Source organism: Haladaptatus sp. DYF46, assembly GCF_021083305.1.
Classification (GTDB): Archaea; Halobacteriota; Halobacteria; order Halobacteriales; family Haladaptataceae; genus Haladaptatus.
Genome location: NZ_JAJFAY010000001.1, coordinates 1,041,971 through 1,263,215 on the forward strand (window position 1 = coordinate 1,041,971; position 221,245 = coordinate 1,263,215).

229 protein-coding genes, 2 tRNA genes and 1 pseudogene (2 of these 232 cut by a window edge) are annotated in these 221,245 nt (G+C 63.2%); 111 read left to right on the forward strand and 121 right to left on the reverse strand.

Annotated elements, in window-relative coordinates; translation table 11 throughout:
- The 3 genes in view from LJF34_RS05880 to LJF34_RS05890 are tightly spaced (at most 36 nt apart) and all read right to left on the reverse strand, a layout consistent with a single transcriptional unit that may run on beyond the window.
- A protein-coding gene (locus LJF34_RS05880) for a phosphatase PAP2 family protein (protein WP_231183877.1) crosses the window boundary here: on the reverse strand, window positions 1–101 show its 5' portion. It extends 736 nt beyond the left edge of the window; only the first 101 of its 837 coding nucleotides appear in the window; its start codon is at window positions 99–101; the stop codon falls past the left edge of the window.
- Between the two features lie 36 nt (window positions 102–137).
- The gene (locus LJF34_RS05885; protein WP_231183878.1) at window positions 138–887 is read right to left on the reverse strand and encodes an RNA methyltransferase; all 750 of its coding nucleotides are present in this window, start codon (window positions 885–887) and stop codon (window positions 138–140) included.
- Window positions 884–1,408, reverse strand: a complete 525-nt coding sequence (locus LJF34_RS05890; RefSeq protein WP_231183879.1) for a hypothetical protein — start codon at window positions 1,406–1,408, stop codon at window positions 884–886. The genes LJF34_RS05885 and LJF34_RS05890 overlap by 4 nt, the downstream gene beginning before the upstream one ends.
- Window positions 1,409–1,568: 160 nt before the next feature.
- On the opposite strand from LJF34_RS05890, the gene LJF34_RS05895 reads away from it, so the two are divergent.
- The 8 genes from LJF34_RS05895 to LJF34_RS05930 all read left to right on the forward strand — a co-directional run bounded on the left by LJF34_RS05895 (window position 1,569) and on the right by LJF34_RS05930 (window position 11,281).
- Window positions 1,569–2,510, forward strand: a complete 942-nt coding sequence (locus LJF34_RS05895) for a methyl-accepting chemotaxis protein (RefSeq protein WP_231183881.1) — start codon at window positions 1,569–1,571, stop codon at window positions 2,508–2,510.
- A gap of 58 nt (window positions 2,511–2,568) precedes the next feature.
- On the forward strand, window positions 2,569–3,270 hold the full coding sequence (locus LJF34_RS05900) for a hypothetical protein (protein ID WP_231183882.1): 702 nt from the start codon (window positions 2,569–2,571) through the stop codon (window positions 3,268–3,270).
- A complete protein-coding gene (locus LJF34_RS05905) occupies window positions 3,267–5,372 on the forward strand; it encodes a hypothetical protein (protein ID WP_231183883.1) in 2,106 nt (701 codons plus the stop codon). The genes LJF34_RS05900 and LJF34_RS05905 overlap by 4 nt, the downstream gene beginning before the upstream one ends.
- A 132-nt stretch (window positions 5,373–5,504) precedes the next feature.
- A complete protein-coding gene (locus tag LJF34_RS05910; protein ID WP_231183886.1) occupies window positions 5,505–7,601 on the forward strand; it encodes a hypothetical protein in 2,097 nt (698 codons plus the stop codon).
- A gap of 38 nt (window positions 7,602–7,639) precedes the next feature.
- Window positions 7,640–8,458, forward strand: coding sequence for a dihydropteroate synthase (gene folP, locus LJF34_RS05915; RefSeq protein WP_231183887.1), 819 nt, complete (start codon window positions 7,640–7,642; stop codon window positions 8,456–8,458).
- A gap of 28 nt (window positions 8,459–8,486) precedes the next feature.
- Complete coding sequence (locus LJF34_RS05920; protein WP_231183888.1) at window positions 8,487–9,179, forward strand: 6-hydroxymethylpterin diphosphokinase MptE-like protein; 693 nt, start codon at window positions 8,487–8,489, stop codon at window positions 9,177–9,179.
- 48 nt (window positions 9,180–9,227) lie between these two features.
- On the forward strand, window positions 9,228–9,788 hold the full coding sequence (locus LJF34_RS05925) for a maltose acetyltransferase domain-containing protein (protein ID WP_231183889.1): 561 nt from the start codon (window positions 9,228–9,230) through the stop codon (window positions 9,786–9,788).
- 71 nt (window positions 9,789–9,859) lie between these two features.
- Window positions 9,860–11,281 carry an FAD-binding oxidoreductase gene (locus LJF34_RS05930; RefSeq protein ID WP_231183890.1) on the forward strand — a complete coding sequence of 474 codons (1,422 nt, stop codon included), beginning with the start codon at window positions 9,860–9,862 and terminating at the stop codon, window positions 11,279–11,281.
- On the opposite strand, the gene LJF34_RS05935 is transcribed toward LJF34_RS05930, so the two are convergent.
- Window positions 11,278–11,550: a hypothetical protein gene (locus LJF34_RS05935; RefSeq protein ID WP_231183892.1), complete on the reverse strand. Its 273-nt coding sequence runs from the start codon at window positions 11,548–11,550 to the stop codon at window positions 11,278–11,280. The genes LJF34_RS05930 and LJF34_RS05935 overlap by 4 nt on opposite strands.
- A 110-nt stretch (window positions 11,551–11,660) precedes the next feature.
- Here LJF34_RS05935 and LJF34_RS05940 point away from each other — a divergent pair, with 110 nt between their 5' ends.
- A complete protein-coding gene (locus LJF34_RS05940; protein WP_231183894.1) occupies window positions 11,661–12,335 on the forward strand; it encodes a class I SAM-dependent methyltransferase in 675 nt (224 codons plus the stop codon).
- On the opposite strand, the gene LJF34_RS05945 is transcribed toward LJF34_RS05940, so the two are convergent.
- Entirely contained in the window at window positions 12,326–14,014 is a 1,689-nt protein-coding gene (locus LJF34_RS05945) for a thiamine pyrophosphate-binding protein (RefSeq protein ID WP_231183896.1), read from the reverse strand. The genes LJF34_RS05940 and LJF34_RS05945 overlap by 10 nt on opposite strands.
- 167 nt (window positions 14,015–14,181) lie before the next feature.
- Here LJF34_RS05945 and LJF34_RS05950 point away from each other — a divergent pair, with 167 nt between their 5' ends.
- The 3 genes from LJF34_RS05950 (at window position 14,182) to LJF34_RS05960 (ending at window position 15,726) form a co-directional block, all read left to right on the forward strand.
- Window positions 14,182–15,171 carry an EamA family transporter gene (locus LJF34_RS05950; protein WP_231183897.1) on the forward strand — a complete coding sequence of 330 codons (990 nt, stop codon included), beginning with the start codon at window positions 14,182–14,184 and terminating at the stop codon, window positions 15,169–15,171.
- 181 nt (window positions 15,172–15,352) lie between these two features.
- Complete coding sequence (locus LJF34_RS05955) at window positions 15,353–15,496, forward strand: hypothetical protein (RefSeq protein WP_231183898.1); 144 nt, start codon at window positions 15,353–15,355, stop codon at window positions 15,494–15,496.
- On the forward strand, window positions 15,496–15,726 hold the full coding sequence (locus LJF34_RS05960; RefSeq protein ID WP_231183899.1) for a hypothetical protein: 231 nt from the start codon (window positions 15,496–15,498) through the stop codon (window positions 15,724–15,726). Before LJF34_RS05955 ends, LJF34_RS05960 begins: the two co-directional genes overlap by 1 nt.
- Here the strand turns inward: LJF34_RS05960 and LJF34_RS05965 are convergent.
- The 3 genes from LJF34_RS05965 to LJF34_RS05975 all read right to left on the reverse strand — a co-directional run bounded on the left by LJF34_RS05965 (window position 15,723) and on the right by LJF34_RS05975 (window position 18,819).
- Window positions 15,723–16,130: a luciferase family protein gene (locus LJF34_RS05965; protein WP_231183900.1), complete on the reverse strand. Its 408-nt coding sequence runs from the start codon at window positions 16,128–16,130 to the stop codon at window positions 15,723–15,725. The genes LJF34_RS05960 and LJF34_RS05965 overlap by 4 nt on opposite strands.
- A 279-nt stretch (window positions 16,131–16,409) precedes the next feature.
- Window positions 16,410–17,411 carry a TIGR04024 family LLM class F420-dependent oxidoreductase gene (locus tag LJF34_RS05970; RefSeq protein ID WP_231183901.1) on the reverse strand — a complete coding sequence of 334 codons (1,002 nt, stop codon included), beginning with the start codon at window positions 17,409–17,411 and terminating at the stop codon, window positions 16,410–16,412.
- Between the two features lie 118 nt (window positions 17,412–17,529).
- Window positions 17,530–18,819 carry an MFS transporter gene (locus LJF34_RS05975; RefSeq protein ID WP_231183902.1) on the reverse strand — a complete coding sequence of 430 codons (1,290 nt, stop codon included), beginning with the start codon at window positions 18,817–18,819 and terminating at the stop codon, window positions 17,530–17,532.
- Between the two features lie 109 nt (window positions 18,820–18,928).
- Between LJF34_RS05975 and LJF34_RS05980 the strand changes: the two genes are divergently transcribed.
- From LJF34_RS05980 to LJF34_RS05995, 4 genes are all read left to right on the forward strand, one after another.
- Complete coding sequence (locus LJF34_RS05980; RefSeq protein WP_231183903.1) at window positions 18,929–19,291, forward strand: helix-turn-helix domain-containing protein; 363 nt, start codon at window positions 18,929–18,931, stop codon at window positions 19,289–19,291.
- Window positions 19,292–19,400: 109 nt separating this feature from the next.
- Complete coding sequence (locus tag LJF34_RS05985; RefSeq protein ID WP_231183905.1) at window positions 19,401–20,585, forward strand: lactate 2-monooxygenase; 1,185 nt, start codon at window positions 19,401–19,403, stop codon at window positions 20,583–20,585.
- A 50-nt stretch (window positions 20,586–20,635) separates the two neighbouring features.
- A complete protein-coding gene (locus tag LJF34_RS05990) occupies window positions 20,636–21,619 on the forward strand; it encodes a PrsW family glutamic-type intramembrane protease (RefSeq protein ID WP_231183907.1) in 984 nt (327 codons plus the stop codon).
- A gap of 55 nt (window positions 21,620–21,674) precedes the next feature.
- Window positions 21,675–22,748, forward strand: coding sequence for a YhjD/YihY/BrkB family envelope integrity protein (locus LJF34_RS05995; protein ID WP_231183909.1), 1,074 nt, complete (start codon window positions 21,675–21,677; stop codon window positions 22,746–22,748).
- 309 nt (window positions 22,749–23,057) lie between these two features.
- On the opposite strand, the gene LJF34_RS06000 is transcribed toward LJF34_RS05995, so the two are convergent.
- Complete coding sequence (locus LJF34_RS06000; RefSeq protein WP_231183911.1) at window positions 23,058–24,617, reverse strand: long-chain fatty acid--CoA ligase; 1,560 nt, start codon at window positions 24,615–24,617, stop codon at window positions 23,058–23,060.
- 150 nt (window positions 24,618–24,767) lie between these two features.
- Between LJF34_RS06000 and LJF34_RS06005 the strand changes: the two genes are divergently transcribed.
- From LJF34_RS06005 to sod, 5 genes are all read left to right on the forward strand, one after another.
- Window positions 24,768–25,661 carry a hypothetical protein gene (locus tag LJF34_RS06005; RefSeq protein WP_231183913.1) on the forward strand — a complete coding sequence of 298 codons (894 nt, stop codon included), beginning with the start codon at window positions 24,768–24,770 and terminating at the stop codon, window positions 25,659–25,661.
- Window positions 25,662–25,724: 63 nt separating this feature from the next.
- Entirely contained in the window at window positions 25,725–27,119 is a 1,395-nt protein-coding gene (locus tag LJF34_RS06010) for a deoxyribodipyrimidine photo-lyase (RefSeq protein ID WP_231183915.1), read from the forward strand.
- 341 nt (window positions 27,120–27,460) lie between these two features.
- Window positions 27,461–27,817 (forward strand): hypothetical protein, encoded by a 357-nt coding sequence (locus LJF34_RS06015; protein WP_231183917.1) that lies wholly within the window; start codon window positions 27,461–27,463, stop codon window positions 27,815–27,817.
- Window positions 27,818–27,973: 156 nt separating this feature from the next.
- A complete protein-coding gene (locus tag LJF34_RS06020) occupies window positions 27,974–28,573 on the forward strand; it encodes a superoxide dismutase (RefSeq protein WP_231183919.1) in 600 nt (199 codons plus the stop codon).
- Window positions 28,574–28,688: 115 nt separating this feature from the next.
- A complete protein-coding gene (sod, locus tag LJF34_RS06025; RefSeq protein WP_231183921.1) occupies window positions 28,689–29,300 on the forward strand; it encodes a superoxide dismutase in 612 nt (203 codons plus the stop codon).
- A gap of 51 nt (window positions 29,301–29,351) precedes the next feature.
- Here sod and LJF34_RS06030 read toward each other — a convergent pair whose 3' ends face one another.
- Window positions 29,352–29,780, reverse strand: coding sequence for a hypothetical protein (locus LJF34_RS06030; RefSeq protein WP_231183923.1), 429 nt, complete (start codon window positions 29,778–29,780; stop codon window positions 29,352–29,354).
- A gap of 144 nt (window positions 29,781–29,924) precedes the next feature.
- On the opposite strand from LJF34_RS06030, the gene LJF34_RS06035 reads away from it, so the two are divergent.
- Together LJF34_RS06035 and LJF34_RS06040 are read left to right on the forward strand one after the other, a co-directional pair.
- On the forward strand, window positions 29,925–30,191 hold the full coding sequence (locus LJF34_RS06035) for a DUF5827 family protein (RefSeq protein WP_231183925.1): 267 nt from the start codon (window positions 29,925–29,927) through the stop codon (window positions 30,189–30,191).
- Window positions 30,188–30,976, forward strand: a complete 789-nt coding sequence (locus tag LJF34_RS06040) for an ATPase (RefSeq protein WP_231183927.1) — start codon at window positions 30,188–30,190, stop codon at window positions 30,974–30,976. The genes LJF34_RS06035 and LJF34_RS06040 overlap by 4 nt, the downstream gene beginning before the upstream one ends.
- Window positions 30,977–30,985: 9 nt before the next feature.
- Here LJF34_RS06040 and LJF34_RS06045 read toward each other — a convergent pair whose 3' ends face one another.
- Both LJF34_RS06045 and LJF34_RS06050 read right to left on the reverse strand, forming a co-directional pair.
- A complete protein-coding gene (locus LJF34_RS06045) occupies window positions 30,986–31,564 on the reverse strand; it encodes an MBL fold metallo-hydrolase (protein WP_231183928.1) in 579 nt (192 codons plus the stop codon).
- A gap of 66 nt (window positions 31,565–31,630) precedes the next feature.
- Window positions 31,631–32,116: an Lrp/AsnC family transcriptional regulator gene (locus LJF34_RS06050; protein WP_231183929.1), complete on the reverse strand. Its 486-nt coding sequence runs from the start codon at window positions 32,114–32,116 to the stop codon at window positions 31,631–31,633.
- A gap of 252 nt (window positions 32,117–32,368) precedes the next feature.
- Here LJF34_RS06050 and LJF34_RS06055 point away from each other — a divergent pair, with 252 nt between their 5' ends.
- Together LJF34_RS06055 and LJF34_RS06060 are read left to right on the forward strand one after the other, a co-directional pair.
- Window positions 32,369–33,265, forward strand: a complete 897-nt coding sequence (locus tag LJF34_RS06055; protein ID WP_231183930.1) for an EamA family transporter — start codon at window positions 32,369–32,371, stop codon at window positions 33,263–33,265.
- Between the two features lie 107 nt (window positions 33,266–33,372).
- Window positions 33,373–36,480: an FAD-binding and (Fe-S)-binding domain-containing protein gene (locus LJF34_RS06060; protein ID WP_231183931.1), complete on the forward strand. Its 3,108-nt coding sequence runs from the start codon at window positions 33,373–33,375 to the stop codon at window positions 36,478–36,480.
- Here LJF34_RS06060 and LJF34_RS06065 read toward each other — a convergent pair.
- On the reverse strand, window positions 36,453–36,620 hold the full coding sequence (locus LJF34_RS06065) for a hypothetical protein (protein WP_231183932.1): 168 nt from the start codon (window positions 36,618–36,620) through the stop codon (window positions 36,453–36,455). The two genes, LJF34_RS06060 and LJF34_RS06065, sit on opposite strands and share 28 nt — an antisense overlap.
- Between LJF34_RS06065 and LJF34_RS06070 the strand changes: the two genes are divergently transcribed.
- From LJF34_RS06070 to queC, 7 genes are all read left to right on the forward strand, one after another.
- Entirely contained in the window at window positions 36,619–37,656 is a 1,038-nt protein-coding gene (locus tag LJF34_RS06070; protein WP_231183933.1) for an FAD-binding oxidoreductase, read from the forward strand. The genes LJF34_RS06065 and LJF34_RS06070 overlap by 2 nt on opposite strands.
- Window positions 37,657–37,722: 66 nt before the next feature.
- Window positions 37,723–38,874, forward strand: coding sequence for an amidohydrolase family protein (locus LJF34_RS06075; protein ID WP_231183934.1), 1,152 nt, complete (start codon window positions 37,723–37,725; stop codon window positions 38,872–38,874).
- Between the two features lie 50 nt (window positions 38,875–38,924).
- Window positions 38,925–40,112 carry a hypothetical protein gene (locus LJF34_RS06080; protein ID WP_231183935.1) on the forward strand — a complete coding sequence of 396 codons (1,188 nt, stop codon included), beginning with the start codon at window positions 38,925–38,927 and terminating at the stop codon, window positions 40,110–40,112.
- 133 nt (window positions 40,113–40,245) lie between these two features.
- Window positions 40,246–40,320, forward strand: a tRNA-Glu gene (locus tag LJF34_RS06085).
- A gap of 323 nt (window positions 40,321–40,643) precedes the next feature.
- A complete protein-coding gene (locus LJF34_RS06090; RefSeq protein WP_231183937.1) occupies window positions 40,644–41,081 on the forward strand; it encodes a 6-pyruvoyl tetrahydropterin synthase family protein in 438 nt (145 codons plus the stop codon).
- A gap of 2 nt (window positions 41,082–41,083) precedes the next feature.
- Entirely contained in the window at window positions 41,084–41,875 is a 792-nt protein-coding gene (locus LJF34_RS06095) for a 7-carboxy-7-deazaguanine synthase QueE (protein ID WP_231183939.1), read from the forward strand.
- An 88-nt stretch (window positions 41,876–41,963) separates the two neighbouring features.
- On the forward strand, window positions 41,964–42,692 hold the full coding sequence (queC, locus tag LJF34_RS06100; protein ID WP_231185042.1) for a 7-cyano-7-deazaguanine synthase QueC: 729 nt from the start codon (window positions 41,964–41,966) through the stop codon (window positions 42,690–42,692).
- Between the two features lie 33 nt (window positions 42,693–42,725).
- Here queC and LJF34_RS06105 read toward each other — a convergent pair whose 3' ends face one another.
- From LJF34_RS06105 to LJF34_RS06115, 3 genes are read right to left on the reverse strand one after another with little or no spacing between them, the layout of a single operon-like run.
- Window positions 42,726–43,637, reverse strand: coding sequence for a DMT family transporter (locus LJF34_RS06105; protein ID WP_231183940.1), 912 nt, complete (start codon window positions 43,635–43,637; stop codon window positions 42,726–42,728).
- A complete protein-coding gene (locus tag LJF34_RS06110) occupies window positions 43,637–44,323 on the reverse strand; it encodes a CPBP family intramembrane glutamic endopeptidase (protein WP_231183941.1) in 687 nt (228 codons plus the stop codon). The genes LJF34_RS06105 and LJF34_RS06110 overlap by 1 nt, the downstream gene beginning before the upstream one ends.
- A complete protein-coding gene (locus tag LJF34_RS06115) occupies window positions 44,320–44,610 on the reverse strand; it encodes a DUF5789 family protein (protein ID WP_231183942.1) in 291 nt (96 codons plus the stop codon). The genes LJF34_RS06110 and LJF34_RS06115 overlap by 4 nt, the downstream gene beginning before the upstream one ends.
- 571 nt (window positions 44,611–45,181) lie before the next feature.
- On the opposite strand from LJF34_RS06115, the gene LJF34_RS06120 reads away from it, so the two are divergent.
- Window positions 45,182–45,994: a hypothetical protein gene (locus tag LJF34_RS06120; protein WP_231183943.1), complete on the forward strand. Its 813-nt coding sequence runs from the start codon at window positions 45,182–45,184 to the stop codon at window positions 45,992–45,994.
- Between the two features lie 14 nt (window positions 45,995–46,008).
- On the opposite strand, the gene LJF34_RS06125 is transcribed toward LJF34_RS06120, so the two are convergent.
- From LJF34_RS06125 to LJF34_RS06135, 3 genes are read right to left on the reverse strand one after another with little or no spacing between them, the layout of a single operon-like run.
- Window positions 46,009–46,443: a Mut7-C RNAse domain-containing protein gene (locus LJF34_RS06125; protein WP_231183944.1), complete on the reverse strand. Its 435-nt coding sequence runs from the start codon at window positions 46,441–46,443 to the stop codon at window positions 46,009–46,011.
- Entirely contained in the window at window positions 46,443–48,182 is a 1,740-nt protein-coding gene (gene polX / locus LJF34_RS06130) for a DNA polymerase/3'-5' exonuclease PolX (RefSeq protein ID WP_231183945.1), read from the reverse strand. Before polX ends, LJF34_RS06125 begins: the two co-directional genes overlap by 1 nt.
- The gene (locus LJF34_RS06135) at window positions 48,179–48,616 is read right to left on the reverse strand and encodes a DUF5788 family protein (RefSeq protein ID WP_231183946.1); all 438 of its coding nucleotides are present in this window, start codon (window positions 48,614–48,616) and stop codon (window positions 48,179–48,181) included. The genes polX and LJF34_RS06135 overlap by 4 nt, the downstream gene beginning before the upstream one ends.
- 117 nt (window positions 48,617–48,733) lie before the next feature.
- On the opposite strand from LJF34_RS06135, the gene LJF34_RS06140 reads away from it, so the two are divergent.
- From LJF34_RS06140 to LJF34_RS06155, 4 genes are all read left to right on the forward strand, one after another.
- Window positions 48,734–49,423 carry a class I SAM-dependent methyltransferase gene (locus tag LJF34_RS06140; RefSeq protein WP_231183947.1) on the forward strand — a complete coding sequence of 230 codons (690 nt, stop codon included), beginning with the start codon at window positions 48,734–48,736 and terminating at the stop codon, window positions 49,421–49,423.
- 91 nt (window positions 49,424–49,514) lie between these two features.
- Complete coding sequence (locus LJF34_RS06145; protein WP_231183948.1) at window positions 49,515–50,408, forward strand: rhomboid family intramembrane serine protease; 894 nt, start codon at window positions 49,515–49,517, stop codon at window positions 50,406–50,408.
- Window positions 50,408–51,253, forward strand: coding sequence for an endonuclease V (locus tag LJF34_RS06150; protein ID WP_231183949.1), 846 nt, complete (start codon window positions 50,408–50,410; stop codon window positions 51,251–51,253). The genes LJF34_RS06145 and LJF34_RS06150 overlap by 1 nt, the downstream gene beginning before the upstream one ends.
- 24 nt (window positions 51,254–51,277) lie before the next feature.
- Window positions 51,278–52,129 carry an SDR family oxidoreductase gene (locus LJF34_RS06155; RefSeq protein ID WP_231183950.1) on the forward strand — a complete coding sequence of 284 codons (852 nt, stop codon included), beginning with the start codon at window positions 51,278–51,280 and terminating at the stop codon, window positions 52,127–52,129.
- Window positions 52,130–52,167: 38 nt separating this feature from the next.
- Here the strand turns inward: LJF34_RS06155 and LJF34_RS06160 are convergent, their stop codons facing one another.
- A complete protein-coding gene (locus LJF34_RS06160) occupies window positions 52,168–53,208 on the reverse strand; it encodes a TRC40/GET3/ArsA family transport-energizing ATPase (protein ID WP_231183951.1) in 1,041 nt (346 codons plus the stop codon).
- Between the two features lie 191 nt (window positions 53,209–53,399).
- On the reverse strand, window positions 53,400–54,506 hold the full coding sequence (locus LJF34_RS06165) for a pyridoxal phosphate-dependent aminotransferase (protein ID WP_231183952.1): 1,107 nt from the start codon (window positions 54,504–54,506) through the stop codon (window positions 53,400–53,402).
- 446 nt (window positions 54,507–54,952) lie between these two features.
- Here LJF34_RS06165 and LJF34_RS06170 point away from each other — a divergent pair.
- The 3 genes and pseudogenes from LJF34_RS06170 to LJF34_RS06180 all read left to right on the forward strand — a co-directional run bounded on the left by LJF34_RS06170 (window position 54,953) and on the right by LJF34_RS06180 (window position 57,937).
- Window positions 54,953–56,822: pseudogene (locus tag LJF34_RS06170) on the forward strand (ABC transporter ATP-binding protein).
- Between the two features lie 79 nt (window positions 56,823–56,901).
- Complete coding sequence (locus LJF34_RS06175) at window positions 56,902–57,405, forward strand: CinA family protein (RefSeq protein ID WP_231183953.1); 504 nt, start codon at window positions 56,902–56,904, stop codon at window positions 57,403–57,405.
- A 52-nt stretch (window positions 57,406–57,457) separates the two neighbouring features.
- Entirely contained in the window at window positions 57,458–57,937 is a 480-nt protein-coding gene (locus LJF34_RS06180) for a metal-dependent hydrolase (protein WP_231183954.1), read from the forward strand.
- On the opposite strand, the gene LJF34_RS06185 is transcribed toward LJF34_RS06180, so the two are convergent.
- On the reverse strand, window positions 57,931–58,665 hold the full coding sequence (locus LJF34_RS06185; RefSeq protein WP_231185043.1) for a PHP-associated domain-containing protein: 735 nt from the start codon (window positions 58,663–58,665) through the stop codon (window positions 57,931–57,933). The genes LJF34_RS06180 and LJF34_RS06185 overlap by 7 nt on opposite strands.
- Before the next feature lie 253 nt (window positions 58,666–58,918).
- On the opposite strand from LJF34_RS06185, the gene LJF34_RS06190 reads away from it, so the two are divergent.
- Window positions 58,919–59,227 (forward strand): hypothetical protein, encoded by a 309-nt coding sequence (locus LJF34_RS06190; RefSeq protein WP_231183956.1) that lies wholly within the window; start codon window positions 58,919–58,921, stop codon window positions 59,225–59,227.
- Window positions 59,228–59,285: 58 nt separating this feature from the next.
- Complete coding sequence (locus LJF34_RS06195; RefSeq protein ID WP_231183957.1) at window positions 59,286–61,250, forward strand: AMP-binding protein; 1,965 nt, start codon at window positions 59,286–59,288, stop codon at window positions 61,248–61,250.
- A 170-nt stretch (window positions 61,251–61,420) separates the two neighbouring features.
- Here LJF34_RS06195 and LJF34_RS06200 read toward each other — a convergent pair whose 3' ends face one another.
- Entirely contained in the window at window positions 61,421–62,128 is a 708-nt protein-coding gene (locus tag LJF34_RS06200) for a long-chain fatty acid--CoA ligase (protein WP_231183958.1), read from the reverse strand.
- Window positions 62,129–62,250: 122 nt separating this feature from the next.
- On the opposite strand from LJF34_RS06200, the gene LJF34_RS06205 reads away from it, so the two are divergent.
- On the forward strand, window positions 62,251–63,693 hold the full coding sequence (locus tag LJF34_RS06205; RefSeq protein ID WP_231183959.1) for a TIGR00366 family protein: 1,443 nt from the start codon (window positions 62,251–62,253) through the stop codon (window positions 63,691–63,693).
- A 284-nt stretch (window positions 63,694–63,977) separates the two neighbouring features.
- Here the strand turns inward: LJF34_RS06205 and LJF34_RS06210 are convergent, their stop codons facing one another.
- Both LJF34_RS06210 and dnaJ read right to left on the reverse strand, forming a co-directional pair.
- Window positions 63,978–64,652 (reverse strand): hypothetical protein, encoded by a 675-nt coding sequence (locus LJF34_RS06210; RefSeq protein WP_231183960.1) that lies wholly within the window; start codon window positions 64,650–64,652, stop codon window positions 63,978–63,980.
- Between the two features lie 58 nt (window positions 64,653–64,710).
- Window positions 64,711–65,871, reverse strand: a complete 1,161-nt coding sequence (dnaJ, locus tag LJF34_RS06215) for a molecular chaperone DnaJ (protein ID WP_231183961.1) — start codon at window positions 65,869–65,871, stop codon at window positions 64,711–64,713.
- Window positions 65,872–65,893: 22 nt separating this feature from the next.
- Here dnaJ and LJF34_RS28865 point away from each other — a divergent pair, with 22 nt between their 5' ends.
- Window positions 65,894–66,028 (forward strand): hypothetical protein, encoded by a 135-nt coding sequence (locus LJF34_RS28865; protein WP_255665707.1) that lies wholly within the window; start codon window positions 65,894–65,896, stop codon window positions 66,026–66,028.
- Window positions 66,029–66,079: 51 nt separating this feature from the next.
- Here LJF34_RS28865 and dnaK read toward each other — a convergent pair whose 3' ends face one another.
- The 3 genes from dnaK to LJF34_RS06230 form a co-directional block, all read right to left on the reverse strand.
- Window positions 66,080–67,987 carry a molecular chaperone DnaK gene (dnaK, locus tag LJF34_RS06220; protein WP_231183962.1) on the reverse strand — a complete coding sequence of 636 codons (1,908 nt, stop codon included), beginning with the start codon at window positions 67,985–67,987 and terminating at the stop codon, window positions 66,080–66,082.
- 277 nt (window positions 67,988–68,264) lie between these two features.
- Window positions 68,265–68,918 carry a nucleotide exchange factor GrpE gene (locus LJF34_RS06225; protein ID WP_231183963.1) on the reverse strand — a complete coding sequence of 218 codons (654 nt, stop codon included), beginning with the start codon at window positions 68,916–68,918 and terminating at the stop codon, window positions 68,265–68,267.
- Between the two features lie 33 nt (window positions 68,919–68,951).
- Window positions 68,952–69,299: a hypothetical protein gene (locus LJF34_RS06230; protein ID WP_231183964.1), complete on the reverse strand. Its 348-nt coding sequence runs from the start codon at window positions 69,297–69,299 to the stop codon at window positions 68,952–68,954.
- 312 nt (window positions 69,300–69,611) lie between these two features.
- Between LJF34_RS06230 and LJF34_RS06235 the strand changes: the two genes are divergently transcribed.
- The 7 genes from LJF34_RS06235 to LJF34_RS06265 all read left to right on the forward strand — a co-directional run bounded on the left by LJF34_RS06235 (window position 69,612) and on the right by LJF34_RS06265 (window position 74,853).
- Entirely contained in the window at window positions 69,612–69,959 is a 348-nt protein-coding gene (locus LJF34_RS06235) for a hypothetical protein (RefSeq protein WP_231183965.1), read from the forward strand.
- Window positions 69,960–70,037: 78 nt separating this feature from the next.
- On the forward strand, window positions 70,038–71,339 hold the full coding sequence (locus tag LJF34_RS06240) for an MFS transporter (RefSeq protein WP_231183966.1): 1,302 nt from the start codon (window positions 70,038–70,040) through the stop codon (window positions 71,337–71,339).
- A gap of 50 nt (window positions 71,340–71,389) precedes the next feature.
- Entirely contained in the window at window positions 71,390–71,755 is a 366-nt protein-coding gene (locus LJF34_RS06245; RefSeq protein ID WP_231183967.1) for a hypothetical protein, read from the forward strand.
- A 66-nt stretch (window positions 71,756–71,821) separates the two neighbouring features.
- A complete protein-coding gene (locus tag LJF34_RS06250; RefSeq protein WP_231183968.1) occupies window positions 71,822–72,049 on the forward strand; it encodes a DUF6684 family protein in 228 nt (75 codons plus the stop codon).
- 33 nt (window positions 72,050–72,082) lie between these two features.
- The gene (locus tag LJF34_RS06255; protein ID WP_231183969.1) at window positions 72,083–73,861 is read left to right on the forward strand and encodes a cbb3-type cytochrome c oxidase subunit I; all 1,779 of its coding nucleotides are present in this window, start codon (window positions 72,083–72,085) and stop codon (window positions 73,859–73,861) included.
- 302 nt (window positions 73,862–74,163) lie between these two features.
- Complete coding sequence (locus LJF34_RS06260; protein WP_231183970.1) at window positions 74,164–74,430, forward strand: cox cluster protein; 267 nt, start codon at window positions 74,164–74,166, stop codon at window positions 74,428–74,430.
- Window positions 74,431–74,454: 24 nt separating this feature from the next.
- Window positions 74,455–74,853 carry a universal stress protein gene (locus tag LJF34_RS06265; protein ID WP_231183971.1) on the forward strand — a complete coding sequence of 133 codons (399 nt, stop codon included), beginning with the start codon at window positions 74,455–74,457 and terminating at the stop codon, window positions 74,851–74,853.
- 81 nt (window positions 74,854–74,934) lie between these two features.
- Here the strand turns inward: LJF34_RS06265 and LJF34_RS06270 are convergent, their stop codons facing one another.
- From LJF34_RS06270 to LJF34_RS06335, 14 genes are all read right to left on the reverse strand, one after another.
- A complete protein-coding gene (locus tag LJF34_RS06270) occupies window positions 74,935–75,594 on the reverse strand; it encodes a thioredoxin family protein (protein WP_231183973.1) in 660 nt (219 codons plus the stop codon).
- Window positions 75,584–76,330 (reverse strand): ABC transporter ATP-binding protein, encoded by a 747-nt coding sequence (locus LJF34_RS06275; protein ID WP_231183975.1) that lies wholly within the window; start codon window positions 76,328–76,330, stop codon window positions 75,584–75,586. The genes LJF34_RS06270 and LJF34_RS06275 overlap by 11 nt, the downstream gene beginning before the upstream one ends.
- Window positions 76,327–77,085, reverse strand: coding sequence for an ABC transporter ATP-binding protein (locus LJF34_RS06280; protein WP_231183976.1), 759 nt, complete (start codon window positions 77,083–77,085; stop codon window positions 76,327–76,329). The genes LJF34_RS06275 and LJF34_RS06280 overlap by 4 nt, the downstream gene beginning before the upstream one ends.
- Window positions 77,085–78,218 (reverse strand): branched-chain amino acid ABC transporter permease, encoded by a 1,134-nt coding sequence (locus LJF34_RS06285; RefSeq protein WP_231183978.1) that lies wholly within the window; start codon window positions 78,216–78,218, stop codon window positions 77,085–77,087. The genes LJF34_RS06280 and LJF34_RS06285 overlap by 1 nt, the downstream gene beginning before the upstream one ends.
- Complete coding sequence (locus LJF34_RS06290; protein WP_231183980.1) at window positions 78,215–79,177, reverse strand: branched-chain amino acid ABC transporter permease; 963 nt, start codon at window positions 79,175–79,177, stop codon at window positions 78,215–78,217. Before LJF34_RS06290 ends, LJF34_RS06285 begins: the two co-directional genes overlap by 4 nt.
- A gap of 128 nt (window positions 79,178–79,305) precedes the next feature.
- Window positions 79,306–80,694 (reverse strand): substrate-binding protein, encoded by a 1,389-nt coding sequence (locus LJF34_RS06295; protein WP_231183982.1) that lies wholly within the window; start codon window positions 80,692–80,694, stop codon window positions 79,306–79,308.
- 314 nt (window positions 80,695–81,008) lie between these two features.
- Entirely contained in the window at window positions 81,009–81,626 is a 618-nt protein-coding gene (locus tag LJF34_RS06300; protein ID WP_231183984.1) for an acetate uptake transporter, read from the reverse strand.
- A gap of 198 nt (window positions 81,627–81,824) precedes the next feature.
- Window positions 81,825–83,795 (reverse strand): acetate--CoA ligase, encoded by a 1,971-nt coding sequence (acs, locus tag LJF34_RS06305; RefSeq protein ID WP_231183986.1) that lies wholly within the window; start codon window positions 83,793–83,795, stop codon window positions 81,825–81,827.
- A gap of 104 nt (window positions 83,796–83,899) precedes the next feature.
- Window positions 83,900–84,727 carry a molybdopterin-binding protein gene (locus LJF34_RS06310; protein WP_231183988.1) on the reverse strand — a complete coding sequence of 276 codons (828 nt, stop codon included), beginning with the start codon at window positions 84,725–84,727 and terminating at the stop codon, window positions 83,900–83,902.
- A 55-nt stretch (window positions 84,728–84,782) separates the two neighbouring features.
- Window positions 84,783–84,965 (reverse strand): hypothetical protein, encoded by a 183-nt coding sequence (locus tag LJF34_RS06315; RefSeq protein WP_231183990.1) that lies wholly within the window; start codon window positions 84,963–84,965, stop codon window positions 84,783–84,785.
- A 59-nt stretch (window positions 84,966–85,024) separates the two neighbouring features.
- Entirely contained in the window at window positions 85,025–86,725 is a 1,701-nt protein-coding gene (locus LJF34_RS06320) for a methylmalonyl-CoA mutase family protein (protein WP_231183992.1), read from the reverse strand.
- A 58-nt stretch (window positions 86,726–86,783) separates the two neighbouring features.
- Window positions 86,784–87,224, reverse strand: coding sequence for a hypothetical protein (locus LJF34_RS06325; RefSeq protein WP_231183994.1), 441 nt, complete (start codon window positions 87,222–87,224; stop codon window positions 86,784–86,786).
- Between the two features lie 62 nt (window positions 87,225–87,286).
- Window positions 87,287–88,114 carry an ABC transporter permease gene (locus LJF34_RS06330; RefSeq protein ID WP_231183996.1) on the reverse strand — a complete coding sequence of 276 codons (828 nt, stop codon included), beginning with the start codon at window positions 88,112–88,114 and terminating at the stop codon, window positions 87,287–87,289.
- A complete protein-coding gene (locus tag LJF34_RS06335) occupies window positions 88,111–89,175 on the reverse strand; it encodes an ABC transporter ATP-binding protein (RefSeq protein WP_231183998.1) in 1,065 nt (354 codons plus the stop codon). Before LJF34_RS06335 ends, LJF34_RS06330 begins: the two co-directional genes overlap by 4 nt.
- A gap of 102 nt (window positions 89,176–89,277) precedes the next feature.
- Between LJF34_RS06335 and LJF34_RS06340 the strand changes: the two genes are divergently transcribed.
- Window positions 89,278–90,132 carry a winged helix-turn-helix domain-containing protein gene (locus LJF34_RS06340; RefSeq protein WP_231184000.1) on the forward strand — a complete coding sequence of 285 codons (855 nt, stop codon included), beginning with the start codon at window positions 89,278–89,280 and terminating at the stop codon, window positions 90,130–90,132.
- Here the strand turns inward: LJF34_RS06340 and LJF34_RS06345 are convergent, their stop codons facing one another.
- The 17 genes from LJF34_RS06345 to LJF34_RS06425 form a co-directional block, all read right to left on the reverse strand.
- Entirely contained in the window at window positions 90,133–90,885 is a 753-nt protein-coding gene (locus LJF34_RS06345) for a CBS domain-containing protein (RefSeq protein ID WP_231185044.1), read from the reverse strand.
- 144 nt (window positions 90,886–91,029) lie between these two features.
- Window positions 91,030–92,511: a DHH family phosphoesterase gene (locus tag LJF34_RS06350; protein WP_231184002.1), complete on the reverse strand. Its 1,482-nt coding sequence runs from the start codon at window positions 92,509–92,511 to the stop codon at window positions 91,030–91,032.
- Window positions 92,512–92,665: 154 nt separating this feature from the next.
- The gene (locus tag LJF34_RS06355; RefSeq protein WP_231184004.1) at window positions 92,666–93,880 is read right to left on the reverse strand and encodes an MFS transporter; all 1,215 of its coding nucleotides are present in this window, start codon (window positions 93,878–93,880) and stop codon (window positions 92,666–92,668) included.
- 162 nt (window positions 93,881–94,042) lie between these two features.
- A complete protein-coding gene (locus tag LJF34_RS06360; RefSeq protein ID WP_231184006.1) occupies window positions 94,043–95,533 on the reverse strand; it encodes an NADH-quinone oxidoreductase subunit N in 1,491 nt (496 codons plus the stop codon).
- Entirely contained in the window at window positions 95,533–97,071 is a 1,539-nt protein-coding gene (locus LJF34_RS06365; protein ID WP_231184007.1) for a NuoM family protein, read from the reverse strand. Before LJF34_RS06365 ends, LJF34_RS06360 begins: the two co-directional genes overlap by 1 nt.
- A complete protein-coding gene (gene nuoL / locus LJF34_RS06370) occupies window positions 97,072–99,117 on the reverse strand; it encodes an NADH-quinone oxidoreductase subunit L (protein WP_231184009.1) in 2,046 nt (681 codons plus the stop codon).
- A 2-nt stretch (window positions 99,118–99,119) separates the two neighbouring features.
- On the reverse strand, window positions 99,120–99,422 hold the full coding sequence (nuoK, locus tag LJF34_RS06375; protein ID WP_231184010.1) for an NADH-quinone oxidoreductase subunit NuoK: 303 nt from the start codon (window positions 99,420–99,422) through the stop codon (window positions 99,120–99,122).
- Window positions 99,422–99,793: a proton-conducting membrane transporter gene (locus tag LJF34_RS06380; protein ID WP_231184011.1), complete on the reverse strand. Its 372-nt coding sequence runs from the start codon at window positions 99,791–99,793 to the stop codon at window positions 99,422–99,424. Before LJF34_RS06380 ends, nuoK begins: the two co-directional genes overlap by 1 nt.
- The gene (locus tag LJF34_RS06385) at window positions 99,790–100,056 is read right to left on the reverse strand and encodes an NADH-quinone oxidoreductase subunit J (protein WP_231184012.1); all 267 of its coding nucleotides are present in this window, start codon (window positions 100,054–100,056) and stop codon (window positions 99,790–99,792) included. The genes LJF34_RS06380 and LJF34_RS06385 overlap by 4 nt, the downstream gene beginning before the upstream one ends.
- Window positions 100,057–100,112: 56 nt before the next feature.
- Window positions 100,113–100,574 carry an NADH-quinone oxidoreductase subunit I gene (locus LJF34_RS06390; protein ID WP_231184013.1) on the reverse strand — a complete coding sequence of 154 codons (462 nt, stop codon included), beginning with the start codon at window positions 100,572–100,574 and terminating at the stop codon, window positions 100,113–100,115.
- Window positions 100,571–101,665, reverse strand: a complete 1,095-nt coding sequence (locus LJF34_RS06395; RefSeq protein WP_231184014.1) for a complex I subunit 1 family protein — start codon at window positions 101,663–101,665, stop codon at window positions 100,571–100,573. The genes LJF34_RS06390 and LJF34_RS06395 overlap by 4 nt, the downstream gene beginning before the upstream one ends.
- Entirely contained in the window at window positions 101,662–103,317 is a 1,656-nt protein-coding gene (locus tag LJF34_RS06400) for an NADH-quinone oxidoreductase subunit D (protein WP_231184015.1), read from the reverse strand. Before LJF34_RS06400 ends, LJF34_RS06395 begins: the two co-directional genes overlap by 4 nt.
- A complete protein-coding gene (locus LJF34_RS06405) occupies window positions 103,314–104,018 on the reverse strand; it encodes an NADH-quinone oxidoreductase subunit B (protein ID WP_231184016.1) in 705 nt (234 codons plus the stop codon). The genes LJF34_RS06400 and LJF34_RS06405 overlap by 4 nt, the downstream gene beginning before the upstream one ends.
- Complete coding sequence (locus tag LJF34_RS06410) at window positions 104,015–104,422, reverse strand: NADH-quinone oxidoreductase subunit A (RefSeq protein WP_007978281.1); 408 nt, start codon at window positions 104,420–104,422, stop codon at window positions 104,015–104,017. The genes LJF34_RS06405 and LJF34_RS06410 overlap by 4 nt, the downstream gene beginning before the upstream one ends.
- Before the next feature lie 187 nt (window positions 104,423–104,609).
- Complete coding sequence (gene purE, locus LJF34_RS06415; protein WP_231184017.1) at window positions 104,610–105,230, reverse strand: 5-(carboxyamino)imidazole ribonucleotide mutase; 621 nt, start codon at window positions 105,228–105,230, stop codon at window positions 104,610–104,612.
- Window positions 105,227–106,447 carry a 5-(carboxyamino)imidazole ribonucleotide synthase gene (locus LJF34_RS06420; RefSeq protein ID WP_231184018.1) on the reverse strand — a complete coding sequence of 407 codons (1,221 nt, stop codon included), beginning with the start codon at window positions 106,445–106,447 and terminating at the stop codon, window positions 105,227–105,229. Before LJF34_RS06420 ends, purE begins: the two co-directional genes overlap by 4 nt.
- Before the next feature lie 87 nt (window positions 106,448–106,534).
- On the reverse strand, window positions 106,535–108,286 hold the full coding sequence (locus tag LJF34_RS06425) for a flippase activity-associated protein Agl23 (protein ID WP_231184019.1): 1,752 nt from the start codon (window positions 108,284–108,286) through the stop codon (window positions 106,535–106,537).
- Between the two features lie 80 nt (window positions 108,287–108,366).
- On the opposite strand from LJF34_RS06425, the gene ribH reads away from it, so the two are divergent.
- Entirely contained in the window at window positions 108,367–108,771 is a 405-nt protein-coding gene (ribH, locus tag LJF34_RS06430; RefSeq protein WP_231184021.1) for a 6,7-dimethyl-8-ribityllumazine synthase, read from the forward strand.
- Window positions 108,771–109,961: a pyridoxal phosphate-dependent aminotransferase gene (locus tag LJF34_RS06435; protein ID WP_231184023.1), complete on the forward strand. Its 1,191-nt coding sequence runs from the start codon at window positions 108,771–108,773 to the stop codon at window positions 109,959–109,961. Before ribH ends, LJF34_RS06435 begins: the two co-directional genes overlap by 1 nt.
- A gap of 154 nt (window positions 109,962–110,115) precedes the next feature.
- On the opposite strand, the gene LJF34_RS06440 is transcribed toward LJF34_RS06435, so the two are convergent.
- Together LJF34_RS06440 and LJF34_RS06445 are read right to left on the reverse strand one after the other, a co-directional pair.
- Window positions 110,116–110,301, reverse strand: a complete 186-nt coding sequence (locus tag LJF34_RS06440; RefSeq protein WP_231184025.1) for a hypothetical protein — start codon at window positions 110,299–110,301, stop codon at window positions 110,116–110,118.
- 11 nt (window positions 110,302–110,312) lie between these two features.
- Window positions 110,313–111,506 (reverse strand): threonine synthase, encoded by a 1,194-nt coding sequence (locus LJF34_RS06445; RefSeq protein ID WP_231184027.1) that lies wholly within the window; start codon window positions 111,504–111,506, stop codon window positions 110,313–110,315.
- Between the two features lie 77 nt (window positions 111,507–111,583).
- On the opposite strand from LJF34_RS06445, the gene LJF34_RS06450 reads away from it, so the two are divergent.
- The 3 genes from LJF34_RS06450 to LJF34_RS06460 all read left to right on the forward strand — a co-directional run bounded on the left by LJF34_RS06450 (window position 111,584) and on the right by LJF34_RS06460 (window position 114,570).
- Window positions 111,584–112,222, forward strand: coding sequence for an NUDIX domain-containing protein (locus tag LJF34_RS06450; RefSeq protein WP_231184028.1), 639 nt, complete (start codon window positions 111,584–111,586; stop codon window positions 112,220–112,222).
- A gap of 74 nt (window positions 112,223–112,296) precedes the next feature.
- On the forward strand, window positions 112,297–113,556 hold the full coding sequence (locus LJF34_RS06455; RefSeq protein ID WP_231184029.1) for an NAD(P)/FAD-dependent oxidoreductase: 1,260 nt from the start codon (window positions 112,297–112,299) through the stop codon (window positions 113,554–113,556).
- A gap of 105 nt (window positions 113,557–113,661) precedes the next feature.
- Window positions 113,662–114,570 (forward strand): YegS/Rv2252/BmrU family lipid kinase, encoded by a 909-nt coding sequence (locus LJF34_RS06460; protein WP_231184030.1) that lies wholly within the window; start codon window positions 113,662–113,664, stop codon window positions 114,568–114,570.
- Between the two features lie 24 nt (window positions 114,571–114,594).
- Here the strand turns inward: LJF34_RS06460 and LJF34_RS06465 are convergent, their stop codons facing one another.
- Together LJF34_RS06465 and artA are read right to left on the reverse strand one after the other, a co-directional pair.
- Complete coding sequence (locus tag LJF34_RS06465) at window positions 114,595–115,281, reverse strand: metallophosphoesterase (RefSeq protein WP_231184031.1); 687 nt, start codon at window positions 115,279–115,281, stop codon at window positions 114,595–114,597.
- Window positions 115,268–116,209, reverse strand: a complete 942-nt coding sequence (gene artA / locus LJF34_RS06470) for an archaeosortase A (protein ID WP_231184032.1) — start codon at window positions 116,207–116,209, stop codon at window positions 115,268–115,270. Before artA ends, LJF34_RS06465 begins: the two co-directional genes overlap by 14 nt.
- A 244-nt stretch (window positions 116,210–116,453) precedes the next feature.
- On the opposite strand from artA, the gene LJF34_RS06475 reads away from it, so the two are divergent.
- The gene (locus tag LJF34_RS06475) at window positions 116,454–117,236 is read left to right on the forward strand and encodes a MarR family transcriptional regulator (protein ID WP_231184033.1); all 783 of its coding nucleotides are present in this window, start codon (window positions 116,454–116,456) and stop codon (window positions 117,234–117,236) included.
- Between the two features lies 1 nt (window position 117,237).
- On the opposite strand, the gene LJF34_RS06480 is transcribed toward LJF34_RS06475, so the two are convergent.
- Window positions 117,238–117,804, reverse strand: a complete 567-nt coding sequence (locus LJF34_RS06480) for a J domain-containing protein (protein WP_231185045.1) — start codon at window positions 117,802–117,804, stop codon at window positions 117,238–117,240.
- Window positions 117,805–118,043: 239 nt separating this feature from the next.
- On the opposite strand from LJF34_RS06480, the gene LJF34_RS06485 reads away from it, so the two are divergent.
- Window positions 118,044–118,571: a hypothetical protein gene (locus LJF34_RS06485; RefSeq protein ID WP_231184034.1), complete on the forward strand. Its 528-nt coding sequence runs from the start codon at window positions 118,044–118,046 to the stop codon at window positions 118,569–118,571.
- A gap of 18 nt (window positions 118,572–118,589) precedes the next feature.
- Here the strand turns inward: LJF34_RS06485 and LJF34_RS06490 are convergent, their stop codons facing one another.
- From LJF34_RS06490 to LJF34_RS06510, 5 genes are read right to left on the reverse strand one after another with little or no spacing between them, the layout of a single operon-like run.
- Window positions 118,590–119,348, reverse strand: coding sequence for a proteasome assembly chaperone family protein (locus LJF34_RS06490; protein ID WP_231184035.1), 759 nt, complete (start codon window positions 119,346–119,348; stop codon window positions 118,590–118,592).
- A gap of 5 nt (window positions 119,349–119,353) precedes the next feature.
- Window positions 119,354–119,536: an RNA-protein complex protein Nop10 gene (locus tag LJF34_RS06495; protein ID WP_231184037.1), complete on the reverse strand. Its 183-nt coding sequence runs from the start codon at window positions 119,534–119,536 to the stop codon at window positions 119,354–119,356.
- Window positions 119,533–120,333 (reverse strand): translation initiation factor IF-2 subunit alpha, encoded by an 801-nt coding sequence (locus tag LJF34_RS06500; protein WP_231184038.1) that lies wholly within the window; start codon window positions 120,331–120,333, stop codon window positions 119,533–119,535. The genes LJF34_RS06495 and LJF34_RS06500 overlap by 4 nt, the downstream gene beginning before the upstream one ends.
- Window positions 120,330–120,503, reverse strand: coding sequence for a 30S ribosomal protein S27e (locus tag LJF34_RS06505; RefSeq protein ID WP_231184039.1), 174 nt, complete (start codon window positions 120,501–120,503; stop codon window positions 120,330–120,332). Before LJF34_RS06505 ends, LJF34_RS06500 begins: the two co-directional genes overlap by 4 nt.
- Before the next feature lie 3 nt (window positions 120,504–120,506).
- On the reverse strand, window positions 120,507–120,788 hold the full coding sequence (locus tag LJF34_RS06510; protein WP_066143248.1) for a 50S ribosomal protein L44e: 282 nt from the start codon (window positions 120,786–120,788) through the stop codon (window positions 120,507–120,509).
- Window positions 120,789–120,955: 167 nt separating this feature from the next.
- Here LJF34_RS06510 and LJF34_RS06515 point away from each other — a divergent pair, with 167 nt between their 5' ends.
- The 4 genes from LJF34_RS06515 (at window position 120,956) to LJF34_RS06530 (ending at window position 124,076) form a co-directional block, all read left to right on the forward strand.
- Complete coding sequence (locus tag LJF34_RS06515; protein WP_231184040.1) at window positions 120,956–121,858, forward strand: twin-arginine translocation signal domain-containing protein; 903 nt, start codon at window positions 120,956–120,958, stop codon at window positions 121,856–121,858.
- Window positions 121,859–121,931: 73 nt separating this feature from the next.
- Entirely contained in the window at window positions 121,932–122,198 is a 267-nt protein-coding gene (locus LJF34_RS06520; RefSeq protein ID WP_231184041.1) for an HAH_0734 family protein, read from the forward strand.
- 337 nt (window positions 122,199–122,535) lie between these two features.
- Window positions 122,536–123,702, forward strand: a complete 1,167-nt coding sequence (locus LJF34_RS06525) for a beta-ketoacyl synthase N-terminal-like domain-containing protein (RefSeq protein ID WP_231184042.1) — start codon at window positions 122,536–122,538, stop codon at window positions 123,700–123,702.
- On the forward strand, window positions 123,699–124,076 hold the full coding sequence (locus LJF34_RS06530) for an OB-fold domain-containing protein (protein WP_231184043.1): 378 nt from the start codon (window positions 123,699–123,701) through the stop codon (window positions 124,074–124,076). Before LJF34_RS06525 ends, LJF34_RS06530 begins: the two co-directional genes overlap by 4 nt.
- Here the strand turns inward: LJF34_RS06530 and LJF34_RS06535 are convergent.
- The 4 genes from LJF34_RS06535 to LJF34_RS06550 form a co-directional block, all read right to left on the reverse strand.
- The gene (locus LJF34_RS06535) at window positions 124,053–124,991 is read right to left on the reverse strand and encodes an alpha/beta hydrolase (RefSeq protein WP_231184044.1); all 939 of its coding nucleotides are present in this window, start codon (window positions 124,989–124,991) and stop codon (window positions 124,053–124,055) included. The two genes, LJF34_RS06530 and LJF34_RS06535, sit on opposite strands and share 24 nt — an antisense overlap.
- 44 nt (window positions 124,992–125,035) lie before the next feature.
- Window positions 125,036–126,031 carry a methylmalonyl Co-A mutase-associated GTPase MeaB gene (gene meaB / locus LJF34_RS06540; protein WP_231184045.1) on the reverse strand — a complete coding sequence of 332 codons (996 nt, stop codon included), beginning with the start codon at window positions 126,029–126,031 and terminating at the stop codon, window positions 125,036–125,038.
- Complete coding sequence (locus LJF34_RS06545; RefSeq protein ID WP_231184047.1) at window positions 126,028–126,444, reverse strand: cobalamin B12-binding domain-containing protein; 417 nt, start codon at window positions 126,442–126,444, stop codon at window positions 126,028–126,030. Before LJF34_RS06545 ends, meaB begins: the two co-directional genes overlap by 4 nt.
- Window positions 126,445–126,596: 152 nt before the next feature.
- Window positions 126,597–127,229, reverse strand: coding sequence for a hypothetical protein (locus LJF34_RS06550; RefSeq protein WP_231184048.1), 633 nt, complete (start codon window positions 127,227–127,229; stop codon window positions 126,597–126,599).
- 121 nt (window positions 127,230–127,350) lie between these two features.
- On the opposite strand from LJF34_RS06550, the gene LJF34_RS06555 reads away from it, so the two are divergent.
- A complete protein-coding gene (locus tag LJF34_RS06555) occupies window positions 127,351–127,938 on the forward strand; it encodes a DUF420 domain-containing protein (protein WP_231184049.1) in 588 nt (195 codons plus the stop codon).
- 134 nt (window positions 127,939–128,072) lie between these two features.
- Here LJF34_RS06555 and LJF34_RS06560 read toward each other — a convergent pair whose 3' ends face one another.
- The 6 genes from LJF34_RS06560 to LJF34_RS06585 all read right to left on the reverse strand — a co-directional run bounded on the left by LJF34_RS06560 (window position 128,073) and on the right by LJF34_RS06585 (window position 133,528).
- Window positions 128,073–128,573 (reverse strand): SHOCT domain-containing protein, encoded by a 501-nt coding sequence (locus LJF34_RS06560; RefSeq protein ID WP_231184050.1) that lies wholly within the window; start codon window positions 128,571–128,573, stop codon window positions 128,073–128,075.
- A 64-nt stretch (window positions 128,574–128,637) separates the two neighbouring features.
- Complete coding sequence (locus LJF34_RS06565; RefSeq protein WP_231184051.1) at window positions 128,638–129,399, reverse strand: ABC transporter permease; 762 nt, start codon at window positions 129,397–129,399, stop codon at window positions 128,638–128,640.
- The gene (locus LJF34_RS06570) at window positions 129,396–130,334 is read right to left on the reverse strand and encodes an ABC transporter ATP-binding protein (RefSeq protein ID WP_231184052.1); all 939 of its coding nucleotides are present in this window, start codon (window positions 130,332–130,334) and stop codon (window positions 129,396–129,398) included. The genes LJF34_RS06565 and LJF34_RS06570 overlap by 4 nt, the downstream gene beginning before the upstream one ends.
- 144 nt (window positions 130,335–130,478) lie before the next feature.
- Complete coding sequence (locus tag LJF34_RS06575; RefSeq protein ID WP_231184053.1) at window positions 130,479–131,282, reverse strand: M48 family metalloprotease; 804 nt, start codon at window positions 131,280–131,282, stop codon at window positions 130,479–130,481.
- A 204-nt stretch (window positions 131,283–131,486) separates the two neighbouring features.
- Window positions 131,487–132,149: a hypothetical protein gene (locus LJF34_RS06580; protein WP_231184054.1), complete on the reverse strand. Its 663-nt coding sequence runs from the start codon at window positions 132,147–132,149 to the stop codon at window positions 131,487–131,489.
- Complete coding sequence (locus LJF34_RS06585; protein ID WP_231185046.1) at window positions 132,146–133,528, reverse strand: heme o synthase; 1,383 nt, start codon at window positions 133,526–133,528, stop codon at window positions 132,146–132,148. The genes LJF34_RS06580 and LJF34_RS06585 overlap by 4 nt, the downstream gene beginning before the upstream one ends.
- A gap of 108 nt (window positions 133,529–133,636) precedes the next feature.
- On the opposite strand from LJF34_RS06585, the gene coxB reads away from it, so the two are divergent.
- From coxB to LJF34_RS06600, 3 genes are all read left to right on the forward strand, one after another.
- Entirely contained in the window at window positions 133,637–134,413 is a 777-nt protein-coding gene (gene coxB, locus LJF34_RS06590) for a cytochrome c oxidase subunit II (protein WP_231184055.1), read from the forward strand.
- 106 nt (window positions 134,414–134,519) lie between these two features.
- Window positions 134,520–135,383, forward strand: a complete 864-nt coding sequence (locus LJF34_RS06595; RefSeq protein ID WP_231184056.1) for a heme-copper oxidase subunit III — start codon at window positions 134,520–134,522, stop codon at window positions 135,381–135,383.
- 119 nt (window positions 135,384–135,502) lie between these two features.
- Window positions 135,503–135,787 (forward strand): DNA-directed RNA polymerase subunit L, encoded by a 285-nt coding sequence (locus LJF34_RS06600; protein WP_231184057.1) that lies wholly within the window; start codon window positions 135,503–135,505, stop codon window positions 135,785–135,787.
- A gap of 70 nt (window positions 135,788–135,857) precedes the next feature.
- Here the strand turns inward: LJF34_RS06600 and hisF are convergent, their stop codons facing one another.
- Complete coding sequence (gene hisF / locus LJF34_RS06605; protein WP_231184058.1) at window positions 135,858–136,673, reverse strand: imidazole glycerol phosphate synthase subunit HisF; 816 nt, start codon at window positions 136,671–136,673, stop codon at window positions 135,858–135,860.
- Between the two features lie 589 nt (window positions 136,674–137,262).
- On the opposite strand from hisF, the gene LJF34_RS06610 reads away from it, so the two are divergent.
- On the forward strand, window positions 137,263–137,415 hold the full coding sequence (locus LJF34_RS06610; RefSeq protein ID WP_231184059.1) for a hypothetical protein: 153 nt from the start codon (window positions 137,263–137,265) through the stop codon (window positions 137,413–137,415).
- Between the two features lie 158 nt (window positions 137,416–137,573).
- Here LJF34_RS06610 and purL read toward each other — a convergent pair whose 3' ends face one another.
- Entirely contained in the window at window positions 137,574–139,751 is a 2,178-nt protein-coding gene (purL, locus tag LJF34_RS06615) for a phosphoribosylformylglycinamidine synthase subunit PurL (protein WP_231184060.1), read from the reverse strand.
- A 498-nt stretch (window positions 139,752–140,249) separates the two neighbouring features.
- Window positions 140,250–140,420 carry a hypothetical protein gene (locus LJF34_RS06620; RefSeq protein WP_231184062.1) on the reverse strand — a complete coding sequence of 57 codons (171 nt, stop codon included), beginning with the start codon at window positions 140,418–140,420 and terminating at the stop codon, window positions 140,250–140,252.
- An 860-nt stretch (window positions 140,421–141,280) separates the two neighbouring features.
- Here LJF34_RS06620 and LJF34_RS06625 point away from each other — a divergent pair.
- Complete coding sequence (locus tag LJF34_RS06625) at window positions 141,281–141,967, forward strand: PHP domain-containing protein (RefSeq protein WP_231185047.1); 687 nt, start codon at window positions 141,281–141,283, stop codon at window positions 141,965–141,967.
- A complete protein-coding gene (locus LJF34_RS06630; RefSeq protein ID WP_231184063.1) occupies window positions 141,967–143,034 on the forward strand; it encodes an asparagine synthase-related protein in 1,068 nt (355 codons plus the stop codon). Before LJF34_RS06625 ends, LJF34_RS06630 begins: the two co-directional genes overlap by 1 nt.
- A gap of 363 nt (window positions 143,035–143,397) precedes the next feature.
- On the opposite strand, the gene LJF34_RS06635 is transcribed toward LJF34_RS06630, so the two are convergent.
- The 4 genes from LJF34_RS06635 to LJF34_RS06650 form a co-directional block, all read right to left on the reverse strand.
- Window positions 143,398–143,547, reverse strand: a complete 150-nt coding sequence (locus tag LJF34_RS06635) for a hypothetical protein (protein WP_231184064.1) — start codon at window positions 143,545–143,547, stop codon at window positions 143,398–143,400.
- A gap of 40 nt (window positions 143,548–143,587) precedes the next feature.
- On the reverse strand, window positions 143,588–144,073 hold the full coding sequence (locus LJF34_RS06640) for an NUDIX domain-containing protein (protein WP_231184065.1): 486 nt from the start codon (window positions 144,071–144,073) through the stop codon (window positions 143,588–143,590).
- A gap of 25 nt (window positions 144,074–144,098) precedes the next feature.
- The gene (locus tag LJF34_RS06645) at window positions 144,099–144,866 is read right to left on the reverse strand and encodes an SAM-dependent chlorinase/fluorinase (protein WP_231184066.1); all 768 of its coding nucleotides are present in this window, start codon (window positions 144,864–144,866) and stop codon (window positions 144,099–144,101) included.
- Window positions 144,867–145,027: 161 nt separating this feature from the next.
- Entirely contained in the window at window positions 145,028–145,546 is a 519-nt protein-coding gene (locus LJF34_RS06650; protein ID WP_231184067.1) for a nicotinamide-nucleotide adenylyltransferase, read from the reverse strand.
- 236 nt (window positions 145,547–145,782) lie between these two features.
- On the opposite strand from LJF34_RS06650, the gene lonB reads away from it, so the two are divergent.
- Both lonB and LJF34_RS06660 read left to right on the forward strand, forming a co-directional pair.
- Window positions 145,783–147,783: an ATP-dependent protease LonB gene (gene lonB, locus LJF34_RS06655; RefSeq protein WP_231184068.1), complete on the forward strand. Its 2,001-nt coding sequence runs from the start codon at window positions 145,783–145,785 to the stop codon at window positions 147,781–147,783.
- 121 nt (window positions 147,784–147,904) lie between these two features.
- Window positions 147,905–148,876 carry a CPBP family intramembrane glutamic endopeptidase gene (locus tag LJF34_RS06660; RefSeq protein WP_231184069.1) on the forward strand — a complete coding sequence of 324 codons (972 nt, stop codon included), beginning with the start codon at window positions 147,905–147,907 and terminating at the stop codon, window positions 148,874–148,876.
- Here LJF34_RS06660 and LJF34_RS06665 read toward each other — a convergent pair.
- The 5 genes from LJF34_RS06665 to LJF34_RS06685 all read right to left on the reverse strand — a co-directional run bounded on the left by LJF34_RS06665 (window position 148,849) and on the right by LJF34_RS06685 (window position 154,140).
- Window positions 148,849–150,642, reverse strand: a complete 1,794-nt coding sequence (locus LJF34_RS06665) for a M3 family metallopeptidase (protein WP_231184070.1) — start codon at window positions 150,640–150,642, stop codon at window positions 148,849–148,851. The genes LJF34_RS06660 and LJF34_RS06665 overlap by 28 nt on opposite strands.
- 200 nt (window positions 150,643–150,842) lie before the next feature.
- Window positions 150,843–151,280 (reverse strand): transcription elongation factor Spt5, encoded by a 438-nt coding sequence (locus tag LJF34_RS06670; RefSeq protein ID WP_007981573.1) that lies wholly within the window; start codon window positions 151,278–151,280, stop codon window positions 150,843–150,845.
- Between the two features lie 10 nt (window positions 151,281–151,290).
- Complete coding sequence (locus LJF34_RS06675) at window positions 151,291–151,467, reverse strand: protein translocase SEC61 complex subunit gamma (protein ID WP_231184071.1); 177 nt, start codon at window positions 151,465–151,467, stop codon at window positions 151,291–151,293.
- Window positions 151,468–151,534: 67 nt separating this feature from the next.
- Window positions 151,535–152,680 (reverse strand): cell division protein FtsZ, encoded by a 1,146-nt coding sequence (gene ftsZ / locus LJF34_RS06680; RefSeq protein ID WP_231184072.1) that lies wholly within the window; start codon window positions 152,678–152,680, stop codon window positions 151,535–151,537.
- Window positions 152,681–152,796: 116 nt separating this feature from the next.
- Window positions 152,797–154,140, reverse strand: coding sequence for a D-aminoacyl-tRNA deacylase (locus tag LJF34_RS06685; protein ID WP_231184073.1), 1,344 nt, complete (start codon window positions 154,138–154,140; stop codon window positions 152,797–152,799).
- Between the two features lie 80 nt (window positions 154,141–154,220).
- On the opposite strand from LJF34_RS06685, the gene LJF34_RS06690 reads away from it, so the two are divergent.
- The 6 genes from LJF34_RS06690 (at window position 154,221) to pabB (ending at window position 160,047) form a co-directional block, all read left to right on the forward strand.
- The gene (locus tag LJF34_RS06690; RefSeq protein ID WP_231184074.1) at window positions 154,221–154,616 is read left to right on the forward strand and encodes a universal stress protein; all 396 of its coding nucleotides are present in this window, start codon (window positions 154,221–154,223) and stop codon (window positions 154,614–154,616) included.
- 78 nt (window positions 154,617–154,694) lie between these two features.
- Entirely contained in the window at window positions 154,695–155,855 is a 1,161-nt protein-coding gene (locus LJF34_RS06695; RefSeq protein WP_231184075.1) for a sodium:calcium antiporter, read from the forward strand.
- A 52-nt stretch (window positions 155,856–155,907) separates the two neighbouring features.
- A complete protein-coding gene (locus tag LJF34_RS06700; RefSeq protein WP_231184076.1) occupies window positions 155,908–157,056 on the forward strand; it encodes a sodium:calcium antiporter in 1,149 nt (382 codons plus the stop codon).
- A gap of 39 nt (window positions 157,057–157,095) precedes the next feature.
- The gene (locus tag LJF34_RS06705) at window positions 157,096–157,899 is read left to right on the forward strand and encodes a shikimate dehydrogenase (RefSeq protein ID WP_231184077.1); all 804 of its coding nucleotides are present in this window, start codon (window positions 157,096–157,098) and stop codon (window positions 157,897–157,899) included.
- A 26-nt stretch (window positions 157,900–157,925) separates the two neighbouring features.
- Entirely contained in the window at window positions 157,926–158,603 is a 678-nt protein-coding gene (locus LJF34_RS06710; RefSeq protein ID WP_231184078.1) for a helix-hairpin-helix domain-containing protein, read from the forward strand.
- Complete coding sequence (gene pabB, locus LJF34_RS06715) at window positions 158,587–160,047, forward strand: aminodeoxychorismate synthase, component I (protein WP_231184079.1); 1,461 nt, start codon at window positions 158,587–158,589, stop codon at window positions 160,045–160,047. The genes LJF34_RS06710 and pabB overlap by 17 nt, the downstream gene beginning before the upstream one ends.
- Before the next feature lie 7 nt (window positions 160,048–160,054).
- Here the strand turns inward: pabB and msrA are convergent, their stop codons facing one another.
- Together msrA and LJF34_RS06725 are read right to left on the reverse strand one after the other, a co-directional pair.
- The gene (gene msrA, locus LJF34_RS06720) at window positions 160,055–160,588 is read right to left on the reverse strand and encodes a peptide-methionine (S)-S-oxide reductase MsrA (RefSeq protein ID WP_231184080.1); all 534 of its coding nucleotides are present in this window, start codon (window positions 160,586–160,588) and stop codon (window positions 160,055–160,057) included.
- A gap of 52 nt (window positions 160,589–160,640) precedes the next feature.
- Window positions 160,641–160,910 (reverse strand): hypothetical protein, encoded by a 270-nt coding sequence (locus LJF34_RS06725; RefSeq protein ID WP_231184081.1) that lies wholly within the window; start codon window positions 160,908–160,910, stop codon window positions 160,641–160,643.
- A gap of 212 nt (window positions 160,911–161,122) precedes the next feature.
- Here LJF34_RS06725 and LJF34_RS06730 point away from each other — a divergent pair, with 212 nt between their 5' ends.
- On the forward strand, window positions 161,123–162,199 hold the full coding sequence (locus LJF34_RS06730) for a transcription initiation factor IIB (protein ID WP_231185048.1): 1,077 nt from the start codon (window positions 161,123–161,125) through the stop codon (window positions 162,197–162,199).
- 70 nt (window positions 162,200–162,269) lie between these two features.
- On the opposite strand, the gene LJF34_RS06735 is transcribed toward LJF34_RS06730, so the two are convergent.
- Together LJF34_RS06735 and LJF34_RS06740 are read right to left on the reverse strand one after the other, a co-directional pair.
- The gene (locus LJF34_RS06735) at window positions 162,270–163,727 is read right to left on the reverse strand and encodes an Hvo_1808 family surface protein (protein ID WP_231184082.1); all 1,458 of its coding nucleotides are present in this window, start codon (window positions 163,725–163,727) and stop codon (window positions 162,270–162,272) included.
- Between the two features lie 114 nt (window positions 163,728–163,841).
- Window positions 163,842–165,209, reverse strand: a complete 1,368-nt coding sequence (locus LJF34_RS06740; RefSeq protein ID WP_231184083.1) for a UDP-N-acetylglucosamine 2-epimerase — start codon at window positions 165,207–165,209, stop codon at window positions 163,842–163,844.
- 114 nt (window positions 165,210–165,323) lie between these two features.
- On the opposite strand from LJF34_RS06740, the gene LJF34_RS29240 reads away from it, so the two are divergent.
- From LJF34_RS29240 to LJF34_RS06760, 4 genes are read left to right on the forward strand one after another with little or no spacing between them, the layout of a single operon-like run.
- Window positions 165,324–166,259, forward strand: coding sequence for a DUF4129 domain-containing protein (locus LJF34_RS29240; protein WP_231184084.1), 936 nt, complete (start codon window positions 165,324–165,326; stop codon window positions 166,257–166,259).
- Complete coding sequence (locus LJF34_RS06750; protein ID WP_231184086.1) at window positions 166,256–166,825, forward strand: hypothetical protein; 570 nt, start codon at window positions 166,256–166,258, stop codon at window positions 166,823–166,825. The genes LJF34_RS29240 and LJF34_RS06750 overlap by 4 nt, the downstream gene beginning before the upstream one ends.
- The gene (locus tag LJF34_RS06755; RefSeq protein ID WP_231184088.1) at window positions 166,822–168,096 is read left to right on the forward strand and encodes a DUF58 domain-containing protein; all 1,275 of its coding nucleotides are present in this window, start codon (window positions 166,822–166,824) and stop codon (window positions 168,094–168,096) included. The genes LJF34_RS06750 and LJF34_RS06755 overlap by 4 nt, the downstream gene beginning before the upstream one ends.
- Window positions 168,093–168,611 carry a hypothetical protein gene (locus LJF34_RS06760; protein WP_231184089.1) on the forward strand — a complete coding sequence of 173 codons (519 nt, stop codon included), beginning with the start codon at window positions 168,093–168,095 and terminating at the stop codon, window positions 168,609–168,611. Before LJF34_RS06755 ends, LJF34_RS06760 begins: the two co-directional genes overlap by 4 nt.
- A 26-nt stretch (window positions 168,612–168,637) precedes the next feature.
- Here LJF34_RS06760 and LJF34_RS06765 read toward each other — a convergent pair whose 3' ends face one another.
- Complete coding sequence (locus LJF34_RS06765; protein ID WP_231184090.1) at window positions 168,638–169,588, reverse strand: MoxR family ATPase; 951 nt, start codon at window positions 169,586–169,588, stop codon at window positions 168,638–168,640.
- 102 nt (window positions 169,589–169,690) lie between these two features.
- Between LJF34_RS06765 and LJF34_RS06770 the strand changes: the two genes are divergently transcribed.
- Window positions 169,691–169,775: transfer RNA gene (locus tag LJF34_RS06770), tRNA-Ser, on the forward strand.
- Window positions 169,776–170,472: 697 nt separating this feature from the next.
- Here LJF34_RS06770 and LJF34_RS06775 read toward each other — a convergent pair.
- Complete coding sequence (locus LJF34_RS06775; RefSeq protein ID WP_231184091.1) at window positions 170,473–171,576, reverse strand: glycosyl transferase family 2; 1,104 nt, start codon at window positions 171,574–171,576, stop codon at window positions 170,473–170,475.
- Window positions 171,577–171,668: 92 nt separating this feature from the next.
- Here LJF34_RS06775 and LJF34_RS06780 point away from each other — a divergent pair, with 92 nt between their 5' ends.
- A complete protein-coding gene (locus tag LJF34_RS06780; RefSeq protein ID WP_231184092.1) occupies window positions 171,669–172,034 on the forward strand; it encodes a hypothetical protein in 366 nt (121 codons plus the stop codon).
- Window positions 172,035–172,040: 6 nt separating this feature from the next.
- Here the strand turns inward: LJF34_RS06780 and LJF34_RS06785 are convergent, their stop codons facing one another.
- Window positions 172,041–173,183 (reverse strand): MFS transporter, encoded by a 1,143-nt coding sequence (locus LJF34_RS06785; RefSeq protein WP_231185049.1) that lies wholly within the window; start codon window positions 173,181–173,183, stop codon window positions 172,041–172,043.
- A gap of 92 nt (window positions 173,184–173,275) precedes the next feature.
- Window positions 173,276–174,628, reverse strand: coding sequence for a polysaccharide deacetylase family protein (locus tag LJF34_RS06790; RefSeq protein ID WP_231184093.1), 1,353 nt, complete (start codon window positions 174,626–174,628; stop codon window positions 173,276–173,278).
- Window positions 174,629–174,791: 163 nt separating this feature from the next.
- Between LJF34_RS06790 and LJF34_RS29165 the strand changes: the two genes are divergently transcribed.
- The gene (locus tag LJF34_RS29165) at window positions 174,792–174,959 is read left to right on the forward strand and encodes an HVO_0758 family zinc finger protein (protein WP_303646669.1); all 168 of its coding nucleotides are present in this window, start codon (window positions 174,792–174,794) and stop codon (window positions 174,957–174,959) included.
- Between the two features lie 16 nt (window positions 174,960–174,975).
- On the opposite strand, the gene LJF34_RS06795 is transcribed toward LJF34_RS29165, so the two are convergent.
- The 3 genes from LJF34_RS06795 to LJF34_RS06805 all read right to left on the reverse strand — a co-directional run bounded on the left by LJF34_RS06795 (window position 174,976) and on the right by LJF34_RS06805 (window position 178,243).
- A complete protein-coding gene (locus LJF34_RS06795; protein ID WP_231184094.1) occupies window positions 174,976–176,064 on the reverse strand; it encodes an aldo/keto reductase in 1,089 nt (362 codons plus the stop codon).
- Window positions 176,065–176,298: 234 nt separating this feature from the next.
- Window positions 176,299–177,324, reverse strand: coding sequence for a signal peptide peptidase SppA (gene sppA / locus LJF34_RS06800; RefSeq protein WP_231184095.1), 1,026 nt, complete (start codon window positions 177,322–177,324; stop codon window positions 176,299–176,301).
- Window positions 177,325–177,379: 55 nt separating this feature from the next.
- Window positions 177,380–178,243 (reverse strand): coiled-coil protein, encoded by an 864-nt coding sequence (locus tag LJF34_RS06805; protein ID WP_231184096.1) that lies wholly within the window; start codon window positions 178,241–178,243, stop codon window positions 177,380–177,382.
- Between the two features lie 414 nt (window positions 178,244–178,657).
- Between LJF34_RS06805 and LJF34_RS06810 the strand changes: the two genes are divergently transcribed.
- Genes LJF34_RS06810 through nth form a run of 3 tightly spaced genes read left to right on the forward strand, consistent with a single transcriptional unit; the run spans window position 178,658 to window position 180,133 of the window.
- The gene (locus tag LJF34_RS06810; RefSeq protein WP_231184098.1) at window positions 178,658–178,810 is read left to right on the forward strand and encodes a hypothetical protein; all 153 of its coding nucleotides are present in this window, start codon (window positions 178,658–178,660) and stop codon (window positions 178,808–178,810) included.
- A 48-nt stretch (window positions 178,811–178,858) separates the two neighbouring features.
- Window positions 178,859–179,272, forward strand: coding sequence for a DUF371 domain-containing protein (locus LJF34_RS06815; RefSeq protein WP_231184099.1), 414 nt, complete (start codon window positions 178,859–178,861; stop codon window positions 179,270–179,272).
- Window positions 179,273–179,326: 54 nt separating this feature from the next.
- A complete protein-coding gene (gene nth, locus LJF34_RS06820; protein WP_231184100.1) occupies window positions 179,327–180,133 on the forward strand; it encodes an endonuclease III in 807 nt (268 codons plus the stop codon).
- A gap of 9 nt (window positions 180,134–180,142) precedes the next feature.
- Here the strand turns inward: nth and LJF34_RS06825 are convergent, their stop codons facing one another.
- Both LJF34_RS06825 and LJF34_RS06830 read right to left on the reverse strand, forming a co-directional pair.
- Entirely contained in the window at window positions 180,143–180,574 is a 432-nt protein-coding gene (locus tag LJF34_RS06825; RefSeq protein WP_231184101.1) for a DUF5518 domain-containing protein, read from the reverse strand.
- Between the two features lie 90 nt (window positions 180,575–180,664).
- The gene (locus LJF34_RS06830) at window positions 180,665–182,056 is read right to left on the reverse strand and encodes an NAD-dependent succinate-semialdehyde dehydrogenase (protein WP_231184102.1); all 1,392 of its coding nucleotides are present in this window, start codon (window positions 182,054–182,056) and stop codon (window positions 180,665–180,667) included.
- A gap of 258 nt (window positions 182,057–182,314) precedes the next feature.
- On the opposite strand from LJF34_RS06830, the gene LJF34_RS06835 reads away from it, so the two are divergent.
- Window positions 182,315–183,571, forward strand: coding sequence for a cation:proton antiporter (locus LJF34_RS06835; protein WP_231184103.1), 1,257 nt, complete (start codon window positions 182,315–182,317; stop codon window positions 183,569–183,571).
- 43 nt (window positions 183,572–183,614) lie between these two features.
- On the opposite strand, the gene LJF34_RS06840 is transcribed toward LJF34_RS06835, so the two are convergent.
- Entirely contained in the window at window positions 183,615–184,142 is a 528-nt protein-coding gene (locus LJF34_RS06840) for a hypothetical protein (protein WP_231184104.1), read from the reverse strand.
- Between the two features lie 61 nt (window positions 184,143–184,203).
- Between LJF34_RS06840 and LJF34_RS06845 the strand changes: the two genes are divergently transcribed.
- Window positions 184,204–184,551, forward strand: a complete 348-nt coding sequence (locus LJF34_RS06845) for a DUF192 domain-containing protein (protein ID WP_231184105.1) — start codon at window positions 184,204–184,206, stop codon at window positions 184,549–184,551.
- Window positions 184,552–184,555: 4 nt separating this feature from the next.
- On the opposite strand, the gene LJF34_RS06850 is transcribed toward LJF34_RS06845, so the two are convergent.
- Together LJF34_RS06850 and LJF34_RS06855 are read right to left on the reverse strand one after the other, a co-directional pair.
- Window positions 184,556–184,984 (reverse strand): CopG family ribbon-helix-helix protein, encoded by a 429-nt coding sequence (locus LJF34_RS06850; RefSeq protein ID WP_231184106.1) that lies wholly within the window; start codon window positions 184,982–184,984, stop codon window positions 184,556–184,558.
- Between the two features lie 39 nt (window positions 184,985–185,023).
- Window positions 185,024–186,079, reverse strand: coding sequence for a S66 peptidase family protein (locus LJF34_RS06855; protein WP_231184108.1), 1,056 nt, complete (start codon window positions 186,077–186,079; stop codon window positions 185,024–185,026).
- Window positions 186,080–186,228: 149 nt separating this feature from the next.
- Here LJF34_RS06855 and LJF34_RS06860 point away from each other — a divergent pair, with 149 nt between their 5' ends.
- From LJF34_RS06860 to LJF34_RS06875, 4 genes are all read left to right on the forward strand, one after another.
- Window positions 186,229–186,627: a hypothetical protein gene (locus LJF34_RS06860; protein WP_231184110.1), complete on the forward strand. Its 399-nt coding sequence runs from the start codon at window positions 186,229–186,231 to the stop codon at window positions 186,625–186,627.
- An 88-nt stretch (window positions 186,628–186,715) separates the two neighbouring features.
- Window positions 186,716–187,180, forward strand: a complete 465-nt coding sequence (locus LJF34_RS06865; RefSeq protein ID WP_231184112.1) for a hypothetical protein — start codon at window positions 186,716–186,718, stop codon at window positions 187,178–187,180.
- A gap of 24 nt (window positions 187,181–187,204) precedes the next feature.
- Window positions 187,205–187,801, forward strand: coding sequence for a CoA pyrophosphatase (locus LJF34_RS06870; protein ID WP_231184113.1), 597 nt, complete (start codon window positions 187,205–187,207; stop codon window positions 187,799–187,801).
- A 76-nt stretch (window positions 187,802–187,877) separates the two neighbouring features.
- Window positions 187,878–189,008 (forward strand): FAD-dependent oxidoreductase, encoded by a 1,131-nt coding sequence (locus tag LJF34_RS06875; RefSeq protein WP_231184114.1) that lies wholly within the window; start codon window positions 187,878–187,880, stop codon window positions 189,006–189,008.
- A gap of 37 nt (window positions 189,009–189,045) precedes the next feature.
- Here LJF34_RS06875 and solA read toward each other — a convergent pair whose 3' ends face one another.
- Entirely contained in the window at window positions 189,046–190,170 is a 1,125-nt protein-coding gene (gene solA / locus LJF34_RS06880; protein ID WP_231184115.1) for an N-methyl-L-tryptophan oxidase, read from the reverse strand.
- 172 nt (window positions 190,171–190,342) lie between these two features.
- Between solA and LJF34_RS06885 the strand changes: the two genes are divergently transcribed.
- The 9 genes from LJF34_RS06885 to LJF34_RS29170 all read left to right on the forward strand — a co-directional run bounded on the left by LJF34_RS06885 (window position 190,343) and on the right by LJF34_RS29170 (window position 199,493).
- The gene (locus tag LJF34_RS06885) at window positions 190,343–191,008 is read left to right on the forward strand and encodes a hypothetical protein (protein ID WP_231184116.1); all 666 of its coding nucleotides are present in this window, start codon (window positions 190,343–190,345) and stop codon (window positions 191,006–191,008) included.
- A 57-nt stretch (window positions 191,009–191,065) separates the two neighbouring features.
- The gene (locus LJF34_RS06890) at window positions 191,066–191,446 is read left to right on the forward strand and encodes a hypothetical protein (protein ID WP_231184117.1); all 381 of its coding nucleotides are present in this window, start codon (window positions 191,066–191,068) and stop codon (window positions 191,444–191,446) included.
- A gap of 33 nt (window positions 191,447–191,479) precedes the next feature.
- Window positions 191,480–192,190 carry a DICT sensory domain-containing protein gene (locus tag LJF34_RS06895; protein ID WP_231184118.1) on the forward strand — a complete coding sequence of 237 codons (711 nt, stop codon included), beginning with the start codon at window positions 191,480–191,482 and terminating at the stop codon, window positions 192,188–192,190.
- Between the two features lie 108 nt (window positions 192,191–192,298).
- Window positions 192,299–193,081: a hypothetical protein gene (locus tag LJF34_RS06900; RefSeq protein WP_231184119.1), complete on the forward strand. Its 783-nt coding sequence runs from the start codon at window positions 192,299–192,301 to the stop codon at window positions 193,079–193,081.
- A 328-nt stretch (window positions 193,082–193,409) separates the two neighbouring features.
- Window positions 193,410–195,026, forward strand: coding sequence for an ABC transporter substrate-binding protein (locus LJF34_RS06905; RefSeq protein WP_231184120.1), 1,617 nt, complete (start codon window positions 193,410–193,412; stop codon window positions 195,024–195,026).
- Window positions 195,027–195,065: 39 nt separating this feature from the next.
- Window positions 195,066–196,064: an ABC transporter permease gene (locus LJF34_RS06910; protein WP_231184122.1), complete on the forward strand. Its 999-nt coding sequence runs from the start codon at window positions 195,066–195,068 to the stop codon at window positions 196,062–196,064.
- Between the two features lies 1 nt (window position 196,065).
- The gene (locus LJF34_RS06915) at window positions 196,066–197,055 is read left to right on the forward strand and encodes an ABC transporter permease (RefSeq protein WP_231184123.1); all 990 of its coding nucleotides are present in this window, start codon (window positions 196,066–196,068) and stop codon (window positions 197,053–197,055) included.
- 12 nt (window positions 197,056–197,067) lie between these two features.
- Entirely contained in the window at window positions 197,068–198,189 is a 1,122-nt protein-coding gene (locus LJF34_RS06920) for an ABC transporter ATP-binding protein (protein ID WP_231184124.1), read from the forward strand.
- 2 nt (window positions 198,190–198,191) lie between these two features.
- The gene (locus LJF34_RS29170; RefSeq protein ID WP_342765862.1) at window positions 198,192–199,493 is read left to right on the forward strand and encodes an oligopeptide/dipeptide ABC transporter ATP-binding protein; all 1,302 of its coding nucleotides are present in this window, start codon (window positions 198,192–198,194) and stop codon (window positions 199,491–199,493) included.
- A gap of 8 nt (window positions 199,494–199,501) precedes the next feature.
- Here LJF34_RS29170 and LJF34_RS06930 read toward each other — a convergent pair whose 3' ends face one another.
- Window positions 199,502–199,975 (reverse strand): hypothetical protein, encoded by a 474-nt coding sequence (locus LJF34_RS06930; RefSeq protein ID WP_231184125.1) that lies wholly within the window; start codon window positions 199,973–199,975, stop codon window positions 199,502–199,504.
- A 129-nt stretch (window positions 199,976–200,104) separates the two neighbouring features.
- Here LJF34_RS06930 and LJF34_RS06935 point away from each other — a divergent pair, with 129 nt between their 5' ends.
- The 3 genes from LJF34_RS06935 to LJF34_RS06945 all read left to right on the forward strand — a co-directional run bounded on the left by LJF34_RS06935 (window position 200,105) and on the right by LJF34_RS06945 (window position 202,277).
- On the forward strand, window positions 200,105–200,737 hold the full coding sequence (locus LJF34_RS06935) for a LysE family translocator (protein ID WP_231184126.1): 633 nt from the start codon (window positions 200,105–200,107) through the stop codon (window positions 200,735–200,737).
- A gap of 69 nt (window positions 200,738–200,806) precedes the next feature.
- A complete protein-coding gene (locus tag LJF34_RS06940) occupies window positions 200,807–202,027 on the forward strand; it encodes an MFS transporter (RefSeq protein ID WP_231184127.1) in 1,221 nt (406 codons plus the stop codon).
- Window positions 202,028–202,118: 91 nt separating this feature from the next.
- A complete protein-coding gene (locus LJF34_RS06945; protein ID WP_231184128.1) occupies window positions 202,119–202,277 on the forward strand; it encodes a hypothetical protein in 159 nt (52 codons plus the stop codon).
- Between the two features lie 52 nt (window positions 202,278–202,329).
- Here LJF34_RS06945 and LJF34_RS06950 read toward each other — a convergent pair whose 3' ends face one another.
- On the reverse strand, window positions 202,330–204,270 hold the full coding sequence (locus LJF34_RS06950; protein WP_231184129.1) for a hypothetical protein: 1,941 nt from the start codon (window positions 204,268–204,270) through the stop codon (window positions 202,330–202,332).
- A gap of 343 nt (window positions 204,271–204,613) precedes the next feature.
- On the opposite strand from LJF34_RS06950, the gene LJF34_RS06955 reads away from it, so the two are divergent.
- Complete coding sequence (locus tag LJF34_RS06955; protein ID WP_231184130.1) at window positions 204,614–205,657, forward strand: purine nucleoside permease; 1,044 nt, start codon at window positions 204,614–204,616, stop codon at window positions 205,655–205,657.
- Window positions 205,658–205,800: 143 nt separating this feature from the next.
- Here the strand turns inward: LJF34_RS06955 and LJF34_RS06960 are convergent, their stop codons facing one another.
- Both LJF34_RS06960 and LJF34_RS28875 read right to left on the reverse strand, forming a co-directional pair.
- Window positions 205,801–206,232: a universal stress protein gene (locus tag LJF34_RS06960; RefSeq protein ID WP_231184131.1), complete on the reverse strand. Its 432-nt coding sequence runs from the start codon at window positions 206,230–206,232 to the stop codon at window positions 205,801–205,803.
- Between the two features lie 89 nt (window positions 206,233–206,321).
- Window positions 206,322–206,453 carry a hypothetical protein gene (locus LJF34_RS28875; RefSeq protein ID WP_255665742.1) on the reverse strand — a complete coding sequence of 44 codons (132 nt, stop codon included), beginning with the start codon at window positions 206,451–206,453 and terminating at the stop codon, window positions 206,322–206,324.
- Window positions 206,454–206,487: 34 nt separating this feature from the next.
- Between LJF34_RS28875 and LJF34_RS06965 the strand changes: the two genes are divergently transcribed.
- Window positions 206,488–206,958, forward strand: a complete 471-nt coding sequence (locus LJF34_RS06965; protein WP_231184132.1) for a cupin domain-containing protein — start codon at window positions 206,488–206,490, stop codon at window positions 206,956–206,958.
- 87 nt (window positions 206,959–207,045) lie between these two features.
- On the opposite strand, the gene LJF34_RS06970 is transcribed toward LJF34_RS06965, so the two are convergent.
- The 9 genes from LJF34_RS06970 to LJF34_RS07010 form a co-directional block, all read right to left on the reverse strand.
- The gene (locus tag LJF34_RS06970) at window positions 207,046–208,032 is read right to left on the reverse strand and encodes a glycerophosphodiester phosphodiesterase (RefSeq protein ID WP_231184133.1); all 987 of its coding nucleotides are present in this window, start codon (window positions 208,030–208,032) and stop codon (window positions 207,046–207,048) included.
- Between the two features lie 160 nt (window positions 208,033–208,192).
- Window positions 208,193–209,248, reverse strand: a complete 1,056-nt coding sequence (locus tag LJF34_RS06975; protein ID WP_231184134.1) for an ABC transporter permease — start codon at window positions 209,246–209,248, stop codon at window positions 208,193–208,195.
- Entirely contained in the window at window positions 209,241–211,124 is a 1,884-nt protein-coding gene (locus tag LJF34_RS06980) for an ABC transporter permease subunit (protein WP_231184135.1), read from the reverse strand. The genes LJF34_RS06975 and LJF34_RS06980 overlap by 8 nt, the downstream gene beginning before the upstream one ends.
- Complete coding sequence (locus LJF34_RS06985) at window positions 211,121–212,002, reverse strand: ABC transporter ATP-binding protein (protein ID WP_231184136.1); 882 nt, start codon at window positions 212,000–212,002, stop codon at window positions 211,121–211,123. Before LJF34_RS06985 ends, LJF34_RS06980 begins: the two co-directional genes overlap by 4 nt.
- Before the next feature lie 103 nt (window positions 212,003–212,105).
- Window positions 212,106–213,122 (reverse strand): AbrB/MazE/SpoVT family DNA-binding domain-containing protein, encoded by a 1,017-nt coding sequence (locus LJF34_RS06990; protein ID WP_231184137.1) that lies wholly within the window; start codon window positions 213,120–213,122, stop codon window positions 212,106–212,108.
- The gene (gene pstB, locus LJF34_RS06995; RefSeq protein ID WP_231184138.1) at window positions 213,119–214,015 is read right to left on the reverse strand and encodes a phosphate ABC transporter ATP-binding protein PstB; all 897 of its coding nucleotides are present in this window, start codon (window positions 214,013–214,015) and stop codon (window positions 213,119–213,121) included. The genes LJF34_RS06990 and pstB overlap by 4 nt, the downstream gene beginning before the upstream one ends.
- A complete protein-coding gene (gene pstA, locus LJF34_RS07000; protein WP_231184140.1) occupies window positions 214,008–215,585 on the reverse strand; it encodes a phosphate ABC transporter permease PstA in 1,578 nt (525 codons plus the stop codon). The genes pstB and pstA overlap by 8 nt, the downstream gene beginning before the upstream one ends.
- Complete coding sequence (pstC, locus tag LJF34_RS07005; protein WP_231184142.1) at window positions 215,582–216,655, reverse strand: phosphate ABC transporter permease subunit PstC; 1,074 nt, start codon at window positions 216,653–216,655, stop codon at window positions 215,582–215,584. Before pstC ends, pstA begins: the two co-directional genes overlap by 4 nt.
- Window positions 216,656–216,725: 70 nt before the next feature.
- Entirely contained in the window at window positions 216,726–217,889 is a 1,164-nt protein-coding gene (locus tag LJF34_RS07010) for a substrate-binding domain-containing protein (protein WP_231184144.1), read from the reverse strand.
- 600 nt (window positions 217,890–218,489) lie between these two features.
- Between LJF34_RS07010 and LJF34_RS07015 the strand changes: the two genes are divergently transcribed.
- Both LJF34_RS07015 and LJF34_RS07020 read left to right on the forward strand, forming a co-directional pair.
- Entirely contained in the window at window positions 218,490–220,673 is a 2,184-nt protein-coding gene (locus LJF34_RS07015) for a type II/IV secretion system ATPase subunit (protein ID WP_231184145.1), read from the forward strand.
- Window positions 220,674–220,898: 225 nt separating this feature from the next.
- Window positions 220,899–221,245, forward strand: partial view of a type II secretion system F family protein gene (locus tag LJF34_RS07020; RefSeq protein WP_231184146.1) — the beginning only. Its footprint extends 1,594 nt past the window's final position; 347 of the gene's 1,941 nt are visible here — the first part of the coding sequence; it begins with the start codon at window positions 220,899–220,901; its stop codon lies beyond the right edge, outside the window.

A 221,245-nucleotide genomic window follows, 5' to 3' on the forward strand; every position in this document is an offset into this window, starting at 1 on the left:
ACCTGCTTGCCGACGAACATCACGAGAACGCTCGGGACGGCGACGAGCAGGGTAAACTGCGTCCCGAGCGGGAGCGAATGAAATTGGAGGGCGGGAAGCATCGCTACACCGTAGTTAAGCAACAGAATATAAAGAAGTTACTTATCGTTTCGCGCAGGTTCGGGCGTGTTCGACCGCGACGTGCGTTCGCTCGCCCGTCGAACGATTCCTCGCAACGTTGCGATTTCCCGGCCAGTGGGATGTGCACGGCCGAACACCCGGCGAATCATTCGCATGTTCTTGTCGCGTTTCTCGGTCGGTTGGCCGACGGTGTCGAGCAGGTCGGCAAACGCGCCGTAGAACCCCTCGATTTCCGCCTCGTCCGCTCGTTCCCGCGAGACGTCCGGGAGTTGGGACTCCTCGACCGTCAGCGTCCGGAGTTCGTAGAGGGTGACGGTCGCCGCCTGTCCGAGGTTCAGCGCCGGATACGCCGCGCTGGCGGGAATCGAACACACCTCGTCGATACGGGAGAGTTCCTCGTTCGTCAACCCGTTCGCCTCGCGGCCGAAGACGAGGACCGTCTCGGTTTTTACCTCCCGAAGACTATCGGCGAGTTCGCGCGGCGTCGTGAACGGAAACCGAACGTGATGGCTCGCGTCCTCGTTCGTCGTCGCCGTCATGCCGACGGTGTGGTAGTTCTCGATCAACTCGTCGAACGTCACCTCGTCGTAGTTCGGCAGCACGTCCTCGCGGGCCTGTCCGGCGAAGCCGTAGGCCTCGCTGTCCCGGTCGAACTCCGGCGGATCGACGAGCTTCAGGTCGTCCATCCCGAAGTTCTTCATCGCCCGCGCGATGGTCCCGATGTTGCCGGGCGTCTTCGGTTCGACGATGGCGACGGCGGGTTTCATGTGGGGTAGTCGCGGGACATATCGACGTCCCGCAGGTCGATACGCTCCTGTTCGTCCTCGGGGAGTTCCACGTTCAGTTCGCTCGGGTCGGACTCGGGCGGTTCCGGGAGGTCGTCCGGGTCGGTATCGACGTGTTCCATTCCGGCGTACCCCTCGGGTGCGCGTCCGCCGTCGGCGAACCATTCGAGGAACTCGTCCTGTAGTCGCTCCTCGCCGCGGAATCGGTCGCCGCCTTCCTCGAAATACCAGAAGAGAAAGTCCGTCTCGTGTTCGGAACAGATGCCAACCTCCGCTAGCGGTTCGCCGTACACGACGTTCATCTCGTTGCACATGACGATGTTCTCGTCGCCGTGAATCAACCAGCAGGCGTGGCACGGGGACCCGACGAGCGCGGACAGGCGAAAGAGTCGCGTTTGCGTGTCGTCGTCCATTTCGTCCATCGGTCGGTACTCACCGTCGTCGGTGAAGACCTCCTCTTCGTCGAATCGCCACCCGCGGAGTCCGATGCTCACTTTACCCATCACGTTCCCGTAGCGACCGGAGGGACAAAAAGAGCGTGTCTGCGATTCCGTATGCGTAGATGAAGTTCCAAAGACGATATTGATCGTTATTGTAACCGAACATGACTGAATTGAGAATATATCTGATAAATTATATATGTTTGCGGAAATATTTTGATTCATGGAGAAATCAGTGGAGGAGGCGGTAGACGTCAGCTTGGACGAAGACATCGAAGAGGAACTCCTCGAAACGGCGGACGAGGAAGAGGCCAACGAGGAAGGGGTCAACGAGGCACGGGAGGGGTTGTTGGAACTGTACGAATCGTCCGAGGAAATCGCCGAAAGTATCGGTGAAATCGCGGCGCTTTCGGACGAACAGTCGAGCGGAATGGAAACCGTTGCGACGGAAGTGTCGGAACTGAGCGCCGCGATTCAGGAGGTCGCTGCGTCGGCGGAACAGGTATCGGCAGCGAGCGCACAAGCACGACAGCAGGCGAACGACGGCCAATCCTCGGCGGGCGAGGTCGTCGCGGCGATGGAGTCGATACAGGAACTGACCACGAACATAATCGACGATATGTACACGATTCGGAGGGAGATCGAGGAGATAGGCGAAGTGACCGAAATCATCAACAACATCGCCGACCAGACGAACCTGTTGGCGCTGAACGCGTCCATCGAGGCCGCTCGGGCCGGTGAAGCCGGAAGCGGGTTCGCGGTAGTCGCCGACGAAATCAAGGAGTTGGCGACGCAGTCACAGGAGCAAGCGGGGGACATCGAGGGGATGGTGTCCGACATCCAGGCGGACGCCGAAAACGCCGTCGAGCGCTTGGACGAGGGCGAAGAGCGGATAGAGTCCGGTCTCGAACGGGTCGGAACCGCGATGGACAGTCTGGACGAAATCAGCGAAGCGGTCGAGGAAGCGACGTTCGGCATCGAGGAGGTCGCGGACGCGACCGACGAGCAAGCGGCGACCGCCGAGGAGGTGGCGTCGATGGTCGACCAGACCGCACAGAACGCGAGCACCATCGGGGACGAAACGGGTGAGGTCGCCGCGGCCGTCGAGCAGCAAACGATGGCGATTCGAGACGTGAACGAGGCGATGGACGAAATGGCCGAGTGACCGCACCACTGGCCCATCAGAATTTTTATCATCAGTCGCGCAAATTTTGCATCAAACGATGCGTTCTGCAGGGATTTCGTTCCGTGGTGGGGGTCGCTCGCCGACGTTCCACGAAGTGCTCTCCGATTTCAAGCGGCACGGCTGTAACATCCTCGTCACGGGCCGGGTCTCCGAGACGACGACGAACCGAACGACGATGCAGCTTTTGGGCGCGACGACACAGGAGCGAAAGCGCGTCCTCGTCCTCACCGACACGCTGGCCAGATACGCGAACTCGAAACTACCCGGCGGGACGAACGCCGACGACCCGGACGTGTGGGTCATCGACTGGGGCGACGACGAGCGTGCAGTTTCACGGTCGGTGGCGACGCCATCGAAACCGGGCGAGTTCGCCTCGCCCGAGGAGTCGCTCCGAGCGCTCCGAAGCGATATCGTCACGGCGGTCAGTTTCTTCGACGAGTGGGCGGACGGGCTTTCCCCGTCGGAACTGCGCCTCTCGTTCGACTCGCTCATCAAGCCGCTCGAACACTGTGAACAGGAAGCCGTCGAACGATTTCTCAGAACGGTCAGGGCACTCGTCCGCGGCGTGTCCGGGATGGCACACTACCACCTTCCGGTTCCGGATTCGAACCCGATCGTACGGGAGTTGACGCCGCTGTTCGACGCGCGCGTCGAACTTCGACAAACGAACGGGTTGGTCCCGGAACAGCGCTGGCACGTCCCGGAGTACGACCAGACGACGAACTGGGTTCAGCTATGAGCTTCGAGTGGGAGACCGATGACCCGCTCAGCGTCCCGACGTTCGAAGCGAATCCGGACGAACCGGGAGTCCGAATCTGGGACCCCGTCGACAAAGCGAGCTTCGTCTTTCGGACCCCGTCTCCCGTTTCACTCCGACCGGGAGAGACGGACGATTTTTTCGTTCCGATAGACTCCGCGGTCGAATTTCGAACCCGCGAACTCGTCGTCCCCGAACGAGTGAATTTCAACGTCTGGTCGACCGAGGAGGGAATTTCCGACCAAATCTCATCGACCGAAGGCGAGTGGCGCTCCTCGGAACCCGTCGAATACCTCGAATGCCCGGTCGCCCCGATAAAGCTCTACCTTCGAATCGGAGCGGACGTCACTATCCGGGTCATCGACGGGTCGGTATCCATCGAACTCGACACCGAACGAACCGTATCCATCGGTTGTCGGTCACACAGCGAATCGCCCGCGGGGACGATAACCGTCACCGACGATATCGAGGACGTGATGCGGGCCGTCTCCGCGCTCGGAGCGGGTCTGAAGACGCTCTCCCCGGAACGGTCGTACCCCACGCTTCGCGGCCATCCGCCGCTCATCGAACGCGGCGAAAAGTTCGCCGTCCCGTCGAACATCGATCGACCGGAGTCGGGGGTTCGGTTGGTACTCCCGCCGAAGCGAAACTACGTTTATGCCGCCACCTCGCTCGCGTACTATCTGGCTGCGGATATCGTCCCCGGCGACGACCCACGGCTCGAAACCCCGACGAGCGAGCACGCACTGGGTGATGGAACGTTCGATTCGTACGTCGACGACGTTTCCAACACATTTCAACACGTCTTCTTCCTCGATTGTGTCCTCCGTGAGGAGGGTTTCTACGACGTTCCGGTCCACGAGCGCCGACGGGTCGAACCGCTGGTCGATTTCGATTTCGCCGCGCTCTACCGACAGTCGTCTTCGGAGCGGCTCGATACGTACCTCGATGTGCCGTTCGACCTCCTCGAACCCGTCCGCCCGTCGTGGCATCTGACGATGGACATCGTTCCGTCGACGGAGAACGTCTCCATGCTTCCGTTCGCCGCGGTCGAACTCCCGTTGATTCGCTGTCCGACACCGAGAACCGTTCCACGCGTCGAGCGGCAACCGGTGACGATTACCGACTTCTGTCGAAGCGGCCGCACGGGCGGGGACGAATCGGTCAAAATGCGGCCCATAAGCCCCGATGCGACGACGACGGAGGAGCACGTCTGGGTCGGCGACGGCGTTCCGATAGGAAGCACCAAAGCGACGGTGGAGTCCTACCGTCGCCGTCTCGATACCGAGACGGCGAATCGCTCCACGATTCGCGTCCAAATCGTCTGTAACGACCCGATGATGCAAGCCGAGGGAACGGTACGGGAACGCTACCGTTTCAGGGATTCGACGGAACACGAGGTCGATATCGCGTACGACCTGACGACGGAGGAACTTCGGTCCCTGTTCGCGTCGGACATCGATTTCTTGCATTACATCGGTCACGTGGACAACGGTGGAATGGAATGTGCTGACGGCGTCCTCGATACACGAACCCTCGACACGGTGACGGTCGAATCGTTCCTGCTCAACGCGTGTCGCTCGTACGAACAGGGCGCAACGTTGGTCGAGAAAGGGAGCCGTGCGGGTGTCGCGACGCTCTCCGACGTTTCGAACGAACCGGCCACGGAGATGGGGTGTCTCCTCGCACGCGGACTCGGAGCGGGTCTCTCGTTTCGAACCGCGCTCTCGATCGCCCAGACCCAGACACTTTCGGGGACCCAGTACACCGTCATCGGCGACGGTGGGATGTGTCTCTGTCTACCGTTTTCCGGAACCACCCCGATGATACTCATCGACGACGTTCGAAACGGCACCTACTTCGTTCGAATGAAGCCGTACAAAACCCCGCGTTACAGCGCTGGTTCGACGGGGTCGCCCCTCTGGGAGGAGTACGCTGAACTGTACTTGGAACCCGAATCGTGGGTCACGTGTGAAGTGACCGCGGACGAACTCGAAGTCGGATTGAACGAGCAGTTGATGCCGGTCAAATACGAGGGGAAACTGTATTGGAGCGAAGACGTCACGGCCGCGGATTTCGACTGAGTACCGTCGTTTTTATCACTCCCCTTCGTAGTCGGCGTATGCAACCGTCTTCGCCCGCCGCAATCGACATGTATACGCCAAACCACGACCCATCTGGCCGACCCGCCGTCAACACGGCAAACGGGGCGCTGAATGCCCCGGAATGAGGACGCATCGGATCGGAACGCTTCCGTTCCGACGTTCGAACGCCTCTCCGGTGGTCGTGCCGTTCGAATCTGGGACCCCATCGAGAAGGTTAGCTTCGTCTTTCGGACGCCGTCACGAGTCGAACCGCGACGGGGTTCGACGGAGGGGTTTCCGTTCCCCATCGATACGGCGGTCGAATTTCGAACGGACCGCCTCGACGTCCCCTGCGGGACCATGTTCAACGCGTGGGACGAATCCGGAACGATCCTCGAATCGATCCATACGGACGGCGGTGTGTGGACCTCGTCGCAGCCAGTCGGTTTCCTCGAAGTCGTGAGCGCCCCGATTCGATTGTACATCGCCGTCGGTCGTCCCGTAACGACTCGTACCGACGGGGTGTCGGCTACCGTCGAGTTGGCCGAAGAGTCCACGGTCCGTCTCGGCGTCCGGTCGTACCACGAATCGCCCGCGGGGTCGATTACGGTTACGGACGACGTCGAGGACGTAATGCGGGCCGTCTCGCGGTTCGGATCGGCGCTGAAGACGCTCTCCCTTGAACGGTCGTTTCCGACGCTCAGGGGCCATCCGCCGCTGGTCGAACGCGGAGAGGAGTTCTCCCTGCCACCGACCCTCGAACGTCCGGACACCGGCGTTCGGTTGGTGGTTCCTCCCAAACGAAAATACGTCTACCCCGCGGCATCGCTGGCGTACTATCTCGGTGCCGAGGTGGTTACCGGATGCACGCCACGACTCGAAACGCCCGACTCCGACTATTCGCTCGACGGTTCCGCGGGGTTCGAGCGGACCGTCTCCGAACTCCTCCAGCACGTCTTCTTCTGTGACTGCTTGCTCCGCGAGGAGGGGTTTTACCCCGCGCCGCTCCACGTCCGTTCCGACGTCGAATCGTTGGTCGATTTCGACTTCGCCGACCTCTACGATCGGTCGTTGTCGGAGCAACTCGAAGCCTATCTCTCGGTCCCCTTCGACCGCCTCGAACCCCACCGTCCGGTCTGGAACCTCGTGGTGGACGTAGAGCCGACGAAACGGAACGCCGAGGCGCTTCCGTACGTTTCGAACGACCTCGCACTCGTTCGGTGTCCCGAGACCAGCGTACGGACGCCGACGAGCGGGCCGCCGCAGGAAATCGCCGATTTCTGTCGTAGCGGGGCGGTTTCGGTGCCCGAACCCTCGGAAACGTTCGTGAGCCCCGAGGAGTCGGAGACGCTCCATCACGAGTGGCTGGGTGACGGCGTTCCGATCGGTAGCAACAAGGTGACGCTCGACTCGTATCGCCGCCGTATCGAGGATTCCGGATCGGAGTCGTCGACCATCGACGTCAGAATCGTCTGCAACGACCCCAAAATGGCGGCGGAGGGCCGTGTGACGGAGTTGTACGGGTTCCGCGAAACGACCGACCATGACATCGACATCCGCTATGACCTCTCCGTCGATGAACTCCGGTCCTTGTTCGCCGCGGATATCGATTTCCTCCACTACATCGGACACGTCGACGGCCGCGGTATCGAATGTCGTGACGGCGTCTTGGATACGACTACGCTGGACGAGGTTCGCGTGCGGTCCTTTCTCCTCAACGCCTGCCGGTCGTACCACCAGAGCATGGCCCTCATCGAGAAGGGAAGTCGGGGCGGAATCGCGACCCTATCCGACGTCTCGAACGCCCCCGCGACCGAAATCGGTTCGTGGCTCGCTCGATTGCTCGGGCGGGGATACACGCTTCGAAACGCGCTTTCGGTGGCACGAACGTCCACGCTCGGTGGAAACCAGTACGTCGTCCTCGGCGACGGGGAAACGATACTCTGTCAGACGTTCGTCACGAGTACCACGTCGGTCACGGTGGGCGAACGGGTCGGCGATACGTTTCCGGTCACGCTCAAGATGCACGTCAACAAGTCGCAAATCGGGTCGTACGCGGAGGTCACACGGGACGAAAGCGACCGCTACTACTTGATTCCGGGAACGGATGCGACGCTCCACCTGACGGCGGACGAACTCGACGAACTGTTCGAACTGGAACCCGCCCCGGTCGAGTACGAGGGTGAACTGTACTGGAGTACTGAAATTACCGCCGATGACCTGCACTGAAAGGGCCGATTTTTATCCCTTCGCTCCCAGTTTCGGACATGCAGAACGTTGTCGCCGCGGGACTTGGCATCGGGCCGGAACACCCACCGCGAATCATGGGTGTATTGAACGTCAGCGAGGAGTCGCCGTACGATCCGAGCGTGTACGACGACCCCGCGGACGCCGCGGAGTACGTGGACGAGAAACTGGTCGCCGAGGGTGCGGACATCGTGGATATCGGGCTGGAATCGGCGAACAAACGCTTCGATGTCCTCTCGGCCGAGGAGGAACTCGACCGACTGGGAACCGCCCTCGAAACGATCGAGCACGTCGAAGGGGACCCCGTCTTCTCCATCGAAACGCGCTACGCGGACGTGGCGGACGAAGCGCTGTCGGGCGGTTTCGACATGGTGAACGACATCTGTGGCTTCGCGGATCCGAAGATGGCCGCGACCTGTGAGCGCCACGACGCCGCCGTCGTCAAGATGGCGAGTCCGCCGGACCTGAAACGACCGGGCGCGATAGAACGCGTGGACGACATCTACGACACGCTGGCGTCCGAACCGCTGACGGACAAGACCATCCTCGACCCGGCGTTCGGCGGATGGAGCGAGGAGAAGACGCTCGCGGACGACCGGGAGACGTTCCACCGACTCGGCGAGTTCCGGGAGCTGGAGCGGCCCATCCTCGTCTCCATCAACCGGAAGAACTTCCTCGGCGACGTGGTGGGGAGGGACACCGAGGACCGCCTTCCGGCCAGTCTTGCCGCGACGTCGCTAGCCGTCGAACGCGGAGCGGACGTGATTCGAACGCACGACGTGGCGGAGACGCGCGACGCCGCGATCATCGGCCACGCCTTCGGCCGGGAGCGGCAATGAGGGGACGGCTTTCGTTCGGGAGGTCCTCGTGAACTTCGACGAGTGGGAACCCGCATACCGCGCCATCCTCTCGGATTTCGGATTCCCGCGGGAAGACGACGAGCGCGCCCGCGACGTTCTTTCGGACATCGCCGTTCCGTTCGACCACGCTCGTCTCGACACGATTGCGGGAAGCACCGTCGCCATCGCGGGCGCGGCCCCGTCACTTTCGGAGGAACTGGACCTCGCGCGCGAAGCGGAGTACGTCGTCGCCGCCTCGACGGCCGCCGACGTCCTCCTCGATGCCGGAATCGACGTGGACTGCATGGTGACGGACCTCGACAAGAACCCGGAGACGGCCCGCGAGTTGAGCAAGGGTGGCGTTCCGGTCGTGGCACACGCCCACGGGGACAACATCCCGGCGATTCGAGCGTACGTCGCGACGTTCGACGCCAACCACGTGCTTGCGACGACGCAGGCGGAGCCCCGCGGAGCGGTCGAGAACTTCGGCGGGTTCACCGACGGCGACCGAGCGGCGTTCCTCGCGGACCAGTTCGGCGCGGGCGAACTGGTCTTCCCCGGATGGGACTTCGACGATACGACCGTGGGTTCGATGAAGTCGAAAAAACTCGACTGGGCCGAACGCCTCCTCCACTGGTTGGAACGACGGCGCGACGAGCGGTTCTCGGTTCTCGACGGTCGGCGGGACGGTATCGACACCGACGCGCCATGGTTCGAGTAGTCCACCCGTCCGATGCTTTTTGGGTTCGGCCGGGAAATCGAACCCACGATGGTTTCCGAGAAGGAGAAGATGCTGGCCGGCGAACTGTACGACCCTGCCGACCCGGAACTCGCGGAGGAGCGACGACGGGCGAGGGAGTACACCCGACGGTTCAACCGGACGGACGAAACGGAGACGGAGGTACGACGGTCGCTGTTGGAGGAACTGTTCGGTTCGACGGGCGAAGACCCACACGTCGAACCGCCGTTTCGCTGCGATTACGGCTACAACGTCCACGTCGGGGACGGCTTTTACGCGAACTTCGACTGCGTGATTCTGGACGTGTGTCGCGTCGAAATGGGCCGGAACTGTTGGCTCGGCCCGGGCGTCCACGTCTATACCGCGACGCATCCGCTCGATGCCGAAACTCGCGTCGAGGGACCGGAGTACGGAAAGCCGGTGACGATGGGCGACGACGTGTGGGTCGGCGGCAGGGCCGTCGTCAATCCGGGCGTCGAAATCGGAGACGGAGCCGTCGTCGCCGCCGGAGCGGTCGTCACCGAGGACGTTCCGCAAAATACGGTTGTCGGCGGAAATCCGGCGACCGTCATCAGGGCACTGGACGACTGAGTTCGGGTGCTGGTTCCGTCCTCGCCCGAGGTTCGAACAGGTTTATTTCACAGCGCGCCGAGTGGTACCGCATGGCGCACGATTGCTCGTTTCTCCGCGACCTGTCGCTCCCCGACGACCGATACTCCTTCGGCGACTCACACCGCGCCGGGCACGCGGGCGATTGGGGAACGCGAGAAGCGGAGGAAGTGGAACCGGACGCCGTCGTCTGGCCGGAATCGACGGAGGAAGTGTCGACGATACTCGCGGCGGCGGACGAGCGCGGCGTTCCGGTGACGCCCTACGCCGCCGGGACGGGACTGGAGGGCAACGCGGCACCGACCCGCGGCGGCATCAGCCTCGACATGACGCGAATGGACGGCGTGCTCGACGTCCGACCCGACGACTTTCAGGTCGACGTCGAACCGGGAATTCTGGGTGCCGAGGTGGACGAAACCGTCGCCAAACACGGGTTGTTCTTCCCGCCCCTCCCCTCGTCGGGCGACATCTCGACGGTCGGCGGGATGATAGCCACCGACGCGAGCGGGATGCAGACGGTGAAGTATGGCGAGGTTCGCGACTGGGTTCTCGAACTGGAAGCCGTCCTCGCGGACGGGTCGGTCATCACGGCGGGGAGCAAGGCGGTCAAGACGTCGAGCGGGTACAACCTGAAGGACCTCATCGTGGGGAGCGAGGGAACGCTCGCGGTCGTCACCCGCGCGACCCTCGAACTCGCCGGGCGGCCGGAACAGATTCGCGGCGGTCGCGCCGTCTTCGACTCGCTCACCAACGCAGTGGACGCGATTTCCGACGCGGTTCGGTCGGGCGTGGACGTGGCGAAGATAGAACTCGTGGATGAGACGAGCGCGACGATGGCGAACGCGTACACCGGGTCGTCGCTGCCCGACGTTCCCATGGTGTTCCTCGAATTCCACGCGAATCACGGCGTCGAGGACGAAATCGAGTTCTGTCGCTCGGTGTTCGAAGCACACGACGTCGCCCGGTTCGAGGTCGCCGACGGGAACGGGATGGATGACCTCTGGCAACTCCGGCGGGAGATGGCCTTCGCGGTGGACGCCTACGACCCCGACCTCTCGCCGCTCCACCTCGGCGACGTGACGGTTCCCATCAGCAGGTATCCCGACATGGTTCGTCTCGTCCGACGACTCGCCGACGAACACGACCTGTTGATTCCCTGCTTCGGTCACGCCGGAGACGGCAACCTCCATTACTCCGTGTTGGTGGACGAATCCGACGGGGAACACATCGAACGAGCGCGCGAGGCACAGACCGAAATCGTCCACACCGCAATCGAGTGGGGCGGTACCTGCACGGGCGAACACGGCATCGGGCGGGGGAAACGGGAGTATCTCGAATTGGAACACGGGACCGAAAGCGTCGAAACGATGCGACGGATAAAGCGTGCGCTCGACCCGAACGACACGCTCAATCCGGGAAAGATGTTCCCCGAGACGGTCGGTGGCGGGCAAGTCGATGACCGAACGTCGAATTAAGGTTCGTGGTCGAGTTCGAGGTCGCGTTTCGGCACTTCGCGGTAGCGTTCGCGTCCGACGGGCGTTCGCGTTCGCACGAGGTACGTCTCCTCGGTGAGGTCGTACACCGTCTCCGTCCGTCCCGCCGTGCTTCGCTCCGTCACGCGCGAAACGTCGGCGGAGTTCGAGAGGTGGTCGCCGAGGTGCCAACTGATCGGGGTTCCGCGTGCCGCGGAGGAGGACGCTTCAGGTGATCGTGCGCCGTTGTGCCATTCCCCACGCAAATCCATATCACATCGAATGATAGTCGGTGATAAAACGATATCGGCATTCGACCGACGAAAAGTCGAGTGCGTTCGGAACGACAGGGAGTTTATGGGTGGACCGCGTAGGGGGATAGATGGACCCAAACAGCGTCCGTCAACAGTGGGAGGAACGGTCGGGAGAGTACTCGCCGGACTACTACGCCTACTACGGACCCGACGAGACGAGCGAACTGCTTCGCGCTCGCCTCGATTCAGCCGTCGCGTCGGACGCGTCCGTTCTCGAACTCGGGTGTAGTTCGGGTCGGCACCTCGCCCGCCTCCACGAGGCGGGTTACGAGGACCTCCACGGCATCGAAATCAACGACGAAGCGCTCTCCGTGATGGAGGAGACGTACCCGGACCTCGCCGAGGCGGGAACGTTCCACATCGACGCCATCGAGGAGACCGTTCCCGAGTTCGACGACGGTCAGTTCGACGTGGTGTTTTCGGTCGAAACGCTCCAGCACCTCCACCCGGACGATGAGTGGGTGTTCGACGAGGTGGCGCGGATAACCGGCGAACGCCTGATCACCGTCGAAAACGAGGTAAGCGACGAATCTGAATCGGGGGAAACGGACGAATCGGACGGAAGCGAACCCGACGTGAACTACGTCCGTGACGAGTTCCCGCTGTACTACCGGAACTGGAACCGAATCTTCACCGAACGCGGGTTCGCCGAAATCGACTCCGAAACGCTCGACCGGGACACGTTTCGGGTGTTTCGTCCGGTCGAGTCCGCCGACGCCGCCGATTCCGCGTCTCAGTCGTGAACCAACACGTCCACGACGCTCGGCCCGTCCTCCGCCAAGGCCGCCTCTAACGTCTCCTCGATGTCGTCGGGCGACTCCACGAAATAGCCGGACGCGCCGTGGCTCTCCGCGTTCTTCGGAATGTCGACCGGGGGTTCGAAGTCCATTCCGACGTACTCGTGGTCCTCGTCCTCGCCGCCGAACAGTTTCAGCGTGTTGTCCTTCAGGATGCGGTAGTTGCGGTTGTCCGGAACGACGACGGTCACGTCCACGTCGTACCGCGCCGCCGAGTAGAGCGTGTGGGGATAGTAGAGGTACGACCCGTCGCCGACGAATCCGACGACCTGTCGCGGATCGTCCGTCTCCGCTTCGGCCATCGCGGCACCGACCGCGGCGGGGAGGCCGTAGCCGAGGCCACCGCCCTTGTTCGAGATGTAGGATTCGCGTTCGAAGGGCCAGCGAAGAAGCATGACGTACTTCGAGGTGACGCCCTCGTCGACGATGTACGGCGCGGACAGCGTCTCGCGGAGGGCGTCCACGAGTTCTGCTTTCGACGCCCGCGGGCCCTCATCGTCCCCTTCGCCCATCGACGCCATCTGCTGTCGGGCGAACTCCTTGAACTGCCGGACGCGTTCCAACCGCCCCGCGAGTTCGTCGTCCTCTATTTCGACCGCGTCGGCGAGTTCGTCCAGTACGAGACCCAAATCGCCGGTCACGGCCACGTCGGCGGGTACGTTCTTGCCGACCTGCCACGGTTCGTCGTTCAGATCGATGACCGTGGCGGTATCGGGCACGAGGTCCCCGTCGTGACGCGTGAGCGTCGTGTTGGTCGAACAGCCCGCGAAGACGACGGTGTCGCTATTCATCGTCGCGGCAGCGATGTCCTCGTCCGGCGGGACGTGTGACACCCACTGGTCGTGAGTGCCGGGGAAGGGCACCTCGCAGGACAGGATTTCGGCGTGGACGCGTGCGCCGGTCGCCTCGGCCAATCTCACCGCCGCGTTCAGCGCGTCTGTGTCGGAGTACGCGTCGTGTCGGGGGACGTGGTCGCCGACGACGAGAACCGGGTCGTCGGCCTCGGCGAGCAGGTCCGCGGCGCGTTCGATTGCCGCCGGGTCGCCCGCACCCGGATTCTGAATCCGGCCGAGTCGCTCGGGTTCGGCGTCGGTTTCCGCCATCATCACGTCGAGCGGGAGCGAGAGGAAGACGGGACCGGTGGGTGGCGTCTGCGCCACGCGAAACGCCCGTCGGAGCATCGTCGGAAGCGCCTCGACGTCCGTGACCTCCGCGCTCCACTTCGTGAACTGGTCGGTCATGGCGAGGACGTCGCCGGAGAGAATCGGTTCCTCGTGGCGGAAATCGAGGCTGTGTGCCCCCGCCGTGACGACGAGCGGCGCGCCCGTCACCGACGCACCGTAGAGGTTTCCGAGGCCGTGGGCCACGCCCGGCGCGACGTGAAGGTTGACGACGCCGACCGGACTGCCGTCCTCGCCGGCGCGGTAGTTCTTCGTGCTGGCGTATCCGGCCGCCATGCCGACCGCGATGTCCTCGTGGGGCGCGAGGACGTACTCCAACTCGCTTCCCCCCAGCGCTTCCATGACGGGGAGTTCGGTCGTTCCGGGGTTGCCGAACACGTGCCGAACGCCGTAGGATTCGAGCGCGTCGGTGAACAACTCGGCTCCCGTCCGTGATTCTGCCATGGCGGTGACTGGTTGCGAGCGACCAAAGGAGTTCTGGAGGTATGTAACTATTTTTTACTATCCGACGCGAGTCCCCGTGTGACACGGTATCGTCTCTGCGAGAATTTTCAAGTGTGAGGGCCTACTACCGCCGTCACCAACTGAACTCAGGTGTTTACGAAGTTACCATGATTCCATCACGATATCGAAATGCGGTGCTGTTCGCGCTGCTCGCGGTAGTCTGGGGTTCGTCGTTCGTCGCCATCGAAACCGGGTTGCGGACGCTCCCCCCGGTGTTGTTCGCGGCGCTTCGCTACGACATCGCGGGCGGGATACTGTTGACCGTCGTCGCCGTCCTCGGATTCCGCCGGGACGACTTTCAGTGGCGGCCGGCCACGCGAACCGACTGGACGCTCGTCGGCGTCGGCGGCGTCTTCATGTTCGGCCTCTACCTCGCGCTCTTCTTCACCGGACAACAGTACGTCACGAGCGGCGTCGGTGCCGTCGTGCTCAGTCTGAAACCGGTCGCCACGCCGGTGTTCGCGCTGGCGCTCCTGCCGAACGAGCGGTTCGACGCGCTCGAAATCGGGGGCATCCTGCTGGCGCTCCTCGGCGTGGTCGTCGTCGCCGACCCGACGTCGCTCGGCGGGTCCACCGTCGGCGTCGGATTGCTGCTCGTCGGTTCCCTCGTCTTCGCGTTCGCGTCGGTGGTGACCCAGCGCCTGCGGACGACGCTCCCGGCGCTCTCCCAGCAGGCGTGGATGATGGCCGTCGGCGCGCTCGTCCTGCACGCGACGAGCGCCGCGGTTCGAGGCTGGCCGAGCGTCTCGCTCACCCGGTCCGCCGCCGTCTCGCTGGTGTACCTCGCGGTCGTCGCCAGCATCGGCGGGTACCTCATCTACTTCGACCTGCTCGGCCGAATCGGCGCGAACGAGGTCAATCTCGTGAATTACGCCGTTCCGGTGGTCGCCACGGTGTTCGGGGCGCTCCTGCTCGGCGAACCCATCACCGACGCCACGATTACGGGCTTCCTCGTCATCGTCGCCGGGTTCGTCCTGCTGAAGCGGGCGGCCCTCAAACGCGGCGTCGTCGCGGCGCGCCGTCCGTCGCGTTCGCCTCCCGGTGCGACCTCTTCGGAGACCGTCGTCGTTTCGGGTAACGCCTACTATCGCGGATAAACGACCGAGGTGACTGGGACGTTCCTTTCGTTTTTCGACTCGATGTCGGTTCCGATGGTGGCGTTGCCATCGAACCGTGCTCCCGACTTACCCCGTCGTTTCGGAAGAGGTAGAGATGTTAAAAACATATACACTTCAACTCGCCCGAACGTACAAGTCGAACGCCGTCGTGCCCCGTTGTATGACGATTTGTCCATACTGCGAGGAGGATATCACCGACTGGGCACAGCGCCTCGAACGGGGGGCCGCTGCGAGTACGCCGAAAGTCTGGACGTGTCCCGACTGTGACCGCGTCCTCGGCATCACGGACTGGGGGGCAGCGTAGTGCCGCTCGAAGGCTGGCGTCGTCGGGAGGATTTGGAAGGTGGCAAACAGATTCGAATCTGGCTGCGCGACGACGAGGATCGGGAACTGTACGTGGAAAACCTGACCTACCGCGACTCGGGGTACGCCGTCTACGCCTACGACGTGGACGAGGACGAGTGGCGGACCATCACCGAAACCGACTCGCGGGCCGAGGCGGTCGAAGCGGCGACGGAGTGGGCGACGAGTTAGAGGAGTGCCCGCAGTTCGCCGCTCGGTTCGAGGGCGTCGAACTCCGCGTCAACGTCGAGCGATGAGGGGATTTCCGTGTCGGCGACATCCGACATCGCCGCAACGTGCGAGAGATAGGACAGTCGTAAGAGCCAGAGCGCCTCGTCCACGTCGCCCGGCCCCTCGACGCGAAAGGTCGTCCACCCCGATTCGGGATAGATGTGATGGGGACCGGTCTTCCCCTCGGCGACGAGTTCGTTACGTACCCGTCGAGGGAACGCTATGTCGAGGATTCCCCACCGATGGACGTGGCCGATTTCACGCGGTCCGAGGGAGAACTCCGTTCCCCCGTAGCGGTGTTCGCCCGTTTTCACGCCGTCCCACTCCGATACGTCCGCGACGATTATGTCGATTGTGTCGGTCATCGTTACCCCCATGCCATCGCGTTTCCGACCGTGGGCGCAAACGCTCGGCATACCGGATAGTAGGTCCCTCTTCGATTTGCTCCTTTCGGGGGAAGGGCCTCCGAGACGCGAGTACGTCGGCAGTATAAGGGAACGGTTCGGGCAATACAGGGATGGCCCATGGTAGGCCACCCGTGCAAGGTTGCAGTGTCTATGAGGCACGTCTGGGACGCCGGAAATTCGTCCCAGCATGCGATTGTCACGCGAGGTAAAAGCTACTGTTCCCCAACCAGTTCGGACTTACGGAGACAACGCGGTCATCGTCTCGCGCGCCTCCTCGACCGTCGCTCCGCGGGGAAAGCCGACCGCGACAGCATCGACGCCGTCGATGGCGGCGAACTTCCGGAACTCTTCGCGTGCGCGTTCGGGCGTACCGGAAGCGCCGAGTTGGTCCAAGAGGTCGTCGTTCACCAGTTCGGTCGCCCGTTCCTTGTCGCCGTTCGCCCACGCGGCCGAGATGTCGTACGCGACTTCCTCGTGGCCCTGTCGGGCCAGCGAATCCCGGTAGTACGTGCCCATGCCGCCGATGTAGAACGCCGCGTGTTGCCGGGCCAGTTTTCGAGCGCGTTCGCCGTCGTCCAGCGCACAGCAGGTCAGCGAGAGCGTCACTTCCACGTCGTCCACGTCGCGGTTCCCGAGGTCCGCGCCCCTCCTCAGGTCGTCGAGGCGGTCCTCCATGCCGTCCGGCGTGAACAGCGTCGCGTGCCACCCGTCGGCGAACCGTCCCACGAGTTCGACCGATTTCGGTCCCATCCCCGCGGCGTCTATCGGCGGCGGCGTCTCCGGCGGGTCACACCGCAGTCGGAAGCCACCCAACGTGAAGCAGTCGCCGTCGTAGTTCACCGTCTCGCCCGACAGCACCGTCCGAACGATGTCGATTGTTTCGCGGGTGCGCCGAAGGGGACGGTCGAACCCCTCGCCGTGCCAGCCTTGAATGACGACCGGACCGCTCGGGCCGATGCCGACGCGAAACCGCCCGTCGGACACCTCTTGGAGCGTTGCAGCGGTTTGCCCGATGAGCGCGGGCGATCGCGAGTAGACGTTCACGATGGACGGGCCGAGGCCGATTTCGTCCGTCCCGAGCGCCATCGCCGTCAGGCTCGTCACCGCGTCGCGGCCCCACGTCTCGGGAAGCCACGCGTGGTCGTAACCCAACTCCTCCGCCCGCTGTGTCAAGTCCACGAGCGTCTCCACGCTCGGTTGCGCCGCGACCGGGAGATGAATTGCTCTCGTTGCAGCCATTCTGTACGAATGATTCGTGTGGACACCTATCAGTGTCGATGTTCACGATTCGGGAGTTTCCGGGAGTTGAACGCAGGGTTTTGTGAACGGCGTTTATCCCACCGGAGAGCCGGGCGCTTCACGCGCCGAAGGAGTTCGGTTCGACGTCGGTGACGGGCGGGAACCCGCGGAGCGAAGGAACCGCCGACCAGTAGACAGCGAGCAGACAGTACCCCAAGCCGGACAGTCCGATGACGACGGGGCTTCCGACGACGTCCCCGAGATAGCCGCCGAGGAGGTAGCCGACCGGACCGACGACGGCGATGAGGCTGCCGATGGTCGAACTCACGCGAGCGAGCAGGTCGTTCGGAACGCCGGTCTGAATCGTCGCGCTGACGAGGACGTTGTAGATGCCGAGCGGAACGGCCGCGACGCCGTAGACGAGGAGTACCGCGGGAAACCATCCGGTACTGACGGCAGCGACCCGTCCGACCGTTGCAACGAGAAATCCGACGATCGTGACGCGCCCGAACCGGACGGACTCGAACCGCGACGCGACGAGCGACCCGAGGAGGAGTCCGACGGTCGACGCAGCGATGAGGAGGCCGTACGTCTCCGCCCCGCCGAAGGTGTCGGCGAACGCCGGGAGAACCGACGCCGACATGCCGGTGAACGCGGTCGCGATACCCGCCGCGACGGCCATGTGGCCGACGACGGACCCTCGAATCAGGTCGAACCCCTCGCGGATGTCCGCCGCGTACTCCCCCGCCGACGGGGACGTGCCCGTCTTCTCCGTGGCGGGGACCGAAAGGAGGAGGAAAAAGAGCCCGCCGACGGCGAACGTCATCGCGTCGAAGACGAACAGCGCGACGGCACCCAACGCGGCGATGAGCGCGCCCGAGAACGCCTGTGCCAGCGCACCGAGCGTCTGCTGTGTCGACGAGTCGAGCGAGTTCGCGCGCGGGAGCAGTTCGTCGTCCACGAGTCGCGGGAGGGCGGCCTTTTCCGCCGGTGCGTTGACCCGTCCGAGGAGGGAGAGGAGCGCGACGACGGTGAGGACGAGGGGAACGCTCATCGCGCCCACGTGGGACGCGAACGGAACGGCGAGGACGACGACGCCTTGGGCCGCCGCGACGAGGACGAGCAGGCGGGAGAGGCGCGAACGGTCCACGAGCGGGCCGAAGAGGAATCCGACGATTTGCGGGAGTCGCGAGAGGAACCCGGCGACGCCGGTGTACAACGTCGAACCGGTCAACTGGTACACCAGCCACATCGCGGCGATGAAGTACAGTTCGTCGCCGACGCCGCTGACCGTGCGGGCGAGATACAGCCGTCGGAACCCCGTGTTGGCGAGAAGCGTCCCGGTTTTCGACGCGCCGAACCGGTCGCGCCAATCCGCCGATTCGGCCGACGAGTCGATTTCAGCCATACACACCGTCCCGACGCGAGGGTGATGAGGGTTCGGTGAACGCCAGTTCTGTAAGCATATAAATACGTTTTCGGGGGATTGATGGGCGATCCCATCGAACGTCACCGACATGACGAACGGGACGGAACCCTCCATGGACGCGCTCTCCGTGCTGGGAAACGAGATTCGGATGTCCATCCTGCGGGAACTCGCCGACGCCTCGGAGACGCTTTCGTTCACCGAACTGCGCGAGCGGGTCGGGGTGCGCGACACGGGAAAGTTCAACTACCACCTGACGAAGCTCTGTGAGTACTTCGTCCGGCAAACCGAGTCGGGGTACGAGTTGGGCCACGCCGGAACGCGGGTCATCTCGGCGGCGACCCCGGTGGCGACGGACGAGTTCGAGGGCGAGGAGGACGATACGTGCCCGGTCTGCGGAGAGGAGGACTGTGAAAAGTTGTTCCACGTCCATCTGACGCCGGGGCGGTTCTGACGGGACGACTCGCTCGTCGGGACGCTCGGTTCGAATCCGTTCGATCCGACGCCGCCACCGGCATGCCGCCCGGAACAAAGTATAATCCCTCACGGTCTGTCAGGTCCGTATGGACGAACCCTCGAAACCGTTCGGACCGGACCGCCAGCGAGAGGTGTACGCGGGGGGAATGCTCGCCGACCAAACGCCGGACCTCCCGGCCTCTCCCGACGAACTCGCCGACCTCGCACGGGAACACCTCTCCCCGGAAGCCCACGCCTACGTCGCGGGGTCCGCCGGGTCCGAAAGTACGCAGGACGAGAATCGCCGCGCCTTCGACCGCTGGCGAATCGTCCCGCGGATGCTCCGCGACGTGTCGGAACGCGACCTGTCGGTCGAAATTTTGGGGCGGACGCTTCCCGTCCCGGTCATGCTCGCGCCGATAGGCGTCCAGTCCATCATCCACGAGGAGGGCGAACTCGCAACCGCGCGGGCCGCCGCCGACCTCGACGTGCCGCTCGTGTTGAGTTCGGCGTCGTCCGAGACGATGGAGGACGTGGCCGACGAGTTGGGTGACACGCTCGGTTGGTTCCAACTCTACTGGAGCGCCGACCGGGACGTGACCGCGAGTTTCCTTTCGCGGGCCGAAGACGCGGGCTACGAGGCCGTCGTCGTCACGCTCGACACGCCGATGATGGGATGGCGCGAACGCGACGTGGACCACGCCTACCTCCCGTTCCTCGACGGCGAGGGCGTGGCGAACTACCTCTCGGATCCGGCGTTCCGCGACGCGCTCGACTCGCCGCCCGAGGAGGACATGAGTTCCGCGCTCTGGCGGTTCACCGAAACCTTCGGGGACCCGTCGCTGTCGTGGGACGACCTCGATTTCCTCCGAGAACACACCGACCTGCCGATACTGTTGAAGGGAATCCTCCACCCCGACGACGCCCGCGAAGCGGTCGAACGCGGCGTGGACGGCCTCGTCGTCTCGAACCACGGGGGGCGACAGGTGGACGGCGCGATCGGCGCGCTCGATGCCTTGCCCGGCGTCGTGGACGCCGTCGGCGACGACGTTCCGGTCCTCTTCGACAGCGGGGTCCGTCGTGGGGCGGACGCGTTCCGCGCGATCGCGCTCGGTGCCGACGCGGTCCTGCTCGGGCGTCCCTACGTCTACGGTCTCGCGATCGCGGGACGCGAGGGCGTGCGGGAAGTGCTGCGGAACTTCCTCGCGGACCTCGATTTGACGCTGGCGCTGTCGGGACACACCTCCTTCGAGGACGTGTCCCGCGCGACCCTGCGCGAAAGCAAGGAGTGATCAGCGACCGAGGAAACCCTTTGAGGGTCGCGCCCGTAGCCATCACGGGTATGGGGGAAAACGACCGGGAGGAAACGGCCGACGGGGGGACACGGACCGTGATGATGGGAGAGGATTCCTACGACATCGAGTCGTGGGAGCCACGAACGCGGATGGACAGGCTCTCGCTTCGGCTGTACCACATCCTTTCCGAGGCGACCCGCGGCGTCACGCTCCTGCTCGCCCTGACGTTCGTCCTCATCGAACTCGGGTTGGTGACGACGACGCTCGCGCGACGCCCGCTTCTCGGGTTGCTCTCGTTCTTCTCCATCGTGCCCGCACTGCTCCTCGCGGCGTACATCTGGCGTGCCGACCCGACCGAACGCGAACCGATTCCGACGCTCGTCGCCACCTTCCTCCTCGGGGTGGTGTTCGCCACGTTCGCCGCCATAATCAACACCGTCGGAATGGGCGTGTTGTCCGGCGTCGGCGTGGAAACCCTCGCCATCGTGCCGTTCTTCTTCCTCGTCGTCGGACCGGTCGAGGAGACGGTGAAGTGGCTCGCCGTTCGGTTTCACGCGTATCGGACGCCGCACTTCCAGACGGCGGTGGACGGTGCCGTCTACGGGGCGATGGCAGGGTTGGGCTTTGCGACCATCGAAAACCTGACCTACGTCGTCGGGTCGGTCGGAATCCACGGCGGCACCGCCGTCACCGTCTCCGGCGTCGCGGTGACGCGCGCCATCGTCGGCCCGAACCACGTCCTCTGGGCGGCCATCTCCGGCTACTACCTCGGATTGGCGAAGATCGTCCCCACGAATCGCGGACCGATAATCGTCAAGGGAATCGCCCTCCCGGCGTTACTGCACGGGTTTTACAACTCGACCGCCGGGTTCGTGACGAACGTCCTCTCCGCGGTCTTCGGCGGCGACGTGTTGCTCTGGTTGCTCGTGTACGTCCTCGTCTTCTCGGGGTTGGTGGCGACCTACCTGTTCCGGAAGATTCGGCGATCACGGGAGTACTACGAGGACCAAGTGCGGTTGGGATGGCTGTAGCGGGCGACGTGTCATCGGCCGCACCGCTCTTTACCGTCATCGTGTTCCATCGTCCATGGTCAGCCTCGGCGGAATGACGGGAACCGGAAAACGGGTCGCCTCGGAATTTTCGGAGAAGAACGTGACGCTCATGGCGGCGGGTATCGCCTACAACGCGTTCGTCTCACTCGCACCGATACTCCTCTTGCTCCTCATCGTCGTCGGCGTCGTCGGCGGGGGACTCGAAGACAGAATCCTCGAACTCGCCGGGGGGTCGCTTCCCGGACCCATCGCCGACGTCATCAGACGGGTGTTCCAATCGAATGCGTCCGCGGGCGGCGCGTCGCTCATCGGACTCGTCGTCCTCGTGTGGGGGTCGCTGAAGATATTCCGCGGTCTCGACACGGCCTTCTCGGAGATTTACGACACCGAGACCGGGAACTCCTTTCTCGACCAAGTGAAGGACGCGCTCGTCGTTCTCGTCGCACTCACGGTCGCCATCGTCGCAACCGTGGCCGTCAGCGCGGTGTTCGGCGCGTTCGCGGACACCGTCCCGTACCTCGGTTTCGTCACCCCGTTGGTGCTCGTCGCCGGTCTGGTCCTCGCGTTCTTTCCGATGTACTACGTCTTTCCGGACGCCGAACTGGAGTGGCGACAGGTCCTGCCGGGAACCGTCTTCGCGGCGGTCGGATGGGCCGCGCTTCAAGCGCTCTTTCAGGTGTATTTAGCGTCCAAGGGCGATAGCTCCGCCAGCCTGTTCGGCGGCGTCATCGTCGTCGTCACGTGGCTGTACTTCTCGGGGCTCGTCCTCCTGCTCGGTGCGGTCATCAACGCCGTCCTCGGCGGGTACTCCGGGGCGGATGAGGAGGCCGAGGATGGGACCGAACGCGAAGCGTCGTTGACCCGCGACGAACTCGCGGTCTACCTCCGTGACCTCCGCGAGGGAGTCGCAGGGCGTTACGAGCGGATTCGTCCGGCCGCGCCCGACGACCGGAAGGAATTCACCCGACCGACGGGCCACATCGACGTGACCGAGGGGGAGGTTTCCACGGACGACGGGACGGAGCGCTTCGTGACACTCCGCTGGCGCGTCCCCACGGAGGAAGCGGGCGACGATTCCGTCGCGCCGAAAAGCGACACCTCCTCGTAGCCGTATTCTCGTAACGAAGCGACGTGTGCGACGAGGAACGCGGACTATCGCCATCACTACTCGTTCGAGGTCACGGGGACGTACCGCTACTGGTATCAACCACACGAGAAGATGGGGATGGTCGCCGATACAGTCATCGAGAGATAGGTCGCGTCGGAGAAACGGGTCGCCGAGAGGAGGAGCGGACCCGCTTCCCGAAACCATGAACAACGAAACCGTTCGTCCGTGAACGGTCACGATAGGGCTGGTGAACGCCAGCCAGCCTAACTATCAGACCACAGTACTATCAAATTTTCTATCAGTGCTTCGCTACTGTTGTTGCAGTTCGAACTTCTGCACTTTTCCCGTCGTCGTCCGGGGCAGTTCGTCCACGAACGCGACTTCGCGCGGGTGTTTGTACGCCGCGAGTCGTTCGAGACAGTACTCCTGAACCTCGTCTTCGGTCACGTCCGCGTCCGGCGTGAGGACGACGAAGGCTTTGACCGTCTCGTTCCGTCGCTCGTCCGGGATGCCGACGACGGCGGCGTCCGCGACGGCGGGGTGTTCGAAGAGGAGTTCCTCGACTTCGCGCGGGTAGACGTTGTAGCCCGCCGTGTTGATCATGTGCTTCTTGCGGTCCACGACGTAAAAGAAACCGTCCTCGTCCCAGTAGCCGATGTCGCCCGTGTGGAACCAGCGCTCCCCGTCTTTCTCGGTGAACGCCGCCGCCGTCGCGTCCGGGAGGCCCGCGTACCCGGCCATCACGTTCGGTCCGGTGATGACGATTTCGCCGGTTACGTCGTCCAGTTCGGCGTCGTCCTCGGCGAGGGGTCCCTTCTCCACCGGCGGTAACTCCTCGAAGTCGTCGTCCACGATTTGGGCGCTGACGCCGTCGATGGTCGTCCCGATACTGCCGACCCGGCGGCCCTTGTCGGGCGTGTTGAAGTGCGTGACGGGACTCGTCTCGGTCAGGCCGTAGCCCTCGTATATCTTCGCGTCGTACAGTTCCTCGAACCGTCGGAGCACTTCGATGGGAATGCCGCCGCCGCCCACGCCGGCGAGTCGGATGGACGAGAGGTCGAAGTCCGCGGCGTTCGGTTGGTTGATGATGTCGTTGTACATCGCGGGGACGCCGTGCATCAGCGTCAGTTCCGCATCCTCGATGAGCGACAGGGCTTGCTGGGCGTCCCACGTCGGGAGCGGGTAGAAGGCACCGCCGCTGAACAGGGTCCCGTTCATACACACCGTCATCCCGTAGATGTGGAAGAGCGGGAGGACGCCCAGGAGGGAGTCGCCCGAGTCGATTCCACCCGGCGCGAGGGCCGCGGACCCGTGCGCGTTCGAGGTGAGGTTGTGGTGGGTCAGTTTCACCCCTTTCGGCGTTCCGGTCGTCCCGCTGGTGTAGGGTTGGACGGCGAGGTCATCGTCCTCCCGCGGTACGATTTCGCCGTTACCCTCGGCGAGGAAGTCGCCGAAGGACGTCACGCCCTCCGCATCGCTTTCGCCGACGGAGACGACGTACTCCACGTCCGAATCTTCGCGGACCGCCTCCACGACGGGAACGAGGTCCGGGAGGGTGACGACGACCTTCGCGCCGCTGTCCGAGAGGAGGTGGCTGATCTCTCGCGTCCGATACTGCGGGTTCATCGGGACCACGACGCCGCCCGCCGCGAGCGTCCCGTGGAACGTCAGGACGAACTCCGGGACGTTGGGCAGGTAGACCGCGACCCTGTCGTCCTCGCCGATACCGCGTTCCTCCAACCCGGCAGCGAAACCGCTGACCTGCTCCCAAAGGTCGTCGTACGTCAGCGTCCGCGCCTCGGTGACGATGGCCGGGGCGTCTGTGTAGTCGGAAACCGTGTCCGCAACCGACTCGGTAAGATTTACCATGTCTAGGTATAACGTGGACCCTCATTATAAAACATCATTGGAAAATCCTGTTCTATGGATTGCCTTTTTCTCTTTTATGTGTCTTTCGGTGGTTCCTACTCACCGACTATCTTGCACGCAGTTCTTGATAGATGGATACAATAACCGTCCATGCAACGACGCGCTGTCGCAGTGTACTCCACGTTTTTCCTGTTAGTCGCGACGGGAGCGTTCGTCGCGCTCTCGACGACACCACAACCGGTGGCGACGATGGAACAGCCAGACCGGACGGTTTCCACCGGGGACGCGTTCTCCTTCGGGGACCGACGGTACAACGTTACCGACGTCAGTGCGACGATAAAGGACGGAAAACTCGTCCGCTCCGCGAGCGCTCGATGGACGAACGAGTCGGCGACGTACACCGAAACGTGGGAGAACAACTCGACGGTTTCCCGCCGAAACATCACGTATCGCGTGCTGATTCCGAACGAGTCGAACGTCGCGCAAGCGACGCTCCGGGAGGTCCGGAACCTGAGCAATGGGACGAAGACGGTGACGCGGGACAACGTGACCTACGTCGTCACGAACGGAAGTTCCGGTAACAAGACGCTCGTCCCGGAAGACGAGTACAAACGCGAGCAGTTCGGAACGCCACGGACCGTACGGTTGTCGGGCGGAGAGACGCTCGAATACGCCAACAACAGCACAACCGTGGCGAACATCAGCGAGTCCGGCGTCGAAATCGAGTGGACGGCACCCCGAACGACCAGCGTCCAACTCGGAACGACGAGTGCCCTCACGACGACACTCATCCGTGGCGGAACCCCACGAGAGATGCACTTTCCCGCCGGAACGACGGTGACGCTCGACGGCGAGGAGTACGCCGTCCACTACCCGAACAACAGTTCTGTGGAACTGTCGAGCGACGTCGAGGCGTATCAGTCCCAAATCGACACCGTGAAGCACCAAAACAAGCGTCTCGCGGGGTTCTGGGGGGTGTTCATCCTGAGCCTACTCGCGGCAACTCTCCTCGCGATGCTCGGCTACCTCCCGTCCAAAGGGTAGTCGAGGGTTCGAACCACACAGAGTGGGTTCGACGGTTAAGTGAACGCACCCCATCCGTCCGGTATGTACGTTCACTGGCACCGCCGCGACCTCCGGGTCGAAGACAACCGGGCGCTCTCGTCGAGCGACCCCGTGCTTCCGGTGTTCGTCTTCGACGAGGAAGTCCTCTTCCACGCGGCCCCGCCTCGCGTGTCGTTCATGCTGTCCGCGCTCGACTCCCTCCGTGACGAGTATCGGGAACGCGGTGGCAATCTCCTGTTCCTCCGGGGCGACCCGCGCGAGGAGATACCCCGAATCGCGACGCGGTGTGACGCGGAGTGCGTGGTCTGGAACCGGGATTACTCCGGGTTGGCGAAGGCACGCGACGCCGACGTTCGGGACGTGCTGGCGGATGCGGGCATCGAACGACGGGCGTACCACGACGCGCTGTTACACACGCCGGGGACCATCACGACGAATCAGGGCGACTACTACTCCGTCTACACCTACTTCTGGAAGAAGTGGCGCGACCGGGAGAAGGACGCGCCGTTCGACGCGCCCGACGAAATCGTCGTTCCGGACGAAGTCGCGGAGGACGGAATCGAAATTCCGACGCTCGCCGACCTCGGGTTCGAGGAACCGGAAGGGACGATTCCGCCCGCCGGGACCGAGGCGGCCCGCGACCTGCTCTCGAAATTCTGCGAGCGCGACGCGTATCGATACGACGAGGCGCGCGATTACCCCGCCCGCGAAGCGACGTCCCGGCTTTCGCCGCATCTGAAGTTCGGCACCGTCGGTATCCGGGACGTGTGGAAGACGACCGAGCGGGCGAAAAACGACGCGGGGAACGAGGACGAGGCCGAATCCGTCGAGGAGTTTCAGGGTCAACTCGCGTGGCGGGAGTTCTACGCGCACGTCCTCGACGACGATCCATCCGTGGTCGTGGAGAACTACAAGGATTACCGGTACGATATCGCGTGGCGCGACGACCCCGACGGCGTGCAGGCGTGGAAGGACGGCGAAACTGGCTATCCCATCGTGGACGCCGGGATGCGCCAACTCCGCGAGGAGGCGTGGGTGCACAACCGCGTTCGCATGATAGTCGCCTCCTTCCTGACGAAGGACCTGCTCGTGGACTGGCGCGAGGGCTACGACTGGTATCGGCGGAAACTCGTGGATCACGACACCGCGAACGACAACGGCGGATGGCAGTGGGCGGGGTCCACTGGCACGGACGCCCAACCGTACTTCCGCATCTTCAACCCCATGACGCAGGGCGAACGCTTCGATTCCGATGCCGAGTACATCAAACGGTTCGTCCCCGAACTGTCGGACGTTCCCCCGGAGAAGGTTCACGAGTGGACCGAACTCGACCCGGACGAACGCGAGGACCTCGCACCCGAGTATCCCGCCCCTATCGTGGACCATTCGGAACGCCGCGAGATGGCCATCACGATGTTCGAGAACGCAAGAGGGTAAACGGGAAGCGGAACTTCACGGAAGTTCCGTTCACAACCGTCGGTATCGTCGGTAGTCCTTTTTGAACGGAGATGGATCGGCGTCGTTCATCGTCGTCGGCCGAAGCAACCGTCGATTGTGGAACCGTTGTCGTCGTTATCGGGGATGGCCCGTTTCCGTGGACCGAATCAGTAACTCTCGTAACCGTCGTGGTAATGGAGAGAACGGCGAGTAGCGGCCATCTTCTCCCGGTCAACGGTGGCGGGGATTGAAATAGAGATTTCTCGATGGGGGAAGACAGCGGTGTGCTCCTTCCCTACGACGAGATGAACGGGAATGGGGCCACACCCGTGGAGACACTCATGAGAAAGACACTCAAGATACTGCTCGCGATGACGGTCGTCGGAAGTCTGTTCGCGCTCGGATTCGCCGGAAACGCGGCGGCGTACGCCGAGGACAATCAAGTACAGATAAACGGACAAGCGGCGGTCTCGGACGTGCATCAAGATCAGGCCGTCCTGCAGGGGAACTACAACGAACAGGACGACAACGTCGCCATCTCGGGCGCTCTCAACGCGAACTTCCGTGACAGCGCGGACGGCAGCGGTGCCGAATCCGGCAACGCCGTTGCGATTCAGGCCAGCGCTCAGAGCAACGACAACGCACAGGTCGCGTACTCGAACGCTCAGAACGTCAACTGGCAGAGCCAGGACGACTGATCGGAATCGCCGATTCATTCGGTCTACCTGACGACACCTATTTTTCGAGGACGTGTTCCATGTCGGTTCGTGCGAAGACGAGCGACGGTCACACGCATAGACGCTTCGCCTCAACATTTAACACGACGACCGTTGACCACCTTTCGGGGGTTACCAATGGCAACCTACGAACTACCGGAACTACCGTATAGCTACGACGCACTGGAGCCGAGTATCGACGCACACATCATGGAACTGCACCACGACAAACACCATCAGGGCTACGTCAACGGTGCGAACGCGGCGCTCGATACGCTCGAAGAGATGCGCGAGAACGACGAATGGGGCGACGTCAAGGGCGTCGAACGCAACCTCGCGTTCAACCTCGCCGGACACATCAACCACTCCGTCTTCTGGGAGAACATGTCCCCGGACGGGGGCGGGGAACCCGGCGGCGACCTCGCCGACGCGCTCGACGCCCAGTTCGGGTCGTTCGAGGAGTTCAAGACGCACTTCTCGGAGGCCGCGAAGGGCGTCGAAGGCTCGGGATGGGGGATGTTGCTCTACGACCACGTCGCCGACATTCCCATCGTGAGCATGGCCGAGAACCACCAGAACCAGTATCCGTCCGCGACCCCGTTACTCGTTCTGGACGTATGGGAACACGCGTACTACCTCCAGTACGAGAACAACCGCGGCGAGTACGTGGACAACTTCTGGGACGTCGTCAACTGGGACGACGTGGAAGAACGCTACGACGAAGCGAGCGGGATGTAACGAGAGGCCGTCCGAAATCGGAATATTTTGCCGTCGTATCGTGCCGTATGTTAGCTAACTTCTCCTCAAGGTTTAACAGCCAAGGGGAGATATAGTTAGTGGAGGTAATACATATATGGCAGAAAAATCGAACGCGGAACTACCACCGCTCCCGTACGACTACGACGCGCTGGAACCGCACATCTCCGAGCAGGTCCTCACGTGGCACCACGACACGCACCATCAGGGCTACGTAAACGGCCTCAACAGTGCCGAAGAGACCCTCGCGGAGAACCGCGAGTCCGGCGACTACTCCGGCACGGCGGGTGCGCTGGGTAACGTGACCCACAACGGCTGTGGTCACTACCTCCACACCCTCTTCTGGGAGAACATGGACCCGAACGGCGGCGGCGAACCCGAGGGAGAACTCGCCGACCGCATCGAGGAAGACTTCGGTTCCTACGAGGGCTGGAAGGGCGAGTTCGAGGCCGCCGCGAGCGCCGCGGGTGGCTGGGCACTCCTCGTCTACGACCCGGTGGCCAAACAGCTACGCAACGTCAAAGTCGACAAGCACGACCAGGGCGCACTCTGGGGTAGCCACCCGATTCTCGCGGTGGACGTGTGGGAGCACTCCTACTACTACGACTACGGGCCGGACCGCGGTGACTTCGTGGAGAACGTCTTCGAAGTCATCGACTGGGACAACGTCGCAGAACAGTACGACAACGTCGTATCGCGGTTCGAATAAGCCCGAACGCACCGATTTTCTTTCGAATAGTCGATCTCCGAACAGCGGGTGCTATTCGGTGTCCGACGAGATCACGGGGACCGTGTAGCCGGACGCGATATCCGTGACGTGTTTGTAAAGCGATTCGTAATCGTATCCGTTGGGTTGCTGGTCGAGGCTGGCGAACACGCCGACGTGTCGGTCGTCGTCGTCGAAGAACATCCGGAACTGCTCGAAGTCGTCGAACCCCCTAACGGTGTACTGGTAGGTGGCGTAGTACAGTTGGTCGTAGGTGTCCTGCGTGATGAACCCGAACCGCTCGTTGTCGATGAACTTCGCCACATCCACCGCTTCGAGTTTGTCCGCGACATCTTCCCGGAGAAATAGCATCTCGTAGTCGGATTGGTCGAACAGCCAAATATCCCGGAGGGAGTTCCCGCCGAATTCAGCGAAGGCGGAGACGAGGGCCTCTTTTGTCTCGCTTCCCGATTCCTCATCCATGTCGTTTTCTATCTTGAACGCTCTATTATAAAAACTCGGTTATAATTTTCTTTCGTTATATTTAACACGAGAGGTGAAGAACGTATCTCGGGAACCGTCGGACGATTCGGGAGGTTTTACGCCCGGCCGGTCCTACGTTGAGCCATGCCGAAACCAAAGGACGAGTTCGAGCAGTTGTATCCCTGTGACTTCTACGAACCGGACGAACTGCTCGACGAGGACACGATGTACTCGGTCTACGAAATCGCACGCCTCCTTCAGGGACTCGACGCGGACGCCGAAATCGACGTCGAAACGGAGGACATCCTGCTCGATTGGGCGATTCCGTGGGTGATGCGAAACTCCGAAGAACTCGTGGTCGGCGAACCGCCGAGCGACGAGGAACCGGGCTACTACGGTCTGAAGACATGACGCTCCTCGTGGCCGGCGGGGACCGCGTGGACGCCGGGAAGACGACGTTCACGGTCGGTCTCCTCGCGTACATGGACGGTATCGGGTTCAAACCGCGCGCAGGCAACGACTTCTGGTTCGACCACGACGACGCCACTACCGCGCTCCGCGACGAGCGACTGTACGGCAAGGACGCGAAACGACTCGCGCACGCGAGCGGGGGAGACGTCGCGCCCGAAGCGCTGAATCCGGTGCATCGACTCTGGCGGCCCGCGCCCGGCAAGGGAACGGGACTCCTCGGTCAGTCGGGACGCGAGTTCCTCGTGGACCGCGTCGGAGACGGCTTCGTCGTCAACGGAACCGTCTCGCTTCCCGACATCGTACGCGAACGGCTTCCGCTTTCGGACGCCGTGGTGGTCGATTCCCTCGCGGAACTGAACGACCAGACCGAGCGTCGGTACCTCCCACACTTTCGAGCGGTCGCCGAACGCATCCGAAGCGAGGACCGCACGGTCGTGGAGTCCTACAGCGACATCGCCCGACCGATTCAGGGCATCGAATTCGACGCCGTGGCCGTGGTCGAACCCCGCCGCGTTCGGGTGTACGACGGCGCGCGCTACGCGAAGGCGTGTGAGGTCGCGGACAACAGCGTCCACGACGGAACGATGGAAAAGCGCGTGGAGGACGTGGTGGAATTCCTCGACCCCGCGGAAACGACGACGCTCGAACCGCTGTCGAAGGCGGAGCGTGATGACCCCGAAAAGATAGCCGACGTGTACGAGGACGCCTACGAGGCGTTGCTGTAGCGCCGACGGCTATCGCATCCGCGCGGCCTGTGACGCCAGTTCGACGTCGTGGTACGGGTCCGTCGTCACGCTCGTCCCGTGGCCGACGTGCATCTCGCGCAGGTCGTCATCGACGGTGTCGAGGACGCGGTCGATGCTCTCGATGAGCGCGGACCGGTCCCCCTCTTCGAGGTCGGTTCTCCCGAACCCGCCGTTCGGGAAGACGAGGTCGCCGGCGAAGAGGACGTCCGCCGATTCCGAGTAGAAACAGAGGTGGTCGTTCTTGTGGCCCGGCGTGTGGAGCGCGCGGTACTCGTCGTCGCCGATGGTTACGACGTCCCCGTCCTCGATGGCGACGTCGACGCCGGGTTGGGACGTGTCGAAGCCGAACGCTTCGACGTCGTAGGCGTCTTTGATCGCTTCGAGGTTGCCGACGTGGTCGGGGTGGGTGTGCGTGACGATGACCGCGTCGAGGTCGTCCACGGCGTCTTCGACCTGCGCCACGGCGTCGAAGTTCGACCCGGTGTCCACGAGGACGGTTCGGTCGCCGTCCACGAGGAACGCGTTGCTGGTGAACGCCTGCACGCCCGCCGCGATGTTTCGAATCATGTCGCGGCGTAGGAGTGGCAGGGGTTTCGTGCTTTCGTTCGGGGAAAGGTGCGGCGCGTCGTCGGTTCACTCCTCGGCGAGTTCGTCGAGGAGCGTGTCCAGACTGTAGCTTTGGAGGACGCGGTGGGAGTCACGCAGCGTGGAGATGACGAACGTGGAGTTCGTCCTGTCCACCTCCTCGATGCTCTCGAAATCGCCGATGAGTCGTTCGACCATCTCGCGTCCGGTGAGGTGTGCGACGACGATGAAGTCGGTTTCCCCCATCGTGAAGTACGCCTGCGTGACGCCCTCGATGTCGAGTATCTTCTCGCCGAAATCGCGGTACGAGCCCGTGTAGTCGGCGAACACCTCCACGACGACGGTGACGCCGAGGCCGAACTCCTCCAAGTCGATGTCGTAGAGGTCGTTTTCGATGACGCCCGCCTCTCGAAGGTTGTTCAGGCGGTAGTGGATGGTCGAGACGGGGATGTCCGTCTCCTCGTGTAGTTTCTCGGGACTGCCGGTTTCCAGGTCCGAAATAGCCTTGAGCAGGGTGACGTCGCGTTCGTCCATTGATTCCGAACTATACGTCGGTCATACTTAACGTCTGGAGTTCGCCGAAAGCCGGGAAAATATCTATTCGAAAGGAAAGTCCTTCACGATTCAATAATAGGAATTGAGTCTAATCAATCTCAGTTCTTTTGCTTGAGAATCAGTATCAGTGGAAATGTTTGTAGAAGGGTTTAACAGTGTGCGCCTAATAGGATTGGATAGAAATCTATGATTCAGACGAAACTTGGTAGATACCTACCGATGAACGGTGTGATGTTTGCATTATTGGCGCTGTTCTGGGGCGGCTCGTTCGTCTCCATCGACGTGGGGCTTCACCACTTCCCGCCGCTCCTGTTCGCCGCGGTTCGCTACGATGTGGCCGGCCTCCTCATCCTCGGCTACGCGACCGCCACGACGGACCGCTGGAAACCGAAGCACAAAGGCGACGTGCTCGCGGTTCTCACCATCGGCGCGTTCGTCATCGCCGGTCACCACAGCCTCCTCTATCTCGGACAGGAACACGTCCCCGGCGCGCTCGCCGCTGTCGTCGTCAGCCTCTCCCCGGTTCTGACCGCAGTGTTCGCGAGCGCCCTCTTCGCCGACGAACACGTCACCCCGCTCAGTGCCGTCGGCCTGCTCTGTGGCGTCGTCGGCGTCGCAATCGTCGCCAATCCGACGCCCGCGAACCTCCTCTCGACCGACGCGGTCGGTATCGGCCTCGTCTTCCTCGCGGCCGCGAGTTTCGCCCTCGGGTCGGTCCTGAGCCAACCGTTCGAAACCGGCATCTCGGTGCCCGCGCTACAGGGTTGGTCCATGCTGTTCGGGTCCGTCCTGATTCACGCGGTCAGTCTCGGCACGGGCGAATCCCCCACGGCGATCGATTGGTCGCTGCCCGCCGTCGCCTCCCTGACGTACTTGGTACTCGTCTCCGGCGTCGTCGCGTTCCTCATCTACTTCCACCTGCTGGACGCCATCGGCGCGACCGAACTCAACCTCGTCGGCTACCTCGAACCGGTCGTCGCCACGCTCCTCAGTTGGGTGGTTCTCGGCGAACTCGTCGCCAGCACGACGGTCATCGGCTTCGCCGCCATCTTCACCGGCTTTGCGCTGCTGAAACGCGACGTCCTCTTCGACTTCGTTCGCACGTCGCCGAACGCCGGGCGGGCGTAACGGGAACGGGCGACCACGAGACATCGCGGCGTTCGTGTGTCGTATGGTGTCCCCTCCGTTGCCCCGACCCCACATGACTTTTCGGTCCCCCTTCCGTACGTCATCCTATGGCAACACGTGACGCGGGTGACCCGGTCCGCGACGAACGCGCGAACTACGACTATCACTCCGATTCCGATACCGTAGCGCGCACGGGATTGGTCTCCGACCTCGTGACGCTGATCGACGGCGAGGTCCGCTTCGACGAATACTCCCGTCAGTTGTACGCGACGGACGCGAGCGCCTACCAGGTGACGCCCATCGGCGTCGTCTTCCCCACGTCGACGGACGACGTGGCGGCGGTGATGGAGTACTGTGCCGACCGCGAGATTCCCGTCCTCCCGCGCGGCGGCGGGACCAGCCTCGCCGGCCAGACCGTCAACGAGGCCGTCGTGCTGGATTTCACCCGGCACATGGACGCGCTGCTCGATTTCGACCCGGACGAGAAGACCGCCCGCGCCCAACCCGGAATCGTTCTCGGGGAGTTGAACCGCGCGCTGGCCGACCGCGATTTGAAGTTCGCACCCGACCCGGCGTGGGGCGACAAGAGCGCCCTCGGCGGGGCCATCGGGAACAACTCCACGGGGTCACACTCGCTGAAGTACGGGAAGACGGACGCCTACGTCGAGGAGTGTGAAGTCGTCCTCGCGGACGGCACCGTGACGACGTTCGGCGACGTGACGCTGGAGGAACTCCGCGAGGGCGCGGAGGACGATTCACTGGAAGGCCGCATTTACGCGGAAGTGCTCCACATCGTGGAGAACGAGACGGACGCCATCGAGGAGGTGTTCCCGAACCTCAAGCGGAACGTCTCGGGATACAACCTCGACAGACTCGTGGAGGAAGCCGAGGAGGGACACGTCAACCTCGCCCGCCTGCTCGCCGGAAGCGAGGGGACGCTTGCCATCGTCACGGAGGCGACGGTGAGCCTCGAACCCATCCCCGAGACGAAGGCCATGGCGCTGTTGACCTACGGGAGCCTGAACGACGCGATGGAGGACGTCGCGCCGATTCTCGAACACGATCCGTCGGCGGTCGAAGTGCTCGACAACGTGCTCATCTCGCTCGCCGAGGACACGGAGGAGTTCAACGACGTCGTGGCGATGCTTCCCGACGGAACCGATTCGGTCCTCCTCGTGGAGTTCTACGCGACGGACGACGAGGACGGTCGGGAAAAGGTCTCGAAGCTTCGGGCTGACCGCGAAGGGGTTCGGGCGCTGAACGCGATGGAAGCCCACGACGACGAGGAGCGCGCTCGCTTCTGGAAACTGCGGAAATCCGGCCTGCCGATTCTCCTCTCGCGGACGACCGACGCGAAGCACATCTCGTTCATCGAGGACAGCGCGGTTCCGCCGGAGAACCTCCCCGAGTACGTCGCCGACTTCCAGCAGGTGTTGGAGGACAACGACACGTTCGCCAGCGTCTACGCCCACGCCGGACCGGGGTGTCTACACGTTCGTCCGCTCATCAACACGAAGAGTCCCGCCGGGGTGAACCAGATGGAGGCCATCGCAGACGCCGTCACCGACCTCGTGGTCGAATACGGGGGAAGCGTCTCGGGCGAACACGGCGACGGCCGCGCCCGAACCCAGTGGAACCACAAACTGTACGGCGACCACGTGTGGAACGTCTTCCGCGACCTGAAGTCGGCCTTCGATCCCGATTGGCTCCTCAACCCCGGACAGGTCTGTGGGTACGATAAATCGGAGGATTCGCCGTCGCGCGCGAAGGCCGTGGACATGACCGAAAACCTCCGGTTCGACCCCGACTACGAGTTCGATTCCGGGTTCGACCCCGTCCTCAACTGGGAGAACGAGAACGGCTTCGAGGGGATGGTCGAACTGTGTCACGGCTGTGGCGGTTGTCGTGGCGGGCAGGAAACCACCGGCGGCGTGATGTGTCCGACCTACCGCGCGGCGGACGAGGAGATCACGAGTACCCGAGGGCGGGCGAACATGCTCCGACAGGCCATGAGCGGGGAGTTGAAGGCGGCGAACGCCGCCTCCTCGGAGCGGGCTTCGACCGCGGAGACGGACGAGGAACAGTTCGACGTGGAGTTCATGCACGAGGTGATGGACCTCTGTATCGGTTGCAAGGGCTGTGCGAAGGACTGCCCGTCGGAGGTGGACATGGCGAAACTCAAGGCCGAAGTCGAACACGAGTATCAGAAGCGACACGGGAAAACCGTCCGCGACCGCATCTTCGGCAACATCGACCGCCTCTCCTCGCTCGGCAGCACCTTCGCGCCCGTCTCGAACTGGGCGACGGAACTCCCCGGTGCGAGGTTTGTCGCGGAGGAACTGCTCGGCATCGCGAGCGAGCGAACCCTGCCGACGTTCCACCGCGAAACCCTCGAAGACTGGTTCGCGGAGCGGGGGACCCGCGTTTCGGAGGAGGACGCGACCCGCCGCGTCCTCCTGTTTCCCGACACATACACGAATCACAACCACCCGGAGGCCGGGAAGGCGGCGATTCGCGTCCTCGAAGCGGCGAACGTCCACGTTCGGATTCCGAACGATGTGGCCGGAAGCGGACGACCGGCGCACTCGAAGGGAATGCTCGATACGGCCCGCGAACAGGCCGAGACGAACGTAAACGCGCTCTCTTCGTTCGTCCGTGACGGCTGGGACGTCGTGGTGGTCGAACCGTCCGATGCGGTCATGTTCCAATCGGATTACCTCGACCTGCTTCCCGTGAACGAGGCGTCCGGGTCGTCGAGCGGCCAGTACACCGAACCGCGCTCCGCCGACCCCGATGCCGGCGGACTCCGTACCGAAGCCGAACGTTTGGCCGCCAACACCTTCGGAATTTGCGAGTACTTCGACACGTTCGACCTCGACCTGCCGCTCTCCGGCGAGGGGTCGCTGACCTACCACGGCCACTGTCACCAGAAGGCGACGAAGAAGGACGATCACGCGGTGAACCTCCTCCGCGCGGCGGGGTACGAGGTGGACGCCCTCGACAGCGGCTGTTGCGGCATGGCGGGCAGTTTCGGCTACGAGGCCGAACACTACTCGATGAGCAAGGCAGTCGGGTCGATTCTGTTCGAGCAGGTGGAGGAAAGCGACGGAGCGGAAGTCGTCGCGCCCGGAGCCTCCTGTCGTACACAGCTCGGCGACTGGCAGGGCGAGGAACCGCCACATCCCATTCAGAAGGTCTCCGAGGCGCTTCGATAGTCGCCGACGTGCGCCGGGGCGCTCCGAGAGGTAGACGCGTCGTTCCGGGAGTTGGACTGTGTACGGATGCTTTCACCGGACTGCGGAACGGCGAGAAGCGTTTTACCGCTCGCTCGCGTCGCCGTACACAGTGCGGCCATGGAGATTCCATCGCAGCATTCACAGCACAGACGGGCCGAAGAGCTTCCGCTGGTGACGGATTCCGCGAGGGTAGCGGAGGTTCGCGCCCTCGACGAGGACCGAACCGAGCGCGTGGTCGAACGTGCCGCCGAACTCCTCGACGTCCACGGGCGGGAGAAGTGGGCGGAGAGAGTCGAAGCTGAGGACGCCGACTGGGACGAACTGATATCCGTGATAGAGGACGAAGAGCGGGGTCACGAGAACTTGCTGACGGAACTCTCGTCGCTGAAGGACCGCTACCAGCGACCCTTCTCCTCGCTGATGAGCGTCGTCGTCGAGATGGACGAGGAGTTCGACTTCGTTCCCGGCCAGTACGCCACGATGCGTTACGAGCACACGCCGCGTCCCTACTCCATCGCCAGTTCGCCGAACGCGGAGGGCATCGAACTCTGTGTTCGACGGGTTCCACACGGGCGATTCACGTCGAAGCTGTTCGAGGACCTCTCGGAGGGCGACCGGGTGACGGTTCGCGGGCCGAACGGCGACTTCGTCCTCGAAGAACCCTCCGGTCGGGACATGGCGTTTCTCGCCACTGGGACGGGCGTCGCGCCGCTCCGGAGCATGATCAAGTACTCCTTCGAGGAGGGGCACGACGAGTACGAGGGAGAACGACGCGACTTGTGGCTCTTTTTGGGCGCGTCGTGGAAGGACGACCTGGCCTATCGCGAGGAGTTCCGAGCGTTGGACGACGAACACGAGAACTTCCACTTCGTCCCCACCTGCTCTCGCGAGGAGTACCTCTCGGACTGGCCGGGCGAAACCGATTACGTCCAGCAGACGCTCGTGAAATACCTCGATAAGACGGTGGAAGGAAACCTCTCCGACGACCTCGCGCGGTACGCGACCGAACCGGCCAACGACATCGACGCGCGAATCGACCCGGACAACCTCGAAGTGTACGCCTGCGGGGTGAACGCGATGGTGTCGATGCTCGCCGGCGCGGCGAAGGACCTCGGCGTTCCCGAGGACCACGTGCAGTACGAAGGGTACGGATAGCGTCGCCGTCCCGTCTCACCCTGCCGGGACCCGGAGGGTTATCACGGCAGCGGTCTCACACCGCTCATGCTGGTACTTCGCGGTGCGGATATCGTAGACGTGACCGGAATTCGGGAGGCGGACGTTGCAATCGAAGACGGAACCATCGCCTCGATGGGAGACGTTCCGGACGCGGACGAAGAGATAGACGTGAGCGGGAAGTTCGTCGCGCCGGGCCTCATCGACTCACACATCCACGCCTCGATGGACGGGCGGCCGGACGTTACTTCGTTGAACCACGACAGCGAGATGATGCTGTCCTATAGCGCGACGGCGAACCTCCGTGATGCGCTCCACGCTGGCGTGACGACCGTTCGTGACCTCGGTTCGCCGACGACGCTCGCGCTCGACGCAGCGACCGCGGTCGAATCGGGGCTCATCGAGGGGCCGCGCATCGTCGCCTGCGGCCAGAACGTCGTGATGACCGGCGGCCACGGTCACTGGATCGGACGCGAGGCGGACGGCGAGGCGGAGGTGAAAAAGGCGGTGCGAGAACAGCTCAAGCGTGGTGCAGGTGTGATCAAGTGCATGGCGACCGGCGGCGTTCTCACGGAGGGTGCGGTCACGGGGTCGCCGGAACTGGACCGAGCCGAGTTGAACACGCTCGTCGAAGCTGCCGCCGCGAAACACACCCCGACGGCCGCCCACGCACACGGAACGGAAGGTATCAAGAACGCCGTCCGGGCCGGTATTTCGAGCATCGAACACGGAACGTTCATGGACCGCGAAGCGGCGGAGATGATGGCCGACCGGGGGACGTACTTGGTTCCCACCGCAAAGGCGCTCCACGGAATCGTCGAACAGGGAACGGAGGCCGGTATTCCGCCCCACGCGGTCGAGAAGGCAGAGGAGGCGGCAGGGGCCTTCGAAGACGCCTTCGAGTACGCGCTCGATGCGGGTGTGACCATCGCGATGGGAACCGACGCCGGAACGCCGTTCAACTTCCACGCCGACATCCCGAAGGAACTCGAACTGATGACCGAGTACGGGCTCTCGCCGGAGAAGGCACTGGAGTCGGCGACGGTCAACGCGGCAGACCTTCTCGGTCTATCGGACGTCGGACTGGTCGAAGAGGGCTACCGTGCCGACCTCGTCGTCCTCGATTCCGACCCCCGTGAGGACGTGACGACGTGGCAGTCGCCCGAACATATCGTGTTCAATGGTAACATGGTTCGTTGACGGCCTCACGTCACAAGGTCTTTTATATCCGGCCATGGACGATATGGTACATGAGACGGCTCCTGGCTGTCGGCCTCATCACGGTGCTGCTCATCGCGTCGTTTCCCGCGTTCGGAACGGCCCAGAGCAATGCTCCGACGACTCCGCAGAAGATCACTACCTCCCAGGAGTTCGATGACGTCGAATTTATCATTCTCGTCAACAGTGACGGTGACGCCCTCTGGACGTTCCGTTACGAGAAGACGTTGGAAACAAAACAGGAACACGAGCAATTCAAGGAGTTTGCAAACAGTTTCAACAGCTCGGATACGGAATTGTACACGAATTTCAGGGAGAACGCTGTCGAACTGACATCGGCGGCGAACAACCAAACGAAACGGAAGATGACCGCCGGTAACTTCTCCAAGCGGGCCTTCATCGACCACCCCGGGATGACGGACGATACGGACCGCGGTGTAGTCGAGATGTCGTTTCGCTGGACCGCATTCGCGTACGGCAGCGGCAATAAAACCGTCATGGGTGACGTGTTCAAAGGTGGACTCTACCTCGGAGACAACCAGAAACTCGTCATCAAACCGGCCGACGGAATGTCCTTCAAATCCGCACGACCGGTGAAAGGGCGGAGCCTAGCGGGCAGTACGCTCGACGAAAGCGACTCAGTTTCGTGGTCCGGGGAACGGGAATTCAACGACCAACGACCGATGGTGACGTTCTCCTCACCACCGCAGTCGAGTTCCACGACGGACGCCCCCTCGTCGACGACCGATAATGCGAGCGCACCACCGGGAAGCGGTGGCGAAAAACCGGGTTCGAACTCGCCCACGATGTGGTTCGTCGCCGCCGTCGTCCTCCTCATCGGGTTGGCCGCCGTGTTCGTCTGGCGACAGGGAAGCCTCGGGTCGCTGTCCTCCGGCCGAAGTACCCCCGGCGGCGGAGGCGGTGGCAGTAGCGGATCCGCCGCCACCGAATCACCGACCAGTCCCGCCGAACCGGCGGTCAGCGACGAGGAGTTGCTCACCGACGAGGCGCGGGTGAAGAAACTCCTCCGCGAGAACGGCGGCCGAATGAAGCAGGTCAACATCGTGGACGAAACCGGTTGGTCGAAATCCAAGGTCAGCATGCTCCTCTCGGAGATGGAGGACGACGGCGAAATCAGCAAACTTCGCGTCGGCCGCGAGAACATCATCAGCCTCGACGGCCACGAACCGGACGCCGCCGGTTCCCCGCTCGACAGATAATTTCGCCATCGTTTTCCCGATAGGCACGCCGAAAAGCCGTGCCCGTTTGCGGTTCCGAATGTGTGAGTCACCGCCACGGCGCCCCCGAAACGCAACTGTTAAACAGTCCGTGTGATTACGAAAGGGTACGCACGCTCCGTTGGTGTAGTCCGGCCAATCATCTTGCCCTCTCACGGCAAGGACCAGGGTTCGAATCCCTGACGGAGCATTTTCCGAGTGGAACGAGGAAAAGCGGATGCTCAGGGATTCGAGCAGGCGAGTCGCATGCCCGGAACGGTGTGAAGCACCGCACGCCCGGACCGTCTCGGCGAGTTCGATACCCCCGACGGAGCACTCTTGCTTCCGACATCTTCCGGTTTCGAGCCTACAGTACGAGACGCATTGAACGACCATCTCGGGTCAATTTCTCTCCACACGGCGCGTCACCAACGCGCCGAGTATTCACACAATCAGCACCACATCCGTGTCACTCTATGACGGTGGCCACCCCGGAGCGATTCATTTTAAGTATTCGCTCGATAATCTTCGAGTATGCCCGAGTCATTACTCGAATCGTCCCCGAAACGGACGCTTCACATCGGACGTGACCGTCCGATTCGCATCAGCGCGGGACATCGCTTGTTGCACCACGACGGAAAATGTAGCCGCCCGCACGGCCACAATTACGAAATCGAGGTGACTGTCACCGGTGAACTCACCGAAGAGGGGTGGGTCGTCGATAAGGGCGATATTACCGCGATACTCTCCGAGTGGGACCACATGTTCCTCTTGGAGGAGGGAGATCCGCTCGTGGAGGCGTTCGAGGAGAGCGGCGACGGGTCGGCGGTCGTCCTCTTCGAGGACCCGCCAACGGCGGAGGTGATGAGCCTCGAACTCGAACGCCGATTCCGCGATGAACTGCCGGACAACGTCTCTTCGGTTGCGGTCGAAGTGAGCGAGACCGCGGAACTCTGTGGCGGCCACGTCTAATCATGCCCGTGAACGCGACCGAACCGGGCGAGGGAGAACGCGACGACGCCGACTCCTCGGGGTCGAACTCCGAGCCGTCGCTTCCCATCAACGAGTTGTTCTACTCGCTACAGGGGGAGGGAACGCTCGCGGGGACGCCGAGCGTGTTCGTGCGGACGAGCGGTTGTAACCTGCGCTGTTGGTTCTGCGATTCGTATCACACGTCGTGGGAACCGACACACGCCGGTATGACGGTGGACGAAATCGTCGCGGAGGTCGAATCCTACGACGCGAACCACGTCGTACTCACCGGCGGCGAACCGCTGGTACACGAGGAATCCGTCACCCTGCTCGACCGCCTCTCGGAACTGGGCTATCACACGACCGTCGAGACCAACGGGACGATTTTCCGCGACGCCGCCATCGACTTGGCGAGCGTCAGCCCGAAACTGGCCTCCTCGACCCCGACGCCGGAGAACGACCCGAAGGGCGACGGCGAGTGGGAGGAGCGCCACGAGGAGCGGCGAATCGACGTGGAGACGCTGGGAAGTCTCGTTGATGCGTACGACGTCCAAATGAAGTTCGTCGTCACCGACGAGGGGGACCTCGAAGAGATAGAGAAGTTGGTCGCCGAGGTTCGTTCGACCGCCACGAAATCCCTCTCGGACACCGACGTGCTGTTGATGCCGGAGGGAGCCACCCGTGAGCAACTGGACGAAAGCCGCGAGCGAGTCGCGGAACTGGCGATGGAGTACGGCTACCGCTACACGCCGCGACTGCACGTGGACCTGTGGAACGACGCACCGGGAACCTGAACGACCAACCGACGCTAGCACGAACACCGATATGACACGAAACGACGCAGCCGACGAAGCGAACGAGAATGTGATAACTGACAGCAAAATGATTGACGACGAGACGACCGGCGACGAGATGATCGACGACGAATCGATCGAGAAGCGCGCCGTCGTCCTCGCCTCCGGCGGGATGGACAGCGCCACCGCCGCCTACGAAGCGCGCGAACGGGGGTACGAACCCTACTTTCTGCACACGTCGTACGGCCAACGAACCGAGAGCAAGGAGTTCGACTGTGCGAAGCGACAGGCCGAGGAACTGGGCGCAGGGTTCCTCCACGTCGAGACGAGCTACCTCGCCAAAATCGGAGGGTCCAGCCTCACCGACGACGACATCGACGTGGAGGACGCCGACTTGGAGAGCGACGAGGTGCCGGACACCTACGTCCCGTTCAGAAACGCCAATCTGCTCTCGATGGCGGTTTCCTGCGCCGAAGCGAACGACTGCGACGCCGTGTTCATCGGCGCACACAGCGAGGACTTCTCGGGGTATCCCGACTGCCGCCCGCAGTTCTTCGAGGCGTTTCAGGCCGTCGTCGACACCGGAACGAAGGACGACACGAACATCGAACTCGTCGCACCGTTCGTCGAGTTCAGCAAGACCGACATCGCGGAACGCGGCGTCGAACTCGACGTTCTGTACGAACTGACGTGGAGTTGCTACCGCGCCGAAGAACCCGCCTGTGGTACCTGTGACTCCTGTGCACTCCGCCTGCAGGCGTTCGAAAACGTCGGCGTGCGCGACCCCATCGAGTACGAGGAGCGGCCCAGTTACTGATATAGTCCGTCGAATTATCGGTTCGCTATCGACTTACTGACCGTCCCGTCCGGTCGAGGCGACGTAGATGCCGCCGAGCACGACGGCACCGCCGATCATCGTCGCTATCCCCGGAACCTGTCCGAGAATAGCCAACGCGAGAAGCGTGCTGCCGACGGGTTCGCCGAGGAGCGAGACGCTCACGACGCTCGACTCGACGTACTTCAGCGCCCAGTTGATGACGGTGTGGCCGAAGATTCCGGGGCCGACGGCCATGCCGAGGAACAGAAGCCACTCCGTCGGACCGTACGCGGCGGGGGAAACCGTCGCGTCGCTCACCAATGAGGCACCGAACAGGACGACCGTGGAGACGCCGTACACGACGGTCACGTAGGGTATGAGGGACACACGCTGTCGGAGCGACCGACCGGCGAGGACGTATCCCGCCGCCGCAATCGCGCCGACGACGGCGAGCCCGTTTCCGTAGAGCGCGCGGTTCCCGACGGCCGCGTTCGTGAGGAGGTCGCCGAACGACATGGCGACCATCCCGAGCAGTGCGACGAAGATGCCGACCATCGTTTTTCGTGTGACGCGTTCGTCCAACAGCGCCCACGCGCCGAACGCGACGAAGAGGGGTTGTGACTGCACGAGCGTCACCGACGCGGCGACCGACGTCCAGTTCAGACTCTCGAACCACGCGATGAAGTGCCCGGCGAGGGCGCACCCGGTGACGACCGCGATGGCCAAATCCCGCGGCGAGAACGTCCGAAGGTCGTCCCGATAGCGCGTGACGGCGAGCGGCGCGAGCAACAGCGTCGTGAACAGCGACCGGTACAGCGCCTTGATGATACTCGGGGCGCTGCTGAGTTCGATGAGAATCGCGCTCGTACTCACCGCGACGATGGCGACGGCGAGCGCCGTCATCGGCGACACCACCTCTTCGACCCGCTCGACCGCTTCGAACATCACAGATGCACCGGGAGCCACGCCAGCCAGTGCAACACCGTTTCCGGGGGGATGAGCGGGTCGTGAAGCACCAACCAATCGAGGAGCATCAGTCCGATACCGTGGGCCACGACGGACGGCAGAATCGAGTCACAGTTGTAATCCACCGCGCCGAACAGCACGTCGGTCGGTCCCGAGAGGATGACCTCGACGGGCGGTTTACCCAGGTGGTGAAACGCATAGATTATCGGGCTCACGAACACGCTCTTGAAGCCGATCTTCCGCACGCCAACACAGAGAAATCCCCGATAGTACGTTTCGGCGGCGAGAACGACGATGAACTGCTTTACCGCGTGCGGAAGGAAGTGCCCGAGCGCGGCGTTCGTCTCCCACATCGGATAGTAGGTACGGATCGACGGAAGCGACGACCCGACGACGTAAATCGGAACGACGAAGGCCGCGAGAACGAGCGTGTTGCGTATCGCTTTCCGGTCCACCCGATAGCCGAGGTGGCGGCCGTGCGTCATCGCGAGTGCACCAGGAATCACCATGTACAGGGTCACGTCGCGGAAAACGCGGAGGTTTAGACTGCCGCCGGTACTCGGCCAGTACGACCACGCAACCGCGATGAGCGCCCCGATGAGGAGCGACAACTGTACCCACGTCAGGCCGAACGTCCGTTCTTCGATGCTCCGGGAGAGGCTCACGAATCGTCGGCGGTCGGAATCGGACCCGTTCCGACTGCGTCCTCGACGGCGGTGGTGAACTCCTGTTCGCTCTGGAAGTACGTGACCTCCACCTCGTCCAACACGGACGCGAGTTCACGGGGTCCGTCGGGGGTTCGAATCGTCTCTTCGCCCTCTTTTCGTGCGACTTCGCTCTTCTGGATGGGCCAGAACAACCGCGAGGAGACTCGTGCGAGCGGTGCGCCGTCGACCGGCTCGCGGTCGCCGAGTTCCACAGCAGGCCCTTCGTCTTCGGTATCGTCAGCCATACTGGGGCGTTTGGCAGGGTGGGGATTAGGTTTTTCGAACCCACCTTTTGCTGTGGTCGGGAGCCGAATCCGGCGCGGTCCGCGCCGGATTCGGCCTACCTCCCTTGCAAAAGCTGGACCAAAAGCCGGCGTCACCCCCTCTTGCGCGTCTTCGACGCGCACTCGGGGGTTCCTTGGCCCGGAAAATCGAAGATTTTCCGGCGTCTCACAGTCGCGCCGCGATCGTGGCGGCTCGAAAGACCGGCGATCTTTCGGTGAGTGACAGGTTTCCGTAGTTGTGAAAATTCGGGTTCCGGGCGGTTGTGTCACCGGCGGACTCCCGTTGTTTGTGAAAATTGCAGATCTGGCGGTTGTGTCACCTGCCTATCGCTCCCTTCGGTCGCTGTCGTGATGCCATCTGAATTTTCATCCGGAGTCCTCCCGTCTGTCGTTTTGTCGGAAAAATTTTAGTTGGAGTTTCTAATTAACCGCGTTTGTGTATGCGACTTTTCTCGCTATCGCGACCGAAACCAAACGATAGTGATAGCTGTCTGACGCAGTAGTTTAGTACCCGCACTACAATGGCAGACACATGACAAGCCTCGGGGAAACGTACGAAGGGCACGGTGGCGTGAAAAAACGCCCCCGACGTCTCTATCTCGGCGTCGGCCTGTTTCTCGTCGGGTCGTTGCTCGTCGTCGTGGGTATCCTCGCGGCGACGACGAACAGTTTCGCGGCGCTCGGGGTGGGCGAGTACGGGTCGTACAAAATCGCGGGCATCGCCGCCGGGTTAGGCGTTCCCGCCGTCTTCGTCGGCGTGTTCGCCGTCCTCCCCGCGACGAGCGACCGCGTTCGAGCGGCGGCCGCCATCGGGTCGAGCATCACGATTCTCGGCGTCGCCCTGTTCTGGTACGCCTACCCGCAACACTGGCGCGGATACGGCCAACACCTCACCCTTCCCGTCGTCGCGGTGTACTTCGTCGGCCTCATCACGACCTTCTGGTGCCTGTTCACCGCCGTCGTGAACTTCAAGACCCGAAACGACCCCGGCGGGACGGTCACGATGGAGGTCACGCGCAAGGGTGAGACCAAAATCGTCGAAGTCGAGAAACCGCGCGGTTTCGGCGGCATCGGCGTCTTCGGCGACGAACCGACCGGCATGGACGAAACCGAAATCGAACCCCTCGGCGACGGCGGCGCGACGACCGACGACATCACCTCACCACTGGACACCGAGGAGACCGCCGCCGCACCGCCAACACGGGCCCAGACGGACGCCTACTGTGGCAGCTGCGCCCACTTCGATTACGTCCGCACCGACTCTGGGATGACCCCGTACTGCGGCCTGCACGACGAGCGGATGACCGACATGGACGCCTGCGAGCGGTGGCAGTCGAACCGGTAAGGCTCGATCCCGTTCTACAGCTTCGAAAGCGTCGTTTCGACCGATTCCCAGTGGCTCCCCTTCCAGAACCGTTTTCCACAGTCGGTACACCGCCAGACAGCTTTGCCGTCCGGCGCGTGGTCGGGCGTCGGTCCGTCGTCCCGGACGAGTTCCCCGTTACAGTCCGAGCATCGCGCGGGCTCGGAGAGCGAGAGTTCCACCCCGACGTTCCGGAGTTCGCGGAGTTGGTCGCGCACGTCGAGCGATTCGATGAGAATAGCGTCGTCAGCGCGCTCGGCGAGTTGCACGTCCCGCGTCACTACCGTCCTGTCCTCCGATCCGGCCAGTTCGAGAATCGCATCGTCCGCCTCGACGTCCCTGTCGAGCGCGTAAGCCGCATCGTACCCGCACATGCGGAGATACGTCGAGAGCCGACCCAACATCACGTCGAGGAAGAACCGGCGGCCCATCAGTGAAGGAACTCGCGGACGCCCGCCGCGTCGCGGGCGTTGAGCACGTCCGCCGCTTCCGCCCATCCCCGTCGCGCCGTATGAACTCCGTATCTGACGTTTCGGTACTCGCCGGGACTGTGGGCGTCGGTGTCGATGGCGATGGTCGCTCCCTCCTCGATCGCGATCTGTACCGCCGCACCCCAGAGGTCGAGTCGGTGGGGATTGCTGTTTATCTCCAACGCGACGCCGTCGTCCGCGGCGGCGCGAGCCACCTCGCGCACGTCGAAATCGTGACCGGGACGCTGGTTGATGAGCCGACCGCTCGGGTGGCCGAGAATATCGACGCTCGGGTGTTCTATCGCCCGAATCAGGCGTTCGGTCGCGTCGCCGTCGAGACCGCTGTGTGGCGAGGCGACGACGATATCCAAGTCGGCGAGCACCTCGTCGCCGACGCTGATTCCCCCGTCCGGGTCGATGTTCGCCTCGACGCCGGTGAACACGTCTATCGGGGCGTCCTCGGCGACCGCCCGAACCTCGTCCATCTGGGCTTCGAGTTCGTCGTCGTCCAACCCGACGCCGCCGACCATTCCCGATCCCGTCGCGTGGTCGGAGATGACGATGTAGTCGTGGCCGAAGTCGGCCGCCCCCTCCACCATCTCCTCGATGGTGTTGTTCCCATCCGACCAGTTCGTGTGCAGATGCAAGTCGCCGCGGACGTCGTCCACCTCGATGAGATCCGGCAGGTCCCCGGCAAGCGCGGCGTCGATTTCGCCGTTGTCCTCGCGCATTTCGGGGGCGATCAGGGGTAGGCCGAGCGCCTCGTACATGCTCGCCTCCGTCTCGCCCGCGACCCGCTCGCCGACGCGTTGTCCCGCGTCGGGGTCCTCGACATCACTCACATCGAACACGCCGTACTCGTTCACCTTGTATCCCCGATCGATGGCGTAGTTTCGCAGGGTTATGTTGTGGTTCTTGCCGCCCGTGAAGTACTGGAGGGCGCTGCCGAACTCCTCGGGAACGACGACCCGAAGGTCGATGCGCATGTCGGAGACGCGAATGGACGCTTTGTCGGTTCCCGCCTCGATGACCTCCGTCGCCCGCTCCCAGTCGGTGAAAGCGTCGATGACCGCTACCTTTTCCTCGCTTTCGGCGAGGATGTCGATGTCGCCGATGGTTTCGCGCCAGCGGCGGAGCGATCCGGCGAGTTCGTGGCGGCCGACGGTCGGCACGTTGTCGAAGAACGCGAGTACCTGCTCACCGACCGGGCGGGCGTCGCCGAGCAGTTCCCGTCCGCGGACCGTCCGAGCGAACTCGATACCGCCGAGGATGTTCTCCTCGGATTTCGGCCCGTAGCCCTTTATCTCCCGAATCTTCCCCTCGCGAGCGGCCTCCTCCAAGTCGTCCAGCGTCCGCACGTCGAGTTCCTCGTACAGGTCGCCGACCGTCTTCGGACCGACGCCCTCGACCCGCGTCAGTTCCATCATCTGCACGGGGAGGTTCGCCCGCTCCGCTTCGAGTTCCTCGATTTCGCCCGTCTCGAAGTACTCGACGACCTTGCTCGCTATCGAGTCGCCGACTTGCGGGATTTCCCCGACGGCGTCCGGTCCCTCCGCGGCCAACTCCGCTACGGCCTCGGGATAGTCGCGGATGTTGTCCGCGGCCCGGCGGTAGGCCTGTGGCTTGTACTGGACGTCCTGTGCTTCGACCAAATCGGCGTACTCCTCGAGTAACTCCGCTATTTCGGCGTTTCTGCTCATAGTCGTGATCGTTTCCCGCTGTTCTCCTTTCCGAGCGCTTTCTGGAGGAACGACACCCACCGCTTCTGGTCGGCGGCCTCCTTCGCCTGCTCTTCCGCTTCGAGGTTCGTTGCGCCGAGGCTTTCGAGCGCGTTCAACGCTCGGTCGATGCCGATGATGCTCTCGACCAACCGTTCTCCCTCCTCGAAGCTTATGTCGGCCTCTTCGAGGCGTTCTTTACGCTTGAGCCGTTCGCGACGGAGGTTCGTCTTCGCCTGCTCCACGTGGTCCCGTTCCCCGGCGGGAACCGTGTCCCGACGTTTGATTTCGAAGACGAATTCCCGGAGGTCGAGGTCCTGTCCCTGCACCGAGATCGTCTCGGGAATCGATGCGCCGATCGTCGCGCCCTCCCGTTCGACCCGTTCCAGCAATCCTTTGCGTTCGTACCCCTTCACACACCATACTCCTCGTCCTGAGGGCAAAAACCTCATGCCCTATGCATTTCGGTCATAATCGGCCGCGTCCGAATGAGGCCGAAAAAAGCATTACTCGGTCCGCCGAGTACTGGTGGCATGAAAAAGCCCGGCGAAGTGTTCGCGGATTCTCGCCTCTACGACCCCGGTATCGAAGCCATCGTTCCGCGGTACGACGAGCTTCACGACGCGATCTTGAACTCCCCGCCGCAGGACCGGACGGACGAGATTCGCGTCCTCGAACTCGGTGCGGGGACGGGCGAACTCACAGCGAAACTGTTGACCCGCTTTCCCGAGAGCACGGTCCTCGCGGTGGACCACAGCGAGGATATGCTGACCGAGGCCGAGCGCAAACTGGAGACGTTCGGCGACCGTGCCGACATCGCGCAAGGTGCCTTCCCCGACGACTATCCGACGACGACCGACGAATACGACCTCGTCATCTCCTCGCTCGCTGTCCATCATCTCCCGTCGGAAGAGAAGCGCCGTCTCTTCGGCTCGCTCGCCGACGCCCTCGTCCCCGGCGGATGGTTCGTCAACGGCGACGTGATTCGCTTCGACGCGCCGCACCTCGAAACGCTCTCGTCGGCGATGATCGAAAACTGGGTGCGTTCGAAGGGATGGGAGGAAGAGGAGTTCATGAACCGCTGGCAGGCGAGCGACGAGTACGACGACCCGGACACGCTGACCGACCAACTCATCTGGCTTCGGGAGGCCGGATTCGAATCGGTGACGTCGGTGTGGCAGTACTACAACTTCGCGGTCTACGGCGCGCGAAACCCGGCGTGATTTCCGGGCCGCCCGTCGAAGCGGTTGCAGCCGATTTTTGCGTGGGAGCTCACCCAAACCCATTTGGCCTATCGGTTCAAATCATGCAGCAATGGCGCAATGCGACGTGTGTGGGCAGGACGAGAACATGCCGTACCAGTGTCGAATGTGCGGCGGGACGTTCTGCGCCGAACACCGGCTACCGGAAAACCACTCCTGTCCGGGGTTGGACCAGTGGAACGACCCGAAAGGAGTGTTCGACAGCGGCTTCGACGATAGCGCGAACAACCAAGGCGGTGGCCGGTTCAGCGTGGACACGAGTCCCGGTGGACCGCTGAGCTACTTCCGCGGGAACATGACGTTCGTGTTCCTCGCGCTGATGGTGGGGACGTTCGTCGCGGAGTTCTTCGTCCTCAACGTGATGCAGAACGGCCTACTGTTCGAGAAACTGTTCGTCCTTCGATCGGATCACATCGGGCGGGTCTGGACGTGGGTCACGTCTATCTTCGCCCACAACCCGACCGGCTTCACGCACATCCTCTTCAACGGCATCGCGCTGTACTTCTTCGGCCCCGTGTTGGAACGGCGCATCGGGAGCAAGAAGTTCACCGCGCTGTTCCTCGGGAGCGGTATCCTCGCCGGGTTGGCACAGGTCGGTATCGTCGCGATGATGGGAAGTACCTCCGCCGTCCTCGGCGCGAGCGGCGCTATTATGGCGGTCATGGGCGTCCTCACGGTGCTGAACCCGAACATGAAGATTCTCATCTACTTCATCATCCCCATGCCGCTCTGGCTCGCGACGGCCCTGTTCGCCGTCTACTCCGGGTTCGCCAGCGTCATCGGCGGTGCGGGTGCGGGCGGGGTCGCGCAACTCGCTCACCTCACCGGACTGGGAATCGGTCTGCTGTACGGCGCGAAACTGAAGCGGGAAGGAAAACGCGGCCCCTCGGAACTGGATATCGGCGGCAGGCGGGGCGGCGGCATGGGCGGGCGTAGACGGTTCTAATGCACCTCGCCCACCCGGAATTCGCGCCGGACGCCTCGCTGTCGCGCGAGGAGATGGAGGAACTCCAGTACGAGGTGGCCGACGCGGCGATCTTCGAGGACGCGTTCGACTTCGATCCCGAGAGAGTCCGCGCCGAACCAACCGACGACGCACAGACCCGTCTCCCGACGGGTGAGGCCGAAGACGAGGACGACGATTCGGACATCGCCGCGTCCACCGAGCCTTCCGAATCCCCCGTCGTCGTCGGCGTGGACCAAGCGTTTCTCGGCGACCTCGCGGTGAGCGCGCTCGTCGCGTCGCGGGACGGCGAAGTCATCGAACGCACCCACGCCGCCGTCGAGACGGGGATTCCGTACATCCCCGGCCTGCTGTCGTTCCGGGAAGGAACCGCGATTTTGCGCGCCTTCGAGGAACTGACGGTCGAACCGGACCTCGCCATCGTGGACGGGAGCGGGCGAATCCACTTCCGGGAGGCCGGAATCGCCACGCACATCGGCGTGATGCTCGATATTCCCGCCGTCGGCGTCGCCAAGAAACTCCTCTGCGGTGCTCTCCGTGACCCACCGCAGGGACATCTGTCCGAAGGGGAACGCGTTCCCGTGGTGTCGAACTCGCGGGTCAGCGCGCCCGACGGGACCGTCATCGGCTACGCGCTCCAATCCCGTCAGTACCCGAACCCCGAGAAGCGTCACATCAACCCGCTGTACGTCAGTCCCGGCCATCGCGTGAGCGCGGAGACGGCCGCGGACTTGGTCTGGCAACTCTGTGCTGGCTACAAGCTTCCCGAACCGACGCGGCGGGCCGATGCGTACGCTGATGAAGTGAAGGAAACCGTTGATACTTAGCCACCCCCGTCCGAAGGAAACCCCATGGATGAGACTGTGCTGATAACCGGCTGTTCGTCGGGAATCGGACGGGAAACCGCCCTGTCGTTCCTCGCGGACGGTTGGGAGGTGTACGCGACCGCCCGAAATCCGGCCGACATCGAGACGCTCGGGGAGAAGGGATGTCGCATCTCGACGCTCGACGTCACCGACGACGACCACGTGGAACGCGTCATCGACGAAATTATCGACGAACACGGCCACTTGGACTGCCTCGTCAACAACGCTGGCTACGCACAACCGGGACCGGTCGAGGACGTTCCGATAGAGCAGGTTCACGCGCAGTTCGACGTGAACGTCTACGGACCGCTCCGGTTGGCGCGGGCCGCGCTGTCCCACATGCGGGAGCGCGGAAAGGGAACCATCATCAACGTCTCCAGCGCCGTCGGCCGCGTGGCCGTCCCCGGCATGGGAATCTACAGCGGGTCCAAGTTCGCCCTCGAAGGCGTCTCGGACTCGCTCCGCGGCGAAGTCTCGGAGTACGACGTCGACGTCGTGCTGGTCGAACCCGGTCCGGTCGACACCGAGTTCCACGAGCGGGCCAGCGACGAAGTCGAAGGCGTGGAGCGTTCGGGCGGCTACGAACGCTTCTACCAGATGTACGACGACCGGCAGGCCATCGACGGAGGCATGCCCGGTGCAGTCCACCCCAAGGAGGTCGCCGACACCATCCTCGATGCCGCGAACGTCCAACACCCGGACGCCCGATATCCGGTCGGAACGATGGCCCGTCTGACCGACTACGCACGAATCCTCCCCGCGGAATGGCTCGACAAACTGTACGGGACGATTTCGGAACTCTCCACCAACGACTGGGTCAAGAAGTTCTTCGACTGATTTCGAGTCCGTTACGAAACCATCCGCGTACGAAGCGGTCAGTCCAAGCACGCGGCGACGACGCGCAGCATCTTCTCGCCGCGGACTTCGTCGGCGAACAGCGGAACCCGCTTGATGGTATGGCCGCGGAACACGTCCTGTGCTTCCCGAAGCGCGCCTTGCTGAACCTCCCATCGCTGTTGGCAGAACTCACAGTCGTCCAGATTCGGCGTCGCGAACCGGGTCGAATCGACCGACTCCGTCACGTCGGCGAGGTTCTCCATCACGCGGTTGACGATGACCGTTCCGACGGGAATCCCGAACTCGTCGAGTTGCGCGAGCAGGCGTTTGGATTCGAACACGCTCATCTCCTCCGGGATCATGACGACGCGGAAGTCCGTCTTCGACGGGTCACGGAGCGTCCGCCGGAGGTCCTGAATCCGTTCCTTAAACGCGTCCAAGTCGTCCATTCCCTCCTCGGGGTCGCCTGTTTCGCCACCGAACACCCCCTTCACGCCGTCCATCATGCCTTGGAATCGCTGGCGAAGGCTCATCATCCGGCCGACCATCGTGTCCATCAGTTCGGGTAGTTCGAGCAGTCGAAGCGTGTGCCCCGTCGGCGCGGTGTCCACCACGACCCGTTCGAACCGCTCGTCGTCCAGGAATTCCAGCAACTTCTGCATCGCCGCGGCCTCGTCCGCGCCGGGCATCGCCCCGCCCAAGAGCGAGGCCATGGGGCCGTCGTCCTCGTCGCCGAGCATTCCGCCGAGGGGGTTCTCCCCGCCGAGCATCCCGGCCTGTTCCTCCAGTGCGGCGTCCGGGTCGATTTCGGCGGCGTACAGCGGAACGTCCTCACGAATCCGCGTCGCCGCCGCCGGGATATCGCGCTCGAACGTGTCCGAAAGCGAGTGTGCCGGGTCGGTCGAGACGACCAGCGTTCGAGTCCCATCGCGCGCGCTCGCCAACGCGGTCGCGGCGGCCATCGTCGTCTTCCCCACGCCGCCTTTCCCGCCGTAGAGAACGTACTCGGGTGCGTCGATACCCGTCGGAACGACATCCTCCTCGATTCGCTCAACGGGTTCGACGTCGATTTCAGCCATACCCGGAGCTATCGGGTGAAGGCTTACGTACCTTCTGTTGTCTTCGTACCGGGTTCGAACGGCCTCACTGTTCACGAGAATTTAAATACGAACCCGAAACCAACCTCGATGGACGAGTTCGGGTTGCGGAGTTCCGACCGCTTCGCGACCCACAGTCTGCCTAACCCGACACGGGTGCGCCAATCGGAGGGTCAGCGGTCGCTGAAGTAGTCCGCGAGTCGCTCGGCCGCCTCCTCGACGCGCGGGGTGACGAGCGCGAACCGAATCCAGTCATCGCGCGAGGAGCCGAAGGCTTCGCCGGGCATACCGGCTACGCCTCCCTCGTCGATGAGTCGCTCGACGTTCGAGAGCGTGCCGGGGAAGTCGGGGAACCGCGCCATGACGTAGAAGGCTCCGTCGGGCGTGGTGTAGTCCGCGCCCGCCGCATCGAGCGCGTCGGTGAACGTCTCGACACGCGATTCGAGGAGCGTGCGGTTTCCTTCGTAGTACTCCCGCGTCGTCTCGCGAAGGGCATGGAGAACCGCGTACTGCGACGGCCTGCTGCCGGCCACGTTCGTCAGCATGTGGCGCGTCTTCGCCACGTCCACGAGGTCCGGCGGGAAGACGGCGTAGCCGACGCGGAAGCCGGTGATGGCCAGCGACTTGGAAAACGAGTTCGTGACGACTCGGTGATCCGAATCGAACGTCAGCGCGCTGGTGAACTTGCCGGAGAAGTCGAAGTGGTCGTACACCTCGTCGCTCACGAGGAGCGCGTCGTACTCCTCCACTATCTCCACGAGTTCGCGCATCGTCTCCTCGTCGTACACCGCCCCGGTCGGGTTGTTCGGCGAGTTGACGACGATTCCGGCGGTGTCCTCGCTCGCCGCTTCGCGAACGTCATCGGGGTCGAGCGTTCCGTCCTCGGCGGTGGCGACGAAGCGCTGTTTCGCGTCGAGCATCGTCGTCTTGCCGGGGTAGTACGGATACACCGGGTCGGTCAGGATGAACTCGTCGCCCGCTTCGCGCTCCATCGCCCGCGCCATGGCGAGATAGTTGGCCTCGCCGCCACCAGCGGTTACGACCACTTGCGAGAGATCGACGTCGCGCCGTGCCGCGATTTCCTCGCGGAGTTCGAGCAGTCCTTCGCTCGGTGGGTACTGAAAATCCGCGCCGCCGAGGTCGGCATACTCGTGCAGTCCGTCGGCGATACTAGGTGGTGACCCCCAGTCCGGATTCCCGCTGACCATGTCGATGACGTCGCGGTCCGCATCCGTCGCGTACGTCATCACGTGAAAGAACAGGGGCGTGTCGTAGTCCATACCCCAAGGTCGTAGCACTGGCAAGTCTTTCTTTCGCCTGAATCGAGTGCAGTTCCGGGAGTAGTTTTCGGGACGGTCGTGATCAAGATAATGCATACCATTGTCACACGATGATTTATGTTGAACGGAAATACATTGTGGATGAATGATGATGGACCTCGTTCTCGATCTCCACTGACAGCGGTCCACGCCGCTCGCCAACCCGCGTCACCGCTTCGTGACGATAGTTCTTCCCCGTGTTCGGACGCCGTAGCTACGGCACTCGCTCAATGGACGAGCGACGGACGGACGACAATCGACGTGTCCCCGTGGGTGCTCGATTTCGAGCTCGCGAACACGTCCGCACATCGCCGACAACCACCCAATTCGATACCACGTTCGGTGCAGTGTGGCCGTCGTTCGGACCGGTAGAAATCATCGAAAAACACACCACAGCAACACACTCAATGACAGAAAACACGGACGATGAAGAGATCTTTCGAAAGCAACGCAACCGCGTCGATTCGCCGATCAGACGGCTGTTCGCGACGTACGGTCGGGACCACTGGTTTCCGCTCGTCATCGGCATCGTGGCGAGTCTCGCCGCACATCTACTCTCGCTCCTGCCGCCGTACATCCTCGGCGTCGCGATAGACGCGGTGTTCCCGACGAAGAATCCGAAATCCTACCACTTGCCCCTGATTCCCCAATCGTGGATTCCGAACGACCCGTTCGGCCAGCTATGGCTGTCCATCGGCCTGATTGCCCTCTCCTTCGTCGGGAGTGCTATCGGCGGATTGGCCAAAGGGTGGGGCCTCAACGAGTTCGCCCAATCCATTCAGCACGAGATCAGAAGTGACACCTACAACGCGATGCAGCGACTGGACCTCGGCTTTTTCGCCGAGAAGCAAACCGGCGAACTCATGAGCATCCTGAATAACGACGTCAACCGCCTCGAACAGTTTCTCAACGGCGGACTGAACGTGATGACGCAGATAGGCGTCACCGTGGTCGGTGTCTCGTTCATTCTCGCGTCGATGAACCTCCAACTCGCGCTCGTGACGCTCGCGACGGTACCGCTCGTCGCGCTCTTCACGTACAAGTTCGTCCAAATCATTCAGCCGAAGTACGCCGAGGTGCGTTCGACCGTCGGACGACTCAACGCCCGGTTGGAGAACAACCTCGGCGGAATCGAGGTCATCAAGGCCAGCAGCGCCGAGGACTACGAGTTCGACCGCGTTACCGAGTCCTCCCGGGAGTACTACGACACGAACTGGGACGCCATCCGGACTCGAATCACCTTCTTCCCCGGACTGGAGTTGAGCGCCGGATTCGGCTTCGTCCTCACCTTCGCCATCGGTGGTGTGGGTGCTGGGCGGCGCGCCGCTGGTCTTCTCCGGGGACCTCAGCCCCGGTGCGTTCGTCACGTTCATCTTCCTGAGCCAGCGCTTCATCTGGCCGCTCGCGCAGTTTGGACAGCTGATTAACATGTACCAGCAAGCGGTCGCATCCGCGGAGCGCGTCTTCGGCCTGATGGACGAGCCGAGTGGCCTCGACACCGACGACGACGCGCCCGACCTCTCGGTTTCGGACGCCGTCGTCGAGTACGAGAACGTCACCTTCGGCTACGACGAGGAGACCATCATCGAGGACGTGAGCTTCGATGTCGGCGGTGGCGAAACCCTCGCGCTCGTCGGACCGACCGGTGCGGGAAAGTCCACGATACTGAAACTCCTCTTGCGACTGTACGACGTGGACGAGGGGACGATCAGTATCGACGGGCAGGACGTGCGGGAGGTTTCGATCAGCAGTCTCCGCACGTCGGTCGGGTACGTCAGCCAAGAGACGTTCCTCTTCGCCGGAACGGTCGGCGAAAACATCGCGTACGGGTCGTTCGACGCGACCCGCGAGGAGGTCATCGAGGCGGCGAAGGCCGCGCAAGCCCACGAGTTTATCGAGGAGTTACCCGACGGCTACGACACCGAAGTCGGCGAGCGTGGCGTGAAACTCTCCGGCGGGCAACGCCAGCGCGTCGGCATCGCCCGCGTCCTCTTGCAGGACCCGGAAGTCCTCATCCTCGACGAGGCGACCAGCGACGTGGATACGGAGACCGAACTCCGTATACAGGAGAGCCTCGACGCGCTGTTGGCCGACCGGACCGTCCTCGCCATCGCCCACCGCCTCTCGACCATCAAGAACGCCGAAACCATCCTCGTCCTCGAAGACGGACGGGTCGTAGAACGCGGAACGCACGGCGAACTCCTCGCGGAGGACGGTCTGTACGCCGACCTGTGGGGAGTACAGGCCGGAATGTTGGAGGAGATTCCGACCCGGTAGGAACCGTGAACCCGGTATCGGTGTCCGTCCGCTCTCCCCGACCCGCACTTTCTTTCTCGTTCGACGCGTCCACTGCGTCATGAACACGGACGAGGAAGCCATCGAAAAGCGAGTCGGGGACGCGCTCCGGGAATCGGATGCGACGGTCGCAACCGCCGAGTCCTGCACCGGCGGTCTCATCGGATCGCTGCTGACGGACGTTCCGGGGTCGAGCGACTACTTCGACAGGGGACTCGTCACCTACTCCTACGACGCGAAGATGGAACACGTCGGCGTCACGCGGGAGGTGCTGGACGAACACGGGGCCGTGAGCGAACCAGTCGCCCGCCAGATGGCTCGCGGCGTCCGCGACGTCGCGGGAACGACGTGGGGCGTCGCCACGACGGGCATCGCGGGGCCGAGCGGCGGCACCGAGGAGAAACCGGTCGGTACCGTCTTCATCGGCGTCGCCTACGCCGGGAAGTGGACGAGCGGCGAAAGTTATTCCGTGGTTGCGCGTCACGAGTACGATGGGTCGAGGCAGGAAATAAAGAACGAAATCGCACGACAGGCGCTGTCGGACCTCTTTGACGAGCTACAGTGAAACGGGAGAGAAAAGGAAAACCTTGATAGTGCAGGGTGGGACCTGCAATCGAATGAATCGCAAGGAACACGTCATGAACGCGGCACTTCTCGCTATCGGACTCGGGTACGTCCTGCATCCGTCGGGGGACACGACGACGTTCTACACCATCGTGGAGGTCGGCGTGCCGGTCATCCTCGGCGCGCTCTTTCCCGACGTGGACACCGCGTTCGGCAAACACCGGAAGACGCTACACAACCTTCCGGTGCTCGCGCTATTCTACGCCTTTCCCATGGTGTTCGGGAACTTGCAGTTCGTCTGGATCGGTATTCTCACGCACTACGCCCTCGACATGCTCGGGAGCAAGCGCGGCCTCGCGCTGTTTTACCCGTACGAACGGGAGTTCGGCGCTCCGTTCGGCGTCCCCGTGAGCAGCAACTACGCGACGATGGTCACGCTCGGCGTGACGGCCTTCGAACTGGCCGTCGCGGCGCTCTTCGTCAATCGGCAGTTCCTCGTCCACGCCGGGTTGACGGCCGTCGGGATTCAGTAAACGCTGATGTCGTCGAACCGTCCGTCGTAGGCGTCGTGGTCGGGATGTGTCGGTTCCATCCCCGAGAGAACGAGTCGGTCGATTTTCCCCCACGAGTTCTCCCATCCGAGATGTGCGAACTCCATCCGTCGTCGGAGTTCGTGGTGTCTTCCCGTGCGGTGAACGACGCGCGTCACGTTCCCCGCCCGGAGTCTCTCGACCAATTCGGCTTCCGTTCGGATGGACGCACCGAACGCCGTCCACACCTCCCCGATGGTTCCTCGGAGGTGTGCGTACGACGACCCGAACGCTTGTTTGTTCGTGGCTTCGACGATGGCCTTCGCCCGACGGTTGTGTCGGTCCAAGTGTTTCGGGTTGTACGTCTCGACGGCGTGAATCACGTCGCCGTGAACGCGGATGTCGGCCTCCGTGACGCCCACGTTCAGGAATTCGGGGTGGGGAATCAGGACGGCGGCGTCCTGTCGGTCGCACTCCGCTATCGCCCCCGTGAGCGAGACGAAATCGGGGATCGGTTCGTCGAGTCCGATGGCGAGGACGTGTTTTCGGTTCCGCCACGTCCCGGTGAACACCTCGCGGGCGGGGACGACGAGGAGGTCATCGTCGGAGAACCGTTCGGCCCGGCGGCGAATCTCCGGAAGGCGGACGAAGTGCGGCGCGTACACCAGCGCGTCGAGGCCGCGTTGCTTCGCACGGCGGACGACCTTTTCGTCCAGCACTTTGACGTGCATGTCTACCCTGAACTCGTCGCGGTCGGTCACACCCGTTCGTTTCGCGGGTCGAACGATAGTGGTTCTGGTTTCGGAAGTTCGCGATTAATGGAACGAACGATACTGTTCGATACTCGTGAGATGATTCGCCGACGCGATCACCGCATCAGAACGGACGAGACGCGTATCCGATCGCTTTCGTCGGTTCGACCCGTGTTCGCTTGACGAGCAAGAAACAGTTATATCATCGGAATTAGAGAATTCACACACGACTATGAGCGCTTGGGAATGTGATATCGATGGCTGCGGAGAACGATTCGGAAGCGTCGAAGACGCCATCGTCCACCAAACCGCGGAGCACGAACGCCGGGAGTGCAAGGTCTGCGGGGCGGTCGTCCCGGACGGCTACTTCGCCATCCGCCACGCCTTCGAGGAACACTCCCGCGCGGAGTACGTGCGCGCCTACGACGCGGATTCGAGCGACGTTCGCGCGCGGGAACGGATCCGCGACGAAATCGAGGAGTCCGCGGACCTCAAGGGCATCGTCTCCCGTCTCGACCTGACGGGGAGCGAACTCCCCTAGGAATGTAATAAACTATTTTGAGGCTGGTGCGTAAGGTTTGCCACACGGAGGTCATACTATGGATACGCTTGCTGATGTGGACGAAATAATCCACGAACCGACCCGGGAGTTCGTGGAATCGACGAACGTCTGGGAGTTCATGCAGGAACACGGCATCGACGACTACGAGGAACTCATCGAACGAACATGCAATGAAGTGGATTGGTTCTGGGACGAGATGGTCGGGTACCTCGATATCGATTTCTACGAGGAGTACGACACGGTTCGGGACGACACCGAAGGACCGCAGTTCTCCGACTGGTACCCCGGCGGGAAGATCAACATCGCCCACAACACCCTTGACCGACACGCGCAGGTCGATAGCCCGAACCGTAATCGCGTCGCCTGCATCTGGGAGGGTGAACCCGGCGACGTGCGCGAAATCACGTACCACGAACTGTATCGCGAGGCGAACAAAGTCGCCAACGCGCTCGAAGAACGAGGCATCGAGACTGGCGATACGGTGGGCCTGTACATGCCCATGGTCCCCGAAGTCATCTCGATTCTGTACGGCGTCCTCAAGGTCGGCGCGATCGCGGTCCCCATCTTCTCCGGGTTCGGAACCGACGCCACCGCGACCCGAATCGAGGATTCGGAGTGTTCCGTGCTGTTTACCGGCGACGGCTTTTACCGCCGTGGCAGCGAAGTCGTGCTGAAGGACACGGCCGACGAGGCCATCGAGGAGGCGGGCCACGTCGAACACACCATCGTCTACGACCGACTCGGCGCGGATATCCCTTGGGACGACGAACGGGACGAGAAGTGGTCCGAGGCCGTCCTCGAACAGGACGACGAGTACGAGACGAAGGAACTGGATTCGAGCGACGAGTCCATGCTCCTCTACTCCTCCGGGACGACCGGCAAACCGAAAGGCATCGTCCACACGCACGCCGGGCAACTGATGCAGTGTGCGAAGGAAATTTACTTCGGCTTTGACCACAAGGACGCGGACCGCTTCTTCTGGGTGTCCGACATCGGGTGGATGATGGGACCGTGGACGCTCATCGGCAACCACGCCTTCGGCGGAACGGTCTTCATGTACGAAGGCGCGCCGGACTACCCCGACCCGGACCGTTTCTGGGACATGATCGACCGACACGGTCTGACCGTCTTCGGCATCTCGCCGACCGCAATTCGGGCGCTCCGGCAGTACGGGGACGAGTGGGTGGACGACTACGACCTCTCCTCGCTCCGCCTGCTCGGTTCGACCGGCGAACCGTGGGACCCCGAATCCTGGCTCTGGTTCTACGAGAACGTCGGCGGGGGCGAGGCCCCCATCATCAACATCTCCGGCGGCACCGAAATCTGCGGGTGTTTCCTCATGCCGATGCCGATTCAGTCGCTCAAACCGTGCACGCTGGGCGGGCCGGGACTCGGCATGAACATCGACATCGTGAACGCGAAGGGCGAGTCCATCGCCGACTCGCACGAGCGCGGATACCTCGTCGCTCGCGACTCCTGCCCGTCGATGACGAAGTCGCTCTGGTCGGGCGACGAACGCTATCTGGACACCTACTGGTCGCGGTTCGAGGACATGTGGAATCACGGCGACTGGGCGCAGAAGGACGAGGACGGCTTCTGGTTCCTGCACGGCCGTTCCGACGACGCCATCAACGTGGCCGGGCGGAAGGTGGGTCCCGCGGAAGTCGAGGGCGCGCTGATGGACCACGAGGCGGTAAATCAGGCCGCCGCGGTCGGCGTCCCGGACGACACGACCGGACAGGCCGCCGTCGCCTACGTCATTCTCGAACCGGACGTCGAGGTGTCGGACGGCCTCCGCGCCGAACTGCGCGAGCAGGTCGGCGAGGAACTCGGCAAGCCGTTCCGGCCGCGCGAAGTCCTCTTCGTGGACGAGTTCCCGAAAACCCAGTCGGGCAAGATCATCCGCCGGGCCATCGAGGCGGCGTACACCGGCGAGGAGTTGGGCGACATGTCCAGCATCGAGAACCCGGATTCGCTCGACAGACTCGAAGACGCGACTTGACGCCCGTAAATCGCCTCAGTGCGTTCCTCACCCCTCCGTAAAACGCTCTCCGGTCGAGTCGCCGACGTTTCGACGGCGTTCAATCGTCCCCTAACGGGGGGAATTCCGAGGCTAACGCCCATCCGTTGGTCCGCATCGGACGGTCGGCAAATTCGCGTCTGGGTCGGTTGCTACAGCGGAACGTCGTCCAAAGCGAGAACCGACGGCTCGGGTGCGGCGGAATCGGAGACGGCGAAATCGGCGGTTCGGTCGGGGTCGAGGGAGATTTCGGCACCGGCGAGGAGCGGCGCGACGAGTCCGGCGGCGACCGTTCGCGGGTCCGCGAGCGGCGCGCGAACCGCGATCGAATCTCCGGGTTCGAGGCCCCACTCCGATGCGACCACGTTTCCGGCGTCGAGGAGTTCGGCGTGAGAGAGCTCCCGGGCATCCGAACGGGAAAGGGCAACTGTCTCGGGGGGGAGCGGCGTCTCGGGGAACACCGGATTCTCGCTCCAGACGTCCGTTTCGAAGTGCGAAACCGTCGGGTCTGGGACGGAGTCGCCGTATGAAACGTACTGTCCGCCCGGCGGGAGTTCGTACTCCTCGACCGATTCACCCGGCGCGAGGAGTACCCGCGCGTCGATTTCCGTCGGCGGGTCGAATCGAACGCCCGACCCGAGCAGCACCGCGCCGAAGAACCCGAGGACGGGTTGCGCGGCGGGAGCGGTGCGGATGGCTACCGTCACGCCCTCCCGCACGCCGAGGTGTCGAAGGAAGTTCCCCGTCTTCCACGCCGTCGTACACAGTCGGTGGTAGTCGTACCCCCGCGAGTCCGGAACCGCAAGCGCCGGGTCGTCGTCCCGCCGTTTTCGGGCAACGAGGTCGCCCAGAGTGTTCATATCGGTTCTCCTCGCGGTGCGTGCAAAAGCCCGCCGATTCGAACGGTCCGCGGCCGATAGTTCACCACTGACGCGTCTGACGAACGTTTATAATAATTTGCTAGGGATGCACACACGCAATCATGGCAAACGTAATCAGGCAGATGGCGGAGGGCAGTTCACGGCTCGTGGAACGGTATCTCCCGGACGCGTTTCTGTTCGCGATCATCCTCTCGTTCGTGGCGTTCGGGTTGGCACTCGCGTTCGTCACTCCGCAGGGCGGAACGATGGCGCACGCGGAAAACATCCTCGTCGATGGCTGGTACGGCGGCTTTTGGGGACTCCTCTCCTTTGCGATGCAGATGACGCTCATCCTGATGACGGGGTACGCCCTCGCACAGTCGGCCGTCGTGGATAGGGTCCTCTCGCGTATGGCGTCGATTCCGTCGAGCGAACGGAGCGCGGCCGCGTTCGTTCCGGTCGTCGCCGCCGTCGCCTCGTTCGTTCACTGGGGGCTCGGCCTCGTCGTCGGTGCCATCTTCGCGCGGAAAATCGCGGAGGAGATCCGAACCATCGACTTCCCCATCATCGTCGCCGGGGCGTACTCCGGGTTCGTGGTGTGGCATGGCGGCCTCGCCGGGTCGATTCCGCTGGTTCTCAACTCGTCCGGGGAGGACAACTTCCTGCTCGCGAGCGGCGTGTTGAACTCCACGATTTCGACCGGCCAGACCATCTTCACGGTCGCCAACATCGTCGTCTTCGTCCTCGTCGGCCTCGTGTTCCTCCCGCTTCTGTTCCTGCTGATGTACCCCGAAAACGACGAGAAGAAACGCCCCATCGACCCCGCGAAACTCGACGCCGCGACCGATGGCGGGACGGAGGCCGACCCCGCCGTCACGCCGTCGCCCATGTCCGACGAGATGACGTTCGCGGAGCGAATCGAACACTCCTCGTTCGTCGCGTACGCCATCGGATTTTCGGGATTGTTGGCCGTCGCGGGTTACTTCGGCCGCGGAATCGCGGACGGAACGATGCCGTGGAACAACCTCAACCTGAACATCGTCAACTTCACCTTCCTCTTCCTCGGCATTACGCTCCACGGAACCCCTTCAGCGTACATCGGCGCGATGAAGGAAGGCGTGGAGAACGTCTGGGGGATCATCCTCCAGTTCCCCTTCTACGCGGGCATCATGGGCATCATGGGCTACGCGCCGGAGGGTGCGACCAGCCTCGCCACCCAAATCGCACAGGGCATGGTTCACCTCTCGCCCGACGGAACGCTCCCGGTCGTCGCGTTCCTCACGGCGGGCATCGTCAACGTCTTCGTCCCCAGCGGTGGCGGCGAGTGGGCGGTCGTCGGCGAAACCCTCGTCAAGGCCGCCCATTCGAGCGGCGCGAGCGTCCCCCGCATCGCCATGGCCGCCGCGTGGGGCGACGCGTGGACGAACATGATTCAGCCCTTCTGGGCCATCCCGCTCCTCGCCATCAGCGGCCTCTCCGTCCGCGACATCATGGGGTACTGCGTGCTGGTCCTCATCGGAAGCGGTCTCATCATCGGCGCTGGACTGCTGTTCCTGCCGATGTAGAACCGTTTTCTGCGGTCGGGAGCCAGCGCTCGCGTGCCGTAGCGCGCGACGCTGACAATCTTCTTCACGGCGAAGCCGTGAAGGAACGAGGGAGCTTCGCTCCCTCCCATTCCTGGAAAAAGGTTCATCAAAACACTCCTCCTTCACTCCGTTCAGCCGTGGCCCGGAAAATCTCCGATTTTCCGGTAGTTACGCTGGCAACTAGCGGCCGTGTCGCTTGCTGATTTCCGGCGGCCGTGTCACCGGCCTACTGCACACGACTCACGCTGTTCGTCGCGTGCGCGTCACTCGTTTCGATAGACGAGGTAGCCGAGGCTGGCGATGCTCCCGAGCGCCGCCAGCCAGCCGAATCCGGGCAGGTCGCCGCCGTCCGTGGACGAGGTGGTCTCCCCATCTGTCGAACCGTTCATTTCCGTCGTTCCCGTCGTCTCCGTGGATTCCGAGGTGCCGGACGTCGCCGTCGTCTTCGTCGAACTCGCCTTCGTTTTCCCGGTCGTCCCCGTGACGGTTCCGTTGGTCGCGCTGGAGTTGTTCGCGGTTCCGGTCGTCGTCGATTGGACGATTTCGATCTTCCCGCGCATCGTCTCCGGGTCGAACTCCGAAAAGTAGGTCTCCATCTTCGGGGTCGCCGTGAATTCGAGCGTCTGGGTCGTCCCCATCGTCTCCACGACTTCGGTTCGTTCGAGGACGTTGCCCTCCCCGTCGCCGATGGCGACGTTGTGGGAGTGGCCGTCCATGTTCTCCCACGCGATGACGTACTCCTTTCCGGCGATCATCTGGAGGGTCGGATTCGTGTTCCCCTCGATGGGCGGGGGTGATTGTCCAACCCATCCGGATACCTGTCCGCTGAGTTCGAACGTCGCGGCCTGCCCGCGTGCGGGGTCGGCGAGCGCGACGAACGTGGTGGTTCCGAGGAGTGCCTGCGCGAACTGCCGACGGGAGAGTTTCGGGCCAGTCATTCGAGTACGTGTTATCTATATATCACCATAAAGCGGCTTAGCTTGTTCGGTCAGCCGCTCAGAAACTGCTCTTGATCCGCTCGAAAAATCCCTTTTCGACGTTCACCTCTTCGCCGCCCGCTTCAGCGAACTCCTTCAACGCCTCGCGCTGCTCCTCGTTCAGCGAATCCGGGGTGACGACTTGCACCTTGACGAACAGGTCACCGTCACCGCGGCGTCGAAGGTGCGGCATTCCCTTGCCGCGCAGGCGGAACGTCTCGCCGCTCTGGGTACCCTGCGGAACGTCCATCTCGACCGATCCGGCGAGCGTCGGCACCTCGATTGTGTCGCCGAAGACGACCTGCGGGAACGAGAGCGCCGTCCGGTAGAAGAGGTCGGACCCGTCGCGCTCGAAGTCGGGATGCTCGCGCACCGACACCTCGATGAGGAGGTCGCCCTTCGGACCGCCGTTCTCGCCTGGCGCGCCCTCGCGTTCCATCTGTAGCGTCTGGCCGTCGGCGATACCCGCCGGAACGTCCACCTTCAGTTTCGCCTCCCGCTGGACGATGCCGTCGCCGCCACACTGGTCACAGGTTTCCGAATACTGCTGCCCGTCGCCGTTACAGCGCGGACAGGTCTGTGTCTGCTGGACGCGTCCGAACGGCGTCTGTTGGACCTGCGTGACCTGCCCCTGCCCGTTACACTGGGAACAGGTGTTCACGTCCGCGCCCGGCGGGTGGCCCTCGCCGTCACAGGCGTCACAGCGCTCGGGGCGGCGCACCGTGATCTGCTTTTGTGCGCCTTCGTAGGCCTCTTCGAGGTCGATTTCCATGCCCGTTCGGAGGTTCGACCCCTGTCTCGGGCGGTTCGGGTTGCGGCGGCCGCCGCCACCGCCGAAGAACTCGTTGAAGATATCGCCCATACCGCCCATGCCGCCGCCACCGCCGCCGAACGGGTTGCCGCGCCCGGCACCGCCAGCGCCACCGGCCCCGCCGTCGAACCCGCCGCGCTTTTCGGCCTGTTCGAACCGGTCGTGACCCATCTGGTCGTAGGCTTGGCGCTTCTCGTCGTCCGAGAGCACTTCCTTTGCCTTTTTCACCTTCTTGAACTTCTCCTCGGCGTCCGGTTCGTCGCTCACGTCCGGGTGATACTCGGCGGCTTTCTTGCGATACGCCCGCTTGATTTCGTCCTCGTCGGCGTCTCGACTTACACCGAGTACGTCGTAGAAGTCCTCGCTCATCAGTTATCGTTTCTAATGTCGGATGGTATTTGAATCGTCCGTCTACCGCCCGTCGCGCCCGAAAACGACGGACGTACGGGGGTTCGACACGCTTGTCTTAATCCTCGTCCTCGTCGCCGCCATCGCCGGATTACATCCGGCTAGCAGACGATTCTGACTACTCGTCAGAATCGTCGACGTCACCAGAACGCTTCGCGTTCTGGTTGGCTCACGACGACTCCCCGTCGTCGTCAACGTCTTCGAAGTCGGCATCGACGTACTCATCGGCGTCGTCGGCACCGCCCTCTGCGCCCGCGCCGGGGTTCGGGCCGCCGCCCATGCCGCCACCCATTCCGCCGGGACCTGCGGCACCGGCCTGCTGGGCTTGCTCCTGTTGCTGGTACATCTGCTTGCCGATCTCCTGCAGCGACTTGCTCAGGTTTTCGGTCGCGTCTTCGAGGTCGTCCTTCGACGCGTCGTCGTCTTCGAGCGTCTCCTGAACCGTCTCGATTTCGTCGCGGATGTCGGATTCGAGGTCGTCGTCGATGTTCTCCTCGTTCTCCTCCAGAAGCGTTTCCGCGCGCTGGATGGACCCTTCGGCGGCGTTGCGCGCCTCGATGAGTTCGCGCCGTTCCTTGTCCTCCTCGGCGTGCTGTTCTGCCTCGTCCTGCATCTTCTCGATTTCCTCGTCCGAGAGGCCGGCACCGCCCTCGATGGTGATTTCCTCGCTGTTGCCGGAGCCGTGGTCCTCGGCGGAGACGTTGACGATGCCGTTCTCGTCGATGTTGAACGACACCTCGATCTGCGGGGTTCCGGCGGGTGCCGGCGGGATGCCCGCGAGGTGGAACTCGCCGAGCAGTTCGTTCTCGTTCGCGATTTCGCGCTCACCCTGGAAGACGCGGACCTGCACCGAGGTCTGGTTGGCCGCCGCCGTGGTGAACACCTTCGACTCTTCCGTCGGGATGGTCGTGTTCTTGTCGATGAGGCGCTCGAACAGGCCACCCTTCACCTCGATACCGAGTGACAGCGGTGTCACGTCGAGCAACACGATGTCGTCCACGTCGCCGGAGAGGACGCCGCCCTGAATCGCCGCGCCGAGCGCGACGGCCTCGTCGGGGTTGACGTTCTTCTTCGGCTCTTGCCCGGTCAGTTCCTCGACCTTCTCGGCGACCTGTGGCATACGGGTGGACCCACCGACGAGGATGACTTCGTCGATGTCGCTTTCGTCGTAGCCCGCGTCCGAGAGGGCCTGCTCGGTCGGTTCGACCGTGCGGTCGATGAGGTCGCTCGTCAGGGACTCGAACTTGGCGCGGGTCAGGCTGTTTTCGAGGTGGACCGGGCCGTTGTCGGTCGCCGTGATGAACGGGAGGTTGATGTCCGTCTCCTTTCGGCTCGACAGTTCGATCTTCGCCTCTTCTGCCGCGTCCTTCAGACGCTGGAGCGCCTGCCGGTCGTCGCGGAGGTCGATGCCGTGGTTCGACTCGAAGTCGTCGGCGAGGTAGTCGATGATGGCGTGATCCCAGTCGTCGCCACCGAGGTCGTTGTCCCCGTTCGTGGCGACCACTTCGTAGACGCCGCCGCCGAGGTCGAGGATGGAAACGTCGAACGTTCCGCCGCCGAGGTCGTACACGAGGACGGTCTGGTCCGTATCGTCGTCCAGTCCGTACGCCATGGACGCCGCCGTCGGTTCGTTGACGATGCGTTCCACGTCGAAGCCGGCGATTTCACCGGCGTCCTTCGTCGCCTGCCGCTGTTTGTCGTTGAAGTACGCGGGAACGGTGATGACCGCCTTCGCGATGTCGTCGCCGAGGTACTCCTCCGCGTCGCGCTTGATCTTCTGGAGGATCATCGCCGAGATCTGTTCGGGCGTGTACTCCTCGTCCTCGATTTCGACGGTGTAACCGTCGTCGCCCATGTGCCGTTTGATGGACTGAATCGTCTTTTCGGGGTTCTGAACCGCCTGGTTTTTCGCCGGTTTCCCGACCAGACGCTCACCGTCGTCGGAGAACGCGACGATGGACGGCGTGGTCCGGTCCCCTTCGCCGTTGACGATGATTTCCGGGTCGCCACCCTCCATAACCGCGAACGCGCTGTTCGTGGTACCGAGGTCGATTCCCAGTATCTTGTTGCTCGTCATTGTTGGGCCAACCTACCCGTTTGCGCCGGTTAAAGGTTACTAGACGTGACGAGGATGCGTGGAACTCCGCCCCTCTTCAGTCGTGCGATTTGGGATTTCATCGTCTCTACGCTTCGAGGCCTTTATATCGAACCGATACACAACCCAGCGCGCACACACGGTGACGCGATGTAAATAGTCGTAAACCGACATCCGCCGTCGTCCAGTGCTCACGCTCGTCGTTTCGGGTGCAGGTCGCCCGCCACGGTGGCGCAAATCGTCGAGAATAGCGCCCGAGTTACTCGTCGCCGCTGCCGTCGCTCACCGTCACCTGCGCGGCCTGAAGGACTTTGTCCGCCATCTCGTAGCCGGGTTGGAACACGTCGGCGATGGTGTCCTCGGGGTGGTCGCTCTCGACCCGGAGCATCACCTCGTGGCGTTGCGGGTCCACTTCGTCGCCGGATTCGGGATGGATTTGCGAGACGTTCTCGTCCTCGAACACGCGGTCGAGTTCGCGCAGGGTGATCTCCACCCCGTCTCGCAGGCTTTCGACGTCCTCGTGTTCGGCTTCCACCGCCCGTCGGAGGTTGTCCCGAACGTCGATGAGGCGTTCGATGAGGTCCTCGGTCGCACGTTTTTCGAGCTGTTTCTGGCGCTTTTTCGCGCGCTTCTTGTAGTTCTTGAAGTCCGCGCGGTTGCGTCGCAGGCGCGCCTCGAGGTCTTCGACCTCCGCATCCAGCTCCCGTCGATCCGATTCGATGTCGGCGAGGCGCTCCTCCACGTCGGCAGCGAGGCTTTCGTCCTCGTTGGCGACGCGCGCGACGAGGGTGGTCGTCTCCGGTCCAAGGAGGTCCTCGTCCGGAGTCTCCTCCGCTGGCGTGTCTCCTTCGGCCGGGGATTCCTCGTCGGCTGGTGCTTCATCTACCGCTTGGGCGGCCTCCTCCTCGGTCATACACGTCGTAAGTCCCTCCTCGCGTTTAAGGGTTCAGAAACGGGACGGGAGTTCGACGCGGGCCAGCCAATCGAGGAGCGAATTCGCCGGTGTGGAGTAAGCGGGACGTCCGACCAGTCCGCTCAGCGGGTCGAACTCGACCAGACCACGGTAGGAGAGCGTCGGCAACCGCGTTTCGGTGAGGTCTTCGAGCGTCGTTTCGAATGCGCGGTCGGAAACGTCATTTGGAGTTTCCTCGCGCTCCCACGCCGCAACATCCCTGGCGAGCACTTCCAACTCGACCGGCGCGGTTTCGGCGTGCCGAGCGAGCGAGTAGAGGACGAATCGGTTGCGACGCTCGGGCAGGCTGGCGAGCACCGAACCGAGTGTTCCCCGAGGCATCGACTCGCCTGCAGTATCGAGGCCGATGAATCTCAAGCCCGCCAACCGTTTCCATCGTTCAGCCGGCGTAACGGGTACCCAGTATCGGGTTAGCGGGAGTTCTTCCCGGTTGTTTTAGTTCCGACTCGGGATGTGACCCTTTCACCGACGGCGACCCGCCGGTAACGACGGATTCCGGCGGATAAGCATCCGTTCGCCGCCCTCGACGGGTGACTTCGGAATTCGTCCTCGAACGACGAGAGGAACCGCTCCGGGTGACAGGACGTTCCACGGGACACAACCCTTTTCGGGTGTGCGAAAGAACGGGTGGGTATGGCAGACGAGGAAGCCAACGATAACGCGGACGAGGAGGAAAAGACGTTCCAAGAGCGGGTCGAGGAAATCAGAGAGAAACGCGCGGAAGAGGGCGATGAAGACCGAGAAGAACGATTGAAAGAAGCCATGGGCGGCGGCGGTGCCGGCGGCATGGGCGGTAATCCGTTCGCACAGATGATGGGCGGCATGATGGGCGGCGGTCCCGGTGCCGGCGGCATGGGCGGCGGCCGCGGAAGCGAGCAGGGCGGAGACGAGGACCTCGTTCGCGAAGTGCGTCAACTTCGCGACGAAGTTCGGGACGCCACTCGACAGCTTCAGCGCATCGCGGACGCGCTCGAAGAGTAATCGTCGTCTAATCTTTCGGCAATTCACCGAACGAAGGCAGAGGTTCTTATACCACCCCAACTATTTCGATTCGTAACCGTGTCGGGAGAGACGAGTGGCGGGTCGCGCCGCCTCTATCGGAACCGCGAGTTCGTCGCGTTGGCGAGCACCGCGTTCGCCCGGAGTCAGGCGTACTCGACGATCCTCATCGCGCTGGCGATGTACGCCAACATGTTCCACACGTCGAGTACCATGGAGGGCATGTTCGGGACGGCGTTCGCGGTGGTCCAACTCCTCATCGTCCTCCCGCTCGGGCGGTACATCGACATCCGCAACTCGAAACGCGTCCTGCTGTTCGGGTTGTTCCTCAACATCCTCGTCTTCGTCGGATTCGGCTTCGTCGAGACGGTCAATCAGGTCATCCTGATGCGCGTGTTTCAGGGGACCGCCGCGAGCATCCTCTGGCTCACCGGAACGACCGTCGTCGGCGAGATCAGCGACGATGACTCCCGCGGACTGTGGATCGGGTCGTACAATCAGGTGGGCGCGTTCTCCAGCCTGTTCGGCGACATCTTCGGAGGCCTGCTGTTGTACCTCTACGGGTTCGAAATCACCTACGCCGCCCTGAGCCTCATCACCATCGGCGCGTTTCTCTCCATCTTCTTCTTCCTCCGGGACAACCCCGGCGGACGGAAGGACCCCGAGGAGTCGAGTAGCCGCGAGACGTTCGAAACCCTCCTCGGTCGCTCGGCCATCAAGGCCCTCGTGTTCTTCCGCCTCTCGTTCAGCGTCGGGAAGATGGCCGTCATCACGTTCCTGCCGATTTACGCCCATACCGTGTTCGACATCAACGTCTTCGTCGTCGGCGGTATCATGGCGGGCGGGAAGCTGACGAAGTCGCTCACGCAGGGCAAGGTCGGCGACTGGACCGACCGCGTCGGCAAGAAGTACTACTTCATTCTCGCGGGCGCGCTCGTGTACGCGCTCGGGACGGCGTTGATTCCGATCGCCGGGTTAGCACACGACTTCATTCCGGGCGTGACCGTCGCCGCCCTCGGCGGGGAGATGGCGCTCCCGCCGGCGTTCTTCGTCCTCTTCGCGGCGTACGCCGTGTTGGGCGTCGGCGACAGCCTCCGCCTCCCCGCGAGCATGGCGCTGTTCGTCGAGGAGGGCGAACAGTTCGACGCCGTCGCGTCCAGTCTCTCGCTTCGCTCCATCGCGTGGAAGATCGGGCAGGTCGGCGGCCCCGTGTTCATCGGCGCGATTTGGGACGCGACCAGCGTGTTCGTCGCCTTCTGGACGGCATCGGGATTCATCGTCGTCTCGTCGGCCGTCTTCGCCCTGCTCTACAGCACCGACCCCGCACCCGGCGAGCGCGTCGATGCGGTCGGCGGAGACTGACGAACGGACGAAGACGCAACCGTGAAAGCACTGAAGCACGAAGTCCGTGCATGGACGAGCAACCGGGACTTTCCGACCAGTACCGAAAATCCAGTCCGTGGCCGCTGTTCGTCGCGTTCGGTCTCGCGCTGTTCGAGACCGGTATCGTGATGGCGCACTTTCTCTTTCCCATCGCCGTCGGTGGCATGTTGATGTTCGTCGGCAGTATCGTCGGTATCCTCCGCGAGTCCGAGTACATCAGCGACCCGTGGAAAGGACTCGTCGTCGCCGCCGTGGTCTCGTTCGCCGTCGGCGGCGTCATCTGGGTCACGACGCAAGGGTCCATTCAACTCCGCGGAACGGCGATTCTCGTCGGCGCGGCCGTTCTCTTCGTCGGCGGCATCGCCGGTTCGCTCTGGCAACCGGAACCCATCTGAAACCGGTATCGGACCGAACGCGAACCACTAACCTATTTTACCTCGTGTTCGCTACGTTCACGTATCATGGCAGAAAGCGTCTTCGACAAAGAAACACTCCTCGACCTCACCGTCAACATCATCCCGCTCGGGATAATGGGGTTCTTTCTGATCCTCTTCGTCGGGTTCGGTGCGTGGGGCGGTAGCACTCTCATCGAAGTCATCAGCTGGGGACTCGTCGTCGTCCCGTTCGTCGGCCTCGCTCTGTTAACGTATATCGCGGCACTGAAAATCGAGGCCACGACCGGAACCTAACCTTTCTTTACCTTGTAGTTCACACCCTCTTCCATGGCAGCTACTGGGCAGATAGCTCTCACCGTAGTCATGGGAGTGTTTTTGCTGGCGGTCGCTTCGTTCCTCGCACGGATCGAGGACTGGCGGTCTTATACACCTCTCAGCGGCGGGGGCTACGGGTATGCGGAATCGACCGGGCAGGCACATAACGAGAAGCCTGCTGGAATCATTCGGTGGTTCACGACGGTGGACCACAAGGACATCGGAATACTATACGGGACGTTCGGTCTCTTTTCCTTCGCGTGGGGTGGCATCGCGGTGCTCATCATGCGCACGGAACTGCTGACGGCGGGCACAAACCTGTTCAATGCGAACATCTACAACAGCCTACTGACGACACACGGCATCACGATGCTCTTCCTGTTCGGGACGCCCATCATCGCGGCGTTCTCGAACTACTTCATTCCGCTGCTCATCGGCGCGGACGACATGGCGTTCCCACGCATCAACGCCATCGCATTCTGGTTGCTGCCACCCGCGGCAATTCTCATCTGGATCGGCTTCCCGCTCTTCATGTTCGCCGGTATCGAACCGGCACAGACGAGCTGGACGATGTACACGCCGCTGTCGTCGTGTGGTCGAGCAGTCGAGACGGCCAGTTTCAGTTGTCAGGCACAGGTCAGTCCCGCGGTCGACATGATGCTCCTCGGCCTGCACCTCTCCGGTGTCAGTGCCACGATGGGTGCCATCAACTTCATCGCGACCATCTTCACCGAGCGCGGTGACGACGTCGGATGGCCGGACCTCGACATCTTCTCGTGGACCATCCTCACGCAGTCGGGACTCATCCTGTTCGCGTTCCCGCTCCTCGGGAGCGCGCTCATCATGCTCCTGTTCGACCGAAACTTCGGCACGACGTTCTTCACGGCGGCCGGTGGGGGACCGGTAATGTGGCAACACCTCTTCTGGTTCTTCGGCCATCCCGAGGTGTACATCCTCGTCCTGCCGCCGATGGGGCTCGTCAGCCTCATCCTCCCCCGATTCGCGGGGCGGAAGCTGTTCGGGTTCAAGTTCGTCGTCTACTCCACGCTTGCGATCGGTGTGCTCTCGTTCGGCGTCTGGGCACACCACATGTTCGCGACCGGTATCGACCCACGCCTTCGCGCGAGCTTCATGGCGGTGTCGATGGCGATCGCGATACCGAGCGCCGTCAAGACGTTCAACTGGATTACGACGATGTGGAACGGTCGGCTACGGCTGACCGCGCCGATGCTGTTCTGTATCGGCTTCGTCTCGAACTTCATCATCGGCGGCGTGACGGGCGTCTTCCTCGCGTCGATTCCGGTGGACCTCGTGCTCCACGACACCTACTACGTCGTGGGCCACTTCCACTACATCGTGATGGGTGCCATCGCCGTGGCTGCCTTCGCCGGCTTCTACTACTGGTTCCCCATCTACACCGGCAAGATGTACCAGAAGTCGCTCGCACACGCTCACTTCTGGCTCACCATGATCGGGACGAACGTGACGTTCTTCGCCATGCTGTTCCTCGGTTACGGCGGCATGCCGCGCCGATACGCGACGTACCAGTTCACCGTCGCCGACATCAGCCTCATCACCACGTGGCACCAGGTCGCCACCGTCGGTGCGTTCATCATCGGTATCGGCCAGTTCATCTTCGTCTGGAACGTCGTCCAATCGTGGCTCGAAGGCCCACCGGCCCCCGCCGACCCATGGAAACTCGGTGAGGACGGTATGCTCTCGAAGGAGTGGTCCTGGTTCGCGAAGAAGCAGGAAACCGCGCTTACGGACGGCGGTGAGGAATCAGAATGATTGCGAGCCTCGAAAGACTCCTGTCTTTCGGCGGTGAGGAGTCGGAGTAGTTTCGAACCTCGGAGGATCCCCTCTTCCGTTGACGAACGACTTTCGGAAGAACGCTGGCGAGAACCGATTCGAACGGCGCTTTTTTGATTACGGCATTCGGTCGCTCACGTCGATGCGAGTATGATACCCATTGCGAACATCAGTACGACCATGCCGGAGAGGACGAGCAGGAGCAGTTCTTTTTCGGACATACTCGGACTTAGCGCGTCTGGATGAAAAGGCTAATCCTTGCCCTGTCGAAACGGTTTTTCGTGTCCTCTCGACTTCAGGGTCGCTCGCTCGTCATCGGTCTGTACGTCCTCATCGTCTCGTTCGCGGGGTTCGTGGGCGTTCTCCTCGGTGCGTTCGGTCCGGACGACTTGCGCGCGGTCAAACTGCTCGGCGTTATCGAGTTACAACCGACGCCGGTCGGACTCGCCATCTTCGGGATGGTGACCATCGGCCTTCTGCTCGGCGTCCTCCTCTCGTTGGTCGTGTTCGTCTCCGGGCGGTACGACGAGGCGCACCCGAAGGGATAAGATGGTTGACTCTGATTTGTCACCATGTATCACGTCCTACTCGCGGTGGACGAAACCGAATCACGCGCGGTGGCACAGGCGAACGCTATCATCGACCTCCCGGAGGCGAAGGCCGAAGTGCGGGTCACGCTTCTCCATTCCTTTACCGACAATCCGAGCGGTGCCTCCGCACCACAGGTAACGGGCGTTCGACGGGCGAAGGACGCCCTCGAAGCCGCCGGAATCGAGACGGACATCGTCGAAGAGAGCGGAAACCCGGCGGACACCATCCTCGACGTCGCCGAAGAGCACGATGTCGATTGTATCTGCGTCGGCGGGCGCAAGCGCTCACCAGCGGGAAAAGCTCTCTTCGGTAGCGTCGCCCAATCGGTCATCCTGACCGCGAAGCGTCCCGTGCTCGTCGCGGGCGAGGGTCAGCAGTAGACGGCGAGGGCACGGCATACCGAAACAGCGGAGCGGTCGAGGCGGATGCGTCGAAAACGACCGGTGTTCGAAACGATGAACTCAGTCGTAAACCGCCCGAAACGACTCCAGCAACGCGTCGGTTCCGACGCCCCCCGTCACCGTCTCCCGCCGCTCACCGTCGCGGAAACAGAGGAACGACGGGGCCGCCGTCACCTCGAATTCGCGCCGGAACGCCACGACGTCGTCGCCGTCGATACCGGCGAACGCTACGTCGTCAGGGATTTCCGCCCGCAGTTGGGGTAGTTCGGCGGCAATCGCCTCACACGGTTCGCAGTCCCGTTTCCAGACCGAGACGATACAGACGGGATGTTCCGACAGGAAGTCCCGATACGTCTCGTCGGAGAGGTGGTCAACGTCGTCGGGAACCGGCGACGATGGACCGACTCCGGCGACCATTTCGGCCATCAGTCCCAGTTCCGCGTCCGAGTATTCGCTATCCAAATGCGCGCGGAGCGCGAGGTAGTAGCTGAACCCGGCGCGGGTTACGTCGCTCTTCCGAGCCTCGTCACGCGAAACCCGGAACGTCTCGGCGACGCTCTCCTCGAACGCCTCGGGCGTGATGCTCGCGTAGGTGTCGTAATATATCGACCAGCGATGTTCGAAGTCGTCCGCGAGCGCGACGGTACCGTTCTCGATAACGACGCCCTCCTCGATGAGGGCGTCGAACAGCGCATCCGGTCTATCGGTTTCAGACGCCAAGATATCGCTCCCTCGTTTCGTCGTCGTCGCGGAGTTCGACCGCGGTACCATCGAAGACGATTTCCCCTTGGTCTACCACGTAGCATCGGTCGGCGAGTTTGATGGCGGCCGCCGCGTTCTGTTCGACCAGCAAGATGGTCGTTCCGGTCTCGCTGATGCGTCGAATGGCGTCCTCCACGTTGGCGATTATCTGCGGTGCCAACCCCTCGTACGGTTCGTCCAACATCAACAGGTCGGTGTTCTGTTTCAGCGCCCTCGCGATGGCGAGCATCTGCTGTTCGCCGCCGGACAACGTTCCGGCTTTCTGGGTTTGCCGCTCCCGGAGGCGTTCGAACTCGTCGTACACGTCTTCGGTCGTCATGCCGACGTGTTCGACCTGCGGTATCGACCGTCCGACCGTGTTCGACTTGTTGTGAACGACCTCCGCGAGGTGGAGGTTCTCCTCGACGGTGAGGTTGGGGAAGACGCGACGCTCCTCGGGAACGAGCGAGATGCCCCGCGTGGAGATGTCCTCCGGTTCCATCGTGGTGATGTCCTCGTCCCTGAATCGAACCGACCCGCCGCGCACGTCCGGCGGGCGTGCGCCGGCGATACTCCGGAGCGTCGTCGTCTTGCCCGCGCCGTTACGCCCGAGGAGCGCACACACCTCGCCTTCCTCGACCCGCATCGTCACGTCACGCAAGATGTGGCTTTCCCCGTAGTAGGCGTCCACGTCTTCGAGGCCGAGCAGACTCATAGCTCGACACCTCCGAGATACGCCTCCTGAACCTCCGGATGGCCCTGAACCTCGTCCGGCGTCCCTTCCGTGATGACGCGCCCGCGGTTCAGCACGACGATTCGATCGGAGACGTTGAACACGATCTCCATGTCGTGTTCGACAAGCAGGATTGTGAGGCCGAGTTCCTCCTTGACGCGCTCGATGAGATCCACGGTGGCGTGTGTCTCCTCCGGTGACATTCCGGCCGTGGGTTCGTCCATCAACAGCAGGTCGGGTTCGCTCGCCAGCGCGATACCGATTTCGAGGCGGCGTTTATCCCCGTACGGAAGGTCGGCGGCGGGAACCTCTCGCTGATCGAACAACCCGACCGAATCCAGCGTCTGGCGGGTCAGCGTGTCCACCTCGGAATATCGTCGCTGATGACGAAGGAAATTGAACCTGAACGACCCGTGTTCAGCCGCCAGCGCGGCGATACGGGCGTTTTCCTCGACGGTCAGGTCGGGGAAGATGGACGCGGTTTGGAACGATTTACTGATTCCGGACTGAACGACGTCGTGGGGTTCGAGGCCGGTTATCGATTCGCCCTTGAACCGAATATCGCCCGTCGTCGGGTCGAGCATTCGCGTGATGAGGTTGATGAGCGTGGACTTCCCGGCCCCGTTCGGGCCGATGACGCTGACGCTCTCGTTTTCGTGAATTTCGAGGTCCACGTCGTCGACGGCGACGAGACCGCCGAACTCCTTGGTGAGACCGTCGGTTTCTAAGAGCGTCATCAGTCGCTACCCTCCGGTTCCGCCTCGGTCGCGGGCCCCGAAATCACGTCACGGACCCATCCCACGATTCCCCAGATACCCGTCGGGAAGAGCGCGATGACGGCGACGAAGATGAGCCCGAGGATGAGATGCCAGTACGGCGCAATTGCAGGGTCGCTGCTGACAACGTTCTCCACGTAGAGATAGAGTCCGGCACCGAGCATCGGACCGACCATCGACCCGACGCCGCCGAGGACGGTCATGACGACGATTTCGCCGCTCGTCGTCCAGTACAGCGATTCGACGGGAACGTACGACCCGTGAACGACGAAGAGGCTCCCGGCGACACCGGCGAACGTTCCCGAGAGGATGAACGCCATCAGCTTGTAGCGCCAGACGTTCAACCCGACGAACGACGCGCGTTGCTCGTTCTCCCGAATCGCCTTGAACACGAGTCCGTACGGCGAATGGAGGATTCGAACGATGGCGGCCACGCAGAGGACGGTGATGGCCCCGACGAACACGTAGAGCCAATCGCCGACCAGCGGGACCGGCGTATCGAGCGGGATCGACTCCGTCGCCGCGAACGCGTCGAGGAAGCCGAAGAGGTTTCCCACGTTCACGTCGGTGAAGCCGTTCTCCCCGTTCGTCAGGGACTGAAGGGGAGACAGGGCGAGGTAGTACGCCATCTGACCGAACGCGAGCGTCAAAATGGAGAAGTAGATGCCACCGCGCCGGAGCGAGATGAATCCCAGTATCCACGCCAACAGCACGGCGAACAGGGTTCCGACCACGACCATGAGGATCGGACTGCCGTTCACGCTGGCGCTGAAGATTCCGGCGGCGTAGGCCGCACCGCCCCAGAAGGCGGCGTGACCGAACGACAACAGTCCCGTGTAACCGAGGAGCAGGTTGAAACCGAGCGCGAAGATACCCCAGATGAGGATGAGGGACGTCAGCCCCTGCCAGCCCTGAAAGAGGCCGCTGATGACCGGCGCACGGACGAACAGCCACGGGAAGAGCGCGACGGCGAGCACGGTGAAGCCGACGATGGAACGTTCGCTACCGCCGAACCGATCCCACGTCGAAGCAACGTCCGACTCGATCATCGAGGGGCCGTCTTCGGTCGTCCGCTCGGACGTTTCGTCGCTCATGGTGCAACCTCCTCGCTACCGAGCAGGCCCTGTGGCCGCGCCAGCAGGATGACGGCGGCGAGAACGTAGATTCCGACCTGTGACCACTGTGGTGCGACTGTGACCAACGACGAGAGGGTGAGTCCGATGAGAACACCGCCGACGACCGCGCCCCGGATACTCCCCACGCCGCCGATGACGACGACGAGGAAGGACGGGACGAGTACTTCCATCCCGATGTTCGGATTTACCGCATACAGCGTCCCGCCGACGACACCGGCGATACCCGCGAGCGCCGCGCCGACCCCGAACACCATGAGGTACGGTCGGGTGATTTTCACGCCGAGGAGGCGAACCATCTCGGCGTCACGGGTGCCCGCACGGACGACGAGGCCGAAGTCGGTGTACTCGATAAGCAAGTACACGAGCGCGACCAGTACAGCGGTGATGGCGATGACGTAGAGACGCCAGATTCCGATGGTTCCCACCAGCGGCAGGTCGATGGGACCGCTCAACTGGAGTTCGAGCGGACCCAGACTGGTTTGAGCGGGACGAGCGAAATTGTAGCTCTGACCGCCGAACAGGATTTTAAACGCCTCTTGGACGACGATGGCGAGGCCGAACGTCAGCAGGATTTGGTCGGTATCGGGGCGGTCGTAGAACGGTCTGGCGATGAACCGCTCCATGAGGAGACCGATCCCGAAGACGACTATCGGGACGATAACGAGCGCCGGGAGAAATCCCAACCCGAGGCCGACCTGTCCGTATCCCCACTCGGCCAACTTTCCGTCGGAAATGGTGATGTTGAGCGTGATGAGGAGTCCGAGATACGTCCCGATGAGGTACAATGCCCCGTGAGCGAAATTGACGAACTTCAGCGTACCGAGAACTATCGACAGCCCGATGGCAACCAATACGTAGATGGCCCCCTGCTGAAGTCCGTTTAACAGGACCGTCGCTAGTTGTGAAACGATGCTCACGTCTTTCCCTCCTCGCGATGGTTAGATATCATGTATCCGTAATTCGTATCATTACTGAATGTCATTCTCTATCATGGTGGTCACGTGCTACCGAACGGAAACGTCGGCGTGTATCGTGACCGAATCGATTATTCGTAGGAGCCGAGGTCACACTTCGAGGCCGGACCCTGTCCGCACTCGTACCCGAGTTTGTCGCGGGAGGTGACTTGGACGATTTCGAAGTACTTCCCGGACTTCTGCTCCGATTTCGGCAGTCCCTTCACGACCGGCACCGCGCGCTGGGCTTGATGGTCGCACTTTCGCATCGTCTCCTGTTCCATCCCGAGATTGCTGTACTCGTGACCCTCGAGCTGTTTGATGACCTCCGGGGGATAGAACGTCCCGGCTCGCTCGGCCGCCGCCGCGTACTGGAGCGTTTGGGAATAGGCGAGCTGTGCCGGTCCCGACGGAACCCGTCCGTTGTACTCCTCCCCGAAGAACTTCGTGAACGAGTTCGAGGGCTCGTTGTCGATTTGTGAGTCCCATGCGACGGTACCGTAGATACCGTCGATCGCTCCGCCTGCGGCCTGCGCCATCGGACGGTTGTAGAGGGGCATCACGATTTCCATGTCCTGGTCCAGTCCCGCTTGGATAGCACCTTTGAGGGAGTTCGCACCGTCCAGCCCGTAGTGGTTCAGGAACAGGGCGTCGGCTCCGGAGTTGGCCGCTTCCGAGAGGTACGAGGAGAAATCCTTCGTCCCAAGCGGCGTGGCGACGCTGTTGACCTGCGACCAGCCCGCCTCTTCGAAGAATTTCTTCATCGAGGCCTGCTGGGTCTTCCCCCAACTGTAGTCGGCGTACAGTTGGTAGAATTTGAGGTCCTTTCCGTACTCCTTCGTCACCACGGGAGCGAGCGCCTGCCCCGTCATGTACGCGTTGAACATCTCGCGGAAACCGTATCGGTTGCAGTCCTTCCCCGTCGTATCGTTGGAGTGGGTGAGACAGGCCATGAACATCACCTTCTCCTTCTGACAGAGGCCTTGGACGGCGATGGCCACCGCACTCGACGAGCCACCGGAGATCATCATGACGTTGTCACGGCTTATCATCCGCGATGCTTGCTTGCGGGCTTGGTCGGCGTCGGTTCCGGTGTCGCCGGTCACGTAATCGACCTGCTTGCCGAGAACGCCGTCGCCCGACAAGTCGTCCCAGCTATCGACCCAGCCGCCGCCGTTGTTCAGGTGCTTCACTGCCAACTTGTACGCTCGAAGTTCGTCCTTTCCCTCCGACGAATACGGACCGGACTGCGGAACGTTGAACCCCAACATCACTTTGTCACCCTCGACGGGATAGTTTCCAAGTGCCGGGTAGTCTTCATTACCACCGCCGTCGCCGCCGCCATCGCCGTCACCGCCGCCATCACCGCCGCTACCGTCGTCGCTCAGACAGCCAGTTAATCCCGCGATTCCTGCTGTGCCAGCCGCTCCGGCGACCTTGACGACATCTCGACGTGTTAGCTCATCTTTATCGTATGCCATACTAACACCCACCGATCAATCCGTAATAATAGTTAACGTATTATTTCAGGACTGAAAAATGATATTATAAATGCCACTATAAATGGCGCGACGAGAAGAGTGTACGTTCTCGCCGCTTCGAAAGAACGTGCGACTGGCGCGTCTCGGTGCCACGACACCGCGTCGAGTTCGGGAAGGACGCCGACACGGGTTCCAATAGCATCTCATTCATCCTCGCATGCTAGTTGCTCGATTGGTAAGTCGGGGTGGTCGGGCGACTCTGGAAGTTTGGCAGGCGACAAAAAAGGCGACCGTCTCGATTTTGCGACGGTGAGTCAGTCCGCCGGTTGCGTCTTCCGACCCGATTTCGATTTGAGCGGCGGGCTTCCAAGCGGGATGACTTCCCTGTCGTACGCCCAGTTCGCTACCTCGGCGAAGCTGACGAACATCGCGTCGAGGCCAGTGAGGATGCCGACCCAGCCACCGGCGACGCCCAGCCAACCGATGCCGAGGTAGTCGCCGAAGCCGAGCAGGTAGAACGTGACCGAGAGCAGGAGAAACACGCTCCAGAGCGCCCAGTTGAGCTTGAACGTGGCGACCCACATGTATGTGGTGAAGACGCCCCAGAGGATGAGCGCCACTCCGAGGGTCGTCGTCGCGCCTTCCAAGCTTATCCAGCCGTTGCCGCTGAAAACGAGGAGCAACCCGAACCACCACCAGAACGCGCCGTAACTGGTGAACGCGACGGTACCGAAGGTGTTGCCCTCGCGATACTCGAGCATTCCCGCCAACAGTTGTATCGTTCCGCCGAACGCCAACGCGAGCGGAATGACGACCACTTCCCCGGCCGCGGGAAGCAGCTCTGCGTTTATCATGCTCAGCAACACCGTCGTCAACCCGAAGCCGACGAGTCCGAGCGGTGCCGGATTACCGGTTTTCGTGTTCGCGGGCATCTAGCTCCCCTCCCGAAGCGTGTCCGCTCCACGTAATCGTCCGTCGACTCCCCCGTAGACCGTTGCCTGTGTCCGATTTTCAATTGACATTCGTTATACTTTCTTCGTATTTGTTACCGGGCTTCAACATATAGTACTTGTCCAACGGACAAAATATTACCTCAAAAAACGGGAAAAATTCAGAACGGGTATCTATCGTTAATCCTTCTTGACCTTCTCCTGAATGTCTTCGACGACGTCCGGGTTACGGAGCGTGGAGGTGTCGCCCAGTTCCTCCTCGTTGGCGATGTCCTCCAGTAGACGCCGCATGATCTTCCCGGACCGAGTCTTCGGCAGTTCCGGCGTGAAGACGATTTCCTCGGGACGAGCGATGGGTCCGATACCGTCCTCGACGCCTTGCACGATGCGGTCGTGGAGTTCTTCGTCTCCGTCGTACCCCTCCTCGGTGATGACGTAGGCGTAAACCGCCTCGCCTTTGACGTCATGGTGTCCGCCGACGACGGCCGCCTCCGCGACGCCCTTCACGCCGACGATGGCGCTCTCGATTTCCATCGTTCCGAGACGGTGGCCGGAGACGTTGAGAACGTCGTCCACGCGGCCGAGAACGGTGATGTAGCCGTCCTCGTCCAGTTTCGCGCCGTCCTCGGGGAAGTACACCCACTCGTCCGCGTCGGGGTCGGAGTACTCGGTCCAGTACTCGCTGATGTAGCGGTCGTCGTTCTTGTAGACGGTGCGGAGCATCCCCGGCCACGGCTTCTGGACCGTGAGATACCCCGCCCGACCCGCACCGACCGGTTCGCCCTTCGTGTCCACGATTTGGGCGTCGATGCCAGGCAGCGGCGGCCCGGCACTGCCGGGTTTCATGGTGCCGATGGCCGGAAGGGTCGTGACCATCATACCGCCCGTCTCGGTCTGCCACCACGTGTCCACGATGGGGCAGTCCTCGTGGCCGATGTGTTTGTAGTACCACTTCCACGCCCGCGGGTTGATGGGTTCGCCCACCGTTCCGAGCAGTCGAAGGCTCGAAAGGTCGTGTGCTTCGGGATGTTCGCGTCCCCACTTCATGTACGCCCGAATCGCCGTCGGCGCGGTGTAGTAAACGTCCACGCCGTAGTCCTCGACGATCTCCCAGAGGCGGTCCTTCTCGGGGTAGTCGGGCGTTCCTTCGTACATGACGCTGGTCGTCCCGAGCGAGAGCGGCCCGTAGACGATGTACGAGTGGCCGGTGATCCATCCGATGTCGGCCGCACACCAGTAGGTGTCCTCGGGTTTGATGTCGAGGACGGCGTGTGAGGTCCACGACACGTAGGACAGATACCCCGCCGTGGTGTGTTTGACGCCCTTCGGTTCGCCCGTCGTCCCGGAGGTGTACATCAGGAACAGCATGTCCTCGGCGTCGCGCTCGACGGGTTCGACCTCGGCACCTTCCTGTTCGGCCACGATGTCGGCGTAATCGTATTCGTCGTCGCCCATCGGGTGGTCGTACTCGTCGCCGAGGCGGTCCACGACGATCGTGTCCACGTCGTGATCCACCTGTGAGAGGCCCTTGTCCGCCTTCTCCTTGTGCTGGAGCGGATCGCCGCGCCGGTAGTAGCCGTCGCAGGTGATGAGGAACTCGGACGCCGCACTCTCCATCCGGGTCGCGAGCGCGTCGGCCGAAAAGCCGGCGAAGACGACGCTGTGGGGTGCGCCGATTCGCGCACAGGCCAACATGGCGATGGGGAGTTCCGGAATCATCGGCATATACATCGTCACCACGTCGTCCTCGCCGACTCCCATCCCTTGCAGTGCCGCCGCGAACTCGTTCACCTTGCGGTGGAGTTCCTCGTACGTGAACGTCCGCGTCTCGCCCAGTTCACCGATCCATTCGATGGCGACCTCGTCCCCCCTGTCGTCGAGGTGTCGGTCGAGACAGTTGTACGAGGCGTTCAGCGACCCACCCGTGAACCACTTATAAAACGGCGCGTCGTCATCCTCCAGTATCGTGTCGTAATCGTCGTACCAGTCGAGAAGGTCGGCCGCTCGCTCCCAGCACTCCGGCCAGTTTTCCTCGAACTCGTCGTAAATTTCCGGGTCCGAGACGTTCGCCTGCTCGACGAACGATTCCGGTGGCTCAAACGATTCTGCCTCTTCGAGCCGCGCTTCGAGTTCCACGGTATCGTCTGTCATGTGTCCAAGCTAGCATGCTTTAACGAGGTGCATAAAGATATGCTATCTTCGCCGACCATTCCCGAAATCGAAGTTAGGTACCCATTGTAAGCGGCAGATAAAAATTAGGCGTCCCTTGACTCGGTCGTCTCCCTCGATTCTTCTTCGCTTTCCGCACTCGCTTCAGGACGCTCATTCGGAACGTCATTCCGCTTTATGACAGATGTCGCTTCCTCGACATTCTCGCGTAACCACGCCGTCGCGGCGGTGACCTCGCTCGCATCACTCGACGTGACCTTCAATCGGCCCAGGTCGTCCCCTCGGCCCGGGTAGCTTCCGATGGCGACGTCGAACCGTTCTCTGACTTCCCTGAGAACGCTGCCGAGTGCCCCTTCCGGCGCTGGCGTGTACATCGTTTCCGAGACGACTTCGCCGCCGAATTCGTCGCGGACGAGTTCGAACATGGCCTTCATCTCCTGCGGGATTCCGGGGAGGACGTAGACGTTTTCGACCGCACAACCCGGTGCCCATCCCGCATCCGTGAGGAGGGGTCGTCCGCCCGCCGGGAGTTCGGCGGCTTCCTCCGCGCTCAGATCGAGGTCGTACTCGTCGGTCAGTTCCGGATTCTCGGCCACGAACTTTCGCGTCTTCTCCTCGAGTACCTCCCGGACTTCCGTATCGAGGACGGGGTTCCTATCGAGCGCCGTCGCCACCGCGTCCATCGTCACGTCGTCCGGCGTTCCACCGAGTCCGCCGGTCACGATGACGGCGTCGAACGAGTCGTTCCACTCCCGGACTCTGCGTGCGATGATTTCCGCCTCGTCGGGAACGGTCATGATTCGCCGAACCGACCCGCCTCGGTCGTGAATTTCCGCCGCCAGCCACGTCGCGTTCGTGTTCACCGTGTCGCCCGCGAGGATTTCGTCACCGACGGTGAGGATAGCCACTTCCATGGATTCGAGCTATTGTGCCCGACGGATAAAGGCGCTCTGCCGAATTTTCCTCCGGCTATTTCGCGTCCACTTCCTTCGGAGCCACCGCCCATCCGACGGTAAACAGCGTCCCGACGCCAACGAGGAGGAAGGCGAGGAGCGTCCACGACGTATGTGGAACGGCTATCACGAGAAAGACGGCGAGCAGCGTACACTGCAGCCCGATAATCGGCGCTCGAAGTTCGTCTGCGGCGTCCATAGTTCGCAATACGAACCGAAAAAAATAATCCTACTGAACTGCTTCAGTCGCTTTCCGACTCAGGCCAGTCCGATCTTCTCCTGATACGTCCCGTGTTCGGCCTCGAACACGTCCATGATTTCGCCCATCGTCGCGTAGGCTTTCACCGCGTCCACGATGGCTGGCATGACGTTCTCGTCGTCGTCGATTGCGGCTTGCAGGTCGGAGAGCGCCGCTTCGACCGCCTCGTCGTCGCGTTCCTCCTTGACCGCTTCCAATCGGGCGAGTTGCCGCTCTTGGGTCTCCTCGTCCACCTTCAGGATTTCCGGCTTCGTGTCCTCCTCGATATCGTACTTGTTGACGCCGACGACTATCTCCTCGCCGTCCTCGACGCGCTCTTGGTACTCGTAGGAGGCCTCCTGAATCTCGCGGTGGAAGTAGCCGCGATCGATGCCTTCGAGGACGCCGTCGCGCACCGAACCGTCGCCCATCTCCTTGATCTCCTCGATGTACGCCATCGTCTTCTCCTCGACTTCCTCGGTGAGGGATTCGACGGCGAAACTGCCGCCGAGCGGGTCGATGATGTCCGCCGCACCGCTCTCCTCCGCGATTATCTGCTGGGTCCGCAGGGCGACGCGAACGGACTGCTCGCTCGGGAGGGCGAGCGCCTCGTCGAAACTGTTCGTGTGGAGGCTCTGGGTGCCGCCGAGGACGCCCGCGAGCGCCTGAATCGTCACGCGAACGATGTTGTTCAGCGGTTGCTGTGCGGTCAAGGACTGCCCGGCTGTCTGGGTGTGGAACTTGAGCTGTTTCGACTTCTCGGACTCCGCCCCGTACCACTCGTCCATCACGGTGGCGTAGATGCGGCGTGCGGCCCGGAACTTCGCCACCTCCTCGAAGAGGGAGTTGTGCGAGTTGAAGAAAAAGGAGAGTTGGGGCGCGAATTCGTCCACGTCCAGTCCGCGCTCCATGGCATCCTCGACGTAGGCGAATCCGTCGGCGAGGGTGAACGCGAGTTCCTGTACCGCCGTCGAACCCGCTTCGCGGATGTGATAGCCCGAAATCGAGATGGGCTTGATGTTCGGCGTCTCCTCCACCGCGAACTCCACGGTGTCGGTGACGGTGTGGAGCGACGGCGCGGGCGGGATGACCCACTCCTTCTGTGCGATGAACTCCTTCAGCATGTCGTTCTGGAATGTGCCGCGAATCTCGTCGCGGGGGACGCCCTGTTGGTCGGCCAGCGCGACGTACATCGCGAAGACGACGGGCGCGCTCGGGTTGATGGTGAAACTGGTCGAAACCTCGTCCAGATCGATACCGTCGAAGAGGATTTCCATGTCGCGAAGGGTGTCCACCGCTACACCCTCCCTGCCGACTTCGCCGTCCGACAGCGGGTCGTCGGAGTCCTTACCCATCAGGCTCGGCATGTCGAACGCCGTCGAGAGTCCGGTCTGCCCGTTGTCGATGAGGTAGTGGAACCGCTCGTTGGTCTCTTCGGCCGTGCCGAACCCGGCGAACTGCCGCATCGTCCACGTTCGTCCACGGTACATCGTCGGGTAGACGCCCCGCGTGTAGGGGTCCTCGCCCGGATAGCCGAGGTCCGCCTCGTAGTCCACGTCGCCCACGTCCGTCGGGTCGTACAGGTCCTCGACTTCCAGGTTGGAAACGGTCGCAAAGCGGTCCTTCCGCTCCCCGAACCGCTCCAAAACGGGAGAGTGAGTTTCCTCCTCCCACTCCTCTCTGCCCTGCCGAATCTCCCGCAGGTCGTCCTCGTCGTACATGGGAGTAGTTTCTGCCGGACAATCCATTAAGGATTCGATGAGCGATTTCTGCCGCGTCTCACCCCAGAACGGAGACGGAAACCCGATGTGGTCCCGCCGTCGTATCCAGTTCGACCGCATCGACGACGCTGTCACGAATCCCGTCGCGCCATGCCGTCACCGCCGCCGTGTGCCGCTCGTGATGGGTCTCCACGTCGTAGTCTTCCGCCGAGTCGGTCCCGCTCGGGTCGGTGTCGTCGGCCCGCGGATAGGCCGGAACCCCCTCGGTAACGAGGTCCCGCGGCGGAATATGAATCGGAGCGGGACCGCCGCGTCCGTCGTCGGCCGGTTCGGCTATCTGCACCGCGTGGAGACGGGCGCGAACTCGTCCGGCGAACGGAGCCGTGATTCGAAGCACGACGTTCCCGCCCCGTTGGCTGGCTTCGAGCGCGGTCGCCACGTCGTCCGCGTGAACCACGACGACGCGGATGACCGTCGGGTCGTTGCTCTCGCCGGGCATGGGTTTCGATGGGTGGCGGAGCGAGTTGTAGGTGTCGGCAACCGCGGGAAAGAGGAGGGAGCTCAGTAATGACCCAACACGCCCATCCGCCGGGCACGCCGGGCGGCACGCTTGAACGCGTAGAACCCGAGCAGACAGTACCCGACGGCGGTCACGACGAGTACGGCGAGGTCGCTCGCCGGAAACTGCCACAGGCGGACGCCGCCCTGCATCGCCCGCTGAAGCATCGAACTCCCCTGCACCAACGGAAGGTAGCGGAGCGGTTCGGAGTCGGCGATGGGGGCCGCGATGAGGCCGATGAGGACGAACTGCATCAACTGCGAGAGGTTCTCGATGCGCTTGTACAACAGCGCGAGACCGGCGAAAACGAACCCGATGCCGACGACGGGCAGGAGCGTCAACACGACTATCGGAACGACCGTCAACAGGTCCACGGCGAGGGATTGGCCGGTCGTCACGAGCATCAGCGGGAGGATGATCGCCCCCCACAGCATGCTCTCCAGCAGGTACGCGACGACGCTCGCGGCCATGACCGACCCGAACCCGTAGGGGGACATGTACAATTGCTCCAACGTCCCCCACTGCGCCTCCTGCGTGACGCTCGATGCGAGGCTGAAGTACGCCGTGAGCGCCATCGTCCAGAGGAACCACCCGACGATGAGGCCGCCGAACGTGTCCGAGAGCGCGCCCGCGCCGCCGATGCTCCCGGCGGCCGCCTTCCCGCCGAAGAAGATGGCTGCGAAGAACAGATACACCGTCACGATCTGTGCGAGCGTGTTCATGGGATAGCGGGCCAGCAGATACGCCCGCTTTCGGAGGACGGCCGCGAAGAGCGTCGTCGTCCCGGCCATCTCCGACCGGACGGTCGAATCCCCGGACCGATAGCTCACCGGTCGTCACCGTCCTTTGCTCCCCCCTCGGCACCGTCAGTGATGCTGAGGAACACCTCCTCCAAATCCGGTTCCACGGACGTTATCGACGCGAGGCGGAGGTCGTTCGCGCGGAGGAAGTCGGTCAACTCGTAGAACCCGTCGCCGGTCACGGAGACCACGAACCGTTCCCGGTCGGCGCGCTGCTCGAAGTCCGCGGCGTCGAACCGCCGTTCGAGGTCCCGTCGCGACTCGGACGGTATCTCACCCGCGACCTGTACGCCGTAGGACTGCGTGCGAAACAGGTCGAGGAGGTTGTCCAGACTGTCGTCGGCGACGATGTGGCCGTCGCTCATGATGATGACGCGGTCGCAGACGTCCTCGATGACGTCCATGTCGTGGCTCGACAGGAGGACCGTCGTGCCCGTCTCGTCCGCCAGCGTCCGGAGTTCCGCTCGCAACTCCAGTGAACTCTCCACGTCCAACCCGAGGGTCGGTTCGTCGAGGAAGACGACGTCCACGTTCCGCGCCAGCGTACAGGCGAGCGACACCTTCCCTTTCATTCCGCGGGACAGTTCCCGAACCGGCGTGTCGGCCTTGTCCGCGAGATCGAACTGCTCGAGGAGTTCGTCGTGGCGCTCGCGGGTCGCGGCGGGACGCTGTCCGGCCAGCGCCGCGAAGAACTGGAGGTTTTCGCGGACGGTCAACCGCCAGTAGACGTTCCGCGCGCCCTCCAACATCGCGCCGACGTGCCGATAGGCGCGCTTCGTGTCGGCGTGAACGTCGACGCCGTCGATCATCACTCGCCCGTCCGTGGGCAGTATCAGGCCGAGAATCGACTTGATGATCGTCGTCTTTCCCGCGCCGTTCGGCCCGAGCAGTCCCACGACGGAACCGCGGTCGACGTCGAACGACACGCCGTCCACGGCGGTCACTCCATCCGACTCACCGCCGTATCGTTTCCGGAGGTTTCGAACGCGGAGGATAGGGTCCGATTTCCCCTCCGTACTCGTTTCCGTCCTGCCGTCCGTCTCCGATCCCTCGTCTGCCTTCGACTCGGGACGGGGAGATTCGACGCTCATACTCCTATCAGTTCGATAGAAGGGATAACGGTTTCCCGAACGCTCTTTCAGTTTCACAATTGACACGAAAGCGTTATGCGACGATACCGGAAACCGACAAGCATGACCGACGACGACCCCGACACCCTCCCCCCGTCCGAGGCGTTCGCGCTGTTCGCCGACGAAACGCGCGTCGCCATCGTCGAGGCGCTCGCCGAACGGACGACCGCCGAGGGGAACGATGGACTCTCGTTCACCGAACTCAGGCGGGCAGTCGGCGTCCGCGACGCCGGACAGTTCAACTACCACCTCTCGAAGCTCCGCGACCGATTCGTCGTGAAACGCGACGAAAAGTACTACCCGCGCTACGCGGTTCTCCGTCTCGTCGGCGCGATACGCGAAGGGTCGTTCACCGAACGAACGGAACTGCGGTCGGAAACGCTCGAATACGACTGCCCGGGGTGCGATCGGTCGTTAACGGGAACCTACGAGGACGGGTTCGTGAAAATGGAGTGCGACGAACACGACATGCTGTTCCAAACGAGCGTCCCGCCGCAGGCCGCCGCGGGTCGGTCGGTGTCGGAGATAGTCGCGTTCGCCAACGAGGAAACCCAACACCACATACAGAAGGCGATAGACGGAACGTGTTTCATCTGTAGCGGGCCGATGTGCATCGATAAACCACACCGAAACAGTAGCGACCAACTCGTCACCGAACTCGGCTGTGAGTCGTGTTGGCTACAAATGCACCTTCCCGTCACCGCATCCGTCATCCGCCATCCCGCTGTCGTCTCGTACTTCTACGAACGTGGAATCGACGTTCGGACGGTTCCGGTCCTCTCGTTCGACTTCGTTTGGGACGACCTGACGGAGGTCGTGTCCGAAGAACCGTACCGGATTCGCGTTGACGTCGGCGAGGCGTCCGACGCGCCGACGCTGACGCTCGACGCGGAACTGAACGTAGTGGACATAGAGTAGCTACTGCAACCGCTTCGTCGTCTCCATCAGCGGATGGCGGGCGTAATCCACGACCTGAATGTCGTCGATGGTTTCGAGGCCCTCCTTGCGCGCCGTCTCGGCCATGCCGAGTTCGACCCGATGGTCGGTGATGATGATGTACGCGTCCATCTCCTCGATGTCGAGCCTGTCCGCCGCTTTCGCTCGGTGGTGGCCGTCCGCCAACAGGAGGGTGTTGCCGTTCTCGATGACGACCAGCGGTTCGGCCAGTCCGCGCTCCATCTCGTACACCCGACCCTCCAGTTCGTCGGCGTAGACTTTGCCTTGCGTCGGCACGAGATCGGCCAATCGAACCTTCCGGCGGCTCTGTGTCACCTCCGTGTCGTGGATGGATTCGAGGGTCCGCATGAGTTTGCCCACCTTCTCCGGCGTCACGCGCTCGATTTGGCTCCGGATGAAGTCCGTGTTGGTGATGATGCCGACGAGGTTGCCCGCGTCGTCCACGACCGGCAGTTTCTGGATGCCGGACCGGAGGATGACGCGCGCCGCGTCGTTGACCACCATGTCCGGATGGGCGACGATGAGTTCCTGCGTCATCACCTTGAAAATCGGTTCGCGGTCGTCCGCGAGCAGGAGGTCGCGCGCGCTGACGAACCCCTCGACGCGTCGGCCGTCACACACCGGGAATCCGTTGTGTCCGTCGCTTTCGGCGATCCTTCGGGCGACCTCTTCGACGGTCGCATCGGGGGAAACCGTCGCCACGTCGCGAGTCATGTACTCCTTGACTTTCGCTTTGATACCCTCGGTTCCGCCGTCGGAAGCGATGCGAACGCGCGACACCGCACTTCGGTCCGCTTCCTCCTCGCCCTCGTCCATGCAACGTACCGATGCCCCCGTGGGGCAAAAAGTTCCCGCCTGTCACTCGTCGTCGGCCAGTTGGATGTCGAACGCCGCGACCCGCTCGCGCTCCGCGTCGAAATCGTTGGGTCCCGGCCGCGACCGAACCGTCTCGAAGAACCGGTCGGTGATGATTTCCCCTACGATGGTCGAAAGCGACTCCTCCTCGTCGTCCTCGACCTCGCCGAGGAGACCCAGCGGAATCTGTGCCCCCGCCATGTCGGCGTGTCCGCCAGCACTGCCGATCTGTCCGAACGCGGCGCGCATGGTTTCCCCGAGGTCCACGTCCGTGCCGCGTGCGCGCGCGGAGACGTACACGGTCCCGTCCATGAACCCGAACACGAGCGTGACCGTCACGCCGTCCATGTTGAGCAACCGGTCTGCGGCCTGTGCGAGGGCGTCGCGATCGGAGAGTGCCCCGACACAACTCGCGAGTACCGTCCCGTCGAGTTCCCGGTTCCGAATCGCCCGGGAAATCGTCTCGAACGTGTCGGCGCTGACGGAGGGCGTCTCGACGCGCTCCAAGATGCTCGTATCTGCGTGGGGAAGCAGGAACGCCGCCGCCTCGAAGTCCGCAACGGACACCTCGCGTGTGAAATCCTTCGTATCGACGCGAATACCGTACAGCAACCCGGTCGCGATCCGTTCGTCGGGGCAGATATCGAGTCGCTCTAGGTGGCCCGCGAGCAACGAACTCGTCGCCCCCACACCGCTTCGAAGGTCGACGAAGCGCGCTTCGACCGGATGGTTCGGCGGGTGGTGGTCGATGACGACGTCGACCGGCATCTCCTCGGGAAGTTGGTCGTTGACGCCCGGACTGGAGTGGTCCACCAGCGCGATTCCACCGAACTCCGAGAGGTCGGCACCCTCGTCGACGTTTCGAAGGTTCAAATCGAGGAGGTTGACGAACGCGCGGTTTTCCTGGTGCGAAATCGCCCCGAAGTAGCAGGTTTCGGCCTCGGTGCCGACCGATTCCGCCATTCCCTCCAGCGCAACCGCGCTGGCGATGGCGTCCGGGTCGGGGTTGTCGTGCATGAAAATGCCGAGTTTGCCCTCGATGTCGCGAAGGGTTCGCTGAAGTTCGTGCGTTCGAAACGCGGTGTCTCCGGCGGTCAGCGGTAGCAAGTGGTCGACGAGCGCCGTGCCGGGGTCGATCAACTCGTCGGCGATGTCGGCGAGGTCCGCTCGTCTCTCCCTCGACGGCCCCTCGCCCGTATAGACGAGAAGGTAGGTGTCGGGATGGACCTCCCGCACCGCACGTGCGGCCCGCCAGTTTCGCTCGGGGTCGTCCCCGCAAACGAAGGCGAGATCGACTTCGGGTCGTTGCGCGACGACGTCCGGGTCCGTGGGGTCGCCCTGCGTCGCCGAGAGGCCCTCCGTGCGGAGCGTTTCGACTCTATTTTCGCTCTCGTCGACGACGACGAGACCCCCGGACCAATCGGCCACCGATTCAACGATGGCATGCCCGACGGAACCACAGCCGAGCATGAGCCGCGAAACCATCTTACCCCCGATTCATAGTCGGACACCTAAAACTTGTTGGGAATCCGCTTACAGCTCGAAAGCGTGAAAACCCGCCACTATAGCGCGCTTCCGTCGGATTTCGAGCGGCGAAGGGAGCGCGTTCGGCCACCGATTCAGCGGGCGGACGACCGGACTATCCGTCCGTCGCACCGCCATCGTCCGGGTTCGATGCGACGATCGGCGAGGGCCACAGTCGAAGACCGACGGCACCACCGAGGAATATCACGCCGAGCGCCGCGAGGGCGAGCAGGGGACTCGTCCCGTCCGCGATCCGACCGGTCGCCAACTCGATGGGGATTCGAACCAGCGCGTACACCATCGCGACGGCGCTCAGGACCGTCGCCCGGCCGCGCGACTCGATACGGTGATTGATGTAGCCGCTCGCGATCGGATTCGCGAGGGTCCGAGTCCCTCGCACGAGGAAGAACACGGGGAGTGCTAACAACGGAAGTGCGAGGGGAAGCAGGAACGCCACGGCAGTCACCAGTGGGAACGCGATGAGGGCGACCCGCGTCGTCAACCGCGTCTCGATTCGACCGGCGTACGAACTGGCCACCGCCCCGACGACCGCGAACCCCGCGTACAGGGGTCCGAGACCCGACGCGGAAACCGACAACCGCGTCACCGCTATCGGCTGGATGAAGTTCTCGGCGGTCATCGAGACGCCGACGAAGACGCCCATGTAGAGGACGAACGACCGGAGCGACGGCGAGAGGAGTTGCTCACGGATGACCGGCACCGCGTCGATGACGGTGAACGGTTCGACATCGGCGGCATGGGAGTTCGCGCCCGGAAAGGAGAGGAGGACCGGAACCCCGAATCCGATGAGTACCGCGCTGGCGAGAAACGGATAGCTCGCGTCGATGGCGTACAGTCCGCCCGCGACGAGCGACGTTCCGGCCATCGTCCACAGGTTGACCGCACCGCCCCTGCCGTGGACGTGGGTGTACAGGTCTCCGTCTCCACGCGTGTCGAGCATGTCGTAGAGCCACGCGTCCCCGTTCCCGGACTGGAACACGTTCGAAAACGACCAGAGAATCCAGACGACGGCGAACGTCGCGAACGAGTCCGCGAGAACGAAGCCGACGCAGGCGGCACACAGGAGGAGGGAACCGGTCAGCAGGCTGTTTCGATGGCCGATTCGGTCCCCGACGTATCCCGCCGGAAGTTCGCCGACGAGCGTCACGACCATGGCGACGGTGTTGAGGAGCGCTATCTGTGCGAACGAGAGTCCCTCGTTCCGAAGGTACAGGACGAGAATCGGCCAAATCAATCCGAACGTGACGGTGGCACGGTACAGATAGTATTTGCAGACGAACCACGGCGGCAGTCCGTTCCGCCGGTTCATGGGGCCCGCGCTCTCACTATCGTTGCCGATTCGTGGGGCGAAGGGACGTTCATGGGCCGCATTTCGAGGACCCGGATAAATTCCTTCCGCTGTCGCTCGACAGCGGGCGTAGGGAAACGTCGAAACGCAAAAAACGGGAGCGAAAACGAATTTCCGTGGCGTTCAGGCGAACAGCGCGGCGGCGGCGTTGTACGCCGTGTCCGCCACGGGCCCGAACGCGAACAGCAACGCGACCGTCATGACCGCGGCCGCGACGACGGCCACGTAGAGGCCGGTCGGCGTGCTTCGAATCGTGAAGTCGCCCTCCGGGTCCTCTATCCACATCGCCTTCACGACGCGACTGTAGTAGAACAGCGACAGTGCGCTGTTGATCGCGCCGACCGCGGCGAGCCACCAGAATCCGGCACCGACCGCGGCACCGAACAGGATGTACTTGCTCATGAACCCTGCACCGACCGGGAGACCGGCGAGGTTGAACAGGAAGACGGTCATGGCGAGGCAGGCAACGGGAGCCTTCTCCGACAGTCCGTTGTAATCCTCGAACGTCCTGCCGACGCCCCAGTGTTCGACCAGCGCGATGAACAGGAACGCACCCGTGTTCATGAAGCCGTAGACGAGCAGGTGGAGCATCGCACCGCCCATCACCCAGTCGTTGTTACCGCCCGTGAGCGCGGCCAGTCCGATGAGCACGTAGCCCGCGTGTCCGATCGAGGAGTACGCGAGCATCCGTTTCACCTTGTCCTGCGTGGCGGCCGCGAAGTTACCGAGCGTCATCGTGACGAGGGCGAGGATCTGGAAGGCCAACACCCAGTCGATGGTGGAGCCGACCTCGCCGATCGGGAACGCGGTGACGAACACGCGGAAGGCGACGGCGAACCCGGCGGCCTTCGAGGCCGACGAGAGGAAGCCCGAAATCGGTGCGGGCGCGCCTTCGTACGCTTCCGGTGCCCAGAAGTGGAACGGCACGGAGGCCGTCTTGAACGCGAAGCCGCCGAGCACCATCAGCACGCCGACACCGAGGACGCCGCCCAGACCTTCGAAACCGCTTCCGAGCGTGGACGCGATGAGGTCCAGTTGCAGGTGTCCGGTGACGCCGTACACGAGGCTGATACCGTAGGCGAAGATGGCCGACGAGAGCGCACCGATGAGGAAGTACTTGAGACCCGCCTCGACGCTTCCGCGGTTCTTCTTCAGCACCGCGACGAGCGCGTAGGACGGGAGGCTGGCCAGTTCGAGGCTGATGAACACCGTGGCGAGGCTGTTCGAACTCGCCATCAGCGTCATCCCGGTCGCCGCGAGGACGACCAGCGAGTAGTACTCCGCCTGATAGGAGTTGCCCTTCAGGTAATCGTAGCTCGCGACGCTGACCAGCGCCGTGACGCTGGTGAAGATGAGCACGAAGAACAGGCTCATCGTGTCGACGACCATCGCGCTCCCGTAGAGCGTGATGGGGTTCTCGCCCGTACCGGAGGCGAGGAACCACGCCGCTAGACCGCCCGCGACGACCGCGCCGAGGGTCGAGATACCCGCGAGAATCGGATTGTCCCGCGTGTTCGGGTAGATGCTGTCCACGACCAGCAACAGCAGCGCCGTCAGGGCGAGGACGATGGCGGGCGCGAGTGCGGCCCAGTCGGGCCACGCGAGTGCCGCCATCAGGCACCACCTCCGGCGAGGAGCGCCATTTCACCCACGGCGTCCTGAATCATGTGGTAGAAGATGTTCGGTTGAACACCCAGCAGGATGACCAGCAGGATGAGGACCACGAGGGGAGCGACGTCGTGGAACGCCGCGCGCCCGACCTCGTAGTCGGTTTCGAGCCGGAACGGCCCGAACAGCGTTCTCTGCATGGCGAACAGCAGATAGCCCGCCACGATGACGATGCCGAACATCGCCGCCGCCGTGAACAGCGCGAGCGCGTTGCCCGCGAGTACCGTCGAGTTGAAGGCCCCGACGAAGATGAAGAACTCCGCCGCGAACCCTGCCATCAGCGGCAGTCCCATGTAACCGAACGCGCCCGCCACGAACACCGCGACCGTGACCGGCATCTTGTCCGCGAGTCCGGACATGTCCGAGACCATCCGGGTGTGGGTGGTGTTGTAGATGACGCCGACCGCCATGAACATCAGACCCGAGATGAGACCGTGGGCGACCATCTGGAAGGTCGCACCGCCGACGCCGTACATGTTGAACGCGACGAGTCCGAGGATGACGTACCCCATCGAGGAAACCGAGGAGTACGCCACGATACGCTTCAGGTCGGACTGGGCCAACGCGAGCAGCGCACCGTAGATGACGCTCACGACCGCCACGAGGGCGATGATGAACGCGTAGTCCTTCGCCACGCCGGGAAGCATGGTGAAGTTGAATCGGAGCAGCGCGTAGGTACCCATCTTCAGCATGACGCCCGCCAGCATGATGGACACCGGCGTCGGCGCTTCGACGTGAGCGTCCGGCAGCCACGTGTGGAACGGGACTATCGGGACTTTCACGCCGAAGCCGATGAACATCGCGAAGAACGCGAGGGCCTTCAGCGTGCCAGCGCTGATGCCGCCGAGGCTTCCCAACTCCCCGCCGTTCAACGCCATCGCGATGGCGGGCATATCGAGCGACGTGATGGAGTCGCCCAGTCCGAAGACGAGGCCGATGAACCCGATGAACATCAGCAGCGAGGCGACGTTGGTGTACACGAAGAACTTGATCGCCGCGTACTTGCGCCGCGGGCCGCCCCAGATACCGATGAGGAAGTACATCGGGACCAGCACCATCTCCCAGAAGATGAACCAGATGAAGAAGTCGAGCGCCGAGAAGACGCCGAGGAGGCTCATCTCCATGAAGAGCATCAGACCGAAGAACTGGCTCTGGCGGGACTGAATCGGCGTCCACGCCGCGAGAATCGCGAGCGGCGTGAGCACCGTCGTCAACACCAACAACGGCATGCTGATGCCGTCGAGTCCGACGTGCCAGTTCAGCGCGTAGGGGCCGAACGTGACCCACTTGAACGTCTCTTCGAAGGCGAGGGTTCCGCCCAGCAGGGCGTTCCCGCTGCCGTCGAAGGCACTGTACATCCAGATGCTCCCGGCCGCGGGGAGCAGGCTCAGCACGAACGCGAGTTTCCCTGCGATCTTATCCGGCGCAAGGAACACCGCGAACGCACTCACCAAGGTTACCGCGAGAAGTGCTTCGACTATCATCTAGAACCAACCTCCCGTGAAGCCGAGGACGAGAAGCAGGACGACGAACGACAGCGTGAGCAACAGCGCGTAGTTCGTCACGACACCGCTCTGGATGCGCTTCACTCGGCTTCCGCCGAACAGGCTCACGCTGGAGACGCCGTTGACCACGCCGTCGATGACGCCTTGGTCGAACTTGTCCGCCGCGCGCGAGATGGGGAGCGTGACCCCGTTCGCGAGCCAGACCTGATACTCGTCCTGGTAGTAGTTGTTGAACAGGAGCGTCTTCGCGCTGCCCAACTTGTCCGTGTGTTCGACGGGTTCCGGGACGTTGTAGAGCACCCACGCCAGTCCGAGACCGGCGAGTGCGAACGCGAGCGAGATGCCGCCCGAAACGAGTCCGGAGAACTCCGCCGGGTCGCCGTACGTTGCGGCGCTGTTGATGAGTTCTTCATAGTGGTGGGCACCGGTCGCGCTGACCGGTCCGTTGAGCCACGCGTGAAGGTACTCGATGTGGGCACCCGTCAGTTCCGCGACCAGCGTCATGTTGACGAGACCGATGACGGTGGCGAGGATGCCGAGGACGACGAGCGGGAACTTCACGTTCCAGCGCACGCCGTGCGGGTTCCGTGCCGTGTCGCTCCGGGGTTCACCGTGGAAGGTCAGGAAGACCATCCGGAAGGTGTAAAAGCCGGTGAAGAACACGGCGACGAGACCCATCGCGTACGCTCCGAGAAGGAGCGGGTTGCCGCCGAGGCCGTGGACGAGCGCCTCGTAGAGCACTTCGTCCTTCGACCAGAAGCCGGCGAACGGGAAGATGCCCGCGAGCGCGAGAGAACCGGCGAGGAACGTCCAGTAGGTCACGGGCATCCGGTCCTTGAGACCGCCCATGTCCCACATGTTCTCGTTGTGGTGCATGGCGATGATGACCGACCCCGCTCCGAGGAACAGGAGCGCCTTGAAGAAGGCGTGGGTCATCAGGTGGAAGGTCGCCGCGACGTAGCCACCCGACCCCAGCGCGAGCATCATGTACCCGTACTGGGAGATGGTGGAGTACGCGAGCACCTGTTTGATTTCGCGTTTGACGACGCCCATCGTCGCCGCGAACAGCGCCGTGAAGCCGCCGATGAACGCGATGATGGCGAGCACCTGCGGGAGCAGGGCGTAGAAGCCGTACATGCGCGCGACGAGGTAGACACCCGCCGCGACCATGGTCGCGGCGTGAATCAGTGCGGAGACGGGCGTCGGGCCTTCCATCGCATCGGGAAGCCACGTGTGGAGCGGGAACTGCGCCGATTTCCCGACGACACCGCCCAACACGAGCAGGCCGACGATGTTGAACCACATCTTCGGTTCGAGACCGAAGAGGGTGGTCACTTCGCCCGCACCACCCGCGCCCTCACCGTGGCCGAGGGCCTGTTCCGCCATGTGCACGAACGAGTGGTCGCCTGCGAACTGTGCCGTGCCGAAAGTTGCGAACACCGCAACCACGCCGATGAGGAAGAAGTAGTCACCGAAGCGGGTGACGAGGAACGCCTTCTTCGCGGCGCTCGGCGGGCCGGGTTGGCGGAACCAGAACCCGATGAGCAGGTACGAACACAGGCCGACGAGTTCGAAGAACATGAACGCCATCAACAGGTTGTCCGCGAAGACGAACGCGAGCATGCTGAAGGTGAACAGGCCGAGACCGGCGTAGTACCGCGGCAGGCCGGTTTCGCCCTCGTCGTTCATGTATCCGAGGCTGAAGATGTGGACGAGACACGCGACCAGTGAGACGATGACGAGCATCATCGCCGACAGCGGGTCGAGGAAGATTCCGAAGTGCAGGTTGAAGGTATCGAGGCCTTCGACCCACACGATGGTCTCATGGTAGGATTCGCCTCCAGACACCGTGATTAATACCCACAGCGACAGGAGGAGCGACCCGGCGGTCGCGACGATGCCCGGAATCGCGCCACCCTTGGGTAGCATCTTGCGGGCGTACTCGCCGCCGAACAGTGCGATCAGGAACGATACGAACGGCAGGAGTGCGATTACCGGTGCCAGTTGGAATGCTGTTGCCGCCATTGTTACCACCTCATAGTCGTCGCTTGGGACACGTCCACGTCGTTGAAGTTACGATACAACACGAGGATGATACCGATTCCCACTGCGACTTCCGCGGCGGCGAGCGCCAGCGTGAACAGACTGAACGTCTGCCCGGTCAGGTTGCCGTGATAGCTGGAGAACGCGACGAGGTTGATGTTCGCCGCGTTCAGCATCAACTCGACGCTGATGAGGAACATCAGCGCGTTCTTCCGGGTCAGGATACCGAACAGTCCCGAACAGAACACGGCGGCGGAGAGCAACAGGTAGTATTCGACCGGTACCATTACTCCTCGTCACCTCCGGAGTTTCGACCGCCGTCAGCCATGACCGCCGTCGAAGTTCCGCTCTCGCTGCTTTCGCCGTCGTCGCGGGTGGCGAGCATCACTGCACCCACCAGCGCCGCGACGAGCACGAGGTCGATTATCTCGAACGCGACGAGGAATCCCTCGCTCTGGACGAGCGCGTCACCGCCGACGTTTCCGATGTTGAACATCGCATAGCCGATGCTCGCCGTGATGTTGGCTCCGTTCGCGAAGCCGCTTGCGTCGCCGAACGACGCGCCGAGGAACACCACGGCGAGGATGACGAACAGCGCCACCGCGACGACGCCGGGAAGCATCGTACTGGGGTCACGCATTCGCGGCCGTGATGTCATGCGTTAGTCACCTCCTCTGTACTTGATTGACGTGTGAGCATGATGGCGAACGTTATCAGGATGAGAACCCCGCCCACGTAGACGAGGATCTGCATCGCCGCAACGAATTCCGCCTGTAACATAACGTAATGGATGGCGAAGCTCAGCAACGAAAGGCCGAGCAACAACGCCGAATGCCACACGTCCCGCACCAGGACGGCGCCCACGCTACTCGCCACCGTCAGGATGGCGAACAACGCGAACGCGATCATTTCATATGCCATTTCAGTCACCTTTGGGTTCGGGTAAACGCCCTTTCAAGATTTCGAGACGGGCGTAATTACTGGTAATCGACCGCTCCTTCGCCCTCTCCTATCCACGCGCTCCGATCCGGTTCACGCGATTCGAGTGGGTCGATGTCTTTGTACCAGGGGACGTTCTTCAACTGTTCTTTGTTGTACACCAAGTCGTCCTTCGTGTCACCCGTGAACTCGAAGTTCTGGGTGAGCAGAATGGCGTCGACCGGGCACACTTCCTCGCAGAGTCGGCAGTAGATGCACTGGCCGACGTGGAGGTTGTACTGTTCGCCGTTGCGCTGGTCGTCCTGAACGATCTGAATCGTGTCGTTCGGACAGACGTTCTCGCACTGGCGACACCAGATACAGCGCTCTTGGCTGAACTTGTGAATCCCACGGAAGCGTGGGCTTACTTCGGGCGGGACGTCCGGGTATTCGACCGTGAACGTCGACCCGTCCAACGCGTGCTTCATCGTCGTTGCCATCGATTTGAGTAGTCCGATCATAGCACCACCCCCACGATGATGGCCGTGAGAACCAGGTTGGCGAACGAGAGCACCAGCATGCCCTTCCAACCGATTTCGATGAGTTGGTCGATGCGGACACGCGGGAGCGCGGAGCGCGCCCACTGCGTGAACAGGAACACCGCCCAGATCTTCACCGTGAACCAGACGAATCCGATGGAACCCGACGCGGGGCCGTCCGGACCGCCGAGGAACAGCGTGGCGATTATCGCACCGCCGAGGAAGATGTGGATGAACTCGCCGAGGTAGAACAGCACGAAGTACACGCTGGAGTACTCCGTCTGATATCCGGCGACGATTTCCGTCGGCGCTTCCGGCGTGTCGAACGGGTTACGCCCGACTTCCGCGAGGTTCGCCGCGAGGAACAGCACGAACGCGAACGGGTTCACGAACGCGTACCACGACGGAATCGCGATGCCGCCGATGGAGATGAGCGTCTCCTGCTGTTGAGCGACGATTTGGCTCATCTGGAGCGTCCCCGTGAAGAGGACGACCGATGCGGCCGTCACGACGAGCGGAATCTCGTACGCGATGTTCTGTGCCACCGCGCGGAGACCGCCGAGAAGCGAGTACTTGTTGTTCGACGCGTAACCACCCATCACCAGTCCGAGCGTGGCGATGGAGGCAACGGCGAACACGTACGCCAGCCCCGTCTCGGGGTCAGCGAGTTGCAGATTGATGCCGAAAAGGGAACCCATCGGAATGACCGCGAAACCGAGCAGCGCCGAACCCGCCATGATGACGGGCGCGAGGTCGAACGCCGGACGGTCCGCACCCTCCGGGATGATGAGTTCCTTCGACAGCAACCGCACCGCGTCGGCCACGATGATGAACAGGCCGAACGGCCCGACACGATTGACCGCGATACGGTCGGTGAACGCCGCGGTGATCTTCCGCTTCGCCCACGGACCCGCGAACGCCGTCATCGTCAGCATGATTGTGCCGATGACGGCCGCCGCGATGAGCGCCGAGAGGAGCTCTATCGGCGCACCGGGGTTGTTGCCGCCCAGCGCGCGTGCTATCTGCTCGGGCAGGAGGACCGGACTCGACCCCTGTAGCGGGACCGGATTCATCGGTCGACCTCCCCGAGAATCACGTCGAGGCTGCCGAGGGTGGCGACGAGGTCGGGGATGTACTCCCCGTTGGACATCTCGCCGAGCGGCGCGAGGTTACAGAAACACGGGCTCCGAATCTTGAATCGGCCGGGCTTGTCCGTCCCGTCCGAGCGGATGTAGATGCCGAGTTCCCCTTTCGCGCCCTCCACCGCGCGGTACGTCTCCGTGTCCGCGTCCGGTTTGAGCGTCCGAGGGACGTTGGATTGAATCTCGCGTTCGTCCTCGGGCCAGTCTTCGAGCAGTTCCACACACTGTTCGATGATCTTCGCCGACTCCTCGACTTCGCGCATCCGAACGAGGAGGCGCGCGTAGTTGTCACAGCCGTCCTCGGTGACGACGTTCCAGTCGAGTTCGTCGTAGTAGCCGTACGGGTCGTCGCGACGCAGGTCGTAGTCGATACCCGATGCGCGAGCGACGGGACCCGTGACGCCGTACTGTTTTGCGACCTCGGGGGCCAGTTCCCCGGTCCCGATGGTCCGAATCTGGAACAGTTCGTTGCCCGTGATGAGGTCGTGGTACTCCTCCAGAGCCTCCGGGAGGCCGTCGAGGAAGTCCCGGGTCTTGTCGAAGAACTCCTCTCGCGGTTCCGGGATGTCCCAGACGACGCCGCCGAGGCGGAAGTAGTTGAACATCATGCGCTGGCCGGTGAGGTCCTCCAGTATGTTCTGGACGATTTCCCGGTCGCGCATCGCGTACATGAAGATAGCAGTGAAGTCGCCGTAGATGTCGAGACAGAACGTCCCGAGCGCCAACATGTGCGACGCGATGCGGCAGAGTTCCGCCCCCATCGTCCGGATTATCTGTGCGTACTCCGGCACGTCGATGTCGTTCAGGTCCTCGGCCACGCGCGCGTAGGCCCACTCGTTGAGCAGGCCGGCGGACGCGTAGTCCCAGCGGTCGGGGTACGGCATGATTTGATGCCGGTACGTTCCGTTCTGGGCCATCTGCTCCTCGCAGCGGTGGAGGTAGCCGATGTCGGGATCGACATCCGCGACCTGTTCGCCGTCGAGCGTCGTCTTCAGGTGCAACACACCGTGCGTCGCCGGGTGGTGTGGACCGATGTTGAGGAACATCGTGTCCGACTCTCGGTCGTAGTGGTCGTCCTGAATCGGGTTTTCGTACTCGTTGAACGAGACGATCTGTGGCCGGTCCTGATCGTAGTTCCGCGCCAAGGGGTGGCCCTGCCACGTCTCGGGGAGGAGGATACGACGAAGGTCGGGGTGACCCTCGTAGTCGATACCGACGAGGTCGTATGCTTCCCGCTCGTGCCAGTCGGCGGCCCGGTAGACGGGTTCGGCCGACTGGTTTGCCGGGGCACCTCGCGGCGACGGGACGACGACGCTGGCTTCCTGCGTCGGGTCGTCGTACTTCTTCAGATGGTAGATACTCTCGTAGCGGTCCTCGTAGTCCTGTGCCGTGACCATCGAGAGGTGGTCGAATCCGGCCTCGTCGCGCAGGATGGTGAGTGCGTCCTGCACCTCGTCGGGTCGAACGACGAATCCGGGCGCGTTGAGATGCTCGTCGCGGCCGATGACGTGGTCGCCGAGCAGGGCGGCGAGTTGATCGCCGTCAAGTTCCCGCGCCGCCGGCACTTCGTGTTGCGAACTCATGGTGAATCAGCCCAGTTGTAGCGCATGACCAGCGAGTCCTCGTCGATCTGGTCCGCGAGCGTGTCCACCAACTCGTCCTGTTCCAGGTCCTTGAACTGTTCCAGTTCGTAGGGCTTGACCGTCACCGGACTGGTCTCGCCGTTGGCGATGCGCTCCTGAAGCTTGACGACGCCGTAGACGAGCGCCTCCGGTCGCGGCGGGCATCCGGGAACGTGAATGTCGATCGGGATGACCTCCTCCGCGCCCTTGATGACGTTGTACCCCTCCTGGAACGGGCCACCGCTGATGGCGCACGATCCCATGTTCACGACGAACTTGGGTTCGGGCATCTGGTCGTAGACGCGCTTCATCCGCGGCGCGAACTTCGAGACGATCGTCCCGGGGACGATCATCACGTCGGCCTGCCGCGGCGACGCACGCGGGACGCCGGACCCGAAGCGGTCCAAGTCGTGTTTGACCGCATACGTGTGCATCATCTCGATGCTACAGCAGGCGATACCGAACTGTAGCATGAACATCGACGACCCCCGCACCCAGTTCATGAACTTGTCGAACTTCGTGAGGATGAACGGCGACGCGCCGAACGCCTCCCGAAGTTTCGAGTTGAAGCGGTCATCGACACCCCCGCCCATCCGAGCCTCGCGGGTTTTCGTTTGGGGTGCTGTACTACCGTGTATGTATTCCCGTGGTTCGTTGCTCATTGTTCCATACTCCGTTGCGTTCCGCGGGGGCTACGAACCCACCGCACCGCTCCGTTGCGCCAAGCCCACGCGAGGCCGACGACGAGAACCGCGATGAAGACCAACATCGGGACGAGCACCGTCGCAAGGCTGACACCGCTGTCGATAGCGTTGCGATAGATGACGGTCCAAGGGAAGATGAGGACCGTCTCGATGTCGAAGACGACGAACAGCAGCGCAACCATGTAGTACTGAATGTTGAACCGAATGCGCGTCGTCCCGGTTGGAATCTCACCGCTCTCGTAGGTGGCGGATTTTCCCTGTTCAGGCACGCTCGGTCTGAGGAGACTCGACACAGCCATCATACTGAATGGTATGGCGAGTCCCACGAGCACTAGCGCGCCAATGGCTACCCATGGATTCATTACCGATTTTCTCCTAGCAGGCGGTGTTTTGTGAGCGCACCCCTATAAGCATTGATTCTTGAGATTATAGCCGGACAGCGCCGCTATCGCCCGCATTCGGGTAACTAACGCTTTCTATTCAGAAACGCCCCCTTTCTCCCCGACGAACGGACAGTCAAATCGAGATGAATTAATCGAAAAATATCGGTTAGTCGCCGTCGCGGAACGCGGGCGTTCCCGCCTCGTGGAGCCGGCGTGAGACGGTTCCCACGTCCGTCTGCAAGTCGTCGTGGTAGGAAACCAATCGTTTTCGGAGGTCGTCGTGTTCGCGCGCGAGGATTTGCACGGCCGAGAGCGCGGCGTTGAACGACTTGCCCGCGTCCACGGCGACGATGGGCGCGCCGGTCGGCATCCCGATGACCGACGAGACGGATTTCTCCTGCACGGGAACGCCGATGACGGGGAGCGGGTACGCCAGCGATGCGGTCATGTTCGGCAGGTCGGCGGACTTGCCGCCCGCACCGGCGATGATGACGTCCAGACCGCGCGCCTCGGCCGTCTTCGCGTAACTGTACATCAACTCCGGGGTTCGGTGGGCCGAGACGACGTAGGTCTCGAACGTGAATCGCGCGTCCGGCGGGTTCTCGTCGTCGGTCACTTCCTCGAAGCCGAGTTCGGTGAGCGCGTCGTAGGCCCCCGACATCACGTCCAAGTCGGAGTCGCTTCCCATGACGATGCCGACCTCGGGCGTCTCCTCCGTCGGTCGGTCGCGGTTCGCTTCGGCTTCGAACTGTTCGATGAGCGTGGTGACGGATTCTGCGGTGGTCATTGGAACGAGAGTGAGTCGGTGAGTTCGCGCGTGGTTTCGAGCAGGTCGGTGAGCGTCGATTCGTCGTCCGCATCGAGGTCGTCGCCGACGAGCGTGACGTGACCCATCTTCCGGAGCGGGCGAACCTCGCGTTTGCCGTACCAGTGGAAGGCAGCGCCGTCGGTCGAGAGCACGCCCTCGACTCCGGAGAGGTCGGCGGATTCGGGTTCGTCGACGTCGCCGAGGACGTTCGAACTCACGACCGGACTGCGGAGGTCCGTCGCCCCGAGCGGATAGCCGAGGACGCCGCGGGCGTGCTGTTCGAACTGGGAGGTCAGCGCGCCCTCGATGGTGTAGTGGCCGGAGTTGTGCGGCCGCGGTGCGATTTCGTTGACGAGAATTTCACTCTCCGCCGCTCGCGGGTCGCGTTGCTCCCCGCTCGACGTTTGCGAGGCGCTTCGCGCCTCGCACTCAAATAGCTCGATTCCGTACGTCCCGCGCCCGGAGAGGGCCGAAAGCACCTCGTGGGCGACGTCTTCGGCGCGTTCTCGGACCTCGTCGGAGGTCCGAGCGGGAACGACGGTCTGCCGGAGGATTTCCTCCTCGTGGACGTTCTCGCCGACGGGGAACGTCGCCACCTCGTCGTCGCCCTTGACGGCGATGACCGAGAGTTCGCGCTCGAAGGGGACGAACTCCTCGACCATCAACTCGCCCGAGACCTGCGAGAGCGCGTCGTCCACGTCGTCCTCGTCCTCCACGGGGACGTTTCCGCGACCGTCGTAGCCGCCGCGCCGCGCTTTCAGCATCATCGGGTAGCCGAACTCCTCGCCCGCTTCGAGGAGGTCCTCTCGGGAGTCGACGGGTCGGAAGTCGGGCACCGGAATTCCGCGGTCCTGTAGCGCACGCTTCTGGACGAGTTTGTCCTGAATGGTCCGGAGCGTCGCCGGGTCCGGGTGGACCGGCACGTCGTACTCCTCGCTGACCGCTTCGAGCACGTCGGGGTCCGCGAGTTCGATTTCGAAGGTCAGCGCGTCGCTTCGCTCGGCCAGCTCTCGAATCGCCTCCTCGTCGTCGAAGTCGCCGACGATCTGGTCGCGGGCGACGAGCGATGCCGGGCAGTCGGGTGTCGGGTCGAGAACTATCAGTTCGACGCCGAGCGGGGACGCCGCCTCCGCGAGCATCCGACCGAGTTGACCGCCGCCGACGACGCCGAGGGTAAGCGGTGATGCCGTAACCATGTTGTCCGAAAGCTATCCCTGTGGGTGCATAAGATTTGCCAACTACGACTAGGAATGAACACGAACGTGCATCGCTTTATGGGCGGATTACGCGGCTCGGTTCGCCTTCCGAAGCGCGCTTTCCTTGATGTAAATCGTCGTCGGCGCGCCCCAGAGCGTGAGTTTGTGGTCGTAGACGCGGTAGCCGTCGAGGTACTTCGCGACGTCCTTCTTGTGTGACGTCCGCGTGATGACGACCGGCGGTTGGCGGGTTTGGAGGGTTTCGTTCTTCAACGTGCTGTCAACGTTCGCGTCCACCATCTCGGTGTACCACGGGAGCGGGAGGCGGTTGTACCAGCCGCCTTGGCCGCGCACGCTATCGATGTTACCCTCGGCCGGGACGTAGAACACGTAGTTACTCTGATCGTCCACGTAGCCGTAGTACAGCACGTCGGTCCCTCCCTCGTTCGCTTTCGACACCTGCTGTACCTTCTCCATCGTCGGTTTGATATCGGCAGCCGGTTGTCCCCACTGGACGATGTCGTTGTGGCGTTGTCCGCCGAACACGCTCGGCGTGTCGGGGTCTTGGGGATGCATGTAGACGACGGTCGTCGCAGGAAAGAGGATCAGTACGACGAGAACGAGGGATATGACACCCGTCGCGCTCGTTCCGATCCGGTCGCCGTCCTCGTACGCTTCCCGTCCCCAGCGGTAGATGATTCCCGCACCGACGGCTGCGGGGATCATGAGCGGGACGATGGCGTGCACCGTCACCCACCCGGCCTGGATGTCGGTCACGAGCGGGTAGCCGAGGATGCTCACCACGCCCCAGTAGAACGCGAACGAAACGAGGTCGCGCGGGCGGTCATCAACGTATCGTGCCGCGATAAAGCCGAGAACGGAGAGGACGACGACGACGAGCGCACCCTGTTCGAGGACTGTGATGAAGTGTTCGAGGAAGGGGAGGTAGGCGTGGCCTTGGCTCTTGACCCACTGACCGGTGAACTCGTTCCACGAGCCGACCGTCGCCTCCGAAATCACCGCGCCGAACATCCCCGGGTTCGAGAACGCCTTCCACAGTCCGGGGCCGCCGGTGCCGTTCGCCCGAGGCGCGTAGAAGTAGACGATGATGACGAAGAACTCCACCAGCGCGACGAGGATGTGCGGAGCGAATCGAAGGAGCCCCCGACCGGTTTCTTTGGTCGTGTCGACGAACGTCTCGGTCCATTTCCGGTCGTGGTTCCGGGAGAGGAGCAGGCGATGATCGAACAGCAGGACGAGCGCTCCGAGCCACGCGAGGACGTACAGAATGGCGTTTTCCTTCGTCGTGAAGCCGAGCGCCAACGCCGCGGTTCCGGCGTAGAGGTATCGCGCCTTCCCGGTCGCCTGTGCGCGGAGGTAGAAACCGAGCGCGAACACCATGAACGCCGCGAGCAACACGTCGTACCGCATGAATCGCGAATAGTAGAGGACGACGGGGTTCACGGCGAGGAAGAACGCGAACGCCACCATCTCGGAGTCGCCGAGGTGGTCGCGGTAGAGCCACGCGGCCAGCGGCACCAGTCCGGTGACGAGTGCCACCGGCAGACGCGCCACGAAGTCGCTCGCGCCGAACAGTTCGAACAGGACGCTGTTCACCTGCGGGAAGAATGGCCCGTGAATCGGCGGATAGTAATTCCAGACGCCGGTCTCCTGATAGCGGAGTATCCAGTAGCCGACGCGGGCTTCGTCCCAATGGGCGAACCGGGTGCCGAGACCGAAAAGCCGGAGCGCTAGTGCTAGCACCGTAATGGCACAGATGAAAGCGAAACCCCGGTTTCGGGCCGTCCACCCGGTCAGCGGGTGTTCGCTCGAACTCATTGTTTCCCTCAAGACGTAGCGGGGATACAAGCCTTGCGGAGAGCGGTAGTTCTTTTAGCCGTGCTGGCTTCCCGCCACACATGGTAACGCTCGGACTCGTCGTCGCGGAGTTTAACGCGCCGATAACGGAGCGGATGGAGGCGTCGGCGCGCGAGGCTGCCGCCGAGCGAGGTGCAGAAATCCTCGAAACGCTACACGTGCCCGGCGCGTACGATTCGCCGCTCGCGGCGGACCGTCTCGCCCGCCGGGACGACATCGACGGGGTCGCGGTTCTCGGTGCTGTCATCACCGGCGACACCGACCACGATCACGTTATCACGACCGCGACGACCCAAAAGCTCACCGACGTCAGCCTGAAGCGGGACACGCCGGTCGCACTCGGTATCACCGGCCCCGGCATGTCCGCGGCGGAGGCCCGCGAGCGTACCGACTACGGTGCACGGGCGGTCGAAGGTGCACTCGATTTAGTGGAGGAACTACAATAATGGACTTCTCGGACAGGATTCAACGTGTCGAACCGAGCGCGACGCTGGCTATCAGCAGCCTCGCGTCGGAACTGAAAGCCGATGGCGCGGACGTCATCGACCTGAGCGTCGGCGAACCCGACTTCCCGACGCCGGCGAACGTCGTGGAAGCGTGTGAAACCGCGATGGAGGACGGACATACCGGGTACCCGTCGTCGAAGGGCGTCCCGGAACTCCGCGAGGCCATCGCGGAGAAACTGCAAGGTGACGGCCTCCCGTACGAGGCGGACAACGTCATCGTCACCCCCGGCGCGAAGCAGGCGCTCTACGAAACAGTACAGACCGTCGTCGACGACGGGGACGAGGTCGTCCTCCTCGACCCGGCGTGGGTGTCCTACGAGGCGATGGTCAAACTCGCGGGCGGCGACCTGAACCGCGTGGACCTCGCCCCACACGACTTCAAACTCGAACCCGCTCTCGACGACCTCGCCGAGGCCGTCTCGGACGACACCGAACTGCTCGTCGTCAACTCGCCGTCGAACCCGACCGGCGCGGTCTACTCCGACGCCGCGCTGGAAGGCGTCCGCGATTTGGCGGTCGAACACGACATCACGGTCATCAGCGACGAGATTTACGAGCGGATAACCTACGGCGCGGAGTTCACCAGCCTCGGAACCCTCGACGGCATGTTCGAGCGCACGATAACGGTCAACGGCTTCTCCAAGGCCTACTCCATGACGGGGTGGCGACTCGGCTACCTCGCCGCGCCGGAGGAGTTCGTCTCGGAGGCGGCGAAACTGCATTCACACTCCGTCTCCGCGGCGACGAACTTCGTCCAGCACGCGGGTCTGGAAGCGCTGGCGAACACCGAGGACGACGTGAACGAGATGGTCGAGGCGTTCCACGAGCGCCGCGACCGCCTCGTCGCCCTGCTGAAACAACACGACGTGGACGCCGGAACGCCCGACGGGGCGTTCTATCTGATGATTCCGGTGGGCGAGGCGCAACGGGCCTCGGATGCGAGCGGGGAGCAAAGCGACCCGCGAGCGGACGACCAGCAGTGGTGTGAGGACGCACTGGAGCAGGCCCACGTCGCCACGGTTCCGGGCAGTGCTTTCGGTGCGCCCGGCTACGCTCGTATCTCCTACGCCGCGAGCCTCGACCGAATCGAGGAAGCTGTCGAGCGGTTAGTCGAGAGCGACCTGCTGTAGCGGGAGCGGACTGTTTTCGACCGTCAAGCAGACCGAACCGTCGCTGGACGGGTAGGGCGAAACCACGATTTTTGTCACCTCGAACCACACTGGTTCCGGTCTCCGATATAAATCTACGGACGGAAACAGCACCCCGTCGGGAGAACTCCCTCGTTTAGCGATTCCGTAGGACGAACCGGTTGGCGATGTAGACGCCGACGGCCGCGCCGATTGCCGGGAAGAGGGAGGACACGACGGCTCGCTGAAGACCATATTCGAACGCGAATAGCGAAACGAGCATGACCACGACGTATCCGGCGGCGAATACGACGAGTGCACGCCGTCTTGGAGAGCGGGCCATCAGTCCTCGCCTCAGACGCCCATTCCCATCAGGTGACTGCGGAGAACGTCGTCGTCCTTGTTGCCTTCGCCGGTGTTGAGGATGACGACGGTATCGTCCTCGTCGAACTCCCCCCGTTGTGCGAGTTCCCACGCGCCGCTGGCGGCGGCGGCGCAGGTCGCGCCCATCTCCAAGCCCTCCTTCTGTGCGACCGCGACCGCCGAGTCGAGGATGTCCTCGTCGCTGGTCGCCACCGCGCCGCCGTCGCTCTCGCGGAGCGCGTCCAGAATCATGGGACTCGCGCCGGGGTCTGGAATCTCGATGCCGCCGCAGATGGTGTCCGGCGTCTCCCACGCCTCGTGAACGTCCGTGCCCTCCTCCCACGCCTTCACGATGGGCGCACACCCGGTCGCTTGGGCGGCGTACATCGCCGGGAGGTCGTCGGTGAGCCCCAAATCGCGGAACTCCTTTGCGGCCTTGTGCATGCCGATCAGACCGACGCCGCCGCCGGTCGGGTAGACGATGGCGTCGGGGACGTCCCAGTCCATCTGCTCGGCGATTTCGTAGAACATCGTCTTCTTGCCCTCGTGGCGGTAGGGCGTGACGAACGTCTTGACGGAGTACCAGTTGTCCTCCGCTTCCATCGCGTCGGCGTAGGCCGCACCCGCGTCGCCGATTCGCCCCTCGACGACGGTCATGTCGCCGCCGTGGACGTTGACCATCGCCTTGTTGGTGAACCCGGAGCGGGTCGGGAGGAAGACGTGCGGTTCGATGTCGGCGCGGGCGGCGTACGCCGCGGCGGCCTGTCCGGCGTTTCCGGCCGAGGCAAGCGCGATGTCCGTCGCGCCGTGCTGGGCCGCCGCCGTCACGGCCATCGTCTGGCCGCGGTCCTTGAACGTCCCCGTCGGGTTGCGACCCTCGTCCTTGAACAGGACTCGTTCGACGCCCATCTCCTCGGCGAGGGTCGGACAGTCCACGAGCGCGGTCGCGCCCTCGTCCATCGTCACCGCCGATTCACGAGTGAACGGGAGCAGTTCCGCGTACTTCCACATCGTCTCGAACGGTCGAGATTCGAGGTCCGCACGTGACACGTCGATTTCATCGTAGTCGTAATCCGGGTCGAGGATGCCGTCGCAGTCGGGACAGCGGTGTGTCCCAACCTCGGCGTCGAACGTCTCGCCGCAGTCCACGCACGTCAGGCCGATGAATGCGTCCGTCGTCTCCATGCCCGATTGTGGGCAGGCGGGACACTAAGCCCTGTCCATCCCCCGCCCCTTTTGCCCCTGCACTACAACTGTCGGACATGCGATCGGACGAGGTTCAGTCGGTTCTCGCGGACCGCGTCGAAGCCCTCCGGGAATCGCTGACGGAGCGCTGGGGCGACGTCCCTCACCGTGTTCGCGACCCGATTCACGTTCCGGAGTACGACTTCCCACGTACGCCGGACGACATCTTTCCGTGGGTCGCGGTCTGTTTCGTGGTGGAGGACGGACGAGTACTATTGATTCAGGACTCCGGCCACTCCTCGGAGTGGGAACCACCGGGAGGGAAAGGCGAGGCGCTACGCGCCTCGAAGAAAGCGAACGGAGAATTCCGTGAGCAGGGCGAGACGCTACGCGTCTCGGAAAGAGCGAGTGGTGAACACCGCGAGCAAGGCGATAGAGGCGAATCGGTCGCCGAAACAGCGGAGCGAGAAACCCGCGAGGAGACCGGAATCGAGTGCGAGGCGACCGACCTGCTGTTCACCGAGACGCTCCGCTTCGACTACGGAAACGGCGTGCCGATGCCGGTGTTGCAAGCCGGATTCGTCGCCCGGCAGGTCGGCGGCGAGATTCATCCGACTGCGGCGGCCATCGAGAACGCGTCGTGGTTCGGGGTGGAGGAGATACCGGACGGAACGCAGTTCGCGGAGGAAATCCGTTCGTTGGACACGGAACGGTAGCTCACCACAATCATTTCCACCACCCCAACCAGATCGGCCGAGAGACGTTTAGGAGGGACGACCGACCAGTTCGTATGACCACGGTCATCGTCGCCGGGGCGGGACTCGCGGGCCTCGTGGCCGCCCGACATCTCGCCCGGTTGGGACTGGACGTACAGATGTTCGAACGCGAGGACGAAGTAGGGGGGCGAGTCCGAACCCGCCGAAAAGACGGATTCGTCCTCGACCGCGGGTTTCAGGTGCTCTTCACCGCCTACCCGGCGGCACGGCGGGAACTCGACTACGACGACCTCGATCTGCGCCGCTTCGCGCCGGGTGCGGTGCTCGCCCATCCCGGCGAGCGGTCGGTTCTGGCGGACCCCGTCCGTGACCCGAGTACGGTGTTCGGTTCGATGGCGAACCGTGAGGTTCGTCTCGGCGACAAACTGCGGACCCTGCGACTCCGCCGCAAACTGGCCCGGACGCCGAACAGCGAAATCTTCTCGGGGGAGGACGAGGCCATCGAGGAGTACCTCCGCGAACGGGGGTTTTCCGACGCGTTCCGCGAGAACTTCGCGGGACCGTTCTACGGCGGCATCACCCTCGACCGGCCGCTTTCGACCTCGAAGAAAGTATTCGAGTTTACGTTCAAGATGCTCTCGACTGGCGACATCGCGGTGCCCGCGAACGGCATGGGCGAAATAGCCGAGCAGTTGGCGCGGAAGGCGCGGGTCGCCGGTGCGACGATTCAGGTCGGGGACGGCGTCTCCGCGGTCGAACCGAACGGCGACGAAGTGAACGTCGAAGTCGGCGGCGAAACCCTCACCGCCGATGCCGCGGTCGTCGCGACCGACCCGAAGTCCGCCCGTGAGCTGTCGGACGTGGAGTCGATTCCGACGCACGCCCTCGGTTGCGTCACCCAGTACTTCTCCCACGCCGAACCGCTCGACGTCGGAAACCGCCTCCTGCTCAACGTCGGCGATGACGCGCCGAACGAAGTCGTTCCGCTGTCGTCCGTCGCACCGGAATACGCTCCCGACGACCGGGAACTCCTCTCGGCGACGTTTCTCGGGACGCCCGACGATTCCGACGCGGAACTGGCGGAGACGGTGGAGAGGACGCTCCGCGAGTGGTATCCCGAGCGGACGTTTCCGGACCTCGAACGCGTCCACACCGATCGTATCGAGTTCGCGCAGTTCGCCCAACCGCCGGGTATTTTCGACCGATTGCCCGGCAATCGAACGCACGAGAAGTCGGTATACCTCGCCGGAGAGTACACCGAGGCCTCCTCGCTCAACGCCGCGATGGAGAGCGGACGAAAGGCCGCGCTGGCCGTGTACGGCGACCTGCGATAGCGGTGGACTCACGTTTCGATAACCGTCGGAATCACGTTCCGATACCGGTCGGTTCGCGTCGAAACGGGCAATAGGTCTTTGACGGTCCTCCGCCGAAATAAACACGTGACCACGGAGGGTACGGCGGTTCTCGTTCGAAATCCGAACGGCGGCGACCGAAAGAAGGGCGTCAAGGCCCGCAACATCGCGCTTCGCCGCGGGTACGACGTTCGGGACAGCACCGCCCGCGGCGAAACCGTGACGCTCGCCGAGGAGGCGGCGAGAGAGGGTGCGTCGGTCATCGCGGCCTGCGGCGGCGACGGGACGCTCAACGAAGTCGTCAGGGGGGTCGACGCCGCGGACGCACTCGACCGAGTTCGCCTCGGGGTGATACCGACCGGGACCGGCAACGACTTCGCCGACAACGTCGGGATTCGGAGCGTCGCCCACGCCTTCGAGGTGCTCGAATCGGGCGAAGAGCGGCGTCTCGACCTCGGAGCCGCCGACGGTCGTCCCTTCGTCAACTCCTGCGTCGGCGGGCTGACCGCCGAAGCGAGCGCCCGTACCACGCCGGAGATGAAGCGCCGACTCGGACCGGTGGCCTACGTGCTGAGCACGTTATCCGAGGTGCGCGACTTCGACGGCTTGCGACTCGACATCCGCGCGGGACCGCGAACCGACCCGATATGGTCGGGCGAGGCGGTCATGCTCCTCATCGGAAACGGGCGACGGTTCCCGAGCGAGCGCGGACGACGCGCGAACGTGGAGGACGGCCTGTTGAACGTGGTCGTCATCCAACGCGCGCCGTCGTTCGACTACCTCGCTACCGGTGCCGCCGACGTTCTTTTTCGGCGGGACTCGGGGTACGTGAATCGCGTGAAGGTTCCGCGACTGCACCTCCGACACGACGGCGAACCGGTGCAGTTCAGCCTCGACGGGGAGATGATTCGACGCGCCGAACTCGACGTTCGTTGTCGTCCGAAAGCGATGCGATTCTCGGTCGGAGCGGGATACGAACCGACCCCGGATGGGTGACGTGAGCGCTCTTCCGGAAATCGATCACAACAGCCTTCGAAACTCCGCGAGCGGCGGGAAACGGTAGGTTTCGTCGGTCTCTTCGTCACGAACGATGGGGCAGAGCGGGTCCGTGCCGGTGACGAGGGGGGACTGAAAACCGGACCCTCGAAGGTCGTTTACGACCATTCCGCTCGCGAATCGGCTGAACGCGGGCAGCACGAGCAGGTCCGAATCCCGGTACGCGTTCGGTCCATGGAGATAACAAGGCCGCCGCTTCCCCTCGATTTCGATGGCCGGATGGTCGTGACCGATGACGTACCGCGGGGCGCTCCCCTCCGGTTCCTCGTGGCCGTGACAGACCACCGTGTCGTCCGCGAGCGGGTACTCCGCGTGCGTGTCAGTCAGTTCGTCCACCCTCGTGTCGTGATTGCCGCGAACGACGACGAGGGTCGCTCCCGCGTCGCCCGCGAGCGCTTCGAGGTCGGCGAACGTATCGTGGACCTCCTCCGGGAGTCGGTCGAAGGCGTGGAGAACGTCTCCCGCGAGGACGATTTCGGTCGGCGAAAATCGGTCGGTGAGGGTCGACAATCGCGCCGTCAAATCGTGCCGTTCGCCGAGCGGAAACGAGACGTTCGACGTCGCATCACGGCCGATGTGGAGGTCGGCGAGGACGAGCGCGTCGGCGGAAGGGAGATAGGCCGCCCGGTCCGCGAACTCAACGTCCGCCATCGGCCCGGATGCCCCGCTGGAAGTCGTACTCTCGACCGGTAACGAGGTAGATGACGTCCTCGATGACCGTCAACAACTCGGGGAGGTCACGGACGACCAACCAGAGGATGAAGACGAGCGCGACGACAGCGAGCAGTTGGCTCAGCACTCGGTCCGCGATGAAAAACGAGACCATCCGCGGGTCGGTGTAGCCGGTGAGCGAGGTGACGGGGCCGACGAACAGTTGGAACCACTGGTTTCCGAACGCGACGGAGATGAAGACGTTGCGGACGACGTTCAGCACCCAGATGATGGAGATAGCCAGCGCGAACGCCCGGAGCTTTCGCCGAAGCGGTGCCTTGACCGCGGCGATGAGGCCGCCGAAGATGCTCATGCTGCCGATTCCCGTGCAGGCCAGAACGAGGTAGGTGTAGTACTGATGGCCCGCGCCGTCGGTGAAGATGAAGGCGCTGTGGTAGCCGTTTTGCTCCGCGATCGTGAACACGGGGTCGTATCCGAGAAGCCGGATGACGGCGTTCGTCTGGGCGCTCACGAGTTCCACCAACCACTGCCGGAGCGGTTCGATGGTCAGGAACGGGACGTAAATGAGTCCCATCGCGGCGACGCCGCGGGAGAGGACGAACAGCGAGTCCCGTCCCGAGTAGAGTTGGTAGCCCGCGTAGACACACAGCGGAACGGCGAGGAGGCTGAGCCCCCCTTCGATGAAGCTCCGCATCTCGAACGCAAATCGGGGGAAGAGAACGCCCCAAAAGACGCCGAAGAGCACCCATGCGCCCGCACCGACGGTCCGGGCTATCCCGCGGTCGTACCGTTCGAGCGCGGCGGTGGCGACGAACGCGGCGATGACCACCCACACGAGGTAATCGGGGACGGTCGTCGTCAACCACGGGAGGGGGCCGGGAAGGGCGGCGGGGATGACTTCGATCACGCTTCGTCGGTTGTTCTCGGAAAATATAGAGTTGACGCTCTCCCGTCCGGACGTACACGGAGCCGTTCCACGCGGATTTGAGCGAACACGTGCTCCGCAGTCATCCTCACGTTGACATCCATCTGCCGACCGTCGAGTTACGATCATCGGTTCCGGGTCCGTGTCCATCCGCGAACGAGAAACCGGACGACGGTCACACCGCTCGACCGCTGGTATTTTTATCGTTCCGCCCGAGAATTCGGGCATGGCCAACGTGTTGGAGGACAAACGGACCGCAACCCGGTTTCGCATCCTCGCCGAAATCGCGGACCGTCAACCGGCGGTGAGCCAGGGCGAAATCGCCGAGGCCGTCGGTGTCACGAGTCAGGCCGTCAGCGAGTACATTCGCGGCCTCGTGGACGACGGTCTCGTGACGAAGGAAGGGCGCTCGCGCTATCGGGCGACGAAGGAGGGCGTCGATTGGCTTCTCCAGTCCGCGACGGACGTCCGCCGGTTTGCGGACCACGTGACGGACGACATCCTCGGCAACGTCGGGGAGGACGCGGCCATCGCACGCACCGATATCGAGGCGGGAACGACCGTCTCGCTCTCGCTCGAAGGCGGTCTCCTCCACGCGACGCCGGGAGATGCGGGACCCGCGACGGGCATCGCCACGACCGACGCGGAGGAGGGAACGGACGTCGGCGTCACCGAGTTCGAGGGCATCATCGACCTCGAACCGGGTCGGGTGACGGTGTATCAGGTACCGCCGGTTCGTTCGGGCGGCAGTCGGACGGTGGACTCGGACGCGCTGGCGGCCGCGTTCGAGGACGGTCCGGTGCTCGCTGCGACGGGCGTCGAAGCCGTCGTGGCCCTCCGGTCCGCGGGGCTTGACCCCGACACGACGTTCGCGCCGGGGGAGGTGGCCGCCGAGGCGGCGGAACGCGGCTTGGACGTCGTCATCGTCGCAACCTCGGACAGCGTGGGACGCGTCACCGACGCGCTGCGCGACGTCGGCGTCGCTTACGAAGTCGCGAACATCGAGTGACTCAGCTACAGTGGTTCTTGGCGGTCGTGTACGCCTCCCGAACCCGCTGGAACTCCTCGCGTGAGCCGCCGTGGTCGGGATGCACGTCCTTCACCTTCTCACGGTAGGCCGTTTTGACCTCCGAGAGCGTCGCGCCCGTCGGCACGCCGAGGATGGCGAACGCGGCCTGCTTCGTATCCACGTCCTCCTCCTGTTCCAAGGTCGGCGTTTCGAAGGGGAGTCGGTCCCCAAGGTGATAGCCCGGCATCTCGTGTTCCACGAGCACGGCGTAGGTCGGCGACTTCTCGATTCGGAAGAAAGCGCGGGCGTCGAACGTGATGGCCACGTCCCGTTCGGGGAGATAAAACGCGACGTGCTGCCCCTCGACGAAGTGGTCCTCGGCGAAGTTCTCGCCGATGGCGCGGAGGTACTGGCGGATTTCGATACGCCGTCGTCCCTCCCCGAAGATGTAGGTGGCGTTCGTGGATTGTGGCGTCGGAAACAGCCGAACGCCGACGACGAAGATGCCGGCAATGACGACTGCGACGGCTAGCGTTAGCCACAATCCGAGGACCAACCACTCGGGCATGCTGTCTCTGTAGGGCACGAACGGTAATCAAATCCCCGCCGGACGGGAAATATCTCGGGAGGCTGCCTCGAATCGGGAAGAGACTGTCCTGACTGCGAATCGCAAATCGAATGCCGACGACATATTTCATATGGTTGTTAATTGAAATAAAAACTCGCTGGGTGGCAAACTTAATACCCTTGGTTATAATATATGTGCGTGTACCGGACGCAAGGATAACCCATGTTTGGCTCCAAGCAATGAAACTGACCGAACCGGAGACGAGAGGGGAACTCGACGAGAGTCAGATCCACAACGTCTTGCGGAACGAACGACGGCGTGAGACGATTCGCTACCTCCGTCAATCGGGGGATTCACTAGGGGTCGATGACCTCGCCGAGCATATCGCCACCGTCGAAACCGGCGAGTCCCCGCCCCCACGAAACGTCAGAAAGAGCGTTTACGTTTCGCTTCACCAAACCCACCTCCCGAAACTCGACGACCTCGGCATTATCGATTACGACCAGCGGTCGAAGGAATTAAGCCTCGAAGACCAAGCGCGGCAGGTCGAGGTGTATATGGAAGTCGTCCCGAAACACGACGTCTCGTGGGCGGCGTACTACCTGGGACTCGGCGTACTGGAGTTCATCGTTCTGTTCGCGGCGAAACTCCACCTCTTTTCGATACACATGCTCGATTTCGAATTCTGGACGTGGTTCTTCCTCACGTTCTTCCTCGTCTCGGCCGTGTATCACATCTACAACGGACAGGAGCGCTCGCTGTTCTGACCGTAAAAGCGGTCCCGCCTAGCCGATGTACCGAAGGTCGTCGTCTGACGCCATCGGCGCCTGCTGAGACTCCATCTCCTCTATCTTGTTGACGACCTCTTCCATCTCCTCGGCGCGGTCTTCGAGCGAACTGAAATCGACCTCGAAGTCGAGAACGTTCTGGAGGACTTCGAGCACCGCCTGTGCGCTTTTGGGGTCCACGAGGTAGCCGCTCGTCTCGCCCATCAGGCACGTCGCCTCGATTCCGCGTCGGCCGCCGAGACCGAGGAGCAGACCACTGGTTCCGACGATGCCGCCCGCAGGTTCGTCCTCGCGGAACTCGACGCCCGCCTCCTCCAGTTCGTCCACGAACTCCGTCGTCGCCGCCGCGCCCAACACCGCGTACTCCTCGATGAGTTCGCCGGTCGGAACGCCGCCGAGCGCGAAGACCTGTTCGACGCCGAACTCCTCCGCTACGTCCAGGAACGCGTTCGTCAGCCGATAGTGGCCGACGTTGTCCTGTGCCTGATAGTCCCCCGTCAGAACGAGAACGTCCTGATCGTCGAGCGTCAGGGCGTGGAGTTCGATGCAGACCAGCGACGCGGTGCCGTCGTCACCGACGCTTACCTGCGGCGGGAGAAATTCCGAGTACACCCGTCGAACGAGTTCGCTCTCCTTCTCTTCGAGCAGGTGCTCGGCGACGAGTTTGCCGACGTGACCGACCCCCGGCAATCCCTCGATGAGGACGGGGGATTCCAGATCCGGGTTTGCGACGATTTCGATGTCGATTTCGTCCATGTTCCTTATTCGTGGGCGCGCCGCTTAAGTGCGCGTCGGTACTCCCCGTACGGGTCGTTCGGGTCGAACGGCGCGGGCGCACTGTTTACGGCCTTCGCTCCACAGTCAGGACACGTCGCAGAAAGGGTGTACACCGGGCGGTCGTGTTCCGCCTTCCACGCGGAACACACCCGGATGTCCGATTTCATTCGTCGTCGGTGTGGCGTTCGCGGTGGAAGTCCGCGCTTCCGTCGGTGCCTTCCATCGCGACTTCCGCACGGCGGACGCTCTCTTCGAGCTGCGCTTCCGCCGTCTTGTAGTTCGGTGCCTTGACGCGAACCCGATACTCGGGCGCACCGACGTAGGTCACGTCGAGTTCCACTTCGTCGGGAATGTCGCCGTTTCCTTCCGCGGCTTCGAGCGCGGCCTTGATGCCGTCGACGCCGTCTTTCCCCGGGTTACGGAGGTCGACGTAGCCGGTGACGGTGACGTAGGGAACCGAGACGTTCTCGCGGGCGGTTTCGACCAACTGCTCGACCTCTTCGTCTTCGAGGTCGGTACCGTCGAGCGCTTCGGGACCGTGAATCGCCGCCTGCTCGAAGCCGTCGTAGATGCTGCCGAACTCGGCCAGGAGTTCGTTTGCGACATGGGTGTACTGTTCGTCGCCCATGTCCTCGCCGAAGGCGAGCGACATCCACTTGTCGGCCTTCTGCTCGTTCTTCCAGTCCTGTATCTTGTCGCTGTGCTGATGTTCGTTGACGTCCTTGATGGAGAGGTCTATCTGCTGTGACCCCTCGTCCACGTCGAGAACCTTACAGACGACGGTCTGTCCGGTGCTGACGTGGTCGCGGACGTTCTTGATCCAGCCACTGGCGACCTCGCTGACGTGGACGAGCCCACGCTTGTCCTCGTACTCTTCGAGGTCGATGAAGACCCCGAAGTCCTCTATCTCGTCGACCTTACCGACGACGAGTTCGCCAGTGTCGGGCCAGCCACTGTATTTCATCGGGATGCTATTGTTTCGACGACGTCACCATCGATTTCGGCCTTGCCGCCGGTCGGCGTGGCGAGTTTGTGACCGCAGACGACGCAGTTGACTTCGCTCGCCGCCTTTCCGAAGACGGTCTGTTCGTTCTCACAGTCCGGACACTGCACTTTGTAAAAGTTTCCTGCCATGGTTTACTCCTGGAATTCGAGTCGGCCAGCGCGCCACCCGGGACGGAGGTGTGCTTTGCCACACTCGCTGCAACGGTACTTCAAGTCGGTCTTCTTCGTCGGTTTGTCCCCACCGGGAACCTTCGAGAAACCGCCGGCGTTACCGATGACGGCTTTGCCGCGTTTCTGCTGGCGAGCGTCCCACTTCATGCCGGTTCGTCGGCCGGTGCGGACCTTCTCGACTTCGTGTTCGTGGTGCGAGTGACAGTGCGGGCAGTACGTGTTAAATCGACGTGGCATCTGCATAGATATCGACCTTACGGAGAAATTGCGCGCGGGGACTTAAAACCCGTTTGGTTTCCACCTCGGCCGGGCGAGGGCGGATATATAGCGCCACCCATGCGAATGTTTTATTCAATTACTCAAATAAAAAATTTGAAGTTGTATTATAATGAATCATAGATTGGAGAACCATGATAAACATCGATCGACGGCGACTTCTCAAGGGAAGCGCAGCGACGGCGGCCGGACTCACGATTCTCGGTGCCGGAACGGTGAGCGCGGAACGGTACGGAATTCCCATCGTTTCGACGCGGGGCCACTTCAACGACGACGGCAGCCTCACCGCGGGACACACGCAAACGGGCTACGACACGACGGGCGACGTACCGGGCGTCGATGCCGCGTGCGTGGACGAACTGACCGTCTTCATCCACGGGTGGCACAAGACAGGGGACACGCCCGAGCAGAACGCGAAGGACAAGTTCCTCTCGGCCAAGAACAACCTCGAAGCCGCGGGCTACGGCGGGGCGCTCGTCGGCTATTCGTGGGACAACGACGCGGGCGGCGGTGCCGACTACGGGTGGGGTGAAGCCCAGACCGTCGCACAGAACAACGGCGTCAAACTCGCGCAGTTCGCCGTGGACCTCAAATACTACTGCCCCGACGTGACGCTTCGATTCGCCAGCCACTCGCTCGGCGCGCAGGTGCTCCTGAGTTCGCTCCGCTCGCTCGACGTGACCTCGTGGTGGACCGACCGGGGCTACGCCGTGGACTCCGTTCACATGCTCGGGGCGGCACAGGACAACGAGGCTCCGACCACGGAGTGGATGGACACCTACAACGCCATCGCGAACCAGACGACGGCGACGTTCAACTACCACAACACCGCCGACGACGTGCTCCAGTGGGTGTACAACACCATCGAGTTCGACCAAGCGCTCGGCGAGACGGGGTACGAGGACGGCAACACGCCCGCCCCGAACTACGTGGAGTACGATGCGACGTCCCAAGTCGGCGACGACCACTCGAACTACCTCGACACGCTCGGCGACGAGATGGTCTATCACATGGACAACGCCTCGTACTACGTTTAACGAGGGGTGACGCGGGGCGGGGCGAAAAGGCGGTTGCGAAGCGCTTAATTGACCGCCTTACAAATCGCAACGTATGAAGCGGCTCATCATCCACGGGGACCCCGGCATCCGAAAGAACGCCATCATCGACTACGACGACGAGGAGCAGGTCTGTTTCTCCATCAGCCGTCAGGGCGACTGGCACGGTCCGGACGAACCCCAACTGTGGTGCGTCATCGGCCGCGAGGAGGAGCGCGGCGACTTCGAGCGCCGAAACTACGTCCCCCACTGGCTCGACACCGAATCCATCGACGCCGGCGCGGTCGAGGTCGTCAAGCACGCAGACGATCTCGCCGTCTAAGCTACGTCATCTCGAACTCTCCCGTTTTCCCTCTCGTACCCGATGAGCCATGCCTCCCGGGAACGTTTCAACGACGCCTCGTTCGACCCCGAAAATCGCCCACCCGAAATCGCGAAAAGTGCAGGACGGTACCGATGTGCAAGCGCGAACGTGTCACGGTTGCACGAACTGTCAGTTTCCCGCCGAACAGGTCGGTTTTGAAAAATAATTACGAATACGTCGGCGTCGAACTGCCCACCCGTCCAGAATTTCGGGATCGTATCGGCTGAAATTTCTCCCAATCGGCTCGAAACCGAAAGGAGTGGCTTTCTTAACCGCACCACTCGTACGTTCTCCCATGACAGGCGTTCGGATCGCGGGAGTCGGACTGACTCACTTCGGGAAGCATCCCGAACGGACCGGCAGGGACCTCTTCGCCGAAGCGAGCGACGGCGCGTTCGCCGACGCGGAGGTGCCCCGTGAGGACGTAGAAGCGCTCCACTACGGGAACTTCATGGGCGAATTGGCCGAGCATCAGGGCCACCAAGGACCGCTCATGGCCGAAGCCGCGGGGGTTCTCGCACCCGCGACGCGCTACGAGAGCGCGTGTGCGTCCAGCGGCGTCGCGATTCGACAGGCGGTCAAGGACGTCCGAAACGGCGAAGCGGACGTCCTCCTCGTCGGCGGCGCGGAGCGCATGAACAACCTCGGAACGGCGAAGACGACCGAAGCCCTCGCCATCGCGGCCGACGACCTCTACGAGGTTCGCGCAGGGATGACGTTCCCCGGCGCGTACGCGCTGATGGCACAGGCCTACTTCGAGGGGTACGGCGGGTCGCGCGAGGATTTGGCCCACATCGCGGTCAAAAATCACGAGAACGCCGTGCCGAACGAGCACGCCCAGTTCCGGAAGGGAATCGAGGTCGAACAGGCCCTCGACGCGCCGATGATAGCCGAACCGCTCGGCCTGTTCGACGCGTGCCCGATCACGGACGGGGCGGCCGCGCTCGTCCTCGTCAGCGACGAGTACGCCGAGGAGAACGACCTGTCCGCGCCGGTTTCGGTGACGGGAACCGGACAGGGCGGCGACCGGATGGCGCTCCAAGGGCGCGAGTACCTGGCCCGCACACCGGCGGCGGAGGAGGCCGCCGAAGAGGCGTACGCCGAGGCGGGAATCGACGCGAGCGACGTGGACGTAGCCGAGGTCCACGACTGTTTCACCATCGCGGAGGTGCTGGCGCTCGAAGCCCTCGACTTCTACGCACCCGGCGAGGCTATCGGCGCGGCGCGACGCGGCGAGACGACGCGGGACGGGGACCGCCCGGTCAACCTCTCCGGCGGCCTGAAGGCCAAGGGCCACCCGGTCGGGGCGACGGGTGCCAGTCAGATGGTCGAGATGACGCGCATCCTGCGCGGTGACCATCCGAACAGCGACGCCGTGCCGGATGCGAACGTCGGCGTGGCGCACAACGCGGGTGGTACCGTCGCGAGCGCGACGGTGCACGTTCTGGAGGTCGGACAATGAGCGAAAACGCCCACGGCAACACCGGCTACGACGAGTGGGTGGACGCCATCGAGACTGGCGACGCGTACTACCTCGAATGCGCGAACGGACACGGGTCGTTGCCGCCGCGCCGAATCTGCCCCGAGTGCGGCGACACCGACCTCGAAGAAACGCCGCTTCCCGAAACCGGCGAGATCGACACGTACACGGTCGTTCACGTCGCGGCACCGGCGTTCACGGACGACGCGCCGTACACGACGGCCATCGCTGACTTCGGACCGGTCCGCGTGACGGCGATGGCACCCGACGACGTGGAAGTCGGAGACTCGGTGTCACTGGGAATCGGCGAATCGAAAACGAGCGGCGACCGACTACTGCAGTTCGAGTGGCTCTAGTTCGTCGAACAGCACTTCGAGGAACGGGCCGGGATGTTCGACGTGCGGAAGCAGTCGCGCCTCGTCGAACACGATGAGGCGCGTATCCCCTTCGTCCGCGAGTTCTTGCCCGCCTTCGAGCGGCGTGACCTTCGCTTCACGTCCCCAGACGAGCGTCACGGGAACGTCCACGCGGGCGATTTCGTCGCCGAGGTCCGCCTCGGGGTTGAGATAGCCAGAGACGAACGACGCCGGAGCGAAGCGAGCGCCCGGCTGATGGGCCGTCTGCCACTCGAACTCCACGTCCTTCTCCGTGTACGACGCTTCGCTGTAGTAACCGTCGCGGTCGTTGAACCGTCGAATCGAGCGCTTGCTGGCGAGCGCGTTGAACAAGGCCGTTCCGACGACAGGCGAGCGAAGCAGCGTGCGGAGCCACGTCCGCCGCTTTCCGGCGTCGTCGGTGGGGCAGATGAGTTCCAGCCGCGAGAACGCCCCCGTCTCCACCTGCGCGAGGACGGCGTAAGACCCCGTGAGCGAGGAGGCGAGACAGATGGCGTCGTCGGTCATGTCGTCCGCGAAGTCGACGATGAAGGAGGTGTAGAGTTCGGCGGTGTAGACGACCGGCGGGCGCGACGACCGACCGAATCCGGGCAAGTCGGGAGCGATGACGTGGTATTTCTGTGCGAGTTGCTTGAAAATCTGGTCGAACTCCTTGTTCGACGCGGCGGCGTGGACACCGTGGAGAAGGAGCACGTCAGGATTTTCCGGGTCGCCCGCCTCTGTGTAGGCGACGTCGAACCCGCGCCAGCGGTAGGTCCCCTGAAAGCCCTCCAAAGATGGACCGAGCGGTTCCGCACGCTTCGTGAGCGTTTTATTCACCAGTGCGGCGAGTCCGACCCCACTTGCCGTCGCTGTGGCGAGCCGTCGAAGTTTCATACGTAGGGTGGCGACCCGAGCACGTTTATCGGTTTTGCCAGAAATCAGTCGTGAAGGCACTCTTCGATGGGGGAGATCACCTCGTCGGCGACGGAATACGGGTCGGTCCGGCGCTCGAAGACGGCTTCGACCAACTCCTCGATGCCGCCGCGGGATTCGATTTCGGACGCGACGAGGCGGTTGGCGTCCTCGCGGAGGAGCGCCCGTATCTCCTCGGCGTATCTCGTTCGGGCTTTCGCGTCGAGCATGCCCGTGGTTTCGAGGACTTCGCGGTGTTCGTCGAGGACGTCGATGAACTCCGCGACTCCCTCGCCGCTCTTCGCCACCGTCTCGACGATTTTCGGTTCCCAATCGTAGTCCACGTCGTCGCCGAACTCGGGCGTCGGTTGCCCGTCGCGCATGTGGACCATCTCGGTGAGTTCCGTGACCGTCCGGTTCGCGCCGGGGAGGTCTGCCTTGTTCACCACGAACACGTCGGCGATTTCGAGGATGCCCGCCTTGAGCATCTGCACGTTGTCGCCGCTCTCGGGAGGGACCAACACGGCGACCGTATCGGCGGTCTTCACGATGTCTATCTCGTTTTGGCCCGCGCCGACCGTCTCGACGATGATCTTGTCCTTGCCGAACGCGTCGAGGGCCTTCACGGCGTCCGACGTGGCCGTCGAGAGGCCGCCGAGACTGCCGCGTGCGCTCATCGACCGGAAGAACACGTCCATGTCGCCGACGTTGCTCGCCATGCGAATGCGGTCGCCGAGGACGGCCCCACCCGTGAAGGGGGAGGAGGGGTCGATGGCGATGACGCCGACAGTTTCGCCGCGTTCGCGGTAGTCGTTCGCCACCTTGTCCACGAGCGTCGATTTGCCCGCGCCGGGGCTGCCCGTGATGCCGATGATCTCGGCGTCACCCGTGTGGGAGTGCAGTTCCGAGACGAGTTCCCGATAGCCGGGGTCGCGGTTCTCGATTTTCGTGATGACTCGCGCCAGCGCCCGGTGCTTCCCGTCGAGGAGGTCGGCGAGCAAATCCGCGTGCGTCGCGCTCATCGTTCGGGCGCGTTTTCACGGACGAACTCGATAGTCTCTTCCATCGGCGTGCCCGGACCGAACACCTCCGCGACGCCGAGTTCCTTGAGTTCGGCCTTGTCGTCGTCGGGGACGACGCCGCCGACGAGGATGAGGGTGTCATCGAACGCGTCGTACTCCTTGAGACCGTCGACGATTTTGGGAACGAGGGTGTCGTGGGCACCCGAGAGAATGGAGATTCCGAGGACGTTCACGTCCTCCTGCACGGCGGCCTGCACGATTTCGTCGGGGGCGTTGTGCAGTCCCGAGTAGATGACTTCGAATCCGGCGTCGCGGAAGGCCCGCGCGATGACGTGTGCGCCGCGGTCGTGGCCGTCGAGTCCGACCTTGGCGACGAGGCAGCGAATCGACTGCTGTTCCTGATCTGCGCTCATACACCACCCTTCCCCGCGTTCGGGTTTCACTTTAACGGAAATACATGTGAAAAACGAGTTGCGAAAAAACAAGTCCGGTTGTTATGCGCGGGCGGCGGTTCCATGCGTCGGTCGGTGGTCGATGGGGTGGCATGCGATGGTTGTGGAGTGGTTTACTCCTCCAACACCGATTCCTCCGCTCGATTCTTGAGGAGGCCGACGACTTTCGCCCCTACGACGAGCGCGAGGGGCCAAACGAAATCCAGCGGGTCGGAGCGGAGCGCTTCCTCGATGTTCGCTATCGCGTGGAACCCGGCGGCGTCGAGGAACACGACGATTCCGACGGCGAGGAGGACGACGATGAGCACCGATTCGGAGTCGGGGAGTGCGGATTTCGGGTCGTCCCAGAAATCGGTATCCGTGTCCGTCGTCCCCGTTTTCGTCGGATAGTTCGGACTGGACCATCCGTCGCGTCGCATCGTAGTCGCCCGAACCGCGATTCCGCTCGCGATGATTGCGACGTTCACGTACAGGTTGGAGAACACGCCCTCGCCGACGAGTTCGAGGGAGAGGCCGATAGCGCAGGAGAGACCGATTGCGAAGTGTGCGGCGAGTTCCGGACGGGACCGTGCCTCGCGGCCGGCGCTGAGCGCGAACACCATTCCGGAGACGGGGATGAGCACGCGGAGCAATTTCCGGGCCGCGTCACTGTCGGTGAGGCCGGTGAAGGCCGCGAGGACGAGCATTCCCATGAATAGGAGGACCAACAGGGAACGGGGAGAAGGAATTCTACCGAGGGAGGACATTGCTATTCGATGATATTACACGCGGTGCAATAATTCCATCGGAGAGAGAAAATCGCGTCCCAATCCCACGAGATGAGAACGAAGCGAAGCCACCTTACCCCGGCAGTCCCAATCGCCCGTCATGGCTACGGCGAACGCGCGACAACGTGCGCGGGAGAGTCCGGCGAAAGTGACGGCAGTCCTCTCGGTTATCGGATACGTACTCGTCCTCGGGACGTTCGCGGGCATCCTGCCGATTTACCCATCCATCGGGCGGGAAACCATCAACGTGCTCTCCGACGCGATCGCGGTCGTGAACACCGTCGCAACCGTCTCACTCGCGCTCGGTTGGTACTGGATTCGCAACGGGGAGGTCGAGAAACACCGCGCCGCGATGATAACCTCGTTCTGTCTCATCCTCGTCTTCCTCGCGCTCTACCTCACGAAGGTCGGCGGGAGCGGCGGCGAGAAACACATCCTCGTGGAGGGAATCGTTTACTACGCCTATCTCATCATGCTCGCGATTCACATCGTTCTCTCGGTCGTCTCCGTCCCGGTCGTGCTGTACGCCCTCGTTCTCGGACTCACCCATACGCCCGCCGAACTCCGCGAGACGGCACACGCGAAGGTCGGCAGAATCGCGGCCTCGGCGTGGATTCTCTCGCTCTCGCTCGGCGTCGTCACGTACGTCATGCTCAATCACATCTACGGCTGGACCATTCCGGCGTAACGCTCACGCCACGTTTTTATCGAGCCTTCTTTCGGAGGAAACAGTGAGGTTACTGACGAGTGTACTCGAATCCGATGGATGACGAGGACGCAGTTGAGGACGACGGGGAAGCACAGGCGCGGGCCATCCTCGACCTAATTTCGCTCCAGTTCTCGGCTTCGCCCGTCGAAGCGCGAAGTGAACTCCTCCGTTCCGAGGAGCGTTTCGAGTCGGCGTTCGAACTCCGACTCGGAGACCTTCCCGGCGGCGTACTTCCGTTTCAGTATCTCCACGGCGTCGTCCTGCTCGTCGTGGTTCCCGGACGATACGGACGTCGAGGACGACGAGACCGACGAGTCGGGATACGCCCTCGCCGACTCCACGTTTCCGATGAGCGAGAGGTACACCGGCCACAGGACGGCGACGGTCAACAGCAGGGCACCCAAACTTATCGACATGAGGAACGGGAAAAAGAGGAAAATCCCGAACAGTCCGGTGTTGTTCAGGCTGGCGAAGGCAATACCGAAGAAGAACATGCTAAGCGACCCGGACCCAATCGAGAGGAGCAAGCGCCCGAGCGCGCCGTCCGGCGTGTAGTGTTCGACGAGTCGATGCCAGCGGCGTAACTTCGACTCCGGGGAGGGACGATTGACCATACCGCGGGTTCTTTCCGGTCGCTAATATTCGTTGTGGTCGTGTAGAATAGATAATACGATACGCTCAATCCGTCTCGGGAATCGCGTACGCCCCGGCGAGGAAGAACGCCACCGCGAGCACCGCGAGAACCACCAAGTCGCCGCCGCTCGACCCCCCGGAGTAGGTGAGTATCCGCACACCGCGTGCGAAGTAGGTGAGCGGCGAGAGGTTCATCACCGGTTGGAACCACGACGGCAGGAGGTCCGGCGTGACGAACGTGTCCGAGAGGAAGAGGAGCGGCAGGGCGATGGCGTTGCTGGCGGCGATGACGCCGTCCGCCGATCCGGCGAAGCTACCGAGGAGCGCCCCGAGACCGCAGAACAACCCGACGGCGAGCGCGATGAACACCGCGACGAGGGGCAACGCGCCGAACGAGACGCCCGCGTTCGTCACCAGCGCCATGAGCGCGAGGATGATGATGCCCGCCAACCCGATGATGACGACGTTGACGAGCGTGTGCGCGAGCAACCACTCGGCGCGGGTGAGCGGCGTCGTCGCCAGTTTCTCGAAGCGGTTGGACTCGCGGTGACGGGACACCGAACTCCCCACGCGCGACAGCGGCGTGAACAGCACGACGACGGCGAGGTAGCCCGGCAGATAATACGCCGCCGGTTTCGAGAACAGGCCGCCCGAACCACCGGACCCCGGGTTCGTCTGCACCAACACCGCGAAGATGAGGATGAGGATGACCGGGAAGAAGAACGTGAAGAAGACCGCCGTGCGGCGGCGGAGGAACGACCGCCACGCCGCACCGGCCTCCGAACGAACGCGACCGACCGTCGTCATCGGTCACCCCCGGCGATTGCGGCCTCGCCGGCACGTCGCGTCGTCTCGGGTCCGATCGATGCCCCCGTCAGTCGGAGGTACACGTCCTCCAAGTCGGGTTCGGTCCACGTCAGCGCCTCGTACTCCACGCCGCGCGAGTTCAAATCCGCGACGACGTCACCGATGTCGGCAGGCGTCACGCCGTCGAAGACCAATCCGGAGTCGGTTTCCTCGACGGTGTAGCCCATCTCGACGGAGGCGCGAGGCGTCGCCGTCTCCACGACGAGGCGACTCTCGCCTCCGTGTTCGCCGATGAGCGCGTCGGGCGTCCCGACGGCGACGATTTTTCCGTCGGCGAGGAGGCCGACTCGGTCGGCCAGTCGCTCTGCCTCGGCCATGTAGTGGGTCGTCAGAAACACCGTCGTTCCGCCCGCCGCGAGGTCCTCGACGAGCGACCAGAGCGCGCGGCGTCCCGCCGGGTCGATTCCCGTCGTCGGTTCGTCCAGAAACAGGATATCGGGGTCGTTGACCAGCGTCGCGGCCACGCACACGCGGCGTTGCTGTCCCCCCGAGAGGTTCTCGTACCACGTATCGCCGGTATCGGAAAGCCCCACGTCCGCGAGCGCCTCGTCCGGGTCGCATGCACCGTCGTACAATCCAGCGTAGTACGCGACGAGTTCCCGCGCCGAGAGGCGGGCCGGCGGGTCGAACGACTGCGGGAGCAGACCGACCCGTGATTTGTCCACGGTACCGGGCGGAACACCGAGGACGGAGACGGTCCCGCCGCCGGGAGTCGTCGTCCCGGTCAGTGACCGGATGAGTGTTGTCTTGCCCGCACCGTTCGGCCCGATGAGCGCGAACACCTCGCCCGCGCCGACCGAGAGTGAGACGCCGTCCAATGCGACGGTATCGCCGTACTCCTTCCGAACGTTATCGGCGACGAGTGCGTCGGACATGCCAGAAACTTCTCGCCGTGCCTAGGTAAGAGGTTCGATTCGAGCATCAAGCGGTACGTCGTACGACGTTATATCGGAGCGGGAGATGGCTGGCTGAAGATAGTTCCGTCGGGAGAATTTTCTCCCTTTCATCGGTCCGCCGAGTCAGTTCGTCGAGCCTTCCAGCGTTGCTTCCATCGCCCGCAGACGCTCGATACGTTTTTCGGTCGGCGGATGCGATATCGGCGTTCGGAGTCCGAGTTGGGTCGAGAGAGGAACGACCGAAAGCGCGGCCGCGCCGTCGAGTTCCCGTAAATCCTCGGTCGGCGTCCCTTCGATTTCCGCTTCCAGCGTCTTGAGCGCCCTCGCCAGTTCCGCGGCGTTGCCGGTGATTCGAACCGCGCCGCGGTCCGCCGCGTACTCCCGATAGCGACCGATGATGTGCGAGAGCAGGGCGCTTGCGAGCCAGAACAGGCCCGAAACGACGAAGAACGGGAGCGACAACAGGACCAGAAAGAGAGTGACCACTCCGGCCCGAAGGGACTGTTTCGCCACGTCCACGAACGCTCGAACGAGGTGGAGGGAGAACGACGCGATAAACAGGGAAATCGTCGGCAAGAGCGATGCGACGGACATCACGGCCACGTCTCGATGCTTGATGTGAGCGAGTTCGTGTGCCAACACCGCTTCGACTTCGTCGCGGTCCAGCACGTCGAGCAGTCCGGTCGTGACCACGATGGTCGAATTCGACGGGGAACGTCCGACGGTGAACGCGTTCGGAACGTCGGTGTGAGAAACCGCGATATCGGGGGCTTCGATGTCCGCTTGCCGCGCGAGTCTGGAGGCGATGGCGTGCAGCCCGGCCGCTTCGTCCGTTCCGACGCGGCGGGCACCGACCGACCAAAGGGTCGCCCGTTTTCCGACGAGATACAGGAATCCGAGGAGACCGGGCGTTCCGAGGGCGACCACCGCCAGTCCGACGGGACGTTTCGCGGCGTCGCTATAGTCGGCATCGCGAGGGAGAACAGGAAGAAAAGCGCCACGGTAAACGCGAACGGCAACAACGCGGCGAGACAGAGCGCGAGCGCCATCCGCAGTTGGAGGTTTCTGTCGGGTTTCCAATCCATTCGTCGGAGAATACTCGGAGGGATGGCATGAGCTTTGCCGTCTTTATCACCGAATCGTCGGCCGCCAGTACAACAGCGCGACGGTGACGACGAAAACGACGGTGGAGATGTCGTAGGACCCGGACGAAACCGTGGCGGCAAGCCCCGACCCCGCGCCCGCGACGCCGGTGACGAGCGACGCCACGATGGGCCACGAACAGCTCACACACGAGAACAGGCCGAGGAGGCCGGAGATTGCGGACCCCGCCGCATCGAGGATGGTCGCGTAGACGAGGTACGCGAGCGCCAGATAGCCGACCAGCTTGAACGGCATGAGCGACACCCGAACGAGGCCGTTGTGAAAGAGGAGCGCCGGCCCCCATCCGGGCGGAAGCCACGCGATTCGGAGGCCGCTCGCGGGCATGCCGGGCATCGAGTGGGCGGGACCGAACAGGCCGCCGAAGTAGGCGACCAGCAGGAAGTATCCCGACGCGAGAACGAGTCCGATCAGCCTATCGCGGTCGTTCCGGGCGATGGGCTTCGTCTTCACCACCGCGAGGAGGGCGACGTTTATCCAGATGAACGGATACAACAGGTAGCGCAGTTCGCCGCCTGAGTAGTTCGAGATGGCGAAGTAAAGCAACAGCGCGAACAGTTCCGCGTTCAGCACGACGGCTCCCCACAGCAGCGATTCGCCGGTCGGTCGGTATCGTGCGAAACCGGTGCTCATAGTACGAGTGCGTCGACGACGATGGCGACGAGGAGCGCGCCGAGGTAGGCGTTCGACGCGTGGAACGAGCGGAACGCCGCCGCGTCGTCGCGTTCGTGGTGCAATTTCACGACGGTCACGAGGAAGACCGCACCGAAGACGACGGTCGTGACGGCATACAGCCATCCGAGGGTCGTCACCGTGGCGAGCGCGCCCGCCGCGAGGAGCGTCGCGCCGAGCCAGAGCAGGATGTGTTTGCGGGTTTCGGCCTCGCCGCGGACGACGGGCATCATCGGGAACCCGCCGCGTGCGTAGTCGTCCTTGTACGCCAGCGCGAGGTTGTAGAAGTGGGCGGGCGTCCACAGGAAGATGACCCCGGCCAACACCAACGCGGGCAGGCCGACGCCGTCCGTCACGGCGGCCCACCCGATGAGCGCCGGAAGCGACCCCGCCAAGCCGCCGATGACGGTGTTCTGTACCGTGTTCGGCTTCAGGATGAGCGTGTAAATCACGCTGTAGAACACGATGGCGAACAGGCCGAACACGGCGACGAGCAGGTTCACCGAGAGGAAGACGGCCAGCGACGCGACGGCCAACAGGACGCCGAAGGCGATGGCGTTCCGGACGGGAATCTGTGCCGTCGCGGCCGGGCGGTCCGCGGTGCGGTTCATCCGCTGATCCACGTCGCGTTCGAGGACGTGATTGAACGTCCCGCTCGCGCCGATGGAGAGGACACCGCCCGTGAGCGTCGCGACGACGGTTCCGACTTGGAGATTCGGTCCCGCCGCGAGCGCCATTCCGGCGGAAGCGACGAGACAGAGCAACCACATCAGCCGCGGCTTCATCAGACGGAAGTAGGCGTAGGCCGTCGCGCGGAGTCCCGAGAGGTCCCCGGTCGTTCCCGGCGTGTCGGCCGGTTCCGGGTCGGTGAAGCTCATGCCGACCGGACCGCTGCTCGCTTCGGGTTCGAGCGTCCATGCGAGGGCGAGGACGACGCCGACGAAGATGGCCATCCCGACGACGAGGTGGACGGCGGCGAACGAGGTCGTCGTCGCCGTCGTCGCCGCATACGCACCCAACACGACCTGCACCGGATAGAGGACGGCGGCGAAGCCGACGGCGGCCTTCACGCGTGGTCGTAAATCCCCGAGGAGCGCCAATGCAGCCGTCGCAAGCAAACACAGGCCGACGACGAGTGCGACGGCGCGGTGGGTCCACGCGATGAGGAGTTTCGGGTCGGTGAGCGGAACGAGCCAATGGCCGTTGCAGGCGGGCCACGTCGAACACGCCGACGCGGCGTTGACGAGCGACGTCGTCGCACCGACGACGACCAGCAGGTACACGCCGACTGCTGTCGCCGTCAGTGTCCGTTCGAACAGTCCGGATGAGGAATCCTGCAATGCCACCGTTGTTTGACGATTTGAATCCCCGCGTACTTAGGCCATCCGACTTTCGGTGACGACGAAGACAGCACATATTTATGGGTCTCTTCCGAAGCCTAGGTCAATATGGATTCCAAGCGGATAGCGTTCGTCGCGGCGCTCGGCGCGACGCTCCTCGCGGTCGCCGTCGACCCTGTGGCGGCGTACAGTTCGACGACTGAACGCCTGATTCAAACGCTGAACGGACAGTTGCTGTACGCAGGAATTCCCATCGCGGTGCTCGTTGAGGGTATCCTCATCTACACCGTGCTGAAGTTCCGCAACAACGACGAACCCCTCCCCACGAAGGAGAACCGACGCCTCGAAATCACGTGGACGGTCGCCACCGCAATCGTCCTCCTTTTCGTCGGTTACGCCTCCTACGGTGTGATGGCGAACCAGTACATCACGACGACGCCACAGGACGCGATGAATCAGGAAGCGAACGCGGTCAACGTGGACGTCGTCGGCCAGCGCTACGTCTGGACCTACAACTACCCCGACCACAACATAACGGGCTCTTCCGAACTCGTCGTTCCGACGGGAAGACCGGTGTATTTCAACGTCACGTCGAAGGACTGGATTCACTCGTTCCACGTCCCGGAACTCGGATTGAAACAGGACGCCATCCCGAACCAGCATCACACTCTCAAGACGAAGCTCACTGAGACGGGCACCTACCAAGTCTACTGTGCGGAGTACTGTGGTGTCGGTCACTCGAACATGCTGAGCAAGATCAAAGTCGTCTCCAACGAGGAGTACAAAAAGTGGCTGAAACAACAGCAACAGGAGAACTCGTCGGGCGGCAGTTCGAACGGCACGTCGGGTAACAGCACCTCGGGCGGCAACAGCACGTCGGCCTGAGACCGCTTTTCTCTCGTTTCGATACTCCCCCTAGCGGAGTCTCTCTCCCGCTTCCGCCGAGCGCCTTTGGGTGCATTTTTAGTAGTCGGGCAGTAACCGTCTCTGTATGACGGTAACGGACGATTCGACAGAGGAGCACGGCCATCACCTCCCGGCCGTCGAAGACTGGCCGAAAGGCTTCGGCGAGGCGTCGTGGTGGCCCTTCATCACCGCGATAGGCGGGGCAGGGTTCTACGTCGGTGCCGCACTGTTCATCCTTGGACGCGGTTCCGAACCGCTCGTCGGGCCGACCATCGGTCCCGCGGTGTTCATCGCCAGCGCCTTGGTCTTCCTCGTCGGACTGTACGGCTGGTTGTATCACGCATTCGTCAAACACTTCTGGAGCAGGGACACCCACGAAGCGGGTTCGAACGCGCTCCGCTGGGGAATGATATCGTTCCTCGGGTCCGAAATCGCGACGTTCGGGGCCGGGTTCGTCTACTACTTCTTCATCCGCGCTGGGACGTGGCCCCCGACGGGTGCAGAAATGCCCGACCTCGTCGGCTCGCTCGTCATCGCCAACACGGCGTTGCTGGTCGCGAGCAGCATCACGCTCCACTGGGCGCACGTCGAACTGCGGAAGAACAACCGCAGTCGCTTCATCGCCGGTCTCGGCGCGACGCTCCTCCTCGGAATCGTGTTCATCGGCGGGCAGGTGTACGAGTACTACGAATTCATCGTCCACGACCACTTCACCTTCACGGGCGGCATCTTCAACAGCGCGTTCTTCGGCCTGACCGGCCTGCACGGTCTGCACGTCTCGATGGGTGCGGTGCTCATCGGTATCGTCTTCGTTCGTTCGCTCACCGGACAGTACTCGGCGGACCGCCACGTCTCCGTATCGACCGTCTCGATGTACTGGCACTTCGTGGACGTGGTCTGGATCTTCCTCGTCGTCGTGCTGTACGTCGGCGCGGAGATGCAGTTCTGACCGCGAATTCTCACGGTCGATTTTTCATCCTCCCCCCGAGTGACCGCCTCGGCCATCCCCGCGAACGCGAAAATACGCGCTTCGCAAGATTGAAACGCGACAACGGAGAATTCGGTGGTATGGAACTGCGGGTTATCGAGAAGAGCGATACGGAACTCCGGATCGAAATCGGGGGCGAAGACCACACCTTCATGAACGTGCTGAAGGGTGCACTCCTCGAAACCGAGGGCGTCGCAGCGGCGACGTACGACCTGAACCCTGAACAGTCGGGCGGCCAGACCGACCCGCTCCTCACCATCAAAACCGAGGGCGGCGTCGACCCCCTCGACGCGTTGGAAGCCGGAGCACAGAACGTCAAAGACAAGACGAACGCCTTCCGCGAGGCGTTCGAATCTGCGGCCTGATTCTCACCCGGTCGAACGTTTTCGACGCCGACAGACACAACCGTCTGACCCCCGGCGTGGCGGTGACCGACTACAACCGCACAGGTACGTCCCGCTCCGCGAGGTACTCCTTTACCTCCCGAATCGAATACTCGCCGAAGTGGAAGATGGACGCCGCGAGCGCCGCGTCGGCGTTCGCGTCCGCGAACACCTCGTAGGCGTCCTCCGGCCCGCCGCATCCCGAGGAGGCGATGACCGGCGTCGAAACCGAGTCGCAGACGGCCTTCGTCAGCGGGACGTCGTAGCCGTCCTTCGTCCCGTCGGCGTCGATTGAGTTGACGAACAGTTCGCCCGCGCCGCGCGATTCGGCTTCTCTCGCCCATTCGACCACGTCGATGCCGGTTCCCTCGCGGCCGCCCTTGACCGTGCACTCGAACCAGCAGGACTCGCCGTCCACCTCTTCGTAGTGTTCGCCCCCCTCGTCGAACCGCCGTCGGGCGTCGACGCTGATGACGATGCACTGGTTGCCGAACGCCGTCGCGCCCTCGGTGACGAGTTCGGGGCGCTCCAGCGCGGCGGTGTTGATGGATACCTTGTCCGCACCCGCTCGGAGGGTCTCCTTGATGTCCTCTCGCGTCCGAATCCCGCCGCCGACGGTGAGCGGGATGAACACTTCGTCGGCCACCTCGGAGACGACGGAAAGCATCGTCTCGCGGCCGTCGGCGCTGGCCGTGATGTCGAGGAAGACGAACTCGTCCGCGCCCGCCTCGTTGTACTGTCGCGCCATCTCCACCGGGTCGCCGGTGTACTTCAGGTCCTCGAAGTTGACACCGGTGTACACCGCCGGGTTCCCGTCGTCGTCCAAATCCACGTCGATGCACGGGATTATCCGCTTCGTGAGCGTCATTGGGTGTGGGTTGGGAACCGGGTGGCAAAAGGAGTCGGGTTACTGGAAACCGTTGCGAACAAACGACGAGACGGTTCCAGCGACATCGGGGATTCGAGATTTCAGAGTTTCACTGTGGCGCGCGCTGGCACCGACCTGAGGCCAGTGGACGGCCGAAGGTCGATGCTGACAGCGTGCGAGGGATGAGCGAAGCGAATCGGTTGGGGAGGGTGTGGTTGATGCGATGCTGTGTGGGGTTGGACTGAAAGGGGCCGCTTGCTCGCGCTTGCGTGGTTGCTTCAGCGGCCCCTCTCGATGAGGTGTGCGGGTTGCACCGAATCGAGATGCCGCTGAACAACCGCGAGCAGGCGGGGGCTTTCGGGGACTTCCTCGTAGTGCGTGCAATCACAGCAGAGTCATCGTTTTCTTGTAGCGGGCGGATTGCCGACGATAGGGCACGTCAAGGGAGAAAAAACGAGGATACTGAATCCCATCGGGTTTCATCATTTTCTCTCGTAGAGCAGTAAATACTACTGAATCATACTAAACGACACCCTCTCGCGCCCCGAACACCGATACATCGAAGTACCGCGCACGCAGAACTGCAACCATGCAAGAAGACACCGACCCGGTACAGCACACGGACGGAATGTCGCGACTGACCTCCCCGATGCAGGAGTTCACGATGGGACAGGTGACGACCGGATTCGTCGTCCTCGTCATCGGTCTCGCCGTCGTGGTCGGCGTTCCACTGTTGCTCTGAGGGGTCGTATTCCGTTTTCGAGGCGATAGACGAGGAGCGATGAGCGTTTCCAGCGAACCGGAACAACCCGTCCAACGATCGGAGACGGACACGGAGATCCCCATCCCGTCCCGTTCCACTTTCGAATCGAAAAATGGCGACCGAGCGACCGCGATTCCCTATTCGAGTTCCCGAACGAGGACGTCGCGGAGCGCCGCGATTTCGCTCGCCGAGTATCGAAGTTCCTCACCGTCGAGGTCGATTCGGAGCGTTCCCGAACCGTTCGCCTCGCCGAGTTCGGTGACGGGCGCGACGCCGTCCAGCGCCTCGACCACCGCGTCCGGGTCGTTCGTCTCGACCACCGCGCGGCCGGGGAGTTCGCTGAACAGCGATTCGGCGATATGGGCGGCGTCGGCGTCTCCGACGTCTTCGAGCGAGACGGCCGCGCCCGCATCCTCCGAAACCATCTCGGCGAGCGTCACCGCGAGGCCGCCGTCGCTCACGTCGTGGACCGCGAGCGTGCCGTCCTCGGTAGCAACCGCTCGGAGTCCGCCGAGGAGTTCCGCGGCGTTCTCGGGAAGCGCGGGGAAGCGGTCGGTACCGCCGACCTGCGCGAGGTACTCGGAACCGCCGAGTTCGGCGGTCGGTTCGCCGACGAGCAGCAAGGTTCCGTCGCCCACGAGTTCGGTGGGCGGCGCGTCGTATTCCTCCGTGGTGCCCGTCATCGCCAGCGTCGGCGTCGGCGGAATCGGGCCGCTCGGCGAGTCGTTGTACAGCGAGACGTTTCCGCCGACGACGGGAACGCCGAGGGCGGAACACATGTCGGCGAGGCCGTCCACGATACCCTTGAACCCGCCGTACACGTCGGGTTTCTCGGGGTTGCCGCCGTTCAGGCAATCGACCGCGGCGAGCGGCGTCGCGCCCTTGGCCACGAGGTTCGCCGCGTTTTCGAGTGCGACCGCGCGGGCACCGTCGTAGGGTGCGGCCGTCGTCCAGTTCGGGTTCGCGCCGGAGGAGAACGCGAGGCCGAGTCCCGCCTGCCGGATCGCGAGGACGGCCGAATCGTCGCCGGGCAGGACCGACGTACGCGTCTGAACCTCGTGGTCGTACTGGCGGTACACCCACGACTTGCTCGCGCAGTTGGGTGACCCGACGACCGCTTCGAACGCCTCGCGGACGTCCGTTTCCGGCAGGTCGCGGTCGGGTTGGGTGGGTTCCTCCGACGGGAGGTCGTTCATCGGCGCGCCGTCGCCGATGAATTCGGCGGGCACGTCCACGACGATTTCGCCGTCGAACTCACAGACGTAGTTGCCGTCGGTCACGTCACCGATGACGGTGCATCCGAGGTCGTACTTCTCGGCGATGTCGGCCACCGCGTCCACGTTTTCGGGGCGAACTTCGTAGACCATGCGTTCCTGCGATTCCGCGAGCAGGATCTCCAGCGCGTTCATGTTCGGTTCCCGCTGGTGGACGCGGTCGAGTTCGATGTCGGCCCCGAGACCGCCCTTGGCCACTAATTCGCTCGACGCGCCGCCGAGGCCCGCCGCGCCGAGGTCCCGAGCGGATTCGACGAGTCCGCCGTCCACGAGTTCCTCGTTCGCCTCGATGAGGAGTTTTTCAGTGTACGGGTCGCCGACCTGTACCGCCGGGCGGTCCTCCGTCTCCGCGTCCTCGGCGAGGTCCTCGCTGGCGAAACTCGCGCCGCCCAGTCCGTCCCGTCCCGTCGAGTTGCCGACGAGGAGCAGTTTGTTGCCCGGCGTCTGCGCTTCGGCCGTGATGAGGCGCTCGGCGGGAAGCAGTCCGACGCAGGCCACGTTGACGAGCGGGTTCCCCTCGTAGTCGGGGTGGAACTGCGTGCTTCCGGTCACGGTCGGCACGCCGATGGAGTTGCCGTAATCGGCGATGCCCTCGACGACCCCTTCCAGCAGGTAGCGGGAGTGTTCGCGGTCGAAGCCACCGAAATAGAGGCTATCGGCGAGCGCGATGGGGTACGCGCCCATCGACAGCGTGTCGCGGACGATGCCGCCGACGCCCGTCGCAGCGCCGTCGTACGGGTCCACGTAGGAGGGGTGGTTGTGGCTCTCGATACCCATTGTGATGTAGGTGGATTCGTCTGCGCGGCCACTGCCGCGAGCGGAGTCGGTGTCGGCCGACGGAAGCGCGACGACTGCGGCGTCGTCACCCGGTCCGATGACGACCTCCTTGCTCTCGGATTCGAACGCGGACAGCAGGGGACGCGACGACCGATACGCACAGTGTTCACTCCAGAGGTTCTCGAACAGCGCTTCCTCGGCCGGCGTCGGGTCGCGGCCGAGTTCTGCCACGACCAACTCTCGGTCGGACTCGGACAAACTCATTCACCCTGCTGTACAAACAGGGCGGATTAATGCCTTTCCATATGCACGAACGTGGTGGGTTTCGTGCGACTGACTGAAGCCCTGTGTATAACGCGACTCCGAGGATGATACCGACGTCCGTGGGAACGACCGTCGCAACGCAACCGCCTCTCGCCACCGTCACAGGGACGAAGACGAGCGCTGTAACGAATGAAGAAACGACTGATGACGTTGAAACGACGGAACCGACGTCTCAGTGACTCGCTCGTGGCCGTCGCACGCTCGTCGGAGGAGGCACTTTCGACCACGCGAACGATACCCTCGGCGAGTTACGTTACTCCGACTCACGGCAGGAAACGGAGCGTAGAACACTCTCGAAGCGGTAGGATCGGAAGCGCGAGGAATGTCAGAGGCGAAGGGGCCTTGTGGATGGAAGAGAGCACCCCTACGACGTACCGTCGTAGGAATAGAGAGCCTGAACGTGGTGTTTGCTTATTCAAGCCGCATGAATCCACACCGTTACAGCGGTTCGCGCCAGTCGTGTGCGACCCAGTGGCTCGCGGCCGTGAACCGACCTTTGAACAGGAGGCCAGTCGCAACCAGCATGACGACGAGCGGCGTCACTGAAAACGTGAGCGTCTTCAAAATGACTCTCTCGGTGAAAGTCTCGTGTCCTATCTTGTCTATCATATAACTACTTGGTGAGCACATTCCGGTAAAAGCTTTCTGCAAACTCCTTTCATACAGCCATTCGAACGTGCCACAATAAAAACAGATATCTCCGGAGTCGGTGGCCCATCGCGTAAGGAGCCGGCGAGCGCGAGAGCAGCGACGCGAAACGCATCGTGATTCACGGCCGCGAGAGAAACCGTTGCGCTCGTCGGAGATGAACGGTGGGACGTCCGCCGATGGGGTCCGTTTGGAAGCTTCTGGTGGTAGAACATCTGTTTTCGAGCGCAGGTTTCTATGACGGTACCCGACTGGCACCGTGTCCCCTTCTCGGCCTCCAGCGTGAGCAACCGCGCGACAGCAACCACGCCCGGATGCTTCGGAGGGGAACCGACACGGAGCGATCGAGAATTGTGTGGACATACAATTTTAACGCATATTTTAGCCAATTACTGTTCCTTTTTTCGCTTTCGAAATGCTTCCGTCCTCCTTACTGCCCCATTCCACCACAATACCTAAATACTTTGTCGGCAATGATATGAACTGCTATGAAAGGTTCAGAAGGAGGGGAACGATAAGAAGCGGACAGTCAGCCGAACAATATCGATGCCTATGATTGCATGAGCGCGAGTGACCGTTTTCACCCACCACCCACTCGACGGGCGATGTTGCCTCCATCGCCCGTATTCATGCGCCGAAACCGAACCTGCTGGTTATCCGGTCGTTCTCACAAACAGTTCATTCAGATTCACGAACACTACGTATTCGAAGAGGGACGCCGATGCCGATACTCCTCCTGACGACCACGTGTCACGATGACGAACGCCGACAGCCATCCGTGGACCGAGTTGCTTTTCCCGGCGTACTGCGAACGTTCGCCCGTGCTATCGGTCGAGTTGCATTGTCATTCCGCACTTTCCCACGATGGCCGTGACCCCATCGAACTGCTCTTGGAGCAAGCCAAGGCGGTCGATTTGGACGCCATCGCCGTCACCGACCACGACGAAATCGACGCGAGCCTCGAGGCCGCGAAACTCGCCCCAGAATACGGGCTGGTCGGTATCCCCGGCATGGAGATCACGTCCCGTGCAGGGCACGTTCTCGGGTTAGGTATCGAAGAGCGCATCCCGCCGGGTCTCTCGTTCGGCGAGACGCTCGACAAGATTCGGGAGCAGGGCGGCGTCGCCATCGTTCCCCACCCGTTTCAGAAATCGCGCAGCGGCGTCGCCGCGAACATCACCGGGAAAAAGCTCGCGGAAGCCGACGCTATCGAGGTGTACAACTCGCGCCTGTTGACGGGGCGTGGAAATCGAAAGGCGAGGTCGTTCGCTATCGACCAGGACGTCCCGATGACGGCCGGGAGCGACGCCCACATCAGCGAGATGGTCGGACAGGCGGTGACGAAGATCGACGTGAAAACCCCCGACAAGCGAGCCATCCTCGGCGCTATCGTCGACGGCCGAACCGAGGTCAACGGGAAACGAACGCCGTGGCGTATCAGTTTCCGACAGGCCGCGGGCGGGGCGAAACGCCGCGTCGTCAACCGCGTCGGGCAGTACTTCGGCTGATGCAAGGGCTTTCACCCGAGGACGTTCGGCGCGCGGTCGAAACGAACGATCCGCTGCCGGGCGGCACGGGATTCGCCGGCGAACTCGACGGGACGCTCGTCCGCGACGTGTTGGGTCGCTATCCCCTGTTCTCCGAGGAAACCGATGCGAGGACGTGGAGTCACGACCCCACCGAACTCGATGCCCCCGCTCCGGTTCCTCCGGGATACGGGCGAACCGAGGACGACGACGAGCGACTGTGGACGCTCCCCGACCCGTCACCGTTCGAGGACGAAAAAACGGCGGTTTCGGCGGTTCGGACGGCCATCGAAGCCAGCTTGGAGTCGGTATCCGCCGAGGGTCTCGCCGTCGCGTTCTCCGGCGGCGTCGATTCCGCCGTGGTCGGGAGCGCCTTCGACCGTCCGCTGTACGTCGCCGGGTACGCCGGCAGTCACGACGTGGACGCCGCGCGAACCGCCGCCGAACTCATGGAGCGTGAAATCCGCGTCGTCGAGATAACGCACGAGGACATCGAATGTGCGGTCCCCGAAGTCGCCCGTGCCATCGGCCGAACCAACGCGATGGACGTCCAAATCGCGCTCCCGCTCTATCTGACCGCTGAGCGGGCACGCGCGGACGGCCACGACCGACTCGCAGTGGGGCAAGGCGCGGACGAACTGTTCGGCGGCTACGAGAAAGTCGCCCGCGCGGACCACCGCGTCGAAGCGGAAACGGTACGCGGTGCGGTTCGCGAAACGATTCGCACGCTCCCGGAACAGTTGCCGCGGGACGTGTTGACCCTTCGGGCCGCCGGGGTCGAACCGGTCGCGCCACTCCTCGACGACCGAGTCGTGCGGGCGGCGCTCCGCCTTCCGGGCACGATGCTCGTCTCGGATGGCGTTCGGAAATCGATGTTCAGGAACGCGGCGCGCGAATTCGTCCCGAAGGAGGTAGCGACGAGGGACAAGAAGGCGGTGCAGTACGGCAGTCTCGTGGCACGGGAACTCGACCGACTGGCGCGACGGGCGGGATACAAGCGCCGGATGGACGACCACGTGACGAAGTACGTCCGCTCACGGCTGGACTGATTTCGGAAGTGTGGAACGATGTGTTTTCACGCGTTCAGCGCCGTCGCTCGTTCGACGTCTTCAGGAGAAGCTCGCGTCGAAGCCAGGAATCGCTATATCCGATGCAGTGACCGCCGCACTCGATACACGCCTGTCGATCGAGTTCGTACGACGCACCGCACGATTTACACTCGAACCGTGTCGAGTCCGCGTGCCCCGATTTCAGACTGACTCGGCTGACAAATTCCATCCTCGAACTGTTAGAACAGCAGGTATGATATTATTATCCGCCACCTAACTGCCGAAGAACGCCGACAGAGGGGTTTTCCCTTCTGTCACGTTCCAGTTATTCAGAAATGATTACTGCGAAAGCGAACTGACGTGTCATCGTGGACGGGGTGAGACGACCTGCTCGCTGCCGCAGTCCGGACAGAGTTTCCGCTCGCCGTCGAATGCCTTGCCACACCCGGTACAGACGAAGGACGGTCGGAGGTCTTCGTCGTCGGTACCGAACAGGCGGTCCATGATGCTCATGAACCACCCAATTCACCGGATAGACCTTATTATATACCTCTTAATCCCGGTTTCGCCGTTCGGATCCGACGCGCTCGATGGCTTCGGTGCCGAGCGCGACGACCTCCTCAGTCAGACCGTCGTGTGTTCGGAGGTCGTCGGGCGAAAACCAGCGCCAACGGTCGATCGCGCGTTCGCCGTCGTCGGGCGCGAGCGTTCGGTCCGCCGCCTCGCCGTAGTAGACGAAGTCGATGTGCTGGTGGGCGACCGCTCCGTCGAAAACGTCCACGTCGTACAGCATGGTGTGTTCCGCGGAGGGGAGTTCCCGGCCGAAATCGGCGACGACGCTCGTCTCCGGTTCGAGCAGCGTCACGTCGAGACCCGTCTCCTCGCGGACTTCGCGCACGGCGGCTTCACGAGGGAGTTCGTCCCGGTCGAGGTGGCCGCCCGGCGGGAGGAGCATGTCCAGTCGGTCGTGGTCGTGAAGCAAACACTCGCCGTCGTGGACGACGTACGTCGTCGCGGTGAAGTGGCGGGTCGTCTCCATGGGAAAGAGGTCGACCGAATCGGATTCACCGTTTCGGTCGGCTATCGAGACGGACTTCGTCGCCGGCAGCGACGCCGTCGAACGCCTCGTCGCCGCGTCCTTGATTGACCGCGAGTTCGACGTTGCCGTGACTGCCGACCGTCACGAGGCGTTCGCCCGGGTCGACGTGGGCGTAGGACGGTTCGACGGGGCCGAGGATACCGTTTATCTCGACCTCATCCGCCTCGTTCAGGAACTCGCCGGGAACGTTCGTGATGGCGTTCCCGAAGCCGTCCACGGCGAGGATTTCTCCGGTCGCGGACCCGCCCTGAACGGTCGGGTCGGGAAAGCCGAGGTCCTCGAACTCGTCCGTCGGGACCACATCTTCGAGCGTTTCGAGCGCGTCCACGCCCGCTTCGTGGACGCGGGCGGCGGCGGGCGCGAACACGTCTCGTCCGTGGAACGTCGCGCTGTTCGGATCCTCGACCGTGACCCGGAACACCTCGGGGTCGTCGTCGGCCAGTTCGCGGGCGACGGGAAGCAAGACGCCGTTGTCCGGTCCGACGAGGGCGTGGTCGCCCGCGCGAACCACGAGTGCCGCGCGGTCGGTGCCGACGCCGGGGTCCACCACGACGAGGTGGACGGCGGGCGGGAAGTACGGAAGCACCTCGCGAAGCCAAAAGGCGGTCGTTCGAACGTCCTGTCGCGGGAAGTCGTGGCCGATGTCGACGAGACGGGCGTCGGTGTGCTGGAGCAACACGCCCTTCATCGCCGCCGGGTATGGCGTTCCGAAGTCTGAAGTTAACGTTATCATCTGGCAACTCACCTACGGTTATAGGGATAGTTCGCAACCGAGTTGATGTAGGTTTTCCTTATTATCAGGTTATAAAGAATAAAATAATTCGGACGAGCTGCGATGGATCAGGACGCTTCGAAGCAGGCTTGCATCGGTTACGCCCTCCGACCTGGTTGGAACTAAATCCCGTTCGAATCCGAGTCGCTGACCTGTTGAATCCGGTCGATGCCGTCGCTTTCCTCGATCACTTCGACGACCGGGTCGGGAACGAGTCGCTGCCAGTCGCCGCCGTCGACCATCCGGTCGCGGACTTCGGTTCCCTCCAACACGTCGCGGTTGAACATCGGGGACTGCCGCACCTCGACGCCCGCCTCCTCGAACAGACGGATCACGAGGGGGTTGTTCGAGTAGGCGATGTCGAAATCCGGACTCATGCTCTGGACGTGGCTCACCCACACGGAGTTCCGGTCCAAGTCCTCGATGGGGACGGCGTACGTCACGAGGTCGTAATCGACGAGGGATTTGGTTATCATCATGATTCGTTCGCCAGCCGTGAACGGGTCGTGACGGCTGTGTGAGTCGCCCGCGCTTCCGATGCCGAGGACGAGTTCGTCGACCTCCTCGGCGATGGTATCGATCACGTTGTGGTGGCCGTTGTGGTAGGGTTGGAAGCGCCCGATGTAGAACCCGCGGGTCATGGTGAACCCGTCGTGTAGCGTTTTTATAAGGGTGACGAGTCGTCCGTCCGAGCGGTCGTACTTCGTCGAAAATCGGGTCGAACGGTTTCGAATCCGGTATTCGACGCCGGGAGCGATATGGCTATATCCCTTCAATTCCACAGTTTGACGGCCTGAAATGGAGTGTGCGGGGTCGAGCGTAGGGAGAAAGTATATCAGTTCGCCAGCCATGTTTTCAACTACACAGAACGAATTCTATGAGTAACGACACCGAAGCTTCACCATCGGAGCAGGAAGCCGAGAAAGAGATGGACGTCGATAGCCTTGGGAGCGAGGTGGACGCCAAGGTCGCCGACGACATCTCCGAAGACGACCTGCTGGGTGGGTTGGAGATAGAAAGCACGGAAGAAGTCGAAATCCCCGACCGATTGGTCGATCAGGTCATCGGACAGGATCACGCCCGTGACATCATCCTCAAGGCGGCGAAACAGCGCCGTCACGTCATGATGATCGGGTCCCCCGGGACCGGGAAATCGATGCTGGCGAAGGCGATGAGCCAACTCCTCCCCAAGGAGGACTTGCAAGACGTCCTCGTCTATCACAACCCTGACGACGGGAACGAACCGAAGGTTCGGACGGTTCCCGCCGGGAAGGGCGAACAAATCATCGAGGCGCACAAGGAGGAGGCCCGCAAGCGCAACCAGATGCGCTCGTTTTTGATGTGGGTCATCATCGCCATCGTGGTGGGGTACGCGCTCCTCCTCGCCGGAAAGCCGCTCCTCGGAATCCTCGCGGCCGGTGTCATCTACCTCGCGTTCCGCTACGGTTCGCGTGGCTCCGACGCGATGATTCCGAACCTGTTGGTCAACAACAGCGACGTCACCAGCGCCCCCTTCGAGGACGCGACGGGTGCCCACGCGGGTGCGATGCTCGGTGACGTGCGCCACGACCCGTTCCAGTCCGGTGGAATGGAAACGCCGAGCCACGACCGGGTAGAACCCGGTGCCATCCACAAGGCGAACAAGGGCGTGTTGTTCATCGACGAAATCAACACGCTCGACATCCGCAGTCAGCAGAAGCTGATGACGGCGATTCAGGAGGGCGAGTTCTCCATCACCGGTCAGTCCGAGCGCTCCTCGGGCGCGATGGTTCACACCGAACCCGTCCCGACCGACTTCGTCATGGTCGCGGCGGGGAACCTCGACGCGATGGAGAACATGCACCCGGCGCTCCGTTCGCGTATCAAGGGATACGGGTACGAAGTCTACATGGACGACACCATCGACGACACGCCGGAGATGCGCCGCAAGTACGCACGCTTCGTCGCTCAGGAGGTCGAAAAGGACGGTCGGCTTCCGCACTTCACGGACACGGCCGTCGAGGAGGTCATCCTCGAAGCCCAGCGCCGGGCGATGCGGAAAGACCACCTCACGCTCAAACTGCGTGACCTCGGTGGCCTCGTCCGCGTCGCGGGCGACATCGCTCGCGCGGAGGACGCCGATAACACCACGCGCGACCACGTGTTGCAGGCCAAACAGCGCTCGCGCTCCATCGAACAACAGATCGCGGACGACTACATCGAGCGGCGGAAGGACTACGACCTCACGGTCTCCGCCGGCGACGTGGTCGGTCGCGTGAACGGTCTGGCCGTCATGGGCGAGGACAGCGGTATCGTCATGCCCGTCATGGCCGAAGTCGCGCCGTCGCAGGGTCCCGGTCAGGTCATCGCCACCGGGAAACTGCAGGACATCGCCGAGGAAGCCGTGCAGAACGTCAGCGCCATCATCAAGAAGTTCAGCGACGAGGACATCTCGGAGAAGGACATCCACATCCAGTACGTGCAGGCGTACGAAGGTGTTCAAGGCGACTCCGCGTCGGTGACGATGGCCACGGCGGTCATCAGCGCGCTGGAGAACATCCCCATCGACCAGAGCATCGCCATGACCGGCTCCCTGTCGGTCCGCGGCGACGTGCTCCCGGTCGGCGGCGTCACGCACAAAATCGAGGCCGCCGCGAAGGCGGGCGTCGAGACGGTCATCATCCCGAAGGCCAACGAGCAGGACGTGATGATAGAGGAGGAGTACGAGGAGATGGTCGAAATCATCCCCGTCTCGCACATCAGCGAAGTCCTCGAAGTCGCACTCACGGGGGAATCCGAGAAGGACAGCCTCATCAACCGGCTGAAGGACATCACCGGCCACGCCCTCGACCGCCAGGTCGGCGGCACCCAGCCCGGTAGCAGTCCGAGTCCGCAGTAAGCGTCGACAACGAGAATTCGTTTTCTCCCTTCGTTTTCAACTCCCGAGCGGCGGCCATCCCCTCCGGTCCCGCCGACGCGGTAGATAGCTTTTCACGGCCGGCGTCCGAATTGGAACCCGAATGCCCTCGCCGAACTGGAACGCGTTCGCCGCCGTCACGCTCGTCGTTCTCCTCGTTCTCATCGCGCTCGCTCGCGCTTCGCAGGGGATGTTCGTCGGGGAGAACGAAACGGACGACGTGAAACCGTCTACTGACGGTTACGACTCGGCGCGTTCCGTCGATACGACCGAAACGTGCCCGAACGGACGCGGGTTCGGTCACGAGGAGGACCTTGAATCCACCGCGGATGAGAAGGGTACTGGTAACGAGACGTCACGCACACGCGAATTCGGATCCGCGGTCCCGGCGGATTCCGATGCACGCGACGACGAAACGGCGACTGCGAGCGTCGAACCCGCAACCGCGAACGTCGAGTTCGCCCACGAGACGACCACCGAATCCGCCGCGGAGGAGTTCACGCCCGGTATGCTGCTGGTCAACGTCGCGTTCAGCCAAGGGCTGTTCGGCGTGGTCCTCCTCGTGGCGGCCGTACTCGCCGCGATACCCGCCGTTTCGCTCGGCCTCGGGAGCGTGACCGTCACCCAACTCGGCATCGGCATCGTCCTCGGCGTGGCGCTGTACGTCGGGAGCGAACTCGGCCAGCGCGCCGCGGACGCGTTGGACATCGACTACGAGGACGGCCTTCGGGAACTCCTCACGCCCGACTCGATCGGGGGGTGGGTCGTCCTGCTCGTCCTCGTCCTCCCGATAATCGCAGGATTCGAGGAACTGCTGTTCCGTTCCTCGCTGGTCGGCGCCTTCGCCGTCGGGTTCGGCATCTCGCCGTGGTTCCTCGTCGTCGCCTCGTCGGTCGCCTTCGCGACGGGCCACGGCGCGCAAGGCCCGGCGGGAATACTCGTCACCGGGACGCTCGGCGCGGTGCTCGCCAGCGCGTTCGTCCTGACGGGGAGTTTGCTCGTGGTCGTCGTCGCCCACTACCTCGTCAACGCGCTGGAGTTCGTCGTTCACGCCCACGGCGACCGGTTCACGTAGTCCTCGAAGACGGACGCCGCGCGGTCGTACGGGTCGGCGACGCGGACGTCGATGCCGAGGTCCGCGAACGTCTCGACCGCTCTCGTTTTACCGCCGGTGCGGAGGAAGTCGCGGTACGCTTCGGGCGACAGCGTGCCGTCGGTGAGTCCGTCGAAGACGACGGTGGCACCCACCACGCCGAGGACGTACTGGTAGAAGTGGTACGGTTCCCGCGCGTGGCTGCCGACGAGCCATCCAGAGGCGGTGTACTCGTCGGGGACGACCGGCGCGTTGAACTCGTCGTGGAGGTCGGCGTAGATGTCGTCGAGGCGCTCCGCGGTGAGGGTGCCACCTCCTTCGACCACGCCGTAGGTTTCGTGCGTGAACGCGGACCACATTCCCGCTCCGAAGAAGTTGCCGCCGACGGTATCGAGGAGGCGGTCGAAGACGTGTTCCCGATGATCGTCGGTTTCGATGAGGTGCCGCGCGAGTAGCAGTTCGTGAAGCAGGCTCGGAACCTCCTCGACGGGGCGCGGCGTGGTCGCGTACAGCGGTCGGCGCGCCTCGCGCAGATACGACGTGTTCATCGCGTGGCCGAGTTCGTGCGCCAAAACGAACAGGGACCGCACGTCGTCGTCGTAGTTCGCCAGCACGTACGCGCCGGTGTCGTACGACGACGGGCAGTACGCGACGATGTCGGAGCGCTTCTCCTCGGTTTCGTACACGTCGATTCGACCGTCGTGCAAAAATCCCGCCAAGCGGTTCCGGTACTCCTCTCCCAACGGTTCGACGGCGTCGAGGAGGTGGTCGTGCGCCTCGTCGTACGGAATTTCCGGCCCTTCCCCGTCGGCGAGCGGGACGTTCGTGTCCCACGGGCGTAGCTCTCCCACGCCGAGACGGTCACGACGGACGCGGAGATACCGGTGGTGCGGGCCGAGATTCGACCGGAGCGCATCGAGGAGCGCGTCGTGTGCGTCCGTCGGGAAGTCGATCCGAAGCCCCGTCTCGGGGTAGCTCTGTTTGTTGAAGCTCCGTTCGCGGACGGAGTCGAAGTTCCGCACCGCCGTGCGGTTCGAGTGCGTCTTCACCTTCTCGGCGTACGCCGTCGCGATCGCGTGTTTGGACGCGATCAGTTCGCCGCGATACGCCTCGTACACGCGGCGTCTGAACTCCCTGTCCGTCGATGTGAGTTGTTTCGCCCGCCTGTTCCGAGTCACCGGAACGGACTCCCCGTCCGGGCCATCCACGGTCGGCGGTTCGAAGTCACGATTGACGAGCGCTCGGAACACTTCCTCGGGCGTGTCGTGATTCAGCGTCGTCAGGACCTCCTCGACGTCGGAGGAACGAACGTGGCGGTCCATCCGTACGGCGTCATCGAGATAGCGCCGGAACGCCGCGAGGTCGTCGTTCTCGCGCACGAACGCTTCGACTCGTTCGGGAGAGAGCGACTGTAACCGACGCCGAACCGCCGTCTTCGTTCGGTCGACGTCGTCCGACACCGACCGGAACTCGTCGCGTCGCTCCTCGCGCTCGGGGTCCCCCGTGTCCTCGTTGCATCGAAGTCGGACGTAGAGGCCGAGCCGTTGTTCCCGTCGGACGAGGGTTTCGTGGTCCGTGAGGGAGTCGAGAAAGCCGTCCGCGCTCCTCGGGTCCCGCTCGCGAAGCGATTCGGCGAGCGATTCGGTTTCGGCGAGCACGGCGCTCCACTCGTCCGGCGATTCGAAGATGTTCGAGAGGTCCCACTTGTACTCCTCTGCGATTTCGTCTCTGGTCGGTATCGAATTCATGATGTCCGTCGTGTGCGGTTGCTGTCGCTGATGGGTAGTCGAGCGGCGGTACGACCCGAAATCGGGCGTCGAATCAGAAGGAGGTGAAGCGGGTCATCGTGCTACCAAGTTAGAAAATCGTCGTTTACGAGGCGTAAAAAACGTACTGGTCGCTCAAGAAGATGCAATTTGTCTTCCCGTGCGAACGGGGGTCAGAAGAGCTACCGCTCTTCGCTATCGAGCACGCGAATCTGGTCCCCGCGTACGGTGACCGGAATCGGGACGGTGGCCTCGTACAGTTCGACCGTCACCTGGTCTTTACCCTCGTCGATACGCTGGACCTGCGCTTTCTCGCCTTTGAACGGTCCGGCGATGAGTTCCACGATGTCGCCCTCCGCGATACCTTCGACGTCCGGCGTCGGGGAGAGGAAGTGCTCCACTTCGGAGATGTTGCTCTCGCCGGGGACCATGCTCCGCGCGTGGGGAATCTCCTCCAAGACGCGGTTGATGACTCGGTGGTCGTCGGCCTCGACCATGACGTAACTCGTCAGCGAGTCGGGCGCGAGGACGGCGTGAATCTCCGGTTCCTCGCGGTTGATGATCATGTCCGCGACGGTGCGTTCCTGACTTGCCGTGGTCTTTACTGCGTAAATTGGCATATAGATTCACCTAGACGGGGGCGTTGGTGATGAAACTCATGACGGCGAAAATCGTGAACCCGAGCAGTCCGACGAGCAAGATGCCGGCACCGGCGATCTGTGCGATCTTCGAGAACTCGTTCCACGACGGCGTACTCGCCAGTTTGAGTACGCGCATGTACGACGCGAGGTCTAGCTTGACGTCCATTGTTGGTGATGCTTGGCTATCCGGCTTTTTCTATCTTACTACAAAGAGACGGGAGGGAAGCGCTCGATTACTCGACGTAGTCGATATCCTCTGCCTGCTGTTGTTTCGCCTGTGCCTGTTCGGCCTCGTTGCGGCCGTAAATCTGGGGTGACTGAACGCCCGTGACGACGATCATGGTGCGCATCGTGCCGTCGAGACTCTCGTCGATGGAGGTCCCCCAGATGATGCGAGCGTCGGGGTCGATGCGGTCGTAAATCTGTTCGACCACGCCCTCGGCCTCCTCGATGGACATGTCGTTGCCACCGGTGACGTTGACGAGCGCGGACTTCGCGCCGCTGATGTCCACGTCGAGGAGGGGCGAGCGAAGGGCGCTCTTCACCGAATCCTGCGCCTTCTGGTCGGAGTCGCTCTCGCCGAGTCCGATCATCGCCACACCACCCTTCTCCATGACGGTGCGAACGTCGGCGAAGTCGAGGTTGACGAGGCCGGGTTTCGTGATGAGTTCCGTGATTCCTTTCACGGAACGCATGAGCACCTCGTCGGCGACCTTGAACGCCTGTTTGACGGGCAGTTTGCCGACGGAGTCGAGTAGGCGGTCGTTCGGGACGACGATGACCGTGTCGCTCACGTCGCGCAGGCGTTCGAGTCCGGCCTCCGCGTTGGTGCGCCGGACCTCACCCTCCGCCGTGAACGGCGTCGTGACGATGGCGATGGTGAGCGCGCCGGCCTCGCGGGCCGCCTTGGCGACCACGGGGGCGCTTCCGGTGCCGGTGCCGCCGCCGAGTCCGGCGGTGACGAACACCATGTCCGAGCCCTGAATCGCGTCGTAAATCTCCTCCTGACTTTCGAGGGCGGCCTCCTCGCCGACCTGCGGGAGCGACCCCGCACCGCGTCCGCTCGTCTTCTGTTCTCCCATCAAAATCTTCGTGTCGGCCTCGATCTCGACGAGGTGCTGAACGTCCGTGTTCGCGGCGACCAGCGACGCCCCGTGAATTCCCTCCTCGGCCATTCGATTGACCGTGTTTCCGCCGCCACCGCCGCACCCGACGACGGTGATGTTGGTCTGGAGTTCCTTGAGTACGTCCTGTAGTTCCTCGTCGGTCATCGTCCCCGACAGGCCGGTGTCCTGCGAGGCACCTCCGATTTCTGATTGTGGGGCACCCTGTTGTTGCCCTTCCGCCTCCTCAATAGCGTCTTCAACGATTGAATCCATCCTTGAAGCTTCTTTTACGAACGCACATTAATTATCTTTCCCCTCTAGTCGACGGTCGTCTGACTCATATCAAACCATCGTGAAAAAAAGTTATATGGTCGAGTCGTCCCGGCGGTTCACTCCACGGGGAAGACATGTTTCCGCTCCGTCCGGACCTTCTCCGGCGGAATCGTTCGCCCGTCGACGGTCACCGGAACCCCCGAAGACAGTTTCCCGAAGGCTGGTCCCTCGGACACGCCCAACGTGCGCGCCTTTTCCGGGTCGAAGGTGACTTCGCGGACGACGACTTCGTCGTCCCGGCGCGCGACGGTTTCGTACTTCCGTTCGAGCAACGCGATCAGTTCGTCGAGAATCGCCTCGTAGTCGGCCCGCGTGCGGACCGCCGCGCGCCCACACACCAGCGTGCCGCCTTCCTCGGTTTCGAACGCGACCGTTCGCTCGGACACGACATCGAAGACGCCCTCCCGGTCCACGCCCGCCGCCGCGGCGAGCAACTCCTCGGGGAACGCCCGAACGGAGAACCGCCACTCGTCCGGGTCCGACGGCACGTCGGCCGCCCGCTTGCCGAACCGGAGCCCCGAATCGACGGACGAGAGTTCGGATTCCATCTCCTCGGCGAGGGCGAGGGGAACCCCCGACACCTCCCGAACCCATGTCTCGCTCACGACGCGATAGCCGAGGTCGGCGATGACGTCCGCGATGTCCTCCGTGTTCCCCTCACAGACGGCGTGGTTCGCCCCGCTTCGTTCGAAGGCCTGCCGAATCACGTCGGGATGTGCCTCCGGAAGCCCCAGCGTGTCGAGGTTCCAGTCCGACGCGATGTGCCCCACCGCCCAGTCCGTCTCCTCGATGATCCGCTCGAAGCGCGGGGCGTAGTGACCCCCGCCGAACCCGACGAGTTGGCGCTCCCGGTGGGGCGAAACGCCGCGTAAGTCGAGGATGGCACGCGCGACGGCGTGGGCGGCCTCCGGGTCGTCCCACTGCTCGTCGTCGCTACCCAGTTCGACGAACATCGACGGAACGCCGACCTCGCTCGGCCCGTGGTGGGTACACTCCATTCCGACTTCGTACCCCTCGGGCGCGTGGTCGTGGAACACCCGGAGCAACCGTGCGTGGGCGTTCGGACAGGCCTCGGCGAGAGTCCTGTCCTCGCCGCCGTACTCGGCCGGACCGAAATTCCCGGTGAAGTGGGCGGTCAACAGCGGACCGGTGTCGCCCGAGTGACGCGAGGCGAACACGAGCATGCCGGGGTCCGAAAACGCCTCGGCGACGTTCTCGATGTCGAGATGGAGGGCGTCGAACTCCCGGAGTTCGAACCCGTCCGTCCGGTAGTACTCCCCGCCACCCTCGGCGTCCGGTCGCATTTCGTCTTCGTGTGTACTCCACTCCGTCTCGGCGAGGAGGCACTCGCCGATGTGTTCGGATGCGTAGTCTGCCCTACTGACGACGACGGCAATCACGAATGATTCTCCGGTCGGACGGCGAAAAAGTCCGTCGAATCCCGGAAACCGTTAAGAACCGGGACGAAGTGTGGACACATATGAAGGTTCTCGTTCCGGTGGACGGTTCCGACTGCAGCATGCGGGCGCTCGACTTCGCCATCGACTTCGCGAGGCGATACGACGCGGACCTCGACATCGTCCATTTCACCGACGTCCGAGGGGAGGACACGGACGCCCTGATGGACCGAGTGAATGCGGAACTCGACGAAACCGATATCGAGAGCGACCCCACCGTGGCGGTGGACATCCATTTGGCGAGTTTCAAGGCGTCGAACCGTATCGGCAGGAACATCATCTCGATGGTCGAAGAGGGCGACCACGATCACGTCATCATGGGTCATCATGGCACAGGACGGGTAGGTACGTTCGTCCTGGGCAGTGCGGCGAAAACGGTAGTGAAATCGGGGGATGTGCCGGTGACGACGGTTCCGTGAACGGTCGCACGGGAATGGAAACACCTCCGGTTCCAGATAGAACCGCTTAATTAGACCGCTTTTGAAGATGCCCGTAGTATGAATCCGATACTCGCTACACCGATGGCGATTTTACCACGGGTGTGGGAAAACTCGTTACTACTCCTCTCATCGTTCCTGCTGCTGCTGTTGGGGGCGGAAGTGTTCACGAACGCGGTCGAATGGTTGGGTCACCATCTCGGCGTGAGCGAAAGCGCGACCGGCAGTATCCTCGCCGCCGTTGGAACCGCCCTTCCGGAGACGACGATTCCGATAATCGCCATCTTCGGGAGCGGAGGCGGGACGGAGGCGGCGGAGGAAGTCGGCGTCGGTGCGATTCTCGGCGCGCCGTTCATGCTCGCCACCATCGCCATGTTCCTCGTCGGCGCGAGCGTCTACTACTTCGGGACGCGTCGTACGCACGGACGGGAGATGCACTTCAACAGCGTCTCCACCCGCCGTGACCTCTCCTTTTTCCTCGTCGGCTACACCCTCGCGTTCAGCGCCGCACTGATTCACAGCGACCTGATATCCCACGGCATCGCCGCACTGCTCGTCCTTCTCTACCTGTTTTACCTCTATCGCTCGCTCAAGAGCGGCGAACTGGTCGAAGGCGAGGATTTGGAGGACCTCCACCTCGGACTGATGATAGAGGGCGTCGTCTCCCGCTTCCCGGGAATGAGCACGGACGAGAACCACTCGGGCAACCCGCGCTCGATTCTGGTGGCGATTCAGACGCTCATCGCGCTCGGCTTCATCATCGGCGGAGCACAGGTGTTCGTCTCCCAGACCCAGTGGGTTTCGGAGGAGGTACTCGGCATCCCGACGGCGATCGTCGCGCTCCTCATCGCGCCGCTCGCCACCGAACTCCCCGAGAAGTTCAACAGCATCATCTGGATTTCCCGCGACAAGGACACCCTCGCGCTCGGCAACATCACGGGCGCGATGGCGTTCCAAGGCACCCTCCCCGTCACCCTCGGCATCCTGTTCACCTCGTGGGACCTCTCGTTCCAGTGGGGAACGTCCGGCTTCCTGAACGGCCTGTCGGCCATCCTCGCGATCATCAGCGGTTGCGTGCTCTACCTCCGTGCACGCCGCGTCGACGGCGGGAACATGAGTGCCCGACCGTTCCTCATCGGCGGACTGTTCTACCTCATCTTCCTCGCGGTGGTCGTCTATCACGTCGTCGTCCTCGACGTCGGCGGCGTTGCCGGTCACTGAGTCCGCTCGTCGGATGGAATCGCTTACTTGACTGCCGCGGGAAGTACGGGATATGTCGCTTCCAGTCGCGGCCGCGGTGCGGCCGCTCGCACTGTCGAAATCGTCGACGAAAGGGCTCTTACTTCTCGCATCCTTCGTCTTTCTCCTCGTCGGAGCGGAGGTGTTCACCAACGGCGTGGAATGGCTCGGCCACCGCCTCGGCATCTCCGAGAGCGCGACCGGGAGCATCCTCGCCGCGATGGGAACCGCGCTCCCGGAGACGACGATTCCCGTCATCGCCATCCTGAAAGGCGGGTCGGCGGCATCCGACATCGGCGTCGGCGCGATTCTCGGCGCGCCGTTCATGCTCGCCACCATCGCCATGTTCCTCGTCGGCGCGAGCGTCTACTACTTCGCCGACCGTCGCGCGAACGACGCCAACTTGCAGTTCAACGAGGGCGCGACGACGCGCGACCTCTCGTTTTTCCTCGTCGGCTACACCCTCGCGTTCGCCGCCGCGCTGGTCCCGGATGAGACCTCCGTCGCGGGAATTCCGATTCGAGTCGTCATCGCCGTCGTCCTCGTGGCCCTGTACGTCACGTATCTCTACCGCTCGCTCCGTGCGGGTGAACTGGCCGACAGCGACGACATGGACGACCTCCACATCGGAATCGCGATCGAAGGACTGGCCGAACGAATCGGCATCGACTCGAACGCGGACCACAGCTCCGACCCGCACCTCCTCCTCACGGCCCTCCAGACGTTCATCGCGCTCGGATTCATCGTGTACGGTGCCCACCTGTTCGTGGACCAAGTGGAGTGGGTTTCGAGGGACGTCGGCATCCCGTACGCCATCGTCGCGCTCGTCATCGCCCCCGTGGCGACCGAACTCCCCGAGGCGTTCAACAGCGTCATCTGGTTGGCGCGCGACAAGGACACCCTCGCGCTCAACAACATCACGGGCGCGATGGCGTTCCAAGGCACCCTCCCCGTCACCCTCGGCATCCTGTTCACGCCGTGGGACCTCAGCCTCGCGTGGGGAACCGCCGGTTTCCTGAACGCCGTCTCCGTCCTCTTCGCCATCGTCGCCGGGTGCATCGTCCTCTTCCGCGCACGCCGCGTCGGCGAGGACGACTTCGACCCGACGCCCTTCCTCGGAAGCGGCCTGTTCTACGTTCTCTTCATCGGCCTCGCCGTCTACTTCGTCATGCTCGGTGCCTGAGGACCCGTCGGTTAAGTCCCCCCGCTCCCTTCTTCGGGCATGGACGTATACGGACTCCTCGGCAATCCGGTGGGTCACTCGCTCTCTCCACCGATGCACGAGGCCGCCTACGAGGAACTGGACATGGACGCCCGCTACGTCACCCTGGAACCCGAGGCCATCGCCCCGGCAATCGAGGGAGCGAACGCGCTCGGCGTGAGCGGGTTGAACGTCACGATTCCGTTCAAGGAGGACTGTCTCCCGCACGTCGAACCCGACCCGCTCGCGAAACGCATCGGCGCGGTGAACACCGTCGATTTCTCCGGACCCGATGGTTCCGTCCCGACGGGCCACAACACGGACGCCGAAGGGGCGCGTCGAGCGCTCGAACGACACGGCGTGTCCCGTGACGGAGCGTCGGCCGTCGTCGTCGGTGCGGGCGGCGCGGCACGGGCGATCGCCTTCATGCTGGCCGACGACGGCGCGACGGTCCGGATAGCCAATCGAACCGTTTCGCGAGCGGAGTCCCTCGCGGCGGACGTGAGCGGTGCGGCGGCACACGGCTTGGACGAACTCCCCGAACTCGTGTCGGCGGCCGACGTGCTAATCAACGCGACGAGCGTCGGGATGGAATCCGACGAGTCGCCCGTCCCCGCCGATGCGCTCCACGGTGACCTCGCGGTGATGGACGCGGTGTACCGCCCGCTCGAAACGCGACTGCTCCGCGAGGCGTCCGCGTGCGGCGCGACGACCGTCGACGGCGCGTGGATGCTTCTGTTTCAAGGGGTCGCCGCATTTGAACTATGGACCGAAACGGATGCGCCGGTCGAGCGCATGGACGCCGCCTTGCGAAGACGCCTTTAAGTGAAGGGACTTTGTACTATCCCCCAATGGGGCTTATCACACGGCTGAAATCGTTGCTCGGTCTTGGCGATGAGCGGTCGAAATCGCGAGATCGTGACGGCGGAGTGACGATAGAGCGGGAACCGACCGAGACGAGAGCACAGCCCACGGTGGAATCGGAGAACGCAGTGAAAATGACCGAGGACTCCTCGGAGACGGAGACGGAGACGAGCGTTTCGACGGAAGAACTCGTCGACGAGGGGGAACCAACGGATCACATCGAGGAAGCGGAACCCGACACGGCGGCGGAACCGGCCGAGGCGACGGGACCGAGCGCCGAGGCGGGACAACCCGCACAGACGGAGGCGACCGAACCGGAAGCGGAACCCGACGCGGAGTCGCAGGAAGCGGAGGAATCCGAAACCGAAGCCGAAGAACCGGAATCGGAGACGGGAACGGAGGAAGAACCGTCGGAGACGGAGGAAGCGGAAGCCGAAGAAACCGAGGCCGAAGCCGAAGCGGAGGAATCCGCCGGTGCCGATACCGACGCCCGACCGCTCGAAGACGTGAAGGGAATCGGCCCGGCCTACGCCGAACGACTCCGGAACGCTGGCGTCGAAAACACGGCCGAGCTGGCCGATGCCGACCCGGCGGAAATCGCCCGCGAGACCGACCTCTCGACGACGCGAATCGAAGGCTGGATGGATCGTGCGAAATCGATGTGACGAAGCGGACGTAGTCACCTCGCGGGCTTCGTTCCGCGAGGCGGCACGGGACGCGCCGCGCGGTGCGAGAATCCCCGTCGAAGTCCGCGTGCGGGTCGCGGACCCGTTTCGAGCGTATCGACGGGCGCGCGACGGCCCCGGCGGTTTCTATCTCGCGACGACGGGAGGACAGTCAGGGTGGGGCTATTTTGGTATCGAACCGACGAGTCGTCTCCAGACGGGGTCGGGCACCGAATCGAGCCTCGACGCTCTCTCGGCGGCGCTCGCCGACGAGGAACTGGTTCGCGGCGACTGCGACGTTCCGTATCCGTGTGGGCTATTCGGATGGCTTTCGTACGACCTCGTCCGCGAACTGGAAACGCTTCCCGGGTCGGCGACGGACGACCGGCACCTACCGCGACTCCAGTTCGGCCTGTACGACTGCGTCGCCGCGTGGGAGGCGGGGTCGGAGGAAACGCTCCGTGTGACGGCGTGTTTGCGACTGGACGACCCCAACGAGACGTACGACGAGGCCCGAGAGACGGCGCTCTCGCTCGCCACGGCGGCTATCGAAGGCGACGGAACCATCGGCGCACCGCCGACCGACGAGCGGGGGCCGTTCGTCAGCAGTTGCGGCAAGGACGCGTTCGCGGAGCGCGTCCAACGAGTCAAGGAGTACATCCACGACGGCGATACGTTTCAGGCGAACATCTCGCAGCGACTCGAAGCGCCCGCGAGCGTTCACCCGGTTGCGGCCTTCGACGCCCTGCGCCGGGTCAACCCCGCGCCCTACTCGGCGCTGTTGGAGTTCCCCGGTATCGATCTGGTGAGCGCAAGCCCGGAACTCCTGCTCGACGTGAACGGGGACCGCCTCAGGACGGAACCCATCGCCGGGACACGGCCGCGCGGGTCGACGCCCGAGGAGGACGAGGCGTTCGCGGCCCAACTGCAAGGAGACGACAAGGAACGTGCGGAACACGCCATGCTGGTCGATTTGGAGCGAAACGACCTCGGCAAAATCGCCGAGTACGGAAGCGTCGAGGTGACTGATTATCGCCGAATCGACCGCTACTCCGAGGTGATGCACCTCGTATCGGAGGTCACGGGTCGTCGCCGACCCGACGTCTCCATCACGGACGCCGTCGCGGCGGTGTTCCCCGGCGGCACCATCACCGGCGCGCCGAAACCCCGGACGATGGAAATAATCGACGAACTGGAATCGACGCGGCGCGGACCGTACACCGGCAGCATCGGCGTTCTGGGCTTCGACGAACGCGCGACCCTGAACATCGTCATCCGAACCTTGGTCCGGCACGGCGAGGAGTACCACCTGCGCGTCGGTGCCGGAATCGTCCACGACTCGGTTCCCGAGGCCGAGTACGAGGAGACGCTGGCGAAGGGAAAGGCGCTCGTCAACGCCATCGACGAAGCGCTCGAACAGGGCGGCGAGTTCTCGGTCGAATAGTCGAAACTTACTGCTTCGCCTTCTCGGCGAACTTCTCGCGCACCTTGCGAATCTTCGGCTGCGCGTTCATCGTACAGTAGGCGTCGTTGGGGTTCTTCTCGTAGTAGTCCTGATGGTAGCCTTCGGCCTCGTAGAACTCCGTGAGCGGTTCGACTTCGGTGACGATGGGGTCATCGAACGCGCCCTCCGACTCCAGACCGTCGATGTACGCCTCGGCGACGTCCTTCTGTTCGTCGTCGTGGTAGAAGATGGCCGAGCGGTACTGACTGCCCACGTCGGGCCCCTGCCGATTGAGCGTCGTCGGGTCGTGGATGGTGAAAAACACCTGTAGCAGTTCGTCGTAGCCGAGCGTCTCGGGGTCGTACTCCAACTGGACGACTTCCGCGTGCCCCGTCTCGCCCGAACAGACGGCCTCGTAGGTCGGGTTCTCGACCGAGCCACCGGCGTAGCCCGACGTGACGGACTCCACGCCGTCGAGTTCCTCGTACGCCGCTTCCAGACACCAGAAACAACCGCCCGCGAGCGTCGCTTTCTCTGTCATGGTTGACGGTTGGTCCGCGACGCGTTAAGACTCTGCGGTGGCGGACGGTTTTTCAGGGACTTTCGTCGGGGTGAACGGAACGAATGCGAACCGTGATACGCGTCGTCGGTCGATTTCGAGAGCGTCCCCTGCCCTGAAACGGCCTGCCACTCGTCGAGCGCCCCGAAATCGTCGGCGACGGGAACGTCGGTCCGCCCGCCCTTTCGCGTCTCACGCTCGCTTCGTCCGCCGGAAACGACGTCTTATCCGCGACCGAAGAACAGCCCGCAAACCCGACCGCATCGGCGGTCGCCAGAAACGTTCGTCGCGTCTGTCGCGTCATATCTCCGCTCAAGAAACCCGGCCATATTCTTATGGACAATTCAATCGAATCGGTAGATGTTGCCAAAGAATACTGAATTAGTCCGTGAAGCTACTTTCAAATCCGAAAGCTTGCTATCTCAACCAATACACTTATATATTCACAGAACTAACCTATAGTTAGCGGAGCGCCCTTGGCTCTGGTTCTAGCGAAGGGCAACTCCGGTTCATTCCATCATGAGTACGAAAGTTCACGAAGACGACCAGAAGGCCGTAGCGCACTCGGAACGCACGCGAACGGAAAAGCTGAGGAACGAGAACGAGAAAACCGAAGGGCGGACGAGCGAACGCGAAGGAGAGCGGGAAGCGGAACGAGCGGACCAGACGTGTCCCGAATGCGGTGGCTCCCTCGTCGCCGACTCGGAACACGCGGAGACCGTCTGTAGCCAGTGTGGCCTCGTCGTCGAAGCCGACGGTATCGACCACGGTCCCGAATGGCGGGCCTTCGATGCGAGCGAACGCGATTCGAAGTCCCGCGTCGGGATGCCGACGACGAAGATGATGCACGACAAGGGCCTGTCGAGCAACATCGGGTGGCAGGACAAGGACGCCTACGGGCGGTCGCTGAGTTCCCGCCAACGGCAGAAGATGCAACGGCTTCGAACGTGGGACGAGCGCTTCCGCACCCGCGACAGCAAGGAGCGCAACCTCAAGCAGGCGTTGGGCGAAATCGACCGGATGGCGAGCGCGCTCGGCCTGCCGGACAACGTCCGCGAGATGGCCAGCGTCATCTACCGTCGCGCGCTGAACGAGGACCTCCTGCCGGGGCGCTCCATCGAGGGCGTCGCGACCGCCTCGCTGTACGCGGCGGCGCGACAGAGCGGCGTCCCCCGCACGATGGACGAACTGACCACCGTCAGCCGAATCGACGGCATGGAGTTCAAGCGCACCTACCGCTACATCGTGCGCGAACTCGGCCTCGGCGTCCAACCCGCCGACCCCGAGCAGTACCTCGCACGGTTCGAGAGCGAACTCGACCTCACCCCCGCGACCAAGCGCCGCGCCCACGACCTGCTCAAGACGGCGAAGGAGTCGGGCATCACGAGCGGGAAATCGCCCGTCGGACTCGCCGCCGCGGCGCTGTACGCCGCCGCGCTCCTCGAAGAGGAGAAACTCACGCAGGACGAGGTGAGCGAGGTGTCGGACGTGAGCACCGTCACGATTCGGAACCGCTACCACGACCTGCTGACCGCCGCGGACGAAGCGGACGCGCTTCCGCCGACGGCCGCAACCGACGAGGCGGCGGCGTAATCGGTTCTTTTCATTCGAGACAGCGACGACGAGAGACGTCTATCGCCGGAGAACGGAACGCGAAACGACATCACCGAATCCGTGCTAGTCGCGTTTGCTTCCTCGTGTTCGTCGCCGGCCGAACGTCGTTCAAATCGCCGACTGTCGGGCCGTTGACGATGGTCACGGTCCGTCCGTGACGGTCGATGCGAAAGGCGTCGGCGAACGGTCCCGCTCCGATGCGCCACGTGTTCGGCCCGACGCGGGTCGCGTTCCGTCCGCGAAGCAGGTCGCGGTACGCCCGCCGAAACTCCGTCGCGTCCCGCTTCGTCTCCCATTTGGTCCGCCAGACGTAGCCGCGCTGTTTCCCCCTGTGGTACGGCCAGAGTCGGTCGTTCGCCCACCCGTCGGACGGCGCGCTGGTGTAGTTGAACATGTCGAACTTCCCCTTGTCGGGGTCCGTGAACGTCCGCCAGTCGATGACGGGGTTACCCTCGGCCCGGCCCTGATACCAGAACATGGTGTAAATGCCGGTTTCGCCGACCGTCTGTGACCCGTTTTCGCCGCGCTTGCCGTACAGTTTCCAGCCGTTTCGTGCCTGTTCGCCGAGACGGAGCGGGGCGGGCGGGCCGGTTCGCTCTTCGGGGTGAACGACCGCGGCGGACGACTCCGGCGGGTTTCGATACCGCTTCGTCACCGCGTCCCACCCGCCGGAATCGAACAGCGAGGCGACGTACGCGGGGCCGTCGGAGTACGGTTGAATCGTCGCGACTTGCATGCCGAGGTTGTAGTTCGGAAGCGTCCCGCCGCTGTACGGGGATCCGCTCGGTCCGACATCCGGCTTCGGGACGCACTGCCACGACTTCCCACACCGGTTCGTGTATCGCTGTTCCACGTACATCGCCTCGCCTTCAGTCAGGCCGTCGTGGGCACGTTGGGCGTCCATCGTCTTGGATTCGAACTCCGACGACGACAGGTCGACGTGCTGGTCCTGCATCGCGTGTGCGAGTTCGTGAATCAGCGTCGCGTTATCGATCCTGCGTTTCCCATCCGAGATGACGTAGACTCGGTCCTCGCCCGGCAGATAGAACCCGGCGACGCGCCGTTGATAGAGTTTCGTCTGCTGTCGGGCGGCGTCCGCCCGCTCGCCGGTGACGAACAACCCCTCCCAGACCTGATTTTCCCACGCGCGCTGGGGCGGCGTGTACTCGTTCGCCGACCGACGTCGAACGAGGTCCCGATACTCGCTTCGCGACAACGACTGGACGTTCACCGAGCGGGTGAACTCCTCCCTTCGAATGAACTCGACGCGTGCCATCGCCCGTCCCTTGTACGCCTTCAACTCGGCGTCGGACAGTCCGTCGCGCTGGTTCACGTCGATGCTCTCGTTGTACCAGTAGCCGTTCTCCCAGCCGATGACGTCGGAACTCGGGTCCGGCGGATGGGCGTTGGCCTCGTTCGAACTGCCGTTGTTTCCCCCGGGGGCCACCATCACACCCACCGACGCGGAACAGACGAGTAAAACGACGATCGCCCCCACGAATCGCATACCGATGCCACGGGCGCCCGCGGCATAACGGTTGGCCGTTGTATCACACCGCGTTTCCGGTCGAATTTGACCGGTGCGCCGTGAAGGCTGGCGAAACTCCGTTCGTGCCCCCGATTAGAGATAGTCGAACGCCCGTCGTCCGGCGTCGAACCCGGCACGTTCGTGCGCCCACTCGAACGGCGCTTCGTCGCGGCGGTCGGAGAGAAACGAGACGATGTCGTCGGCGACGTTCTCGCCGTAGAGCGACGGCCCCGACCGCATTCGCTCGCGGAGGGAGTCGTCTCCGTGAACGTGTTCGACCATCCCCCGCACGAACGCGCCCGAAATCGGTGGGACGAGGAGGTTGGTGTTCGCCTCGAACACCGTCTCTGGCCGGTCGGTGTTGAATCGCGCGGTCAGACAGATCGCCTCGTCGATGTGGTTGAGTTCCTCCTGCATGCTCCCGGAATCGGTCAGTTCCGCGAAACACTGCCCGGATTCGAGGAACTCGTAGACGTGCGCGTGGCGTTTCCAGAGGCCGCTGAAGAGGAAGTTGTCGTTGTCGTCGGCGAGTCGAAGCAGTTTATCGCGCAGGCCGTAGTTTTCGAGCGCGGCCTTGGTGGCGTTCAACTCCACGAAGTTGACGTTGTACCCCGTCTCGACGAGGCCGATGACCGCGTCAACGATGGCGCGAAAGCGGTCGGGAAGGAGGTTCGCCCGACGGTGGACGTCCACGCGAATCCAATCGTCTCGACGTTCGAGAATCGGGTACACGTCGAAGACGCTCTCGCCGTCGCCGCCCTTTTTCATCCCGATGGCGTCCACGACGGAGTTGCCCACGACCGGAATCCGCCCCCGACCGTGAACTTCCTCGGGGTAGCCCTCGCGGACGAGGTGCTCGCGGTTCAACGCCGTCGGCGCGAAGTGGTAGGTCGACGCGGCGGATCCGACGAACGTGTCGTACTGCTCCGGGAACGGTTCCGTTCGGTTCAGTTCCCAGTCGGCGTGCCACTGCTCCTCGACGAACTCGGCGGGCGTCCCGTAGTTCTCGAACGGGGGAGCCATACCGCGGAGGCCGGCCTCGTTGTGGGCGACGCCGCTGTTGGTCGCGAACAGCCACGCCTGCGGGACGATTCCGGCGGCGAGCGTGTCCCCGTGGACGACCGGCAGGACGGTGGTGTCGGGATACGAGGAGGCCAGCGTGTCGGCGACGGACTCGATTCGGGTCATCAACTCGGCCGTCTTCCGCGTGAGACCGCCCCGAACGTTCAGGTCGACCGCGATGTGGTCCGCGAGGTCGTACTCGTCGAGTCCGTGGCCGAGCAGGTCGTCGTAATGCTGGCCGGTGTGGAGGACGAAACACGGAACGCCCCGGTCGCGCGCCGCGGCGACGACGGGTGCCTGTTTGTAGAAGTCGGGTTTCGTTGCGGTGACGACGGCCAGTACGAACTCCTCCCCCTCCATCTGTCGCGCGAGACGGTCGTCGTGTATCTCGACATCCATCGGGTGGACCGCTCGTTTCCGACGGTATATTTCTTGTCATCGCTATGAACACCGGTACCAAGTTTCCCGGAAGGAGACAGAAAACCTAAGTTATCAATCCCGCTACTCGGTACCGTGGAACGAGATACCGCCCGCACAATCGTAATCGCCCTCCTCTGTATTCTCGCGATCGCGTTCGCCGCCGCGACGTTGAACTCCGCCGTGAGCGAAGACGGGTCCGGAACCGGTCTCGGTGGCGGTCCCGGCGGCGTCGGAAGCAGTCGGACGAACTCGTCGGCACCGCAAGTCGCCGGTAGCGGGGGTCCGTCGATGCCGTTCCAGATGCCGTGCTACCCCGTTCTGGATACGGCCCCCGCCATCCTGCTCATCCTCGGGGCGTTTTTGCTCCTCGTGGGGGTCGCCTACCGGAAGGCGGGCGGCCTCGGCGCGTTCGCGGTAATCGGGCCGGTCGGAATCCCTGTGTTGCTCCTTCACGCGCTACTGACGGCCTGCACGGTGTCGCCCCTCCAAAGGGACGGCGGTCTGATGGGCACGTTCAACCGGAGCGACATTTCGCTCCCGCAGGGCGGTACCGGCGGCCTCGGCGACGGCGCGAAGACCATGTCCCCCTCGATTCTGATGTTCCTCGTCCTCGGCATCGCGCTCGTCGGGGCGGTGGTCCTCCTCGTTCGAAGTTCGAGCGGAAGCGAGGAAGACACACCGGAGGCGGACGTACTCGAAGAGAGCGAGGAGGACATCGCCGCCGTCGGGCGGGCGGCGGGCGAGGCGGCCGACCGAATCGAGTCCGAATCGAGCGTCGAGAACGAGGTGTACCGGGCGTGGAGCGAGATGACCCAGTATCTACACGTCCCCTCGCCGGAGTCGAGTACGCCGGGCGAGTTCGCGGCCGCCGCCGTGGACGCCGGAATGGACCCCGAAGACGTGAGCGAACTGACGGGCGTCTTCGAGGAGGTCCGATACGGCGGCCACGAGGCGAACGACGAACACGAAGAGCGGGCGATAGCCGCGCTCCGCCGCATCGAGCGGACGTACGCGGGGGACGACGAATGAACGCCCGCTCGGCCGTCACGGCGATCGGCATCCTCGCCGTCGGAGGGGGATTGGCGATGGTGTTCGCGCCGGACTTGGCGTCGCTCTTCCCGCTCCGGGACCTGTTCGTGAAGTTCGTCGGCCTGCTGGCGTTCGTACAGGGACTCCGGGTCGTACAGGCGCGGCGACACACGGACGTCGAAGGGGCGGGAACGGGCGACCCGGAAACGAACGTGACGCTGCCGGTGCCCGGGCAGGAGTTCGACGACCGACTTCGAACCGTCCATTCGGGGCCGCGAAAGCGGAAATTTCGGTCGCGCAAGGCGGTCAGAGAACGACTCGAGGAGGCGCTGATCGAGGCCATCGTCCAGCGCGAGGGGTGTTCCGACGACGGTGCGCGGACGCGCATCGAAACGGGCGAATGGACGGACGATCCCGAGGCCGCCGCGTTCGTGGCGGGGCACCCCTCCCCGCGCCGGTCGTGGCGACAGTGGTTCCGCCAGTCGTTCGGCAGCGAGACGGCGTTCCAATACCGCGCTCGAAAGACGGCGGACGCCATCACCCGCTACATCGAGGAGGACCGATGAACGTCGTTCGTGAGACCAACCGGTGGCACGGGGTGAGCGCCATGGCGCTCCTCGCGGCTGGCGTCGGCGTCTTCACCGGGAGTCCGGTCACGCTCCTCGTCGGCGTGATCGGCGTCGCATTCGCGGCGTACTCCCGGACCGCCTCGCCGCCGCCGACCGACTTCGAGTTGACGCGCGTCGTGAGCGACCCGGTTCTCGAACCGGGTGACGAAACGACCGTGGAGGTGACGGTGGAAAACGTCGGCGAGACGACCGCCCCCGACCTCAGAATCGTCGACGGCGTGCCCGACGGACTCCGGGTGACGGGCGGATCGCCCAGACTCGGGACGGCGCTTCGCCCCGGCAAACGGGACACCTTCAGCTACACCCTCGAAGCGGTTCGCGGCGACCACGCCTTCGGTCCGGCACAGGCCATCGCTCGCGACTTCAGCGGCGCGCTCGAACGCGAGTTCGAACTCGAAGACGAGACGACGATCACCTGCACCCCCCGGCTCCAATCGTCGGCCGACGACGTTCCGCTCCGCGAACAGACGATTCGTCACGTCGGGCGCGTGGCGACCCGCGAAGGTGGAACGGGCGTCGAATTCTTCGCCACCCGAGACTATCGACCGGGCGACCCGCTCTCCCGCATCGACTGGAAACGGAAGGCCCGCACGGGCGAGCTGACGACCGTCGAGTTCCGCGAGGAGCGAACCGCGACCGTCGTCCTCCTCGTCGACGTTCGGGAGCAGGCGTACCTGACGGTAGACGCGGAGGAACCCGGCGCGGTGGAACACTCCATTCGCGCCGCAGGGGACGCGTTCAGCGCCCTACTCGACAGCGGCGACCGGGTCGGCATCGCGGCGCTCGGCCCGGAGGAGGTATGGCTCGCGCCCGGCACCGGCGAAACCCACCGCGCGAAAGCGCGGCAACTCCTCTCGCACGCGAGCGCGTTCGGCCAAAACCCGCCCGAGGAGATGTTTTACTCCACCGTGAAACTGCGCTGGCTTCGACGACGGATCCCGAGCGAGGCGCAGGTGGTGTACTTCTCGCCGCTCTGCGACCGCTTCGCGCCGGACGTGGCGCGGCGGCTCGACGCCATGGGTCACGCCGTGACCGTCATCAGTCCGAACCCGACGACGGACGAGACCACCGGGAAACGACTCGCACGGGCGGAGCGGGCACAGCGAATCGGGACGCTCCGCGCCGGCGGAATTCGAGTCGTGGACTGGAACCCCGACGAACTCCTCGGCGTGACACTGGCGAAGATGAACAGGCGGTGGGCGCGATGAGCGGAACGGAGGTTCGAGACGGAACCATCGACCGCTCGCCGGCGCGGGTGAGCCAACTGCTTGCCATCATCGCCGCATCGCTCGCGGTCGGAGCGAGCGCGCTGTTCGGCGGCGTCGGTGCGCTCGGCGGTATCCTCGGACTCCTGTTCGTCGCCGCCGGCGTCGTTCGCGGCAGTCGCCGCCTCGTCACGGTCGGCAGTTTCGTCCTGTTGCTGGGAATTCTGGCCGGGAGCCTCGTCGCCGCGCCCCCGGAACTCCTGATTCCCGGCGCGATAGCCGCCGTCCTCGCGTGGGACTTCGGTGAACAGGCCATCAACGTCGGCGAGCAGTTGGGTCGGGAGGCGGACACCCAAACCCTCGAAGTCATGCACGCCGCGTCGAGCACGGTCATCGGCATCACGGCGGGCGGCGTCGGATACGGCATGTATTTAACTGGAAGCGGCGGCCAACCGGTGACCGCGCTGGTGTTCCTGTTGATCGCGGCGCTGGCGCTCACGTCGGCGTTGCGAGCGTGAAACGGAAAAGAAGGGACTTCTTTCGGCTATTCGACCGTCGGCACGGGGACGCTGTCCAGCACCGACTCGACGATTTCGTCCTTTCGCGCGTTGTTCACCTTCGCGTCCGGCGTGAGGACGACGCGGTGGGCCAGCACGGGGTAGGCGACGCGCTTGACGTCGTCGGGGGTGACGAAATCGCGGCCCTGCATGGCGGCGCGGGCGCGGGTCGCCTCGAACAGGCGCTGGGTCCCGCGCGGGGAGACGCCGACTTCGACGCGGCGGTCCTCGCGGGTTCCGCGGGCGATGGCGGCCATGTATTCGAGCAGGTCCTCCTCGACGCGAACCGTCTCGGGGACCGACTGGAGGTCCGTGACGAGTTGGTTGTCGAGGACGGTTTCGACGGACGGACTCTGGCTGTCGCGGGCCGAACGCCGGCGAAGGAGTTCGATTTCGCCGTCGAGATCCGGGTAGCCGAGGCTGGTTTTCACGGCGAAGCGGTCCACCTGCGCTTCGGGGAGCGGGAAGGTTCCCTCCTGCTCGACGGGGTTCTGCGTGGCGATGACGAAGAACGGCTTCGGCAGTTCGCGGGTGTCGCCGTCCACCGTCACCTGTCGTTCCTCCATCGCTTCGAGGAGCGCGGCCTGCGTCTTCGGCGGCGCGCGGTTGATCTCGTCGGCGAGGACGACGTTGGCGAAGATGGGACCTTCGTTGAACTCGAACTTGCGGTCCTGTTCGTTGAACACGTGCGTCCCCGTCACGTCGGCCGGGAGGAGGTCAGGGGTAAACTGCACGCGGTTAAACGAGAGGCCGAGCGCGGAGGCAAAACTCCGCGCGGTGAGCGTCTTTCCGGTTCCGGGCACGTCCTCCAGCAGCACGTGTCCCTGTGCCATGACGCCGAGGAGGACCGTTTCGAGGAATTCGCGGTCGGCGATGACGGCGGTTCCGATCGCATCGAGGACGGAGTTCGCCTCGGTGTTCGCGTCTGTAACGTCCATGAAATATCAAGCGACGGCCATCGATTTTAATGTGGTGGTCGTCTGGGTTTCCGTGACGAAAATCGAAACCCATAAACCGCAAAACGCGGTACTGGGAGATGAGCCGAGATAGCCTAGCCCGGCCAAGGCGGCAGATTCGAAATCTGCTGTCCTCACGGACACGGGAGTTCAAATCTCCCTCTCGGCGTTTTTCCAACCACATCGTGACCAGTCGAGACGTTGCGAACGGAGGTGAGCAAACGTCGAGACCCGTCTCCGTGGTTGGAAAAGTGGTCAGGGAATTTGAACTAGACCGGACGCACGCCCGCACAGCGAACGCGAGTGAGCGAGCAGGACCGTCCGGGCGTGGTTCAGATCTCCCTCTCGGCGTCATTCTCCGAACGTAACTGACCGAGAGCCGTGGCTCTCGGTCGCGTGAGAAGATGAACGGTCAGGGTGATTTGAGCAGGCGAGTCGCACGCCCGCGGAGCGAACGACAGTGAGCGAGCAGGAACGTCTCGACGGGTTCAAATATCCCTCTCGGAATCCTGTTGTGCATCGGGTGCCTTTCCGAGTAGAATTATCACAATCGTCATAGAGAAGACCTCGAAAGCCCCCGCCCGGTCGCGGTCGCTCCACAAGATATTCTCGTACGGGCTGTGCGGAGCGTACGAGAATAGTGGCTTGTAGAACCGACCACGACAAGCGCGACCGAGCGGCCCCTTTCAATCCCACCGACCGCACAGCACCGCGACGACCACACCCTCCCCAGCCGATTGTGCTTCTCGCCCTTCGGCCTGCGATGCTCATCCCTCGCACGCTATCGGCACGAGCCTTCGGGCGGTGTGCCCGTCGGCTCGTGCCAGCGCGCGCCAACGTGGTAATTTCGCTTCGCGGACCTCCCGTCAATGCCGTTCGGAGAGAATGGGGCGCGTGGCCTCCAGAACCTCGTCGGGGTCGATGTCGACATCGTCCCACGCCGGGAGGACGGCGTGGATTTCGTGGCCGTCCGGGGGTCGAACGGCCTCGGCGTACGTCTCGACCTGCGCCCGTTCGGCCGCCGAATCGTAGGTCAGTCCGTTGAACGCGGCGTCGGCGGCGTACTGCCGGACGAACCGCCGGGCGGTGTCGCGGTAGCGTTCGGGAAGCGTCTCGTACGCGGGCGTGACGCCGTGGTTCTCACAGACGCGGAAGAGGGCCGCGCCGACGCCTTCGCTCATCGAGGAGAGGCCGCCCGGTCCGGCCACGCCGCGGTGGTCGTGTTCGTAGCGCCCGAGGTCCACCTGCGCGCTTCCGTCGAATCCGGCGTGTTCGAACGCGCCGCCGAGGGTGCCGACCTCCAAGCCCCAATCGCGTTCGACGCGCATGCCCGTGGCGAGGTCCGCGGTCATGCCGAACTCGCCCGCCAGCGCGTAGCGGAACGCGCCGAGGTAGTCGAGGATTCGTCCGTCGTCGGCGCGACGCAGGGTTCGGACCAGCGGCGCGTAGAACAGGCGGAACAGGCGACCGTAGAGGCGGTTCTCCTCGACGCGGGCGTAGTAGCCCTTCGTGAACGAAAAGCCGTCGTCGAGCGGTGCGATGAGCCGCGGGACGATGGACGGATCGTAGGTCTTGGTGTCCGCGTCGTGGCAGACGACGAAGTCGGAGTCGGCCGCGGCGACGCCGAGCGCCAGCCACACGTCCCGTCCCTTACCTGCGGGTCCCGTTAGCCCGTGGTCGTCCAACAGCGCCTCGCTTCGGGGGTTGGAACACCAGAGGAGGGAGAGGGGAAGGTCGAATCCCGAAAGCCAGTCGTGAACCGCGCCGACGGAGTCGGATGGCGCGCGGAGCGGGATGACGACGCGGTTCGGTGAGACGGTTTCCAGCGCCGACAGGACGCGGTCCGCCGTCCGTGATCCGAACTCCGCGTCGGTCATCGGGACGACGACGGCGGTGCGGTCGGGCGGGGCGTCCGGAATCCGCCCGGTCAGGTCGTGGAGCGTCGTCACCTGCTCCTGCACGTACTCCATTGAGAGGGGCTTAGGAGAGGGGGAAGAAAAGTGGCGTGAAGTCGGCAGAACCGGATGGATTAATATCAGATCACTTCCAATAGCTGGAGGCAATGAAAACTAAGGCACTCACCGACGCCCTCCGAGACGCCGTGGGGGACGGGTTGCGAACGGTCGCGACGGGTAACATCGAGGAGAAATCGTTCGATATCGTCTACATGCGTGAGGATATCGGATCGCTCTATTCGGAAGAAGAGCGCGAGGAGATACTCCACGACCTCGTACTGGAAAACCTCGTCGAGGTCAGACAGGAGAGGCTGTTCGCCCCGCTTGGAGACCTCCAACTCACGAGTCGCGTGTTCGAATACGGCATCAACGTCGTCGGATGGAACGAGAACGCCGGCGTATTCGTCGGCCTCGACCCCGATGAAACGTTAATTCCGACGACGATACGTGCCTGCCGGTCGGCGTTCGACTGACCGGACCTAGCTCGTCACCGCGCCGGTCGGAAGTCGGTCGGTCCGGTGCAGCGCGAGCAACACCGCCAGAATGGCGAACAGGCCGACCGCGAGCGTTCTGAAGATCGTGTCGAACGCGAACTGGGCATCCAGCAACGTGCCGACGAGCGAACTGCCTCCCGCCTGTCCGATCATGGCGAGCCCGCTGTACATGGCGTAAGCGCTGGCCCTGTTTTCGTCCGGCAGGGAATCGAGGAGGTACGTATCGAGCGCGGGAAACAGGCTGTGGATGACGTACCCGAGGACGAGGGAGATGCCGACGATGGCCGCGAGTCCTTGTGCGAGCGTCAGCGAGACGAGACAGACGATGAAGCTGCCGAGGATGGACAACATGAGCGGAACGTGCGGAAGCCTGTCGGCGAGTCGTCCGGTCAACCAGAACGCCGGAACGCCCGCCGCGAACAGGACCGTCAGCAGGGTGCGGCCGGTTTCCAACGAGAGCCCCTTCGTCTGGCTGATGTAACTCGGATACCAGTTGAACAGCCCGTTCCAGACGAGGCCGGTCGCGCCGATGATGGCGACGCCACTCAGGATGATGGGCCATTGGCGGCGAAACGCCGTGAGGAAATCGCGGTCAGCGACGCCCGCCTCCGGCAGGTCCGTTCTGCGGGCGACGGCGAAGAACACGGCGGTCACAACGGCGGCAACGGCCGCGAGCAGTTCGAAAACGCCCCGCCACCCGACCACCGTCAGCGTCACGCCGACGAAGACGGGGGCGATGGCTGCCGCGAGTTGACTCGCCGTGCCGTGGATGCCGAGCGCACGTCCGACGCGCTCGGGATACAGTTCGCTCACGAGCGGGTTTGCGGCGATGAAGTACACCGCGCTGGAGACGCCCATCGAGAACGCCCCGACCGCGAGGAGCGGGACGCTCGGCGCAAACGCGGTAAGTCCGGAGGAGACGGTCAGTACGACACCTGCACCGAGGACGACGTAGTGGCGTTCGATGCGGGTGAGGAGATACCCCGTCGGAATGCGGGGAAGCGCGCTCCCGAGCCAGACGAGCGAGGCGACCAGCCCGATGGTGGCGTCGCTGACCAGAAACTCGTGTTTGAGCGGTTCGAGCAACGGCGCGAACACCACACGAGCGAAGTTGACCAGAAAGACCATCGAGCTGAGTGATGCAAAGAGTCGGCCCCGGGACACATGGAGTGGTTTATCGAGGGGGGAGTCAAACCTTCCGAAACGGGCAAAGAGACGGCCTACGGTGCGGTATTCGTTCGCATTTCCCAGAGGTCCGAGAAGGTGATGACCTCGACGCCGGAGGTCCCGTCGATGTACGCGAGGAGCTTCTCGTAGTCCGAAACCGACATCGTATTGCTGTTCTTGAAGTCGTGGAAGTTCAGGATACCGCAGTTCCGGTATTTGGCGACGTTATCGACCACGGTCTTCGAAATCTCTAGATCTTCGCCGATGGTCCGGGGGAGAACGAGCGGGTCGAACCCGTGGACGCCGGTCGTGTTGGGGCTTCCCGACTGGTTCATACCGCCCATGTAGTGGTACTTCGAGACGACCCCGAGCGCCTCCCTGTCGAAGTTGTTTCCGGGATAGACGATGAAGTTCGCACCACCGAAGTCGTGGTCGATGAGCCACTGTTTGTGTTTCTCGATGACTCCATCGAGTTTCGAGGCCGACGTCTCGGAGAAGGAGTACTGGGCGCTTCCGTGTGCGACCACCTCGTCGCCCTTCGATTCACGCTCCTTCAGATTTTTGAGGGACATGAACGCTTTCCGCTTCAAGTCTTCGAAGTGCGGCGGGTGGGTGAGGACGGCCGGGAAATCGTACTCGTCGTGAACCGGTGCGGCGTCGTCGTAGTAGCTCCGTTTGCCGTCGTCCCAGCTGAGGATGACGTACCCCGTGTCGGGTTTCCGATGGAGGCGAACGTCGTCGACCCACACGTTCACGTCGTCGTTCGTCGCGTTGGTGGCCTGCAACATGATGCGGCCGATGCTGCTCAGGTCCGGTTCCTTCCCGTCGACCTTGTACACGCCGGGGCAGGTGCGGAACCATCCGACGTCGGGCGCTCGGTAGGAGATGTCCCGGAGTTCCAGCACGGCTCTGTTGCCGCTCGTGTCCTCGAGATAGATGTAGAAGCCGATTTTCGAGGGCGTGGTCGTCCGGATCATGGCCGAAATGTCGCGATCGGTGAAATCCATCGGGTCGGTCAGCGACCGTTCGATGATGGCGTGGTGGCCGCTTTTTCCCTCAAGTCGGAGACTCTGTGATCCCGAGTATTTGACCTTCGTGTCGGGAGTCATCGACCCGCCACGTGCTTCCCAGTCGGACGGGCTTTTGAACGTTTCGAAACTCGTCCCCGGCGAGGCGAACTTCTCCCTGCTGTTGTACTTCGTGTGGAGGGTCTGGTCCGGTTCTGCCGTCGTGGTTTCCGTGGTCGTCGTGTCCGTCGCGGTATCGGTCGTCGCGTTCCCGGACGAGGACGTTTTCGTTCCCTCGGTCGTGTTCCCTCCGGTTTCGTTGTCGGAACAACCGGCGAGGACCGCGGTGAGACTCGCCCCTGTGAGACGGAGAAGATGGCGTCGGTGAATAGTATCCATTTGGCGGTGATATATTTGAACAACCGAATTAAATGTCTGTTGGCCCAACAGCCGTTGGTATTAAAAAGAAAGTGATCGATTAAAGGTCGATTTTTCCACAGATGTATGTATCATATCATTTACGTCGGTGCGTATATGGTACAGTGTGATATCTGTTCACTCGATGCAATCAGTTCGAAGCGGTCTACGAAAGGGAGAAGTCGAGAAAGACACGTACGGTCGTCTCTCGTGTTCGGACTGCGGGGAGTCACTGAAGACACGAAACGATCCGTCGGAAGTTTACTCGATTCGGTCGTGTCCGGACTGTGGCAGTTCGTGGAAGGACATATAGGATCCAATTCTGACATTTATTCGAAAACCGCGTCGAACGCGTTCGCGCCCATGGGGTCGTAGCGCCCCGCATCGAGGTTCTCCCGAGCGTGGTTCGTCGCACTCGCACCGACGAGCGAACTCGTCACGCCGGGCGCGCTCCGCGCGAAGTTGATGGCGCGTTGGGCCGCCGTCTCCCCGGCGAGTCGCTCCGCGACCTCCTCCGGCATCTCCGCCGCGAGATCTCCCTGCGCGATGCTCGCGCTCGTGACGACGTTCAACCCCGCTTCGTGGGCGAACCGGAGCGCGCTCTGTTTCCCGTCGGGGCCGTCCTGTGACTCGACGGTGAACGCGTCGGCCATGACGACGTTGAACGGGAGTTGAACGACGCGGAAGTGGGTCGCCGTGTTCTCGGCGGCTTTCGCGGCGCTCCGAGCGCGGGAGACGACCTCCCTGAGCGAGAGGTAGTCGTCGTGACCCTCCGGGACGCGGAAGGCGTTCCACGTCGCCACGCCGTAGTACCGAATGTTGCCCGCGGCGGCGCGCTCTTCGAGTCGGGTGAACGTCGCTTCGAGCCGGTCGTACACCTCCTCGGGCGAGTTCGAGTACAGTTGTGTCTCGGGGTTGTGGACGTAGTAGCAGTCGACCGTATCGAATCCGAGGTTGTCGAGCGACCGGTCGAGTTGGTCGTCGATGTAGTCGGGCGCGATACAGTGGCTTCCGCGAACGAGGTCGTCAGCGTCCACGAGGCCGGTGTCCACGAACTCCCGTTTGACGTACGTCCCCGGTTCTTCGGGTCGCTCGCCGTCGAACGGGACGAACCCGCCCTTTGTCGAGACGAAGACGGCATCACGGTCGACGTCGGCGTCGGCGAGCGCCCGCCCGACGACGCGCTCGCTCCGCTGGCACCGGTAGTTGACAGCCGTATCGATCATATTGATTCCCCCCTCGACCGCCGTCGTGATCGCCTCGTCGTACTCCTCGTCCACCTCGTCGGTGGGATCGCCGAGGTAGGTCCCAAGACCGATGGAGGAAACCGCGAAATCGCCGAGTTGCCGGAAGTACGTCCGTCCGAAGTCGCCGCCGTGTTCGGTTCGATAGCCGTGTGTTCCCGTTTCGGTCGCCATGCCTGTGCTAGTCGGGAGAGCGATAAAAGGTCGTGGCATTCCCGTCCCGGTTTCGCTGGTTCCTGTAGATTTATCGGCCGCTCGTCCGCATCGACCGCATGGCTCGCGCACTGCTGGTCGGCGGAACCCGGTTCATGGGGCGACACACGGCCGAGGAACTGCTGGCGCACGATTACGACCCGGCCACGAAACGGAAGCGACGGTCATCGCGGAATTGAGCGACTGAGTTCCCGACTACCGAGCCCGAAACTCGAAGCCGTCCACGTCCCCCTTCTCATCGCCGACCACGCTCGCGATACCCGCGCCGAACGAGTAGGCGATTCCCCGCGCCCCGAGGTTCAACCGTTGACGCAGCGGCTGGTTCGGTTCGAACTCCCCCACCGAGACCTCGGGCACGCCCAACCGCTCGGCGAGTCGGGCCTCCACGTCCTCGTGCGTGCCGAGTTCGTCCACGAGTCCGAGTCGGTGTGCCTCGTCGCCGAGGTACACCCGCGCCTCCGTTTCGCGGACCGTTTCGGGGTCGAGGTCGCGGCCCGCCGTCACGCGTTCGACGAAGTCGTCGTACATGCCGTCGATGATTCCCTGTAGGTAGTCGCGTTCGTCGCCGTCCAACTCCTTCAGCGGGACGCCCGCGTCCTTGTACTTCCCCGCCGCAAGCCGTTCGTAGGAGAGGCCGACCCGGTCGGCCAGTTCGGCGGCGTTCACCCGCGAACCGATGACGCCGATGCTGCCGACGAGGCTGGCATCGCGGGCGAACAGTTCGTCACACCCGCTCGCAATCCAGTAGCCGCCGCTCGCACACACGTCCGTCGCGTACGCGACGGTCGGTCCGTCGAACCGCTCGGCGGCGAGACGGATATCTTCACTCGGAACGACTTCGCCGCCCGGCGTGTTCAACCGCAACAGCAGTCCCTTCGCGTTGTCGTCGTCGTTCGCGCGGTCGATCTGTTCCACGATGTCGTCGGCGGGCGTTCCGCTCGCCGAGGGAAGCCCCCCGCCGGCGTCCCGCCGTATCGGCCCTTCGACGGCGACTTCCGCCACGTCGTACGACGGAAACCGCTGTGTTGCCACCCGGGCGGCGAACCGCGCCCCCATCACACCCGCGAGCAACACGAGGAGCACCCCGAGCAGTTCCACGAGCGACGTGGGGAAGGAGAGAAACAGCCACCACGCGACCGCCACCGTTAGCACTGTTCCGACGAGAACGATTGCGAGCCGTTGCCCGCGGCCACCACTGTCGGCCGAGCGTCCGCTTGCCATACCCGTTATAGGGAGGGCGACGGCGTTAAAAGTTCGCTAGTAAAGGGTTCGCAGATTATAGCAGACCGGTCTTCTGGAGCTTCATGAGGTCCTCGGTGTCGAGGGTCTCTCCTTCCTTGAACTGCTGGTAGATCTCCTCGGCCTCGGCCTTGGCCTCCTCTCGCTCCTTTGCCTTCTCGGACTTGCGCTCCTTCTCCTCCTTCTTGTCGAGTTCGCGGAGGCGCTTCTGGACGCGGACGAAGTCCTCGTGGTGCTGGTCGGCCGCTTCCTGTGCCTCCACGAAGTTCTCGTGCATCTCGTCGGCGTCGTCACGGATGTCGTCGGCTTCGCGGTAGGCCTCGATCATCTTGTTGTGATGCTGCTGGGCCTGGTCCGCGAGTTCCGTCACTTTCTCGTGGTGGGTGCTCGCTTCGGCGCGAACCTCCTCTGCCTCCTCGACGAGTTCCTCGAGGTCGTCGCTCTGGTCGAGCTTTTCCTTACGGCTCGTGTACTCGTCGCGCTTGGCCTCGATCTTCTCGATGAGTTCGCGCTCGTCCTCGGTGGAGAGAACTTCCGTCTGCTGTTTGAACTCGAGCTCTTCGATTTCCTTCTTGAGCTGCTCCAAATCCTTTCCCTCGTCCAGTTCGAGGTCGGATTTGCGCTCCTCGACGCGGTCGAACAGTTCGTTCGCTTCGGCGTTGAGTTCGTTACGCTTCTTTTTGTGTTCCTGAACCTGCTCGTTCAGGTTGTCTCGCTGTTCTCGGTGTTCCTGGGCTTCGTCCACCTTCTCACGCGTCTTCGCGTTCAGCTCGTCGCGTTTGGACGCGCGCTTGCTCGCTTGCTGATTCAGCTCGTTTCGTCGGTCTCGGAGCTGTCCCGCGAGTTTAATGAGTTCACCTTTCGACTTGTTCTGAAGATCCTCTTCTGTTACGCTTACCATTCTTAGTTAAACCTCGGTTCCTTCCGCTCCGGCGGATAAGAGCATCGCTACTCTACGATTGATACCAACCAGCCGATGACAATATTCCCATATCATTGGTTGACGCGCGGTGCTACCGTGACGCCGGAAGCGTTCAGGTATTACGAAGTATTCGACATAGCTATTTAAATGTTGTGCCCTCGAATTCCGTGGAAACGCTTAGCACACGCCCCCTACGCCGTGGAAACGGTTGACACACGCCTGCCCAGCCGTTTATAAATGGAAGGTGGCGCATGCAAGCGACCGTGACGGGAGAACGAATCCGAGTTCCGACAGTATCGGTCAAAACATGTCCAAGGAAGTCGCTACGGACGGTTTTCACTTTCACCCCACCCACGGGTCGATTTAACGTAGGACGCGAACGGAACTCCGGGTATGATCGAAGCGCTCCGATGTACCTGCGAAGCCACCGGATGCGACCGCGAACTCGGCGAGTCTCAGTTCATGCTGACGATGGAGACGAGCGCCGGAACCCGCCACGCGTACGAGTGCGAATGCGGTGCGGTGACGGTAACGGTCACGCGATGACGACGTCGAAATGGCGACGCTGAAGTGTTCCCGCGGAAACCCGACACCATGAAGGAGACGATTCACGCGCGCGGCCACGAGAACGTGTCCGGCCGCCACGCGAGCACGTTCGAAATCACGACGGACGATTTCCTCACGCCCGCGGGCGACTGCATCCTCGCCATCGAAGCCGACCGCGCGCCCGCGGATTTCGACCCAGAATTCGTGGACGCCTGCCGTGACGAGGAGGCCACCATCACCGTGACCGTCGAGTCGGGCGACCACAGCGAAACCGTCACCGGCAGCGGACATCCCGACCTCGAATTCGACAGCGACCGAAGCATGGTCGGACGCACGAGCGACTACGTGGACGAACGAACGTTCGTCGTCGGATGTGAGTTCGCCGCCGAGGGATTCAACCGCGACCTCGTGAACGCGCTGGCGGACGGCATGGAGGCCGTCGTCACCGTCGAAGTCGAGTAACCGCTCGCCCGACGGCCCGATGGTTTTTATCCGATAGCGACCCGAGAACACCGCATGAGCGACGACCCGGAACCCATCGAAAACATCAGTGGCGGGGTGGACGGCGGCGGCATGGCGGCCGAGTTCACCCCCGCCGACGCCGAGACGCGCGCCGAGGAGGTCGTGGACCGACTCGGCGAACTGTACTGGCAGAAGAGCTACGGCGGGCAGGACGCCTTCACCTGCCTCGTCCGGACCATCCTCAGCCAGAACACGAGCGACGTGGCGAGCCAACCCGCACACGACGCCTTGGTCGAAAGATACGGCGGCGACGATCTCGCCGAACGCCTCGCCAAGGCCGACCACGGCGAACTGGCCGACACGATTCACGCCGCCGGACTGTACAACCAGAAAGCGACGGTGATAACCGAGTCGGCCGAGCGCGTCCTCGCCAACTTCGGAAGCGCGGCGGCGTTCGACGAGTTCGTCAGGGAGGGCGAACCGAGCGAGGTTCGGGACGAACTGTTGGAGATGAACGGTGTCGGGCCGAAGACGGCCGATTGCGTGCTCCTCTTCTCCGGCGGCCAGGCCGGGGTTTTCCCCGTGGACACGCACGTCCACCGAATCTATCGCAGGCTGGGTATCGCGCCGCCGGACGCCGACCACGAGGAAGTTCGAGAAGTGCTGGAGCGCGAGGTTCCGGCCGAAAAGTGCGGGTTCGGACACACGGCGAGCATTCAGTTCGGGCGCGAATACTGTTCCGCGAGAAAGCCCGCTTGTCTGGACGGGCCGGAGGCGTGTCCGATGGCGGATCTGTGCGAGCGGGTCGGGGTAGATGTGGAAACCGGTACGGTCGTCGATCCGGCGGAATCGGGACGGTGAAACCGGGTTTTAGCTGCCGACTGGTTCGGGTTTCTTCGAACCGAATTTACGTGATAGCCATCTCCCGATCATCGCCGCGATTGCCCCGGACACACCGACCATCACGGCAACGAACGCGATCAGTACGAACACGACGAGTACCTCCAAGGCTCCGAAAAATACGGGCTGGTCGAACTGTAAAATCGCACCGACCGTGGGGATCATATCCCATAGGATCGGAAGTGACCCGACTAATCCGGTTCGAAATCCGATACCCTTCGCCTCTTTCTTTCCACCGAGGGTTACTACTCCGCCGAGCAGTCCCGTCCAGAACACGATTCCGAAGTCGAACGTTCCGGGATATGGCGCGTTGAGGAGGACGTAAGCGGCCGAAATGAGTCCAGCAGGTAGCGCGTACGCCCACGGATGAGCCGTCACGAATTCACGCAGATCTCTCATCATCGGTTTGTGTACTATACATTCGTGCATGCATATATGTGTTGACGAGCGAAACCAACTCCCCCTCCCGACAGCGAAAAATCGTCCGATTCCCTACTCCACGCCGTACTCCCCGCTCGACACGTCCGCGACCCACATCGTCTTCTTGTTGACGAACTCGTGAATCCCGTGTTCCGAGAGTTCACGGCCGTAGCCCGAATCCTTCACGCCGCCGAAGGGGAGTCGGGGATCGGATTTGACGAGTTCGTTGACGAACACCATGCCCGACTCGATTTCGCGGGCGACTTCCTTCGCCTGCCGCTTGTCCTGCGTCCAGACGCTCGCGCCGAGGCCGTAGTGGGTGTCGTTCGCGCGGCGAACTGCTTCTTCGGTGTCCGAAACGCGGAACACGGACGCGACGGGACCGAACAGTTCCTCGTCCGCCGCGGGGGTACCCTCGGGGATGTCCGTGAGTATCGACGGCGGGTAGTACGCTCCCTCGCGGTCGAGGGGTTCGCCGCCGAGTTCGAGGGTCGCACCGGCGTCCACGCTCTCTTCGACCTGCTCGTGGAGGTCGTTCATCAGGTTCTCGCGGGCCTGCGGGCCGATGTCGGTGTCCTCGTCCATCGGGTTGCCGATGGTCAGCGATTTCATCTCGTCCATGAACGTGTCCATGAACTCGTCGTATACGTCGTCGTGGACCACGAAGCGTTTGGCCGCGATACAGGACTGCCCGTTGTTGATACAGCGAGCCTGCGCGCCCGTTTTCGCCGCGTCCTCGACGTCGGCATCGGGGAGGACGACGAACGGGTCGCTTCCCCCGAGTTCGAGGACGGTCTTCTTGAGGTTCTTCCCGGCCGTTTCGGCGACGGCCCGTCCGGCCCCCTCGCTCCCTGTCAGCGTCACCGCGGCGAGTCGGTCGTCCCCGATGATGCTCTCGACCGTGTCCGACCCAACGAGCAGGGTAGTGAACACGCCCTCCGGGAAACCGGCTTCCTCCAACACTTCTTGAATCGCCATCGCGCACCCCGGAACGTTCGAGGCGTGTTTGAGCAGGCCGACGTTTCCGGCCGTAATGTTCGGTCCGATGAATCGGAACACCTGCCAGAACGGGAAATTCCACGGCATCACCGCGAGCACCGGCCCGAGCGGTTCGTAGGAGACGTACGACTCCACCTCGGATTCCGTGCCGATGTGTTCGTCCTGCAGGAACTCGGCGGCGTGTTCGGCGTAGTAGTCACACACCCACGCGCACTTCTCGACTTCCGAGATTGCGGCGTCGAGGGGTTTTCCCATCTCTTTCGTCATCAGCTCCCCGTACTCCTGTTTGTTCTCACGAAGCACGTCACCCGCATTTCCGATGAGCCGTTGGCGCTCCTCGATGGGTTGCCGGTGCCACTCCTCGTAGGTGTCCCTGGCGCGCTGAAGCTTCTCTTCGACCGCGCTCTCGTCGTGTTCGTCGAACGTCTCGACCACGTCCCCCGTCGCGGGATTGAGACTCTCCATACCCGTTCGTGACAGTCCCCACGTGCATGTACGCTGTGGCAAATCACGTGAACTGGTCACACGATACGCGGGAAAATCGCTCACTCGGGCGGTCGGTAATCGCCATTTTCGACGGAGGGAAGCGCGATAACGAGCCGTTTCCCCGCATACGCGCCGCATACTTATGCGGGACGCTACCGACCGTTCCCGTGACATGAATCGGCAGAGGTGCGAGGGGAAAAGGACAGAAGCGAGCGGTATCGCGGAGCGTCGAGGATAATGGCGTCGCTCGAAATCTTCCTCGTCATCGGAGTGAGCCTGTTGCTCTCGCTCGTCCTGAGCGAAGCCATCGAACGACTCGGGGAACCGGGCTTTCTCGGGGAGATCCTCGCGGGAGTCATTCTCGGCCCGTCCGTCGCCATGCTCATCAGCAGCGTCTCCGAGAGCAGTCCGTTCATCCTCATCTCCACCATCGGCGGTCTGTTGCTCTTTTTCGACGTCGGCTACCAGCAGATCGATTTGAGCGACCTGCTCGCCGCGTTCCGTCCGGTGTTGATAATCGGCCTGTCGGGCGTCTTCCTCCCGTTTATCGTCGGTTACATCATCGGAAGCTACTTCGGGCAGGGATTGGAATCGAGCCTCTACCTCGGCCTCATCCTCTCGGTGACGTCCGTGTCCATCGTCGTCCGAACCCTGCTGTCGCTCGATAAACTCGACACGGAGTACGGCCGCTGGATTCTCGGCGCGTCGGTGGTGGACGACGTGGTCGGACTGCTCGGTATCTCCATTCTTCCCCTGTTCTTCGTCAGCGGCGGCCTGATGGGAACCGTCTCGGCGCTCGGGTTGGCGGCACTCTTCTTCGTCGCCGCGGCGATTTTCTACCGGTTCCTCCTCGACCCGGTGTCCGACCTGCTGTCGAAATCCCAGGTCGGTATGGCGGATTTCATCGGCATCCTCGGACTGCTGTTCATCTTCGGCTATGCCTCCGACGCGGTGGACCTCTCGTACTTCATCGGCGCGCTGACCATCGGATTGGTCATCTCGACGAACAAGCGACTGGAGGGCAAGAAACTCCAGTCGAACGTCTACGGCATCGCCTACGGCGTGTTCATCCCGCTCTACTTCGTCGCCATCGGGGCCAGAATGAACCTCGCCGAGCTGACGGTCAACAACTTCATCCTCGTCTTCGCCGTCTTCGGCCTCCTCTCGAACTTCGTGGCCGGGTACGTCGGCAACATCATCGCGGGCGGGCCTCGGGAACACTCGCTCATTCTGGGATTCGCCCTCCTCCCGCGCTCCGAATCGGGAATCGCCATCGTCTCGCTCGGCGTCGCACAGAATATCGTCGGCAATCAGATCTTCGTGGCCTATCTGGTCGTCTTCGTCATCTCGGTGCTGCTGACGCCCTCGCTGTTGAAACGGGCGGTCGAACGCGCCGAGAGGAAGAAGGCCAACGAGGGGAAGGGAAAGCAAAAGGGTGAAGGAACGGACACGGGGAGTTCGAGCACCTCGAAATCGTCGGATACGGGCGGATAATTCCGCGTTCGCTGTCAATCGTCGCGGTTGCACCGCTCCGCTGTCAATCGTCGCGGTCGTACCGCTCCGCCGCGGTTTCGAAGGCGGTTTCGGCCCGTTCCGTGCTCCGCCGTCCCTCCGCCTCCGCCATCGCCTCCGGGTCGGGACGCACGTCGTCGTCGATTCGCGCCCACGAGTTGTGGACCTTCGCGTGACACCAGCGACAGAGGTACACCGTGATTTCGTGCGAGAGCGTCTCACCACCACCGGCGTATGAGAGGTGGTGTTCTTCGAGGAGGGGTCGCTCGTCCGAATGGGCCATCCGCCGCTCTTCGAGGCCGCAACGGACGCACTGGCGGTCGTGATTTCGACAGCGAAAATGCGGGCAGTCGCGCCACGACCAGTCACCGTCGGGGTCCGCGACGGGGCAGGCGAAATCGTCCTCGCGGCGCTCGCGGGCGAACTCCGGGTCGTGTTGGGGATGGTCGAAGGCGTAGCGGCAGTTCCCCTCGTCGGTGAGATGGTCGCAGAGTCCGACGTGTTCGTACGGGTCGTCCACGCCGACGGCGGTGCCCGTCGGTGTCTTCTCCATGCTGAAGTCGTAGCGGCGCGCTCGCACAAACGTTTTGTCTTCTTCCTGAGGAGTCCCCGACATGCGCGTCGTACACGAATCGGACGGACGGTCGGAGACGCTAGCGAGCGATGTCGAGACGGCGGATTCGTTCCTCTCGCAGGCCAAGGGACTCATGTTTCGACGGTCGATCCCCGACGACTACGCCCTCGCGTTCCGGTTCGACGACGTCGCCGCCCGCGACGTCCACATGGTGTTCGTCCCGTTTCCGCTCGATGCGGTGTGGACGGCCGACGGCGAGGTACAGCAGGTAAAACGGCTGTCGGCGTGGACCGGGTTGGGAAAGGCGAACGCGGACACGCTGTTCGAACTACCCGCGGGAAGCGTATCGGACGTCGCGGTCGGCGATTCGGTTCGGTTGGTCGAGTAGGACCTTACTCGGCGTCTTGGAGCGGGCTGAACCCGTCCACGGGCGTCACGGAGTAGTCGACGGTGAGCGTGTCCTTCGTGGCTCGAATTCGGCCGACGAAGGCCGAAATCTCCTCCAACGTCCCTTCGAGGACGAACAGTTCCATGCAGTGGTGGTCGCCGATGTGGTTGTGGAAGTTCGAGGCGACGAGACCCTCGTGTTCGTGACGGAGGTGCATCATCCGCTCCTCGACGCTGGTCGTCTCGTAATCGAAGAGGACGGTAACGATGCTCATCAGTTCGCGGTCTTCGAGTCTTCGATCCTCGAACTCGCCGAGGAGGTTTCTGCTGGCCTCGCGGACGACCTCGCTCCGACCGGTGTAGCCGTGTTCGTCGGCGAACTGGTCGATTCTGGAGAGCAACTCGTCGGGCATGGAGACGCTGACGACGGTCATATAATAATCCAGAACCGGAACGCTATTAGAACCTTGTTATCAGTATTCGAAGATTATTCGCTCGGACTCGGGGTCCACCGTCACCTCGCCGCCGACCGGAATCGACGCGACGGGGGCGGTGTGGCCGAAATCGAGGTCGAAAACGACCGGTGCGTCCGGATTGTACTCGGCGACGAGGTCCGTGATGGCGTCACGTTGGCGTTCGCGGTACGCCGCCCGTTCGTCCGGCGGTCGCACCTCCTCGTGCGTCCGCGCCTTCGCCCGTCCGACGAGGACCGCGGAAAACCGAGAGAGGAGACCGCGTTCGCCCATCCCCATGAGCGCCCATCGAACGTCGAACTCGGTGGGCAGTTCCTCGGAGGTTTCGAGGAGCAAGACGGCACCGTTCAACTCCTTCGGGTCGGGCAGATAGCGACTGACCGACAACTGCTGGTCCACGACTTCCAGACAGCCGCCCCACGTTCGGCCGGTGACGCGTTCGTCCCCGCCGCGCCACCGCCATCCCGGATTTGGCTCCATTTCGCGGTGCCGGTCGAGGTTGTCCGGGTCCGCCCAGTCCAAATCCTCGTCGGTGAACCGATCTGCGGGCCGGAGTTCGCCGAACGACTCCTCGAACAGCGCCCGTTCCAGATGCTCCACCGTGTAGTCGTGCATCGACCCCTGCATGGCGAACTCGGTGAAGAGACAACCGCCGTAAAACGAGACGACGCCCTCGTTCCAGAGGACCGTCTGGAGGTTCGTGTTGTCGCTCGTGCCGTAGAACCGCGTCGGGTTTTCTCGGAGGACGTCGGGGTCGAGGTGGGGCAAGATTCGAATTTGGTCCGCACCGCCGATGACCGCGATGACGCCCCCGATATCGGGGTCCGAAAAGGCGTCCATCACGTCCCGTGCGCGTGCTTCGGGGTGGTCGTACAACCACTCGGGTGACTTCGTCGCCGTCGGAAACTCGACGGGATTCAACCCGAACTCCGATTCGAGGCGGTCGAGTCCCAACTCGTAGACGTGCGGGAACAGAGAGGCGTGACTCGTTCCGGGTGCGACGACGGCGACGGAATCGCCGGGTTCGAGGGCCGGTGGGAGGACGAACTCGTGCATGGAAAACGCGTCGATAAAACGGATGATAGAGGTTTCGTCTCCGTTTCCCCGCGCCAATGGGCCGTTACCGGAGAATTTTCCCGGAAGCGCCCACCTAAATCGAACTTAACCGAATCATAACAAAGCCCCGTTCGGCCGTGGAGAAGCGTATGTCGAACAGTTCCGCGGATTGGTTCGAGACGCGGGGGGAATGGCCGGCGCTCGCCCCGACCCGCGTTCAGTTGCTGGCCGTACTCGTCGCGGGGAAGTTGCTCGATGCGGTGAGTACCATCGCCGTCCTTCACCTCCGGAGCGACGTGTTCGAATCGGTGTGGCTCACGCGAACGCTCATGGAGCAGTTCGGTGTGGTCGCCGGGTCCCTCATCACCCTCGTGTTTGCGGTTATCGGCGTCGTGGCACTCGCCGAGAGCGGGTTGGTCATCGAGCGACTCCTCCCGGAGTCGTGGGCACCCGACGGCTATCCCGCCGCGTTCAGAACGACGACGTACCTCGCCGCGGGTGCGTGGTACGGGTTCATCGGCGTCCACAACCTCCTATTTCTAGTCTGATATTATTTGGCAGCGTAATTCCTCCGGACTCTCCCCATCGATGCCCGGAACACCAACACTAATATCGAGCGCCCGATGCTTCCCGATAATGAGCGAGACGAAAGACGAACTCGCGGGCGTGGTCGATCTGTTCGGAGCGCTGACACGCGATGAATTAGCCGAGGCGCTCGCCGAACTGGCGTTTAAGCAGGGGAAATCGGTGGACGAATCCGCGTTCGAAGCGGTCATCGAGGAGGGCGTCCGTGACTTCTATCTGGTCGAAGCCGATGCGAACGGCGAAACCGTCCTCGTTCCCGGACCGGTGGCGTTCCCCGCGCTTCCCGAGAACGCGGAGGACTTACCGCACATCATGGACGTTCCCGAACGAACCACCGACCGCGAACGATTGGGCGAACGGGTACACGAGCGACTGGCGGACGAGGCACGGACGACCGACGAGGAGCGCGCTCGGTACCTCGTGGACGTGAGCTACGACCTCGAAGCGTGGGCACCGGTCGAGGCGAACGACGTGCGCGAACGACTGGACGAGTCGCTCGGCAACCGGGCAAATTAAGGCCGGAGGGAGCAACGAAAACACATGAACCTCGGTCGGGTGGCCGACCACGAACCGCGGTTGGTCACGGACGAGAAGCGCGAAGCCGCCGTCCTCGTTCCGATTATCGCCCGCGACGACGGGCCCGCCCTCCTCTTTACGAAGCGGGCGGACCATCTCGGCGAACACCCCGGACAGATGAGTTTCGTCGGCGGCGGACGGGAACCCGGCGACGACGACCTCTGGGAGACGGCGGTTCGGGAAGCCCACGAAGAGATCGGCCTTCGACCGGACGAGGTCGAGCGAGTCGGCAGACTGGACGACATCCGCACGATAACGCAGTACTCGATAAGCCCCTTCGTCGTTCGGATACCGGACCGACGGTACGACCCCGACGAACGCGAGGTGGCGGAAATCGCCGTGCTCCCCGTTTCGGGACTGACGGATTTCGACAACTACGAGAACGAATACCGCGAGCACCCGCGTTACGGCGAGGTGGTCATCCACTACTTCCACGTCGACGGCTACACCGTCTGGGGTGCGACGGCCCGGATGCTGGTCCAACTGCTCGAACTGACGACGGACTGGCGTGCACCGGAGAAGATAGACCGGTTCGTCGATACCGACCCGGATTTGGGGTAGGCCGGCCGAGCGTAGAAACCGTACGTAGATTGTCGGTATCCATACCATCGAGGGGGTAGGGAGGGAACCGGTTCCCATGTACGATGCAATCGTCGTCGGGGGCGGAATCGTCGGTGCCTCCGTCGCGTATCACCTCGTGCGGGAAGACGTGACGACGCTCCTCATCGACCGTCACGACAACGGACGGGCGACCGATGCCGGGGCCGGAATCATCTCGCCGGCGACCAGCAGTCGAACCGCGTCGGACCGGTGGTTCGAGTTCGCGCTCGACGCCGCGGCCTACTACCCCGAACTGGTCGAGCGCCTGACCGACGAACAGGACGGCGAGACGGGGTACTCGCGGTGTGACCTCCTCTCGGTCGCGGTGGACGAGGACGAAGTTGGCGACTACGATGCCGCGTCGGAGCGAATCGCCGACCGGCGGGAACGCTACGGACGACCCGAACCGGGGACGACGGCGGAACTGACGCCCGAGGAGGCGCGGTCCCGATTCCCCGCGCTCGCCGAAACCCGTCGGTGTCGGTCCTACGACGGGGCGGCGCGGGTGGACGCCCGGACGTTCACCGAGGCGCTCCTCCGCGCCGCGGAAGGCCACGGACTGACCGTCCGCGACGGGGACGTGACCGATATTCACCACGAAAACGGCGCGGTCACGGGTGTCGAAACCGCGGACGGCGACCGGCACGACGCGGAGGCGGTGGTCGTCGCGGGCGGTGCGTGGTCGCCCCGCTTCGCCGAGTCGCTCGGCGTGTCGATTCCGGTCGAACCCCAACGCGGACAGATCATTCACCTCGACCTGGGCGACACCGACACCGCCTCGTGGCCCATCCTCAGCGCGTTCCACGGCCACTACATGGTCCCGTGGCCGGACAACCGCGTGGCGGTCGGGGCGAGCAGAGAGGTCGGATCCGGGTTCGAACCCCACACGACGGCCGAGGGCGTCCACGAGGTGCTCGGCGAAGCCCTCCGCGTCGCTCCGGGCCTCGCCGACGCGGAAATCGGCGAGGTCCGCGTCGGCCTCCGTCCGCGTTCGGCCGACCAACTGCCCGTTCTAGGGCCGGTTCCGACCGTCGACGGCGTCCATCTGGCGACCGGTCACGGCGCGACGGGACTACAACTCGGGCCGTACAGCGGCAAACTGGTCGCCGACGGCGTTCGAGGCGAATCCGTCGATATCGAGACGTTCAGCGTGACGCGGTTCGAGTGAGTCGAAACGGGTCGTTTCATCGACCCGCCGGTCGCCCTCAAAACCGGTCGAGCGAGAACAGGTCGATGTCGTGGCGACTCTCGCCGTCGATTGCGAGGTCCGCCAGAATCTCGCCGACGACGCTCGACAGTTTGAAGCCGTGACCCGAGAACCCGGCCGCGACGACGACCTGCGGGTGGTCGGGGAGGGTGTCGACGATGAAGTGTTCGTCCGGGGAGTTTGTGAACAGGCACGTCTCCAAGCGCATCATCGGCCCCGCCGCGTCGGGGAAATAGCGTTCCGTGAAGTCCCGGAGGACGCGCTCGTCGGCGGGCGTCGGTTCGGCTACGTCGTCCGGGTCCACTTCCTCGTGGAAGTGGTTGTATTTTCCCACTTTGTATCCCGGCACGCCGTACTCGGGGAAGCCGTAGAAGTAGCCCTCCGCACACTCCATGGAGAATACGGGGAACGAACCGGGCTGAAATCGTTCGGGGCGGTCCGGCTGAAACCAGCCCAATACCTGCCGCTCCGGGACTGCCTGCGTCTCCAAGGTCGGGAGGAGGTTCGCGGCCCACGCGCCCGCCGCGACGACCATCGTGTCGGCGGTGTAGCTGTCCGTTTCGGTTTCGACGCGGACGCCGCCGTCGGCGGTGGGTTCCCAGTCGAGGACGCTCTCCCGAGCGTGAATCTCCGCGCCGTGTCGATGGGCCGCGTTCACGTGGGCGACGACGCACTGTTCGACGTGGAGAAACCCGCCGTCCGGTTCGACGACGGCGTCGAACCCGTCCGGCAGGTCGTAGCCCGGATAGCGCTCGCCGAGTTCCGCACCCGAACACAGTTCGTGTGCCAACCCGTGTTTCTCGGCCGATTCGCGCGCTCCGCGGACTTTCTCGCTCCCCTCGGGTCCGGCGACGACGCATTCGGTTTTGTGGAGCAGGTCCGTCGGATGGCCCGCGTCCAACTCCTCCCACAGCTCGTAGGCGCGTTCGAGGAGGGGGACGTAGTCCGGGTGTTCGTAGTAGGCCTTCCGGATGATGCGGGTCAGGCCGTGAGACGACCCCATCGAATGCGGTATATCGTAGCGTTCGAGTCCCAAAACGTCCCGTCCGCGCTCGGCGAGGTGGGCCGCCGTCGCGCTCCCCATGCCGCCGACCCCGACGACGATGGTGTCGTACTCCGTCATTCGTTCCAATCGTGACCCCCGGTGGCAATGAACGTGAGGGTCGGGGCGGGGGATTGGGGGCGGTGGCTCCAGTCCGATCGGTCCGTCGTCGTCCCAATCGGGTTCACGGAGTCGTTGTCCTAACCCCTCGATACGTCCGAAGAATAGCGCTTCCGTGGACCGATACAGATATATGCACGAGGTGAATATCCGGTGGAAACGGCCGCTCGACGGTCGTGATATCGTGACGGAACAGACCGACTACTTCGACGACAGAATCGCGGACGCGATCCTGCACGGTTCGCCATACGAGCGACTGCGCGTCCGACGGAACAGCCTCTTCGATCAACGCATCCCGACGAAATTAGCGTGGCAGAGCGCCATCCTCCTCGTCCTCTCGCTCGTCGCACCGATTACTCTCGGCTATTCGGGGGCGGTCGCGGCGCTGTTTCCGGGTGCGACGCCGCTCGCGTCCTCGCCGGTCATCCTGATGCCGGGCGTGCTCGCACTCGTCATCGAAACCGGGGCAGCGACGGGACACCTCGCAGTCGCTGCGACGCTCCTCTCTGGTGAATCGGACCTCAGCACGCGACGGATGCGCCAACTGCTGAGCGTCGAGGAGATGGCGTCGTTCTACGGCCTCATCGGCGGGGCGTTGCTCCTCGCGATAACGGTGACCTTCTTCCTCCTCGGCTACGCGGGGGTGGAGACGATTCAGCAGTACACGGCCACGGGAGCGCAGGGGCCGTTCGATGCCTCCGGAACGGGATTGAGCGTACTCGCCGTCTCCGCCGTCTCGTTCGTCGGCAGCGTCATGCTCTTCGCGGGAAGCCGTCTGCTCGACAGCCGAATGCGGTAGTCGCCGGGACAGAACGCTTACTGACGTTCACGGCGTATCGGTAACGGGGGAGTCGAAATGGGGAAGGACTTCGCGGACAAGCTATACGAAATCCTGTTGGACACGTCGCTCGAAGACGACGTGTATCGAGCGCTGGCGGACCGTACCCGCCGGTACGCCGTCTACACGCTGCTGGAGTGGAACCGGGTTTCGATGGACGAACTGGCCGACGTCCTCACCGGGTGGCTCCACGCGAGCGAGTATCGAATGGCGACCCCGACGGACCGCCAGCAGGTCGTCACGGAACTGCGACACGAACACGTCGAGATGCTGCGGAAGGCGGGACTGGCCAGCTACGATTCGAACGAGAACCGCCTCGTACTTCCCGAACTGTCGCGACCGGTGGACCGACTGCTTCGGTGGGCGCGAGCGAACGAATATTCAACTGACGCCAACTGACGGACCTGACACGACGCTACCGGAGGAGTTCGAATGGACCTTCGAGAAGCCATCGACGACGTACGGCGCAAACGGAAGACGCTCATCGTCTACAGCGACGACGCGACCGACATCGCCGACGAGTTCGAGAGCAAGAACGTCACCGTACAGTACAGGCGACTTCGGGGCGTCGGGCCGGACGAGTTCCTCGTCATCCGCGACGAAGACGGATTCGAGGGTGCGATCGGACTCACGGCGCTTCGGGAGTTTCTCACGCCGCCGGTCCTCGTGCCGTGGAGCGACGAGTTCGACCCGTCGTCGTTCCGCGACCTCGTGGCGCTCCTCGACCGAACGCTGTTCACCTCCTTCGACAAACGGCAGATGCTGGCCGCGAGTCGCGAGTTCGAGGACCGCGCGTGGCGCGTCGGCGACGGTACGATCCACGTCGGGTTTCAGTCGCTGTCGGCCTTTCGGGACCAGACGGAGGTCTACCGCCACCTCGCGAACGAGACGGACCTCGACATCCACATCTACGGGCGGGCGGACTGGGGTCCGCCGCGGATTCCGAACACGACGTTTCACGCCGAAACGTCGGGGGAAATCGGCGCGGTGTGGTTCATCGTCTACGACGGCGGGGGCGACGACCGGCAGAAATGCGCTTTGGTCGCCGAGGAACGGGGAGAAGGTCGGTATTTCGGCTTCTGGACGTACGATATCTCGACCGTCGATGACCTCCGTGTGCACCTCGAAGAGAGGTACGGGTGACCGGACGGGACTCGTTCTGCGGACGAAGGACGAACACCGTTCGGACGGACGGGCAAAGTCGGTGTGGCAGTCCATTTAACCATCCGGGCGTCCGTGTTTCGGTAGCTAATGAGTTATCGAGACGCGGTCATGGGGGCGAAGTACGCCGGCGGGTCGAACGAGCAAGCGACCGCGCTCCATCAGCGACGGCTCGAAGCCGTCGTCGAGGGTGCAGGGTACTTCGACTTCGACGCGCCGCGGGGAATCGTCGTCCACGTCGTTCCGACCGGCGTCTACGACGACGGGTACGCCATCGACCTCGGGGAACACGGCGTGCTGCCCGAAGCGAACCCGTCGCGGCCGAAACAACTCCCCGTCCTCGGCCGCGACGGTGCTCACGGGTCGTGGACGGGCGACGGGTTCGGGGCAGCAGTCCGCGATGACGGTCGCTGTACCGGCTACGCACACCTGTTCTCGAACGGCGTCGTGGAAGCCGTCTCGGCGATTCCGTTCGAGGGGGACACGAAGAGCGCGACGGACGAATCGCCGACGCTCGACGGTCGAACCCTCGAACTCGGTCTGACGCGGTGTGTCCGCCGATACCTGCGCGTACTCTCCTATCATCAGCGTACGGCCCCGGTTCACGTCACGCTGAGCGCTTTCGGCACGGAGGGCGTCCGGCTCGAAGCGGGGGGAACGGCGGACGACTCGGAAGCGATCGGAGAGTATATGATTATTAATGAAGACATACTTGCCCCGTTCCCGGTCACGCTCGAAAACTTCGACGTGGACGTTCGGGAGGCGCTGGCCGACCCCATCGACGCGCTCTGGCGGGGTACCGGTCGCCCCGCCTCACCATTCGTTTCCGGCGATGAGTGGACGCTCCGGTCCGAGTTCTCCCGAATCAAGTGAGCGGATGTCGAGCGTCGGGGCGTCGTCCGGACCGACCCGACACGGTCATACTGTCCGACATATCTCGAAACCCCCCCATAATCACAACAAAATGAGTCAATAATTACGCCGGGACGACCGACTTCTTTTCCGCACTCCAGTCCCACATTGACGACACATTCTCCCGGATATCATTGCTGGAATGAACTTCGTAGGCCCGGCTTACCGCTTTCGACCGCTCGTATCAGGCACCCAATAACAATGGTTGGCTCAGTAAAAAAGATTCGACAGTTGCTCACATCCGCGGACTGCGGACGAGCGGCGAACCCACCAACGAATCACAAAACACATGACGAAAAAAAGCACCAACCAAGACTCGATAAAGCGACGACGGCTTCTCCAGGGCCTCGGTGCGACCGGCATCGCGGCGTTCGCCGGTTGCGCCGGTAGTCAGCAGGGCGGAGGCGGCGGCGGTGATGGCGGTGATGGCGGTGGCGGCGGGAAGTTGAACATGGCGCAGGTCAAAAGCCCGCTCGAATTCGACCCCATCGTTCTCAACGACGTGCCGTCCCAACAGGTATCGAGCCGCGTGTTCGATAGCTTGTACACGTACGACTCGGGTATCAAGGTCGTTCCGAAGATGGCGACGAGCATGCCGACGGTGAAGAACAACGGCAAGACGTACATCGTGGAGATGAAGAAGGGCCTCAAGTTCCAAAACGGGGACCCCGTCACGCCCGAAGACGTGAAATACTCGTTCGAGGCACCCGTCAAGGAGGAGACCGAGAACGCCTCGACGTTTTCGATGATCGGATCGATTTCCCCGATGGGGAAACGCAAGGTCAAGTTCGATTTGAAATACCCGTACGGACCGTTCATCAACTCCCTGACAGCGGGTATCGTCCCGAAGAGCGTCAGGGAGAAGAACAAACAGAAGTTCAACAAGCAGAACCCCATCGGTGCCGGGCCGTTCAAATTTGATGACTGGCAGGAGGGCAATTTCGCCAGGATATCGCGCTGGGACGACTACTGGGGCAAGCCGGAACCGAACCTCTCCGAGGTGAAGTTCGTCCCCGTCGAGGAACCCACGACCCGGTTGACGAGTTTACAAACCAACGAGAACGACGTCATCGAGGAGATCCCACCGAAGCTCTGGAAGCAGGTCCAGAACATGAACGATGCGTCCATCGAGGAGGTCCTCGGAATGGGCTACTTCTATCTCGCGTTCAACTGCAAGAACGGTCCGACGACCGACCCGAAGGTACGCGAGGCCATCGACTACTGCTTCGACATGGACCAAGCCGTGTCGAACTTCGTCGAACCGACGGGTGTCCGCCAGTACAGTCCGTTCCCGAAGCAGATAGCCGATAACTGGGGATTCCCGACGAAGAAGTGGAAGAACATCGCCCACGACAAGAACATCGATAAGGCGAAATCCATGTTGAACAGTTCGGACAAAGTTCCGAACAACTGGAACGCCAACATCATCGTTCCGCCGGACGACAAGCGCCAGCAACTCGGCGTCACCGTGGCGAACGGCCTGAAGGAGGCCGGCTACAACGCCAACGTGCAGCGCCTCGACTGGGGTGCCTTCCTCAACAAGTTCGTTTCGGGGAAGCCGAGCGACTACAACATGTACACGCTGGGATGGTCCGGCACCCCCGACCCCGACGCGTTCACGTACTACTTCTTCACGAAGGAGGCGCACGGGACGAACGACGGCACGTTCTACAACGGCATCAACGAGAAGATCGTGAAGGCGCGGAAATCCGCGAACCACGCCAAGCGGAAGAAACTGTACACCACCGCAATCACGAAGATGCTGAACGACCGGGCACACCTCCCGGCGTACAACTTGAAGAACAGTTTCGGGGTGAAGAACAAAGTGAAGGGGTTCAAGGCGCATCCGGTGTCGAGTTTCGTCCTCTCGACGGACTACACCAACGTCTCCATGGGGACGCAATAGCGCGACACCCGCTTTCGGTACGATCGATCGACAATACACATGGGAATCCTCCGCTACACGATTCGACGCTTGTTACAGGCCATCCCCGTCCTCATCGGCATCGTCACGATAACGTTTCTGTTGACGAACGCGATTCCGGGCGACCCCGTTCAGATAATGCTCGGGCCGTCGCCGAGCGCACAGATGGTCGATCAAATACGTGCACAGTACGGACTCAACCAACCGCTTCCGGTCCGATACGTGAACTACCTCGCGTCGGTAGCGCAGGGGAACATGGGCCAGAGCATCTACTACGGCGTTCCCGTGACGACCAAAATCATGGAGCGCCTGCCGGTGACGCTCCTGCTCATGCTTTCGAGTTTCACGTTCGCCATCGTCGCGGCCGTTCCGCTCGGCATCATCTCCGCCAAACGACGCAACAAACCGACAGACCACGTGTCCCGGGTCGTCGCCCTCGCGGGCGTCAGCACGCCGTCGTTCTGGATCGGACTGATGCTCATCATCATCTTCGCGTACTACCTGAACTGGCTTCCGGCGACGGGGCTGGTTCTGCCGTGGGCGAGTCCGAGTTCGGTCGAGGGGGCGTCCTCGCGCACCGACGTGCTCTGGCAGACGTTCACGCATCTGTTGTTGCCGACGCTCTCGCTCGGGACGCTTCAGATGGCCGCCATCACGCGGATCGAACGGTCATCGATGTTGGAGGTCCTCCAACAGGAGTACGTGAAGTTGGCGCGCGCCTACGGCGTCGCGGAGCGAACCATCGTGCGAAAACACGCGTTTCGGAACGCGCAACTGCCCGTCATCACGGTCGTCGGACTCCAACTCACGTCGGCGCTCGGCGGTGCCGTGCTGACCGAAACCGTGTTCAACATCAACGGGATGGGACGGCTCATCATCACGGCGATCAACAATCAGGATTATCCGCTGGTCATGGGGACGACGATATTCTTCGGCTTGACGTTCATCCTGGGCGTCGTCATCACCGATCTTTCGTACGCGTACATCGACCCGCGAGTGACCTACGACGAGGTGGACTAAGATGGGAACAGGAGAAGCGAATTCGACGAACGTTCGTAACGCGAGCAGGAATGAACAGACCGACGAGGGCGGGAAGGTCGAGGCCCGCGTCGGGTGGCGATACACCCTCAGCCAGATACGCAAGGACACGACGGCGAGAATCGGGTTCTACACCATCGCCTTCATCCTCAGCCTCGCCGTGTTCGCGTGGATAGACGCGAAACTCTTCGATTACGCCATCGTCAGCAGTTTCTGGCACAATCCGGTGAACGACCCGACGAACGCCAAAATCCTGCGTCCCCCAGCGTGGACGAGCAACACGTTCGGGCCGGGGCTGTGGAAGTACCCGCTCGGAACCGACCACCGCGGTCGCGACATCCTCGTCAGGCTCGTCTACGGCTCCCGAATCGCCATGCAAGTCGGCATCGTCTCGACCGGATTCGGACTGATCTGCGGGACGCTCGTCGGTGCCGTCGCGGGCTATCACGGCGGGTGGATAGACGACGTGCTGATGCGCTTTGCCGAGACGCTGTACGCGATTCCGTTCCTCGTGTTGGTCATCGCGTTCATGGCCGCGTTCGGTCGCGACCTGACGTTCGCAATGATCGGCGTGGGCATCACGACGATTCCGGTGTTCGCCCGCCTGATTCGGTCGCGGGTGGTCAGCGTCCGCGAGGAGGAGTACGTCGAGGCGGCCAAAGCGGCGGGCGTCCGCGACCGCAACATCATCCTCCGGCACGTGATTCCCAACAGTTTCGCGCCGGTCCTCGTGCAGGCGACGTTGCAGGTCGGCATCAGCATCCTCATCGTCGCCGGGCTCTCGTTCCTCGGATTCGGCGCACAGCCCCCCACCCCGTCGTGGGGACAGATGCTGAACCAGTCGCGGGGGTACATGCTTCCCGACCCGTGGTTCAGCCTCTGGCCGGGAGTCGCCATCCTCGTCACCGTGATGGGGTTCAACCTGCTCGGCGACGGCCTGCGCGACGCGCTCGACCCGCGAATCAAGAACTAACGAGACCACACCATGACTGATACACTGTTACACATCGACGACCTGAAAACCCAGTTCTTCACCGAGGAGGGCGTCGTCCGCGCGGTGGACGGCATCTCCTTCGACGTGAACGAAGGCGAAATCGTCGGCCTCGTGGGAGAATCCGGGGCCGGAAAGAGCGTCGCCGCACAGAGCATCCTGCGTCTCATCGACCCGCCCGGCGAAATCGTGGGCGGCGAGGTTCGGTTCCGGGACGAGGTGCTGTTCGGACTCGAAGAGGGACCGAACGGCGAACTCCGGGAACGCGACGAGATGCTGTCGAACGAGGAGATGCGCCGCCGGATTCGCGGCCGCGAAATCGCCATCATCTTTCAAGACCCGATGGAGAGCCTGAATCCCGTGTTCACGGTTGGAAATCAACTTCGCGAGTTCATCAAGATCAACCGCAACCTCTCGAAATCGGAGGCCAAGGAGGAGGCGATAGGGATGCTCCGCGAGGTCGGCATCCCGGAACCGGTGGAGCGGTACGACAACTATCCCCACCAGTTCTCGGGTGGGATGCGCCAGCGCGTCCTCATCGCCATGGCGTTGGCCTGCGAGCCGAGTCTCATCATCGCCGACGAACCGACGACGGCGCTCGACGTGACCGTCGAGGGACAAATCCTCTCGCTCGTGGACGAACTACAGGACAAGTACGACACGAGTTTCGTCTGGGTCACACACGACATGGGCGTGGTCGCCGAACTCTGTGACCGCGTGAACGTGATGTACCTCGGCGAAATCGTCGAGCAGGCGACCGCGGACGACCTGTTCTACGACACGAAACACCCCTACACCGAAGCGCTCTTGGACTCCATGCCGCGACCCGACCAGACCGTCGATGAGTTGAACCCGATTCGGGGCGTCATGCCCGAAGCCATCGACCCGCCGCGCGGCTGTCGGTTCCACACGCGCTGTCCAGACGCCCGCGAAGTCTGTACCGAGGTCCACCCCGATTGCAGGGAAGTATCGGACTCCGAGGGAGCGTCCCACAAAGCGGCGTGCGTGAAACACGACGCCTTCGACGTGGGCTACGAGTTCAGCGACCCCATCGAGATACGGGCCGAGACCGGCATCACGGGCGACGTCGTCACCGACCCGCAGGAGGGTGACTGACCGTGAGTGATTCGATGACGGCGGGGAAAGTCGTCGACGAGGATGCGGAGATGGGCGAACCGCTCCTCGAAGTGAACGGCCTGACGAAACACTTCAACGACAGCGGTGGCTTCCTGTCGGGGATGTTCGGGGAGAACAAGCCGGTTCGCGCCGTCGAGGACGTCTCCTTCACCATTCGAAAGGGCGAAACGCTCGGCTTGGTCGGCGAGTCCGGGTGTGGCAAATCGACGCTCGCGCGGGCCATCCTCCGGCTGGTCGAACCGACCGGCGGGACGGTGTACTTCAAGGGCGAGAACCTGACCGAGTTGAGCGGCGAAAAGCTGCGAACCCAGCGCAAGGACGCACAGATGATATTTCAGGACCCGCAGTCCTCGCTCGACCCGCGGATGAAGATCGGTCCCATCGTCGAGGAGCCGATGAAAGCACACGGGATGTACGACGCGGACGGGCGGGAAGAGCGAGCGCGCGAACTGCTCGGAAAGGTCGGCCTCGACCCGCAACACTACAACCGACACCCGCACGCCTTCTCCGGCGGACAGCGCCAGCGGGTGAACCTTGCCCGCGCGCTGAGCGTGAACCCCGACTTCATCGTCTGTGACGAACCCGTCACCGCACTCGACGTGTCGATTCAGGCGCAGGTGCTCAACACCATGCGGTCGCTGCAGGACGAATTCGGCCTGACCTACTTGTTCATCGCCCACGACCTGAGCGTCATCCGCCACATCTCCGACCGCGTGGCGGTGATGTATCTCGGGCAACTGGTCGAACTCGCCGAGAAGGAGGAACTGTACGAGAATCCACAACACCCCTACACGCAGGCGTTGTTGGAGTCCATCCCGGTTCCCGACCCTCGATTGGAGGGGACCCGCGGCGTCCTCGAAGGCGACGTGCCGAGTCCCATCGAACCGCCGAGCGGGTGTCGGTTCCGAACCCGGTGTCCGAAACTCATCGCGCCGAAGGAGTACGACTTCTCCCGCGAGGAGTGGGAGAACACGCGGACGTTCCTTCGGGAAGTTCAGCGCCGGTCGTTCGAACCGACGACGACGGACGACGTCGTAAACCGGTTCTTCGACGGTACCGAACCGCACGGAGAGGCGGGGAACGTCGTGGACGACGCCGCCGAACGAATCGTGGACGGCGACTGGGACGGCGCGACGGAACTGCTGAACGAGTCGTTCGCCGAGAAGAGCATCTGTGCGAGACAGGTTCCCGACTACGAGGTTCCGACCGAACACGGAACCGCGCAGCACGACGCCGCCTGTCACCGCCACCGGGACGACGTTATCGACGGGATTCAACAGTAAGCGGGCGTTCAGCGAATCGAGACGGTCGTCTCGTCCCGCGGCCGTTCGTCCTCCGTGGCGAGATACGCGGCGACGGTGTACTCGCCGGGGTCGGCGGGACGTCGGGACCGTTCGTCGCTTCGCTCGAATCGTCCGTCCCACCGGACGGTCGTCCGCTTTTTCTCCCGCGCCCGGAAGTAGAACGCGTTCGGTCGGTTTCGGACGTAGTAGGCTTCGTCGCTCGCTTCGAGTTCGCCGTCCACTTCCCACCCCCAGAGGCGCTGTCGCGGCGTTTCGACGACGACGGGGAACGGGCTTCGATTGGCGAACGTCACGGTGATGGGGATTTCGTCGCCGACGGTGTACCCTCCGTCGGGGACCGAGACGGAAACCGCGATGCTCCGTCGGGCGACCGACTGGGGGACGAGTGCCCTGAGCGCGCGTCCGAGGTAGTTGGCGCTCTCGTCGAAGCCGAACTGGTCGTCCGAATCGGGTCGTGACATGGCCGTTGGTTATCACAATCCTTCCATCGTCGTGTCTTTTGTGGCTTGGTTTCAGCGGTCGAAAGCGCGGACGAAGCCGAAATTTGGCGGCAACCCAGCGTTTATCCGCTCCGTCCGCATCTTCGAACCATGATCGATACGAGCGTTCTGGCGGCGTTCGTTCCGGCCGCACTCGCGTTGAACGTCGCACCGGGTCCCGACAGCATCTACACGCTGAAGCGAAGCATCAGCGACGGCCAAACCGCCGGGGTGATGGCCGCCGCCGGGACCTCGACGGGGTGTCTCGTCCACACCACCGCCGCGGTCCTTGGCCTCTCGGCGCTCCTCAAGGCGTCGGCCCTCGCGTTCACCGTCGTCAAGTTCGCCGGCGCGGCCTATCTCGTCTACCTCGGCGTGACGACGCTTCGGAACCGAGAGGAGTTCGAAATCGCACCCGACGAGGAAAACCAGTCCCACACCGAGTCGTTCCGCCGGGCGTTCACGATAAACGTCCTGAACCCGAAGGTGGCCGTGTTCTTCCTCGCGTTCCTGCCCCAGTTCGTGGATTCGGGCGGGAGTTTCGGCCTCCAGATTTTCACGCTCGGGGTCCTGTTCGGCTGTCTCGGCTTCTGCTATCAGGCGACGCTGGCCGTGTTCTCCAGTCGGGCGCGGCGGGTGATAACCGAGCGAAAGGCCGTTCGAGACCTCCTCCGCTACGCCAGCGCGAGCGTGTTGGTCGGGTTCGGCGTCAAACTCCTGCTGGAAAAGCGGGTCGCGCACTGACGGGGGAGTCCCCCAATCGTCTGCGCCGATGTAGACACCGTTTTCCGAGCGTGTCACCAATTCGGACCGATGACGCAGGTGATGGATGGCGTCCGTAGCGTCCGCGGCGAGCGCGTCCGTCTCGCCGCAGTGATTTGGGCGGTGTTGCTCGCACAGGTGCTCCTCTATCCCGGCGTTCCGGACCTCGTCGTCCACCTCGGGGCGGGCGAACAACTCGACGGTGGGACGTGGTTTCTCGTCGCCGAGTTCGCCGCGTTCGTGGCGTGTGCCGGAATTTGGGGTCACCTGAGCGACCGCCTCGGAACGCGTGTACCGCTCGTCGTCTTCGGTGCGGTCGGAGCGTCCGTCGGGTACGCGGCGCTCGCGTTGGCACCGACGCTCGGCGTCCCGTTCGGCGGCGTGTTGGCGCTCCGCGTCCTCCAGGGTGCGGCGACCATCGCGGCGTTCTCGCTCTCCATGACGATGTTGATGGACCTCCGGGGCGGCCACGGGCGCAACATGGGCGCGGCCGGTATCGCCATCGGCCTCGGAACCGCGATGGGCGCGCCGATAGGCGGCCAACTGGCCGAGATTCACCCGACGACGCCGCTCGCCGTCGCGAGCGTCCTCATGGTCGGAACGGCGGTGTTCGCGCGGTCGATTCCCGACCGCGTGCCGTCAACGTCGCGGAAAAGCGTCTCCGCCGCCATGAAGCGCCTCCGCTCCCGCCCCGAACTGTCGATTCCGTACGCGTTCGGGTTCATCGACCGCCTCACCGCGGGCTTTTTCGCGCTCGTCGGGACGCTCTACTTCCAGTCCGAGTTCGGCCTCGACCCGGGTGCAACGGGAATCATGCTTATGCTCTTTTTCGCCCCGTTCGCGCTATTGCAGTACCCGATGGGGAAACTCTCCGACCGCATCGGCCGGTTCGTCCCCATCGTCGTCGGGTCCATCTGCTACGGCGTCACCATCGTCGCCGTGGGACTCGCGCCGACGGTCCCCCTCGCGGCAGTCGCGATGGTCGCGGTGGGCGTCGGCGGCGCGTTCGTCTCGCCCGCGACGATGGCGCTCGTGACCGACATCGCGGGCGACAACGACCGAGGAGTGGCCATGGCCGGGTTCAACGCCGCCGGAAGTCTCGGGTTCCTGACTGGGTTCCTCGTCGGCGGCGGCCTCGCCGACCGACTCGGGTTCACGACGGCATTCGCGGTCACCGGTCTGCTCGAAATCGCCATCGCGCTGGTCGCTTTCCGCGCCGTGTACCGTCTTGGCGACCGAATCCGGCGGGATGCGACGCGGGCGGAGGGATGAGTTCGAAGCACCCAAACGATTATTACCATTGCCGTTTCTAGGCTAGCCTAAGAATTGCCCCGTCCGCGAGACGAAGGGGTTCGGTGAAAGCATGTTCCGAGAAAACAGGACGAAACGAGCGCACGTTTGGGTGGGTCTGTACGCCGGTCTGGTCGGGACCCCCGACGACCGAACGGAAACCGAAGATGAACGTTCCGAGGACGCAGGTGAACGCGCCGAGGACTGGCGCGACCGTCCCGGGAACGAATGAGTGGACGATAACCGAGTCGGAAAAGAAGTGCGGTCGTTTTTCGGAACCGTCGTCAGTCCCAGCGGTGGCGGCCGTGGCCGTCGTGCCCGCGATCGTGATCGCGGTCGTCGCGGTCGCCGTGATGGTGGCCTCCGTGACCGCCGTGGTGATCGTGACCCCGCCCGTCGCCGAACGTCACTTCCGCGATGCGCGTGTGGTACGGGTCACGCTCCTCGGCGGCGGGGTCGATGTCGATGTCCGGCGAATACTGGCTCACCGTCCAGAACGTCCCGGTGTGCGGATCCACCGAGATTCCGTTGTAATCGCCCCATCGCATGACCTCCTCGCCTTCGCCGTAGTCGTAGTGCGATTTCCCTTCCTCGACGACGACGGAATCCTCCAGTTTGTTCCGTTCGTACCCCTCCGTTCGGCCCGCGACCGCCATGCTCGGGAAGGTGTCGGGACCGCTCACGTTGTGCGTGATGACGGTCGTGTCGTCGTCCGACTGGATGGTCGGAATGAAGTACGACGTGCCCGGTTCGCCGTACACGCCGCTCTGGACGACCTGCCGCGTCCGCGTGTCCACTTCGTACCACTTGATGGCGGCAACTGTCTCGCCGTCGCCGTTCCAGTCGTAAGCGATTGTGTGGGCCGTCCACAGCGACCCGTCGTTGTAATCGAGGTTCATCTGTCGCGTGCCGAGCGTATCGATTCGCTTGTCCGAATCCGGTTGCTCGGCGGTCGGCGGATACGAGAACTCCTCGACGGGAACGGTGTGACATTCCAGCGTCGGGTCATCGAGCGGGTCGGTCAACTCCCACATCGTGAGCGCGCTCGCCGTCGGGTCCGGGAAGGTCGAATCCAGCAGGTAGAACGTACCGCGTCTGCCGCCGGAGGACGGTTGGAGCGCCGGTTGCAGGGTGAAGTCGTCCTGCTCGACGTTCGGGTTGTCCAGGTCGGTGAAGTGATTGCCGGTAGTGGTCCGACCGCGGTAGATGGCCTCCTTGTCGAGCGCCACCATCGTCACCGACACCGCGTCGCCGAAGAAGTTCTGTGCGAGGTAGATGGCGTCCCTGTCCAACCCGAGCGTCGGGTAATCCACGAGACCTTCGTTGTCGAGCGGCGGAATCCGGTAGACGTTCCACTTCCCGTTCGGGTTCGGCGTCTCGGAGACGGCGACGACCCACCACCCTCGTGGCGGCCGTGCGAGCGCTTCGGCCTCGGATTCCGCGTCGTCCTCGCCTTCACCGTCTTCTCCATCTTCGCCCTCTCCCGGTTCGCCGCCCGCGCGCTCTTCCATCTCCTCGCGGGTGACGAGTTCGCCGTTCTCGGTGATGCCGGGTTCGTACTGGACCGCGGCGACGACGTACCGGTTTTCCCGTCGGTCGTACCGCGCCCGCGGGTCGAAGACGAACGGTTCGCCGTACGCGTACCCGCCCTCGGGTTCGTCGATGACCGGCGCAAAGATGTCGTTCAACTGGACCGAGAGCTCCTCGTGTCCGGACCGTTTGTCGAACACCGCGACCTGCGTGTTGACCGCGTGAATCACCTTGCCGTACCCCGCCGCGATCTGCGAGTCGGAGGGGACGCCGCCGCTCGTCTGCTCGGCGTTCACGCCGTCGTACTCGGTGAGAATCGACAGTTCATCGTCGTCGTCCCACCAGCCGTGTTTCTGGTCGTGTCGATGCCGTCCGTGCTGTCCGTGCGCCCGCGACGCTTCGATTTCCCGCTTGCTCGCCGGTTCCCCGGCCGCCGTCGATTGCCCCTTCATCCCCGTTCGCCCGGAACGGGACGCGATTCGCCCGAAGTTCACGGTTCCGCCGGAGTAGGTTCGCTCGAACGGTCCCTCCGCACAGTCCCCTTCTTCCGTCGTCTCCGCGGCGGAGCCCCCTCCAGACATCGCCACGCTTCCGATGCCGAGGCCCGCTAGTTGAATCGCCCGCCGTCGATTCAGTCGAAATCCGCTGTCCGTAGTGTTCGCTTCCGATTCTCGATCGCTGTTTTTGCCATCCATCACGTACAATAAAAGAAAGATAAGAATGATATATTTATTTGCCCAAAATAAATAAAATATAGAGCACTAGTTTCTAAGATGACAATACGGCGATGAAACGAAGTCCTCACAGCACCGAGTCACCCGTCGATGTCGGGGCCAACTGTCTCGCCGAAGAACACGGACGCCGAGGACTCGGAAACCCATGCTGACGCCCCTTGAGTTGAATGCAGATCGAATACCCCATTATTAGAGCACATATGATTGCGAGATCGTGTATATAAAAACTACATTTAATACAAGATTATGCATGAATTTGTGATGGATTCGGAGCGTTAAAGGGTGTGAATTCGAGACCGCAAGTATGGCTCAAAAGCGGAACGAGATGATTCGACGACGATTTCTCAAAGCGACCGGGACCACGCTCGGTGCCGGTTTGATGGGAACGGCGACCGGGAGTACAGATTCGACTTCGGAAACGACGGACGACCCGGTCGACGTCAAGGTCTTCGTCATCGCCGCCTTCGAAGTCGCGAACCTGAAAAAACGGGAGGGAACGGGCGACGCACCCGGTGAGTTCCAGTTGTGGTATCGGAACTACGACCTCACCGAGGCCGTGGACGTTCCGGGAGCGTTCGCGCCGGTGTATCACAACGACGACGGCATCGCCGGAACCGTCGTCGGAATCGGGAAAACGAACGCCGCTACCTCGTTGTCGTCGATACTCCGCTCGCCGAAGTTCGACTTCGAGAACACCTACTTCGTCACCGCGGGTATCGCCGGTTCGCCGCCGGACGTCGGAACGCTCGGGTCGGTGTTCGTGAGCGATGCGGTCGCCGATTGGGACCTGGTTCATCGCTGGTCGCGCGCCGACGGCGACGCCGACCCGTACGCCATGATGTTCCGCCCGAACCGGCCAGACCACGTCTACGAGTTGAACGGGAACCTCGTGAAGACCGCTCGGCGTCTCGGAGAACGCGCGAACCTCACCGATACGGAACGCGCAAAGGAGTATCGGAAACTGTACCCACAGGAAACCGCCCAGTCTGACCCGTTCGTCGGCGTCGGTACGACGATGTGTGGCGACACGTACTGGCACGGGTCCACGCTCTCCGACCAAGCCGGATACATCGCGGAGAAGTACGGCGTGAGTACCTACGCGACAACGGAGATGGAGGACTTCGCCACCGCGCGCGTTCTCGATCGTTTCGGTCACTTGGACCGATACGTCAGCCTTCGGAGCGTGTCGAACTTCGACCAACCGCATCCCTGTCAGTCGGTACGGGAGAGCCTCGCCGCGGATTCCGGCGGTTTCCTTCCCAGCGTGACGAACGTGTATCGCGTCGGGTCGAGGCTGGTGGACGAAATCACCGAAAACTGGGACCGGTGGGAAACGCGACGATACTGAACCCGGAACTCGAACTCACGACACAGCGACGAGGCCGAAGCCGAGGGCGATGGAGACGACTGCGACGAGCGGAATCGTCATGAGGAAGGAACTAAGCGGGGAAGAACGTCAATCGCCGCGTCGGTGGAGAACCCCGGCGAATCTCACTTCTTGGGGGCGTGAACGGTCAGCACCGGCACATCGGCCAACCGCACGACGCGCTCGGTGACGCTGCCGAGCAGGTAGCGGTCGAGGCCGCGCCGCCCGTGCGTTCCCATGACGATGCAGTCGATGTCGTTCTCGTCGGCGTAGTCGAGAATCATGCGGTGGGGATGTCCGCCCGTCACCACGTCGTCGGTGACGGCGACGCCTTCCTCCTCCGCCAGCTCTCGGACCCTCTCGACCGCCGCTTTCCCGCGCGTTTCGAGGTCGTTCAGGACGTTTCCCTCGTAGGCGTCGGGCCACATCGCGCCGATGTCGATGACGTAGAGTGCGTGAATCGTTGCGTCGAACTGCGTCGCCAGTTCGACGGCGTTCCGCACCGCTTCCGTGGCCGATTCGCTGCCGTCCGTGGGAACAAGAATGTCGTCGTACATCGGTGGCAGTACGGTGGGAAACGGGATAGTACCGCGGTTCGAAAACCACCTTCTGATAACCAACGCCTATGCTTCGAGACCGCCGTTCATCACATCGCACGAAGCGTCGAGCGTTCGTCGGATACTGCGGGACTGTGTTCCCGCTCGGGGGCGTCGATGGCCGTCCGGGCATTCCGTCCGACGACCGTGGGTCGCGGTCGACTCCGAACGAGTGGAGACAATAAACCTATGTCCCGCGAGAAGTGAATTCAACGTATGCAACGAATCGATATCGACGACGTGGAATCCGGAGGAATGGGTGACGCCGACCGTCGCGGGCTCTCGGACCCACTGGAGACGGAGGACATGTCTCTCAACCGCTACGCGCTCGAACCGGGCGAGGCCTTCTCGGGCGGACTTCACACGCACCTCGATCAGGAGGAGATCTTCTACATCGTGGAGGGAACCGCAACGTTCGAGATCAAACCCGAGGCGGACGCCGAAAGCGAAATCATCGAGGTGGGTGGCGGGGAAGCAATCCGGTTCCCGGCGGGAGAGTATCAGCAGGGTCGCAACGAATCGGACGACGACGTGGTCGCACTCGCGCTCGGTGCGCCACGTGACTCGACCGACGTACGCGTCGCACAGCCCTGTCCGGAGTGTGAGAGTGACGTTCTCGCGTTCAATATGGGCGACGACGGGATCTACCTCGAATGTCCCGACTGTGGGACGACCGTCGAGATGTAACTTCACGAGGGCACTTTTTCGCACGGTTCGAGCGTGTCGTTCCGTGCAGACCATTCAAAGAATACGTCCTTCGGACTCACGAAGCGGCTACTCTCGGAGCAGATTCGGGTAGTTGGCGATGAGTCCGTCGACGCCCGCCTCCGCCAGTCGGTCGGCCTGATACCACGTATCGAGGGTGTAGACGTTGACCTCGCGACCCTCGTCGTGAGCGACCTGCACGAGGTCGATGTCCGCGAACTGCGGGTCGTCGAGGTAGTACGGGTCGTTGAAGAACGGCGACCCCTGCACCATGTTGTACGGGGGGTTGACCGCCTCGCAGTCGTACTCGCGCACGATGTCGAGGCCGCGTTCAATGGAGTCCCAGAGCAGGTAGCCGACGGGCATCTCCGGGTCGAGTTCGCGGACGGTTGCGATGGCCGCCTCGTAGAACGAGGAGACGAGGATGTCGTTTTCGTACTCGTCGGCGATGTCGAGCGCCTTCTCCGTGAACGACCGCCAACGGTCCTTTCCGGCCTCCAGTTCCGAACCGGAGAGGTCCGTCGAGGACTGTGCCGCCGCCGAACCGGGATTTTTGAACTCGATGTTCACGGCGACATGGTCCGGGATGACTTCGAGCGCTTCCGAGAGGAGCGGTACGGTTTCCCCGCTTCCGAGGACGTTCGCGTTCCGCACCGTCTCGCAGTCGTTCTCCCAGACGTATCCGTGCTCGTCGGTAAGGCCGCGGGTTCCGCCGTCGCGCGCGCCGAGTTTCTCGTCGTGGAAGACGACGATTTCGCCGCCCGCACACGGCATGATGTCGAGTTCTATCATGTCCGCCGTCCGGGAGGCCGCCTCGAACGCCCGGAGGGTGTTCTCCGGATACATCCCCTTGTACCCACGATGGGCGACGTATGTGACCCCGTCCTCGTCGTCTCCCCCGTCGTGACCGTGGTCGTCGTCCGCACCCTGACCCTCGTCTGCGTCGTCGGAACACTCCTGTGCGGTTCCGACTCCGGCTAACGCGGTGCTCGCGACGGCCGCGCCGGTTCCAACGAACGTTCGCCGATTCAACGTCTGGAGTCGTTCTGACACCATATTTCGACATACTTCGGCCAGTACTATAGTATTTATAATAGGAAGCTAGATTGATTCAAATACCTATATATGGAAAACATCATCCCGATTCGACACTGAACGGCGTCCGATCTGTCGAAACGGGGAATCGAGTGGCACGGCCGACCCGTCACCATGCCGCTCACGCGGTCGTCAGTAGCCGACCACTCCCGACGACCCGCCGGACCAGTCCGTAGCCGAGGAGCGACGCCACCAGATAGAATGCGACCATCGCGTGCGTGAACGTCGTCGGACTCCCGATAGCGAGTTTCGCGACGGTGTTTGCGGGCGCTTCGGGGAGCAGGTACGTCCCGCTGAAGACGACGAGCATCGCCATCGAGAACAGGAACTGGGCCTGCTTTCTGTCCCGAAACCGCAGCGCCAGTATCGCCCCGAGCGCGACGATAGTTACCGAGAAGGCGGTTACGAGGACCACGATTTCGAGTGAGTTAGCGACGCTCGTTCCGTTGAACGAAAGGAGAATCAACCACGCCGCGGCCTGCACCGGCGCGAGGATGCCCATCGCCAGCAGTTTGCCGTCCACGATATCGATGCCCGTCAGCGGCGTCACCCTGAGGAGTTCGAGGGTTCCGCGGTCGTACTCCTCCGCGATGGTGTCCACGGCGACGCTCCCGCTGATGAACACGGGCAGAAACATCAGCATCGGGATGAGTACCGTATAGGTGAACCCGAAGTACGGGCTCGCACCCTTCTCCGGCGGTGGCGCGACGACGGACCGTTCGAGTCGCGCCGATAATTGCGTCCGCTGGTGACGTTCCAGTTCGTCGAGCACCTCCTTTATCTGGGTCACGACCAGCGTCGTCTGTATGTTGCCATCCGGGGCGATAGCGGTCACGTCGAGGCGTCCGCTCGCGGTGCGCTCGACGTGGAGGACCGCTTGCACCTCCCCGGAACGGAAATCATCCATCGCGCCGCGCTGGGTCCGGTACCGAACCCCTTTCCACGCATCGTCGGAGGCGAGAACCGGAGCGAGTTCGTCGCTCGCGTCGCCCGTCACGCCGAAGGAGACGACGACGTTGTCGGAGGCGGACTCGGGGTCGTACATCGACACCAATCCGACCGCGAGGAACGACGAGAACGCCGCGATGAGCAGTTGAATCAGTATCGCCAACACGATGGTCTTCTCGCTCCTGAGCGACGCCAACTCCCGCCGCGCGACGGTGAGACGCTTATCCAAGGGCGTTCACCACCGTTAGGTTGTAGGCGGCGTGAACTAACGTCGTGACGACCAGCGTCCAGACGTACCAGGTTCGGTCCTTGCCGGCACCGTAGGCCGTGATGGTCGCCGTAACCGAGTGAAGCGCGAGCGGCGCGAACAGCAGCCCCAACAGGACGAGCGGCGACGCGTCCACGCCGAGGCCGGTGGCGGCACCGAACGCCGCCCGCCCGAGTTCGAGGTTCGGAAGTCCGACCAACTGGGCGATGGCGGTCAGTTTCTCGCCCGCGAAGAAGCCGAACCCGGAGAGCAGACCGAGGGTACCAACCGTCCGAAGCGAGCGGTCGAACCGCTCGTGGGCGAATCCGGCGTAGACGTGGACGCTCTTTGCGACTTCCTCGATAAACGCGATGGCGAGGAGCAACACCGGAATCGAGAGTTCCACGGGAAGCGCAAAGAGGAGGGCCACGGCGAGGAGTTCCGCGACGAAGACGAACGGAATCGAGAACGCGCTGACCTTCGCGACGCTCCACTTTCCGCGTAGTTGGCCGTCGAGGGCGTCGAGCGCCTTCAGCGTCACCGGGCGTTGGGTGAACATGTCCTCCTCGCGGTAGACGCCGGCGCCGAGCGCGAACAACGCGCCCGCGGTGAGGTACAGCGGAAGCGTCGAGAAGGCGTACTGACCGAGCGCGACCGGTTCGCCCTGCAACACGCGGACCACCAGCGACAGGGGCGAGATGGCCGCAATCGGATGCACGTCGGTGAACACGGACGGCACGAAGGCGTAGGAGGTGAGGAAGACGCTGAGCGACACCGTGACGAACGTGAGTTCCTTGAACGAGCGGGCGAACATCGCGCCGACGAACGCGCTGGCGAGGAACAACAGCGCGATGGGAATCACCGCCGAGACGGCCGTCACCACCGCGCTCGCGATGGCCAGCGGTTCGGTGCCGACGTGCGGCGTAAACCGGACGATTCCGACCGCCGTCACCGTGGCGATGGCGACCATGCCGACGAGATACGGCAGGGTCTTTCCGACGATGATGTCGCCGCGGGACACCGGCGAGACGAGGAGCAACTCGCCGCGGTCGTTGATGCGCTCCTCGATGACGCTGCTTGCGTAGGCCTGAATCACGAAGTTCATCGGCAGGATGAACGCGAACGCGAGGATCAGCGACTCGAACGGAAACGGCGGCGAGATGTCCGAGGGCGTCCCCCGTCGCTCGTTATCGACGAAGATGGACGACCCGGAACCGACCGACGGGGCCGCGGCCGAACCGCTGGAACCGCCTCCCCCGGCATCGCCGCCGCCCGTTCCGCTCCCGCCGCCGAGGCGCATCTCTCCCGCCGTCGTGGTTCGGGTGGCGACTTCCCCGCCCGAATCCGTTCCCCTACCAATTCCCGACCCGGCGAAGCCGCCGGTGTCGTTTTGTGCCACGTAGCGGAGCGTGACGTTCACCGGGAACGCGGCGGCGCTGTCCGGTTCCTCGGCCATCCGCCGGTCGTTGTACCGTTCGACCGTCGTCCGCAGTTCCGCGAGCGCCGCTTTGCCCTTGGGAGAGTCCTTGTAGCGCATCGTGTTCGCGGGACACCCCGAAATTCCGCGGGTCGGGCAAATGAACAGGTCGAACGCGCCGGAATCGTAGTTCGCCGCGGTCGGTTCGACGGCCACGAACGTCCCGTCGAAAGCGACCGGGCCGTAGTACCGGCTATCCTCGCTGACGCCGACGCGGTAGATGCCGCCGTCAACGGTGTTGCCCCGACTGGCGACCATGGGCGTCAGCACGCCGACGAAGAGGAGTACGACGACGACGAGAACCAGCGTCCGGCGGTCGAACTGCCCAGCGTTCTTGCTCACCTCCCAGCGTGCGATTCGAAGCGTCTTGCGGCGTTTCACGGACGGCCCTCCACGTCCGGCGCGTCGGTCGCCAAATCGAGAAATATGTCCTCCAAACTGGGCGTGTGCGTCTCGATGTCCACGACGCTCCCGCCGGACGCTTCGACGAGTTCGCGCGTTTCGGCCACGGCGTCCATGCTCCCCACGACGCGACGATAGGTTCCGTTCTCCCGAACTGCATCCGCGACCTCGACCGTCGTGGAGACGTGGTACTCGGTTCGTCCGTACTCTTCGCGGAGGTCCTCGACGCTCCCACCCGCGACGATTCGACCGTTGTTCATCACGACGATTCGGTCACAGATGCTCTCGACGTGAAACAGGTTGTGCGCGCTGAACACGACCGTCTTCCCCGAATCGCTCAACTCCCGCGTGAACTCGATTATGTAGTTCGTCGTGAGCGGGTCCAACCCGCTCGCCGGTTCGTCGTAAATCAACACGTCCGGGTCGTTGACCAACGAACGAGCGATGGCGACCTTCCGCCGCATTCCCTTGGACATATCTCCCAACCGTCGCGCGCGATGGTCGAGTTCAAGGCGGTCCAGCGTCTGATGAATCCGCTCGGTGGCGGTCGGTACGTCGTAGAGGTCGGCGAAGAAGGACAGATACGATAGCGGCGTCATGTCCTCGTACAGCGGCGATTCCTCGGGGAGAAAACCCAACCGAGTCCGCATCTCGGGGTCCTGTGCGTCGTAGCCCGCGACCCGTGCGCTCCCGGCGGTCGGTTCGATGAGTCCCGACAGCATCTTCAGGGTGGTCGTCTTTCCCGCCCCGTTCGGACCGATGATGCCGAACACCTCCCCATCGGAGACGGAAAAGCTACTTCCCTCGACGGCCGTGAAGCCGCCGTATTCTTTCCGAAGGTATTCCACTTCGATCATAGATATGTACTATTCTCGATACTGAGGCTACTTGAGCGTGTGGTAGTGTGAACGGAAATCCCTCGAAAAGCGAGAGCGGAAGTCGTTCGGAAGAGAAGCGTCCCTATGCGCGGAGCGACGCCTGCACCGCTCGCTCGGCGATTTCCGTTACGCTCGTCGCGGATCGTTCGAGGCCGACGAGCGCAACCGTCCAGACGTGCGCGTGCCCGTCCTCCCGGTTCGCTCGCCGGTGGAGGTCGGTGACGTCTTCGACGAGCCTTCGGGCGTCCCGAACCGTCTCGTACGGCGGGCGCGACGCCGTCAGAACGGCATCGACCGCCGCTTCCGTGAGCGTTCGCGACCGGCGTGCGCAGTCCTCGAACTCGTCCGACCACGGGGTCGTCTCCACGTTCCCCCGACCGTGGAGCAGGTCGGCCACCCGCTGGAACCGTTCGGTAACAGTAAGCAGGTGCCCGGCAGTCGTATACCGGTCGAACACCGCCCGTCGAGAGCGGCCGAGACGGTCGAGTTCCTCGACATCGGCGAGTGCACGCCGAAACCGGCCGTCGATGACTTCGAACCGCCGCGCCGCGTCGTCGCACCGTCCGTCGATTCGTTCGAGGTCGTCGAAGGAGCCATCGACGAGAACACGAACGACGGTTCGCTGCATCGAGAGCGCGGCGTACTGCAGTTGGAGGACGGTCCGTTCCAGCGAGATGGCCGTCGTGTCGATGACCGTCCTGAAGTGGATTTCCGACCCCGACTCGCGCTCGATTTCTAGCCCGGTCTTGCTCGACGCCGCGTTGGCCACCGTGCGACGCTGTTTCGGACTGACGCCGTTTTCGGCGCGGAGGGCGAACTCCTTACAGCCAATCGCGTACAGGGCGTCCACCACCTGTCGAACTTCCGCGGCTGATAACGCCGCGATATCGACCCGCGGTTCGTCGGAAGCACCCTGCCCTCTGGCGGACGTCCGCTCGGATTTGATGACCAGTTCACCGCCGTGTGCGGGATAGAACGAGAGTTCCATCCCCGCATCGATACCGTGTTCGTCGATCCACTTTTTGGGCAGGGAAATGGTGTACGAAGAGCTACCGGTCGCCTGTACCGTCCGCGTGTTGTTCGCCAGTTCCATCGTCATCCGAACTTGCCCGTGATGTACTCTTCGACGCGTTGGCTATCCGGGTCCTCGAAGATCTTCTCCGTCCTATCGTACTCGACGAGTTCGCCGCCGGTGAGGAACACGGCGGTCTGGTCGCTGATGCGCGCCGCCTGCTGCATGTTGTGCGTGACCACGACGACGGTGTACTCGTCGGCCAGCGACTCGATGAGTTCCTCGATTTTCGCGGTGGCGATGGGGTCGAGTGCGCTCGCCGGTTCGTCCATCAGGATGACCTCCGGATTCACCGCGAGACAGCGCGCGATACAGAGGCGTTGTTGCTGACCGCCCGAGAGACCGAGCGCGTTGTCGCCCAATCGGTCACTGACCTCGTCCCACAGCGCGGCGTCCCGAAGCGACCGCTCGACGAGGTCCGATTCGGCCTCCCTGTCGTCGTCGTCGAGCAGTCTCGCGAGCAACCCCGTCCGGATGTCGCCGTGCTTGCGCGGCCCGTAGGAGATGTTGTCCCGGATGGACTTCGGGAACGGGTTCGGGCTTTGGAACACCATGCCGACGCGCTTACGCAGTTCCACGAGGTTCACGCCGTCCTGATAGATCTCCTCGCCGTCGAGCGTCACCGAGCCGTCGATGGCTGCAGCGTCGATGCGGTCGTTCATTCGGTTGAGACACCGAAGAAACGTCGATTTCCCGCAACCTGACGGACCGATGAGCGCCGTTACACTCTTTTCGGGAATGTCCATCGAGACGCCCTTTAGCGCGTGGTCGTTGCCGTAGTAGACGTCGAGGTCCGAGACGGCGAGTTTCGTCTCGTCATCGAACTCGTAATTCGTCCACTCCGTTAGAACCCGCTCTTCGGTCTCGCCGGTGGTGGTCGTGGTCTGTTCGCCGTTCTGGTTCAACGCGATATTACTCATGGTGTAGTTTCCTCCTGAAGTAGAGCCGACTGACGATGCCGATAGCGTACAGTCCGAGGACGACGACCAATAAGACGAGCGCCGTCCCCCAGCCGAAGGCTTGGGCCGTGAACGCTTCGCCCGGCGGCAGCCCGGACGTTATCGACGTGTAGAGCTGGTATGGAAGTGCACTCCCCGCTTTCAGCAGTTCCGGATTCGTCACGAACGGCGGGGAGGACGTGAACTCGAACGACCCTAGCACGTTCGGATTCGAATTCGGGTACGGTGGGCCGCCGTACACCAAAATCAGCGGTGCAGTCTCGCCAGCGATACGACCGACACCGAGGATGATGCCGGTGATGACGCCGGGCATCGCCGATGGAAGGACGACGCTACGAATCGTCTGCCACTTCGAGACGCCGAGCGCGACGCTCGCTTCCCGGTACTCGGTGGGAACCGCTTTGATGGACTCACGGCTCGTGATGACCACGAGCGGGAGGAGCATGAACCCGAGGACGACCATTCCGGCGAGCAGCGACCGCCGACCGTTACTGATCCGCGGCATGATGAACGCGATGCCGAACAACCCGAAGACGATGCTTGGCGTACTCCAGAGGCCGTTCGTCGCGACTTCGACGAGTTGGGTGAACCGTCCGCGGTCGGCGTACTCGGTGATGAACACCGCCGCGCCGACGCCGAGCGGAACCGCGAACGCGATGGCTCCCGCGACGAGCCAAAGCGTTCCCACGACGGCGGGGAAGACTCCCGGTACCTCGACGAAGAGACTCTTGGTGACGTTCGTCAGGAATGGCAGCGAGACGATCCCCTTTCCGCCGAGTTTCGCCCCGGTCAGGACGGTGTCAACCCCGTTGACGACGATGAACCCGACCAACAAGAGGAGGGTTGCGAGCATCCCGGCGATGCTCATCAACACGAGGAGGTACGCGCCGTTCTGACGTCCCCGAGCGCCGAATCCCGCGCGTGCCTTCGCGGCGCTCCACGACCCGACGAGGGACGCCGAGACGACAAGCGTCGGCACGACGACCGGCCCGATAAACGTCATGGAGAGGTCGCTCGGCGACCACGTCCACGTCGTATCGATGACGCCGGTAACCACGACTCCGCTGACGAACAGCAGGAACGAACCCGCCGGGAGCGTCGAACCGACGTCCTCCCGCGGAAGGACCGCGATTACCGTGGCAATCACGCCGAGGAGGACGGCAGCGGCGAGCCAGCCGGTGGTCCCTAAACCGACCGTCTGGGACGCTATCAACCCGCCGATGACGAAGCCAGCGAGGCCAAACAACACGCCGACGAGCAAGCCAGCGGTCGTCGATGGCTCCGCCGCGAACACACCGTATCGGGACCCGAGACCGAGTGCGATGACGCCGAGCCCCATCACACCCAACAACGCGCCCAGTGCCGTGAACAGCGAGACGCCGAGGACGCTCGCCGTCTCGTCGAGCCACTGAAACAGCGTCAACCAACTCGCCACGAACGCCACCAGTCCGACGCCGATGACGCCTGCGGCGAGGTAATCGACCGTCGTCGATTCGTCCACGACGAGTGCGGTTCGTTCGACGGAACTCATCGTTTCCCTCCGAGTTTCTCCTGCATCCGCGTCTCGATGTACATCGACCCGACGCTCAACACGAGAACGGTCAGGAAGAGGACGACGCCGGCCGCGAACAGCGAACTCAGCGCCAGCCCGTGCGAAGAGTTCGCGTTGAACGCGATGAGCGTCGTCAGCGTCTCTCCTTTGCGTCCGAACACGTCGAAGATCGGATCAGGGAAGCCGACGTTGTGCGTTATCATCACGGTCGCCGCCATCGTCTCACCCATCGCTCGGCCTACGCCGAGCAATACTGCGGCGGAGACGCCGGAGAACGCCGCCGGAATGGTGACGCTCTTCATCGTCTGCCAGTCGGTCGAACCCATGGCTAACGACCCGCTCTTCATAGACTCCGGCACCGTCGATAGGGCGTCCTCGGCGACCGTCACGATGGTCGGCAGCGCCATGATGCCGATGATCAATCCAACCGTGAACAGGCTCCCGAACGTCGGCGTGTTCAACTCCTTGTAGAAGTAGTCGTTGATGATGACGAACCCGATGAACCCGTACGTGATCGAGGGAATCCCGGCCAGCATCTCGACGCCCGGTTTGATGACTTCGCGGACCGTCGGCGGGGCGATCTCCGAGAGGAACAACGCACCGGCGACGCCGAGTGGGGCGGCGACCGCAGTGGCGATTACCGTCGTCACCAGCGTGCCGAATATCATCGGCGACAAGTAGTACAGACCGTCGCCTGCGGGCCAAAACGATCCACTCGTGTCCGTTCGGTATATCATCGCGACGCCGGTCTTCCGCAGTGCGGGCCACGCTTCGAGGAAGATGAATGTGATGATGAGGCCGAGGATGGTGACGGTCAGTATCGTTGCGAGGAACGTCAGTCCCATCGCGGTCTCCGATTGGTGGGAGTACCAACCGACGCCGGAGAGGACGACGAACAGCGCGACCGGTGCGACCGTCCACTGAGAACTGTTCAAAAACAGGCCGAACGCGGCGAGTAACGTGAGCGCGCCGAATCCCCACAACAACAGCGCTCCGTCGTCGTGCTGTGACCAATAGTTAGTTATCCGTGTTGATAGTGCGTCTGCCATACTGAATACTGTGTTCGAATAGTCATCCGTTCGTGCGACTCGCATCCGGTGGACTGACCGCCGTCGGCGGTCAGTCGAACTTGCTCGGCGCGACCTTCTTGCGTTCTTCTTCGAGTCGCCCCTTCGGCAGTGCGAAGTAGTTGTTCTTTTTCACGAATGTTTCTTGACCGAAATCGCTCAGAATGAAGTTGAGGAACGCCGCTTCGCGCCGCGAGGTGTCCTCCCACGTGTAGGCGTGGAGGTCACGTGAGAGCGGGTAGTCTTTTGCGCCGAGGTTTTTACCGTACTCGTACAGCGTGTCGCCGATTTGGAGTCCGATAGGCGGCACTTGTCCGTCCGGCTTGACGAACGCGAGTGCGAGGTACGTGATGGCGTTATCCGCCTGTGCGACAGCCTGTGCGAGTTGCTGGTTCTTCCCGTAGCGCTGGTCGGGTTTGGTCTGTGCGTTCGCGTCGCCGAACACGTTGCTCCGGAAGGACGTCGCGGTCCCGGAATCGGGTGCACGACCGAGAACGAGCATTTCCTTGTCCGGACCGCCGACTTCGCTCCAGTTGCTGACCTGCCCCTTGTAGATCTTCTTGAGTTGGTCGAGTGTGATCTTGTTGACGCCCGCGTCCTTGATTTCCTTGCTCACGACGATGGGCTGGCCGTCAACGCCGACGACGTGATCGACGAACTTCTTCATCTCCGAGTCGGAGACGTTCTTGCCCTCGAGTTCCGCTTTCGCGGGCGCACTAGCGTCGCCGATGTCGACGCGACCTTCCATGACGCCTTCGATACCCGTGCCGGAGTGGCTCAGCGCGACGTTCGCGAGGAACGGCGGACTCGACCGCTTTCCAGTCGCTTCGTAGCCGTACTTGCTTGCAAAGAAGTCGGCGAGACGTTTGTCGGTGCTGTATTCGTCCTTGGCCCACTTCTTCGGCCAGTAGTCCTCGTCGCCCGGTTCCGGATTCGAGTTCCAAAAGCTCGCCCCGTCACCCGTGATGGGGTACACGGTCGAAGACCCGTCCGCGGTCAGCGCCTCGGTCGAGAGCTTCTGTCCACTGTCGTTGTCGCCGTTGGAACTATCGGTGGCTTTCGTCGTCTCGCCGTTACCTTCGGTCGAGGACCCGTTGCTGTCGTCCCCGCTGCTGGAACAACCTGCGAGGGCCAGTGCACCAGCAGTGCTGCCGGTTATCGCGAGGAAATTCCGTCGTGAGGTGCCACCGTTCGCCCGCTTCGATTGTCGCGTCATTCACCCGAAGGTGACCGACAGGTAGTAAAAGCCGCTTATAATAGGAGTTCATATTACGCCCGTTTGTATTGTTCCCACAGGGAACGGTATGGATATCACCATTCGAACATTTTCTCCCAATAGTGGCATTATCAGGATAATACCACTATATAGATCCCCAGATGGGGCGGCGTTGGATACCTCGTAGTCATGAATGCCGACGGAAGGAAATGATATAACTCTTTTTTCCAATTAAAGAAACGGTCGGTCGGAAAATGTTTTGCGTTCGAACGAAGACGGAGGCCGTACGACGAGACAGCCCAAAATCAGCGACCGGAGTCGAAGTGAGAGGTTATACTTCAGGTTCTTCGTTCGACGTCACACATGAACCGACCCGTACACCGGACCCTCGTTCCTTCGGAATAAAAGGAGACGTTGCTCCTCGTTTTTACGCGTCCTCGCGAAGTTCGAACGTCTTTGGCGAGGTCGTTCTTCGGTTACGACATCCTCACAAAAATGTGTACGATGACTACCGTTAGATGATGAGGCCATTCCCAAAGGTTTAAATCTGGATAGCGCTCTACACATCCTCGTAACGACATGTCTTCCGTGGAAACTTCGATGGGAACTGTCAAATACACCTCTGGAACAGTCCCCCCGCCGATTCCGCCGGACGTCCCCGACGCCTGGTACGCGCCCGACGTGCGCGACCAGCGCGAACTTCACCCCGGCGTCGTCGCCACGATTCGGGAAACCGACGACGGCTTTCGATACGACGTTCGCACGCCAGCGCTCGGTTCGTCGGACGAAGACGCACTCGCCCGTGTTCGCGAGTACTTCGCCACCGCGAACCTCCGCCGCCCGCTCACGCGGGAGGGAGCGGTCGAACGCGTCGAGGAGGGGTTCGAGCCGAAATATCGTCGCGCCATCGACCGATTGACCGACCTCTCGAACTCGGCCCGCCGCCGGGTCGAGTATCACGCGCTCGCCGAGTTGCTTTGCCTCGACCGACTGACGCCGTTGGCGTTGGACGAAAAGATAGAAGTCGCGGACGCCGCGGGGGACCACCTCGTCGTCCACACGGAAGACTACGCACCCGCCGACACCGAACTCCCCGCTGATGCCGACTATCTGGCCCGGTTCGCCAGCGAACGAATCGAGACGCACACCGTCGATTTCCGGGCGTTCCGAATCCCGGTCGTCGTCTACGAGGAACACCTCCTCGGGACGGACTCCTTCGCCACGAAGTACGCCGTCCTCGAACCCAACCTCCTGCCGGACGACGACCGACTCATCGAGGAATGCAAGGACCGCATCTGGGAGACGCACGTCGGCGACATCGTGGACGACCGCGCGGCCTTCGTCCGCGAGCGGGCGACGCAGTTCCTCTCCCGGCGGCTGACCGCCCGGAACACCCGCGCGTGGTTCGATGCGGCGAAGTATCGCGTTCGGACCGCGCTGTCGGAATACGACCTCGCGGTTCCGCCGGTGGACCACCGGTTCTCGGACGACCGACTCACTGACCTCGTGTATTACGTCCTCCGGGACTACGTCGGGCACGGAAAACTCACGATTCCGATTCGGGACGGCCTGCTCGAAGACATCGAGGCGAACCGGGTCGGCGAGCGAATCAAGGTCGTTCCGCGCGGCCGCGCCATCGGCCACGGCGAGCGCATCCCGACGAACCTCGCGTTCGAGGACGAATCGGCGTTCGTCAACGTCGTCACCCAGATGGCCGCCTCCGACGGCGTGGAACTCAACGCCAGCAATCCCAGCGCGAAGGTGAACCTCTCCCTCGACGGCGTGGCCGACGAGGAGACCATCCGGTGTGCCGTCGCGCTTCCGGTCATCTCGGAGGGCGGCCCGCACATCTCGATTCGGAAGCAGGCACCGGACACGATGACGCCGGTGGACCTGCTCGACGCCGACAGCATCTCCACCGAACTCGTCACCCTGTTCTGGCAACTGTACGAACACCACGGAGTCGCGCTGTTCTCTGGGCAGACGGGGGTCGGGAAAACGACGCTCATGAACGCGCATATGCCGTTCATCCCGTACCGCGACCGTCCAATCAGCATCGACGAAGGGTCACGCGAGGTCCGATTGCCCCACGAAACGGGCGTCTCGCTCACCACCCGCGACCACGAAAACGATTACAAGCGCGTGACGATGGCGGACCTGATGACCGAATGTAACTACCTCAACCCGGACGTGGAAGTCATCGCCGAAATCAACACGCCCGCCTCGTTCCGCACGTTCGCCGAATCGCTGAACACGGGTCACGGCCTCCTCGGAACGACGCACGCCGAGACGATCGAGAAACTCGTCAATCGCGTGGTCGAACAGGGCCTCTCCGCATATCTCCTCCAGGAAATCGACCTCGTGGTGTTCCCCCGAAACGTGGACGGCGAGCGCTACGTCGGCGAAGTCGTGGAACTCGTGACCGAGGACGAGTTGGCCGAACTGGACGGCCGCTGTGGCACGGTGAAGAAGGACGGCACGGCGATTCACTGGAACGCCCTCGCGTGGCGCGATCACGAGGGCACCTTCCACACGAAGTACGACCACCCGCAACTCGGCGACGACGAGCGAGACATCGGCTTTCGGTTCTTCCACCGCCTCGCCCACCGAACCGACCGGAGCGTGAAAGAGGTCGAAAACGAGTTCCACCGCAAGCATCGCTACGTGCAGTATCTGGAACGGGAGGGCGTCACGGACTTCGACGAACTGTTCTCATTCCTGGCCGACCTCCAGAACAACGAGGCGGCAACGGTGGAACGAGTGTCACGGGAAGTGAGCGAATGAATGTAGAGTCGATCGGTGTCGATACCGAACGATGGGACACGAAGTATCCGCTGAACCTCCCGCCGTCGTCACGCTCCACTCCGACTGGCCATCGACTCCGGCGAGCGTTTTTCCCTACGCGTCGCAATAAGCATCTACCCCCATACCTGTTCTGAAATCCGAGAGTTTAAATTAAATGACACAGCTAGCTCGTTTTATGATGCGTTTTGTGAACGGGGTAACGGGATGAATACCGTCGCCGAATCGACGGCGATGGAGCCACGGGAGGGCCCAGCAGCCGAAGGTTCCTACGGCTCGAACGGCCTCGGTATCCTCGACCGCGCGCTCTACGCGTTGTTTTCGCGCCACGCGGATCACCGACGACACGACCGTGACAGGAAGCGGTACCGCGCGACCGACGTGAACGCCAGTTTCGACGTGTTTCTCTCGCGGACGTACGGCCTGTCGTGGGTCGTGTTTCTCGGAACGTTCGCGTGGGTGTTGGTTCTCACGCTCGCGATTCCGCCGAGCGTTCTGGCGAAGTTCGTTTCGTTTCTCCACGCTGGGATGCCCATCATCGAGCGGGTCACGGT

What these genes read in the sequence shown, in the direction of transcription:
- LJF34_RS05885 (WP_231183878.1), bottom strand. Translation starts at nt 887, where the DNA reads ATGAAACCCGCCGTCGCCATCGTCGAACCGAAGACGCCCGGCAACATC.
- LJF34_RS05890 (WP_231183879.1), bottom strand. Translation starts at nt 1,408, where the DNA reads ATGGGTAAAGTGAGCATCGGACTCCGCGGGTGGCGATTCGACGAAGAG.
- LJF34_RS05895 (WP_231183881.1), top strand. Translation starts at nt 1,569, where the DNA reads ATGGAGAAATCAGTGGAGGAGGCGGTAGACGTCAGCTTGGACGAAGAC.
- LJF34_RS05900 (WP_231183882.1), top strand. Translation starts at nt 2,569, where the DNA reads ATGCGTTCTGCAGGGATTTCGTTCCGTGGTGGGGGTCGCTCGCCGACG.
- LJF34_RS05905 (WP_231183883.1), top strand. Translation starts at nt 3,267, where the DNA reads ATGAGCTTCGAGTGGGAGACCGATGACCCGCTCAGCGTCCCGACGTTC.
- LJF34_RS05910 (WP_231183886.1), top strand. Translation starts at nt 5,505, where the DNA reads ATGCCCCGGAATGAGGACGCATCGGATCGGAACGCTTCCGTTCCGACG.
- folP (WP_231183887.1), top strand. Translation starts at nt 7,640, where the DNA reads ATGCAGAACGTTGTCGCCGCGGGACTTGGCATCGGGCCGGAACACCCA.
- LJF34_RS05925 (WP_231183889.1), top strand. Translation starts at nt 9,228, where the DNA reads ATGGTTTCCGAGAAGGAGAAGATGCTGGCCGGCGAACTGTACGACCCT.
- LJF34_RS05930 (WP_231183890.1), top strand. Translation starts at nt 9,860, where the DNA reads ATGGCGCACGATTGCTCGTTTCTCCGCGACCTGTCGCTCCCCGACGAC.
- LJF34_RS05935 (WP_231183892.1), bottom strand. Translation starts at nt 11,550, where the DNA reads ATGGATTTGCGTGGGGAATGGCACAACGGCGCACGATCACCTGAAGCG.
- LJF34_RS05940 (WP_231183894.1), top strand. Translation starts at nt 11,661, where the DNA reads ATGGACCCAAACAGCGTCCGTCAACAGTGGGAGGAACGGTCGGGAGAG.
- LJF34_RS05945 (WP_231183896.1), bottom strand. Translation starts at nt 14,014, where the DNA reads ATGGCAGAATCACGGACGGGAGCCGAGTTGTTCACCGACGCGCTCGAA.
- LJF34_RS05950 (WP_231183897.1), top strand. Translation starts at nt 14,182, where the DNA reads ATGATTCCATCACGATATCGAAATGCGGTGCTGTTCGCGCTGCTCGCG.
- LJF34_RS05955 (WP_231183898.1), top strand. Translation starts at nt 15,353, where the DNA reads ATGACGATTTGTCCATACTGCGAGGAGGATATCACCGACTGGGCACAG.
- LJF34_RS05965 (WP_231183900.1), bottom strand. Translation starts at nt 16,130, where the DNA reads ATGACCGACACAATCGACATAATCGTCGCGGACGTATCGGAGTGGGAC.
- LJF34_RS05970 (WP_231183901.1), bottom strand. Translation starts at nt 17,411, where the DNA reads ATGGCTGCAACGAGAGCAATTCATCTCCCGGTCGCGGCGCAACCGAGC.
- LJF34_RS05975 (WP_231183902.1), bottom strand. Translation starts at nt 18,819, where the DNA reads ATGGCTGAAATCGACTCGTCGGCCGAATCGGCGGATTGGCGCGACCGG.
- LJF34_RS05980 (WP_231183903.1), top strand. Translation starts at nt 18,929, where the DNA reads ATGACGAACGGGACGGAACCCTCCATGGACGCGCTCTCCGTGCTGGGA.
- LJF34_RS05985 (WP_231183905.1), top strand. Translation starts at nt 19,401, where the DNA reads ATGGACGAACCCTCGAAACCGTTCGGACCGGACCGCCAGCGAGAGGTG.
- LJF34_RS05990 (WP_231183907.1), top strand. Translation starts at nt 20,636, where the DNA reads ATGGGGGAAAACGACCGGGAGGAAACGGCCGACGGGGGGACACGGACC.
- LJF34_RS05995 (WP_231183909.1), top strand. Translation starts at nt 21,675, where the DNA reads ATGGTCAGCCTCGGCGGAATGACGGGAACCGGAAAACGGGTCGCCTCG.
- LJF34_RS06000 (WP_231183911.1), bottom strand. Translation starts at nt 24,617, where the DNA reads ATGGTAAATCTTACCGAGTCGGTTGCGGACACGGTTTCCGACTACACA.
- LJF34_RS06005 (WP_231183913.1), top strand. Translation starts at nt 24,768, where the DNA reads ATGCAACGACGCGCTGTCGCAGTGTACTCCACGTTTTTCCTGTTAGTC.
- LJF34_RS06010 (WP_231183915.1), top strand. Translation starts at nt 25,725, where the DNA reads ATGTACGTTCACTGGCACCGCCGCGACCTCCGGGTCGAAGACAACCGG.
- LJF34_RS06015 (WP_231183917.1), top strand. Translation starts at nt 27,461, where the DNA reads ATGAGAAAGACACTCAAGATACTGCTCGCGATGACGGTCGTCGGAAGT.
- LJF34_RS06020 (WP_231183919.1), top strand. Translation starts at nt 27,974, where the DNA reads ATGGCAACCTACGAACTACCGGAACTACCGTATAGCTACGACGCACTG.
- sod (WP_231183921.1), top strand. Translation starts at nt 28,689, where the DNA reads ATGGCAGAAAAATCGAACGCGGAACTACCACCGCTCCCGTACGACTAC.
- LJF34_RS06030 (WP_231183923.1), bottom strand. Translation starts at nt 29,780, where the DNA reads ATGGATGAGGAATCGGGAAGCGAGACAAAAGAGGCCCTCGTCTCCGCC.
- LJF34_RS06035 (WP_231183925.1), top strand. Translation starts at nt 29,925, where the DNA reads ATGCCGAAACCAAAGGACGAGTTCGAGCAGTTGTATCCCTGTGACTTC.
- LJF34_RS06040 (WP_231183927.1), top strand. Translation starts at nt 30,188, where the DNA reads ATGACGCTCCTCGTGGCCGGCGGGGACCGCGTGGACGCCGGGAAGACG.
- LJF34_RS06045 (WP_231183928.1), bottom strand. Translation starts at nt 31,564, where the DNA reads ATGATTCGAAACATCGCGGCGGGCGTGCAGGCGTTCACCAGCAACGCG.
- LJF34_RS06050 (WP_231183929.1), bottom strand. Translation starts at nt 32,116, where the DNA reads ATGGACGAACGCGACGTCACCCTGCTCAAGGCTATTTCGGACCTGGAA.
- LJF34_RS06055 (WP_231183930.1), top strand. Translation starts at nt 32,369, where the DNA reads ATGTTTGCATTATTGGCGCTGTTCTGGGGCGGCTCGTTCGTCTCCATC.
- LJF34_RS06060 (WP_231183931.1), top strand. Translation starts at nt 33,373, where the DNA reads ATGGCAACACGTGACGCGGGTGACCCGGTCCGCGACGAACGCGCGAAC.
- LJF34_RS06070 (WP_231183933.1), top strand. Translation starts at nt 36,619, where the DNA reads ATGGAGATTCCATCGCAGCATTCACAGCACAGACGGGCCGAAGAGCTT.
- LJF34_RS06065 (WP_231183932.1), bottom strand. Translation starts at nt 36,620, where the DNA reads ATGGCCGCACTGTGTACGGCGACGCGAGCGAGCGGTAAAACGCTTCTC.
- LJF34_RS06075 (WP_231183934.1), top strand. Translation starts at nt 37,723, where the DNA reads ATGCTGGTACTTCGCGGTGCGGATATCGTAGACGTGACCGGAATTCGG.
- LJF34_RS06080 (WP_231183935.1), top strand. Translation starts at nt 38,925, where the DNA reads ATGAGACGGCTCCTGGCTGTCGGCCTCATCACGGTGCTGCTCATCGCG.
- LJF34_RS06090 (WP_231183937.1), top strand. Translation starts at nt 40,644, where the DNA reads ATGCCCGAGTCATTACTCGAATCGTCCCCGAAACGGACGCTTCACATC.
- LJF34_RS06095 (WP_231183939.1), top strand. Translation starts at nt 41,084, where the DNA reads ATGCCCGTGAACGCGACCGAACCGGGCGAGGGAGAACGCGACGACGCC.
- queC (WP_231185042.1), top strand. Translation starts at nt 41,964, where the DNA reads ATGATTGACGACGAGACGACCGGCGACGAGATGATCGACGACGAATCG.
- LJF34_RS06105 (WP_231183940.1), bottom strand. Translation starts at nt 43,637, where the DNA reads ATGTTCGAAGCGGTCGAGCGGGTCGAAGAGGTGGTGTCGCCGATGACG.
- LJF34_RS06115 (WP_231183942.1), bottom strand. Translation starts at nt 44,610, where the DNA reads ATGGCTGACGATACCGAAGACGAAGGGCCTGCTGTGGAACTCGGCGAC.
- LJF34_RS06120 (WP_231183943.1), top strand. Translation starts at nt 45,182, where the DNA reads ATGACAAGCCTCGGGGAAACGTACGAAGGGCACGGTGGCGTGAAAAAA.
- LJF34_RS06125 (WP_231183944.1), bottom strand. Translation starts at nt 46,443, where the DNA reads ATGGGCCGCCGGTTCTTCCTCGACGTGATGTTGGGTCGGCTCTCGACG.
- polX (WP_231183945.1), bottom strand. Translation starts at nt 48,182, where the DNA reads ATGAGCAGAAACGCCGAAATAGCGGAGTTACTCGAGGAGTACGCCGAT.
- LJF34_RS06140 (WP_231183947.1), top strand. Translation starts at nt 48,734, where the DNA reads ATGAAAAAGCCCGGCGAAGTGTTCGCGGATTCTCGCCTCTACGACCCC.
- LJF34_RS06145 (WP_231183948.1), top strand. Translation starts at nt 49,515, where the DNA reads ATGGCGCAATGCGACGTGTGTGGGCAGGACGAGAACATGCCGTACCAG.
- LJF34_RS06150 (WP_231183949.1), top strand. Translation starts at nt 50,408, where the DNA reads ATGCACCTCGCCCACCCGGAATTCGCGCCGGACGCCTCGCTGTCGCGC.
- LJF34_RS06155 (WP_231183950.1), top strand. Translation starts at nt 51,278, where the DNA reads ATGGATGAGACTGTGCTGATAACCGGCTGTTCGTCGGGAATCGGACGG.
- LJF34_RS06160 (WP_231183951.1), bottom strand. Translation starts at nt 53,208, where the DNA reads ATGGCTGAAATCGACGTCGAACCCGTTGAGCGAATCGAGGAGGATGTC.
- LJF34_RS06165 (WP_231183952.1), bottom strand. Translation starts at nt 54,506, where the DNA reads ATGGACTACGACACGCCCCTGTTCTTTCACGTGATGACGTACGCGACG.
- LJF34_RS06175 (WP_231183953.1), top strand. Translation starts at nt 56,902, where the DNA reads ATGAACACGGACGAGGAAGCCATCGAAAAGCGAGTCGGGGACGCGCTC.
- LJF34_RS06180 (WP_231183954.1), top strand. Translation starts at nt 57,458, where the DNA reads ATGAATCGCAAGGAACACGTCATGAACGCGGCACTTCTCGCTATCGGA.
- LJF34_RS06185 (WP_231185043.1), bottom strand. Translation starts at nt 58,665, where the DNA reads ATGCACGTCAAAGTGCTGGACGAAAAGGTCGTCCGCCGTGCGAAGCAA.
- LJF34_RS06190 (WP_231183956.1), top strand. Translation starts at nt 58,919, where the DNA reads ATGAGCGCTTGGGAATGTGATATCGATGGCTGCGGAGAACGATTCGGA.
- LJF34_RS06195 (WP_231183957.1), top strand. Translation starts at nt 59,286, where the DNA reads ATGGATACGCTTGCTGATGTGGACGAAATAATCCACGAACCGACCCGG.
- LJF34_RS06200 (WP_231183958.1), bottom strand. Translation starts at nt 62,128, where the DNA reads ATGAACACTCTGGGCGACCTCGTTGCCCGAAAACGGCGGGACGACGAC.
- LJF34_RS06205 (WP_231183959.1), top strand. Translation starts at nt 62,251, where the DNA reads ATGGCAAACGTAATCAGGCAGATGGCGGAGGGCAGTTCACGGCTCGTG.
- LJF34_RS06210 (WP_231183960.1), bottom strand. Translation starts at nt 64,652, where the DNA reads ATGACTGGCCCGAAACTCTCCCGTCGGCAGTTCGCGCAGGCACTCCTC.
- dnaJ (WP_231183961.1), bottom strand. Translation starts at nt 65,871, where the DNA reads ATGAGCGAGGACTTCTACGACGTACTCGGTGTAAGTCGAGACGCCGAC.
- LJF34_RS28865 (WP_255665707.1), top strand. Translation starts at nt 65,894, where the DNA reads ATGGTATTTGAATCGTCCGTCTACCGCCCGTCGCGCCCGAAAACGACG.
- dnaK (WP_231183962.1), bottom strand. Translation starts at nt 67,987, where the DNA reads ATGACGAGCAACAAGATACTGGGAATCGACCTCGGTACCACGAACAGC.
- LJF34_RS06225 (WP_231183963.1), bottom strand. Translation starts at nt 68,918, where the DNA reads ATGACCGAGGAGGAGGCCGCCCAAGCGGTAGATGAAGCACCAGCCGAC.
- LJF34_RS06230 (WP_231183964.1), bottom strand. Translation starts at nt 69,299, where the DNA reads ATGCCTCGGGGAACACTCGGTTCGGTGCTCGCCAGCCTGCCCGAGCGT.
- LJF34_RS06235 (WP_231183965.1), top strand. Translation starts at nt 69,612, where the DNA reads ATGGCAGACGAGGAAGCCAACGATAACGCGGACGAGGAGGAAAAGACG.
- LJF34_RS06245 (WP_231183967.1), top strand. Translation starts at nt 71,390, where the DNA reads ATGGACGAGCAACCGGGACTTTCCGACCAGTACCGAAAATCCAGTCCG.
- LJF34_RS06250 (WP_231183968.1), top strand. Translation starts at nt 71,822, where the DNA reads ATGGCAGAAAGCGTCTTCGACAAAGAAACACTCCTCGACCTCACCGTC.
- LJF34_RS06255 (WP_231183969.1), top strand. Translation starts at nt 72,083, where the DNA reads ATGGCAGCTACTGGGCAGATAGCTCTCACCGTAGTCATGGGAGTGTTT.
- LJF34_RS06265 (WP_231183971.1), top strand. Translation starts at nt 74,455, where the DNA reads ATGTATCACGTCCTACTCGCGGTGGACGAAACCGAATCACGCGCGGTG.
- LJF34_RS06275 (WP_231183975.1), bottom strand. Translation starts at nt 76,330, where the DNA reads ATGAGTCTGCTCGGCCTCGAAGACGTGGACGCCTACTACGGGGAAAGC.
- LJF34_RS06280 (WP_231183976.1), bottom strand. Translation starts at nt 77,085, where the DNA reads ATGACGCTCTTAGAAACCGACGGTCTCACCAAGGAGTTCGGCGGTCTC.
- LJF34_RS06285 (WP_231183978.1), bottom strand. Translation starts at nt 78,218, where the DNA reads ATGAGCGACGAAACGTCCGAGCGGACGACCGAAGACGGCCCCTCGATG.
- LJF34_RS06295 (WP_231183982.1), bottom strand. Translation starts at nt 80,694, where the DNA reads ATGGCATACGATAAAGATGAGCTAACACGTCGAGATGTCGTCAAGGTC.
- LJF34_RS06300 (WP_231183984.1), bottom strand. Translation starts at nt 81,626, where the DNA reads ATGCCCGCGAACACGAAAACCGGTAATCCGGCACCGCTCGGACTCGTC.
- acs (WP_231183986.1), bottom strand. Translation starts at nt 83,795, where the DNA reads ATGACAGACGATACCGTGGAACTCGAAGCGCGGCTCGAAGAGGCAGAA.
- LJF34_RS06310 (WP_231183988.1), bottom strand. Translation starts at nt 84,727, where the DNA reads ATGGAAGTGGCTATCCTCACCGTCGGTGACGAAATCCTCGCGGGCGAC.
- LJF34_RS06315 (WP_231183990.1), bottom strand. Translation starts at nt 84,965, where the DNA reads ATGGACGCCGCAGACGAACTTCGAGCGCCGATTATCGGGCTGCAGTGT.
- LJF34_RS06320 (WP_231183992.1), bottom strand. Translation starts at nt 86,725, where the DNA reads ATGTACGACGAGGACGACCTGCGGGAGATTCGGCAGGGCAGAGAGGAG.
- LJF34_RS06325 (WP_231183994.1), bottom strand. Translation starts at nt 87,224, where the DNA reads ATGCCCGGCGAGAGCAACGACCCGACGGTCATCCGCGTCGTCGTGGTT.
- LJF34_RS06335 (WP_231183998.1), bottom strand. Translation starts at nt 89,175, where the DNA reads ATGAGCGTCGAATCTCCCCGTCCCGAGTCGAAGGCAGACGAGGGATCG.
- LJF34_RS06340 (WP_231184000.1), top strand. Translation starts at nt 89,278, where the DNA reads ATGACCGACGACGACCCCGACACCCTCCCCCCGTCCGAGGCGTTCGCG.
- LJF34_RS06345 (WP_231185044.1), bottom strand. Translation starts at nt 90,885, where the DNA reads ATGACTCGCGACGTGGCGACGGTTTCCCCCGATGCGACCGTCGAAGAG.
- LJF34_RS06350 (WP_231184002.1), bottom strand. Translation starts at nt 92,511, where the DNA reads ATGGTTTCGCGGCTCATGCTCGGCTGTGGTTCCGTCGGGCATGCCATC.
- LJF34_RS06355 (WP_231184004.1), bottom strand. Translation starts at nt 93,880, where the DNA reads ATGAACCGGCGGAACGGACTGCCGCCGTGGTTCGTCTGCAAATACTAT.
- LJF34_RS06360 (WP_231184006.1), bottom strand. Translation starts at nt 95,533, where the DNA reads ATGGCGGCACTCGCGTGGCCCGACTGGGCCGCACTCGCGCCCGCCATC.
- LJF34_RS06365 (WP_231184007.1), bottom strand. Translation starts at nt 97,071, where the DNA reads ATGATAGTCGAAGCACTTCTCGCGGTAACCTTGGTGAGTGCGTTCGCG.
- nuoL (WP_231184009.1), bottom strand. Translation starts at nt 99,117, where the DNA reads ATGGCGGCAACAGCATTCCAACTGGCACCGGTAATCGCACTCCTGCCG.
- nuoK (WP_231184010.1), bottom strand. Translation starts at nt 99,422, where the DNA reads ATGGTACCGGTCGAATACTACCTGTTGCTCTCCGCCGCCGTGTTCTGT.
- LJF34_RS06380 (WP_231184011.1), bottom strand. Translation starts at nt 99,793, where the DNA reads ATGACATCACGGCCGCGAATGCGTGACCCCAGTACGATGCTTCCCGGC.
- LJF34_RS06385 (WP_231184012.1), bottom strand. Translation starts at nt 100,056, where the DNA reads ATGGCATATGAAATGATCGCGTTCGCGTTGTTCGCCATCCTGACGGTG.
- LJF34_RS06390 (WP_231184013.1), bottom strand. Translation starts at nt 100,574, where the DNA reads ATGATCGGACTACTCAAATCGATGGCAACGACGATGAAGCACGCGTTG.
- LJF34_RS06395 (WP_231184014.1), bottom strand. Translation starts at nt 101,665, where the DNA reads ATGAATCCGGTCCCGCTACAGGGGTCGAGTCCGGTCCTCCTGCCCGAG.
- LJF34_RS06400 (WP_231184015.1), bottom strand. Translation starts at nt 103,317, where the DNA reads ATGAGTTCGCAACACGAAGTGCCGGCGGCGCGGGAACTTGACGGCGAT.
- LJF34_RS06405 (WP_231184016.1), bottom strand. Translation starts at nt 104,018, where the DNA reads ATGAGCAACGAACCACGGGAATACATACACGGTAGTACAGCACCCCAA.
- LJF34_RS06410 (WP_007978281.1), bottom strand. Translation starts at nt 104,422, where the DNA reads ATGAATCCATGGGTAGCCATTGGCGCGCTAGTGCTCGTGGGACTCGCC.
- purE (WP_231184017.1), bottom strand. Translation starts at nt 105,230, where the DNA reads ATGACCACCGCAGAATCCGTCACCACGCTCATCGAACAGTTCGAAGCC.
- LJF34_RS06420 (WP_231184018.1), bottom strand. Translation starts at nt 106,447, where the DNA reads ATGGTTACGGCATCACCGCTTACCCTCGGCGTCGTCGGCGGCGGTCAA.
- LJF34_RS06425 (WP_231184019.1), bottom strand. Translation starts at nt 108,286, where the DNA reads ATGAGTTCGAGCGAACACCCGCTGACCGGGTGGACGGCCCGAAACCGG.
- ribH (WP_231184021.1), top strand. Translation starts at nt 108,367, where the DNA reads ATGGTAACGCTCGGACTCGTCGTCGCGGAGTTTAACGCGCCGATAACG.
- LJF34_RS06435 (WP_231184023.1), top strand. Translation starts at nt 108,771, where the DNA reads ATGGACTTCTCGGACAGGATTCAACGTGTCGAACCGAGCGCGACGCTG.
- LJF34_RS06440 (WP_231184025.1), bottom strand. Translation starts at nt 110,301, where the DNA reads ATGGCCCGCTCTCCAAGACGGCGTGCACTCGTCGTATTCGCCGCCGGA.
- LJF34_RS06445 (WP_231184027.1), bottom strand. Translation starts at nt 111,506, where the DNA reads ATGGAGACGACGGACGCATTCATCGGCCTGACGTGCGTGGACTGCGGC.
- LJF34_RS06450 (WP_231184028.1), top strand. Translation starts at nt 111,584, where the DNA reads ATGCGATCGGACGAGGTTCAGTCGGTTCTCGCGGACCGCGTCGAAGCC.
- LJF34_RS06455 (WP_231184029.1), top strand. Translation starts at nt 112,297, where the DNA reads ATGACCACGGTCATCGTCGCCGGGGCGGGACTCGCGGGCCTCGTGGCC.
- LJF34_RS06465 (WP_231184031.1), bottom strand. Translation starts at nt 115,281, where the DNA reads ATGGCGGACGTTGAGTTCGCGGACCGGGCGGCCTATCTCCCTTCCGCC.
- LJF34_RS06475 (WP_231184033.1), top strand. Translation starts at nt 116,454, where the DNA reads ATGGCCAACGTGTTGGAGGACAAACGGACCGCAACCCGGTTTCGCATC.
- LJF34_RS06480 (WP_231185045.1), bottom strand. Translation starts at nt 117,804, where the DNA reads ATGCCCGAGTGGTTGGTCCTCGGATTGTGGCTAACGCTAGCCGTCGCA.
- LJF34_RS06485 (WP_231184034.1), top strand. Translation starts at nt 118,044, where the DNA reads ATGAAACTGACCGAACCGGAGACGAGAGGGGAACTCGACGAGAGTCAG.
- LJF34_RS06490 (WP_231184035.1), bottom strand. Translation starts at nt 119,348, where the DNA reads ATGGACGAAATCGACATCGAAATCGTCGCAAACCCGGATCTGGAATCC.
- LJF34_RS06495 (WP_231184037.1), bottom strand. Translation starts at nt 119,536, where the DNA reads ATGAAATCGGACATCCGGGTGTGTTCCGCGTGGAAGGCGGAACACGAC.
- LJF34_RS06500 (WP_231184038.1), bottom strand. Translation starts at nt 120,333, where the DNA reads ATGAAATACAGTGGCTGGCCCGACACTGGCGAACTCGTCGTCGGTAAG.
- LJF34_RS06505 (WP_231184039.1), bottom strand. Translation starts at nt 120,503, where the DNA reads ATGGCAGGAAACTTTTACAAAGTGCAGTGTCCGGACTGTGAGAACGAA.
- LJF34_RS06510 (WP_066143248.1), bottom strand. Translation starts at nt 120,788, where the DNA reads ATGCAGATGCCACGTCGATTTAACACGTACTGCCCGCACTGTCACTCG.
- LJF34_RS06515 (WP_231184040.1), top strand. Translation starts at nt 120,956, where the DNA reads ATGATAAACATCGATCGACGGCGACTTCTCAAGGGAAGCGCAGCGACG.
- LJF34_RS06520 (WP_231184041.1), top strand. Translation starts at nt 121,932, where the DNA reads ATGAAGCGGCTCATCATCCACGGGGACCCCGGCATCCGAAAGAACGCC.
- LJF34_RS06525 (WP_231184042.1), top strand. Translation starts at nt 122,536, where the DNA reads ATGACAGGCGTTCGGATCGCGGGAGTCGGACTGACTCACTTCGGGAAG.
- LJF34_RS06530 (WP_231184043.1), top strand. Translation starts at nt 123,699, where the DNA reads ATGAGCGAAAACGCCCACGGCAACACCGGCTACGACGAGTGGGTGGAC.
- LJF34_RS06535 (WP_231184044.1), bottom strand. Translation starts at nt 124,991, where the DNA reads ATGAAACTTCGACGGCTCGCCACAGCGACGGCAAGTGGGGTCGGACTC.
- meaB (WP_231184045.1), bottom strand. Translation starts at nt 126,031, where the DNA reads ATGAGCGCGACGCACGCGGATTTGCTCGCCGACCTCCTCGACGGGAAG.
- LJF34_RS06545 (WP_231184047.1), bottom strand. Translation starts at nt 126,444, where the DNA reads ATGAGCGCAGATCAGGAACAGCAGTCGATTCGCTGCCTCGTCGCCAAG.
- LJF34_RS06550 (WP_231184048.1), bottom strand. Translation starts at nt 127,229, where the DNA reads ATGTCCTCCCTCGGTAGAATTCCTTCTCCCCGTTCCCTGTTGGTCCTC.
- LJF34_RS06555 (WP_231184049.1), top strand. Translation starts at nt 127,351, where the DNA reads ATGGCTACGGCGAACGCGCGACAACGTGCGCGGGAGAGTCCGGCGAAA.
- LJF34_RS06560 (WP_231184050.1), bottom strand. Translation starts at nt 128,573, where the DNA reads ATGGTCAATCGTCCCTCCCCGGAGTCGAAGTTACGCCGCTGGCATCGA.
- LJF34_RS06565 (WP_231184051.1), bottom strand. Translation starts at nt 129,399, where the DNA reads ATGACGACGGTCGGTCGCGTTCGTTCGGAGGCCGGTGCGGCGTGGCGG.
- LJF34_RS06570 (WP_231184052.1), bottom strand. Translation starts at nt 130,334, where the DNA reads ATGTCCGACGCACTCGTCGCCGATAACGTTCGGAAGGAGTACGGCGAT.
- LJF34_RS06580 (WP_231184054.1), bottom strand. Translation starts at nt 132,149, where the DNA reads ATGAGCACCGGTTTCGCACGATACCGACCGACCGGCGAATCGCTGCTG.
- coxB (WP_231184055.1), top strand. Translation starts at nt 133,637, where the DNA reads ATGGATTCCAAGCGGATAGCGTTCGTCGCGGCGCTCGGCGCGACGCTC.
- LJF34_RS06595 (WP_231184056.1), top strand. Translation starts at nt 134,520, where the DNA reads ATGACGGTAACGGACGATTCGACAGAGGAGCACGGCCATCACCTCCCG.
- LJF34_RS06600 (WP_231184057.1), top strand. Translation starts at nt 135,503, where the DNA reads ATGGAACTGCGGGTTATCGAGAAGAGCGATACGGAACTCCGGATCGAA.
- hisF (WP_231184058.1), bottom strand. Translation starts at nt 136,673, where the DNA reads ATGACGCTCACGAAGCGGATAATCCCGTGCATCGACGTGGATTTGGAC.
- LJF34_RS06610 (WP_231184059.1), top strand. Translation starts at nt 137,263, where the DNA reads ATGCAAGAAGACACCGACCCGGTACAGCACACGGACGGAATGTCGCGA.
- purL (WP_231184060.1), bottom strand. Translation starts at nt 139,751, where the DNA reads ATGAGTTTGTCCGAGTCCGACCGAGAGTTGGTCGTGGCAGAACTCGGC.
- LJF34_RS06620 (WP_231184062.1), bottom strand. Translation starts at nt 140,420, where the DNA reads ATGATAGACAAGATAGGACACGAGACTTTCACCGAGAGAGTCATTTTG.
- LJF34_RS06630 (WP_231184063.1), top strand. Translation starts at nt 141,967, where the DNA reads ATGCAAGGGCTTTCACCCGAGGACGTTCGGCGCGCGGTCGAAACGAAC.
- LJF34_RS06635 (WP_231184064.1), bottom strand. Translation starts at nt 143,547, where the DNA reads ATGAGCATCATGGACCGCCTGTTCGGTACCGACGACGAAGACCTCCGA.
- LJF34_RS06640 (WP_231184065.1), bottom strand. Translation starts at nt 144,073, where the DNA reads ATGGAGACGACCCGCCACTTCACCGCGACGACGTACGTCGTCCACGAC.
- LJF34_RS06645 (WP_231184066.1), bottom strand. Translation starts at nt 144,866, where the DNA reads ATGATAACGTTAACTTCAGACTTCGGAACGCCATACCCGGCGGCGATG.
- LJF34_RS06650 (WP_231184067.1), bottom strand. Translation starts at nt 145,546, where the DNA reads ATGACCCGCGGGTTCTACATCGGGCGCTTCCAACCCTACCACAACGGC.
- lonB (WP_231184068.1), top strand. Translation starts at nt 145,783, where the DNA reads ATGAGTAACGACACCGAAGCTTCACCATCGGAGCAGGAAGCCGAGAAA.
- LJF34_RS06660 (WP_231184069.1), top strand. Translation starts at nt 147,905, where the DNA reads ATGCCCTCGCCGAACTGGAACGCGTTCGCCGCCGTCACGCTCGTCGTT.
- LJF34_RS06665 (WP_231184070.1), bottom strand. Translation starts at nt 150,642, where the DNA reads ATGAATTCGATACCGACCAGAGACGAAATCGCAGAGGAGTACAAGTGG.
- LJF34_RS06670 (WP_007981573.1), bottom strand. Translation starts at nt 151,280, where the DNA reads ATGCCAATTTACGCAGTAAAGACCACGGCAAGTCAGGAACGCACCGTC.
- LJF34_RS06675 (WP_231184071.1), bottom strand. Translation starts at nt 151,467, where the DNA reads ATGGACGTCAAGCTAGACCTCGCGTCGTACATGCGCGTACTCAAACTG.
- ftsZ (WP_231184072.1), bottom strand. Translation starts at nt 152,680, where the DNA reads ATGGATTCAATCGTTGAAGACGCTATTGAGGAGGCGGAAGGGCAACAA.
- LJF34_RS06690 (WP_231184074.1), top strand. Translation starts at nt 154,221, where the DNA reads ATGAAGGTTCTCGTTCCGGTGGACGGTTCCGACTGCAGCATGCGGGCG.
- LJF34_RS06695 (WP_231184075.1), top strand. Translation starts at nt 154,695, where the DNA reads ATGAATCCGATACTCGCTACACCGATGGCGATTTTACCACGGGTGTGG.
- LJF34_RS06700 (WP_231184076.1), top strand. Translation starts at nt 155,908, where the DNA reads ATGTCGCTTCCAGTCGCGGCCGCGGTGCGGCCGCTCGCACTGTCGAAA.
- LJF34_RS06705 (WP_231184077.1), top strand. Translation starts at nt 157,096, where the DNA reads ATGGACGTATACGGACTCCTCGGCAATCCGGTGGGTCACTCGCTCTCT.
- LJF34_RS06710 (WP_231184078.1), top strand. Translation starts at nt 157,926, where the DNA reads ATGGGGCTTATCACACGGCTGAAATCGTTGCTCGGTCTTGGCGATGAG.
- msrA (WP_231184080.1), bottom strand. Translation starts at nt 160,588, where the DNA reads ATGACAGAGAAAGCGACGCTCGCGGGCGGTTGTTTCTGGTGTCTGGAA.
- LJF34_RS06725 (WP_231184081.1), bottom strand. Translation starts at nt 160,910, where the DNA reads ATGACGCGACAGACGCGACGAACGTTTCTGGCGACCGCCGATGCGGTC.
- LJF34_RS06735 (WP_231184082.1), bottom strand. Translation starts at nt 163,727, where the DNA reads ATGCGATTCGTGGGGGCGATCGTCGTTTTACTCGTCTGTTCCGCGTCG.
- LJF34_RS06740 (WP_231184083.1), bottom strand. Translation starts at nt 165,209, where the DNA reads ATGGATGTCGAGATACACGACGACCGTCTCGCGCGACAGATGGAGGGG.
- LJF34_RS06750 (WP_231184086.1), top strand. Translation starts at nt 166,256, where the DNA reads ATGAACGCCCGCTCGGCCGTCACGGCGATCGGCATCCTCGCCGTCGGA.
- LJF34_RS06755 (WP_231184088.1), top strand. Translation starts at nt 166,822, where the DNA reads ATGAACGTCGTTCGTGAGACCAACCGGTGGCACGGGGTGAGCGCCATG.
- LJF34_RS06760 (WP_231184089.1), top strand. Translation starts at nt 168,093, where the DNA reads ATGAGCGGAACGGAGGTTCGAGACGGAACCATCGACCGCTCGCCGGCG.
- LJF34_RS06765 (WP_231184090.1), bottom strand. Translation starts at nt 169,588, where the DNA reads ATGGACGTTACAGACGCGAACACCGAGGCGAACTCCGTCCTCGATGCG.
- LJF34_RS06775 (WP_231184091.1), bottom strand. Translation starts at nt 171,576, where the DNA reads ATGGAGTACGTGCAGGAGCAGGTGACGACGCTCCACGACCTGACCGGG.
- LJF34_RS06780 (WP_231184092.1), top strand. Translation starts at nt 171,669, where the DNA reads ATGAAAACTAAGGCACTCACCGACGCCCTCCGAGACGCCGTGGGGGAC.
- LJF34_RS06785 (WP_231185049.1), bottom strand. Translation starts at nt 173,183, where the DNA reads ATGGTCTTTCTGGTCAACTTCGCTCGTGTGGTGTTCGCGCCGTTGCTC.
- LJF34_RS06790 (WP_231184093.1), bottom strand. Translation starts at nt 174,628, where the DNA reads ATGGATACTATTCACCGACGCCATCTTCTCCGTCTCACAGGGGCGAGT.
- LJF34_RS29165 (WP_303646669.1), top strand. Translation starts at nt 174,792, where the DNA reads ATGCAATCAGTTCGAAGCGGTCTACGAAAGGGAGAAGTCGAGAAAGAC.
- LJF34_RS06795 (WP_231184094.1), bottom strand. Translation starts at nt 176,064, where the DNA reads ATGGCGACCGAAACGGGAACACACGGCTATCGAACCGAACACGGCGGC.
- sppA (WP_231184095.1), bottom strand. Translation starts at nt 177,324, where the DNA reads ATGGCAAGCGGACGCTCGGCCGACAGTGGTGGCCGCGGGCAACGGCTC.
- LJF34_RS06805 (WP_231184096.1), bottom strand. Translation starts at nt 178,243, where the DNA reads ATGGTAAGCGTAACAGAAGAGGATCTTCAGAACAAGTCGAAAGGTGAA.
- LJF34_RS06810 (WP_231184098.1), top strand. Translation starts at nt 178,658, where the DNA reads ATGATCGAAGCGCTCCGATGTACCTGCGAAGCCACCGGATGCGACCGC.
- LJF34_RS06815 (WP_231184099.1), top strand. Translation starts at nt 178,859, where the DNA reads ATGAAGGAGACGATTCACGCGCGCGGCCACGAGAACGTGTCCGGCCGC.
- nth (WP_231184100.1), top strand. Translation starts at nt 179,327, where the DNA reads ATGAGCGACGACCCGGAACCCATCGAAAACATCAGTGGCGGGGTGGAC.
- LJF34_RS06825 (WP_231184101.1), bottom strand. Translation starts at nt 180,574, where the DNA reads ATGATGAGAGATCTGCGTGAATTCGTGACGGCTCATCCGTGGGCGTAC.
- LJF34_RS06830 (WP_231184102.1), bottom strand. Translation starts at nt 182,056, where the DNA reads ATGGAGAGTCTCAATCCCGCGACGGGGGACGTGGTCGAGACGTTCGAC.
- LJF34_RS06835 (WP_231184103.1), top strand. Translation starts at nt 182,315, where the DNA reads ATGGCGTCGCTCGAAATCTTCCTCGTCATCGGAGTGAGCCTGTTGCTC.
- LJF34_RS06840 (WP_231184104.1), bottom strand. Translation starts at nt 184,142, where the DNA reads ATGGAGAAGACACCGACGGGCACCGCCGTCGGCGTGGACGACCCGTAC.
- LJF34_RS06845 (WP_231184105.1), top strand. Translation starts at nt 184,204, where the DNA reads ATGCGCGTCGTACACGAATCGGACGGACGGTCGGAGACGCTAGCGAGC.
- LJF34_RS06850 (WP_231184106.1), bottom strand. Translation starts at nt 184,984, where the DNA reads ATGACCGTCGTCAGCGTCTCCATGCCCGACGAGTTGCTCTCCAGAATC.
- LJF34_RS06855 (WP_231184108.1), bottom strand. Translation starts at nt 186,079, where the DNA reads ATGCACGAGTTCGTCCTCCCACCGGCCCTCGAACCCGGCGATTCCGTC.
- LJF34_RS06860 (WP_231184110.1), top strand. Translation starts at nt 186,229, where the DNA reads ATGTCGAACAGTTCCGCGGATTGGTTCGAGACGCGGGGGGAATGGCCG.
- LJF34_RS06865 (WP_231184112.1), top strand. Translation starts at nt 186,716, where the DNA reads ATGAGCGAGACGAAAGACGAACTCGCGGGCGTGGTCGATCTGTTCGGA.
- LJF34_RS06870 (WP_231184113.1), top strand. Translation starts at nt 187,205, where the DNA reads ATGAACCTCGGTCGGGTGGCCGACCACGAACCGCGGTTGGTCACGGAC.
- LJF34_RS06875 (WP_231184114.1), top strand. Translation starts at nt 187,878, where the DNA reads ATGTACGATGCAATCGTCGTCGGGGGCGGAATCGTCGGTGCCTCCGTC.
- solA (WP_231184115.1), bottom strand. Translation starts at nt 190,170, where the DNA reads ATGACGGAGTACGACACCATCGTCGTCGGGGTCGGCGGCATGGGGAGC.
- LJF34_RS06885 (WP_231184116.1), top strand. Translation starts at nt 190,343, where the DNA reads ATGCACGAGGTGAATATCCGGTGGAAACGGCCGCTCGACGGTCGTGAT.
- LJF34_RS06890 (WP_231184117.1), top strand. Translation starts at nt 191,066, where the DNA reads ATGGGGAAGGACTTCGCGGACAAGCTATACGAAATCCTGTTGGACACG.
- LJF34_RS06895 (WP_231184118.1), top strand. Translation starts at nt 191,480, where the DNA reads ATGGACCTTCGAGAAGCCATCGACGACGTACGGCGCAAACGGAAGACG.
- LJF34_RS06900 (WP_231184119.1), top strand. Translation starts at nt 192,299, where the DNA reads ATGAGTTATCGAGACGCGGTCATGGGGGCGAAGTACGCCGGCGGGTCG.
- LJF34_RS06905 (WP_231184120.1), top strand. Translation starts at nt 193,410, where the DNA reads ATGACGAAAAAAAGCACCAACCAAGACTCGATAAAGCGACGACGGCTT.
- LJF34_RS06910 (WP_231184122.1), top strand. Translation starts at nt 195,066, where the DNA reads ATGGGAATCCTCCGCTACACGATTCGACGCTTGTTACAGGCCATCCCC.
- LJF34_RS06915 (WP_231184123.1), top strand. Translation starts at nt 196,066, where the DNA reads ATGGGAACAGGAGAAGCGAATTCGACGAACGTTCGTAACGCGAGCAGG.
- LJF34_RS06920 (WP_231184124.1), top strand. Translation starts at nt 197,068, where the DNA reads ATGACTGATACACTGTTACACATCGACGACCTGAAAACCCAGTTCTTC.
- LJF34_RS06930 (WP_231184125.1), bottom strand. Translation starts at nt 199,975, where the DNA reads ATGTCACGACCCGATTCGGACGACCAGTTCGGCTTCGACGAGAGCGCC.
- LJF34_RS06935 (WP_231184126.1), top strand. Translation starts at nt 200,105, where the DNA reads ATGATCGATACGAGCGTTCTGGCGGCGTTCGTTCCGGCCGCACTCGCG.
- LJF34_RS06940 (WP_231184127.1), top strand. Translation starts at nt 200,807, where the DNA reads ATGACGCAGGTGATGGATGGCGTCCGTAGCGTCCGCGGCGAGCGCGTC.
- LJF34_RS06945 (WP_231184128.1), top strand. Translation starts at nt 202,119, where the DNA reads ATGTTCCGAGAAAACAGGACGAAACGAGCGCACGTTTGGGTGGGTCTG.
- LJF34_RS06950 (WP_231184129.1), bottom strand. Translation starts at nt 204,270, where the DNA reads ATGGATGGCAAAAACAGCGATCGAGAATCGGAAGCGAACACTACGGAC.
- LJF34_RS06955 (WP_231184130.1), top strand. Translation starts at nt 204,614, where the DNA reads ATGGCTCAAAAGCGGAACGAGATGATTCGACGACGATTTCTCAAAGCG.
- LJF34_RS06960 (WP_231184131.1), bottom strand. Translation starts at nt 206,232, where the DNA reads ATGTACGACGACATTCTTGTTCCCACGGACGGCAGCGAATCGGCCACG.
- LJF34_RS06965 (WP_231184132.1), top strand. Translation starts at nt 206,488, where the DNA reads ATGCAACGAATCGATATCGACGACGTGGAATCCGGAGGAATGGGTGAC.
- LJF34_RS06970 (WP_231184133.1), bottom strand. Translation starts at nt 208,032, where the DNA reads ATGGTGTCAGAACGACTCCAGACGTTGAATCGGCGAACGTTCGTTGGA.
- LJF34_RS06985 (WP_231184136.1), bottom strand. Translation starts at nt 212,002, where the DNA reads ATGATCGAAGTGGAATACCTTCGGAAAGAATACGGCGGCTTCACGGCC.
- LJF34_RS06990 (WP_231184137.1), bottom strand. Translation starts at nt 213,122, where the DNA reads ATGACGATGGAACTGGCGAACAACACGCGGACGGTACAGGCGACCGGT.
- pstB (WP_231184138.1), bottom strand. Translation starts at nt 214,015, where the DNA reads ATGAGTAATATCGCGTTGAACCAGAACGGCGAACAGACCACGACCACC.
- pstA (WP_231184140.1), bottom strand. Translation starts at nt 215,585, where the DNA reads ATGAGTTCCGTCGAACGAACCGCACTCGTCGTGGACGAATCGACGACG.
- pstC (WP_231184142.1), bottom strand. Translation starts at nt 216,655, where the DNA reads ATGGCAGACGCACTATCAACACGGATAACTAACTATTGGTCACAGCAC.
- LJF34_RS07010 (WP_231184144.1), bottom strand. Translation starts at nt 217,889, where the DNA reads ATGACGCGACAATCGAAGCGGGCGAACGGTGGCACCTCACGACGGAAT.
- LJF34_RS07015 (WP_231184145.1), top strand. Translation starts at nt 218,490, where the DNA reads ATGGGAACTGTCAAATACACCTCTGGAACAGTCCCCCCGCCGATTCCG.